General features: G+C 59.6%; 187 protein-coding genes, 2 pseudogenes and 2 riboswitches (2 of these 191 only partly in view). Of the genes and pseudogenes, 154 read left to right on the top strand and 35 right to left on the bottom strand.

The features are described from left to right. On the top strand, nucleotides 1-350 hold the 3' portion of the coding sequence (locus GXP70_RS29075; protein WP_162360159.1) for a metallophosphoesterase family protein. Its footprint begins 163 nt before the window's first position; 350 of the gene's 513 nt are visible here — the last part of the coding sequence; the start codon falls outside the window, past its left edge; it ends in the stop codon at nucleotides 348-350. Continuing rightward, nucleotides 334-2355, top strand: a complete 2022-nt coding sequence (locus GXP70_RS29070; RefSeq protein ID WP_162360158.1) for a GTP-binding protein — start codon at nucleotides 334-336, stop codon at nucleotides 2353-2355. The genes GXP70_RS29075 and GXP70_RS29070 overlap by 17 nt, the downstream gene beginning before the upstream one ends. A 779-nt stretch (nucleotides 2356-3134) precedes the next feature. On the opposite strand, the gene GXP70_RS29065 is transcribed toward GXP70_RS29070, so the two are convergent. Continuing rightward, on the bottom strand, nucleotides 3135-4757 hold the full coding sequence (locus tag GXP70_RS29065; protein WP_162360157.1) for an arylsulfatase: 1623 nt from the start codon (nucleotides 4755-4757) through the stop codon (nucleotides 3135-3137). Between the two features lie 391 nt (nucleotides 4758-5148). Here GXP70_RS29065 and GXP70_RS29060 point away from each other — a divergent pair, with 391 nt between their 5' ends. Next, on the top strand, nucleotides 5149-6051 hold the full coding sequence (locus tag GXP70_RS29060; RefSeq protein WP_162360156.1) for a TauD/TfdA dioxygenase family protein: 903 nt from the start codon (nucleotides 5149-5151) through the stop codon (nucleotides 6049-6051). A 112-nt stretch (nucleotides 6052-6163) separates the two neighbouring features. Here GXP70_RS29060 and GXP70_RS29055 read toward each other — a convergent pair whose 3' ends face one another. Together GXP70_RS29055 and GXP70_RS29050 are read right to left on the bottom strand one after the other, a co-directional pair. Further along, nucleotides 6164-7009 (bottom strand): hypothetical protein, encoded by an 846-nt coding sequence (locus GXP70_RS29055; RefSeq protein ID WP_162360155.1) that lies wholly within the window; start codon nucleotides 7007-7009, stop codon nucleotides 6164-6166. Nucleotides 7010-7287: 278 nt separating this feature from the next. After that, a complete protein-coding gene (locus tag GXP70_RS29050) occupies nucleotides 7288-8163 on the bottom strand; it encodes an SDR family oxidoreductase (RefSeq protein ID WP_162360154.1) in 876 nt (291 codons plus the stop codon). 152 nt (nucleotides 8164-8315) lie between these two features. Between GXP70_RS29050 and GXP70_RS29045 the strand changes: the two genes are divergently transcribed. Further along, entirely contained in the window at nucleotides 8316-9287 is a 972-nt protein-coding gene (locus tag GXP70_RS29045; protein ID WP_162360153.1) for a helix-turn-helix transcriptional regulator, read from the top strand. 270 nt (nucleotides 9288-9557) lie between these two features. Here the strand turns inward: GXP70_RS29045 and GXP70_RS29040 are convergent, their stop codons facing one another. Further along, nucleotides 9558-10526, bottom strand: coding sequence for an NADH:flavin oxidoreductase/NADH oxidase (locus GXP70_RS29040; protein WP_162360740.1), 969 nt, complete (start codon nucleotides 10524-10526; stop codon nucleotides 9558-9560). A gap of 232 nt (nucleotides 10527-10758) precedes the next feature. Here GXP70_RS29040 and GXP70_RS29035 point away from each other — a divergent pair, with 232 nt between their 5' ends. The 3 genes from GXP70_RS29035 to GXP70_RS29025 all read left to right on the top strand — a co-directional run bounded on the left by GXP70_RS29035 (nucleotide 10759) and on the right by GXP70_RS29025 (nucleotide 14377). Further along, nucleotides 10759-11889: a nitric oxide synthase oxygenase gene (locus tag GXP70_RS29035; protein WP_162360152.1), complete on the top strand. Its 1131-nt coding sequence runs from the start codon at nucleotides 10759-10761 to the stop codon at nucleotides 11887-11889. Nucleotides 11890-11970: 81 nt separating this feature from the next. Beyond that, complete coding sequence (locus GXP70_RS29030) at nucleotides 11971-12225, top strand: hypothetical protein (RefSeq protein WP_162360151.1); 255 nt, start codon at nucleotides 11971-11973, stop codon at nucleotides 12223-12225. A 406-nt stretch (nucleotides 12226-12631) separates the two neighbouring features. Beyond that, entirely contained in the window at nucleotides 12632-14377 is a 1746-nt protein-coding gene (locus tag GXP70_RS29025) for a DEAD/DEAH box helicase (RefSeq protein ID WP_225442599.1), read from the top strand. A gap of 52 nt (nucleotides 14378-14429) precedes the next feature. Here GXP70_RS29025 and GXP70_RS29020 read toward each other — a convergent pair whose 3' ends face one another. Further along, nucleotides 14430-15263 carry a metallophosphoesterase gene (locus tag GXP70_RS29020; protein WP_162360150.1) on the bottom strand — a complete coding sequence of 278 codons (834 nt, stop codon included), beginning with the start codon at nucleotides 15261-15263 and terminating at the stop codon, nucleotides 14430-14432. A 140-nt stretch (nucleotides 15264-15403) separates the two neighbouring features. Between GXP70_RS29020 and GXP70_RS29015 the strand changes: the two genes are divergently transcribed. Beyond that, nucleotides 15404-15952: a GNAT family N-acetyltransferase gene (locus GXP70_RS29015; RefSeq protein WP_162360149.1), complete on the top strand. Its 549-nt coding sequence runs from the start codon at nucleotides 15404-15406 to the stop codon at nucleotides 15950-15952. Between the two features lie 89 nt (nucleotides 15953-16041). After that, nucleotides 16042-16440 carry a VOC family protein gene (locus GXP70_RS29010; RefSeq protein ID WP_162360148.1) on the top strand — a complete coding sequence of 133 codons (399 nt, stop codon included), beginning with the start codon at nucleotides 16042-16044 and terminating at the stop codon, nucleotides 16438-16440. 116 nt (nucleotides 16441-16556) lie between these two features. Here GXP70_RS29010 and GXP70_RS29005 read toward each other — a convergent pair whose 3' ends face one another. Continuing rightward, nucleotides 16557-18095: a copper amine oxidase N-terminal domain-containing protein gene (locus GXP70_RS29005; RefSeq protein ID WP_162360147.1), complete on the bottom strand. Its 1539-nt coding sequence runs from the start codon at nucleotides 18093-18095 to the stop codon at nucleotides 16557-16559. A 215-nt stretch (nucleotides 18096-18310) separates the two neighbouring features. Between GXP70_RS29005 and GXP70_RS29000 the strand changes: the two genes are divergently transcribed. The 4 genes from GXP70_RS29000 to GXP70_RS28985 all read left to right on the top strand — a co-directional run bounded on the left by GXP70_RS29000 (nucleotide 18311) and on the right by GXP70_RS28985 (nucleotide 21978). Continuing rightward, nucleotides 18311-18643 carry a PadR family transcriptional regulator gene (locus GXP70_RS29000; protein ID WP_162360146.1) on the top strand — a complete coding sequence of 111 codons (333 nt, stop codon included), beginning with the start codon at nucleotides 18311-18313 and terminating at the stop codon, nucleotides 18641-18643. Continuing rightward, nucleotides 18589-20010, top strand: coding sequence for an FtsW/RodA/SpoVE family cell cycle protein (locus tag GXP70_RS28995; protein WP_162360145.1), 1422 nt, complete (start codon nucleotides 18589-18591; stop codon nucleotides 20008-20010). Before GXP70_RS29000 ends, GXP70_RS28995 begins: the two co-directional genes overlap by 55 nt. A gap of 163 nt (nucleotides 20011-20173) precedes the next feature. Then, complete coding sequence (locus GXP70_RS28990; protein WP_162360144.1) at nucleotides 20174-21208, top strand: Gfo/Idh/MocA family protein; 1035 nt, start codon at nucleotides 20174-20176, stop codon at nucleotides 21206-21208. Nucleotides 21209-21213: 5 nt separating this feature from the next. Further along, nucleotides 21214-21978, top strand: coding sequence for a sugar phosphate isomerase/epimerase family protein (locus tag GXP70_RS28985; RefSeq protein ID WP_162360143.1), 765 nt, complete (start codon nucleotides 21214-21216; stop codon nucleotides 21976-21978). A gap of 758 nt (nucleotides 21979-22736) precedes the next feature. Here the strand turns inward: GXP70_RS28985 and GXP70_RS28980 are convergent. From GXP70_RS28980 to GXP70_RS28970, 3 genes are all read right to left on the bottom strand, one after another. Next, complete coding sequence (locus tag GXP70_RS28980; protein ID WP_162360142.1) at nucleotides 22737-24581, bottom strand: glycoside hydrolase family protein; 1845 nt, start codon at nucleotides 24579-24581, stop codon at nucleotides 22737-22739. Beyond that, on the bottom strand, nucleotides 24578-26101 hold the full coding sequence (gene xylB / locus GXP70_RS28975; protein ID WP_162360141.1) for a xylulokinase: 1524 nt from the start codon (nucleotides 26099-26101) through the stop codon (nucleotides 24578-24580). Before xylB ends, GXP70_RS28980 begins: the two co-directional genes overlap by 4 nt. 128 nt (nucleotides 26102-26229) lie before the next feature. Beyond that, the gene (locus GXP70_RS28970; protein WP_225442598.1) at nucleotides 26230-27414 is read right to left on the bottom strand and encodes an ROK family protein; all 1185 of its coding nucleotides are present in this window, start codon (nucleotides 27412-27414) and stop codon (nucleotides 26230-26232) included. A 222-nt stretch (nucleotides 27415-27636) separates the two neighbouring features. Here GXP70_RS28970 and GXP70_RS28965 point away from each other — a divergent pair, with 222 nt between their 5' ends. Beyond that, nucleotides 27637-28461 carry an aldo/keto reductase gene (locus GXP70_RS28965; protein WP_162360140.1) on the top strand — a complete coding sequence of 275 codons (825 nt, stop codon included), beginning with the start codon at nucleotides 27637-27639 and terminating at the stop codon, nucleotides 28459-28461. 36 nt (nucleotides 28462-28497) lie between these two features. After that, a complete protein-coding gene (locus GXP70_RS28960; protein WP_162360139.1) occupies nucleotides 28498-28866 on the top strand; it encodes a DUF4180 domain-containing protein in 369 nt (122 codons plus the stop codon). Between the two features lie 624 nt (nucleotides 28867-29490). Here GXP70_RS28960 and GXP70_RS28955 read toward each other — a convergent pair. Then, nucleotides 29491-30147, bottom strand: coding sequence for a Gmad2 immunoglobulin-like domain-containing protein (locus GXP70_RS28955; RefSeq protein ID WP_162360138.1), 657 nt, complete (start codon nucleotides 30145-30147; stop codon nucleotides 29491-29493). A 178-nt stretch (nucleotides 30148-30325) separates the two neighbouring features. On the opposite strand from GXP70_RS28955, the gene GXP70_RS28950 reads away from it, so the two are divergent. Beyond that, nucleotides 30326-30829 carry a hypothetical protein gene (locus GXP70_RS28950; RefSeq protein ID WP_162360137.1) on the top strand — a complete coding sequence of 168 codons (504 nt, stop codon included), beginning with the start codon at nucleotides 30326-30328 and terminating at the stop codon, nucleotides 30827-30829. A gap of 224 nt (nucleotides 30830-31053) precedes the next feature. Continuing rightward, a complete protein-coding gene (locus tag GXP70_RS28945; protein WP_162360136.1) occupies nucleotides 31054-31791 on the top strand; it encodes a WecB/TagA/CpsF family glycosyltransferase in 738 nt (245 codons plus the stop codon). 324 nt (nucleotides 31792-32115) lie between these two features. Here GXP70_RS28945 and GXP70_RS28940 read toward each other — a convergent pair whose 3' ends face one another. Together GXP70_RS28940 and GXP70_RS28935 are read right to left on the bottom strand one after the other, a co-directional pair. Continuing rightward, a complete protein-coding gene (locus GXP70_RS28940; protein ID WP_162360737.1) occupies nucleotides 32116-32622 on the bottom strand; it encodes a ferritin in 507 nt (168 codons plus the stop codon). 118 nt (nucleotides 32623-32740) lie between these two features. Next, entirely contained in the window at nucleotides 32741-32965 is a 225-nt protein-coding gene (locus GXP70_RS28935) for a DUF1450 domain-containing protein (RefSeq protein ID WP_162360135.1), read from the bottom strand. Between the two features lie 189 nt (nucleotides 32966-33154). Between GXP70_RS28935 and GXP70_RS28930 the strand changes: the two genes are divergently transcribed. The 9 genes from GXP70_RS28930 to GXP70_RS28885 all read left to right on the top strand — a co-directional run bounded on the left by GXP70_RS28930 (nucleotide 33155) and on the right by GXP70_RS28885 (nucleotide 43523). Continuing rightward, nucleotides 33155-33358, top strand: coding sequence for a YwbE family protein (locus GXP70_RS28930; RefSeq protein ID WP_162360134.1), 204 nt, complete (start codon nucleotides 33155-33157; stop codon nucleotides 33356-33358). Nucleotides 33359-33400: 42 nt separating this feature from the next. Next, on the top strand, nucleotides 33401-33874 hold the full coding sequence (locus tag GXP70_RS28925; RefSeq protein WP_162360133.1) for a NanQ anomerase/TabA/YiaL family protein: 474 nt from the start codon (nucleotides 33401-33403) through the stop codon (nucleotides 33872-33874). Between the two features lie 120 nt (nucleotides 33875-33994). Then, the gene (locus GXP70_RS28920; protein ID WP_162360132.1) at nucleotides 33995-34498 is read left to right on the top strand and encodes a CcdC family protein; all 504 of its coding nucleotides are present in this window, start codon (nucleotides 33995-33997) and stop codon (nucleotides 34496-34498) included. A gap of 98 nt (nucleotides 34499-34596) precedes the next feature. Beyond that, nucleotides 34597-35055: a MarR family winged helix-turn-helix transcriptional regulator gene (locus GXP70_RS28915; protein WP_162360131.1), complete on the top strand. Its 459-nt coding sequence runs from the start codon at nucleotides 34597-34599 to the stop codon at nucleotides 35053-35055. 478 nt (nucleotides 35056-35533) lie between these two features. Beyond that, nucleotides 35534-35821 carry a DUF6385 domain-containing protein gene (locus tag GXP70_RS28910; RefSeq protein ID WP_225442917.1) on the top strand — a complete coding sequence of 96 codons (288 nt, stop codon included), beginning with the start codon at nucleotides 35534-35536 and terminating at the stop codon, nucleotides 35819-35821. Nucleotides 35822-35883: 62 nt separating this feature from the next. Then, a complete protein-coding gene (locus GXP70_RS30005) occupies nucleotides 35884-37314 on the top strand; it encodes a DUF6385 domain-containing protein (RefSeq protein ID WP_225442597.1) in 1431 nt (476 codons plus the stop codon). A 17-nt stretch (nucleotides 37315-37331) separates the two neighbouring features. Continuing rightward, nucleotides 37332-39704 (top strand): glycosyltransferase family 2 protein, encoded by a 2373-nt coding sequence (locus tag GXP70_RS28895; RefSeq protein ID WP_162360129.1) that lies wholly within the window; start codon nucleotides 37332-37334, stop codon nucleotides 39702-39704. Further along, nucleotides 39655-41676, top strand: a complete 2022-nt coding sequence (locus GXP70_RS28890) for a glycosyltransferase family 2 protein (RefSeq protein WP_162360128.1) — start codon at nucleotides 39655-39657, stop codon at nucleotides 41674-41676. Before GXP70_RS28895 ends, GXP70_RS28890 begins: the two co-directional genes overlap by 50 nt. A 38-nt stretch (nucleotides 41677-41714) precedes the next feature. Beyond that, nucleotides 41715-43523 (top strand): glycosyltransferase, encoded by a 1809-nt coding sequence (locus GXP70_RS28885; protein WP_162360127.1) that lies wholly within the window; start codon nucleotides 41715-41717, stop codon nucleotides 43521-43523. A gap of 237 nt (nucleotides 43524-43760) precedes the next feature. Here the strand turns inward: GXP70_RS28885 and GXP70_RS28880 are convergent, their stop codons facing one another. The 4 genes from GXP70_RS28880 to GXP70_RS28865 form a co-directional block, all read right to left on the bottom strand. Next, complete coding sequence (locus GXP70_RS28880; protein ID WP_162360126.1) at nucleotides 43761-45029, bottom strand: glycosyltransferase family 4 protein; 1269 nt, start codon at nucleotides 45027-45029, stop codon at nucleotides 43761-43763. Continuing rightward, on the bottom strand, nucleotides 45026-45775 hold the full coding sequence (locus GXP70_RS28875; RefSeq protein WP_225442596.1) for a glycosyltransferase: 750 nt from the start codon (nucleotides 45773-45775) through the stop codon (nucleotides 45026-45028). Before GXP70_RS28875 ends, GXP70_RS28880 begins: the two co-directional genes overlap by 4 nt. After that, the gene (locus tag GXP70_RS28870; RefSeq protein WP_162360125.1) at nucleotides 45772-47106 is read right to left on the bottom strand and encodes a hypothetical protein; all 1335 of its coding nucleotides are present in this window, start codon (nucleotides 47104-47106) and stop codon (nucleotides 45772-45774) included. The genes GXP70_RS28875 and GXP70_RS28870 overlap by 4 nt, the downstream gene beginning before the upstream one ends. A 293-nt stretch (nucleotides 47107-47399) precedes the next feature. Next, on the bottom strand, nucleotides 47400-47933 hold the full coding sequence (locus tag GXP70_RS28865; RefSeq protein ID WP_162360124.1) for a YceI family protein: 534 nt from the start codon (nucleotides 47931-47933) through the stop codon (nucleotides 47400-47402). 168 nt (nucleotides 47934-48101) lie between these two features. Then, nucleotides 48102-48206: riboswitch (TPP riboswitch) on the top strand. Nucleotides 48207-48774: 568 nt separating this feature from the next. On the opposite strand from GXP70_RS28865, the gene thiC reads away from it, so the two are divergent. Genes thiC through thiO form a run of 4 tightly spaced genes read left to right on the top strand, consistent with a single transcriptional unit; the run spans nucleotide 48775 to nucleotide 53723 of the window. After that, the gene (gene thiC / locus GXP70_RS28860; RefSeq protein WP_162360123.1) at nucleotides 48775-50535 is read left to right on the top strand and encodes a phosphomethylpyrimidine synthase ThiC; all 1761 of its coding nucleotides are present in this window, start codon (nucleotides 48775-48777) and stop codon (nucleotides 50533-50535) included. A 59-nt stretch (nucleotides 50536-50594) separates the two neighbouring features. Further along, entirely contained in the window at nucleotides 50595-51617 is a 1023-nt protein-coding gene (gene thiE, locus GXP70_RS30205) for a thiamine phosphate synthase (RefSeq protein ID WP_162360122.1), read from the top strand. A 4-nt stretch (nucleotides 51618-51621) separates the two neighbouring features. Beyond that, complete coding sequence (locus GXP70_RS28850) at nucleotides 51622-52515, top strand: thiazole synthase (protein WP_318652397.1); 894 nt, start codon at nucleotides 51622-51624, stop codon at nucleotides 52513-52515. Then, nucleotides 52512-53723, top strand: coding sequence for a glycine oxidase ThiO (thiO, locus tag GXP70_RS28845; protein WP_162360121.1), 1212 nt, complete (start codon nucleotides 52512-52514; stop codon nucleotides 53721-53723). The genes GXP70_RS28850 and thiO overlap by 4 nt, the downstream gene beginning before the upstream one ends. A 1568-nt stretch (nucleotides 53724-55291) precedes the next feature. On the opposite strand, the gene GXP70_RS28840 is transcribed toward thiO, so the two are convergent. From GXP70_RS28840 to GXP70_RS28830, 3 genes are read right to left on the bottom strand one after another with little or no spacing between them, the layout of a single operon-like run. Continuing rightward, nucleotides 55292-57229 (bottom strand): ABC transporter ATP-binding protein, encoded by a 1938-nt coding sequence (locus tag GXP70_RS28840; RefSeq protein WP_162360120.1) that lies wholly within the window; start codon nucleotides 57227-57229, stop codon nucleotides 55292-55294. After that, nucleotides 57226-58956: an ABC transporter ATP-binding protein gene (locus GXP70_RS28835; protein WP_162360119.1), complete on the bottom strand. Its 1731-nt coding sequence runs from the start codon at nucleotides 58954-58956 to the stop codon at nucleotides 57226-57228. The genes GXP70_RS28840 and GXP70_RS28835 overlap by 4 nt, the downstream gene beginning before the upstream one ends. 6 nt (nucleotides 58957-58962) lie before the next feature. After that, nucleotides 58963-59520: a MarR family winged helix-turn-helix transcriptional regulator gene (locus GXP70_RS28830; RefSeq protein WP_162360118.1), complete on the bottom strand. Its 558-nt coding sequence runs from the start codon at nucleotides 59518-59520 to the stop codon at nucleotides 58963-58965. A 172-nt stretch (nucleotides 59521-59692) separates the two neighbouring features. On the opposite strand from GXP70_RS28830, the gene GXP70_RS28825 reads away from it, so the two are divergent. Further along, nucleotides 59693-61351, top strand: coding sequence for a glutamine--tRNA ligase/YqeY domain fusion protein (locus GXP70_RS28825; protein WP_162360117.1), 1659 nt, complete (start codon nucleotides 59693-59695; stop codon nucleotides 61349-61351). A gap of 166 nt (nucleotides 61352-61517) precedes the next feature. Here GXP70_RS28825 and GXP70_RS28820 read toward each other — a convergent pair whose 3' ends face one another. Further along, entirely contained in the window at nucleotides 61518-62666 is a 1149-nt protein-coding gene (locus GXP70_RS28820) for a TolB-like translocation protein (RefSeq protein ID WP_162360116.1), read from the bottom strand. Nucleotides 62667-62840: 174 nt separating this feature from the next. Continuing rightward, nucleotides 62841-63431: a nitroreductase family protein gene (locus GXP70_RS28815; RefSeq protein ID WP_404822296.1), complete on the bottom strand. Its 591-nt coding sequence runs from the start codon at nucleotides 63429-63431 to the stop codon at nucleotides 62841-62843. Between the two features lie 300 nt (nucleotides 63432-63731). Between GXP70_RS28815 and mobA the strand changes: the two genes are divergently transcribed. From mobA to nagZ, 12 genes are all read left to right on the top strand, one after another. Then, nucleotides 63732-64475, top strand: coding sequence for a molybdenum cofactor guanylyltransferase (gene mobA / locus GXP70_RS28810; protein WP_162360114.1), 744 nt, complete (start codon nucleotides 63732-63734; stop codon nucleotides 64473-64475). Nucleotides 64476-65060: 585 nt separating this feature from the next. Next, nucleotides 65061-66191, top strand: a complete 1131-nt coding sequence (locus GXP70_RS28805) for an ROK family protein (protein WP_162360113.1) — start codon at nucleotides 65061-65063, stop codon at nucleotides 66189-66191. 53 nt (nucleotides 66192-66244) lie between these two features. Then, entirely contained in the window at nucleotides 66245-66970 is a 726-nt protein-coding gene (locus tag GXP70_RS28800) for a 6-phosphogluconolactonase (RefSeq protein WP_162360112.1), read from the top strand. 12 nt (nucleotides 66971-66982) lie between these two features. Further along, nucleotides 66983-67912 (top strand): ROK family protein, encoded by a 930-nt coding sequence (locus GXP70_RS28795; RefSeq protein ID WP_162360111.1) that lies wholly within the window; start codon nucleotides 66983-66985, stop codon nucleotides 67910-67912. Between the two features lie 15 nt (nucleotides 67913-67927). Continuing rightward, the gene (locus tag GXP70_RS28790) at nucleotides 67928-69313 is read left to right on the top strand and encodes a family 4 glycosyl hydrolase (protein ID WP_162360110.1); all 1386 of its coding nucleotides are present in this window, start codon (nucleotides 67928-67930) and stop codon (nucleotides 69311-69313) included. A 4-nt stretch (nucleotides 69314-69317) separates the two neighbouring features. Then, nucleotides 69318-71441 (top strand): glycoside hydrolase family 3 N-terminal domain-containing protein, encoded by a 2124-nt coding sequence (locus tag GXP70_RS28785; RefSeq protein WP_162360109.1) that lies wholly within the window; start codon nucleotides 69318-69320, stop codon nucleotides 71439-71441. Nucleotides 71442-71467: 26 nt separating this feature from the next. Continuing rightward, nucleotides 71468-72379, top strand: a complete 912-nt coding sequence (locus GXP70_RS28780) for an ABC transporter permease (RefSeq protein WP_162360108.1) — start codon at nucleotides 71468-71470, stop codon at nucleotides 72377-72379. Between the two features lie 14 nt (nucleotides 72380-72393). Then, a complete protein-coding gene (locus tag GXP70_RS28775; RefSeq protein ID WP_162360107.1) occupies nucleotides 72394-73266 on the top strand; it encodes a carbohydrate ABC transporter permease in 873 nt (290 codons plus the stop codon). A gap of 31 nt (nucleotides 73267-73297) precedes the next feature. Further along, nucleotides 73298-74917 (top strand): type 2 periplasmic-binding domain-containing protein, encoded by a 1620-nt coding sequence (locus GXP70_RS28770; protein ID WP_162360106.1) that lies wholly within the window; start codon nucleotides 73298-73300, stop codon nucleotides 74915-74917. A gap of 172 nt (nucleotides 74918-75089) precedes the next feature. Beyond that, entirely contained in the window at nucleotides 75090-75791 is a 702-nt protein-coding gene (locus GXP70_RS28765; protein ID WP_162360105.1) for a DNA alkylation repair protein, read from the top strand. Nucleotides 75792-76522: 731 nt separating this feature from the next. Beyond that, on the top strand, nucleotides 76523-77347 hold the full coding sequence (locus tag GXP70_RS28760; RefSeq protein ID WP_162360104.1) for an alpha/beta hydrolase family protein: 825 nt from the start codon (nucleotides 76523-76525) through the stop codon (nucleotides 77345-77347). 141 nt (nucleotides 77348-77488) lie between these two features. Beyond that, entirely contained in the window at nucleotides 77489-78988 is a 1500-nt protein-coding gene (gene nagZ, locus GXP70_RS28755; protein ID WP_162360103.1) for a beta-N-acetylhexosaminidase, read from the top strand. 193 nt (nucleotides 78989-79181) lie between these two features. Here the strand turns inward: nagZ and GXP70_RS28750 are convergent, their stop codons facing one another. After that, nucleotides 79182-80213, bottom strand: coding sequence for a LacI family DNA-binding transcriptional regulator (locus GXP70_RS28750; protein ID WP_162360102.1), 1032 nt, complete (start codon nucleotides 80211-80213; stop codon nucleotides 79182-79184). A 547-nt stretch (nucleotides 80214-80760) separates the two neighbouring features. Here GXP70_RS28750 and GXP70_RS28745 point away from each other — a divergent pair. From GXP70_RS28745 to GXP70_RS28725, 5 genes are all read left to right on the top strand, one after another. Beyond that, a complete protein-coding gene (locus tag GXP70_RS28745; RefSeq protein ID WP_162360101.1) occupies nucleotides 80761-82071 on the top strand; it encodes a sugar ABC transporter substrate-binding protein in 1311 nt (436 codons plus the stop codon). A 171-nt stretch (nucleotides 82072-82242) separates the two neighbouring features. After that, nucleotides 82243-83556, top strand: coding sequence for a carbohydrate ABC transporter permease (locus tag GXP70_RS28740; RefSeq protein ID WP_162360100.1), 1314 nt, complete (start codon nucleotides 82243-82245; stop codon nucleotides 83554-83556). After that, nucleotides 83553-84392, top strand: coding sequence for a sugar ABC transporter permease (locus GXP70_RS28735; RefSeq protein WP_162360099.1), 840 nt, complete (start codon nucleotides 83553-83555; stop codon nucleotides 84390-84392). The genes GXP70_RS28740 and GXP70_RS28735 overlap by 4 nt, the downstream gene beginning before the upstream one ends. Then, on the top strand, nucleotides 84389-86038 hold the full coding sequence (locus tag GXP70_RS28730) for an alpha-amylase family glycosyl hydrolase (RefSeq protein ID WP_225442595.1): 1650 nt from the start codon (nucleotides 84389-84391) through the stop codon (nucleotides 86036-86038). The genes GXP70_RS28735 and GXP70_RS28730 overlap by 4 nt, the downstream gene beginning before the upstream one ends. 143 nt (nucleotides 86039-86181) lie before the next feature. Then, on the top strand, nucleotides 86182-86934 hold the full coding sequence (locus GXP70_RS28725) for a GTP cyclohydrolase II (RefSeq protein ID WP_162360098.1): 753 nt from the start codon (nucleotides 86182-86184) through the stop codon (nucleotides 86932-86934). A gap of 75 nt (nucleotides 86935-87009) precedes the next feature. On the opposite strand, the gene GXP70_RS28720 is transcribed toward GXP70_RS28725, so the two are convergent. The 3 genes from GXP70_RS28720 to GXP70_RS28710 all read right to left on the bottom strand — a co-directional run bounded on the left by GXP70_RS28720 (nucleotide 87010) and on the right by GXP70_RS28710 (nucleotide 90538). Continuing rightward, nucleotides 87010-88755, bottom strand: coding sequence for a glycoside hydrolase family 13 protein (locus GXP70_RS28720; protein WP_162360097.1), 1746 nt, complete (start codon nucleotides 88753-88755; stop codon nucleotides 87010-87012). A 175-nt stretch (nucleotides 88756-88930) separates the two neighbouring features. After that, nucleotides 88931-89263, bottom strand: a complete 333-nt coding sequence (locus tag GXP70_RS28715) for a YnfA family protein (RefSeq protein ID WP_192043404.1) — start codon at nucleotides 89261-89263, stop codon at nucleotides 88931-88933. A 21-nt stretch (nucleotides 89264-89284) separates the two neighbouring features. Next, nucleotides 89285-90538, bottom strand: a complete 1254-nt coding sequence (locus GXP70_RS28710; RefSeq protein WP_225442594.1) for an ATP-binding protein — start codon at nucleotides 90536-90538, stop codon at nucleotides 89285-89287. Between the two features lie 935 nt (nucleotides 90539-91473). On the opposite strand from GXP70_RS28710, the pseudogene GXP70_RS30425 reads away from it, so the two are divergent. The 4 genes and pseudogenes from GXP70_RS30425 to GXP70_RS28690 form a co-directional block, all read left to right on the top strand. Beyond that, nucleotides 91474-91633, top strand: a pseudogene (locus tag GXP70_RS30425) (TetR/AcrR family transcriptional regulator); the annotation flags it as partial. 444 nt (nucleotides 91634-92077) lie between these two features. Continuing rightward, a complete protein-coding gene (locus GXP70_RS28700; protein ID WP_162360095.1) occupies nucleotides 92078-92449 on the top strand; it encodes a DMT family transporter in 372 nt (123 codons plus the stop codon). A 30-nt stretch (nucleotides 92450-92479) separates the two neighbouring features. Further along, entirely contained in the window at nucleotides 92480-92803 is a 324-nt protein-coding gene (locus GXP70_RS28695) for a DMT family transporter (RefSeq protein ID WP_162360094.1), read from the top strand. A 181-nt stretch (nucleotides 92804-92984) separates the two neighbouring features. Then, nucleotides 92985-93617: a DUF4309 domain-containing protein gene (locus GXP70_RS28690; RefSeq protein ID WP_162360093.1), complete on the top strand. Its 633-nt coding sequence runs from the start codon at nucleotides 92985-92987 to the stop codon at nucleotides 93615-93617. 289 nt (nucleotides 93618-93906) lie between these two features. Here the strand turns inward: GXP70_RS28690 and GXP70_RS28685 are convergent, their stop codons facing one another. The 5 genes from GXP70_RS28685 to GXP70_RS28665 form a co-directional block, all read right to left on the bottom strand. Then, on the bottom strand, nucleotides 93907-94536 hold the full coding sequence (locus GXP70_RS28685; protein ID WP_162360092.1) for a DsbA family oxidoreductase: 630 nt from the start codon (nucleotides 94534-94536) through the stop codon (nucleotides 93907-93909). A 265-nt stretch (nucleotides 94537-94801) separates the two neighbouring features. After that, a complete protein-coding gene (locus tag GXP70_RS28680; RefSeq protein WP_162360091.1) occupies nucleotides 94802-95458 on the bottom strand; it encodes a metallophosphoesterase in 657 nt (218 codons plus the stop codon). A 58-nt stretch (nucleotides 95459-95516) separates the two neighbouring features. Further along, nucleotides 95517-96713, bottom strand: coding sequence for an ABC transporter ATP-binding protein (locus GXP70_RS28675; protein WP_162360090.1), 1197 nt, complete (start codon nucleotides 96711-96713; stop codon nucleotides 95517-95519). After that, nucleotides 96710-98353, bottom strand: coding sequence for an ABC transporter permease (locus tag GXP70_RS28670; RefSeq protein WP_225442593.1), 1644 nt, complete (start codon nucleotides 98351-98353; stop codon nucleotides 96710-96712). The genes GXP70_RS28675 and GXP70_RS28670 overlap by 4 nt, the downstream gene beginning before the upstream one ends. 41 nt (nucleotides 98354-98394) lie before the next feature. Beyond that, nucleotides 98395-99588 (bottom strand): ABC transporter substrate-binding protein, encoded by a 1194-nt coding sequence (locus GXP70_RS28665; protein WP_162360088.1) that lies wholly within the window; start codon nucleotides 99586-99588, stop codon nucleotides 98395-98397. 161 nt (nucleotides 99589-99749) lie between these two features. Between GXP70_RS28665 and GXP70_RS28660 the strand changes: the two genes are divergently transcribed. The 5 genes from GXP70_RS28660 (at nucleotide 99750) to trxA (ending at nucleotide 103239) form a co-directional block, all read left to right on the top strand. Then, nucleotides 99750-100652, top strand: coding sequence for a LysR family transcriptional regulator (locus GXP70_RS28660; protein ID WP_162360087.1), 903 nt, complete (start codon nucleotides 99750-99752; stop codon nucleotides 100650-100652). A gap of 163 nt (nucleotides 100653-100815) precedes the next feature. Continuing rightward, entirely contained in the window at nucleotides 100816-101715 is a 900-nt protein-coding gene (locus GXP70_RS28655) for a DUF72 domain-containing protein (protein ID WP_162360086.1), read from the top strand. 263 nt (nucleotides 101716-101978) lie between these two features. Then, a complete protein-coding gene (locus tag GXP70_RS28650; RefSeq protein ID WP_162360085.1) occupies nucleotides 101979-102338 on the top strand; it encodes a hypothetical protein in 360 nt (119 codons plus the stop codon). Between the two features lie 94 nt (nucleotides 102339-102432). Beyond that, entirely contained in the window at nucleotides 102433-102858 is a 426-nt protein-coding gene (locus GXP70_RS28645) for an RrF2 family transcriptional regulator (RefSeq protein ID WP_162360084.1), read from the top strand. 69 nt (nucleotides 102859-102927) lie between these two features. Further along, entirely contained in the window at nucleotides 102928-103239 is a 312-nt protein-coding gene (gene trxA / locus GXP70_RS28640; protein WP_162360083.1) for a thioredoxin, read from the top strand. Nucleotides 103240-103323: 84 nt separating this feature from the next. Here trxA and GXP70_RS28635 read toward each other — a convergent pair whose 3' ends face one another. Beyond that, nucleotides 103324-104199, bottom strand: coding sequence for a GNAT family N-acetyltransferase (locus tag GXP70_RS28635; protein WP_162360082.1), 876 nt, complete (start codon nucleotides 104197-104199; stop codon nucleotides 103324-103326). Between the two features lie 349 nt (nucleotides 104200-104548). On the opposite strand from GXP70_RS28635, the gene GXP70_RS28630 reads away from it, so the two are divergent. Continuing rightward, nucleotides 104549-105826, top strand: a complete 1278-nt coding sequence (locus GXP70_RS28630; RefSeq protein ID WP_162360081.1) for a molybdopterin-dependent oxidoreductase — start codon at nucleotides 104549-104551, stop codon at nucleotides 105824-105826. A gap of 101 nt (nucleotides 105827-105927) precedes the next feature. Further along, the gene (locus GXP70_RS28625; protein ID WP_162360080.1) at nucleotides 105928-106698 is read left to right on the top strand and encodes a MerR family transcriptional regulator; all 771 of its coding nucleotides are present in this window, start codon (nucleotides 105928-105930) and stop codon (nucleotides 106696-106698) included. 224 nt (nucleotides 106699-106922) lie between these two features. Here the strand turns inward: GXP70_RS28625 and GXP70_RS29655 are convergent, their stop codons facing one another. Further along, nucleotides 106923-107069, bottom strand: coding sequence for a hypothetical protein (locus tag GXP70_RS29655; RefSeq protein WP_192043403.1), 147 nt, complete (start codon nucleotides 107067-107069; stop codon nucleotides 106923-106925). Nucleotides 107070-107267: 198 nt separating this feature from the next. Between GXP70_RS29655 and ychF the strand changes: the two genes are divergently transcribed. The 5 genes from ychF to spoIIR all read left to right on the top strand — a co-directional run bounded on the left by ychF (nucleotide 107268) and on the right by spoIIR (nucleotide 119094). Beyond that, the gene (gene ychF, locus GXP70_RS28620; RefSeq protein ID WP_162360079.1) at nucleotides 107268-108368 is read left to right on the top strand and encodes a redox-regulated ATPase YchF; all 1101 of its coding nucleotides are present in this window, start codon (nucleotides 107268-107270) and stop codon (nucleotides 108366-108368) included. A gap of 188 nt (nucleotides 108369-108556) precedes the next feature. Next, nucleotides 108557-109630 (top strand): peptide chain release factor 1, encoded by a 1074-nt coding sequence (gene prfA, locus GXP70_RS28615; protein ID WP_162360078.1) that lies wholly within the window; start codon nucleotides 108557-108559, stop codon nucleotides 109628-109630. A 528-nt stretch (nucleotides 109631-110158) separates the two neighbouring features. Continuing rightward, a complete protein-coding gene (locus GXP70_RS28610) occupies nucleotides 110159-111250 on the top strand; it encodes a N5-glutamine methyltransferase family protein (RefSeq protein WP_162360730.1) in 1092 nt (363 codons plus the stop codon). Nucleotides 111251-112176: 926 nt separating this feature from the next. Next, nucleotides 112177-117501 (top strand): S-layer homology domain-containing protein, encoded by a 5325-nt coding sequence (locus tag GXP70_RS28605; protein ID WP_162360077.1) that lies wholly within the window; start codon nucleotides 112177-112179, stop codon nucleotides 117499-117501. Between the two features lie 807 nt (nucleotides 117502-118308). Then, nucleotides 118309-119094, top strand: coding sequence for a stage II sporulation protein R (gene spoIIR, locus GXP70_RS28600; RefSeq protein WP_162360076.1), 786 nt, complete (start codon nucleotides 118309-118311; stop codon nucleotides 119092-119094). Between the two features lie 66 nt (nucleotides 119095-119160). Here spoIIR and GXP70_RS28595 read toward each other — a convergent pair whose 3' ends face one another. Further along, nucleotides 119161-120627 carry an MDR family MFS transporter gene (locus GXP70_RS28595; RefSeq protein ID WP_162360075.1) on the bottom strand — a complete coding sequence of 489 codons (1467 nt, stop codon included), beginning with the start codon at nucleotides 120625-120627 and terminating at the stop codon, nucleotides 119161-119163. Nucleotides 120628-120906: 279 nt separating this feature from the next. On the opposite strand from GXP70_RS28595, the gene GXP70_RS28590 reads away from it, so the two are divergent. From GXP70_RS28590 to GXP70_RS28500, 20 genes are all read left to right on the top strand, one after another. After that, the gene (locus GXP70_RS28590) at nucleotides 120907-122007 is read left to right on the top strand and encodes an L-threonylcarbamoyladenylate synthase (protein WP_162360074.1); all 1101 of its coding nucleotides are present in this window, start codon (nucleotides 120907-120909) and stop codon (nucleotides 122005-122007) included. Nucleotides 122008-122118: 111 nt separating this feature from the next. After that, a complete protein-coding gene (locus GXP70_RS28585; protein WP_162360073.1) occupies nucleotides 122119-122679 on the top strand; it encodes a manganese efflux pump MntP in 561 nt (186 codons plus the stop codon). A gap of 30 nt (nucleotides 122680-122709) precedes the next feature. Beyond that, nucleotides 122710-123291, top strand: a complete 582-nt coding sequence (locus tag GXP70_RS28580) for an arsenate reductase/protein-tyrosine-phosphatase family protein (protein ID WP_162360072.1) — start codon at nucleotides 122710-122712, stop codon at nucleotides 123289-123291. Between the two features lie 71 nt (nucleotides 123292-123362). Next, nucleotides 123363-123446: riboswitch (ZMP/ZTP riboswitch) on the top strand. A 119-nt stretch (nucleotides 123447-123565) separates the two neighbouring features. Then, nucleotides 123566-124033, top strand: coding sequence for a ribose 5-phosphate isomerase B (rpiB, locus tag GXP70_RS28575; protein WP_162360071.1), 468 nt, complete (start codon nucleotides 123566-123568; stop codon nucleotides 124031-124033). 12 nt (nucleotides 124034-124045) lie between these two features. Then, nucleotides 124046-124648 (top strand): TIGR01440 family protein, encoded by a 603-nt coding sequence (locus GXP70_RS28570; RefSeq protein WP_192043402.1) that lies wholly within the window; start codon nucleotides 124046-124048, stop codon nucleotides 124646-124648. A gap of 178 nt (nucleotides 124649-124826) precedes the next feature. Continuing rightward, entirely contained in the window at nucleotides 124827-126074 is a 1248-nt protein-coding gene (locus GXP70_RS28565; RefSeq protein ID WP_162360069.1) for a serine hydroxymethyltransferase, read from the top strand. 203 nt (nucleotides 126075-126277) lie between these two features. Next, nucleotides 126278-127069 carry a sugar phosphate isomerase/epimerase family protein gene (locus GXP70_RS28560; RefSeq protein WP_162360068.1) on the top strand — a complete coding sequence of 264 codons (792 nt, stop codon included), beginning with the start codon at nucleotides 126278-126280 and terminating at the stop codon, nucleotides 127067-127069. 169 nt (nucleotides 127070-127238) lie between these two features. Further along, nucleotides 127239-128297, top strand: coding sequence for a glycine-rich domain-containing protein (locus GXP70_RS28555; RefSeq protein ID WP_162360067.1), 1059 nt, complete (start codon nucleotides 127239-127241; stop codon nucleotides 128295-128297). Nucleotides 128298-128478: 181 nt separating this feature from the next. Beyond that, entirely contained in the window at nucleotides 128479-129108 is a 630-nt protein-coding gene (gene upp / locus GXP70_RS28550) for a uracil phosphoribosyltransferase (RefSeq protein WP_162360066.1), read from the top strand. Nucleotides 129109-129126: 18 nt separating this feature from the next. Continuing rightward, nucleotides 129127-130275: a non-hydrolyzing UDP-N-acetylglucosamine 2-epimerase gene (wecB, locus tag GXP70_RS28545; protein ID WP_162360065.1), complete on the top strand. Its 1149-nt coding sequence runs from the start codon at nucleotides 129127-129129 to the stop codon at nucleotides 130273-130275. A gap of 189 nt (nucleotides 130276-130464) precedes the next feature. Continuing rightward, nucleotides 130465-130716: a hypothetical protein gene (locus GXP70_RS28540; protein ID WP_162360064.1), complete on the top strand. Its 252-nt coding sequence runs from the start codon at nucleotides 130465-130467 to the stop codon at nucleotides 130714-130716. Further along, complete coding sequence (locus tag GXP70_RS29650; RefSeq protein ID WP_192043401.1) at nucleotides 130716-131126, top strand: ATP synthase subunit I; 411 nt, start codon at nucleotides 130716-130718, stop codon at nucleotides 131124-131126. Before GXP70_RS28540 ends, GXP70_RS29650 begins: the two co-directional genes overlap by 1 nt. After that, nucleotides 131126-131899: a F0F1 ATP synthase subunit A gene (gene atpB / locus GXP70_RS28535; protein ID WP_192043400.1), complete on the top strand. Its 774-nt coding sequence runs from the start codon at nucleotides 131126-131128 to the stop codon at nucleotides 131897-131899. The genes GXP70_RS29650 and atpB overlap by 1 nt, the downstream gene beginning before the upstream one ends. A gap of 73 nt (nucleotides 131900-131972) precedes the next feature. After that, entirely contained in the window at nucleotides 131973-132197 is a 225-nt protein-coding gene (atpE, locus tag GXP70_RS28530; RefSeq protein WP_162360063.1) for a F0F1 ATP synthase subunit C, read from the top strand. Between the two features lie 103 nt (nucleotides 132198-132300). Further along, a complete protein-coding gene (atpF, locus tag GXP70_RS28525) occupies nucleotides 132301-132783 on the top strand; it encodes a F0F1 ATP synthase subunit B (protein WP_162360062.1) in 483 nt (160 codons plus the stop codon). Beyond that, nucleotides 132780-133328 (top strand): F0F1 ATP synthase subunit delta, encoded by a 549-nt coding sequence (locus GXP70_RS28520; RefSeq protein WP_162360061.1) that lies wholly within the window; start codon nucleotides 132780-132782, stop codon nucleotides 133326-133328. Before atpF ends, GXP70_RS28520 begins: the two co-directional genes overlap by 4 nt. 16 nt (nucleotides 133329-133344) lie before the next feature. Beyond that, complete coding sequence (gene atpA / locus GXP70_RS28515; RefSeq protein ID WP_162360060.1) at nucleotides 133345-134859, top strand: F0F1 ATP synthase subunit alpha; 1515 nt, start codon at nucleotides 133345-133347, stop codon at nucleotides 134857-134859. 227 nt (nucleotides 134860-135086) lie between these two features. Then, nucleotides 135087-135947 (top strand): ATP synthase F1 subunit gamma, encoded by an 861-nt coding sequence (atpG, locus tag GXP70_RS28510; protein WP_162360059.1) that lies wholly within the window; start codon nucleotides 135087-135089, stop codon nucleotides 135945-135947. A 101-nt stretch (nucleotides 135948-136048) separates the two neighbouring features. Continuing rightward, the gene (atpD, locus tag GXP70_RS28505) at nucleotides 136049-137467 is read left to right on the top strand and encodes a F0F1 ATP synthase subunit beta (protein WP_162360058.1); all 1419 of its coding nucleotides are present in this window, start codon (nucleotides 136049-136051) and stop codon (nucleotides 137465-137467) included. A 61-nt stretch (nucleotides 137468-137528) separates the two neighbouring features. After that, the gene (locus tag GXP70_RS28500) at nucleotides 137529-137930 is read left to right on the top strand and encodes a F0F1 ATP synthase subunit epsilon (protein ID WP_162360057.1); all 402 of its coding nucleotides are present in this window, start codon (nucleotides 137529-137531) and stop codon (nucleotides 137928-137930) included. Between the two features lie 100 nt (nucleotides 137931-138030). Here the strand turns inward: GXP70_RS28500 and GXP70_RS28495 are convergent, their stop codons facing one another. Continuing rightward, a complete protein-coding gene (locus tag GXP70_RS28495; RefSeq protein ID WP_162360056.1) occupies nucleotides 138031-139578 on the bottom strand; it encodes a glycoside hydrolase 5 family protein in 1548 nt (515 codons plus the stop codon). Nucleotides 139579-139918: 340 nt separating this feature from the next. Here GXP70_RS28495 and GXP70_RS28490 point away from each other — a divergent pair, with 340 nt between their 5' ends. The 26 genes from GXP70_RS28490 to GXP70_RS28365 all read left to right on the top strand — a co-directional run bounded on the left by GXP70_RS28490 (nucleotide 139919) and on the right by GXP70_RS28365 (nucleotide 168456). Then, nucleotides 139919-141379 carry an alkaline phosphatase family protein gene (locus tag GXP70_RS28490; protein WP_162360055.1) on the top strand — a complete coding sequence of 487 codons (1461 nt, stop codon included), beginning with the start codon at nucleotides 139919-139921 and terminating at the stop codon, nucleotides 141377-141379. Nucleotides 141380-141421: 42 nt separating this feature from the next. Then, on the top strand, nucleotides 141422-142219 hold the full coding sequence (locus GXP70_RS28485) for a glycosyltransferase family 2 protein (RefSeq protein ID WP_162360054.1): 798 nt from the start codon (nucleotides 141422-141424) through the stop codon (nucleotides 142217-142219). 15 nt (nucleotides 142220-142234) lie between these two features. Continuing rightward, on the top strand, nucleotides 142235-143971 hold the full coding sequence (locus GXP70_RS28480) for a glycosyltransferase family 39 protein (protein WP_162360053.1): 1737 nt from the start codon (nucleotides 142235-142237) through the stop codon (nucleotides 143969-143971). Between the two features lie 188 nt (nucleotides 143972-144159). Then, entirely contained in the window at nucleotides 144160-144954 is a 795-nt protein-coding gene (locus GXP70_RS28475) for a hypothetical protein (RefSeq protein WP_162360052.1), read from the top strand. 63 nt (nucleotides 144955-145017) lie between these two features. After that, nucleotides 145018-146037 (top strand): FTR1 family iron permease, encoded by a 1020-nt coding sequence (locus GXP70_RS28470; protein ID WP_162360051.1) that lies wholly within the window; start codon nucleotides 145018-145020, stop codon nucleotides 146035-146037. Nucleotides 146038-146330: 293 nt separating this feature from the next. Further along, entirely contained in the window at nucleotides 146331-146717 is a 387-nt protein-coding gene (locus tag GXP70_RS28465; protein WP_162360050.1) for an NADH-quinone oxidoreductase subunit A, read from the top strand. Beyond that, the gene (locus GXP70_RS28460; protein ID WP_162360049.1) at nucleotides 146702-147220 is read left to right on the top strand and encodes a NuoB/complex I 20 kDa subunit family protein; all 519 of its coding nucleotides are present in this window, start codon (nucleotides 146702-146704) and stop codon (nucleotides 147218-147220) included. Before GXP70_RS28465 ends, GXP70_RS28460 begins: the two co-directional genes overlap by 16 nt. Further along, nucleotides 147217-148260, top strand: a complete 1044-nt coding sequence (locus tag GXP70_RS28455) for an NADH-quinone oxidoreductase subunit C (protein ID WP_162360048.1) — start codon at nucleotides 147217-147219, stop codon at nucleotides 148258-148260. The genes GXP70_RS28460 and GXP70_RS28455 overlap by 4 nt, the downstream gene beginning before the upstream one ends. A 3-nt stretch (nucleotides 148261-148263) precedes the next feature. Then, nucleotides 148264-149364, top strand: coding sequence for an NADH-quinone oxidoreductase subunit D (locus GXP70_RS28450; protein WP_162360047.1), 1101 nt, complete (start codon nucleotides 148264-148266; stop codon nucleotides 149362-149364). Further along, nucleotides 149364-150374, top strand: coding sequence for an NADH-quinone oxidoreductase subunit NuoH (nuoH, locus tag GXP70_RS28445; RefSeq protein ID WP_162360046.1), 1011 nt, complete (start codon nucleotides 149364-149366; stop codon nucleotides 150372-150374). The genes GXP70_RS28450 and nuoH overlap by 1 nt, the downstream gene beginning before the upstream one ends. Nucleotides 150375-150477: 103 nt before the next feature. After that, on the top strand, nucleotides 150478-150933 hold the full coding sequence (gene nuoI, locus GXP70_RS28440) for an NADH-quinone oxidoreductase subunit NuoI (protein WP_162360045.1): 456 nt from the start codon (nucleotides 150478-150480) through the stop codon (nucleotides 150931-150933). A gap of 3 nt (nucleotides 150934-150936) precedes the next feature. Then, a complete protein-coding gene (locus tag GXP70_RS28435) occupies nucleotides 150937-151452 on the top strand; it encodes an NADH-quinone oxidoreductase subunit J (protein ID WP_162360044.1) in 516 nt (171 codons plus the stop codon). Continuing rightward, entirely contained in the window at nucleotides 151453-151755 is a 303-nt protein-coding gene (gene nuoK, locus GXP70_RS28430; RefSeq protein ID WP_162360043.1) for an NADH-quinone oxidoreductase subunit NuoK, read from the top strand. A 6-nt stretch (nucleotides 151756-151761) separates the two neighbouring features. Then, nucleotides 151762-153639, top strand: coding sequence for an NADH-quinone oxidoreductase subunit L (gene nuoL / locus GXP70_RS28425; RefSeq protein WP_162360042.1), 1878 nt, complete (start codon nucleotides 151762-151764; stop codon nucleotides 153637-153639). Beyond that, nucleotides 153639-155267, top strand: a complete 1629-nt coding sequence (locus tag GXP70_RS28420; RefSeq protein WP_162360041.1) for a complex I subunit 4 family protein — start codon at nucleotides 153639-153641, stop codon at nucleotides 155265-155267. The genes nuoL and GXP70_RS28420 overlap by 1 nt, the downstream gene beginning before the upstream one ends. A 5-nt stretch (nucleotides 155268-155272) precedes the next feature. Continuing rightward, complete coding sequence (locus tag GXP70_RS28415) at nucleotides 155273-156829, top strand: NADH-quinone oxidoreductase subunit N (RefSeq protein ID WP_162360040.1); 1557 nt, start codon at nucleotides 155273-155275, stop codon at nucleotides 156827-156829. Nucleotides 156830-157170: 341 nt separating this feature from the next. Then, nucleotides 157171-160302, top strand: coding sequence for a S8 family serine peptidase (locus tag GXP70_RS28410; RefSeq protein WP_225442592.1), 3132 nt, complete (start codon nucleotides 157171-157173; stop codon nucleotides 160300-160302). Between the two features lie 18 nt (nucleotides 160303-160320). Next, nucleotides 160321-160569, top strand: a complete 249-nt coding sequence (locus tag GXP70_RS28405) for a DUF1146 domain-containing protein (RefSeq protein ID WP_162360039.1) — start codon at nucleotides 160321-160323, stop codon at nucleotides 160567-160569. Nucleotides 160570-160786: 217 nt separating this feature from the next. Beyond that, complete coding sequence (gene murA, locus GXP70_RS28400; RefSeq protein WP_162360038.1) at nucleotides 160787-162199, top strand: UDP-N-acetylglucosamine 1-carboxyvinyltransferase; 1413 nt, start codon at nucleotides 160787-160789, stop codon at nucleotides 162197-162199. A gap of 266 nt (nucleotides 162200-162465) precedes the next feature. After that, a complete protein-coding gene (gene spoIID, locus GXP70_RS28395; RefSeq protein ID WP_162360037.1) occupies nucleotides 162466-163677 on the top strand; it encodes a stage II sporulation protein D in 1212 nt (403 codons plus the stop codon). A gap of 179 nt (nucleotides 163678-163856) precedes the next feature. Then, on the top strand, nucleotides 163857-164522 hold the full coding sequence (locus GXP70_RS28390; RefSeq protein ID WP_225442591.1) for a M23 family metallopeptidase: 666 nt from the start codon (nucleotides 163857-163859) through the stop codon (nucleotides 164520-164522). A 187-nt stretch (nucleotides 164523-164709) separates the two neighbouring features. Then, a complete protein-coding gene (gene spoIIID / locus GXP70_RS28385; protein ID WP_090575384.1) occupies nucleotides 164710-164997 on the top strand; it encodes a sporulation transcriptional regulator SpoIIID in 288 nt (95 codons plus the stop codon). Nucleotides 164998-165101: 104 nt separating this feature from the next. Then, the gene (gene mreB, locus GXP70_RS28380; RefSeq protein ID WP_162360033.1) at nucleotides 165102-166109 is read left to right on the top strand and encodes a rod shape-determining protein MreB; all 1008 of its coding nucleotides are present in this window, start codon (nucleotides 165102-165104) and stop codon (nucleotides 166107-166109) included. A 192-nt stretch (nucleotides 166110-166301) separates the two neighbouring features. After that, on the top strand, nucleotides 166302-167168 hold the full coding sequence (locus tag GXP70_RS28375) for a flagellar hook-basal body protein (protein WP_162360031.1): 867 nt from the start codon (nucleotides 166302-166304) through the stop codon (nucleotides 167166-167168). A 101-nt stretch (nucleotides 167169-167269) separates the two neighbouring features. After that, nucleotides 167270-168091 (top strand): flagellar hook-basal body protein, encoded by an 822-nt coding sequence (locus GXP70_RS28370; protein ID WP_162360025.1) that lies wholly within the window; start codon nucleotides 167270-167272, stop codon nucleotides 168089-168091. A 17-nt stretch (nucleotides 168092-168108) separates the two neighbouring features. Next, nucleotides 168109-168456: a DNA-directed RNA polymerase subunit beta gene (locus GXP70_RS28365; protein ID WP_225442590.1), complete on the top strand. Its 348-nt coding sequence runs from the start codon at nucleotides 168109-168111 to the stop codon at nucleotides 168454-168456. Between the two features lie 180 nt (nucleotides 168457-168636). Here GXP70_RS28365 and GXP70_RS28360 read toward each other — a convergent pair whose 3' ends face one another. After that, nucleotides 168637-170826 carry an Ig-like domain-containing protein gene (locus tag GXP70_RS28360; RefSeq protein WP_162360024.1) on the bottom strand — a complete coding sequence of 730 codons (2190 nt, stop codon included), beginning with the start codon at nucleotides 170824-170826 and terminating at the stop codon, nucleotides 168637-168639. Between the two features lie 427 nt (nucleotides 170827-171253). Here GXP70_RS28360 and GXP70_RS28355 point away from each other — a divergent pair, with 427 nt between their 5' ends. From GXP70_RS28355 to neuC, 44 genes and pseudogenes are all read left to right on the top strand, one after another. Next, nucleotides 171254-171835, top strand: coding sequence for a CDP-alcohol phosphatidyltransferase family protein (locus GXP70_RS28355; protein WP_162360023.1), 582 nt, complete (start codon nucleotides 171254-171256; stop codon nucleotides 171833-171835). Nucleotides 171836-171991: 156 nt separating this feature from the next. Further along, nucleotides 171992-172423: a 3-hydroxyacyl-ACP dehydratase FabZ gene (gene fabZ, locus GXP70_RS28350; RefSeq protein ID WP_162360022.1), complete on the top strand. Its 432-nt coding sequence runs from the start codon at nucleotides 171992-171994 to the stop codon at nucleotides 172421-172423. Nucleotides 172424-172599: 176 nt separating this feature from the next. Further along, entirely contained in the window at nucleotides 172600-174306 is a 1707-nt protein-coding gene (locus GXP70_RS28345) for a phospho-sugar mutase (protein ID WP_162360727.1), read from the top strand. A gap of 63 nt (nucleotides 174307-174369) precedes the next feature. After that, nucleotides 174370-176481: a DUF5693 family protein gene (locus tag GXP70_RS28340; RefSeq protein ID WP_162360021.1), complete on the top strand. Its 2112-nt coding sequence runs from the start codon at nucleotides 174370-174372 to the stop codon at nucleotides 176479-176481. After that, a complete protein-coding gene (gene csaB, locus GXP70_RS28335) occupies nucleotides 176430-177596 on the top strand; it encodes a polysaccharide pyruvyl transferase CsaB (RefSeq protein ID WP_162360020.1) in 1167 nt (388 codons plus the stop codon). Before GXP70_RS28340 ends, csaB begins: the two co-directional genes overlap by 52 nt. Nucleotides 177597-177902: 306 nt before the next feature. Further along, on the top strand, nucleotides 177903-179036 hold the full coding sequence (locus tag GXP70_RS28330; RefSeq protein ID WP_162360019.1) for a glycosyltransferase family 4 protein: 1134 nt from the start codon (nucleotides 177903-177905) through the stop codon (nucleotides 179034-179036). 181 nt (nucleotides 179037-179217) lie between these two features. Further along, nucleotides 179218-183423 (top strand): S-layer homology domain-containing protein, encoded by a 4206-nt coding sequence (locus GXP70_RS28325; protein WP_162360018.1) that lies wholly within the window; start codon nucleotides 179218-179220, stop codon nucleotides 183421-183423. Between the two features lie 508 nt (nucleotides 183424-183931). Next, complete coding sequence (locus GXP70_RS28320; RefSeq protein ID WP_162360017.1) at nucleotides 183932-186844, top strand: S-layer homology domain-containing protein; 2913 nt, start codon at nucleotides 183932-183934, stop codon at nucleotides 186842-186844. Nucleotides 186845-187024: 180 nt separating this feature from the next. Beyond that, nucleotides 187025-189961: a hypothetical protein gene (locus tag GXP70_RS28315; RefSeq protein WP_162360016.1), complete on the top strand. Its 2937-nt coding sequence runs from the start codon at nucleotides 187025-187027 to the stop codon at nucleotides 189959-189961. A gap of 136 nt (nucleotides 189962-190097) precedes the next feature. After that, on the top strand, nucleotides 190098-190595 hold the full coding sequence (locus GXP70_RS28310; protein WP_162360726.1) for a hypothetical protein: 498 nt from the start codon (nucleotides 190098-190100) through the stop codon (nucleotides 190593-190595). A gap of 91 nt (nucleotides 190596-190686) precedes the next feature. Continuing rightward, nucleotides 190687-190956 (top strand): alpha/beta-type small acid-soluble spore protein, encoded by a 270-nt coding sequence (locus GXP70_RS28305; RefSeq protein WP_162360015.1) that lies wholly within the window; start codon nucleotides 190687-190689, stop codon nucleotides 190954-190956. A 255-nt stretch (nucleotides 190957-191211) separates the two neighbouring features. Beyond that, nucleotides 191212-192414 (top strand): methionine adenosyltransferase, encoded by a 1203-nt coding sequence (gene metK, locus GXP70_RS28300; protein ID WP_162360014.1) that lies wholly within the window; start codon nucleotides 191212-191214, stop codon nucleotides 192412-192414. A gap of 182 nt (nucleotides 192415-192596) precedes the next feature. Further along, nucleotides 192597-197012 carry an Ig-like domain-containing protein gene (locus GXP70_RS28295; protein ID WP_162360013.1) on the top strand — a complete coding sequence of 1472 codons (4416 nt, stop codon included), beginning with the start codon at nucleotides 192597-192599 and terminating at the stop codon, nucleotides 197010-197012. A 168-nt stretch (nucleotides 197013-197180) separates the two neighbouring features. Then, entirely contained in the window at nucleotides 197181-199889 is a 2709-nt protein-coding gene (locus GXP70_RS28290; protein ID WP_162360012.1) for a stalk domain-containing protein, read from the top strand. Nucleotides 199890-199961: 72 nt separating this feature from the next. Then, a complete protein-coding gene (locus GXP70_RS28285; protein WP_162360010.1) occupies nucleotides 199962-201122 on the top strand; it encodes a sensor histidine kinase in 1161 nt (386 codons plus the stop codon). Between the two features lie 6 nt (nucleotides 201123-201128). Beyond that, complete coding sequence (locus GXP70_RS28280; protein WP_162360009.1) at nucleotides 201129-201857, top strand: response regulator; 729 nt, start codon at nucleotides 201129-201131, stop codon at nucleotides 201855-201857. 145 nt (nucleotides 201858-202002) lie between these two features. Beyond that, nucleotides 202003-202800 carry a glycosyltransferase family A protein gene (locus GXP70_RS28275; RefSeq protein ID WP_162360007.1) on the top strand — a complete coding sequence of 266 codons (798 nt, stop codon included), beginning with the start codon at nucleotides 202003-202005 and terminating at the stop codon, nucleotides 202798-202800. 433 nt (nucleotides 202801-203233) lie between these two features. Continuing rightward, nucleotides 203234-205654 (top strand): helicase-related protein, encoded by a 2421-nt coding sequence (locus GXP70_RS28270; RefSeq protein ID WP_225442589.1) that lies wholly within the window; start codon nucleotides 203234-203236, stop codon nucleotides 205652-205654. A 553-nt stretch (nucleotides 205655-206207) separates the two neighbouring features. Beyond that, nucleotides 206208-206495, top strand: coding sequence for a ComF family protein (locus tag GXP70_RS29990; RefSeq protein ID WP_225442588.1), 288 nt, complete (start codon nucleotides 206208-206210; stop codon nucleotides 206493-206495). A gap of 213 nt (nucleotides 206496-206708) precedes the next feature. After that, nucleotides 206709-207125 (top strand): TIGR03826 family flagellar region protein, encoded by a 417-nt coding sequence (locus GXP70_RS28260; RefSeq protein ID WP_162360004.1) that lies wholly within the window; start codon nucleotides 206709-206711, stop codon nucleotides 207123-207125. Nucleotides 207126-207288: 163 nt separating this feature from the next. Further along, the gene (gene flgM, locus GXP70_RS28255; RefSeq protein WP_162360002.1) at nucleotides 207289-207567 is read left to right on the top strand and encodes a flagellar biosynthesis anti-sigma factor FlgM; all 279 of its coding nucleotides are present in this window, start codon (nucleotides 207289-207291) and stop codon (nucleotides 207565-207567) included. Between the two features lie 10 nt (nucleotides 207568-207577). Continuing rightward, nucleotides 207578-208078, top strand: coding sequence for a flagellar protein FlgN (locus GXP70_RS28250; protein WP_162360000.1), 501 nt, complete (start codon nucleotides 207578-207580; stop codon nucleotides 208076-208078). A 15-nt stretch (nucleotides 208079-208093) separates the two neighbouring features. After that, nucleotides 208094-209626 carry a flagellar hook-associated protein FlgK gene (gene flgK / locus GXP70_RS28245; protein ID WP_162359999.1) on the top strand — a complete coding sequence of 511 codons (1533 nt, stop codon included), beginning with the start codon at nucleotides 208094-208096 and terminating at the stop codon, nucleotides 209624-209626. Between the two features lie 18 nt (nucleotides 209627-209644). After that, a complete protein-coding gene (flgL, locus tag GXP70_RS28240) occupies nucleotides 209645-210559 on the top strand; it encodes a flagellar hook-associated protein FlgL (protein WP_162359997.1) in 915 nt (304 codons plus the stop codon). A 14-nt stretch (nucleotides 210560-210573) separates the two neighbouring features. Next, on the top strand, nucleotides 210574-211143 hold the full coding sequence (locus GXP70_RS28235; RefSeq protein ID WP_162359995.1) for a DUF6470 family protein: 570 nt from the start codon (nucleotides 210574-210576) through the stop codon (nucleotides 211141-211143). A gap of 79 nt (nucleotides 211144-211222) precedes the next feature. Next, on the top strand, nucleotides 211223-211660 hold the full coding sequence (fliW, locus tag GXP70_RS28230) for a flagellar assembly protein FliW (protein WP_162359993.1): 438 nt from the start codon (nucleotides 211223-211225) through the stop codon (nucleotides 211658-211660). Between the two features lie 15 nt (nucleotides 211661-211675). Further along, entirely contained in the window at nucleotides 211676-211918 is a 243-nt protein-coding gene (csrA, locus tag GXP70_RS28225; RefSeq protein WP_162359992.1) for a carbon storage regulator CsrA, read from the top strand. A gap of 120 nt (nucleotides 211919-212038) precedes the next feature. After that, complete coding sequence (locus tag GXP70_RS28220; protein WP_162359990.1) at nucleotides 212039-212806, top strand: flagellin N-terminal helical domain-containing protein; 768 nt, start codon at nucleotides 212039-212041, stop codon at nucleotides 212804-212806. A 260-nt stretch (nucleotides 212807-213066) separates the two neighbouring features. Next, the gene (locus tag GXP70_RS28215) at nucleotides 213067-213834 is read left to right on the top strand and encodes a flagellin N-terminal helical domain-containing protein (protein ID WP_162359988.1); all 768 of its coding nucleotides are present in this window, start codon (nucleotides 213067-213069) and stop codon (nucleotides 213832-213834) included. A 132-nt stretch (nucleotides 213835-213966) separates the two neighbouring features. Further along, nucleotides 213967-214362, top strand: coding sequence for a flagellar protein FlaG (locus GXP70_RS28210; protein ID WP_225442587.1), 396 nt, complete (start codon nucleotides 213967-213969; stop codon nucleotides 214360-214362). A gap of 14 nt (nucleotides 214363-214376) precedes the next feature. Further along, a pseudogene (locus GXP70_RS30400) lies at nucleotides 214377-214631 on the top strand (flagellar cap protein FliD N-terminal domain-containing protein); the annotation flags it as partial. A gap of 27 nt (nucleotides 214632-214658) precedes the next feature. Next, on the top strand, nucleotides 214659-215927 hold the full coding sequence (gene fliD / locus GXP70_RS28205; protein WP_263864065.1) for a flagellar filament capping protein FliD: 1269 nt from the start codon (nucleotides 214659-214661) through the stop codon (nucleotides 215925-215927). A gap of 12 nt (nucleotides 215928-215939) precedes the next feature. Next, entirely contained in the window at nucleotides 215940-216332 is a 393-nt protein-coding gene (fliS, locus tag GXP70_RS28200) for a flagellar export chaperone FliS (protein WP_162360723.1), read from the top strand. Continuing rightward, a complete protein-coding gene (locus GXP70_RS28195) occupies nucleotides 216325-216651 on the top strand; it encodes a flagellar protein FliT (RefSeq protein WP_162359985.1) in 327 nt (108 codons plus the stop codon). Before fliS ends, GXP70_RS28195 begins: the two co-directional genes overlap by 8 nt. A 201-nt stretch (nucleotides 216652-216852) precedes the next feature. Further along, the gene (locus GXP70_RS28190) at nucleotides 216853-219009 is read left to right on the top strand and encodes a motility associated factor glycosyltransferase family protein (RefSeq protein ID WP_162359984.1); all 2157 of its coding nucleotides are present in this window, start codon (nucleotides 216853-216855) and stop codon (nucleotides 219007-219009) included. A gap of 86 nt (nucleotides 219010-219095) precedes the next feature. Further along, a complete protein-coding gene (locus GXP70_RS28185) occupies nucleotides 219096-221369 on the top strand; it encodes a motility associated factor glycosyltransferase family protein (RefSeq protein ID WP_162359982.1) in 2274 nt (757 codons plus the stop codon). 28 nt (nucleotides 221370-221397) lie between these two features. Then, complete coding sequence (locus GXP70_RS28180; RefSeq protein WP_162359980.1) at nucleotides 221398-223653, top strand: motility associated factor glycosyltransferase family protein; 2256 nt, start codon at nucleotides 221398-221400, stop codon at nucleotides 223651-223653. Between the two features lie 20 nt (nucleotides 223654-223673). Next, the gene (locus GXP70_RS28175; protein WP_162359978.1) at nucleotides 223674-224678 is read left to right on the top strand and encodes an NAD-dependent 4,6-dehydratase LegB; all 1005 of its coding nucleotides are present in this window, start codon (nucleotides 223674-223676) and stop codon (nucleotides 224676-224678) included. Nucleotides 224679-224710: 32 nt separating this feature from the next. Next, nucleotides 224711-225895: a LegC family aminotransferase gene (locus GXP70_RS28170; protein WP_162359976.1), complete on the top strand. Its 1185-nt coding sequence runs from the start codon at nucleotides 224711-224713 to the stop codon at nucleotides 225893-225895. Between the two features lie 2 nt (nucleotides 225896-225897). Then, complete coding sequence (locus GXP70_RS28165; protein ID WP_162359975.1) at nucleotides 225898-226974, top strand: DegT/DnrJ/EryC1/StrS family aminotransferase; 1077 nt, start codon at nucleotides 225898-225900, stop codon at nucleotides 226972-226974. A gap of 5 nt (nucleotides 226975-226979) precedes the next feature. Then, a complete protein-coding gene (locus tag GXP70_RS28160) occupies nucleotides 226980-227654 on the top strand; it encodes a class I SAM-dependent methyltransferase (RefSeq protein WP_225442913.1) in 675 nt (224 codons plus the stop codon). Between the two features lie 18 nt (nucleotides 227655-227672). Then, nucleotides 227673-228734 carry a lipid II:glycine glycyltransferase FemX gene (locus tag GXP70_RS28155; RefSeq protein WP_162359971.1) on the top strand — a complete coding sequence of 354 codons (1062 nt, stop codon included), beginning with the start codon at nucleotides 227673-227675 and terminating at the stop codon, nucleotides 228732-228734. A gap of 20 nt (nucleotides 228735-228754) precedes the next feature. Continuing rightward, the gene (neuB, locus tag GXP70_RS28150) at nucleotides 228755-229753 is read left to right on the top strand and encodes an N-acetylneuraminate synthase (RefSeq protein ID WP_162359970.1); all 999 of its coding nucleotides are present in this window, start codon (nucleotides 228755-228757) and stop codon (nucleotides 229751-229753) included. Then, nucleotides 229750-230686 carry the 5' portion of a UDP-N-acetylglucosamine 2-epimerase gene (gene neuC, locus GXP70_RS28145; RefSeq protein ID WP_162359968.1) on the top strand. Its footprint extends 242 nt past the window's final position, so only the first 937 of its 1179 coding nucleotides appear in the window; the start codon lies at nucleotides 229750-229752; the stop codon falls past the right edge of the window. Before neuB ends, neuC begins: the two co-directional genes overlap by 4 nt.

Below are 230686 nucleotides of genomic sequence, written 5' to 3'. Positions count from 1 at the left end.
GCGTGGCGGGCAATAACGACGGTTCGGACATCGCGTCGAAATTCGGGCACCGCAAAATCGTAACGTTCGGCGGCGTGCGCATCGGCATCGTGCACGGCCATACCGGGATGGGCAAACGCGCGGACACGGAGACGAACGCGTTCAAGTCGTTCTCCGCCGGCAGCGTCGACGTCATCGTCTTCGGTCATTCCCATGTGCCCGTGAAGCGAGAGCGGGACGGGGTGCTGATGTTCAATCCGGGGTCGGCGGCGGACAAACGCCGGCAGCCGAAGTATTCCTTCGGCATATTCACGATAACGGGAGGCCGGCTGGTTCAGGCGGAACATATCTACTATGACGACAAAAGCTGAAGATACGATTAAAGCCGGAACAACGATCAAGCTGCGCAACGTCGGGATTTTCGCCCACGTCGACGCAGGCAAGACGACGACGACCGAGCAGATGCTCTACCAGAGCGGGCATATCCGCGCGCTTGGCAGCGTGGATGCAGGTACGGCGCAGACCGATTGGATGGACGTGGAGCGGGAGCGGGGCATCTCGGTGCGCGCGGCGGTAACGCGATTCGCGTGGCAGGACACGCCGATCAACCTGGTGGACACGCCGGGGCATGTCGATTTTCTGTCCGAGGTGGAGCGCTCGCTGCGCGTCATGGACGGGGCGGTGCTGATCGTCTCGGCGGTGGAAGGCGTGCAGGCGCAGACGGAAATTATTTGGCAGGCGCTGCGGGAGCTGGGCATTCCGACGATCATCTACGTGAATAAAATGGACCGGATCGGCGCGGACGCGAAGCGGGTGCTCGCGGAACTGCATCGGCTCTTGTCGCCCGGCGCGGTGCCGATTGCCGCGCCGATCGGCGCGGAGGCGGATTTCGCCGGATCGGTTAATCTGCTGGACGCGTCGGAGATGGCGGGCCATCCGTGGGCGGAGCCGGAACGGCAGCGGCTGCTGGAAGCGGCGGCGGAGCAGGACGAGGCGCTGCTTGAAGCGTATCTGGACGGCCAGCCGCTGGACGAGCGGGCCGCGGCAGCCGCGCTCGTGGCCGGCGCGCACCGCGGGGCGCTGTTCCCGGTGCTGTTCGGCTCATCGAACCGCGGCATCGGCGTGAAAGAGCTGATGAACGCGATACTCGCGTATTTGCCGGCTCCGTCCGGATCGGAGGAGGCGCCGGCGGCAGGCGTCGTGTTCAAGATGGAACGCGACCCCGTCATGGGCAAAATCGCGTACGTCCGTCTCTACCAAGGCCGGATTCGCAACCGCGATACGGTGCATAACCACACGCGGGACACGCAGGACAAAGTAACGCAGATCCGCCGGGTGCACGGACAGAAATCGGAGGACATCGGCGTGCTTGCGGCAGGCGACATCGCCGCCGTGTACGGCCTCAGCCGCGCGCGCATCGGCGACGTGCTCGGCTCGCCGGAGGGCGTGCCGGGCGAGAAGCGGCTGGCGGTGCCGCTGCTGACCGTGCAGGTGCAGTGGGGCAGCGAGGCGGACTATCCCGCGGTCGTCGCGGCGTTCCAGGAGCTGGCGGACGAGGATCCGCAGCTTGATTTGCAATGGCTGCAGGACGAGCGCGAGCTGCATTTGAAGGTGATGGGGCCGATCCAGATGGAGGTGCTGACGTCCATCCTGCTGACCCGGTTCAAGCTGGCGGTCAGCTTCGGCGCGCCGTCGGTCATCTACAAGGAGACGCCGGCCGCGGCGGGCGAAGGGTTCGTGGCGTATCTGGCGCCGAAACCGTGCTGGGCGATCCTGCGGTTCGTCATCGAGCCGGGCGAGCGGGGCAGCGGCCTCGTCTACAAGTCGAACGTGCGGAACGAGCGGCTGTTGGACAGCTATCAGAACGAGGTCGCGCGGCGCGTGCCGGAAGCGCTGCAGCAAGGGCTGCGGAACTGGGAGGTCACGGACCTGTCCGTGACGCTCGTCGAAGGCGAGCACCATGTCTGGCATACCCATCCGCTCGACTTCGTCATCGCGACGCCGATGGGCATCATGAACGGGCTGGCGAACGTCGGCACGAAGCTGCTGGAGCCCATGCTGCGTTTCCGGCTGTCGGTGCCGGAGGAATACGGCGGCAAGCTCATGAACGAGCTGGTCGTCATGCGCGGGGAGTTCGAAGCGCCGGTGCTGCGCCAGGAGCGGATGGAGATCGAAGGGCTGCTGCCCGTCGCGACGACGCTGGACTTCCCGGCGCGGCTCGGCGCCATGACGAAAGGGCGCGGCGCGCTCACGACGTTCTTCGCCGGCTACCGCGAATGCCCGCCGAACGTCGACGTTTCGCGAGTGCGGCGGGGCGTCAATCCGCTGGACGAGGCGAAGTATATCCTGGCCATGCGGAATGCGCTGAGCGGATAGGGCGAACCGGGGCGGAGCGCGCGTGATAGGCATACGCGCCGGGCAGGCAGTCTGGCATGCCCGCCGGGGCTGGGCGGCCTGGGATCCGCGCCGGAGCCGTGCAGCCGGCATGCCCGCCGGAGCCGTGCGGCCAGTCATACGCGCCGGAGCCGTGCGGCCGGACATGCCCGCCGGAGCCGTGCGGCCTGGGATGCCCGCCGGAGCCGTGCGGCCTGGGATGCCCGCCGGAGCTGGGCGGCCTGGGATGCCCGTCGGAGCCGTGTGGCCTGGGATGCCCGCCGGGGCTGCAAGGGATTCGGACAGAGGATCCGTTATTGACTCGAAATCGGGGCATATTGGGGGAGAGACGGACAGAGGATCCGTTATTGCCGTCGGACAGAGCCGAAAACCCGCCTCGCGGGCAAAATAGCGGAACGACGGTCCGCGAGCTAGTCCAAAATCAATAGTAATCGGTCTATAGCGGATCTCCTGTCCATGGGCTTGTTTTCGACGTTCGCGCCGGGCGCATAGCCGCAACATGGTCGCTCATTCCGTGGCGGGTCGTGCCTGTGCGGGCGTCGCTTCCTGCCCGGATCGGCGGCTGAACATACGAAGGGCGCGGCGGGAATATCCGCCGCGCCCTTAGCCTGCGTGATGATCATCACCAGGCAGAGCCATCGACGCTTGGTCGATGGCCTGTTGCATATAGCCCTGCAAAGCTCGGCGCCCCTAGCGGCACGCACAACATCCCGTCTACCCCTTCACGCCGCTGCTCACCGCCGCTCATGCGGTTCGCTCCTTTATTTTCGAATGAAATGCGTCGCGCCCGAGGCCTCTTCGCCGCGCGCCTTGGCGTACAGGTCCAGAATCTTCTCGCGCGGAATGACGCCGGCTCTCGCTGCCCATTGCTCGTATAGCTCGCGGAGCTCCTTCGCCTTCTCCGGGAGGGCGGCCGCCAGATCGCGCTGTTCCGTACGGTCCGCTTCGATATCGTACAGCTCCCACGCATCCGGATAATTCCGCACCAGCTTCCATCTGCCGACCCGGACGGCGCCGTTGCCCTCGTGTTCCCAGAACAGCGGACGGCGATCGCGGTCATCCGATGCGAAGAGCGGGACAAGGCTCTCGCCTTCCAGCGGCAGAATGTCGCGTCCGCGATACGTTTGCGGGTAAGGGGCGCCGGTTGCTTCGAGCACCGTCGCCATGATGTCCGTCAGCTGCCCCGGGGAATGGCGGATGCCGCCTTGCTCATGAATGCCCGCCGGCCAGTGCGCGATGAGCGGCGTCGAAATGCCGCCTTCGTGCACCCAGTGCTTATACAGCCGAAACGGCGCATTCGATAAATTCGCCCAGGCGACGCCGTAGCTTTGATAGGTGCGCTGCGAACCCGGCAGCACGCCCGGGCCGTTGCCGTACGCGATCGGGCTTCCGTCCTTCGCCTTCTCCAGCAGGCTTCTGCGCTTCTTCAGGAACGCGGTGAACGGCTCGTCGAGCTCTTCCGCGCAGCCGCCGTTGTCCGCAAGGAACAGAATCAGCGTATTGTCCAATTGACCCGTCTCCTCGAGCGCCCGCACGATGCGCCCGATGCCCTGATCCATCCGGTCGATCTGCGCCGCGTAGACCTCCATCCGGCGCAGCCGCCATTCCTTATCTTCCGCGTTCTCCCAGGCCGGCTGGGAAGGATCGCGTTCGGACAGCGCCCAGGAGGCGTCCACGAGTCCGAGCTCGACCAAGCGCTGCAATCGTTGCTCGCGGAGAACGTCCCAGCCTTCGTCGAAGCGGCCTTTGTATTTCGCGATATCTTCTTCAGGCGCGTGCAGCGGCCAATGCGGCGCGGTGTACGCGACATACTGGAAGAACGGCCGATCCGGCCCGGCGGCCGCGTGCTCGCGGATATTGCGCGCCGCATCGTCGCTGATCGCGTCCGTCAGATAGAAGTCCTCGGCCAGCGCTTCGTGCTCCGCGTTATCGTTGTCCCGGGTCAGCGTGACCGGCTGGAAGTAATCCGCCGCTCCCGTGATGATGCCGTAATAGCGGTCGAATCCGCGCTGCCTGGGCCACGTATCGTTCGGGTTGAAAATATCGGTCGCGACATGCCACTTGCCGCTCATGTATGTACGGTAGCCGTGGTCCTTCAGCGCTTCGGCGATCGTCACGCAGCGCTCGTTCAGGTTGCCGGCGTACCCTTCGGGGCCGTCGTCGTCCACGAGAATGCCGACGCCCGTCTGATGCGGATGCAGGCCGGTCAAGAGCGAGGCGCGCGTGGGGCTGCAGCGGGCCGTATTGTAGAACTGCGAGAACCGCAAGCCGTGCGCGGCCAGGCGGTTCAGATTGGGCGTATCGACTTCGCCGCCGTAGCAGCCGATGTCCGAGTACCCCATGTCGTCGTTCAAAATCAATAGCACGTTCGGTTGTGAACTCATTTCGTTTCCTCCTTGTTTCATGCATAGAAAAAAAGAGGCTCCCGGCGCATGGCGTCTGCCATGCGAGGGAACCTCCAGTTGTCCGGACGGTCGTAATATGCGGTTATCGTGAAGCGCGTTATTCGCATGGAGATATAATACCGAGTAATTCAGTGCGAAATATTGCGTTTACTATATCCCTAGCGATGCCGCTTCGTCAACCGTTCCTGCAATAAAATTACAAAAAATTATAGTATTGACAGAAGCGGAAGCCATCCGCTATCTTATTATTAATCCGATTGGAGTTATCGGAATTATACGAACAAGCCAACGCTGACCAGACCGCTGGAAGCCAGGGAACCCTTTCCCTGGCCTTTTTTTGCCTTATACCAGAATAACGGAGGGATGTAACATGGCAGTGACGGTAACGGGAACAAAGGAATGGAAGGTCGAACGGATCGCGGGACGCCTCGGCGCCCAGGTGTCGGGGGCCCGCCTCTCAGGGGAGTTGGACGACGCTTCGTTCGAAGCGATTTACGAGCTGCTGCTCGCGCATAAGGTGCTTTTCTTCCGCGGCCAGCAGCATTTGACCAACGAGGAGCAGGAGCAGTTCGCGAAGCGATTCGGCAATCCCGTCGCGCATCCGACAGTACCGGCCATCGCAGGCACGGACTATACGCTGGAGCTCGACTCCGACAAGGGCGACCGCGCGAACTCGTGGCATACGGACGTCACGTTCCAGGCTGCCTATCCCAAGATCTCGATCCTGCGCGGCGTCTCCATCCCCGAGTCGGGCGGAGACACCGTATGGGCCGATACGCATGCCGCCTACCATACGCTGCCGGTCGAATTGAAGCAATTCGCCGAGCGGCTGTGGGCCATCCACTCCAACGACTACGATTACGTGAACCAGCGGTACGTATGGAGCGAGAACGGCAGGAAGCATTTCGAAGAGGTGTTCACGTCCAAGGTGTACGAGACCGAGCATCCGCTCGTGCACGTGCATCCGGAGACGGGGGAGAAGCACCTGCTCCTGGGCCATTTCTTCAAGCGCTTCATCGGCTACAACACTGCGGATTCCGAAGATCTGTACCGTCTGTTCCAGCGGCATATTACGCAATTGGAAAACACGGTTCGCTGGAGATGGCAGGCAGGCGACGTCGTCATCTGGGACAATCGCGCCACGCAGCATTACGCGGTGAACGATTACGGAAGCGCCAAGCGCGTCGTGCGCCGCGTGACGATCGACGGGGAAATTCCGGTCAGTTTGAGCGAACGCCGAAGCGTGACGCGCGAGGTCGGGAAGAAGAAATAAACGAACGGCGGGCCGAAACAGGGGATGCTTCCCCGAATTCGGCCCGCCGTTCGTTTATCGCTGCTCTCATGAATGGCTGCAAACGCGGGAATCGCGCATGCAGCGACGATGGTTATACTTTCGCAAGCTTGCTCGGATTGTTGATTTTGTACGGAACGGGATGCTTCGTCAGCTTCTTGGCGACGACCTTCGCTTCGAACGTGATCGTATCGCCGACCTCCAGCTCGAGCTTCTTAAGCGTGTTGCTGTGGCTGGACCATGCGTCGCCGAGCTCGAGCTCCGGCTCCGTGATCGCGACGTTCCCGTAAATAACGACCTCGTCGTCCTCCTCGGCGAAATGGTTCGGCACCGTGGCGAACTCCTTGACCGTCGCGGTCATCTTCACCTTCTCCTCCGGGAGCTGCGGCTTGGCCGATTTCTTCTTGGCCGGCTTCTCCTTGGCGGCTTCGGGCGGCGCTTTCTCCGCGGAAGGCTCGTCCGCCGTCGCCGCTTGCGCGCGGTCCGGGGCTTCCTCCTGGTGGCCGACGGCGGCGGCGGCTGGCGCGCTGTCCTTCGCAGCCGGAGCTTTCGCCTGAACGTCCGCTTCGGTACCGGAGCCCCCGGCACCCGCTGCCGCCGAAGCCGGCTCATCCTGCTGCGCGTCCGCCTCCGCCTCCGCCGTCTCCGGCGCATCGGCCGGGCGCTGCCGCTGGCCGTAGTTGGACGCCTGCATTTCCTTGAGGAGCGCCGGATGAATCAGGTGGCGCTGCTTGTTCCCGAACTCGATGACGGCCGTCATGAAATCGACGAAGCCGACGATGGCGCAGGGCATGGCGCTGCCGCCGCGTTTGTAGACGAACGCCTTGGACTTGACCGCCTTGTCGGACAGCAGGCCCCACTGCTTGCATTGCTCGATCAACGCGTCTTCGTCCGCGAAAGCGCTGAATGCGCCCGGCTCGATCGTAAATGTATGCTCCATCCGTTTGCCCTGCCTTTCCAATGCCATAGTTAGCTTCAGTGTATCATGTTTCGTCCCGAATGCGAATGTCGGATGCGGAACGGGATACGGCCGAGCGGAGGGGAAAGGAGGCGGCTCAGGCGGTGTCCGCGGCGCGTCCGGCGGCTCGCTCGCCGAGCCGAGAAGAACGGTCCCGGAGGCCTTCTTGAAGGCTCCCGGGCCGCGGCATGCAAAGACGACGCCGGCGGGGTCATGCGCTGCGCCGCTTGCCGGCCGCGCTCGCCGCCGACCCGATTCCGTCACTTATAGAAGCCCTGCTCTTCCGCGTAGCGTCCCCAGTGCGGCCGCCGCCCGTCGACGTCCTCGATGCCGTAGTCGTCGGACAAGCCCCACGAAGAGAAGATGCGGCCCGATTTGCTCATCAGATCGGGGTCCGCCGCCAGCGCCGCGATGCCGCGACCGACGAAGAACGGCGTCTCCGACTGGAGAAAATGCGGATCCTGCGCCCCCGCGTCCCGCCAATTCGCTTCGGTTACGCCGAAATGGGCCAGCATTTCCTCCGAACGGAGAAAGCCCGGCGTTACCGCGACGGCGGCGACGCCGTGCGGCCGCAGCTCCGCCGCCTGCGATTCGGCCAGATGGATAACGGACGTCTTCGCCAGGCTGTAAGGCAGGTTGCCGCGATACTTGTAATCGATGCCGTCCGTAATTTCCACGATCAGCCCCGAGCCGCGGCGGATCATGAGCGGAGCGCCGTAATAGCTCGTAATCATATGCGAGTGCACGGCCCGTCGCTGCATGAGCAGCGCCTTGTCCAGCGAGCCTTCCCAGAACGGCTTGCCCCATTCCGTCAGCGATTCGCCGCCCCAGACGTCGTTGACCAGGATGTCGAGCCGTCCGTCCTGCTCCTCCGCTACGCGCGCGAACAATGCCTGCACCTCCTCGGGCACGGTATGGTCGACGCGGACCGCGATGCCGCGGCCGCCCGACTCCGTCACGAGCTCCGCCGTCTCCTCGATCGTCTCCGGGCGGCCGATATCCGACGGGTTGCCGCGCACGCTGCGGCCCGTCGCGTAGACGGTTGCGCCCGCGGCGCCCAGCATGGCGGCAATCGCGCGCCCGGCTCCTCTCGTTGCTCCCGCCACAACGGCGATTTGTCCTGTCAATGGTTTCATTAGTCATCCTCCTTTTGGAATAAGGCCGGCATAAGTCTGCATGGCGCGCTCGGCAGCCATAAATCCACGAACGCTATCAGTATAGCCTGCAAACATGACAGCTATTGTCTTATTCAAATGCTACAATCGAAGATAGAAGGAGGCGGAGAACGATGCGCGCGGATCGGTTGATGGCGGTGCTGGCCCTGCTGCAGGCGCACGGCAAATTATCGGCGAAGGAAATGGCGGAGAAGCTGGAGGTGTCCGAGCGGACCGTTCATCGGGACACGCAGGCGCTGAGCGTCGCGGGCATTCCCGTGTACGCGGACCGGGGCAGCGGAGGCGGCTGGTCGCTGCCCGAAGGTTACCGCAGCCGGCTGACGGGTCTGACGACGGCGGAAATTTCGTCGCTGCTCTTCCCGCGGGACGTCGTCCGGGACCTCGGGCTGGAGGGCGGCGCGCGAACGGCGGCAAGCAAGCTGCTCGCGTCGCTGCCGCCTAGGACCCGCCGCGACGCGGAGCTCGTCCGCGAACGGCTGCATATCGACGGCGCGGGCTGGCGCGATGCGGGACCGCGCGATGCCGGCGCCTCGCTGGCCGTCGTGCAGGAGGCGGTATGGGCGGCTCGGAAGCTGCGCATGACTTACCGCCCGCCCGGAGGCGAGGAAGCCAAGGACAAGCTCATCCGGCCGCTCGGGCTCGTCTTCAAGACGGGCACTTGGTACGTCATGGCGCTCGCCGATACGGAAGACGAGCTGCGTACGTACCGGATTTCGCGAATGGAGGAGGCGCGGCTGACGGCCGAATCGTTCGAGCGTCCGGCGGCGTTCGACCTCGCTTCCGCCTGGGAGCAGTCGCTTGCCTCGTTTCGCGACCGGCTGCCCCGATACGAGGCGAAGGTGCTCGTAGCCGCGGACGTGTGGAGCCGCTTCGTCCGCGAGCGGTTCGTGACGGTCGGCGGGCATGCCGACGGCGGCGAGGGCTGGATCGAGGCCGAAGCGGAATTTCATACGCCCGATGCGGCTTGCGGCGTTATCCTTGCGTACGGGAGGCATGTCAAGGCGCTCGCGCCGCAGGAGCTGCGCGAGCGGATCGCCGGGGAGGCCCGGGCTATGTCCGCCATGTATGCGGGGGACGAGGAATGACCGAGGCGCGCGGCCGGCAAGGCTTAAGCCGGCGAAGGAACGGCAGCCGCATGCGCGAACGGGCGAAAGCGGATGGACGCGGAACGGCCCGAAGAGACCCGCGGTATTCGCCGCGTTTCGCTTCGGGCCGTTCTGATGCCGCGCAATGGAGAGCCGCGGCGGTGCAGCGCAAATGTCGCGCATTGCCGCGTAAATGCCGAGCAGTGGAGCGCCGAGCCGGGCAATGCCGCGCGATGCAGAGCAAATGCAGCGCAGTGCCGGGGCGATGGATTAATAGGCGCGTTCGTACTGCCGCGGAATCAATTCGCCGGCCGTCTTGCCGCCGACGGCCTGAATCGCATGCAGCGCCCAATAGGGATCGCGCAGCATACCGCGGGCGACGGCGACCATGTCCGCGTCGCCGTGAGCGATCGTGGCGTCGGCGAGCTTGGCATCGTCGAGCATGCCGACGGCGATGACCGGCACGCCGAGCGCCTGCTTCAGCTCGCGCGCAAGCGGAACCTGGTAGCCGGGATAGAAATCCGGCTTCCGGCTGCCGATCGGCGCTTCGCCGCCGCTCGAGACGTGGAACAGATCGACGCCGGCATCCCGGTAGCGCCGGAAAATATCGATGCCATAGGCGAGGTCGTACCCGCCGTCGGCGTATTCCGCCGCGGATACGCGGATAATGAGCGGCATATCGGCGGGCATGACGCTCTTGACCGCCTGGATGACCTGCGCGCCGAACAGCGCGCGATCCTGCCCGTACTCGTCCGTGCGGTTGTTGATGATCGGCGAGTGGAACTGGTGGATCAGGTAGCCGTGCGCGCCGTGGAGCTCGATCGTGTCGACGCCGGCTTCGACCGCGCGGCGGGCGGCTTCCCGATACTTGACGACCATGCCGCGGACTTCCTCCGTGCTCAGCGCGCGCGGCTTGCGGTAGGCGTCGCTGAACGCGATATCGGACGGTCCGACCGGCTCGGCGGCATGCTCGGCCTTGCGTCCGGCATGGGCGATCTGAATGCCGATCTTCGCGCCGTGCTTGCGCACCTCCGAGATGATCCGGCGATAGGCCGGGATATGGTCGTCGGACCACAGGCCGAGGCAGTAATCGGTAATGCGGCCGTTCGGCTCGACGTCCGTCATTTCCATAATAATCAGGCCCGCGCCGCCGATGGCGCGGGTGACGTAGTGGACATAATGCCATTCGTTCGGGATTCCGTCTTTCGCTTCGACGGCATATTGGCACATCGGAGCCATGACGATCCGATTGCGCAGCGACAAGCTTTTGAGCGCATAGGGGGTATCCAGGTGATTACGGGTCAAATTTCTCCACTCCTTCGAGGTAAGGTTGACAGCCTTCCGTACGATTATAAGCTTTTCACTTACTTAATGAAAGTAAATTTCGTTTGAAAATCGGCGGAACGGGCAATCGGCCGCGGAATCCGGTATAATAGAATCATCTTACGAATGAGCGGCAGGGATCAATAGGATGCAAAATCAATCGACGGCCATCGGCCGGCCAGCGCTGCTGGAAGAGGCCGGGACATTCATCGAACAATTCGGCAGCGAGCTCGGCGTTCCGCGCGAGGAGACGGACGCGAGGCTGAAGCGGATCGCGGACGAGCTGGAGGCGACCGGTACCTATACGCATACGGACGCGGAGCTGGCGTACGGCGCCAAGCTGGCGTGGCGCAACAGCAACCGCTGCGTCGGACGGCTGTTCTGGGAGTCGCTGACCGTTCAGGACGCGCGGGCGGCACGGACGGAAGAAGAGATTGCGGACGCGATCTTTCGCCATATCGAATATGCCACGAACGGGGGCAAACTATTACCCGCGATTACGATTTTTGCACCGTCGGCGGATGCGGAACGGCCGCGGGTCCGGATCTGGAACGAGCAGCTGATCCGGTACGCGGGCTATCGGCAGGCGGACGGCTCGATCGTCGGCGACCCGGTGTCGGAGGAGCTGACGCGGATGTGCGAAGCGCTGGGCTGGCGCGGGGAGGGCACGGCCTTCGACGTGCTGCCGATCGTCGTGCAGATCGGCGGCCGCGAGCCGCGCTGGTTCGACGTGCCGCGGGGCCTCGTGCTGGAGGTGCCGCTCGCGCATCCGGATTTGCCCGCGTTCGCGCGGCTGGGGCTGAAATGGTACGCCGTGCCGTTCGTCTCCGGCATGCGGCTGGAGATCGGCGGCCTGCATTACACGGCGGCGCCGTTCAACGGGTGGTATATGGGAACGGAGATCGGGGCGCGCAATTTGGCGGATGCTTCGCGCTATGACATGCTGCCGAAGCTGGCGGCGCTGATGGGGCTGGACACGGCGAGGGAATCGACGCTATGGCGCGACAGGGCGCTCGTGGAGCTGAACGTGGCGGTGCTGCATTCGTTCAAGACGCAGGGCGTCACGATCGTCGACCATCACACCGCGACCAGGCAATTCGCCCTGTTCGCGGAGAAGGAGCGGCAGAACGGCCGGACGCCGACGGGACGCTGGTCCTGGCTCATTCCGCCGTTGTCGCCGGCGACGACGGGCGTCTTCCATACGCGCTATGACGATACGGAGAAGAAACCGAATTATTTCTACCAGCAGACGCCGTGGGGCGACAATAGCAGACAATAACGGAACATCTCACGCTCCAGCGGCCGTAGTCCCGAACGGATGGACGGCACGCGGCAAGGACGTAGAAGGGCAGGCACCGCTATGAAATCGGATTTGAATCGTTACGTATTGGACGATACCGACCGGAAGGATAACAAGACCGCGTCGCTGCTGGTCGCCGTCTCCTGGATCATCGCCATCGGCGGGATTTTACGCGCCCTGTATATGCTCAGCAGCGCGGATAGCCGGGGGTTCTGGATGACGCTGTTCGTATCGCTTGCGGCAGGCGCCTTCATCCGAGGCATGGCGGAAATCATCCGCCTGCTGCAAGCGCTCGTTCAGAAACCGGCCGGCTGAACGAGATTGACCCCCGGGGACTAGTCGGACCCCGGATGAGCCGAGCGCAAAGGCGCCTCCATCGATAGCCGATCGCTATCCGTGAAGGCGCCTTTCGCATTCGGGCCCGGAGCCTGTCGGGTGCTGCTCCTTAGCCGAACGGCGGCCTGGCGGGGGCAGGATCATGACCTGCGGCTTTCAATCTTGGCAAGCCTCCTTATACGAAGCCTATTCTGGGTAAAATAGAATATAGCGGAGCTGCATGAAGCCCGTTTGCAGCGGCGGGGGGCGGATGAATTGGCAATCGATGGCGCATTTTGGGAACATTCGGTACATGCGGAGCCCCCATCTGTGGTACGATAGGGAATGCCGGTTGTGGAGACGGAATCGTTTATACAGGGTGCATAGACAAAATGAGGTGGACATATTGGCAGGTTTCGAACAATTAGGAATTGCGAAGGAAAGGGCGCTGTCGCTGCGGAACGAGGGCATTACGGAAGCGACGCCGATTCAGGAGAGCGCGATTCCGGTCATTATGCAAGGCAGCGACGTGATTTGCCAGGCGCAGACGGGAACGGGGAAGACGCTGGCGTTCCTGCTGCCGATGCTGGAGAAGACGCGGGCGGACCGCGAGGACGTGCAGGGGCTGATTCTGACGCCGACGCGGGAGCTCGCGCTGCAGATCACGACGGAGCTGAAGAAGCGGCTGGAGGGCAAGGAAGAATTCAGCGTGCTCGCGGTGTACGGCGGACAGGACGTGGAGTCGCAGCTGCGCAAGCTGAAGCGCGGCGTACAGCTCGTCGTGGCGACGCCGGGAAGGCTGCTGGACCATATCCGCAGAGGGGCGATCAAGCTCGGCGCGGTCAAAATGCTCGTCCTCGACGAAGCGGATCAAATGCTGCATATGGGCTTCCTGACCGAGGTCGAGGAAATTCTGACCCAGATGCCTTACCGCAAGCAGACGATGCTGTTCTCGGCGACGATGCCGGCAGGCGTCCGCTCGCTCGCGCAGCGGTTCATGATCGAACCGAAGGACATTACGGTGCGCGCGCCGCAGGTGACGGTCAAGGCGATCCGCCAGCTGACCGTCGAGGTGGGCGCGCAGAACAAGCAGGAGCAGATGAAGCGGCTGCTGGAGGAGCACAACCCGTATTTGGGCGTGATCTTCTGCCGGACGAAGAAGCGCGCGAGCGCGCTGAACGATTATTTGCAGGAGAACGGATTCAACAGCGCCGAGCTGCACGGCGACTTGTCGCAGGCGAAGCGGGAGCAGGTCATGAAGCGGTTCCGCGATGCGAAGCTGCATCTGCTCGTCGCGACGGACGTGGCGGCGCGCGGGCTTGATGTCGAAGGCGTCACGCATGTGTTCAATTACGACATTCCCGAGAACGCGGAAGGCTACATCCACCGCATCGGCCGGACGGGCCGCGCGGGCGAAGCGGGGCTGGCGATAACGCTCGTCTCGCCGCATGACCGTCTGGAGCTGGCTGCCATCGAGAAAGGCATCCAGATGTCCATTCCGCGCGAGGGCCGGGCCGGCGCAGCGCCTGCGCGCGAACCGCGCGAGCGCGGCGGCGATAAGCGCGAACGCGGCGAGAAGCCGACGGGCGGCCGCTCGGGCGGCGAGCGCAGAGGCGCCGGCCGGCACGGTGCCGGCGCAGGGCGCGGCGCGCAAGGCGGCCGCGGCGGGCGTTCCGCCGCGGGCGGCGGCAAGGCGGCCGGCGGCGGGGCATACGCGGCCGCGGCCAAACGCGGCTCCGGCACGGATGAGCCGCCGCAATGGGGCGCCGCTGCGCGGCGCGCGGAAGCGCCTGCTCGCGGGCGCTCGCGCTACAGCTCGCCGGCGGGCGAAGCGGCCGGCGAACGCGGCACCGCCGCACGCGGCCGCGGCGCGGGCGCATCGCGCGGCGAAGCGGGAGCGCGCGGCGGAGCAGGCCGCGCCGGCGCGCCGCAGTTCCCGGGCAGCGGCTCGGGCCGCGGCGGAGCCGGCCGCGAAGCCGAGTACGGCTCGCGCGGCGGCGGCGAATCCCGCGGCCGCGGCCCGTCTTCTCCGCGCGGCGGAGCGGGCCGCGCTGCCGGAGGCCGCAGCGCTTCCGGCGGCGGCGCCAAAGGCGGCCGCCCAGGCGGCAAGCAAGGCCCGGGCGGCAGACCGCAGCGGACTAGGTCGCGCTAATCAGGTTTAAGAAGGCAAGGCAGCAGAAGAACGACGTGCTGCCTTGCCTTTTTTATTTGCGTATGGCGCCCGTTTCAGCCGGCTGCCCGAAGCAGCCGCCGAGGGAGAAGACGGCGATCTCGGGGGAACAGCCGATCCGAAGCGGGATTTTCACGGTTCCTAGTCCGCGGTGAATGAAGAAGCGTTCGCTTCCGTTCATGATTTTCAGCCCCGTGTGGAAATGCCGATAGGCCCCGATCGTCCGGTTCATCACCCGGATCTGTCCGCCGTGGGTATGGCCGGTCAGCAGCAAGTCGAACGGAATCCGATGGCGGCTTATGTAGTGGATGATACTTGGCGAATGCGCCAGCAGGATGACCGCGTCGTGGCGCTGAACGTCTTCGGCGCTCCGCGTCATCCGTTCATTGCCGTAAACGGAGTTGTCGAATCCGTACACCAGCACCCGTTTACCGGCGTGTTCGACGGTTACTCCGCGGTTGTCGAGGACGGCGACATGCCGATGCCGGAGCTGCGAGAGGATCGAATCGTATTCCGCCTGGGCGTACGATTTCTTCCGGAATCCGTCCATTCCTTCGCGTTCGTAGTTGCCCGGCACGAAGAAAATACGCGGGCATTGGATCTTCTGAATTTCCTTCATTATTTTCGGCAGCTGCCCCTTCCTGGAAGCAAGGTCCCCGGTAATCATCACGAGGTCGGGGTTTAACCGGTTGACCTTCCTGACCAGCGAACCGTTGATGAACCGGATTCGCCCGTGAAGGTCGGATAACTGAACGACGGTCAAGCCGCCGGCGTTCTTGCTCCCGATGCGGTAATAAGAGTATCGCACCCATAAGGTATGCAAGGCTCCTAGGGAGGCGAGACCAGCAAGCGCTGCGATTATGATCATTCCGGCGATCCTTTCTCCCGGCAAGCCGCTGACAGTCGGCATTCAGAGGGCGGCTTGCTTTTGTGCTATACTGCTCATTAACGAATGCGAAGATTGTTCGCTTTCAGGTGTAACACGGCTGATGAGGGAGTGCAACGACTATGGAGAACCGTCAAGGGAATTCGCCGCAGGCCGGCGTCGAATTGGTCAAGCCGTCCGAGGCGCATGAAGCGGCCTACAAAGCGTTCTACAACGAATGGATCGCCAGCGGCGAAAATATCGTGCCGTGGGTGGTCGGCATCGATCCGACCGATTTCCCCGCGTATGTACGGTTTCTGCGGGAAGCCGAGACAACGGCGCCGAAGGGCGCCGTGACCCATTCGACGTACTGGCTCATGGACACGTCCGGCGCGATCGTCGGCGCCGCGAACATCCGGCACCGGCTGAACCGGAAGCTGGAGGAGGGCGGCGGGCATATCGGCTACGGCGTCATCCCTTCGCAGCGGCGGAAGGGCTATGCGAAGGCGATTCTCGCCCGGGCGCTGGAGGTGACGGATCGTCTCGGCATCCGCGACGTGCTTGTCATCTGCGACCGCGGCAACATTGGCTCGGAGCGGACGATTCGGGGCGGCGGGGGGCAATTCCATTCCGAGGTCGCCGAGGAGAACGGCAATATCGTCAGACGGTTCTGGATTCATCGCGAGCCGTAGCACCGACACGCCGAAAGAGCGGCAGGTAAGAGCGTATCGGCATCTTTCCGCGCGGAAGCCCATCATTCCACTAAGGAGCGATCCATGACATGGCGAAACTGACCCCATACATTTACAGCGACAATGCCCGCGAGCAGGCGGCTTTCTATGCGAAAGCGCTTGGCGGGGAAATCGTGAGCGTTCAGACGTTCGGCGACATGCCGGGCGGCGGCGCGGAGGAGCGCGACCGCGTTATGCATTTGATTTTGCAGGCGGCAGGCCTGACATTCTATATGGCCGACGCCGGTCCGGTACAGCGCGGGGGCGGACTCGACCTGACTTTGGAATACGAGCGCATCGAGGATGCCGAACGGGCCTTCAACGGCCTTGCCGCCGGAGGCGAGGTGCTCATGCCGTTCGCCCGCATGTTCTGGGGCAGCATGTTCGGCCGGCTCGTCGATCCGTACGGCGTTCGCTGGCAGGTATCGACGATGCAGCCGACGCAGTAATTCATAGAGCGGGAGCCCCGGGGCATGTATGGCCCGGGGCTCCCGCTTTCTTGTTTCATTGGCACGGCGTTTCCGTGCGGCGTTGTTACACCGGGCTATTGCCCCGCAAATGCCACTCAATCAACGTCCGCGATCTTCCAGACGCCGTCTTCCTGCGCGAATGTAATGCCGGGCGTGCCCGTCTTGCTGCCGTTCGGGTCGAACAGATAGTTGACATTGACGTAGGCCAGCAGCGCGCCGCCGGGGCGGTCCTCGAAGGTCACGGAGCGGATGCCCGTAATCAGCCGCTGGCCGATGGCCGCGAAGGACGGCGCGGGCGTGCCGTTCTTCGCGAACATCCCGCCGAGCGCCTTGGCGTCGCGGCCGTTCAGCGCGTTGACATAGCCGTTCAACAGCTTCACGGCGGCCAGCTTCTTCACATCGCCCGCGTACGGCCGCTCATCCAACAGCTGCGGCTTGAAGACGAGCAGCGCGCCGCGCACGCTCTGCGTCCACGTCACCTGGAAGCCGAAGGCCTCTCCCGTTGCGCGCAGCGGCAGGTAGGTATGGCCGTTCGCGATCACCGGCTTGGCGTTTGCTCCGGTCAGCTGCTTGCCGTTCACCCACAGCGACGGCGCGGCGCCGCTCGCCGAGCCGACTGAGAGCTTCTCGGGCAGCGTGGAGACGATGGCGGCTTTATGCGCGGCGTCCCATCTCACATTCCAGCCGAACGCTTCCGCCAGCGCGCGCATCGGCAGCAGCATGGCGCCGTTCGAGACGATCGGCGCGAGCGCCGGATCGCTCACGGTCACGCCGTTGATCGACAGCTGGGCGGCGGCCGGCGGAGCGATCGTCACGCTGCGCATGGTCGTGCTCCCGCCGGTACTGACGTCGAACTCATAGGCGCCGGGCGTTATCGGTTTGAAGGTGCCGTCGATCGCTTCGCCGTAGGCCGGCATCGTGAATTGAAAATCGTACCGCGCTTCCGAGTACGGCGCGGCATAGACGAGCAGCGCTCTTTTGGACGGATAATCCACGCCCTTCGTCGTCCTATAGCCGCCGGACGAGCCGGGGGTCTCGACGAAGACCCGAATCATGCCTTGCTGCGATGACGCATCGCTGCCCGTAATGCGGATCGTCTGACCGATGGCCGGCTTGCGCGTGCTGATGTCCGACTGCGGGGACATCGCGAGCAAGGCGCCGAGCTCGCTGATGGCCGTGGCGTCCTGAGCGATGTACCCGTCTCCGCCGACAGAAATGAGGGCGTGTTGACCGTCCTTGAACTGCAGCAATACCGTCGAGCCGTCGGATAGCAAGACATCGAAACTGGTCGCGAAGAACGAATCTTCGCCGATCAATTGTTCCGTAGACGGCTTCGCTTTCCCGAGCAGCCGGTTCACGATCGCCGCCGCCTTCGCGATGTCGGCCTTATCCGCTTCTCGCGAGCCGAACAGCGGCACGTATGCCATGTCGGCCTGCTGCATCTGAACCCGCTGAACCGCCGCCGCCTGAATGGCTGCCGGCTGAGCTGAGGCTGTCGTCGCGGCGGCTGTATCGCTCCCGGCCCCCGGTGCACTCGCTGCCGCTGCCGCGCGTTGGACCCCGGCAACCCCGGCGGGAACTCCGGCAGCGAGCAGCGCCGCCAAACCGAGCATGTAGAAACGTTTTATTTTCATCGATCGTCGCCTCCGTTTCACGTTCGCTTGCGTTACTTTGCAACCTACTAGACTGTCTGCGGCGCCAAAAGGTTACAGCCGCGGGGAGAAAATGATGCCGGACGAATAATATAGCTGCCCGATCCGGTTTCGTATTGAAATAAATGGCAGCATGCTTTATATTAATACCTAGATATACGATACATAGATATTCGATGTATGGATTGGAGGGCGTTATGAAAATCAACAAAGAGTTGTTGAAAGGCAGTACGGTCATCCTGATCATGAAGCTGCTGGAGAACAAGGATATGTACGGCTACGAGATGGCGAAGCGGATCGAGCTTCAGTCCGACGGGCTGTTCACCTTCAAGGAAGGGACGCTGTATCCGATTCTGCACACGCTGGAGGTCGAGCGGCTAGTGGAGGCGTATTGGGGCGAGGAAGGCGGACGGAAACGCAAATACTACCGGCTGACCCAGGACGGCCAGAAGGCGCTCATCGAGAAGGAGCGGGAATGGACCTTGTTCAGCTCGGCCGTCAACCGGATTATCGGGGAGGGACGGGCGTGATGAAGGACATCGGACGGCATGCGGACGTTCGCCGTTACCTGGACAGGCTGTGCGCGCAGATCAAGTCCACATCCGTGCACGAAGAGATTCGCATGGAAATGCAGAGCCATTTGGAGGAATTGATCGCCGAGCAAATCGAACGCGGAAAGCCCGAGGACGAAGCCGTGCAAGAGGCGATTCTGCACATGGGCGATCCCGATGAGGTCGGCAGACAGCTCCACCAGGCGCATAAGCCGCGGACGGAGTGGGGCGTAATCGCACTGGCGCTGTGCATGGTTCTGCTGGGGCTGGTGACGTCGCTCTCGGTGAAAGCCGCGCTGGACTGGCAGCTTGCGATCGGTCGCAAGCTGGTTTTCGTCGCAATGGGCGCTGCCGTCATGGGCGGCTTGTACTTCGTCGATTACCGCAAACTGCTGCGTTTATCGGGCTTTCTGTACGCCGGCACGCTGCTGCTGATGGCGGCCGCCCAGTGGCGCGGCGGCTTCGGCTTTGGCCTGGAGATCAACGGCGTCAGGCAGTATCTGACGATCGGAACGTTCGCGTTCAATATATGCGCGGCCGCTCCGTACTTGCTGATCGCCGCCGTTGCCGGCATGCTGCATAACGAGCGGACGCGCCCGGCGTCAGGCCGGAAGGAAGCCGCCGTGAGGCTTCTCCGAGGCGGGGCGCTCTACGCTGCGCTGCCGGTTTATTTATTCGCCTCGGCGCCGGCGCTAGGCTATTTGATCACCTACCTGCTGGGACTTACGGTGCTGCTGCTGCTGCATGGCCGGTGGAGGCTGCTGTTGACCGGGCTCGGGTTCATTGCGCTGGCTGCGCTCTATGCGCGGCAAAGCTTCAATTCGGATTTATTCGCGATGGCATGGCAGCGCCATATCGCTTTCCTTCATCGGGACGCGGATACCGCGTATCATACGGTGCAGTCGCTGAAAGCCATTCACGCCGGCGGCATGTGGGGTCATGGCTTCGGGGCGTCCTTGAAGACGCTGCCGTATATATCGGGCGAGATGGCGTTCTCCTATCTCGTCTACAGCCTCGGCTGGGTGTTCGGCGCGGCCGTCTGCGCCCTGGTGCTGCTGTTCGTGAGCAGCATGATCCGCATGGGCATGAAGCTGCCTGACGGATATGGCCGGAGTCTGATCATCGGCCTGTCGCTCGTGTTCGGCATTCAATACGCGTGGAACGTGCTCATGTGCTTCGGCATGTTTCCGATACTCGGGGGTATGCAGATGCCGATTCTGAATTGGAGCGCGAACGTCGTCGTGGAGCTCGGCTCGCTCGGATTGATGCTGGGCGCTTACCGGCGCAAGGACATGCTGGGCGGGGCTCATTCATCGGCCTTGGCGGAACCCGGCGTGCGCTTATGACGTAGACGGAACGTCATGCCAAACGACAATTTTCCTAGGTGTATCGTACAACTCTCTATCCCGGACGTTCCTGAATTGTGATACGCTTACATTTAGGTTAATCTAGGCTGGACGTTCCGCTGACGCGGAACTGCTCGCCTATGCGTACAAGGAGGCGAAGGAATTGTCGAAGTATCGCGTTGCATTCATCGGCTGCGGCAACCGGGCCAAGCCCCATGCCGCGGCCGTGCAAACGGACAGCCGCTGCGAGGTGGTCGCGCTGTCCGATCTTAATCTGGAGGCGGCCCAGGCTTTTAACGACCACTACGGCTTTCAGGCGGAGGTTTATGCGGATTATGCCGCCATGCTGGCGGACGTCAAGCCGGATATCGTCATCTCCTGCCTGTGGACCCCGCTGCATTTGCAAATGTTCCAAGCCTGCGCGGCGGCCGGCGTCAAAGCCGTTCATTCCGAGAAACCGATGGCGCCGACCTGGGGCGACTGCCTGGAGATGGCCCGGATTGCCGGCGAGACGGGCTGCCAGCTGACATTCTGCCACCAGCGCCGTTTCGCGGAGGGCAATCGGCTCATCCGGCAGTGGCTGAAGGAAGGGCGGATCGGCAAGCTGCTCCGCATGGATCTCTATTCGCCGCCGAACCTGCTGGATTGCGGCACGCATACGTTCGACCAGGCGCTCAGCTTCAACGAGGAAATCGGTGTCAAATGGGTGCTCGGCGCCGTCGACGGCACGAATCATCTGAACTGGTTCAACGTCCCTGCGGAGAGCATGGCCGTCGGCACGCTCGTCTTCGAGAACGGCGTCCGCGCCAACATTCAGACCGGCGGCCCGGATCAGGATATGCATACCGGCATTCGTCTGACCGGCACCGGCGGCTTTATCGAAGTGAACTGGGACGGCGGGATCGGCGAGGTCAGATCGTATGACGACCCGTCATGGAAACCGGTCGTGGCCGACAGTCCCGAAAGCATCCAAATGACCGGCGTTATCGAGGATATCGTCGGCAGCCTTGCCGCAGGGCGGGAGCCGGAGCTGTCGTACCGCCGAGCGCTCCGCGCCAGCGAGATCATATACGCATTCTACGAATCGGTCCGCCGCCATGCGCGCATCGAGCTGCCGCTTGCCGGGCTGACCGACAATCCATTCATTCAATTATTGGAAGCAGGCCATTTTGCGCCCGCGGCCGGACAGGGAGCGTGATCGGCATGTCGAATCCGAAGCTGGGCTTGATCGGCATCATCGGCGAAGAGATGAAGGCGGATTTCTGGGGAGCGGCTGCCAAGGCGGCGGCGATCGGCTATCAAGGCATCGAAGGCGTGGAGCATTATCTGCTGCAGGGCGACGTGCAAAGCAATCTGAAGCGGTACCGCGAGCTGGGCATGGAGACGATCACGCTGAGCGCGAGCCGCGAATCGCTGCAGGAAGGGCTGGATAAGCTGGTCGCCAATGCCGTAACGCTGGGGGCTCCGCATGTGACGGTGTGGTGGGATCCCTGCGACAGCAAGGAGGATCTGCTGCGCGGCATCGAGGCGTACAATCGGGCCGGCACGAGACTGGCGGCGGAAGGCGTCAAGCTGTGCTACCACAACCACGCGCATGAATTCAAGACGGCGTGGAACGGCGTATGCGCGATGGATATTCTGGCCGAGTATACGGATCCGCAAGCGGTCTTCTTCGAAATGGACATCGCCTGGATTACGATGGGCGGGGTCGATCCCGTAACCATCTTGAACAAAATGGCCGGGCGCGTGCCCGCGATCCACGTGAAGGACGTGACGACGGCCGACGAGCCGGACCAATGGACCGCCGTCGGCACCGGCATCGTCCGCATCGCGCCTTCGATCCTGAAGGCCCGCGAGATCGGCGTGGAGTGGATGGTCGTGGAGCAGGACCGTCTGCGCAACCTGACGCCGTTCGAGACGATCACGGCCAGCTATTTGAACTTGAAAGAAGCGGGGCTGCTCGGCTAACCGCGGCAGCAAGCGAGGAGGTTCTGCCAGGGTCTGCCCGGGGGCAGGCCCTTCTTTTGTTAAGGGATCGATGGGGACCTCACCTAATGGCTCGGTCAGGTTGAGCCGCAATTCTCGGGCGGTTCCGACGGTGCTTCCCGCGGCGCCGCGCCGGCTGCCGTCAGGCGGCGGTTCGTTCGGCATGTTTGCCGAAGCCGGTTTGATCCATCGGCTTTTTGGCCGGCGAGGCAGCGGCGCGATCGTCGAAAGCGATGAAGCGGCATGAAGCGATTATGAAGCGATATGACGCGGACAGGAGATGCGTTATTGACCGGTTTTCATCGTTTTTTCGTGAGCTCGCGGACAGGAAAGACGTTATTTGGCCCGAAATGCATACATTCGATGCTTCCCGGAGGCAATAACGGATCCTGTGTCCGACCGCCGGTCCAAAACGCCGATTTCAATCCAAATAACGGATCCTGCGTCCGGCTGCTTGCGGAGGTTGTTTGGTTCGGGCTTTGCGATTTGAAGATTCGACTATTTGCTCGACACCCAGAGGGGTTGCCCAAGGGCAGACCGTCCGGCTGCCGAGGATCCTGCGAAATCCTGCCCGAGGGCAGGATTTCGCAGCTCCGCGCCGAGGAACCCGAATATACTGAAACCCGCGCGTTTCATAGGAAACGTGCGGGTTTCTTTTTAGCGCAGGCTTCCCAAGGCCCTGTCGCGACCGCCAGCAGGTGCCGGGTGGCCGGGTGGTGGCCAAGAGGCCAGACTCCGCCTTAATTGGCAGCGCCTGCAATCTGGCGGATCGTGATCCGTTCGAAGGCAGCCGAGCCGAATTGGGCGAACAAGCGCAGATGCCCGCCGGCTCCGTCGATCCGGGAGACAAGCGTCCGGCTGCCGTTAATGCACAGGTCGATCCAGCCCTGCTTCACGACCGCCTCGACGGAGAACGTTTCCGTGAGCCCAGCCACCTGATAGATGGAAGACGATTCGTCCTCCTGCAGCGAGCGCGCGTGGATGCGGTGGATGCCGGCTTTGCGCGCCGACGGTTCGAATCGGACGTCGTAGCCGTCGACGAATTCGTCCGAGCCCGATACGGAGAAGCCGACATACATGCTCGGATAGCGCGGGGTGACGTCGAAGGACAGCACGTAATCCGTTCCCGGTTCGCCGAGGCATTGCGCGGCGAAGCCGTTGAAGTCGTCCAGCTCGCATGTGCCGAGATCCCGTACCGCTGCGGCGGCTTCTCTCAGCTCGGGCACGAATGCCAGCCCCAGCGTTCCGTCCGCATGCTGTACCAGCTCGCGGAAAACCAATTCACCGGCGTATGCCGTCGGCGACGTCAGGAAGCCTGCGGCGATGCGCCGTCCTTCCGGGAACGGCGCCGTCTTGGGTACATGCCACTGCACGCAGTCGAGCGCGTCCGATTCCGGCCGCAGCCACGGTCCTTCCAGCGTGCTCGCGTACCGGTAGCGGGCTAATCCGTCGTTGCTGAAGATCAGATAGTACCAGCCGTTCCACTCGAAGCAATCCGAGCACTCCGGCTCGCCGTTGTAGCCGGGTACGATGAACGGCCCGGCTTCCCGCCAATCGGTCACATTGTCCGAGACGAGATGGACGAGGCAGCCCCGCGGCCTGACGTTGTCCGCCAGACTGGTCGTCACGAGCATATGATACAGCCCTTGCCCGTCCTGGAACACATGCGGATCGCGAACGGAAGAGAGCGTGTACCGTTCGGGCAGCCGGATGTCGGCGTCGGTCTTCGTGAAGCGGATGCCGTCGTCGCTCACCGCGTACGTCAGACGAGCGGGGGAGCCGTCGACCGCGCGGACGGCATAGAAGCCGTAGTAGACGCCGTCCTTCAGGAAGACGGAGCCGGTGCAAATCGAACCTTCGCCTTCGTCCGTGATGCCGATCGCGATGGGATGATGCTCCCAGGCGCGCAAATCCTTCGTCGCGATCTGCGCCCATTGATGGGCGCCCAAGCCCCACTTGCTGGCATGCCCGCGCCGGTCGTAGAGATAGTAGAGCCGGAACGTCGTCCCGTCGAAGAACGGCATGCAGTCGCCGACGCCCGTATTGAAGCCGCGCGGCCGCCAATATTGAACGGTTGCCGGTTCCTCGCCCAAGTAGCGGTCCATCAGCTCCGGACGGAGCGGCTCCGGCTCGATGGCTTCCGGCCAGAAGGCGACGTTCCCGGCGGTGAGCCCACCCTGAACGGTGGCTCCCTCGAACGCGACCGCGCCCATCGGCCAGTCCTCGTCGACCAGGATGCCGTCCACGTACAACCGGACGGCATGCCCTGCATAGCACAGCACGACGTCGTGATTCGCATGGCCGATGCGCGCCCAAGGAATGCCGAGCGCAAGCGGCTTGTCTCTGGCGTCCGTATGCACTTCGGCGATCAGCGCCGGCGCTTCCATTCCGGCCAGCGAGCCCGTGTAGATGCGCACGCCGGTGCCGCCGGCTGCTTCAACGACGACTAAATTCTCCTCCGCCTCCGCCGCGGCGGAAGTCTCGAGCCCGATCGAGAATTGCCGCATGCGTCCCCAATTCAAGTCCTGCGGCGAATCGCTCCGTCCATCAATAACTACGGACGGCGGTAGTGATGCTCTGTTCATGGCTGCTGCACTCCGTTCTTCTTGGTATGGTCGTCAAGCAGCGGGAATAGCTCCCGATTCCGCTCATATAACTGCTTATAGAGCTCGTACAGTGACGCGTACTTCCCGCGGTTGCCCGCGTTCGGGCGGATCGGCGTTTCACCGATGCGCACCGCATGCTTGCACGCTTCCTCCACGCCTGGATAAAGCCCGGCGCCGACTCCCGCCATGATTGCCGCTCCGACGCAGGCCTGCTCCTTCATCGTGCTCGTATAGACGTCGGTATCGAGCATGTCGGCGATGATCTGCTTCCACAGCCCGCTCTTGGCGCCGCCGCCGGACAGAATCAGTCTATCCGTCTGCACCCCCAGCGATCGGAAAATCTCCAGGCTGTCGCGCATGGAGAAGCCGACGCCCTCCAGGACGGCGCGCACGAGATGGCCGGTTCCGTGACGGAGCGTGAGGCCGGCGAACATTCCTTTGGCATGCGGGTCCATATGCGGCGTGCGGTCCCCGGCCAGGTAGGGGAGGAAGAGCAGGTTCTCGCTTCCGGCCGGAACGGAGGCGGCCAATTCGTCGAGCGGCCCGTAATCGGCGCGGCCGAGCACTTGGCCGGCCAGCCACTTCAGCGACAGGCCCGCGCTCATCGAAGCGCCGAGCAAGTACCACATGCCGGGGACGGCGTGAACGTAGGTATGCGTGCGCAGCAAGCCGTCGTAGACGGGCCGGTTCACCGGCGTGAAGAGCTGGCCGCCGGTGCCGATCGTGCAGGAGACGGTGCCCTCGGCGACGATCCCGTTCCCGACGGCCTGCATCGCCTGATCCGCGCCGCCGAAGACGACGGTCGTTCCCGCTTTCAGTCCGGTCTCCGCGGCCGCAGCCGTCGTGACGGCGCCGCAAGCCTCCCACGGCTCGCCGGTTTCCGGGAACAGCCCCGGGTCGATGCCGACCTTCGCCAGCAGCGCCGCCGACCAGGCCTTATCCGCCACGCAGTAGGCCGATGTGCTTGACGCGTCGGTCGTGTCCGCGCCGACGTGCCCCGTCAGCCGGTAGCGTACGTAATCCTTGGGCAGCATCACCTTGCGGATTCGGCGGAACGTATCCGGCTCATGCTCGCGCAGCCACATCAGCGAGAGCAGCTGGAAGCCGGTCGCGGCCGGGTTCTGAATCAGCTCTCCCAGCTCTTCCGGCGCGAACAGCCTCTCCAGCTCCAGCTTCTGCGCAATGGAGCGCTGGTCGCACCAAATAATCGCAGGCCTGACCGGTCGATTGTCCGCACCCAGCGCGACGAGACCGTGCATTTGGCCCGAGAACCCGACACCGGCGACTTCTCCCGGATCGACGCCCGATTCGCCGATCGCGGCGGCTGACGTCCGGCCGGCCAGCGCCCACCAGACGTCGGGGTCCTGTTCCGCGAAGCCGGGGGAAGGGATGCTCATGTCGTAATCCAACTGCGAGAAGCCGAGCATACGGCCCGCCTCGTCCATCAGCAAGCTCTTGATGCTGGAGGTTCCGATATCGATACCCATGAATGCCGCCATCCGGCCAGCTCCTCTCGCAATTCCAGTAAGCGTTTACTTTATGCATCATTACTATAAATCCATTAATTGATTTAATCAAGTAATAACTTGCGAAACCGCACCGGCCGGGACAAAAAAAACCGCTCTGCTTAGCAAAGCAGAACGGAAGGTCTTGCAAGCAAATGGTCGATGGCAGTCGTCGCGGCTCCGATCAGCATATCGTCTGACGCCAGCGATGCGAGCTCGATTGTCAGCCGGCTGGATACGTCCGGCAGCGCCTGCTCGCGGATGACGGCCTTGACCGTCTCGAGCAGCAGCACCCCGGCGGACGACAGCTCGTCGCCGAGAATGATCCGGTCCGGGTCGAAGGCGTTCACGATACTGACGAGGCCGAAGCCCAGGAACCACGCGGCTCTGCGCACGGCTTCCTCCGTGACGGGCTCGCGCCGGCGCAGCTCCTGCCATACCGTCCCTAGCGCGGACGGCTCCTTGCCCAGCTTCTTCAGCAGCGCAGTCGTCGAGCAGTACAGCTCCAGGCATCCCCGATGGCCGCATTCGCACAGCGGCCCGTTATAGTCGATGCTCATATGGCCGATTTCGCCCGCCATGCCGAGCGCGCCGCGGAATAGCTTGCCGTCGGCGACGATGCCCGCGCCGACCCCTTGTCCGGCGGCCACGTATACCATGACGCCGCGGTCCCGTTGGGGCTCGGCGAACCACCAATGGGCGAGCGCGCCGGCTTTCGCGTCATGCTCGATGCAGACCGGGAGTTGGAATTGCTGCGCCAGCTCCTCCTGCAGATTGATTTTCTCCCAGCCCGGGAACGCCGTCATTAAGGCGATCCGTCCCTCGCCGCGGAAGAGCGGCCCCGGCGTCGCGATGCCGATCGCCTTCACGGTGTCTTCGTGGGACCGGATCGTTTCCGCGATCAGCGCCTTCATTTTGGCGAATGCGGCTTCCGGCCCTTCGCTGTTGCGGATCGGAATTTGCTTGTTCGCATATTCTTGGCCGCCTAGATCATAGAGCGCCACCGAAATAAACGTACGCGCCAGACGGATGCCTACGACCTTATACGGCTCGCAGTTCAGCTTGATGCCGATGGAGCGACGGCCCTTCTTCCCTTCGATGACGCCGGTCTCGACGACGAGCCCCCACTGAATCAGTTCCCCTACGATATTCGTAATCGTCGACTGGTTCAGCCCGGAATCCTGCGTCAATTCGGCTCTGGAGCAGACGCCCCGCTTGCGCATGAGACGAATGAGGAGCGAACGGTTCATCTCCAGCACGTCCTCCAGATTTTTTCCTTTCTTGGCGTTGGCGGGTGTCGGTTTCACGATAAAATCCTTCTCTCATTCATGCATGATCGAATCAAGTCATAGCTACATGCATCATACGTGATAATCCGGGGGGAAGCAAGATTGGCAGCAGCTGCCGGGCTGCATGGATCGGCTGCCGCGGCGCGGCAATCGCCGGGAAAAACAGCTATCTTTTGGCGCACGGCAACTCTATGATAGGAGTAGACATGCAGTCCAATTAAGCGAGAGAGGACGGATGATATGCAGCAGCTTGATCAACAGGTCGTTCTGCGCAACGGCGTGCCGATGCCATCGCTCGGTTTCGGGGTATGGCAGCTTCAGGACGGCCGCGAGGTTAGCGAAGCCGTTCGGACGGCGCTCGAGGTCGGGTACCGCTCCTTCGACACTGCGTCCTTCTACGGTAACGAGACCGGCGTCGGAAAGGCCATTAAGGAGAGCGGCATTGCGCGGGAGGATATTTTCGTCACGACGAAAGTATGGAATCAGGATCACGGCTACGAGCAGACGCTCCGGGCATTCGAAGCGAGCCGCAGGAAGCTGGGCTTGGACGTCATCGACCTGTATTTGGTCCATTGGCCGGTTAAAGGGAAGTACGCGGAAACGTGGCGGGCGCTGGAGCACTTGTACCGGGAAGGCTATGCAAGGGCGATCGGCGTGAGCAACTTCCAGACGTATCATCTGGATCATCTGCTGGAGACGTGCAGCATCGTGCCGATGGTGAATCAGGTGGAATTCCACCCGCTGCTGGCGCAAAAGGAACTGCGCGCCTACTGCGCGGAGCATGGCATACAGCCGGAGGCATGGGGGCCGCTCATGTCGGGTCGACTCGGCCGGGCGCAAGTAGCGGAGATGGCGGCGAAATACGGGAAGACGCCGGCGCAAATCGTGCTGCGTTGGGATATTCAGCACGGCGTGGTTACCATTCCGAAGAGCGCGAACCGGAGCCGCATGATCGAGAACGCGGGCATCTTCGATTTCGCGCTGTCGGACGAGGATATGGCAGCGCTCGACGCGATGAACCGGAACCGTCGGTTCGGGGCGGATCCGGACAATTTTAATTTCTAGCCGGCATAGCGCATATGCAAGGAAGGAGAATGAAAGATGAACATGACAATTGACCGGAGGGGAGCATCCAAAGTCGCCGTTATCGACGGCGAAGGGATCGTGATTGCCGACGTGCAGGACGCACTGGATCTGATGGCTTCCGCGAGATATAACGGCGATGCCCATAAGCTGCTGATTCGTAAAGCGAATATAACGGAGGATTTCTTCGAGCTGCGGACGAAACTGGCCGGGGACATTCTGCAGAAGTTTACCAACTACGAGGTCAAGCTCGCCGTCGTTGGCGATTTCAGCGGTTACGACAGCAAGAGCCTGCGGGATTTCATCTATGAGTGCAACCAAGGCAGCCGCTTCTTCTTCCTCTCCGATGAGACGGAAGCGCTGGACGCGCTGCACGCTGCGGATTAACGAGGTTGGGCGGCAGCGCGCCAACGGCCGCTTGACGCGGCCGTTGGCAAGTTGCGGAGTACGGATGGTCGTCCGTTGCCGGCTTGGCAGTATGGACAGGTGACCTGTCCGGCATTATTTTGTGCCGCTTTGAACAAGCCGCCGTGTTGCCGGCCGGGCGGCCGGTATGTCCGTACGAGGAAACGGACAGGAGATTCGCTATTGGCCGGCTTTTGGCGATTTTCGCTGGGCTTCCGGACAGACGATCCGTTATTTGGTGCCGGATGCGGGTTTTCGGTACAGGATGAGGTCGATAGCGGATCCTCTGTCCGAGCGCTCATCCAAACCTGTGATTCGGGTGAATAGCTACGGATCCTCTGTCCGTCCTTTGTCCTTATTCGCGCCCTCGGCTAGCACAGGCGGCCCCGAGGACCGCAGCCGTCGAGGCCCCGGTATCCGGCGTCGGTTCGCGGCAATGGGCGTGCGCGTACAAGCTGACGCAGCATAGTAATAGTTACTTGGTCTTGTCAAGGCTCGCTCCACACGTTTGAAGACCGCCGATTGCCGGCATCTTGCCCGTTGCGGTACAGTCTCGGCAGCGTCTCCGCGCCCGGGATCGGCGGCAGCGCCTCGCGCCGGCGCCGCCTATTGCTCCTCCAGCTTCAGCAGACTCTTCTCGAACGTATAGGCAATATGCAGCTCATGCACCGGCGAGCCGTCCTTCGCGCTCGATTCGTAAATCGTGAGCACGCCCGTCGGGCTGGTCGGCATTTCGGTCAGCGTCACGGTAAATGCGAACGCTCCCCACTCCGGGGCCCCCTTGCCGGCCGTGACATGGCCTTCCGCCAGCACGTTATGTCCGTCTTCCAGCGAGTAGCTGAACGCCGCTTCGAAGACGCGCGCGTCGCCTTTCACCGTGAAACTTTTGCCGACGACCGCGTCCGGCGCCGGTTCATATACCCGGAAAGCCTCGTTGGAGGAGACGATTTTCGGCTGCCCGCCTTCGGCAGCCGAGCCCGCGGCCGCACCTGAATTTGTACCTGCGCCCGTGTTTGAATTCGAACCCGTATTGGTTTGCGTATTCGTATCCGCGTTTGTTCCCGTATCGCCATTCGGCGTATCGGCGGAATCCTTCACTGTCCCGTCATTCCCCGCATGCGTTCCGCTGCCGCCTTGATTCCCGGACGGTGCCGTGCCGGGGGCATTGGCGACGTTGCCGCTATTCCCCGAACATCCCGCGAGTACGGCGGCAGCCAGCACGAGCATGACGGCGACAACCATGAGCGAGCGAATTGTTTTCATCCTGTTTCGACCTGCCTTTCATTTCGTCGGATCGTGCTTCTTGGCGCGCGTCGAAGCGATTAAGAACGCTCGAGCGCGCTGCAGGCGAGCTTGCCTGCGCGCTTGTAATTAGTATACGCTGGAAATAAAGCTATGAAACACCAATGGTGCCATGGAGAGTGATAGCCAGCATGTTTGAGTGGAAACTTTCAATCGCTATATCGGCAACAACGAACGGGGCGAAATCGACTATCAGTGGCCGGCCGCCAAGTTCCCCGTGATCAGCATCCGCACGAGCGCGGGCAGAGGCAAACCGAAGATCGCCTTCGGCCTCATCGCGCTGGGCGATATCGCCGTTGGCCTGGTGGCCGGCGGCGCGGTAGCGGTCGGCATCCTGTCGTTCGGCGCGGTTGCTCTCGGCGGCATGCTCGCCCTGGGCGCCGTCGCGCTCTCGAGCGGGCTGTCCGCAGGCGCCGTCGCCATTGGCGACCTCGCCCTAGGCGCGGTAGCGATCGGCGAATCCGCGCTCGGCGCCGTCGCGATCGGCGAGAACGCCCTGGGCGCCGTGGCGATCGGCGAGCATGTGCTCGGCGCGGTAGCGATCGGCGAACGCGTCTACGGCCTCGTCGCGATCGGCGAACACGGCTTCGGGCTCGTGCCGATCGTCGGCGATTTCATCCGCTGGATCGCGAACCGGTTCTAGCGGCGAGCGGGCGGACGGGAGCGAGGAGGCCGGCGGAGCCCATTTCGCCTGCCTGCTCTCGCCTGCCCCGAAGTCCCCGCCCTAGGATACGCGGCCGCAGCGCCCGCCGGATGCTCGCCCGCGACGAGCGAAAGCGGGGTCGCTGCGCTTGCGCGGCTTCTTTCGCCCGGATAGCGCCTATGCTACAATAAGGGACAGCATATGTGTACAGAGGAAGGTGTAGTATGGATTCCGTCAAGATATTGGGCGTCCCGTTCTCGACCATGACGCTTCCGGATACAGTGAAACTGATTCAGGACAAACTCGCAGTCGAGCGTTCATCGTCCCGGCCATTCCACCTGATTACGGCCAATCCCGAGATTGTGATGGCGGCCATGCAGCAGCCCGAGCTGCGGCAGATCGTCGAGGCGGCCGACCTCATCACGCCGGACGGCATCGGCGTCGTGCTGGCGGCGAAGTGGCAGGGCGCTCATATTCCCGAGCGCGTGACCGGGTACGATATGCTGATCCGCCTGCTGGAGGGCGCGTCGTCGCGCGGCTTCTCGCTGTACGTCGTCGGCGCCGACGAGGAGACGAACGCGAAGGCGGCAGCCATTATCAAGGACAAGTACCCCGGCGTGGACATCGTCGGGCGGCATAACGGCTACTTCAAGGGCGAGCAGGAAGCGGCCCTCGTCGCCGACATCGAACGGAAGCAGCCCGATCTGCTCATCGTGGCGCTCGGCGCGCCGAATGCCGAGAAATGGATCTACAAGCATAAGAGCCGCTTGAAGGCGAAGGTCGCCTTCGGCGTCGGCGGCAGCCTCGATGTCATCGCGGGCAAGGTGAAGCGCGCGCCCGTCATCTGGCAGAAGCTGAACGTCGAGTGGCTGTACCGGCTTCTGAAGCAGCCTTCGCGCTGGCGCCGTCAGCTGGTGCTTCCGAAGTTCGCGCTTACCGTTCTGACGACGAAGCGCCGCTGAACGTTGCAGGACGGGAGCGGAATTTGAAGGCTCGACGAAGCAGCCCGATACCGGGAGGAGCTTCGGATTGACCATCGCAGAAAGGACATTCCGCCATTGCCGGAATGTCCTTTCTGCGTAGTAAGCGGCAGCCCGGCCGTCTCGTCAATCATACGGCCGCCGGAGCAGCTTTCCGTACCGTACTCGGCCGTTACGCCGTAAACGCGCTAAGGCGGCATTACGCGCATCAGCCGGCCGTTACGCCGACGAACATAACAAAGTCCGCCGGCGCATAACCGGCGGACTTTACTTTTATTTGCTTTCATAACCACGGGGCGAGAAACGCTACGCGGTCGTCGGCGGAACGAATGTCCGCGCCGCGAATTCGGTATCGAGCATGAAGAACGCATTGCTGTCCGTATCGATCCGCTTCAATTTGTTGATGATGCTGTCGAACATCGCTTCTTCCTCGACCTGCTCGTCGATGAACCATTTCAGAAACTGGATCGTCGCATGCTCGCGGTCGTTCATGGCCAGGTCGGACAGGTGGTAAATGCGCTTGGTGACCTCTTGCTCGTGATGATAGGCTTGCTCGAACGCATCAAGAACGGAGCTATAGTCATTGTTCGGTGTGCCCATGCCGGCAAGCGTGACGCGCTTCCCGCGGTCGTTGAGATACTTGTACATTTTCATGGCGTGGAAACGTTCTTCTTCGGCTTGTACGATGAAGAAGTTAGCAAAGCCGTCCAGGCTCTCCCCCGAACAATAAGCGGCAATCGCCAAGTAAACGTGCGCGGAATAAAACTCGAAATTCATCTGCTCGATCAAAGCCTCGCTGAGCGTATCGTTCATCATCGGCCGCACCTCCCTTTTCCTTCATTAGTGAGCTGGTAAACGTAAAGAGAAGAAGTCTGCCCTACCCGGTCGGATAACGGCGGCTTCTTCTCCTATCGTACCATACTATTCCTTATTAGCCTATCCGATGCTTCAGCTTCGCATACAGCACTTCCGCGGTCGGAGCGACGACGATTTCTGTTTTGCCGATCAATACCATGCACTGCTTGGAGCAGAGCTTGCAATTGCCGAGGCAGTCCTTCTTCTTCTGCTTCAAATCGGGAAACTCCTGCTTTAACGACTTGAACACGGATTTGGAGCCATGCTTGAAGTTGCGGCAGCAGTATTTGATTTTCTTCATGCGTCCGGAACCTACCTCTCGTAGACAAGATGCGATGCTTGAATTTCACCCAGCTATAATGATAGTGATTCTCATTATCGGTGTCAACGGGTAATCGGCCGAATGCCCAAATCTTTACTTCGCCCGTTCGCTGGCTTATGATGTGAACAGCAGAAAGCTAACATCATGAAAAGGAGGCTGCGGCACGACATGAGCACAAGCGGACAACAGCGTTCCAACATCAGACCGGGCCTTACGGTCGACATCGTGTTGAAGAAGGATCAGCCGACAGGGCGGCTTACCCGCGGCGTCGTGAAGGATATTCTGACCAATTCCCCGAATCATCCCCACGGCATCAAGGTTCGCCTGCAGAGCGGCGACGTGGGCAGGGTCAAGGCCGTCATAACCGAATAACGGTTGGCGCAATCATGGAGATAACCGAAGGGAGCAAGCACGATGATCTTCAGCGATTTGAACAATTGGGAGAAAGAAAAGCATACGTTCCCGGCAGGCGTCCGCCGGGCGATCGAGCGGCTGCAAAGCATGGAGCTGGACGCGCTTCCGGCCGGGCGGCACGAGATGGACGAAGCGGGCATGTTCCTGTTGATCAATGAGCCGGAGACGCGGCCTTGGCAGGAGGTGCGGCCGGAGACGCATCTCGCGCACACGGATGTTCAGCTCTTGCTGAGCGGCCGCGAACAGATGCGCGTCGCCAAGCTGTCCGAGGACCAGCTTATCGTGGACAATCGCTACGATGCGCAGGATATCGCGTTCTACGGCGAAGTCTATAACGAGAACATCGTCAATCTGGTGCCCGGCGACTTCGTCGTGCTGTTCCCGACGGACATCCACCGGCCGAACTGCTCCGTGGAAGAAGACTTGCCGATCCGCAAGGCGGTCGTGAAGATTCACCGCGACGCGCTTGTCTGAAGCTTCGGCAGGGAAGAAGGGATGACGACGTTTGCAACGGCGGCGCAAAATAGGTAGGATAAGAGAGAAAATGTCGAAAATAGAACGTCCATAGCTGCCGTTCAAAAGGAGTGCGTCAGGATGAGCTTTCTTCCGCAATCATTCTCGCTCGGGCATGTGGCGTCGATTGCCGTCACGCTGCTCTCCGGCGTTGCGGTGATGTTTCTGCGGCTTCGCGCCAGCAATCGTCCGACGACGATGCGCAAAATCATCATTCCGCCGCTGGGGATGTCCACCGGTTTTCTTATGTTCGTCGTGCCCGAAACGCATGTGCCGCTGACGTGGGCGCTCGTCGCGTTTGCCGCCGGCGCTACCGTATTCGCTTATCCGCTCATCCGCACCTCCAAGCTGGAGCGGGTCGGCGAGGAGATCGTGCTGAAACGGTCCAAGATGTTCATCTTCATCCTGCTCGGCCTGCTCATCATACGTCTGCTCGTGCACGACGCGGTAGAGAGCAAGGTGTCGATTCCGCAGACGGGAGCGCTGTTCTTCGTGCTGGCGTTCGGCATGATCGTTGTGTGGCGCATCGCGATGCTGCGTGAATTCATCGGCTTGAAGCGCGTAAAGCAAGAGGAATACGGTTGACAGCCTGAATGTCAGCTGTTATTCTAACCACATAAATTGTATGCAATTAAATTGTGTGGGAAGATGACTGGAAAGCAACGAGAAAGAGGGGACATGACATGGAGAAGAACGTGCAGCTGGAGCTCGATAATCAGCTTTGTTTCGCCCTCTATGCCTGCGCCCGCGAGGTAACGAAGCTGTATCGCCCGTTCCTGGACGAGCTCGGCATTACGTATACGCAGTACGTCACGCTGCTCGCCCTGTGGGAGAAGGACGAAGTGTCCGTGAAGGAGCTTGGCCGCCGGCTGTATCTGGATTCCGGCACGCTGACGCCTCTGCTTAAGAAGCTGGAAGGGATGAAGCTGCTGCGCCGGGAACGCGATCCGCAGGACGAACGGAGCGTCGTCGTCCGGCTGACGGACGAAGGGCGGGCGCTGAAGGAACGCGCGGCCGCCATACCGGAGCGCGTGTTCTGCCAGACGAGCTTGTCCCCCGCGGATATAACCGCCTTGCGGGAACAGCTGCGGCGGCTGACGGCCGAGGTGCATGCCGGTTCCTGCGAACCGACGGATCGTTGACGAATTGCACGATAATCATCCAATCGAACGAACAGCGGTTGTTCCGTCTCTGACGGGGCAGCCGCTTTTTGCGTGTTCATTGATTCGTAGGATTGCGGCGGTGTCTCAGCCCTACTGCCAGCGTGCTGCCCGATGCGATCGTTAGCCCGGCCGCGGCTGCGGCGGCCGGGCAGCCGGCGAAGCGGAACGAAGACGGCCCGCCCAATCTAGGGGAATGTGATAGGGGATATGGAATATGGGAGAAAGGGTCTATGAAACTACGGACATATGCCGTTTCCGGATATTGGATGCGGACATAAAGTAAAGGAGCGTTGACCAAGGGGAAGATGACATGGGCAAATTGACAAGCCGACATTCGCGCAAGGGAAGGAGCTGCCTTCCCCGGCGTTGTAAACGAAACGGCGATTCAAAGCAGTGCAAGAAAAAGCGGAAAACGACAACAACCCCTTTATTTTCGGAGCAGGTGTTTCTTGATGTGATGACAACGGACGATTTTGTCGCGCTGCCGGCGCAGGATACGGCCAATAAGAGCGTCTATTCGTATTCGGTCGTCAACAAAGGAAGCGAGCCCGTCGTCGCGCAAGTCGAGATAGGGCCGAATGGCGAGGATTATTTGGTCGACGTCGAAGAAATCGTTCCGGACGGAGGCATGGCCGTCGTCGTGCCGGTCAAGTTTCAACGCTATACCCGGCTGCTGGTGAAGTCGTTGATCGAAGGCAGGCCGACAGAAGTGAAGGTGTATTTTCAATCGCAGCGGGTCACATGAAGTTTGGGGGCGAGCTTGCGGCGTAACGAACGATATGAAAACTGAAAGGAGAGTGATGAACGATGCCGAACTTCGCGGCTTTTAACCCGAACCCGGACAAATTGCGCACCCTCATATTCGGTCAGGATGCGACGCTGACGCCGCAGCCGGTAGCAACGGATACGGACGGTCATATACTGAATATTATTATGGACGGTACGCTCAGCAATGTCTCGATTTCGGGCGGAACAGTGTCGGTTGGCACAATCGACAACCTGCTGAACGGCACGATCACGAGCGTGATGGGAGCGACGATCACGGCGGGCACGTTGACGAACCTGCTGAACGGTACGATTACGAGCGTGCTTGGCGCGACGATTACGGCAGGAACGCTGACGAACCTGCTGGACGGAACGTTGACGAGCGTGCTTGGCGCGACGATCACGGCAGGAACATTGACGAACCTGCTGGATGGTACGATCACGAGCGTGATGGGGGCGACGATCACGGCCGGTACGGTGGCTATCTCCGGCGGTACGGTAACGGTAGGAACGATCGATAACCTGCTCAACGGCACAATCACGAGCGTGCTTGGGGCGACGATCACGGCAGGAACGCTGACGAACTTGCTGGACGGAACGTTGACGAGCGTGCTCGGAGCGACGATTACGGCAGGAACGCTGACGAACCTGCTGGACGGAACATTGACTAGCGTGCTCGGGGCGACGATCACGGCAGGAACATTGACGAACTTGCTGGACGGAACGTTGACGAGCGTGCTTGGGGCGACGATCACGGCAGGAACGCTGACGAACCTGCTGGACGGTACGATCACGAGCGTGATGGGGGCGACGATCACGGCCGGTACGGTGGCCATCTCCGGCGGCACGGTAACGGTAGGAACGATCGATAACCTGCTCAACGGCACAATCACGAGCGTGCTCGGCGCGACGATCACGGCAGGAACGCTGACGAACCTGCTGGACGGAACGTTGACTAGCGTGCTTGGCGCGACAATCACGGCGGGCACATTGACGAACTTGCTGGACGGAACGTTGACGAGCGTGCTTGGCGCGACGATCACGGCAGGAACGCTGACGAACCTGCTGGACGGAACGATCACGAGCGTGCTCGGAGCGACGATCACGGCCGGTACGTTAAGCAGCGTCACCTCGATTTCGCAAAAGAGCTTCGTCGAACAAGCGAACACTTCGCTCGTGACGACCGATGCGTTCACCTCGCTTAATCCGGTGACGACGAGCGTGCTCGGCGCCTATTCCTTCTTCGTCTATAATCGCGGCCCGGGCACGAACAGCGCCGACGCCAGCGTGGAGATCAGCGCCGACGGCACGAACTGGTACACCGATGTCGACACGTCGACGGGCATTGCTTCCGGCAGCGTCGATGTGCTTGTGCCGCAGCGGTTCCTGAAGTACACAAGGCTGTCCTACCGGTCTTCGGCCGCGGGCAGCCCGACGACGATCGATGTTTATTTTAACGGGCAAGGCACTTAAATTAGGAGCGTGATTCCATGCTGCTCGGCATTCATATTCTGGCTTGCAACGAAGAGGACGTCCTGGGCCGCTGTCTCGGAAGCGTGCAGGGCCTTGCCGACGAGATCGTCGTCATCGACACGGGGTCCGCCGACGGCACGATCGGCATTGCGCAAGCTTTCGGGGCCAGAGTCGTGCGAGCGGCATGGGTAGACGATTTCGCGGCGGCGCGCAATGCGGGGCTGGATGCGGCGCGAACGATCTGGGTGCTCGTGCTGGACGCAGATGAATGGCTGGATGCCGGGGAGAGTCGCTCCGGCCTTCGCCGTCTCTTGCGCGAAGCGGAGGAGGACGGCTTGTCGGTCGTGATTGAGAACCGCTATGGCCGTCAAGAACACGAGGCGCTGTCGCATGAGGCGCTGCGGCTGTTCCGGGCGGATTGCGGCTTGCGCTATACCGGCGTCATTCATGAGCAGCTTGTCCGTCCCGGCGCTCGGCCCGGCTCGGTCGAGGGGCCGCCGAGCGGACTTCGCTTCCGGCATGACGGCTATTTGCCGGAAACGATGGCACGCAAAGCGAAGGCCGTCCGCAATCTGCGCCTGATCGGCAAAGCGCTGGGCCAGGAGCCGGACAATCCGTTCCAGCTCTACAATAAGGGCGTTGCGCTCTGCCAATTGAACAAGCCAAAGGATGCCGAAGCGGCATTTGCTTTGGCTTGTTTGTTTGCGCCCGCGGACGCGCCGTACCGGGCGTCGCTCGTTCGCGACCGGGCCAAAGCGCTGCTGGCGCTGGGCGAAGCCGACGGAGCGGCGGCGCTGCTGCACCGCGAAGCCGACCGTTACGCCGATTATCCGGACGTACAGCTGGCGTACGGCGACAGCCTGATGGCGCAGCGGCGCGCGCTTGATGCGCGCGCCGCCTACGAGGCGGCGCTGCGCGCCGGCGCTGCTCCGCGCGGCGCCGTAAGGGAGGCGGGCGCGGGATCGTTCCGCGCCCGCTGCGGGCTCGCGGCCGCGGAAGCCGCGCTTGGCCGCGGCGAGCAGGCGCTGCGCTTGTACGCGGCGGCGGCCGCGGAAGCGCCGCGTTACGGGCCTGCCTTGGCCGGCTGGGCAGAGCAGCTGCAGGCCGCGGGCATGGGCGATGAAGCCATTCGCGACGCGCTGGCTTCGGCCCTGGGCTTCGCTGCGCCGGGCGATGCGGTTTCCGCGAAGGCGGGCCTAGCAGCGCCGGCGGATGCGGCGCTGCTGGCCCGGGTGCTCGGCGGCATCGGCGCGCATGCCGCCGCGCTGGGGTTATGGCGCGAAGCCGGGCCCCTCGCGCCGGACGATGCGCGCGCCTGCGCGGCAAGCCTTGCCGCCGCGCAGGGAGCGGACGCCGCCCGGGCGCTGCTGCTGGAGGCGCTCGGGCGAGGCGGGGCAGCCGGGGCGGGCGCGATAGAGGGTGCGGCGTCGGACAGAGCGTACGTTGCGGGCACCGCAGAGGGGCCGTCCTCGGGCGCTGCGCCTGAGGGGAGCGCGATAGAGAACGCGTCGCCGTGCAGAGCGTACGGCGCGGGCACCGCAGAGGGACCGGACTCGGGCGCTGCGCCTGAGAACATCGTGCCGGCTTCCGCAGCTCCGAGCGCTTCGCCTGTCAATTCCGCCGCCATCCAAGTGCCGGCGCTGGATCCCGCCCACGCCGCCCGGCTTGGCCTGGACGCCGCGCTGTACGGCTGGGAAGCGGGCTTGCCGCCGGGCGGGGAGCTGCTCGAGGCGCTGTCCGGCGCATCCGGGGAGCTGGCGGAGCTGCTGGCTGCCGTCGAGCGTTGTGCCGCACCTTCCCTGCCGGCTCGTTCTCCTCGCGTGGCGGGCGTGGACGCAGCGCTTCCGGGCTGGACGTCGTTCGTCGGGCTGCTGCTGGCGCGGGCGCTGGAGCTGGGATTGTTGTCGCTGGCCCGCCGGTTGAGCCAGGCGGCTCCGCCGTTTGAAGCGGCGTACGCGATGGAGCTCTACCGCCACGGCTATGCCCAGGCGGCGGCCGGCCGGCTGCTGCAGGCGATGGAAGAACGGCCGCTGCTGGCGGAGGAGAATTTTGCTTTCGGCGAGCTGCTGCTGCTCAAGGGTTTGTACAGCGAGGCGCTGGCGATGTTCGAAGCGGCGATCGGTGACGAGGCGCTGCAGGAGCGCGCCCGGCTAGGCGCCGCCTTCTGCGCGCTTGCGCTTGCCAAGGAGGCGCTGCAGCCATGGGTGGAGCATGCATCTGCCGCGTACAGCGGCGGCTGGCCGCTCGCGGACGTCGAGCAGCTGCAGCTGGCGATGCAGCAGCTGGAAGCGATGGGCTGGCGGACGTCTTGGACCGCCGCGCAAAGGAGGCGCATGAACATTGGCGAAACGGCCGATTTGGATTACGCTCTGCATGATCGTCAAGAATGAGGCGGCCGATCTGCCGCGCTGTCTCCGCAGCGTGCAGGGCATCGCCGACCAAATCGTCGTCGTCGACACCGGCTCCACGGACGGCACGGTAGAGATTGCCCGGAAATTCGGCGCGTCGGTCGTGCGCAGCGAGTGGACGGGGGATTTTGCCGGGGCGCGGAATGCAGGGCTGCTGCACGCGGAGGGCGAGTGGATTCTCTTCCTCGACGCCGACGAGGAGCTGGATGCCGGGACGCGGGGGCAGCTGCGGGAATTGGCGCTTCACAGCGAGATCACGGGCTATTTTCTGAACGTGTGGAACTATTCCGGCGACGGCGGCGACGGGGCGACGATCAATCCCGTGCTGCGCATGTTCCGCAACGACCGGCGTTACCGGTTCGAGGGGAGAATCCACGAGCAGATCGCGGCGCCGATTATGCGGCATACGCCGGAGGCGCGGTTCCATCTCAGCGACGTGATCATCCATCACTACGGCTACCGGCGCGAAGTCGTAGCGGCCAAAGACAAAGTGCGCCGCAACCGCACGCTGCTGGAGCAGGCGATCCGGGAAGAGCCGGAGAATCGGTTTCATTGGTATAACCTGGGGGTGGAATATTTTCGGGCGGGCGAGGTGGAGTCGGCGTTGAGGGCGTTCCGGCAGGCGCGGGAGGGCATCGATTATGCGTCGGTCAGCTACGCGCATCTCATTGTGAAGCATGAAACGAGCTGCCTCCAGGTGCTCCGCAGATGGGAGGAAGCGCTGCATACCGCCGTTGAAGGGCTGAGGTGGTACGGGGATTATCCGGACCTGTGGCATGCCAAGGGCGTAAGCCTCGCCGCGCTGGGGGCCAGACGGCAAGCCGCGGAAGCGTTCGCCGCCGCGCTTGCAATCGGCAAGGCGCCCGCGCTCTACCATACGGAAGACGGCATGGGAACGTACCAGTCCGCTTATTGGCTCGGCCTGATGCACGAGGCGGAGCTGGATTTCGAGACGGCCGCTCATTGGTACGCCGAAGCCGTGCGGTATAAAGGCAGCCTGCTCGCGCCGCTCGTCCGGCTGTGCCGCATGATGAAGGTCGCCGCGCCGCCCGGGCGGCTGGCGGAGTTCGCGTCGGCGCGTTTCACGTTCGAGTCGCCGCAGGCGGCAGGCAAACTCGCAGCCATTATGCTGGACTGCGGCTGTTACGAGGCGTTGGCGTCATGGGTGGGAGAATGGCTGGTTCGAGCAGGGGACGAAGAGCGTGCAATGCTGCAGCTTTGGTCGGACCTGGCGCGTGCAGGGGCGCGCTTGGCCGCCGGAGCGTTGAATGACCGGGAAGACGGCGGCGATGCGGCTTTGGGTGAAGAGGGGCAGCAGGACGGAGCGGCCAATGTCGCGGATTTGAGTGAAGCGATGCGGCAGAGCGGTGCGGTCAACGTCGCGGCTTTGGATGAAGCGGGGCAGCAAGGCGGTACAGCCAACGGTGCGGCCTTGAGTGAGGAGGGGCAGCAGGACGGCGCGGTCAATGCCACTGCTTTGGATGAAGCGTCGCGGCTGGAGCGCGCGGCCAACGGTTCAGCCCCGGATGGAGAGACACAAACGGCTGGCGCGGGCAGCGCTCCGGTCAACGCCGGCAAAGCCGCAGGCGCGCAGCTGCCCGCTTCGTCCGCAGCGGAATCCCGCATGAGCGCGCTCCTTCAAGCGGAGCGCTGGTTGGCCGCCGGGGACGAAGACGCTTATCCGCCTGCGGCATGGGAATGGCTGCCGCTGCTGCTTGCGGGGAGCTCGGATCGCGCAGAACAGCGGGTGCGGGGCGCCATCGGCGCGCTGCTGGATGGACGTCCTGCTGCGGACGCGGCCGATACAGCGTCGGCGCGTGAAGGCGTGCGGACAGGCGCGAAGGCGCTGATCGCGCTGGCCGACAGGCATTTGGCCGTCGTGCAGCAGGCGGCCGGCCGTGCGCCGGGCGTGCAAAGCTTGCGGCTTGCGCTGCCGGGCTTCGGCAAGGGGTGAGCGAGGCGATGGAGGGCGAGCGTGATCGAATGGCCGGAATGGATGATAGGAATAGTGCCGGCGCAGGCAGCTGCAGCGCTGGCCATGGCGGCGGGGATCGTAGCTGCGGCGGAAGCGGAGGCAGCGGAAGCGACAGCGGAGACAGCCTTGACGCTGCCACTGTCGGCCGCTTCAACGGAGAACGCAGCAGCGGAGGCAGCCCTAGCATTGGCGGCAATAGCTCCGACGACGGCGGCGGTTACGACGGTTATAACGGCACAAGGCTTCCGGTGTCGCTGTGCATGATCGTGCGGAACGAAAGCCGTTTTCTGGCGGAATGCCTGCGCTCGGCGGCGCCTTTTGTCGCGGAGATGATCGTCGTCGATACGGGCTCGACCGACGATACGGCTGCGATTGCGTCGGCATGGGGAGCGGCGGTCATTCACGCGGCATGGGAGGACGACTTCGCGGGTGCGCGAAATCTCTCGCTCGCGGCGGCGGCGCAGCCGTGGATTCTCGTGCTGGACGCGGACGAACGGCTGGTTGTCGGCGATGCGGCCGCCTGGCAGGCCTCGCTGGACGAAGCCTCCAAATGGGGCTACTTCGTCAAGGTGAACAGCTATGTCGGGAACGGCGCAAGCGAAGAGGCGGTTACGGACGCGGTGTGCCGCCTGTTTCGCAGGGACGGGCGGATCCGTTTCCGCGGCCTTGTGCATGAGGAAACGGCGACCACCATCGGCGAGGCGTTCGGCGGCGAGGCCATCGGCTATGCGAAAGGCGTGGAAATTTGGCATGAGGGCTATCGCGACGAGGTTATTGCGGAGCGGGACAAGTTCGCGCGCAACAGGCGGCTGCTGGATCGGGCGCTCGCCGCCGCTCCGGACGATCCGTCGCTGCGGTACGCGGCAGGGGCGGAGCTGTTCGCATCCGGCGAATACGGCGCTGCGCTCGCATGGCTCGAGCCGCTGGCGCGGATGGAGCAAGACCCCGGCTACGGATCCGACGTTGCGCTGAAGGTCATCCATGCCTGTCGCGCAGTAGGGCGATTGCGGGATGCGGAACAGTATGCGTCGATGGCCGCGCGCCGGTATGCGGATTTCGCCGATGCGCATGAAGCGCGGGGTGAGGTGCTGCTCGCGCTTGACGAGCCGCTGCTTGCGCTGCGGAGCGCGGAAGCGGCTTTGGCGGCCGGCCCGGCCCCGGCATGCTATTCCACGGCCGCTGGTGCAGGGACGTATCGGGCGCACGTCCTGGCGGGGGCCGCGCTGGAGCGGTTGTACCGGTTTCGCGAAGCGGCGGAAGCATACCGCGCGGCCATGGCGCAGCGGTCCGATTATGCGCCGGCATGGCAGCGGCTGCTCCTATTGGGGAAGCTTGACGAGTCGCTGCGGCCCCTGTGGCCGAAGCCAGCGGCTGTCGGTCCGTTCGGAGGCGATGCGGTAGAAGCGGGCAGGACATCCACGCTCCGGGATGCGGGGGCCGGCGCCGTTACGGGGGCCGAGGGCTGCCCGTGCGCATGCGCTAGCGGCATGGCAAGTGCCGGCGAGAGAACAGGCGCAAGATTGCAAGCGGCGCTGCAAGCCGCGCTTGCGGCCGGCGGAGCAGGCCAGTCCCCGCCTGCGGCAGGGCAGCACCGCCTGACGGCCGGCTGGGCGGCGGCCGCCCGCGGCGAATGGCTTGCGGCGGCGGCCGGTTTCGCCGCCGCGCAGACGGCGGGCGCGCGCCCCTGGCAATGTCGTGCCGCCGCCGCCGGACTTGCCGCGGCCGGAGCGGCGTTGGCGCGTGCCGCGGGCGCGGATCTGCCCGCGCTGTACAGCGAAACAGCCCTGCCGCTCATTCTCGGCACGGCTGTTAATCCGCCTGCATAGGCAGCGCGAAGGGCGCATCTGTCAACCCGTTCCTGCCGCTCATCGTCGGCAGCGGGGGCCTCGCCCATCTCCGGCCCTATGCGCCGCGAGCGACAGGGATGCCGGACAAGGCCAAGCTTTATTTCCCGCCCAACGCCGCCCAGGCCCATGCTCACCCGGCGCTCAAAGCCCGTTCCATGCAGGCTGCTCTCCCAGCAATTTTAACCGCTGTCTTGTCCAACGCCGCCTGCCCGGATCTCAAAGCCCGTTCCTTGCAAACTGCTCCTCCAACAATGCCGCCCAGCGTCTTTTCCAACGTTGAAGGTCAAACGCCGCCGCCGTGCTGCAAGCATTATCGCCATAACGCTTTCGCAGATCCGCATCCTCGAGAAGCTCCCTTACGGCGGCATGGAGCGCATCCGCCGTCGGCGCGACGAGCCTGCCGTTGAACCCGTCCGTAATGAGATCGTTCAAGCCGCCGACGTTCGAGGCGACGATCGCTTTGCCGCAGCTCATCGCTTCCAGGCAGGAGAGGGAGGTACCCTCCGAATAGACCGTCGGAATGACGACGACATCGGCGGCCCGGTACGCCTCCCGTATCGTCCGGAACGAATACGTATGGTGCAGAATCCGCTTGCGGATGGGCTCCGCAAGGGTATCGCGCCACAGGCGAAAAGCGACCGCGACCGGCGTCTGCTCAACGAGCTCGCCCGCGAATTCCACCGTCAGCTCGGGAAACTCGGCCAGCAGCGGGTCCGTCAGGAGCATCATCGGCACAATGCCGCGTTCGAAGCTAATCCGTCTCGGGAAGAGCACCCGCAGAGCGCTCCGTTCCGTGTCCGCGGCCAACGGTTCGGCAATCGGCTCTGGCGTTGTCACCGCATCCGACGTTCCTGCGCCTTCCGCAACCGGCTCATTCGCGTCATGCCTCGGCGTCTGTGCCGTATCCATTCCGGCATTCGCCTCCGGCTCCTCCGGGAGCCCCGCGACAAACCATGCCGTATCCACCGCGTTCGGCAGCAGCACGAGCTTCTCCGGGTCGTCAAACGTGCACACCGAGCGGCAGTACGTCTGAAAATGCGAGTCCACCGTAACGATCCGGTCAAGCCCGTCGACGGCGAGTTGAATCATGTAGGCGACGCCGCTTTTGACCTTGTCGCCGAAATCCGGCCAATCCCAGTTGATGCCATGGCAAATGCCGATGCTGCCGGGCTTGTAGGCGATAGGATGCCAGATGCAGCTGGCATAGACGATCAAGCCCTCGGCATCCGCCGCCATGCGCTCGAAAGCGCCCGCGATGTCGCTCAGCTCGTACGGATAGCCCCGAACGCGGGTGCCTTCGTATACGGTGTCGAAGCTGTGGTAGAAGGAGAGCTGATGGACCACGGGCTGCCAGCCCTTCTCGTGAATAAGCGCGCACAAATCGTGCATATAGCGCTCCAGTCCGCCGCCGAACGGCCGGGAGAAGCCCGCTTGCTCCGAGTAGCCGTTCAAGTAGCTGTGCGTGAGTATCGTCACCGTTCTCATGACTCGCCCGCCTCCTCGTCCTCCTGCCAGCGAACGAGCGCGGGGTTCGGGTCCAGAATCGACGCATAGTGGGCGAGACTGCCCCATTTGCCGTCCGGGTCGATCGCCAGATAGCGGTCGTGCTTGATCCGCCGCTCGGCCTCGTCGCCGGCCCAGCCATAGTGCTTCACCCGCAGCCCGGACTGAAAGCCCGGCAGAGCCGTGCAGGTGAGCGGCAGCCGCGGCACGTGATGGTTCCAGTCCGGATAGACGTACGAGTAGAGGGGCAAATAGCGGACAAGCATCATCGTATGGCGCTTATGCAGCTGCCATAATTCGTCCTCCCGGTAGTACGCGAGCGAGCCCCAGAAATCGAACATGCGAAAAGCGACCCAGTCGTAGCGGTCCTGGTCGATCAGCGCGCGGATATGCGACTTCGCCTTCCGTTCGAAAAACTCGTCCGCATCGATCGACAGCAGCCAGTCGGGCTGCGTTTGGACGGCCGTCTGCCAGAGCAGCTGCCGCAGCCGTCCTTCCTGGCCGAACAGCGGCTGCCGCAGCTGCACGAGCCGGATGACCTTCGGGAACGAGCGGCAGATGTCCGGCGTCGCGTCTTCGCTGGCATCGTCCACGATGACGATTTCATCCACGAAGCCGGACAAGTCGGCCAGCGCGGCCTCGAGGTAGCGGCCGGCTTCATTGCGTACCTGCATCATGGCCGTCAGCTTGTTGCCGGCGGATTTGCGCAGCGGCGACAGTGCGCTCACGTGAATTCCCCCTCTGCCAGTCTCTTCGCTTTCGCGCGCATGGAAGCAAGCTCGGCAATCGCCGTCAACGGCTCCGTGCCCGTCATGGCTGCTTGAAGCAGCGCGCGCACGGCATCATGCAGGCGGCCTTCGAGCGCAAGAGCGCGCCCCTCCAGCAAATGCCGCCGCAGCCGTTCCTTCACCGTGAGCGGCGGAGGCAGGAGGGCAAGCGCGGCTCCCGGACGGGCGCTTCGCTCATAGGCCTCCAGCAGAAGCGCGCGGGCGCGTTCATGAACGGCGCTGACGGAGGCGCCGGAGCGCGCGTTCATCGCCGGGGCGGCGAGGCGGCTTCCCGCCAACGGGCTTGGGCTTCCAACCGTTTCGCTGCCGGATGCAGGAGCAGCATCGGCACCGGCCGGAGCGCGCGGCGCATCGTCCGCTTCGCTCGCCGATGCATGCTTCTGCAGCACGCGCTCCAGCAGCCTTGCCGCCTGCCGCCAATCGTCGTTCGCCCGATACAGCAGCGACGCGGCCATATCCGTTTCGCCTTCGGTCCACCGATCGCGCATTTCCGTATAGGCCGCGCGTTCTTCCTCGGTCGCCGCGCTGATGCCGTAGGTGGCAATCGCATCCTCCGCTCTCCCTTGCAGCAGCCGGATGACGGAGAGGAAGCGGTAATAAGTTGCCACGGGCCCTTCCTCGCCGTTCAGAACGGCAAGGTGGAACGCGTCCAGTGTCCACCGTTCGGCTTGCTCGCCTTCTCCCAGCAGGTAATGGTAGACGGCCTGGAAGAAGAATTGCATCGCCGAAGGGCGCAGCGCCTGCAGCTGCTCCGCCCGGAAATCCGTCCTCCGCCGCAGCTGCAGTTTGGCCAGCGCTTCAATGGGTTTCCCGGCGACGGCATCGCTGGCCGCCGCGTCGGCGAGCAGATCGGAGGCCGTGTCCAGACCGTCCTGGAGAAAGACGTTTCCACGCCGGAACCATTGCTCGAAATAGAATGTTTCGGAAGCCGTCGCGACCATCGTCGCCATTGCGCACAGCGCGTCGCGGCAGCTCGTATAGCCCGGCCCGCCGTTCTCGTGCTCGGCCGGCAGGAGCGCGATCAGCGCAGCCGGGCCGCGGCCGGCGATTTCGTACAACCAGCAAGGATGCGTGACGATGACCGCCGTTCGTTCCCAAGGCCATTCGTCCAGCGCGTCCAACGCGATCGCGCCGTAGTGCTGCGGCGCGCCGGCCAGGGCGCCGGCGTTCGCGACGAACCGGACGGAGCGGCCCCGTCCGATCCGTTCGATCAAGCTTCCGTAAGGAAACGCCTCCCACGCGCAGTGGGGAAATATAACGACCGTGTCCATCTGTTCCGCCTCACTCCCGCCGTCCGGCGCAGGCCGCTCGGTTCAGCCGGCGCAGGCCGATATCTTCACCATTGTATGGGCGGGCGCAGGGTAACATTCCTCGAGGCGGCGAAGGGGATGCGGTCTTGCGCCGATGATGAGCAGGAGCTATGGATCGAAGCATACGCCGAAAACGGTTTTATCGACTATGGGCATGAACTGGGCGAGCCGGACGGATGGCAAAGCAAACGGCCTTGAGGGTGGCTGTACCCGCAAGGCCGTTTCGTATGTCGCGGTGAATCCCGCATGTATGATTAGTTTGCTTTGCCCGCTTCGATCTCGATCGTGAATTTCACTTCGTCGCCGATCAGGACGCCGCCCGTTTCGAGAACGGCATTGTACGTCAGCCCGAATTCGCTGCGTTTGATGGCGCCTTTGCCGCTGAAGCCGACTTTCTCGTTGCCCCATGGGTCTTTGCCGCTGCCCTCGTACGTAACCTGGAACGTCTCCGTGCGCGTCAGGCCGTGAAGCGTCAGGTCGCCGGTAACGTCGTATTCGCCGTCGCCCGTTTTGACGATGGACTTCGATTGGAACGTCAGCGCCGGATACTTCTCGATATCGAAGAAATCGCCCGTGCGGAGGTGGTTGTCGCGGTCCGCATTGCGCGTATCGATGCTGGCAAGCGCTACGTTGAACTGAATGCTGGCCGTCGTCAGATCGTTCGGATCCGCTTCGATTTCCGCGCTGAACTCGTGGAACGAGCCTTTCACTTTCGCGATCATCATGTGTTTAATCGTGAAATCTACGCTGCTGTGCGTTGCATCGACGAGCCATTTGGACTTGGACATGTGAAAACCTCCGTTTATTTAGTTACATTAAGTAATAAACTTTACTATATAAAGTGAGTATACATGGGGATATTTACCTTTGTCAATGTCCCATTTGTTAGGATTTCGTTAGCATCGTTCGCCGAATCCGTTGACAGGGATTGCCTTCAAGGGGTATAGTCGTACCAGGAAATCCACTAGGGGCGCCCATACGGGCTGAGATAAGGCGAATGCCTTGGTCCCTTCGAACCTGATCTGGGTCATGCCAGCGTAGGAAAGTGGGAATGTACGTGCGACTTGAGCTTTGGGGCATCGAAGGGCGGCGGTTACTCTGCCCGATCGATATGCGCAAGCTCCGCCCGCCGCCGGAGGATCCGTAAGGTTCCTTGCAGCGGCGGGCAGCCGACCGAGACATTTTGCCGCTCCTTCGCCGGAGCGGTTTTTTTGTTTTGCGGCGCTTGTCGCCGCGGGGCAGCAGGAACGCGCTTCGGCTGGATGCGGTAAGAATCGCGCTCGTTGCCGGCGGATGCATGATGCACGGCGGTTGTATGCTTGCACGCCGCCGCGAGTGTCCGCATGCGGCTATGCCGCACTGCCGGAGCCGCAGAGTCGTCTTGTCGGCGGTCATGTGCCGCCGCACTGCCAATTGGCCGTGCCGCCGGATGCTGCCGTGCAGTTCGAACGACTGCATCGCGCTGCCGCGGTCATGCCGGACTCTTCGCGCATTCCGTTCCTGCTCTCCTCGTCGGGCGCCTCCTAGTGGTTATTTTCGGCTTGTGCCGCGCAGCTTCCGGGCAGCCGTTGAACCGGCCTGCGCGAAGCGCGAGGCGCAACGCCCATAACTCTGAGGAGGTTTTGCGAAATGGCGATTATGACGACCCCGCTGCCGGGGAGCCGCAAAGTGTATGTGGAGGGCGGCCGCAGCGATATCCGCGTGCCGATGAGAGAGATCGGGCTTTCGCCGACGACGGGCAGGAACGGAGCGGAGGCCAACGCGCCGCTGCGCGTGTACGATGCAAGCGGCCCTTATACGGACCCGGCCTGTCGGACGGACGTGACGCAAGGGCTTCCCGCTCTGCGGGCGGCGTGGATCGCGGAGCGCGGCGACGTCGAAGCCTACGAAGGACGGACGATCGTGGCGCTGGATAACGGCTACCACAGCGAGGAGACGGCGGCGAAGAAGGGCGCGGCGCTCTTCCCCGGCTTGAAGCGTCAGCCGCTGCGGGCGCGGGTAGGCCGCAACGTGACGCAGCTGCACTACGCAAGGCAGGGCATCGTGACGCCGGAGATGGCGTTCATCGCGATCCGCGAAGGGATGGATCCCGAGTTCGTCCGCCGCGAGGTGGCCGAGGGACGGGCGATCATTCCCGCGAACATCAACCATCCGGAGAGCGAGCCGATGATTATCGGGCGGCATTTTCACGTTAAAATCAACGCCAATATCGGCAATTCCGCCGTCGCCTCCTCCATTGAGGAAGAGGTCGAGAAGATGACGTGGGCGACCCGCTGGGGCGCGGACACGATCATGGACCTGTCCACCGGCAAAAACATTCACACGACCCGCGAATGGATCATCCGCAACTCTCCCGTTCCCGTCGGCACGGTGCCGATCTATCAGGCGCTCGAGAAGGTGGACGGCAAGGCGGAAGATCTGACATGGGAAGTGTACCGCGACACGCTGATCGAGCAGGCGGAGCAGGGCGTGGATTATTTTACGATCCATGCGGGCGTGCTGCTGCGCTACATTCCGCTGACGGCCAAGCGCGTGACGGGCATCGTCTCCAGGGGCGGTTCGATCATGGCGGCGTGGTGTCTGGCGCATCACAAGGAGAACTTCCTGTATACGCATTTCGATGAAATCTGCGAAATCATGAAGAAGTACGACGTGGCGTTCTCGCTCGGCGACGGTCTGCGCCCGGGCTCCATCGCCGACGCCAACGACGAGGCGCAGTTCGGGGAGCTGGAGACGCTCGGCGAGCTGACGCATATCGCTTGGAAGCACGACGTGCAGGTGATGATCGAAGGTCCGGGCCATGTGCCGATGCATCTCATCAAGGAAAACATGGACCGGCAGCTCGAGGTGTGCAAAGAGGCGCCGTTCTACACGCTGGGGCCGCTGACGACGGACATCGCGCCGGGCTACGACCACATCACGTCGGCGATCGGGGCCGCGATGATCGGCTGGTTCGGTACGGCGATGCTGTGCTACGTGACGCCGAAGGAGCATCTGGGCTTGCCGAACAAGGAGGATGTGAAGGAAGGCGTCATTACGTACAAAATCGCCGCCCACGCCGCCGACCTGGCCAAAGGGCATCCGCGGGCGAAGCTGCGGGACGACGCGCTGTCGAAAGCGCGGTTCGAGTTCCGCTGGCAGGATCAGTTCCATCTGTCGCTCGACCCCGAGCGGGCGATGGCGTATCACGACGAGACGTTGCCGGCGGAAGCGGCGAAATCGGCGCATTTCTGCTCGATGTGCGGCCCGAAATTTTGCAGCATGCGCATTACACAGGATATCCGCGACTACGCGGCGGCGAACGGGCTGGAGACGCAGGAAGCGATCGAGGCGGGGATGAAAGAGCAGGCGAACGCTTTTCGGGTCGGCGGGGGTTCGATTTATTCGTAAATAGCCGGATGCCCGGGCGTTAGCCGGTCAAATTGAACGGAGCGAGGGAGAGGGGAAGCATGGAGAGGAAGAACTGGCGCGACTTCAAGCTGTACGCGATCACGGCGGCGAATTATCACCCCGGGCGCAGCATGCTGGATGTCATGGAGCAGGCGATTCTCGGCGGGGCCGACATCGTCCAGCTGCGGAGCAAGGACGCTTCGAAAGAAGAGATTCTGGAGGACGCCCGGGCGCTGCGCGAATTAACGAATCAATACGGCGTGCCGCTCATTATTAACGATCATATCGACATCGCAATCGCGGTAGGGGCGGACGGGGCGCATTTCGGCCAGGACGATCTGCCGCTTGCCGAAGCAAGGCGGATGCTCGGGCCGGATGCGATCATCGGCATCTCGACGCACAGCCTGGAGCAGGCGCTCGCGGCCGAGCGGGGCGGCGCGGACTATATCGGCGTCGGTCCGGTCTACCCGACGGGCACGAAGCCGGGCAGAACGGCGGTGACGACCGCCTACGTCCGCGAGGCGGCGGAACATGTGCGCATTCCGTGGGTCGCCATCGGCGGCATCGCGCTTGGCAACGTGGACGAAGTGCTCGCGGCGGGGGCGACGCGGATTTGCGCGGTGTCCGCCATCGTGGGCAGCGCGAGCCCTGCGGATACATGCCGCTCGTTCCGGGCGCGGATCGATGCGGCTGCGGCTGCGGGAGCGCCTCGGGATGACGGCCGGCTGTATCAGGCGGCTGCCGTTGAAGAAGCGGCGGAAACGCAGGGCGGCATTGGCGGCGAAGCCGCAGCGGGCGAGCTCGGCAGCGCCGCAAGCGCGGGGGGCCGGGGGGCGGCTGGCGACGAAGCGGCAGCAATCGATCAGGCCGGCGAGCCCGGGCCGTTCGAGCTGACCTTGAACGGACGCCGCGAGCTGACGACCGCGCAGTCCGTGGAAGAATTGGTCGCTTCGCTCGGCTTGGAGGGCCGGAGCATGGTCGTCGAATTGAATGGCGAGATCATCGCCCGCGAGTCGTGGGCGGCGGCCCGGCTTGCGGACGGCGCCGTGGTGGAGCTGGTTCATTTTGTCGGGGGAGGCTAAGGGGATGACGGGAATTGAAAATATGGCATTTAACGGCGGTGACGAGCTGGTCATCGGCGGGAGGAAGCTGCGCTCCCGATTCTTTCTCGGCACGGGCCGTTTTCCGAGTCCGTTCGTGTTCCGGCAGGCGCTGACGGCGTCTGATGCGGAGGTGGTGACGTTCGCGGTGCGGCGCGTTAACCTGGACTATACCGAGGACGATGCGATCCTGCAGCATTTGGACGGAGGCAGCTATCAGTTCCTGCCGAACACCTCCGGCGCGAGCAATGCCGACGAGGCGGTGCGGATCGCGAGGCTCGCCAAGGCGGCGGGACTGAGCGACTGGATCAAGGTCGAAATCAGCGCCAATCCGCGGACGCTCCTGCCTGACCCGATCGAGACGCTGCGGGCGACCGAGCGGCTCGTGAAAGAAGGATTCGTCGTATTGCCGTACACGTCGGACGATCCGATTCTGTGCAAAAGGCTGGAGGAAGCCGGCGCGGCCGCCGTCATGCCCGGCGGCGCGCCGATCGGCACGGGGCTGGGCCTGCTGAACCCGTATAACCTCGGGCTGATCGTCGAAGAGGCGGGCGTGCCGATCATCGTGGATGCGGGTATCGGCTCCGCCGCCGACATCGTCCAGGCGATGGAGCTGGGCGCTTCCGGCATTCTGGCGAATACGCCGGTGGCGAAGGCGCAGGACCCTGTAGGCATGGCCTATGCGATGCGGCTTGCCGTCGAGTCCGGGCGGCTGTCATACCTGTCCGGCCGGATCGCGATGCGCCGCTATGCGTCGGCGAGCAGCGCGGAAGAAGGCGTCTCGGCGCCGTTCGGCGCCGCCGAGCCTGCGCGTGCCGGCTTGACCGGAAGCAGGGGGGCCGGTGCCGTCGCGCCGCGGGCGGAGAGCGAAACGCCATGAGCCGGCATATCGTTATCCTGGGCGGTGGCATCATCGGCCTGTCCTGCGCGTTCGAGGCCGCGCTCGCCGGAGACGCAGTGACCGTCGTCGAGCCGGGGCGCGTCGGCGGGCAGGCGTCCGGCGCCGCGGCCGGCATGCTTGCGCCTTTCACGGAGAACGCCGAACAGCCGGACGCGTTCTTCCGGCTGTGCCTGGACAGCCTGCACCGCTATCCCGAATGGGTGCGCGCGGTGGAAGAGGTGTCCGGCCTATCGGCGGAGCTCGTCGCCAGCGGCTGCTTGACGGTGGCGCTGCACGAGGCGGATTTGCAGCCGCTGCAGGCACGGCTTGCGTGGCAGCAGCGGTTCGGGGCGTCCTCGGAGCTGGTCGGCCCTGAGCGGCTGCGCACGCTGGAACCGCGGCTGCATCCGGGCATCGCCGGGGCGCTCTATTGCCCCGTGGAGTCGCATGTGCACGCGCCGAAGCTGGTCGCCGCGCTGGAAGCGGCGTGCCGCAGGCTCGGCGTGCGGCTGCTTGAGCACGCGGGCGAGATTACGCCGCTGCGCGGCTCGGGCGGCTCGGGCGGCTTGGACGGCGATGGCGCGGTCGCGGCCGCCGTGGAGACGGGCGCGCATGGCCGCATCAGCGGCGACGCGCTCGTCGTCTGCGCCGGCGCGTGGGCGAACGCGTACGCGGAGCTGTGCGGGTTCCCGATCCCGGTTCACCCGATCCGGGGGCAGATTTGCGCCTTTGATTTGGCAGGCTCCGCGGCGGGCGGCGCTGCGGGAGCGGGAGAGCCCGAGCGCGTGCGGCACATGGTGTTCTCCAGCCAGGCCTACTGGGTGCAAAAGCAGGACGGCCGCCTTATTTGCGGCGCCTCCGAGGATGCGGCCGGCTATGACACGTCCGTTACGGAACGCGGCATCGCCCGGCTGACCCGCTGGACGCCGCGGGTGTTTCCGTTTCTGGACGGGCGTAACCCCGTCATGAAGTGGGCCGGCCTCCGTCCGGCGACGCGCGACGGCTGGCCGCTCATCGGCGCGGTGCCCGGCAGCCCGAACGTGCTGATCGCCGCCGGCCACTACCGCAACGGCATCCTGCTCAGCCCGGCGACCGCTGCCATGGCCGTCCGCCTGCTTAGCGGCGAGGAACCGCCCGTGGCGGGGGCGGCGGCAAGCTTCGCGCCGGACCGCTTCGCGGGAAGGCCGGGCGTGCCCGCGTTTCATTAAGCATCGCGTGAAACGTTCCGCGGGCTGCCGCGATCGTGCGTGGGCCGTGAGACGTTTGGGCGGGCTGCCGGAATCGTGCGAGGGCCGTAAGATGTTTGGGCGGGCTGCCGCGGTCGTGCGAGTCCCCGTGAGGCGTTCGAGCGGGCTGCCGCGATCGTGCGAGTCCCCGTGAAGCGTTTGGGGCGGGCTGCCGCGATCGTGCGAGTCCCCGCGAAGCGTTCGGGCGGGCTGCCGCGATCGTGCGAGTCCCCCGAAGCGTTTGGGCGGGCTGCCGCGGTCGTACGAAGCCCCGCGAAGCGTCTGAGCGGGCTGCCGCGATCGTGCGAGTCCCCCGAAGCGTTTGGGCGGGCTGCCGCGATCGTGCGAGTCCCCGCGAAGCGTTTGGGCGGGCTGCCGCGGTCGTGCGAGTCCCCGCGAAGCGTTTGGGGCGGGCTGCCGCGATCGTGCGAGTCCCCGCGAAGCGTTTGGGGCGGGCTGCCGCGATCGTGCGAAGCCCCGCGAAGCGTCTGGGCGGGCTGCCGCGATCGTGCGAGTCCCCGCGAGGCGTCTGAGCGGGCTGCCGCGATCGTGCGAGTCCCCGCGAGGCGTTTGGGCGGCAGACAGGCTGACGGCGCGGATTTTACGGGTAGCCCAAAGCGGATAATGAGCGCCCTGGCCCGGGAACTGCACCCGGCGCGGGAATCGGCGAGAAACGCCGAAAGAGTCGTATCCGGTGCAGCACAAGGTCTGGCAATCGGCAAAAAAACGGCCCTCTCCCGATCAAGCGCGGCTTGATCGAAGAGGGCCGTTTTTGGTAGGCTGCACCTGACATCTGCCGCCTGTCAGCATACGCTAAAAGTTACGTTATTGCGCAGCTGGCTTGCTGCTAGCGAATCGTATACACCTTAATCGGGCAAACGAAAGGTTTGAACAACTCTAACGAATCCAGCGTGCTTTATCGAGGTGAAATCCACCTGCCAGCGGGCTCAATAGGCCGAATAGCGATACTGGGGTTCGTTACAGTGCGGCAAGCAGCTTACAGCGGCGAATAGCGTGTATTGAGTTCGCTAGCGTCGTTCATGACTTTGTTCAAAAGGCGTTTGTCCGGAGCTCGCTGGTTTGTTCCTCTAGTATACTTTCAGGAGCGCTCTACCAAGTCGCCGCGTCCGCAGCACAGCGCCTCGCAAGCAGCCGAGCAGGCAGTTGCCAGCAGCAGCGCGGCCCAGCGCCAGCGAACAGGCGTCGCGCCTGCAGCACAAGCAGCAAGCGCCGTCGCCTAAGCCCGGCCGCTGTGCAGCCGCTGTGCAGCCGCTGTGCGGCCCAGCGGCTATCCATCTCGCCGCACAGGCGTCGCCCGCCGCACAGGCAGCAAGCGCGGTCGCCTAAGTCCGGCCGCTGTGCCGCCGCAACCCGGCCTAGCGGCTATCCGCAGCGCGGCCCAGCGCCAGCGCACAGGCGTCGCGCCTGCAGCACAGGCAGCAAGCGCCGCCGCCCCGCCCGGCCGCTATCCTCCTCGCCGCCTCGGCGCAGACCCAGCGCCCCAGCGCCTCATGGACCTCGCCGCCAAGGCGCCTCACGCTCAAAACATCCTAGCTCACGTCCTGCGTCCGCTTCTGGCTGAACTGGCTCTCGTACAGGTCGGCGTAGAAGCCGCCCGCGGCGAGCAGTTCTTCATGCGAGCCTTGCTCGATGACCGTGCCGTGGTTCATGACGAGGATCAGGTCCGCGTCGCGAATCGTCGACAAGCGGTGCGCGATGACGAAGCTCGTGCGGCCTTCCATCAGCTCGCTCATGGCGCGCTGGATATGGATCTCGGTCCGCGTATCGACGCTGCTCGTCGCTTCGTCGAGAATGAGGATCGCCGGGTCCGCCAGGATGGCGCGGGCGATCGTCAGCAATTGCTTCTGCCCTTGCGAGATGTTCGATGCCTCTTCGTTCAGCACCGTATCGTAGCCCTCGGGCAGCGTCCGGATGAAATGGTCCGCGTATGCCGCGCGGGCTGCCGCGACCACGTCCTCTTCCGTCGCGCCTTCGCGGCCGTACGCGATGTTGTCGCGGATCGTCCCGTTGAACAGCCACGTATCCTGCAGCACCATGCCGAACAGGCTGCGCAGGTCGCCGCGCTTGAGCTCCGTGATCGGCGTGCCGTCGATCGTGATGCTGCCGCCGTTCAGCTCGTAGAAGCGCATGAGCAGATTGATCAGCGTCGTTTTGCCGGCGCCGGTCGGTCCGACGATGGCGATCATCTGGCCGGAATGCACATGAATGTCCATATCCTCGATCAGCGGCGTATCGTCCTTATAGCGGAACTGCACATGGTTGAAGCTGACGTCGCCGCGCACCTTCATGCCGTCGTCGCTGGCCGCGAGCGCGACCGGTCTCGCCGCTTCCGGTACTTCCTCTTCCTCGTCCAGCAATTCGAAAATCCGTTCGGCCGACGCGATCGTCGACTGAATGATATTGGCGATTTGCGCCGTCTGGGTGATCGGCATCGCGAACTGGCGCGAGTAGGAGATGAACGCCTGCACGTCGCCGATCGTGATGCGGCTGTGCAGGACGAGAATGCCGCCCGCCACGCTGACAAGCACGTAGCCGATGTTGCCGATGAAGCCCATGATCGGCATGATCATGCCGGAGACGAACTGCGCGCGCCAGCCGGATTCGTACAGCTGCTCGTTCACGTCGTTGAATTTGCCGATCGATTTCTTCTCGTGGCCGAACGCCTTCACGATGTTGTGGCCGGTGTACATCTCTTCGACATGGCCGTTGAGCTCGCCGAGCGCCTTCTGCTGGCCTTTAAAATACAGCTGCGACCGCTTCGCGATCATCTTGATCGCGATGACGCTGAGCGGCAGCGTCACGATCGTGATCAGCGTCATGATCCAGCTGATCGTCAGCATCATGACGATAACGCCGATGAGCGTGACGAACGCGGTAATGAACTGCGTCAAGCTCTGCTGCAGCGTGCCGCTGATGTTGTCCACGTCGTTGACGGCGCGGCTCAGAATTTCCCCGTGCGTACGGGAATCGAAGAACTTGAGCGGCAGCTTCTCGAGCTTGTCGTTCACGTCCTTGCGCAGGCCGTAAACGGTTTTCTGCGCCACGCTCGCCATGACGTACTGCTGAATGAAGCTGAACAGGGCGCTGATCATATAGAGCACGCCCAGCACGGCGAGAATTTCCCAAATGTAATGAAAATCGATCTTCGCGTCCGCCTGCCCATTGAAGCGGGCCATGATGCCTTCGAACAGCTTCGTCGTCGCTTTGCCCATGATTTTGGGGCCGACGATGGAGAATAGCGTGCTGAGCACGGCCGTCAGCAGGACGATGAGCAGCGCGAAACGATGCGGACGCAGGTAGCCGATCAAGCGGCGAAGCGTGCCCTTGAAATCCTTCGCTTTCTGCACGGGCATGCCCATGCCGCCCGGACCGCCGCGGCCCGGTCCGAAGCCGAAGCCGCCCGGCGGAGGTCCTCCCGGACGCTGGCCGCCTGGGCCGCCTGCGGGACGTTGCTGTTGGTCACTCATGCGATCTCCTCCTCTGACAGCTGTGACGTCACGATTTCGCGGTAAACGGTCGACGATTGCAGCAGCTCGCGGTGCGTGCCGATCGCGGACACTTGGCCGTCGTCGAGCACGATGATCCGGTCGGCGTCCATGACGGTGCTGACCCGCTGCGCCACGATCAATACGGTGGCGTCGGTCGTCTCGCTGCGCAGCGCCGCGCGGAGCTTCGCGTCGGTCTTGAAGTCGAGCGCCGAGAAGCTGTCGTCGAACAGGTAGATCGACGGTTTGCGGACGAGCGCGCGGGCGATGGACAAGCGCTGCTTCTGTCCGCCGGAGACGTTCGTGCCGCCCTGCGCGATCGGCGATTCGAAGCCGTCCTTCATCTCGGAGACGAAATCGTACGCCTGCGCCACGACGGCGGCATGGCGGATATCCTCGTCCGAGGCGTCATCCTTGCCGAAACGGATGTTCTCCGCGATCGTGCCCGTGAAGAGCACGGCCTTCTGCGGCACGAGGCCGATGCCCGCGCGCAGCTCTTCCTGCGTCATCTCGCGGATATCCACGCCGCCCACGGTGATGCTGCCGTCCGTGACGTCGTAGAAGCGCGGAATCAGGTTGATCAGCGTCGATTTGCCGGAGCCGGTACCGCCGATGATCGCCGTTACTTCCCCGCGGCCCGCGGTGAAGGAAATGTTCGACAGCGCCGGCATTTCGGCGCCCGGGTAGTGGAAGGAGACATTATTGAACGCGAGCTCTCCGCGCGCGTCCGCACGCTGCGCCGCCCGGCCGGCCGGATCGTTAATATCCGGCACCATGTTCAGCACCTCGTTGATCCGCGAAGCGGAAGCCGATGCCCGCGGAATCATGACGAACATCATGGAGGCGAAGATCAGCGCGAACATGATCTGCCACGCGTATTGGATGAAGGCCATCAAATCGCCGACGGCCATGTGGCCGTGATCGATGCGCAGCCCGCCGAACCAGACGATGAACAAGCTGGCGAAGTTCAGGACGAGCATCATGATCGGCATCAAGGATGCCATGATGCGGTTGACCTTGATGGCCGTGTTCGTCAAATCCAGGTTGGCGTCGTTGAAGCGGGCTTGCTCATGCTTCGTCCGGTTGAAGGAACGGATGACGCGGATGCCGGTCAGGTTCTCGCGCAGGACGAGGTTCAGCTTGTCGATCTTGACCTGCATCACCTTGAACAGCGGCACGCCGCGGCTGACGACGGTCAGGATGACGAGCGCGAGAATCGGCACGATGACGATAATGATGAGCGAGAGATGGGCGTCCTTGTAGAGCGCCATAATAATCCCGCCGAAGCACATCATCGGCGCCGCGACCATGACGCGCATCATCATCATGAGCACCTGCTGTACTTGCGTGATGTCGTTGGTCGTCCGCGTAATGAGCGAGGCGGTGCCGATTTTATCGAATTCGTGCAAGGAATACTTCTCGACGTGCGCGAAGACGCGGCTGCGCAGGTCGCGGCCGAAGCCGCCGGACGACTTGGCGGACAGGTAGCTCGCTCCGATGGAGCAGAGGCCGCCGGCGAGCGCGATGAACAGCATGAAGCCGCCGATTTTCCAAATATACGGATTGTCGCCCTTGACGACGCCGTTGTCGACGATGTCGGACAGCAGCGTCGGCAGGTACAGATCCGACAACGACTGGAGAAATACGAACAACAGGACGAAAAAAACGATCAAGCGGTACGGTCTCAGCATGCGAAGCAGTTTCAGCATAAAATCTCATTCACCTTCTTCGGGAGTAGTGGGGGGATTCCAGCCGGGCCTGCACCAAGGGCCGCCCCTGGATTCCGTGTCGTCGTCCGCGCCGCGGAAGAACGCGCCGACTTCGTTCAGCAATTCGATCAGCAGATGCGCCCGGTCGGAGCCGAGATGCGCGACGAGCGCTTTCATGCGCTCCTGCATGGCCTCCTGCGCCTGCCCGGTGAGCCGGTCGCCTTCCTCCGTCAGCGTGATGCGGACGGCCCGGCGGTCGCTCGGATCGGCGTTGCGCTGCAGCAGCCCTTTGGCCACAAGCAGATTGACGCTCTGCGTAATCGTCGGGGAGGCGACGTTCAGCATGCTGCTGAGCTCGGAAGCCTTGACCCCGGCAGGATTGCCTTCGGTCGCCCGGCGGATGCAGAACAGCGTCATCGTTTCGCCCGGCGTGCAGTTCTCGATCGGGCTGCGGCTGTTCCACGGCAGCTGGCGGAGCCGGCGCAGCGCGCGTACGAGCTCGAGCGCGGCCGGAGGGGGATGCTCGCGTTCATCGGCGCGAGCAGGATCATGGTCGTCTTGCATGAGTGCGATGCTCCTTTTTTAATTTCATTAGCTAACCTAAGTATATAATCGCCGGACGGAAAGTCAAGATCCTTCTTAGGATGGCACGGGAAGAAGTTTGCTATTTATATATAAGGCGAAAATTGTGTATGATAGTAGGATAAGAAATTCCTGTTGGGAAAGGTTGGTCGTTATGGAGAATAAGGCATCATCCTCTAACTTTATCAAAAACATCGTGAGCGACGACCTGCAGTCCGGCAAGGTCAGCGAGGTCGTTACGCGGTTTCCGCCGGAGCCGAACGGATACCTGCATATCGGCCATGCCAAGTCGATCTGCCTCAACTTCGAGCTGGCCGACGAGTTCAACGGCAAAACCAATTTGCGCTTCGACGATACGAACCCGGCGAAAGAAGATACGGAGTATGTCGAATCGATTCAGGAGGACGTCCGCTGGCTCGGCTTCGAGTGGGACGACCTGCGCTTCGCCTCCGATTATTTCGAAGAGCTGTACGACCGCGCCGTGCTGCTGATCAAGAAAGGCAAAGCGTTCGTCTGCGACCTGTCCGCCGAGCAAATGCGCGAGATGCGCGGAACGCTGACGCAGCCCGGGCAGAACAGTCCGTACCGCGACCGCGGCGTCGAAGAGAACCTCGACTTGTTCGCGCGCATGCGGGCCGGCGAGTTCAAGGACGGCGAACGCATCCTGCGCGCCAAAATCGACATGGCTTCGCCGAACATTAACCTGCGCGACCCTGCGCTGTACCGCATCGCGCACGCCCATCATCACCGGACCGGCGACGCGTGGCGCATCTACCCGATGTACGACTACGCGCATCCGATCAGCGATGCCATCGAAGGCGTGACGCATTCCGTCTGCACGCTGGAATTCGAGGCTCACCGTCCGCTGTACGATTGGGTCATCGAAGAATGCGAGATGGAAGCGAAGCCGCGCCAATACGAATTCGCGCGTCTGAACGTGACGAACACGATCATGAGCAAGCGCTACCTGAAAATGCTCGTCGACCAAGGCGTCGTCGAGAGCTGGGACGATCCGCGCATGCCGACGATCAGCGGCCTGCGCCGCAAAGGCTACACGCCGGAAGCGCTCCGCGCGTTCTGCCGCGAGATCGGCGTTGCCCGCGCATACAGCGTCGTCGACGAACGGATGCTGGAGTTCTTCATCCGCGAAGACCTGAAGCTGAAGGCGCCGCGCACGATGGCCGTCCTGCAGCCGCTCAAGGTCGTCATCACCAACTACCCGGAAGGGCAAGTGGAGCTGCTGGAGGCCGAGAACAATGCGGAGAACGAAGCGATGGGCACGCGTCAAATCCCGTTCTCGCGCGAAATCTACATCGAGCAGGACGACTTCATGGAGAATCCGCCGAACAAATATTTCCGCCTCTTCCCGGGCAATGAAGTGCGTCTGAAGAACGCGTATTTCATCAAGTGCGAAGAAGCGATCAAGGACGCGGACGGCAATGTCGTCGAACTGCGCTGCACGTACGACCCCGAGACGAAGAGCGGCACCGGCTTCACCGGCCGCAAAGTCAAAGGCACGATTCACTGGGTCGAGGCGACGCGGGCGGTTCCGGCCGAATTCCGCCTGTTCGAGCCGCTGCTCCTCGACGAGGAGGAGGGCGCGGACAAGGAGTTCCTGGAACGCATTAACCCGAATTCGCTGACGACGCTGCAAGGCTTCGTCGAGCCGAACATGAAGGAAGCGCAAGGACAGGACAAGTTCCAGTTCTTCCGCCACGGCTACTTCAATGTCGATCCGAAGCATACGAGCGCGGGGCGCGTCGTATTCAACCGGATCGTGTCGCTGAAGAGCTCGTTCGATCCGAAGGCTTGACCGTCGTCAGCCCTCTTCTCCAAGAGGGCGCTATGCAAGGTGACTTAATCGTGATGCAATGCACGACGCAATAATGTAGAAGAAGTCTCCAAGACTGCGGCAAGCGCGGTTGCGGAGGCTTCTTCGCGTTTGGTTCTCATTCCTCGCGCCGGATCTTGCCCGCGGTTCATAGCACGGGCTTGTCCAGCAGCGGCTCCAGCCGCACGAGGGTACCGGCGCGGCCGGAAGCCCGGCCGGCTTTCTCCGACTCCGAATACAGTACGAAAGCGTCGTCGGCCGTCCAGCTCACATAGGCGGGCGGCTCCGCGTCCTTGAAGACGCGGCGGACCTCGCCCGTGCACAGATTGATCAGATCGATGGCGCTTCCCGCCTCGTCCCTGCGGGTCTGGTTGACGAGCACGGCCCACGAGCCGTAAGGGGAAGGGGAGATTTGCCGGACCGCGTTCAACCCCGGATAGCCGTAGGAAGCGGTTTCGCCCGTAACCAAGTATGTGACGCTCAGTTTGCCAGGCTCGGCCTGGTTGATCAAGTACGGATACGAGACGGCGGCGATCTGAGAGAAGGGAGCGATCTCCGTCTCCGTGCCGCGGGAGACGTCCACTTCCATAATGCGGTCGGCGCGGCGGATGAACAGCTCCTTGCTCAGTCCCCAGCCGATGACGGAATAGCCGCCGGCCAGGATGGGCCGCTCCTCGCCCGTATCGAGGTTTTTGCGCCACATGAAGCCGTTATAGCCGCGGTCGTACGCCGCATTGCGATTGGAGAAGAAGATCAGCGTACGGCCGTCCGGACTGATGGCCGGGTTCGCGCCCCAGACGGGCGAAGCGGAGTCCTCCAGGATGTCGCCCTCTACGTCCTGAAGCTTGTATATGCCGCTTTCATCCTCCAGCAGCTTCTCGATCCGCGCCGACGCGACGTCGACCGCATACAGATTGCTGTCGATTTCCGCGACGAATTCCTTGTCGTGACCGGGCCAGGGCTGAATCGCCGCGCCGTTGCCGACGCTGCCGAGAAGCATCGTTCCGCGGCCGGTTTCCATGGCGTCTATCGTAAGCTCCAGCGGCTTCCCGTTCAACGAGAGGGCGAGCCTTCTATGCGTAACCGGCGGAGCATGGCCATAGACGTTCGTATCTATCGACCCGTCCGAAGAAGAATTCGCGGTTTGCGAGCCGGCACGCTGTTCCGCCGGGTCTTGCGCCGCTGCGCCCGCAGAAGCAGGGGAGGCTTGCATGTTCCGCCGCTCGCCCGGCAGCACGGCTATCAGCGCCGACGCGATGATGATGCAGGCAGCGGCGAATTGCCAGGTTCGGTTCATAATGATCCTCCTCGATTACGGCTCGTCCACAAGCATAGCATGGCGAATGCACGCAAGCTGTCGAGGCTTGTCTTCTTCGGAAATTTTACTGTTTTGCGCCAGGGAAGCCGGCCCGTACTTGCCAAAAAGCCGGACGATGCCCGTCCGGCTTCAAGGAGTTGCAGTCGTTAACCGTTAATGCCACTTCACGACGTCTTCGTAAGGGAGGAAGGAGCGTTCTCCCGGCGTCTCCGCCGCCCGGCCGTAAGGCATTTGGGCGACGAGCGACCAGTTGTCCGGGATCTCCCACTCGCGCCTCACTTGGTCATCGATGATCGGATTATAGTGCTGCAGCGAAGCGGCGAGGCCTTGGTCGGTCAAGCCGAGCCAGACGGCATACTGCAGAATGGCCGATCCTTGCTGCGACCAATGGTGAAAATGCATCTGGTACGACGGCGGCGATTTCTCCTGCGTCGTCCTGACCGCGGCCTCGTCCTCGAAGAACAGCACCGTGCCGGCGCCGGCGCGGAACCCGTTCATGCGCTCCTGCGTCGGGCCGAATTTCTCGGCCGGCACATGGGCCCGAAGCGTCTCCGTCACGATGTCCCACAGCCGTTCATGCTGCCCGCCGGTCAACACGACGAGCCGGCCGCTCTGCATATTGAAGGCCGACGGCGCGTGCAGCGCAAGCCGGACGACGTTCTCGATCTGCGAACGCGGTACCTCCGGCGTATTGGTCAATTTGCGAATGGATCGGCGTCCTTTAACGATATCTTCCCATGTCATGCGCATCGTCCTCTCTTGTTGGTTCGGTTCATGTAAGGGCTGCTGCTTCCCGCGAAGCCGCCAATCGTTCCCTGCCGCGAAAGCGATGCTGCGCCGCTGCATGATCGCATGTTGCCTTGGCAAGCGGCTAATCGGTTGGCGATGGCCGGCTATGTGTATCCTTCCCTATTTGGCCCGATTTTTCCTGTTCGCGGCTGGATGTTTGCAGGCGCGCTCTTTCCCAATGCAATCCGCTCGTCTTATACTGGGAGAAAAGGCAGCTTCGACAGGATGAAACGATGGATGAACAGGAGGATGAACATGCGGGCAGAAGAGGTGACCGGCGTCGTTCTGGCCGGCGGACAGAGCACGCGCATGGGAAGGGACAAGGCGCTGCTGCCGATCGCGGGCAAGCCGCTGGTGCGGCATTTGGCGGAACGGATGGCGGCGCTGGGCATTCGGCGCCTGATCGTCGCCTGCGGCACGGAAGCGCGGGGCCGGGAGTACGGAGCGCTGCTGCAAGGGCTTGCGGGCGCGGACGAGATCGTGACCGCGGCAGACGCGTACCCGGGAAGCGGACCGCTCGCCGGTCTTCACGCGGCGCTCGGCGCCGTGCCGGAGCGCGGCTATGCCTTCGTCATGGCATGCGACATGCCGACGGTATCGGTTGGGCTGTTCGCGCGGCTGCTGCAGGCGGCCGAGGGCGGCGGAGCGCAGTCCGGGGCCGAAGCCGAAGGTTTCGGACTGGCGGATGCAAGCCTGCGGCCGTCCATCGGCGCCGGCGGGCCAATGGACGGCGAAGCGGCAGGACAAGCTGCAAGCGCAGCGGAGCAAGGCGCCATCCCGCAAGTCGTGCTAACGCCGGGTCAACCGTTCCATGCGCTCTATCATGCAAGCGCGGTTCATGTGCTGGCGCGGCGGCTGGAACAAGGCGATCTGCGGCTCATGTCGCTCCTGGGCGAGCTGCGAACGACGGTAATCGCCTTGAGCGAAGCGGAGGAAGCGGCTTTCGTCAATTTGAATACGCCCGAGCTGTACGAACGGTTCGAGCGGCGCGGCGAATAGGAACGCCGGTTCATGTACAGGGGGGCCGGCCGAGGCTCCGGCTGGCGGATTGCCGATAACGTACATCCAATAGCGAGCATCGGGTGCTTCGCCGATCCGCCGAGGACCGAGGCTCCCATCGCGCGTGGTGCGACGTTAAATGCTGCAAGCCGGTCAAGACCAGTGCGGCGGCGAGGGATTGGTTTTCTTCGCGGCCGCCTCCGTTCGAAACCCGCTCATAACGACGAAGGTCGGCCGGTCTGGCAACCGGACGAACAGGGACTTGGCCGCGAAGTATGCACGGACGCCAAAGCCGCGCTGCGCCTGTATGCGGCGGGGCCGCGAGCCCGGGAAGCGCCTAAGCCCGAACCCGTAAGCGGGAGGGAGGTTGCCGCGCTTCTTTCGCGCTTCTTTCGTATTTTGTCGAATGTTGCCATTGACACTGCGATCGATCGCATTATAATAAGGGGTAATTAACGAGTCGGATTTCTTCCTGCGTCCAATTATTAAATAAAATTAAATAATTGAATTAAGAAATGAGATTAAGAAACAATATTAAGTAATTCCTGAGCAAGTCATTCGTGCGACATCGAAAGGGGCGAGCGCGTGAAGTCATTTCTGCCAAACGACATAAAAGACGAGAACCGCAAAATCATCTTCGATATCCTGCTGCAGCATCCCGAGCTGGCCAAGGTGGAAATTACGGAGAAGACGGCCATGAGCTTCGTGACCGTGAGCAAGATCGTCAATTACTTCGAGCAGATCGGCCTGCTGACGGCGACGGGCGAGAGCCGCGAGGGCGCCGGCGGGCTCGGGCGGAAGCGGACGGTATACCGCTTCAACGGGAACAGCTACGTGACGATCGGCATTCAGACGATCGGCAAGCGAATGAAAGCGCTGCTCGTCAACCTGTACGGCAGGATCGTCGATTCCTATGCGATCGACACGCCGATCGCGTTCCACGGCGAGCAATTCGCGGCGGTCTTCGACGAAATCGTGGAACGGATGCGGAAGAAGGCCGAGGAGATCGGCGGCACCATCGTAGGCATCGGCATCGGGGTGGACGGCGCGATCAACCGCCGCAAGAAGACGATCCGCATGCATACCGCCGATCGCAGGGAGGAAGATTATCCCTACGAACCGATCATCGATAATCTTACGCAGCGCGCACGGCTGCCCGTATTGATCGAGAACGACGTGAACGCCTCGATCCTGGCGGAATTCCGCAACCTGGAGAACGCCGAGGAGCCCGTCAACGATCTCATTCATATCTCGGTCGGCGACGGCGTCGGCGCGGGCATCATTCTGAACAAAGAGCTGCACCGGGGCTTCAACGCGAGCGCGGGCGAGCTGGAATACATGTGCTTCGATCCGGACTACCGGAAGACGCCGTCCTCCGTCGGCTGGCTCGAAAGCAAGCTCGGCATCGAGACGCTACACGGCAGCTACGATCTGGCTTCGGCAGAAGGACGCGACGCTTGCGCGGAATACGTGGCCCGTCATCTCGCGCTCGTCATTACGAATATGATCAGCATTCTCGATATCAACCGCGTCGTGATCAGCGGCAAGACCGTGGCGCTGTTCCCGGATCGCCTATTGACGCGAACCGCCGAATACGTAACGCAGTACACCGATTGGGATCCGAAGATTTCGGTGAGCGATTCGTCGGACTCGGCGGCGATCGGCGCGGCGATTCTGATCCTGCAGCAGGAAATGATTCATGTCCTCGCGGACTAACGCATGCCGAGCGAATACCGGCCTCATACGAATTTGAAGGGAAGTGACCATCCGTGATACGCATATTCGAAACCGAAGCGGAGCTGGCCCGTGCGATTGCAGACGAAATGCTTCGCAACCTGACGCATGAAGCGGACCCGGTCTTCTGTCTCGCTTCCGGCAGCACGCCGCAGAAGAGCTACCGCGAATTCGCGGACGCCGTCGACCCGGCGGGCCCGATCAAGTCGCTTCGCATCGTCAGCCTGGACGAATGGGTCGGCATCGGCCGCGGCTCCGAGGGAAGCTGCTTTCAAATGATGAACGCGGACCTGTTCTCGCTCTTGCCGCTCGACGAGTCCCGTATCGTATTCTACGACGGGACGAAAGCGGATCTGAAGGCGGAATGCGAGCGAATCGACCGCTTCATCGAACGGCATCCCATCACGTTCAGTTTGATGGGCGTGGGCATGAACGGCCACATCGGCCTGAACGAGCCGGGCTGCCCGGTGTTGAACAACAGCAGCGTCGTGGAGCTGGCGGAAACGACCCGCGTCGTCGGCCAGAAATATTTCAAGGCGGGCGCGAAGCTGGAGCAGGGCATTACGCTCGGCCTCGGCCAAATCTCGGCAAGCAAGCGGGTCGTCGTCGCGATTACGGGCGAACACAAGGCCGCGATCGTCCGCGAAATCTTCGGCAATCCGCAGGCGAAGCTGCCGGCGCAGGAGCTGCTCGGCTTCGAGCATATCGATTTCTTCCTCGACGGGGCGGCGGCGAAATATTTGGACGGCAATAAGAATTAAGGAGCAGCAAGCATGAATGAATCTGTGATCGGCGTGGATATTGGAGGTACGAACGTCAGAGTCGGGCTCGTGAACGACAAGCTGGAGCTCGTTCGCAAGGCAACGGCGCTCACGGACAGCTTCGGCAGCGCCGACGAGCTGTTCGCGGGAATTCGCGACATGATCGGTACCGTCGATCCCGGGCATGCGGCAAGCAAGATCGGCATCGCGATGCCCGTGCCTTGGAAACGCGGCACGACGCATATCGTGGACGCCGTCAACATCCCCTATTTGGAAAACGTGCCCGTTGCGGCGATCGCATCGCAGTTTCCGGGCTGCGGCGTTTATTTCGAGAACGACGTGAACGTGATCGCTGCTCTGGAAGCGGAGCAAGGCGCTTCGAGGGACAGCGACCATTCGATTTATATTACCGTAAGCACCGGAATTGGAAGCGGCATCATCCTTCATCGCGAGGTGCTTCACGGCGCGCACGGCTATGCCGGCGAGATCGGCAGTATGATTATTTCCGACAAAGACAACAATCATGCTTCCTTGTACTGCGGCACGCTGGAATCGCTTTGCAGCGGCAAGGCGCTGGAAGAAGAGAGCAAGCGGCTGTTCGGCGAAGACGCGACGACGATGACGCTGTTCGAGCGCTATCATCGGCAGGACGAGCGGGCGGTCGCGGTAATCGGGCTGTGGGTCGAGTATTTCTCGCGGGCGATCGCCTCGCTGATGCAGACGCTCGACCCTGACGTATTCGTCCTGGGCGGCTCCGTGATCGACAACAACCTATGGCTGATCGACAACGTGCTGGAGAATACCAGGAGCAAGGTAATGGATCATCTCAAAGCGGGCATCCGCATCGTCAGTCCCGCGTTCGGCGGCGACGCCGGCGTTATCGGAGCCGGGTATTCGGCCTGGAAGCAAGCCAATCAAATCGCAAGGCGACAAACCGTTTAAAGGAGACAACCACCCATGAAAAAAATGAAAATCGCGCTTATCGGCGCAGGCAGCGTATCGTTCGCCCTTGGCGCATTGCAGGATATCGTGCTTTCCCCGCGTTTGAAATCCCAGGCGGAGCTTGAGATCGCGCTGATGGATATCGATGCCGACAACGTTGGCCGCACGTACCGTTATGCGAAGGAAATGTTCGATTCCTTCTCCCATCCGGCGGCGATCTGGCAAACGACGGATCTCGAGCAAGCGCTCACGGGAGCGGACTTCGCCATCGTCGCGATCGAAGTGAACCGCTACTTCTACTGGTCGCAGGATTTCCACGTGCCGCGCCTGTACGGCAGCAAGCAAATCTACGGCGAGAACGGCGGCCCGGGCTCGATGTTTCACACGCTTCGCAACCTCGGCCCGATGCTGGAAATCGCCCGCATGATGGAGAAGGTATGCCCGGACGCCTGGTTCATCAACTACACGAACCCGGAAGCGAAGCTCGTGGAAGCGATCTCCAAGCTGACGTCGATTCGGATCGTCGGCCTGTGCCACGGTCTCGACATGGGCGTGCACCAGCTGTGCGACTTCCTGGAGATGAAGGAAGAGGAGATCGGCTTCGAAGGCGGCGGCTTGAACCACTTCGGCTTCTTCACGAAGATCTGGGACAAGAAAAACGGCGAGGACCTGTATCCGCGCTTCCGCGAGCAGGAGAAGAAGGCGAACCGTCTGGCGCAGTTCGACCATATCGCCCTGTCCAGAGCGATGTTCCAAATTTATGGCTATTATCCGTATCCGGGAACGAATCACTGCGGAGAATATGTATCGTACGCGGCTGATTTCTACGCCGGCCTATCGCTGCAATACCGCTACGATCCGATGCGCGAGCAGCTGTGGCAGGAAGGCTCGAGAACGCCGGATTTCGTCTACGCCGCGAACGGCGGAAGCTTGGATAAAGGGCTGTTCGAGAACGTCCAAACGCAAGATTCGTGGGTAGAGCAAGCGTATACCTTCAATAAAGACAAGGTATGCCCGAGCATGGAGTACGCGATTCCGATCATCGAAGCGGTTTTCTTCGACGACGAGATCCACATCAACGCCGTGAATCTGCCGAATAACGGCGCCATCAAAGGGCTGCCGGACGACATGGTCGTCGAGACGCAAGCGGTCGCGAACGGACAAGGCGTCTTCCTGAAGCCGATGACCGTGGAGCTGCCGACGGCCGTGATCGGAACGATCCACGTTCAAGGCATGATCCACCGCCTGCTGCTGGAAGCGTTCCAGGAGAACTCGAAAAACAAATTGCTGCAGGCGATTCTGCTCGATCCGCAAGCGCCGACGTATTATCAGGCCTGCAAGATGATCGACGAGATGTGCGAGCTGCAGAAGGATATTCTGCCTGCGCTGGAATGGAAATAATCCGATGAACGACAATCAATTGCAGCAGCTGCTTCAAGCGATGACGCTGGAGGAGAAGATCGGCCAGCTGACGCAAATCACAGGCGAGCTGTACGTCGGGAAAGTCGATGCGGAGATGGTCGAGACCGGGCCGGAATACGCCAGCCATGTGCTTGGCGACGGCACGCTCTATACGATCGGCAGCGTTATCGGCGCCTCCAGCGCCAAGTTTACGAATCTCATTCAATCCGAATATTTGAAGCAATCCCGGCTGAAGATTCCGCTCTTGTTCATGCACGACGCGATTCACGGCTACAAGACGATTTTCCCGATTCCGCTCGGGCTGTCCTGCAGCTGGGACGAGAACGTGCTGGAGACGGCCGCTGCCGTGACCGCATCGGAGCTCCGGGCATCCGGCATACACGTCAACTTCTCGCCGATGGTCGATCTCGTGCGCGACGCGAGATGGGGCCGGGTGATGGAATCGTTCGGCGAGGATCATCTCTTGTCCGGCAATCTCGGACGGGCGATGATCAAGGGCTATCAGAAGATTCAGGAGGGACGCATCTCGGCGGCCGGCGTCGCGGCGTGCTTGAAGCACTTCGCGGCGTACGGCGCCGGCATCGGCGGCAAGGACTACTACGCCGTCGACATGTCGCTCCGCGAATTCTTCGATTATTACGGCAAGCCTTACGAGATTGCGCTGCAAGAGCAGCCGAAATTCGTCATGAGCTCGTTCAATTCGTTCAACGGCACGCCGGTGACCGCAAGCAAGCGCATGATGAAGGACGTGCTCCGCGACCGGTACGGGTTCGACGAGCTGGTCATCTCGGACTGGGGCGCGGTGGCGGAGTTGCAGAAGCACCGCGTGGCGCACGACGGCAGGGAAGCGGCGGAGCTCGCGATGAACGCGGGCATCGACATCGAGATGGTGTCGACGCTGTATCTGGAGCATTTCGAGACGGTTCTCGCGCAGCATCCTGCGCTGCTGGCCGACATCGACGCGGCCGTTATGAAGGTGCTGCGGCTGAAGAACGAGCTCGGCCTGTTCGAGAATCCGTACGCGAGCGAGGAAGAGGAGCCATCCGTCATCCTGAACGCGGATTTCCTCGCGGCTGCCGAGGACGCGGCGCGCAAGAGCTGCGTGCTGCTCAAGAACGACGGCGATGCGCTGCCGCTGCGCGCGGCGCATAAGCGCATCCTGCTCGTCGGACCGTTCGCCGGCACGAAGGAGCTGCTCGGCAATTGGGCGTGCAAAGGCAGCTTCGACGACGTCGTCTCGCTGGCGGACGGCTTGAAGCAAGCCGACCCGTCGCTGACGGTCGACGTGTGCGAGACGCTGGCGGATTGCCCCGCGGATGTGCTTGAGCGCAGCGATTATATCATCGCTTCGATCGGCGAGTCGTGGACGCTCAGCGGCGAAGGCCACAGCAGCGTCGACATCGGACTGGAAGCCAGCCAGCAGGCGCTGGTGCGGGCCGTGAAAGCGACCGGCAAGCCATACGCCTGCGTCTGCTTCGCCGGTCGTCCGCTGGCGCTGCAGGACATTGCGGACGACATGCCGGCACTGCTCTGGTGCTGGTATCCGGGCACGCGGGCGGGCGCGGCGATCGCGTCGCTGCTGACCGGCCAAGCGACGCCTTCGGGCAAGCTGACGATGTCGTTCCCGCGGCATTCGGCGCAGAACCCGATCCATTACAACGAGTACAGCTCGGGCCGGCCCGCCAACGCGTCGAGCTACAGCAGCCGATATCAGGACTGCGAGCTCGGCCCGCTGTTCCCGTTCGGGCACGGACTGACGTATGCCGGCGCGACATATGCGGACTTCGACATATCGAGCGACGTCATTACGGCCGACAAGCCGGTCAGCGTGTCCTTCACGATTCACAATCCAAGCGGTTACGCCTATCCGGAAATCGCGATTCTCTATATCGAAGACGTCGTCTCCCGGTCGGTTCGCCCGGTCCGCGAGATGAAAGCTTATCAAGTTATTTCCGTACCCGCTCACGGCTCCGTCCGCGCGACGCTGACCGTGACGCTGGAAGACCTGCACTACCTCGATGCCGAGCTGCGGCGGACGATCGAGCCCGGCGCTTTCCGGCTCTATATTAACGATCCGCGGCAGCCGGTATTCACCATCACGCACTAGCGCATCGCCCGAAAGGAGGAAAACGCATGCACCTCAAGTTCATCGACCGGCTCAAAGCGCAGTGGCAGCTGCAGGCCATGGTCTGGCCCGGGATTCTGCTGATGATCGTCTTCTCGTTCATTCCGATGTTCGGTCTGATCATCGCTTTCCAGGATTACTCGCCGCTGGACGGCTTCATGAACTCGGAATTCGTCGGACTCGACAACTTCAAAGCCTTCCTTGGCGACAGCGACTTCTATAACGTGCTCACCAATACGCTCGGCATCAGCGTGCTGAAGCTGCTCATCGGTTTTCCGCTGGAAATCGTACTGGCGATCATGATCAACGAGCTGCGGACGGGCCTGTTCAAGAAATTCACGCAAACCGTCTCGTACTTGCCGCACTTCCTGTCGTGGGTCATCCTGGGCGGCATGTTCATCACGTGGCTGAGCTCGGCGGGATTGGTCAACAGCCTGCTGATGGCGCTTCATCTGACGGACAGCCCGATCCCGTTCCTGACGAACGCGAACGGCTACTGGTGGGTGGCGACGCTCTCCGACATCTGGAAAGAAGTCGGCTGGGGCACGATTCTGTACTTGGCCGCGATGGCGGGCATCGACCCTTCGCTGTATGAAGCGGCGCGCGTCGACGGCGCCAAGAAGCTGAAGCAGATCCGCTACATTACGCTGCCGGGCATCAGTCATATCATCGTGCTGATGTTCGTCCTTCGCGTCGGCTCGGTACTGGGCTCGAACCTGGAGCAGGCATTGGTGCTGCAGAACGGTTCCAACATTCACCGCAGCGAAGTCATCGACCTGTACGTGTATCATCTGGGCTTGACCCAAGGAGACTTCTCGTTCGCGACCGCGGTCGGCATCTTCTCGTCGGTGGTGTCGGTCATCCTGCTGCTCGGGGCCAACTTCCTGACGAAGCGTGTGAACGACAGTTCAATCTTCTAGAAAGGAGCTAGACTATGCCTTTAGCACGGGGAGAAAGATGGTTCCATATTTTCAACGTGATCTTCATGTGCGTCTTCATCGCGGTGATCGTCTTCCCGTTGATCAACGTCGTCGCGCTGTCGCTCAATGACGGCTACGACGCGATGAAGGGCGGCATTTACCTCTACCCGAGGAAATTCACGCTCGTCAACTACGAGACGATCCTGAAGGATACCACGATCTACCGGGCGCTCGGCGTTACGGTCATGAAGACGCTGATCGGCGTCGCCGGCCACTTGATCATTACGGGCATGGCGGCTTACGCGATGAGCAAGTCGAACCTGATCGGCCGCAAGCTGTTCATTCGGCTCGGCATCATCTCGATGTTCTTCTACGGCGGCTTGATTCCGACCTTCCTGGTCATCAAATCGCTCGGCATGGCGAACAATTTCCTGGTGTACATCATTCCGGTGCTGTACAGCTTCTACGATATGATCATCCTGATGAACTTCTTCCGGGGTTTGCCGGAGTCCATCGAGGAATCGGCGAAAATCGACGGCGCGAGCGTGTTCCAGATTTTCTTCAAAATCGTCATGCCCCTGTCGCTCCCGGTATTCGCGACGATCGCGCTGTTCCACGGCGTGTACCAATGGAATGATTTCTTCGTGGCCAAGCTGTATGTCACGGACAAGTCGCTCTACCCGATTCAGTATTACTTGTACCAGCTGCTGACCAGCACGGGAGCCGCCAACGCTTCCAAGGCCGGTGTCTATATTTCTAAAGCGTTCACGACGCAGTCGCTTCAGCAGGCAACGATGATCATCACGACGCTGCCGATCATGGTCGTATACCCGTTCCTTCAGAAATATTTCATCAGCGGCATGCTGGTCGGCGGGGTCAAAGAGTAATGCATCCAGGCATCACGAAAGGGGAAGCAACATGAAAAAGACAGCAACCGTAGCAACGCTCATCGTCAGCGCCCTCGTATTCACCGCTTGCGGCAGCAAGGGCGGCGGAGGCAATCTGGCCGATGCAAGCTTCAAGGTCGACGAGGCGACGCCAAGCTGGAAGACCGACAAATCGACGGCGAATCTCGACTGGTACATCAACTTCGACTGGTTCGCGCAGACATGGGGCAGCGATACGGCGACCAAGTTCATCACGGAGGATACGGGCGTCAACGTCACGTACCAGAACGGCACGGACGACAAGCTCAATACGATGATGGCTTCCGGCGATCTGCCGGACATCATCACGATCGACGGCACGAGCCCGCTGATCAAGGACGCAAGCAAATTCGCGATTCCGCTGGACGAGCTGGCGAAGAAGTACGATCCGTATTTCCTCTCTTCGGCGGCCAAGCCGGAGACGCTGAAGTTCTTCACGCAGGAAGACGGCCATATCTACGGCTACCCGAACTTCTCCAATACGACATCGGACTATGAGAAGGGCGGCATCTACGGCAACCAGGCGTTCATGGTGCGCAAAGACATCTACGAGCAGATCGGAAGCCCGGACATGACGACGCCGGAAGGCTTCACGGCCGCTTTGCAAGCGGTTCAAAAGCTGAATCTGAAGGACGAGCTGGGCAAGCCGGTCGTGCCGTTCGGCACGGAGAACTTCGGCGAAGGCTCGGAGAAGAACGGCGTGTTCGACCGTACGCTCCAGGATTTCCTCGGCGTGCCGATGCTGACCGAAGACGGCAAGTACTACGATCGTCTGACGGACCCGGATTTCCAGAAGTGGCTGAAGGTCATCGTGCAGGCCCGCCAAGCCGGCTTGACGGACAAAGACATGGTCACCATGACGAAGGATGACAAGGATGCGCATTTGACGAACGGCAGCTACTTCGTGTTCTTCGCCAACGACATTATCGGCGAGACGGACCCGATGACGCTGTGGGACAGCGAGCATCCGGATAAGGCATACATCGCCATCGACGGGCCGAAATCGACGATGGGCCGCAAGACGGCGCTGCCTGGCACGTCGATCGAAGGCTGGACGCAGACGTTCATCTCGAAGAGCGCCAAGAACCCGCAGAAGGCGATGGAGCTCGTCACGTACCTCGTCAGCGAATACGGCGACACGGTCATGAACTTCGGCCGCGAAGGCGAGACGTATACGATGAAGGACGGCAAGCCGGTGCTGAACCCGGATCTGCTGCAGCTGAAGCAGACCGACCCGGCGGGCTTCGAGAAGAAAGTCGGCTTGACGACGCATCTGTGGCTGCAGGACAGCGCGCTGCTGTCGCGTCAAATGGGCATCGACCAATTCCCGAAATATTTGCAGCAGGCGAAGCAGTGGACGGTGCCGTATACGGTGCCGCAGTTCGAACTGGCGAGCCTCGACGTCTACCTGTCGCGCGAATCCGCGCGCAACGTGGAGAAGATCAACCAGGAGTGGGCGCAGACGATCGCGAAGATTCTGAACGCCAAGTCCGACGCGGACGTGGATCAAGCGATGGCCGCGTTCGTCAAGTACCGTCAGGACAACGGGTACGACAAGCTGGTTGAAGAACGCAACAAGCAGATCGAATCGAACCAGAAGAAGCTCGACTAGCAGCGGATAGACGCGAAGCGCGGATCGCAGCGTGATGGCGCGGCACGCTTTCGCGGCACTGAACAGCCTTATGCCGGCATATTTTGCCGGCATAAGGCTGTTTGTTCGTGGATGAGCCGGGCGGCTGGCGAGGCTTTTCTGTTATAATTCGTTCCAAAAGGAGGCGCGTGGCATGAAGGAAACGGAAACGGCGGTTGACGCGGCGGCGTACGCGGACAAGCTGGAGGCGCTGCTTCGCAGGCATGCGAATGCCGGGCAGGCGGCCGCGATGAAGGCGTACATGCGGGATCAGTTTGAATTTCTGGGCATTCGCACCCCTGAGCGCAATGCGCTGATGCGGGCATTCATGAAGGAGCATGGCGTACCGTCCGGGGCGGAGCTGGAGGCGACGGTCCGGCGGCTGTGGGCGCTGCCCGAGCGGGAGTTCCCGTACGCGGCGATGACGCTGTTGGAGAAGCGGAAGAAGGAGCTCGGCCCGGCGCAGATCGAGCTGCTGGAATTTCTGGTCACGACCCAGGCCTGGTGGGATACGGTCGACTTGTTGGCGAGCCACCTGGCGGGCGCGTTGTTCAGCAAGCATCCCGAGCTCGTGCCGGCGTATACGGAGAAATGGATCGCCGCGGACAGCCTGTGGCTGCGCCGCAGCGCGCTGTTGTTTCAGCTCGGCTACAAGGGGCGCACCGATGCGGAGCTGCTGTTCGCGCTCATTCGGCGCACGGCGCACGAGAGCGACTTCTTCATGCGCAAGGCGATCGGCTGGGCGCTCCGGGAATACGGCAAAACCGACCCGGCGGCGGTGCGCGCCTTCGTCCGCGACACGGAGCTGTCGCCGCTCAGCGTGCGCGAGGCATTGAAGCATATCGGTGCGGAGTAGGGAGCGCGTGGGGCACGGTTGAGCGGGCTGGGGGAACTGGAGGAGTTGGGCGAGTGGGGATGGGATGTTCGCCGGAAAAGCTGCATGGCGGCAGGAATTGGGCGTGCGATGGGGGCATGTGGCCCGGAAAGTTGCCATGGCGGCAGGAATTGGGCGTGTGATGGGGGCATGTGGCCCGGAAAGTTGCCATGGCAGCAGGAATTGGGCGTGCAGTGGGGGCATGTGGCCCGGAAAGCTGCTATGGCAGCAGGAATTGGGCGTGCGATAGGGGCATGTGGCCCGGAAAGCTGCCATGGCAGCAGGAATTGGGCGTGTGATAGGGGCGTGAGGCCCGGAAAGCTGCCATGGTGGCAAGAATTGGGCGTGTGATGGGGGCGTGACGCCCGGAAAGTTGCCATGGCAGCAGGAATTGGGGCGTGCGATAGGGGCGTGAGGCCCGGAAAGCTGCCATGGTGGCAGAATTATCGCTAAATTTGTGTGCGCACGCTGGAAAAAGCTGCCCAAAGGCAGGAACTCGGCGCTCAACTGTCCTCGACCGCCTAAAAAGCTGCCCAAAGGCAGAAATCCGGCGCCAGAGTGCCAAAGCGTTTTGAGCTCATGCAGACACCCTGGAGCAGCCCGCCCATACGCGCTGCGACTTCGCAGAATGGGCATTGACGGCGGCCGCGTTCCATGCTATTCTTAATTCCAATAAAATAGGTAGGAATTATAGGAATAAGGTGGTGCCGATGATGAATCATCCTATAACGATCAAGAGCGGCGGGCTCGAGTTGGCAGGCGTGCTGCAATATCCCGCCTTGGAAGCCGGAGAGAAGCGCGCGGCGAAATATCCGCTCGTCATCATTTGCCATGGTTTTATCGGCAATCGGATGGGGACGGACCGGCTGTTCGTGGAGGCGGCCGAGCGCTTGACCCAAAGCGGGTATCTGGTGCTGCGTTTCGACCATGGCGGCTGCGGCGAAAGCTCCGGCGACTACGGAAGCGGCGGTCTGGATGAGCTGATCGCCCAGACCCGAACGGTCATCGACTATGCGTCGAGCCTGGACTTGGTGGACTCGGAGCGGCTGATTCTCCTGGGCCACAGCCTCGGCGGCGCGGTCGCGGTGCTTACGGCGGCGCGGGATTCGCGCGTGAAGTCGCTCGTCCTGTGGGCGCCCGTCGCGCATCCGTACATGGATATTCGCAATATCATCGGCACTAAGGCGATCGAGGAAATTGATACCGTCGGCAGAACCGATCATAAGCATTACCAGTTCACGAAGCGGTTCACCGACTCCCTTGCGCAATACCAGCCGTTAACGGAGACGCGCGGGTACGGCGGCGACGTGCTGATCGTGCACGGCACGGCCGACACGGTCATCCCGGTAGACTACTGCTTCCTGTATCAGAAAATGTTCTGGCTCCGCAAAGAGGGCAACTGCGACAAGGAAATCATTCTGCAAGGCGACCATACCTTCTCCAGCAAAGAATCGCGCGACGCGCTGCTCGATATCTCGCTCCGCTGGATCGATGCCATCGGCAAGCGCCGCAACGATTGGAGTCTCTGGACCATATAGCGTGATGGGGCTTCGCGGCCGTTTATACCCATAATGGGTATAGGCGGCCTTTTGTCATGCCGCTGCAACATTTTCGGTAACTTTTTTCGTCTTGTAGGGTAAGACTAATAAGTGACATTATCGAAATGAGTGGTGGCATAGATGCGAAAAATATTGTTGGCTCTGCTGATGCTGTCGGTCGGCTTGGCGGGTGGCTGCGGATCGGCGGGCGACCGGGAAGGGACGAATGCCGGCAATTCATCGGCGCAGCCGCCCGGGCAATCGGGCAACGCCGGCAATACGCCGGCCGTGCAGCCGGGCAACGCCGGCAACGCGCCGACGGAGCCGCCCGGGCAATCGGGCAACGCCGGCAATCCGCCGGCCGAGCAGCCGGGCAACGCCGGCAACGCGCCGACGGAACAACCCGGGCAGCCGGGCAATGCCGGCAACGCGCCGACGGAACAACCCGGGCAGCCGGGCAATGCCGGCAACGCGCCGACGGAGCCGCCCGCGCAACCGGGCAATGCCGGCAATACGCCCGCAACTCCGCCGGCAACGCCGACAACGGCAGAGCTCGTCGCGCAGAAGCTGAGCAAGATGACGCTGGACGAGAAGCTTGGCGAGATGATCATCGCCGGGCTGGACGGCACTTCGGCCAGCGCGCAGACGAAGGCGATGATTCAGGAGCAGCACATCGGCGGTTTTATTTTCTATAAGAACAACATAACGACGCCCGCAAGCGTCGCCGCTTACGTCAATCAGCTCAAAGCGTGGAACAAGGCAAACTCTTCGCCGCTGCTCATCACGGTCGACCAGGAGGGCGGGCGCGTTAGCCGGCTGCCGGGGCTGCTGAAGATTCCTGCGGCGAGGGTCATCGGCGACACCGGGGATACGAAGTACGCGGCCGCCATCGACGGCGCCATGGGCCAAGCGAGCAAGCTGATGGGTTTCAACGTGGATTTTGCCCCGGTACTCGACATTAACAGCAATCCGAAGAACCCGGTCATCGGCGACCGGTCTTACGGTACGACCGCGAAGAAAGTGACGTCTATGGGGCTGGCCGCAATGGAAGCGATCCGGAAGCAAGGGGTGATTCCGGTCGTGAAGCATTTTCCGGGCCATGGAGATACGGCGGTAGACTCTCATCTGGAGCTGCCGGTCGTGAACAAGACGCTGGCCCAGCTGAAGGCTTTCGAGTGGCTGCCGTTTCAGGCGGCAATCAAGGACGGCGTCGACATGGTGATGGTCGCGCATATTTTGTTCCCGAAGATCGATGAGAATGTCCCGGCCTCGTTGTCGAAGACAATCATTACGGATGAGCTGCGCGGCGAACTGGGCTACCGGGGGGTCGTCATTTCGGACGATATGACGATGGGCGCGATCGCCAACCATTTCGGGCTGGCGGAGGCTGCGGTCACGTCGGTCAAGGCCGGAAGCGACATCATCTTGCTTGCGCACGGCTACGAGGATGCGACGACGGTGCTTAACGCCTTGAAGCAAAGCGTGCAGAAAGGTCAGCTGACGGAGAAACGCATCGACGAGAGCGTCACTCGCATTCTGACGCTCAAGCTTCATTACAAGCTGAGCGATGCTGCCGTCTCCGCGCATCCCGACGTCAGCGGCGTGAACGCGGCCATCAAGAAGGCGATCGCCGCTCACTGACGCGAACGCGCCCGCCGTTGCGGAGGAATAAATAACGCCAACCAGCGCCGCGTGGCCGGGACTCTGCAGCGTCCGCAGCGTGCTGATCGGCGGCCGCAAGCCGCCGCAATCGCAAAAAACCGCGCCGCCTCCGGAATCTTTCCGGCAAGGCGGCGCGGTTTTTTGTCATGCGGCGCGCGGGATAGGTTCGCGATTACCCTCGATTGACGCTCGGCGAAATCGACGATTCCCGAACGATCAGACGATGAGGGATGATGATCTGCTTCTGGCTCAGCGGCTCGTCCTGAACGACGCGCAGCAGCGACTGCGATGCGGTGTAGCCGAGCTGATACGTGCCGATGTCGATGGAACTGATCGGCGTCGACGCGAGCTCGCTGAGCGGAATGTTGTTGAAGCTGACGAGGCAGATGTCGCCGGGCACGCTGTAGCCGAGCTCGGTCAAGCCGCGCAGCACGCCGAAGGCGAGCAGGTCGTCGAACACGACGAGCGCGGTCGGCCGCTCCGGCAGGCTCATGAAGAACGACATGGCCCGGAAGCCGCTTTCCTGCAGCAAATCCCCCTCGATCACCCATTCCTGGCGGAATTCCAGCCGATGGTCCCGCAGCGCTTTGCGGTAGCCGGTCAGCCGGTCCTGGGAGACGACGAGATTCGGCGGACCGCTGATGAATCCGATCCGGGTATGGCCCTGCGCAATGAAATGGTTCGTCGCGTCGGCGGCGGCCTGAATATTGTTGTTGTCGATGGAGAGCACGTTCGGATACTCGTCGCTGCGTCCGATCAGGACGAACGGGAATTGATGCTCTTGGAGAAAGCCGATGATCGGATCCGACGTCCGCGAGGACAGCAGCAGGATGCCGTCGATGCGGTGGCCGAGCACGAGGCGGGATATCGTCTCGAGCTCGGTCGATTCCGACGTCACCGTCGTCAGCAGCATATCGTACCCGGCGCGGGCCGCCTGCGTGACGATCCCCCGAATCAATTCCCCGAAGAAGAAGTTCGCGAACAGCTCCTCGGCGGGCCGAGGCAGCAGAATGCCGAGCGTCTTCGTCGTCTTGGAGACAAGGCTCTTCGCCATAATATTCGGATGGTAGTCCAGCTCCGCCATGATGGCCTTCACCCGCCGCGACGTCTCCTGGCTGATGCGCGGATGATTGGACACGACGCGCGAGACCGTCGATGGCGAAACGCCGGCAATCCGCGCGACATCTTTAATCGTAACCGACATAAGGAAATTCCCCCGATGCAGTGCGGAAACGAGAAATACGCGGATGCGCAAACGTGTGCACTGCACTTGTTTATTTAGTAATCCATATCAGGTAACCATGTAATCGTCTAATTCTATTAGAGTATAGCATTGAAAAGATTTTCATGCACATTTTTAATTTATTGCGCATTCGGGCGTAAAACAGTGGATTTTAAAGCATGACGATCATTTATCGGCGTTAATGAGCTGCGCAAACGTTTTCCCATTCGAATTCGCTTGTTGTATGATGAAACCGTTGAAAAAACGCTTTCTTCTCCTTGGAATACCGCTGGAATGTGGTTGAAGTGCCTCTTCATGCCCGTTTGTTCAAACGTTTGCGCAAGCTTTAAAAGGTACAATGCATCGCGTTTGCAAGCTTTTCTAAAGGCGTGCCGAGCTGGCATTCGAGCCTTTTCATAGGATTCCGAGTATTGGATACCCTAGGCGTAGCCGGTTACAAGACGGGACAGAGGCGTTGTCGCATTGCCTGGCACTTAACTTGATCTACATGAGAGGGGTTCTTGTACAGATGAAAAAAACCGTATCCTTGCTGATGGTATTGACGCTTGCCGCTACGATGACCGCTTGCGGGGCGAAAGAGAACAACGCCGGCAACGCCAATAATGCGGGCACGACCAATAACGGCGCAGCGAACAACGGCACGAACGCCGGAGGCGAAGAGGCCGAACTGACGCCTGAACCGGGCGCTACTTTGCTCGTATGGGAAGCGAAGGAAGAACGCCCGTTCGTTGAGAAAATGATGAAGGAATTCACGGAGAAATACGGCGTGAATGTCAAAATGGAAGAAATCGGCGCCGGCGACCAGGTCGCGAAGCTGACGACGGACGGTCCTGCGGGCATCGCTGCGGACGTCGTGCTGTTCCCGCACGATAACCTGGGCAAGGCGGTTTCCGCCGGTCTCGTGCTGCCGAACGACGAGTTCGAAGACGAAGCGAAAGCGGAGAACAGCGAAATCGCGGTCAACGCGGTAACGTACGACGGCATTCTCTACGGCTATCCGCGCGCGGTCGAGACGTATGCGATGTTCTATAACAAGGACCTTATCGCGAACCCGCCGGCAACGTTCGACGAAGTGAAGGCGTTCGCCAAAACGTTCAACGACAAGAAGAACAACAAGTACGCGTTCATGTGGGATATCGGCAACTTCTACTTCAGCTATCCGTTCCTTGCAACGACGGGCGGTTATGTATACGGCAACAACGGCCAGGACAAGAACGACATCGGCCTGAACAATGATGGGGCCGTTCAGGGCGCAACGTACTTCGCATCGCTCAAGAAGGACGTGCTTCCGCTGAAGTCCGGCGACGTGACGTACGACATCAAGAAGGGCCTGTTCACGGGCGGCACGCTCGCGATGAATATCGACGGCCCGTGGGCGATCGGCGACATCAAGAAGTCCGGCATCAATTTCGGCGTCGCTCCGATTCCGAGCATCGACGGCAAACCGTCCGTTTCATTCTCCGGCGTGAAAGCGTGGTACGTCAACTCGTTCACGAAGTACCCGAATGCGGCGAAGCTGTTCGCGCGATTCGCTTCGACCAAGGAAGCGCAGCTTGACGATTTCGCGCTGACAGGCGCGATTCCGGCGAACAAAGAAGCGACGGAGGATCCGAAGATCCAAAACGACCCAACGGTCAAAGCGTTCGTCGAGCAGTTCAAGAACTCGCAGTACATGCCGTCGATTCCCGAAATGGCCAACGTATGGACGCCGATCGGCGCTGCGCTGTCCGACATCTGGAACACCGGCAAGGATCCGAAGGCGACGCTCGATAACGCGGTTAAGCAAATCCAGGACGCGAACGCGGCGGCTTCCAAATAAGGAGACCGGCAAGCGAACCGTCCGCCGTAAGCGATCGACACGATCAATAAGCGTTCAATAAGCGAAAACAAGCCATAAATAAGCGATCCATAAGCCGTCACCCGCCTCCGATTCGCAGGGGCGGGTGACGCAACGTTAATCTCGAAAACCGGAAGGGAGTTGGGGGTGGGGATGCGGAGCCATCAAAGAACTGCATCGATTTTATCCGTTATCATCATGGGCCTGGGGCAGTTGTACAACCGCCAATTCGTGAAGGGCATTCTGCTGCTTTGCGTGGAAATCATGGGCGGCTACTATTTCGTCATGCGCCTGCCGCATGCCGTCTGGGGATTGGTTACGCTCGGCGAAGTGCCGACGCATCTCGTGAAGATCGGCAAGCGCTACAAGAACGTCGTCGGCGACCATTCGGTCAATTTGCTGATCGGCGGCCTTGTCATTTTGATTTTGTTCGCCTTGTTCGTCATCGTCTATGTCATGAACGTCAGGGATGCGTACCGAACCGGCAAGCAGCGGGACGAAGGCATCGCGCCGTCATCGTTCAGAGCGTCCATGAGCTACGTGGCGGACAGACGGTTCCCGCAGCTGCTGCTGACGCTGCCGGCGATCTCCGTCTTGTTCCTTACGATTATGCCGATTCTGATGGCGGTTCTGCTCGCCTTCACGAACTATTCCGCGCCGGAGCATATTCCGCCGGCCAAGCTTGTCGATTGGGTCGGGTTCCAGACCTTCATCGATTTGCTCTCGCTTAAGACGTGGAGCCACACGTTCTACGGCGTCTTCGTCTGGACGGTCATTTGGGCGGTTATCGCCACGGTCACCACGTACTTCGGCGGCCTGCTCGTCGCGCTGCTGATCGACCAGAAGGGCATTCGCTTCAAAGGGCTGTGGCGCTCGCTCTTCATTATTCCGTACGCCATTCCGCAGCTGATCTCGCTGCTCGTCATGCGCAACCTGTTCAACGGCCAATTCGGGCCGATCAACCAATACCTCAGCTATTTCGGCCTTGGCAAGGTGCCTTGGCTGACGGATCCGACCTGGGCGAAGGTCACGGTTATTCTCGTCAACATGTGGGTCGGGATTCCGGTGTCCATGGTGCTCATTCTCGGGGTGCTGACCGCCATTCCGAAAGACATGTACGAAGCCGCCGAAGTGGACGGCGCAACGGCGTTCCAGAAGCTGCGCGTCATTACGCTGCCGTTCGTGTTCTTCGCGACGACGCCGATTCTCATTACGCAGTTCGCCGGCAACATCAACAATTTCAACGTCATCTTCCTCCTGACCAACGGCGATCCGGTCAACGGGGACTATCAATACGCGGGCAGCACGGACCTGCTCGTCACCTGGCTGTACAAGCTGACGTTGAATAACAACAAATATAATTTCGCATCGGCGATCGGCATTATCATCTTCGTCATCGTGGCTTCGCTCTCGATCTGGAGCTACCGCCGTTCGCGTTCGTTCAAAGAGGAGGATATGATCCAATGAGCATGAAGTCGAGGAAAGCGCTCCGGCTCGCCGTGTCGTATGTCATCCTGGTCATCCTTGCCGTCGCGGCGGTCTATCCGGCGGTGTGGGTGCTGTTCTCGGCCCTTCGTCCGGGCAGCTCGCTATTCAGCAAATCGTTCTTTCCGTCGCATCCGACGTTCACGCACTTCAAGGAGCTGTTCACGTCGCCGAGCTTCCAGTTCGGACGGTGGTACTGGAATACGCTGAAGATCGCGACGATGTCGATGATCCTGTCGACGCTGCTGACGACGCTCAGCATGTACGCCTTGTCGCGTTTCCGCTTCAAGGGCCGCAAGACGATACTGACGACGATGCTCGTGCTCGGCATGTTCCCGGGCTTCATGAGCATGGTGGCCATCTATATCCTGCTGCTGCAGCTCGACCTCTTGGACACGCATACGGCGCTTGTGCTCGTCTATTCATCAGGCTCGGTGCTGGGCGGCTTCATCGTCAAAGGCTTCTACGATACGATCCCGCGGAGTCTTGACGAGGCGGCGCGCATCGACGGCGCGAGCCACCTGACGATCTTCTGGCGCATCATGCTGCCGTTGTCCCGTCCGATGCTGACTTACATCGGCCTGACCACGTTCACGGCGGCCTGGGTCGATTTCATTTTCGCGCGGCTCGTGCTGCGCTCGAAGGAGAAATGGACGCTCGCCGTCGGCATGTGGGACATGGTCGCGAACTTCCAGAACAGCAACTTCACGCTGTTCGCAGCCGGCGCCGTGCTGATTGCGATTCCGATCATGATCCTGTTCGCCTTCCTGCAGAAGTTCCTGGTTCAAGGCTTGACGGCGGGGGCTTCCAAAGGATGACCAAGCCGGCGCTGGGCAAACGCTTGATTATGCGCGGTGCCGGTTGGGCGGCTGCGGCCGCGCTTCTCCTCGGCACGATGGGCTGCTTCAGCGCGGGCCGGCATGTCGAAGAGCAGATCGCGGCGGGCAGCACCGGCAAGAAAACCGCGTCCGCGGTTCAGGTCGACGAGCAGCCGGGCACCGTGTATTACGAGATATTCGTACGCTCCTTCTACGACTCGAACGGCGACGGCATCGGCGACTTGAACGGCGTGACGGCCAAGCTGGATTACTTGAAGGAGCTCGGCGTCGGCGGCATCTGGCTGATGCCGATCAATCCGTCTCCGAGCTACCACGGTTATGACGTTACCGATTATTACGGCGTCAACAAAGATTACGGCACGCTGGGCGACATGCAGAAGCTGCTCGGCGAGGCGCATAAGCGCGGTATCAAGGTCATCATGGACCTCGTGCTGAACCATACGAGCAGCGAGCATCCGTGGTTCAAGGCGGCGCTTACCGATCCGAACAGCAAGTACCGCAGCTGGTATCATATTGAGCAGAAGGACGCGCAGGTTCCGTCCGACGGCGCCGTCGGCGGAGACCCGTGGCACCCGCATGGCAGCGAGAAATATTTGGGCGTCTTCTGGGAGGGCATGCCGGACCTGAATCTGGACGAGCCGGCGGTGCGCGGCGAGCTGATCCGGATCGGCAGCTTCTGGCTGGAGCAGGGCGTCGACGGATTCCGGATGGACGCGGCCAAGCATATCTACGGGGATTTCGCTTCGACGATCGACACCGACGCGGTGAAGGCGAGGAATCTGAAGTGGTGGCAGGATTTCCGCGCCGGAATCTCCGGCACGAAGAAGAACGCCTACATCATCGGCGAGGTGTGGGATTCCCCGGCCGTCATCGCCCCGTATCTGGACAAGGCGTTCGATTCCGCCTTCAACTTCGATGCGGCGAAGAAGCTGCTTGCCGGCGCCGCTCAGGAGCAGAACCCGGACATTGCCTTCACGCTGCAGCGGATCTATGACATGTACGACAAATCGTCGGGCGGCGCGTTCCTCGATGCGCCGTTCCTCAGCAATCACGACCAGAACCGGACGATGAGCGAGCTGGATGGCAGCGTCGATCATGCCAAGATGGCGGCCGCGCTGCTCCTGACCTTGCCCGGCAATCCGTTTATCTACTACGGCGAAGAGCTCGGCATGAAGGGGATGAAGCCGGACGAGTCGATCCGCGCGCCGTTCCCCTGGTACAGGACGGCGGGGGGCGGCGAAGGCCAGACCTCCTGGGAAACCGACCTGTACAATCCGACGCCGGATAAGGTGTCGGCGGAAGCGGAAGAGGCCGATCCGAATTCACTGCTCGCCCGCTACAAGCAGCTGCTTGCCTGGCGCAGCCAGCTGCCCGTTCTGCGGGACGGAACGATCGCCGATTTCGAACAGGGCAATCCGGCGGTCGCGGCGTATTACCGCGTCACGAAAGCCGAACGGATGCTGGTCGTGCACAACCTGTCCGGCCAGAAGCAGACGGTCGATTTGACCCAAGCCTTCGAAGCCGGGCGCGGAGCGGCGGCGATCGTCCGCGCAACCGACGACGGGGCCTCGCTGAAGTCGGGCAGCTTGAAGCTGCCGCCTTACGGCACCGCGCTCGTGCAATAAATATGTGACCGGGAAAGCCGAATAGGCCGTTCCCGCCGGACGCAGTGCGCGTTTGGCGGGGACGGCTTTATTTTTTGCAAACGGAGGGAATCCTACCGTATACGGACCTGAGCGAAAGCTAACGCAAGTCAAGGAGGACGTCCATGCCTGTCATCGATGAGAATATCGTCTCCATGCTGGATCGGAATATCGAGACGATCAAGGGGAAGAACGGCACGATTATTGTGGTGGGTCCTATCCGGCTTCCGGTCAATCTGGACGGGGAGACGGTGCAGTTTCAGTGGTATTGCTGGCTTCCCTGCAGAGATCTCGTCCATAAGGAAGGCGGCTGCAAGGAGAAGGAACGGACCGAGTTTCTGATCGAGCAGCTGTCGGCTTCGAATTTGGCGGAGAAGCAGCAGTCGAGCGTGCTCGTGTACGGCGATTTCGCGAACGCCGACGATGCGCTGATTCGGATGCACAGCATCTGCCATACCGGCGATATTTTCGGCAGCAAACGCTGCGATTGCGGCTATCAGCTGCATCAATCGATGCAAATGATCGTCAAGCACGGAACGGGGGCGCTCTTCTACCTGGCCAATCACGAGGGGCGCGGAATCGGGCTGTTCAGCAAGGCGATGGCTTACCTGCTGCAGGAGAAGGGCTACGATACGGTGGAAGCGAACTTGGAGCTCGGCTTCAAAGACGATGCGCGGAGCTACGACGACACGTTGGTCGTGTTGAAGCATTTGCGAAGCAAGCCGGTCACGCTGATCACGAACAATCCGCGGAAGCTGGAGGCGCTCAAGGCGTCCGGCATGAACGTCGGCGGCCGCGTGCCGCTGTGGGGCGATATTTCGGAATTTAACCGCAAATATTTGCAGACGAAAGTAAACCGGTCGGGGCATTTGCGATAACAACGCACAAGAGCGAGAAGGGGCGGGGATGCCCGCCCCTTCTCGCTCTTGTTGTTTTATTCCCATCACAGCGTTCTATTTCAATTGCTTGTACACCGCGAAGCCGCCGGCTTCCAGCTCGATCGCCAGCGAATTCTTGTGTGCGGCCGCCCTGTGTCCCGTGAAGGCGTCCTGCCAATCGCCGCCCGCGCCGTGAATGTTCAGCTCGCGGCTCGCGGTACCGGCGTTCATGGCGATGATGAATCGCTCGCCGCCGCCGCGTCGCTCATATGCGATGGCGGCATCGTCCGCTTCCGCGTGCAGGAACGCAAAGTCCATGCCGCGCAGCGCGGCATGCTCCTTGCGCAGCGCGATGAGCGCGCGGTAGAAGCGCAGCAGGCCGCCGTTCTGCTGCCGCTCGTCCCACACCATGCACTGCCTGCAATCCGGGTCGCCCTTACCGGACATGCCGACTTCGTCCCCGTAATAGATGCACGGCGTGCCGGGATACGTGAACTGGAACAGCGCGGCCAGCTTCATGCGGCGCTCGTCGCCGCCGGCCAGCGTCAGCAGGCGCGGCGTGTCGTGGCTGTCCAGCAGGTTGAAGGCCGCCTCCGACACCTGCTGCGGATAATTAGCCAGCTGGGTGCCGATGGCGTTCGCGAAGCTGCGGCCGTCCAGCTTGCCGTAAGCGGCGTAGTCCAGGACGGCGTTCGTGAACGGGTAATTCATGACGGCGTCGAACTGGTCGCCCTGCAGCCACATCATGGAATCATGCCAAATCTCGCCCAGGATGTACGCGTCGGGATTGACCTTCTTGACCGTGTCGCGGAATTCCCGCCAGAACGCATGATCCACCTCGTTGGCGACGTCCAGCCGCCAGCCGTCGATGCCGATTTCCTCGACCCAGTAGCGGGCCACGTTCAGCAGGTATTTCTTGACGTCGGGATGCTCGGTGTTCAGCTTCGGCATGATCGGCTCGAACGCGAACGTGTCGTAGGTCGGGATGCCGTCCTCGACGCGCAGCGGCCAATCGCGGACGTGGAACCAGCCGGCGTATTCGGAATCCGCGCCTTTCTCCTTCGCGTCCAGGAAGGGGGCGAAGGTCGCGCCCGCGTGATTGAACACGGCGTCGAGCAGCACCTTGATGCCCCGCTCATGGCAGCGTTCGATGAGGCTTCGCAGCAGCTCGTTGGAACCGAAATGCGGATCGACCTTCATATAATCGCGCGTGTCGTATTTGTGATTCGTCGTCGCTTCGAACACGGGGGTGAAATAGATCGCCGTAATGCCGAGCGTCTGCAAATAATCCAGATGGTCGATGACGCCCTGCAGATCGCCGCCGAAGAAATTGCCCGGCGTCGGCTTCGCGCCCCACGGCTCGATGTGTTCCGGGTTCAAATCGGGATCGCCGTTCGCGAACCGTTCCGGGAAGATCTGATAGAACACCGCGTCCTTGACCCATGCCGGCGGCTCGAAAACATCCGCCGGGTTAATGAACGGGAAGTCGAAGAACGTCAAGCAATCGTCCGGCAGCCGGTCGGCGAAGCCGCTCTCCGTCATATACAGCTCGGTCTTGTCTTGCTTGAAACCGAAGGCGTAGCGCAGCCGTCTGAACGGCGGCTCCGCCTCGGTCTCCCAATAGTCGAACAGCGCGTCCGAGGCGAAGATGCGCATGTCGAGCGTTTGTTTCGTTTTGTCCCAGGCATACTTATCTCCGGCGATCGCCTGCACGGCGTCCATGTCGCCGCGTTTGGTGCGGACCCGCAGATGGAGCGTGGAGCGGTCGTAGGCGTAAGCCCAGTTTTGTTTCGGGCGATGGTAGATGGCTTCGAGCAGCATGGATGATTCACTCTCCTGATCGTGATGTCTTGCTGTCTTGCTGAGCATGAAGCTTGCGCCCGTTATGCAAAAAAGGTACATCCTCATCATGATCGACGAGGATGTACCTTCCGGTAGCAGGGCCTTTGTATTGCCTCTAGTATACCACGAACCAGGCCGGTTATGCATGCCGGATTTAGGCGGCGCCCCGGGGAGCCCAGAGCATGATGGCGACGCCGGCGATGCACACGGCGGCGCCGACCCAGTCGTAGACGTCCGGCGCCTTGCGGTCGACGAGCCAGCCCCAGAGCACGGCGAGCACGATAAACACGCCGCCGTAGGCGGCATAGACGCGCCCGAACGAGGGGAAACTCTGGAACGTCGGAATGACGCCGTACGCGACCAGCACGAGGCTGCCGACGAGTCCGAACCAGAGCGGGCGGGCTTCCTTGAGCCACAGCCAGACGAGGTAGCCTCCGCCGATTTCGGCGAGGCCGGCAATCAGGAAGAGCAGTATGGCGATGATCACGGACGGTGCTCCTTTCGGCGGCTAGGCATGGACATGGATGTTCAATGCAGGGTAAGTCGCACGGATCGCTTCGGCTCGCGCCTCGATTAACGCCAGGTCGAAGCGTCCGCTGAACAGCTCCGGATCGGGCTCGAACGTCACGCTCGTTCCGGTCTCGTTCGTCGTTCCGATCGTGAGCAGCGGATGCTGCGGAATGCCGTGCTTGTAGCTTTGGCGCGAAATTCGGCCTTCCCGCCGGATTTCCACTTGCAGCTGCGCGGCCATGGCGTTGACGACGGGCATGGTGATGCCTTTGGCGCCGCCGGAAACCGTGACTTCCGCGCTCCGGACGGCCAGCTGCCGCAGGTCCGTCATCACGCTGTGAAGCCAAGTGCGGTCCAAGCCGTCGAGCAGCGAGGCCGGGATGCCGCGGCCATTGTCCGCGATCGTGACGGACGCTCCGTGCAGGAACAGATGAACATCGCTGCAGTGGCCTGCTTCATGCTCCATCAGGGCGTTCTCCAACACCGCCCACAGCAGGGCGTGCGGGTCGTATCCGGCGCTGTCAGCCGCTCCGAGATAGTCGCCGGCGCGTTCGCGAGCCGTCGTCATCTCGATATAATCGCTCGTGTCGCTGAGTTCATCCGCCGCCGCCAGCAGCAGCAGGAGCGGAAGCATGCGCTGCGGCTGCACGGCGTATGTGCCGCCCCGCTCTCCCTGCCGCAGCAGATCGGCGCCGGCCATCGCCTTGACATGGTGATACAGCTGGCCGGTCGTGCCCATCTGCAGCTGTTCGACAAGGGCGCTGCCGGTCTGCGGCCTTAGGAGCAGCGAGCGCAGAATGTCCAGCCGCTGCTTATGTCCGAGCGCCGCCAAAATCTTGGCCGCCCGTTCGCTGTCGAACCGCAGCAGCTGTTCCGCGGTCCGCTCTTGCGGCTCCCACTTCAGCAGCGCATGCGCATGCTCGAAGGTGCCGGCGAAGTGAAGCGACCCGCGAGGAGCTTCCGGCCCGCTGTCGCGGGAGGGGGCGGCTGCGGTGGCGGCTGAGTCGCCGGCGCCGGTAGGGCCTTGGCCGCCAGGCAGGCTGGCAGGGCCGGGAAGGATTGTGGCGCCGGACGTTCCGGCCGCGCCAGAGAAGCTTGCCGCGCCGGATGGGCTCGGCGCGGCGGCATGCGGGTTGGCGGCGCTGCTGCTCCGCGCGTCGAGCGCCTGCTTGAGCTTCTCTTGAAGCTGCGCGAACTGCGTTTTCAATTCATCCAGCTCGGCTCCGAAATTACGCTGCTCGTTCATGTTCATCCATCGATCACCTCGATAAAGTGTTTTGAACAAAATTATCTAATTACGTAATTACATAATAACATAATAAGGAATGCATTACCAGCGTTTGGCGGGCGGCAGTGAGGGAATTTTATGTGTGGCAGCAAATCTGGGCAGGAGCCGCCTGCCCGAATTGGCAGGGCTTGCGGAGGGCGCGCGCTGGTCAATGCGGATGTCACCAAGATGTTCGAAGGGGAAGCGGGCTGTCGGATTAGCCAAAGATGGTGTCTTAGGGAGGCAGCTTCATTCGACGTCGAGCCGGGCAACTGCACGGTTCATTCGTTTGGTGGCGATGCATGAACGATCCTTATCGACCGGTAAACCCAATCGTTGCAGCTTGTTAGACTTAGTTGAAGTCGGAGGAATGTAGTGCGCTCGTACAAAACTGAGCAGTGACGAAGCGGAGCATATAGTGTGTCCAGTGCACCGCATAGACGGAACCTCAACAGAGTTAGTTGAGTAAAGAGGTACACACAGAACACTATACTGGCGAAAAACCGGTGCATTCGAGCAAAGAGGTGCACCCAGTACACTACATTGGCGGAAACCAGTGGATCCGAGCAAAGAGGTGCACCCAGTACACTACATTGGTGAAAAACAGGCGGATGTCGAGCGAAGAGTTGCACCCCGTGCACTGCATTCCGCCACCAAGCTAAGCATGGCGCAGAAGAGTCCGGTCGGCAGGCACAGCACGCGCAGCTCATGCGCGGACATGACCGTTCCGGAGCTGCTCCGCACCGTGATCGCTCCTATTCGAAAAGCTAGGCGGCAGCACGCTACAGGCATCCCTCTCTTGTTCCAGCCATAACCATTGACATCTGCCGCCCCCGCGGGTTACTATACGAGATATTGGCTAACTAACATTCGTTAGGCGAATCAATACTGCTCTTCTTTATCCCATAGGAGTGAATCATATGACCGCAATCCGATTAAAACAAGCCGCCCTGACGCTGTTCGCGGAGTCGGGCTACGACGGCGTCTCCTTGTCGGAGATCGCCAAATCCGTCGGCATCAAGACGCCGTCGATCTATGCGCATTTCGAGTCCAAAGAACAGCTGTTCCTCGAGCTGGTGGCAGACGCGGTACAAGAAGAACACGAGAAGTTCATGCTGCTGTTCAAGCAGATGGCGGATCGGCCGCCGATCGAGCGGTATTACGCGATCTTCCGCTTCTACACCGATCTCGACGAGCTGTCGAAGGGACAATCGTTCCTCAGGCGAACGATGCTCATGCCGCCCCGGAACGTGGAGGAACGGCTGCGGAGGACGTTCGCCGTCTACGAGGATGGCGTTACCGCCCCCATGACCGGGCTGCTGCGCGAATGCGCCGGCCCGGGAGCCTTCGACGACGCGCAGGTCGAACGGCTGCTGGCGCTGTTCTATGCCGCGATCGACGGGCTGCTTGTGGAACATAAGCTGTACGATACGGAGCATTATCGCCGCCGGCAGGCGCTAATATGGGAATGGCTGCAGGATTCGCTGCGGCTGGAGCGAGCGAGATAAGGAGGTTGAACGCGACATGGCATGGCTATATTTGCTGATCGCCGGCTTTCTCGAAGTTGCGTGGGCATACGGTCTGCAGGAATCGGAAGGATTCTCAAAGCTGCTGCCGAGCGTGATTACCGTTGCGCTGCTGGCGGCCAGCTTCGTGTGCTTCGCCAAAGCGATGAAGCAGATCGAGATCGGGTCGGCGTACGCGGTGTTCACGGGGATCGGAACGGTAGGCACGGTCATCGTCGGCATCATCGTACTGGATGAGCCGGTCAACGTGCTCAAGCTGCTGTTTATTGCGCTGCTCGTAGGCGGCATCGTCGGGCTGAAGGTTATCTCGGGCCGATTGGAAGCGGAAGCGAAACCGAAGGAGACGGTCTCGTCGGCGGGAGCCGAATAGATCGAAACGGCATGAAAGGGGGAATCGGCCATGGCATGGATTTTTTTGCTGATTTCCGGATTGGGAGAGGTCGGCGGCGTGACGGGCATGAAGCTGTCCAATGGATTCAAGAACTGGCGGGGCACGCTGCTCGCCCTGGCTTCCGGGTTCGTCAGCTTCTATTGTTTGTCCCGGTCGCTGCAGGATATTCCCATCAGCACGGCATACGCCATCTGGACGGGAATCGGTTCCGTCGGCAGCGTCATTCTGGGGATGCTGGCGTTCGGCGAAGCCAGGGATAAACGCAAAATGGTCTTTATCGCGATGATCATCATCGGCGCGGGCGGACTCAAAATCGTAGGCGGCACGCATTAGGCGGGCCGTCTTTTTCGTTACGGCGGCCGCCGGAAGCGATATGCGCACAGCTTTACAATCGTTACGATGTTGTTACTTTCCCGTAACTCTTTTGTAACGGACTTGGCCCGCGGCCTGTGTAAGATGAGGTTGTAAACAGCGACGTCCCTTGTCCCGACTATTACGAAGAGGTGAATACAGCATGAACGCAATAACGATGAACCCGGTTTGGAAATCTTGGGGGAAACTCGCCCTGGTCGCAGTCATTACGGCAGGCTCCGTGGCGTTCGCCGCAGGTCCCCGGGCAAACGCGGCAAGCACGGCACAGACAGTGAGCGCATCCGTTCCGGCGAGCTTGAGCGCGCAGACCGGCAGCACATATATCAATACGATCTACAGCTTGGCGAAGAAAGGCCAGATTCCGGGCTTGCAGGCCATCGCCGGCAAAACGCCGATTTCCGCGGTCCATTACAAATGGGGCGAGCCGGATACGGGCGGCGATGCGAAGGGCAACCATTACGAGTCGTACAACTTCGGCATGGGCCAAGGCGCGTTCGCATTCGGCGTGAACAAAGCGGGCGTTATCTACGACCTGCGCAACTTCGGCGAATCGGTCGACCAGTCCGTCGGCATCAAATCGCTGACGTTCGCAGCCGTCATCAAGACGCTCGGCATGCCGAAGGAAGTCCGTTTCAGCGGCACCGATAAAATCTATGTCTACCATCCGGCAGCGGCGTACGAGCTGAAGTTCGTCGGTCCGAGCAAGGTCGCCAAAGGCAAAATCGCGCACATCGACCATATCAACGTCTATTCGGCCAAAGCGGCGGCGCAATAACGCGCTCCGTTAACCCGAAAAAAAGCGCAAAACACCGTCCGCGTCCGGCAATCGCCGGCAGGACGGTGTTTTTGCATGTCAACGTATCCATGGCCCGCCTCGCGCAGCAGGAGCGCCATGGACATTGCGTGTCGGAGCGTATCCCATGGCCCGCCTCGCGCAGCAGGAGCGCCATGGACATTGCGTGTCGGAGCGTATCCCATGGCCCGCTTCACGCAGCAGGAACGCCATGGACAATGCGTGTCGGGAGCGTATCCATGGCCCGCCTCGCGCAGCATGAAACCCTGCGTTACGCCTTCACGCCGCCCATTAAGCCGAGCAGCTCCTCTGGCGGATAGGCGCCGGACAGCGCGTAGCGGTTGTTGAATACGAAGAACGGCACGCCGGTGACGCCGACTTGACGCGCCCGCTTCAGGTCGGCGTCGACCGCGTCGCCGCCTTCGCCGCGTGCAAGGCGCGCCCCGATGACGGCCGCGTCCAGGCTCAATCGTTCCGCGATGGCGAGGAGTTCGTCGAGCTGGGTTACGTCGGCGCCGTCTTCGAAATACGCCTTGAACAGCGCATCGACCGCGGCTTCCTTATGCTCATCGGGCAGCAGCGCGACGAACCGGTGCGCAAGCCGCGTGTTCGGCATCTTGCTGACGCGCTCGAATCGGAACGTCAGCCCCACGTCGGCGCCGGCTTTCGTCACATGGTCCACGACCCGCTTCAGGGAATCCGGTCCGCCCATTTTGCGCTCCATGGCTTCATCGAAGGCGCGGCCTTCCTCCGGGAGCTCGGGATCCAGCTGGAAAGCGCGATAGGTAACGGTCACAGGCTCGTCGTTCTGTTCCGCCCAGAGCTGCAGCGCGCGGGCGAGATTTTGTTTGCCGATCCGGCACCAGGGACAAGCGACATCGGAGTAAAGATCAATATGCATCTGATCGCGTCAACCTTTCGTTCTATAATGTGGCCTTCCCGGACAGGGACGGCCGAATGGCACAGCCAATGGCCGCAGGCGGCGGCCTACATCCATGCTAATGCAGATTCGGCCATCAAGCAAGGGCGAGGCGCAGGTTCGCGCATGAAAAACACCTCCCGGCCTGGCCGCAAGCCCCCGAGGGCTGCCGGCCAAGCCGGGAGGTGCATGGAATCGGGCGGCGACGCGGCTTCGTACCGTCTTCGTGTCGTCCGCAGGCTTCGCTTCAATAATAAGTCGTGTTCACGTCCGCCGTGTTGGCTTCCGGGCCGGTCGCGCACCAGTAGCCGATACGCGGATGCACGTCGAACAGCGTCAGCCGCTGTCCGTGCTTCGCGCCGGTATCGATGCCGATCTTGCCCTCGCCGAACCACAGATTCCCCGGCTGAGCCCCCAGCCTGGAGGTCGGCGTATGGCCGAAGACGACCGTTAAGCCGTCTTCGGCAGGGCGGTCCAGGAAACCTTCGCGAATCTCGGTCAGATCCGTCAACGACTGGCGGTCCAGCCCGACGCCCTGCCGAATGCCGGCGTGAACGAACAAGTATCCGTCCTCCAGCAGGTAGCGGGGAAGGCCGGAGATCCAGCTCCGCCAAGTCTTTGCCTCCGCATCGGATGAAGGCGCATCCTCCAGCCGGCGCAACAGCTTCAGTTCATGGTTGCCCGGCAGGACGCACGCGCCTTGCTGCGCGAGCGCCCGGATATAGCGCAGCGTGCCGTACGTGCCCGGATTGCCGGCATCGATGTAATCGCCGAGCAGGACGAGCCGATCGCGCGAGGGAGAATAGCCGGCGGAGGCGAGGAGCTTCTTCAAGCCGGTTTCGCAGCCGTGGATGTCGGAGATGGCGAGCAGTCGCGAGCGCAAGTTCAATTGGGAGTTCACCACCGTGTTTCTTCCTTTCGTAGGCTTCCTTTCGTATGCTTTCCTTCGTAGGCTTTCATCCTTATTCGGTCTCGGCGTACATGAACGAGGAGGCTTCGGGGACGGCGAGCCAGCGCCGGCTGCCCGGCTCGACCGGTCCGTCATGCAGGAGGTACAGGGCCTGCCCGCAATCCGACTCGATTTTGCACCGCCAATGCTTGCCTTCGAAAATACTGTTCCGAACGGTGACGGGCAGCCCGTTCAGGCGCTCATTCGTTGCCGGCGCATCGGCGTCCAGCAGCGACGCGTCCTCCGGGCGGAACATCAGCTCGGCCTGCTCGGTTCCCGACGAGCCGACGCCGCCCGGGAAACTGCCGCGGATCGGTCGCGCGCCGTTCGGCAGCAAGAGCCCGGTTCCGCCGTCCGGCAGCACGGCCGCCTTCCCTTTCAGGCTGTTGATGCCGCCGAGCAGCAAGCAGACCCAGCGGCTGGCCGGCCGGCCGTAGCATTCTTCCGGCGTGCCCATCTGGTCGATCTGGCCCGCGCGCATGATGAGCAGCCGGTCCGCCATCGCGAACGCTTCCTCCGGGTCGTGCGTCACATGGAAGACGCTCGTGCCGAGCTTGCGGAACAGCTCGGCCATCTCCGTGCGCATCTCGACGCGCAGCCGCATGTCGAGATTGGACAGCGGCTCGTCGAGCAAGAGCAGCTGCGGGCGCGTGGCGAGCGCGCGGGCGATGGCGACGCGCTGCTGCTGCCCGCCGGAGAGCTCCGGCGGCAGCCGCTTCTCAAGGCCGCCGAGCCGCAGCAAGGCCAGCAGCTCGGAGACCGTCCGGTCGATATCGGACCGGGACATTCGCTGCCTGCGCAAGCCGTAAGCGATATTCTCGAATACGGATAGATGCGGCCATAAGGCGTAATCCTGGAATACCATGTTGACGCCCCGCTTCTCCGGGGCGAGCATCGTGCGGGAAGAGGCGATCAGCTTGCCGTTCAGCAACAGTTCGCCGCCGTCCGGCTGGAGCAGCCCGGCGACGAGCTGCAGCAGCGTCGATTTGCCGCAGCCCGACGGGCCGAGCACGCTGATGATTTCGCCGGGGCGCATATCGAACGAGATGCTCCGGAGCGCTTGGTAATCGCCGTAGCTGCGGCAGAGGAAGCGGGCGGACAGGAGCGGCTTCGCCGCTGCGGACGGTTCCTCTGACGCGGGCTTCGGCGCGTCATGCGCCTTCGGCGCGGCGATCTTGACAGCTTCGGCTGCCACGGTGGACGGGCTCATGCCTTAACCTCCTTGCGTCGGAGCAGCAGCTCCGCGACGAGAATAATGAGAATGACGATCGCCGACCCGAAGACGGTCGCGGCCGAGGCGTAGCCGAACTTCAAATCCTCGAACGCCTTGTTGATCGAGACCGGGAGCGTCAGGAAATTCGGCGGGAACAGAATCGAATTGACCGCCAGGTCGAAGACGCCGGAGCCGAACGCGGCCAGCGCCGCCGACAGCAGCGCGCCGCGAATGAGCGGCACGAGAATGGCGCGGATGCGGCCGAAGAACGAGCCGCCGTATAGCTGCGCGGCGGTCAGCAGCTGCTCGGGCACCTTCGCCATCGCGCCGACCAGCAGCCGCGTAATGACGGGAATGGCTCCGGCGACGGAAGCCAGCACGAGAATCCATGGCGTGCCGTACAGCAGCAGCCCGACATGCTCCAGCCAAGGCTGGTTCCAGACGAAAATATACCCGATGCCGAGCACGACCCCCGGCACCGCAAGCGTCAGGATGGAGATCGTTTCGATCAGCCGCTTGTAGCGGAAGGCGGAATACGTAAGCACGTAAGCGACGCCGAGGCCGATCAGCAGCGCGGCCGCGGCAGCGGCGGCCGCGATGAGCAGGGAATGGCCCAGCCCCCGCAGCAGCTGCGAGCCGTCGCGGAACAAGGACGCGTAATTCTGCAGCGTCCAATTGGCCGCCTTCACGCCGCCGGAGGCGGTTTTGACGAAGGACATCCAGATATTCGTGCCGATCGGAATGCCGAAGACGAGCGCCAGGAAGAGCGCGTTGCCCGCCGTCAGCGGCAGCGAGAGCTTGCCGGCCGGCTGCGGCACGAGCCGTTCGGCGCGGCCGTTCAGGAAGTCGTACCGCGAGCGGCGCATCGCATAGAATTGCAGCACCATGGCGGCTCCGATCAGCAGCACGAGGTAGAACGACAGCACGCCGGCCATATCGAACCGGATCGGCGACGTGTAGATGGCCGAATAAATCGAATAAGGCAGCGTCGGGAACCGGTAGACGGCCGAGATCGAAGCCGGCAAGCCGAAGTCCCCGATCGTATCCATGAAGACAAGCGCCGCTCCCGCCAGCACGGCCGGCAGCAGGAGCGGGGCTTGAATCGTCCGCCACGCGGTGAACGGCGAGGCGCCGTTCAGCCGGGCGGCTTGCGAGAGCGAATCGACCTTCCATTCCATGGCGGAATAGACGCTGAGGTAGGCAAGCGGGAACTTGCTGAGCGTCATGACCGCGATCAGGCCCGCGGGACTGAAGATGAAGGCGCTGACCCCGTGCGAGCCGAACAACGAGAACGCAAGCCCCTTCGGCGCGGCGAACATGACCCAGCCCTGCGACAGAATGAACGAGGGCGTGATGAGCAGCACCCAGACCGCGGCGTCCAGCAGCCTTGCGGTCGGGAACGCCTTGGTGGCGCGAACGATGGCAAGCAGGCCGCCGAGCGCTGTCGCCAGCAGCGTCGTGCCGGACGCCAGCAGGATCGAGTTCTCGAGCGATTTCTGCCAGAGCGGCCGTTCCGTGATTTCCAGCAAAATATGCCAGTCGCCGAATTTCAGGCTGCCGAAAAAGATGCCCGGAAGCAGCACCTGAATGATGACTGCCCCGAGCGGACCCAGCACGAGAATGAACAACAGCAGCATTACCGGCCATCCGAGACGGCCGTCGGTCGTGCGGCTTGTCATTACTTCACCGACTGGTCGGAGAACCACTGCTTGATTTCGGCTTCATGATCGGCTGCCCAATCCGCCTTGGCAACGACCAGCTTCGCATTCGCTTCGCGGTCGGCCTTCGCCGTCGCGCCGGTTACGGACGGCTCGAAATAGCTCTCGTCGCCTTTGTCGATCAGCGCCTGCTGCGTCTTCGGATCGAGCAGGAATTCGACGAACGCTTTGGCCGCGTCAGCATGCTTGGTGTCCTTCTGGATAGCGGCTACGCGGACGGAAGCGGGAGCGCCGTCTTGCGGCCAGATGATTTCGATCGGCTCTCCGCCGTTCTTCATCACGTAAGCGTTGCTCTCTTGCAGCGCGGCGACTTTGATTTCGCCGCCGGACAACGCCGACACGACGTTCGGGTTCTTCGGATACACGTGCAGGCCGTTCTTGAGCAGCGAGCTGAAGTACGATTTGCCGGCGTCCATGCCTTGATCCTGGAAGAACCAGGAGACGAACGGATAGGCAGGCGCCGCGACAGCCGGGTCGGCCATGCCGATTTGTCCTTTGTACTTCGCGTCGGTGAAGTCCTTCCACGTTTTCGGAGCATCCTCCGCTTTGATCTCGTTCTTGTTGTATACGATGACGCCCGCCGCATGCGCCCCTGTCGGAAAGTACGAGTTATCCGACGGCACGAACGATTTGGCGAAATCCGTCAAGCCGGAAGCGGCAGCCGGGGTCCAGCCGGTCAACAGCTCGCCCTGCTTGTCCAGTCCTTGAATCGAAGGCATGGCGTCCATCCATACGACGTCCCAGTGCGGATTGCCTTTCTCCGCTTCGATCCGGGACATGATCTCGGCGCCGTTGCCGCTGACGATGTTGAGCTTGTAGCCGGTTTGCGCCTCGAACATCGGTTTCACGATATCGTCGAAGTCGTTCAAATACACCGTGAGCGTTCCCTTGTCAGCCGTCGTTGCATCGGCCGAAGCATTCGCCGCCGCATTTGTCGCCGTATTCGCATCTGCTGCCGCGTTGCTCGCCGCTGCCGTATCGTTCGCCGCCGCGCCATTCGTTGCCGCCGTGTTCGCTGCATTCGTGCTTGCCGCGTTGCCGCCGTTCGCCGCGCCGTTGTTCGCATCGTTGCTGGAGCCGCACGCCGTCGATACGATCGTCAGCAGCAGCAGCGTGCCCGCGATACCCATTTTGCCATTCATCCTGCTTTTCATTGATTTCTCTCCTCCGTCAGTTGGTCTATGTCCAATTTAGGGCAGAAGTATCAGACGAACGTTAACGACACGTCTAGTTTTTGTTAAGTATCATCTATGCATATTGATAAATAGATCGATGTCATCTATATTCGTGGAAAAAGCAGTGGAGGGCATGCGGCATGAACGTACAGCAATTGCGCGTATTCGTTGAGGTTTGCGGGAGCGAGACGCTGCAGGACGCGGCGGAGAAGCTCGGACTGAAGCAGCCGACGGTCAGCTTCCATCTTCGCAGGCTGGAAGAGGAGCTTGGCGTCAAGCTGTTCCACAAGCCGGCGCGCAGCTTGTTCCCGACGGAGAACGCGGCGGATCTTCTTCCGTACGCCAGGCGGATCGTCGCGCTCATGGAAGAGGTGGAATCGATGATGGAGGAGCGGAGGGACCAGGGGGAAGGCAAGCTGAAGCTGGGCGCCAGCTACACGCCGGCTACGTATTTCCTGCCGCCGCACATGGCCGCGTTCGGCAGTCTCCATCCGCGCGTGCGCATCCAGCTGAGCGTGAAGAAGGCGGACGGCCTGCTGGAGATGCTGCGCAAATACGAGATCGACGCGGCAGTCGTGTCGCTGCCTGCCGATCGTCTCGAAGGGCTGGTCATGGAGAAGCTGATGGAGGACGAGCTGAAGCTGCTGCTCTCGCCGGCCCATCCGCTTGCGCGGCGCGAGACATTGACGGCGGCCGACCTGCAGCCTCAGACGTTCCTGATCCATGAAGCCGGCTCCACCTCGCGCAAGCTGACGGACGAATGGGCGGCCGACATCGGGCTGCAGTGGAGCTCCTTCATGGAGCTGGGCGCGATCGAGACGATCAAGGAAGCGGTCAAATGCAACATCGGCGTCGGCGTGCTGCCCAAACGGAGCGTGCTGCGCGAAGCCGCGTCCGGCGAGCTGGTCATGCGGGACCTGCCGGACTATGTCAACCGCCGCCATATTTGTCTCGTCTATCGACGCGAAGAGCAAATCTCCCGGCAGGTGCGCGCGTTCATCGCGTTTTTGCTGCATGCGTGCGGCAGGGAACCGGTCGCCTAGCGTTACGCTGCGTTTCAGAAGAACGGCCGTAGGCGTAAATAACGTTACATGCACTCGTCAGCATCGCTGTATGGCGGCCGCCTCCTCCAGGTTGATTTTGAAAAACAAAGCACGGTAAACTGGGGTCGACAAGAGACGGATAAGTATAGGAGGGCGGACGAGCATGATTGAGATCGGGCTATGCGGCTGGGGCGACCATTCCGAGCTGTACCGGGAAGCGAGCGCATCGCGCGGCAAGCTGCCGATATACGCGAAGTGGTTCCGGGTCGTGGAAGTCGACAGCACGTTCTATGCGATTCAAGCGCCGCGCATCATGGAGAAGTGGGCCGGCGAAACGCCGGACGGCTTCCGGTTCGTCATCAAGGCGTACCAGGGGATGACGGGCCATGCCCGCGGGAACGGCCGCAAATACCATCCGTACGACAGCGAAACGGCGATGTTCGGGGCGTTCCTGGAAGCGATCGCGCCGATCCGGGCGGCGGGCAAACTGCTGGCCGTCTTGTTCCAGTACCCGCCCTGGTTCAGCTGCACCCGGCAGAACGTCGCCGTGCTGCGCGCCGCGAAAGCCTACATGGGCGATGTCCCGTGCGCCCTGGAGTTCCGCCACCGGAGCTGGTTCGCGGAGGACATGCGGGAGAAGACGCTCGCCTTCGCGCGGCGGGAAGGCTGGATGCATACCGTCTGCGACGAGCCGCAGGCGGGGGACGGCTCGATTCCGATCGTCGAGGCCGCGACGCACGACGCGATGACGATCGTGCGCCTGCATGGCCGCAACGCGGAGGGCTGGGTATCCGCGGGCCAGCCGAACTGGCGGGACGTGCGCTACCTGTACCGCTACAACGAGACGGAGCTGGCCGACTGGGCGGAGCGGCTGCGGCGGCTCGAGCGCTTGTCGGACGAGGTCTGCGTCCTGTTCAACAACAATTCCGGCGGCGATGCCGCGGACAACGCGCTGCAGCTGATGGCGATGCTCGGCCAGCTGCCCCCGCGCGGTTCCTTCGAGCTGCCGCCGCCGCCCGAAGAGCCGGAGCAGCTCGATCTGTTCGAACTCAAGGACGAGTAAGCTAGTGCGCCCGAAATCCTTCCCGAGAGCAGTAATTCCAGCGGAAATGCAGTAGACTTGCAAAGAACCTCACACACCTGCTGCAGAATAGTAAAAAAGTCGAGGCTAAATTGGCAAAGCTGCCATTCGGACAACTTTATCCGCTGCAGATCGACAAAAGCGTCGATAAAGTTGTCATTCGGACAGCTTTATCCACCGCAGACCGGCAGAAGTGTCAATAAAGTTGTCATTCGGGCAACTTTGTCCGCCGCGGACCGGCAAAAATGCAGGCAAAGTTGTCATTCGGACAGCTTTATCCGCTGCAGACCAGCGGAAGTGTCAATAAAGTTGTCATTCGGGCAACTTTGTCCGCCGCGGACCGGCAAAAATGCAGGCAAAGTTGTCATTCGGACAACTTTGTCCGCCGCGGACCGGCAAAAATGCAGGTAAAGCTGCCATTCGGACAGCTTTATCCGCTGCAGACCAGCGGAAATGCCCGTTTTGCGGGCGAAATCCTGCCATTCGGCAGCTTCTGGGCAGGCTGGGCTCAAGCTACTGGGCTGGGCTCCGCTTGTGCGCCGAATTCCTGCCTTGCGGCAAGCTTCGTCCGCCCGCGGCGCGGTATCTTCCTGGCACTCGAATAAAGCGCGCCGAATGGATGCAAAATAAAAAGGTAACCGCCGTTGACAGCATCAACTGTAACTGATATGATTACAGTACAAAGCGGGGTGCCTTACCATGAACAGCGAATTTACGATTGCCGTCCACAGTTTAGTTTACTTGGCTTATTTGCCGGAGCGCATGGCCCCGAGCGAAGCAATCGCCGAGAACGTCTCGACGAATCCGGCCCGCATTCGCAAAGTCATGAGCTGCCTGAAACGCGGCGGCTACGTCGACACGCGGGAGGGCGCTGGCGGCGGATACCGGTTGACGCTGGACCCGGCGGTCGTCAATTTAGCCGACATCTACCGGCTCATGGCGCAGGGCTCCGTTATTCCGAGCTGGTGCTCGGGCAATCCGGATATGGATTGCGTCGTCGGCTCCAATATGCGGGAAGTGATGAATGGCATTTTCTGCAAGGCGGAGAAGCAGTTGGAGGCGTATTTCGGCGGGATCACCATTTCCGACGTTCTGGGCCAGATCAAGGAATGCGACAACTGCTAGTCCCTAATCGGTGAGACGGGTAACACCCTTCCCATAGCTTCGAACTTATTTGTAGAGAGGATGATTTACATGGCACAAGTATTGACGAAAGACAACTTTAACCAAAGCATCGAGAGCGGCGTAACGCTCGTGGACTTCTGGGCGCCTTGGTGCGGACCTTGCAAAATGCAGCTTCCGATCGTCGAGGAGCTGTCCACCGAGCTTGCGGGCTCGGCGACGATCGGCAAAATCAACGTCGACGAAGAGCCTGAACTGGCTTCCCAATTCGGCGTTATGTCCATCCCTACGCTGATCCTGTTCAAAGACGGACAGCCTGTCGACAAAATGGTCGGCCTGCAGTCCAAGGACGCGCTCAAAAACAAAATCCAAGGCCAAATCTAAGGCCTAGCCTTTCGCAAGCCCCCGACCGATCCTTGGTGCGGGGGCTTGTTCGTTCTCCCTCTCAAGTCTAGCGAACCTGACGGCTTACTCGGCCTCCCAGAACACGCAGCCCGAATGCCCCGTCACGCTCATCCCTTCCCGCAGGTAGAAGCGCAAGGCATCCTCGTTGCGGTCGATGCAGTACAGATAAGGCTCCTTATGGCGGACCGCGAAGATATGGCGGATCGCGTGATGCAGCAGCCGCTTGCCGAGACCTCGCCCTTGAAGCTCGGGGGCGATCGCCATGAGATCGATTTCGGCGTTCTTCAACAGGCAGGCGCCCGCAAGGGATCCATGGTAGAACAGGAGGCAGCAATCCCCTTCGGCGGTTTTCGCCGTCCATTCCGCCTGGAGCCTGTCGCGCTGACCGGCGAACGGCCGGGCCGCAGGGTCATCGAACGTATGGGCCATGGCGCGATCCAACAGCGCGCACAATTCGTCCGTATGCCGGCTTTCGAACGGCCGGATTTGGATGCCGTCGAAAGCGGCATCGGCGGCAGTGGCAGCGGAGTAATTCTCGCGGCGCATCGTGAATTCATGGGTCTTGTGCCCTCTCGATGCCCACGGAAGGCCATGGAACAGCCACTCTTCGAGCTTTACGTTATGCGGCGCGTACCAGACGCTTGTGAAGGTGTTCGCTTGGCGTCTTGCGCGCGTGACAAGCGCCTGCAATTCGGTGCGGATCTCATCCGGCATGTCCTTGCGGAAGGCGACCTGAATGCGGAGGCGGCCGCTGAACAGGCAAGCGTAGAACGTGCCGAAGTTGTCGCCGCCGGCATAGTAGAGCCGGCTGATGACGCCTCCGAATTCGCCTGCTCCGTCCGCGCCTTCGAAAATCCATTTCTCGCCCTGATCGATGGAAGCGATCAGGCCGGCAGCTTGTTTCTTCTCCAAGTCCGATTGGAACGCTCTGAATTGCATAGCCGTACGCCTGCCTTCGATTGTAGTATCGTTCATGTTGTTGGAGCTTGCCTGCTGAGCCTGAATCGTCGTTCATAGCCAGGCGCTTCAGGAATGAGATGATGGGCGCGAACGACAAGCTGCGCAGCTCCCCATTCGACAATAAATCTGTATATTTTTGTCAATATTCGACACGAAGAACATAAACCCTGCTTGCCGAATGATAATATCGTCCCGGCTGCCGGCGGTCGGTCGCTACAGCCAATCGCTGCGCGAATCGAACCGTTTGCAGGTCCCGCTGCGTTATAATAAGTAAGAGAATGGTACATTCCGCGGCTTGTCATAATGGATAGCAAAGGAGGCTTGTCCGGTGCGTGAATGGCTGGCTCGTGTACGCAAAGGCTATGGCAGGAAGCTTGCGTCGCTCCATATGTGGAACGGCTGGATCGTCGTGGTGCTCGCTTTTACGGGGCTGATCTTGTTTCAAGGGACGTGGCGCGGGATTCTCGGCGAAGGACGCGTCGTTATCCGGTACGCCCATATCGTCGTCGGGATCGCGTCGCTCATCCCGGTCGTCTATTACTTGCTGCTGGCCGGCAAGCATTGGAAGCAGCTGAGAGGCAAGACGGCGCAGAAGGCCAATGTCGTCATCGTCCTTGCGCTGTTGTCCGGATGGCTGCTGTCCGGGCTGCTGCTCTGGCAGTTCAGGGCCGCGGGCCCGCGCTTGTCCGGCTTCGCGCTGCAGGCGCATGATCTGCTCACCTGGGTCGGGCTGCCGTACATCGTCTACCACTCGATCACGCGGCTCAAGTGGCTGAAGGAGCCGCACCGCCGCACCGTGAAGACCGGCCGCGCCGGCGAAGGCGTGAAGGCAGGCTCGGCAGCGGCCGCGAACGCGGGTACGGGCGGCGGCATTCACCCCGCTGCGCGGCCGGAAGCGCTCATGACGCGCAGCGCGTTCATCAAGACCGCGATCGGCGCCGGGATCGCGATCGCGGTCGGGCCGTCCTTCCTGCGCTGGCTCGGCAACCAGATGAGCGCCGGCACGAGCTACGAGGATGCGGTCGCTTCGGACGCCAACAGGCTCGTTCCGCCGCCGACGCCCTTGTCCGCTTCCAGTCCGCCGATCGGCGGCGGGAGCAGAGGCGAGTTCCGCGTCTACACGGTCACGCCGATCCCCAGCTTCGATAACGCGTCGTTCTCGTTCACGATCGACGGCCTTGTCGAGAAGAAGCTGCAGTGGGACTGGGAGCAGTTCGTGGCGCTCAAGCGCCAGGTGCAGGTCAGCGATTTTCACTGCGTTACGGGCTGGTCGGTGTACAACAATACATGGGAAGGCATCAAGCTGAGGGACTTCCTGAACATGGCCGGCGTGAAGCCGGGCGCGAAGACGGTCAAATTCTATTCGGGCGACGGCGTGTACACGGATGCGCTGACGCTGGAGCAGGCGAACATGGACGACGTCATCGTCGCCGTCATGCACGACGGGAAGCCGATTCCAAGCGATCTCGGCGGCCCGGTGCGGCTGGTCGTGCCGAAGATGTACGCCTACAAGTCCGTGAAATGGCTGAACCGGATCGAGCTGATCGACGGCGAGCACACCGGGTATTGGGAGCAGCGCGGCTACTCGAACGACGCATGGGTCTAGTGCGTTTTGGCGGGCGTAGCAGGCCGGATTTTTCCTTCGAAACGGGGTTTGACATTCACGCGGCGTAAAGGTGTAGAGTGGGGTTGTCGGGAGGTGAGCGCATGGAATATACGGTGCTAAAGCTGGGCAGGCTTGCGGGCGTCAGCACGCGGACGCTGCGGTTCTACGACGAGGTCGGCCTGCTCAAGCCGGCGCGGACGAATTCGTCCGGCTACCGGATCTACGGTCAGGCGGAGGTCGACAAGCTGCAGCAGATTTTGTTCTACCGGGAGCTTGGCGTGCAGCTGGAACAGATCAAGGCGATCGTGAACGACCCGTCCTTCGACGGCGCCGCGGCCTTGCGGCAGCACCGCGACCGGCTTCTCGATAAACGCAAACAGCTCGATGCGCTGATCGGCAACGTGGAGAAGACGATCGCATCGGCCGAAGGGAGAACGGACATGAGCGACCAAGAGAAATTCGAAGGCTTCAAGGAGCGGATGATCGACGAGAACGAGCGGAGACACGGCAAGGAAGCGCGGGAGAAATACGGCGACGAGGCCGTCGACAGGTCGAACGCCAAGCTGAAGGGAATGACGCAGGAGCAGCATGAGCGGTTGAACCGCTTGACGCAGGAAGTGAAGGACGCGCTTGCGGAAGCGTTCGAAACCGGCGATCCGGCGGGGGAGCTAGCCCAGAGGGCGGCGGACCTGCACCGGCAGTGGCTGACGTTCCATTGGGACCGCTACAGCAAGGAAGCGCATGCCAATATCGCGCAGATGTACGTGGACGACGAACGGTTCAAAGCCTATTACGACGAGAAGCAGCCGGGAACGGCGGAATTTCTGCGGGATGCGGTGCATATTTATACCGGCGCCGCAGACGGCGAATAGGAAGCGGAAGCCGCTGCAAGCAGCAAGCAGCAAGAACCAAGCAGCAAGAACCAAGCAGCAGAAGAAAGAACCAAGAAGCAAAAAGCAAGCAGCAAGCAGCAAGAAGCAAGAAGCAAGAAGCAAGAAGGGGCATCTGCGCACGGTTCTCATGACCGTCGCGGATGCCCCTTTCGCTGAATCGGGAGCGCGTTTCATGCGCGCTGCGCACAGTTCCTGCGGTCGCGCTACTTGTCCGTCTTCTTCTTCACGCTGCCGTAGTTAGTGACGGACTTGGCATCCTCCAGCGTATCGTTGACGAAGGCCATATCCTGATTCTTGGCGGCCATATGGGTCGTGCCCTTATAGTTGCCCTTATGCGTCTGGTTCTCCATGCGCGATCACCTCCAACCGATATTATGCGCCCGCGGGCGACGCGGCATGCGGGAGGATCGGTGCCGATGACGGACGCGCCCCGGCGGGATCCGGCGGTTCCATATCATAAACACCATATCATGAACGGGCTTTTATTGTTCCAAGGCTTCGGGTATAATGGCCTGAGATTGTTTAATACGGAACAGGGGTGTCTTGCAATGGCTTTGAAGGCTGGGATCGTCGGCCTGCCGAACGTGGGCAAATCGACGTTGTTTAACGCAATTACGCAAGCGGGCGCGGAGTCCGCGAACTATCCGTTCTGCACCATCGACCCGAACGTCGGCGTCGTGGAAGTGCCGGATGAGCGTTTGGATAAATTGACGGAGCTGGTCGTGCCGAACCGTACCGTGCCGACCGCGTTCGAATTCATCGATATCGCGGGCATCGTGAAAGGCGCAAGCAAGGGCGAAGGCCTCGGCAACAAATTCCTCGCCCACATCCGCGAGGTAGACGCGATCGTGCACGTCGTGCGCTGCTTCCAGGACGACAACATTACGCATGTCTCCGGCAAAGTGGATCCGATCGGCGACATCAACACGATCAACCTGGAGCTGATTCTCGCGGACATCGACTCCGTGGATCGCAAGATCGAGCGTTCCCGCAAGAACCTCAAGGGCGGCGACAAGAAAGTGGCCCAAGAAGTCGAAGCGCTGGAGAAGATCAAGGAAGCGCTGTACAACGACCAGCCGGCGCGCAGCATCGACCTCTCCGAGGAGGAGAAAGCGATCGTGCGCGACCTGCATCTGCTGACGATGAAGCCGGTGCTGTACGCGGCGAACGTCAGCGAAGGCGAGGCGGCCAATTCGGACGGCAACAGCTACGTCGAGCTGGTGCGCGAATTCGCGAAGGCCGAAGGCGCGGAAGTGGTGCCGATCAGCGCGAAGGTGGAATCCGAGATCGCGGAGCTCGAGGGCGAAGACAAGGACATGTTCCTCGCCGAGCTCGGCTTGACGGAGTCCGGTCTGAACCGGCTGATCCGCGCGGCCTACAAGCTGCTCGGCCTCTACACGTACTTCACGGCCGGCGTGCAGGAAGTGCGCGCGTGGACGATCCGCAAAGGGATGAAGGCGCCGCAGGCGGCGGGCGTCATCCATACGGACTTCGAGCGCGGGTTCATCCGGGCCGAAGTCGTCTCGTATAACGATCTCGTCGCGGCGGGCTCCATGAACGCGGCCAAAGAGCGCGGCCAGCTTCGCCTGGAGGGCAAAGAATACGTGGTGCAGGACGGCGACGTCATGCACTTCCGTTTCAACGTATAGCTTGTCAAGGATGAAGGACTCGGGCAGCCGGGTCCTTTTCGCCGTGAAGGAACGGGCGCTGCCGCAGTCTTCCATTTCTCCAAAATTGTCACGTTTATGGTTTGCGGCGCGTTATGCTATACTGAGAAGACCAAGTGAAACGGCCGTTGCCGGGAATCATGCGAAAACTATTATAGAGGTGAATGACAGTGTTGGACCGTTTACAGGCACTCGCCGACCGGTATGAGAAGCTGAGCGAGCTGTTGTGCGATCCGGATGTGGCCGGCGATCCGAAGAAACTTCGCGACTACTCCAAGGAGCAGTCCGATTTGCAGCCCGTTTATGCGGCTTATACGGAATACAAGCAGGTCGTCGAGCAGCTCGACGACGCGAAAGCGATGCAGAACGAGAAGCTGGACGAAGACATGCGCGAAATGGTCAAGATGGAGATCGATGAGCTGGATTCGCGCAAGACGGAGCTGGAGGCCGAAATTCAAGTCTTGCTGCTCCCGAAAGACCCGAACGACGACAAGAACGTCATTGTCGAGATCCGCGGCGCGGCCGGCGGCGACGAAGCGGCCTTGTTCGCATCGGATCTGTACCGCATGTACATGAAATTCGCGGACACGCAAGGCTGGCGCGTAGAGCTGATGGAAGCGAACGAGAGCGATCTCGGCGGCTTCAAGGAGGTCATCTTCATGGTGACGGGCAAAGGCGCGTACAGCAAGCTGAAATACGAGAGCGGCGCGCATCGCGTGCAGCGCATCCCGGTTACGGAGTCGGGCGGCCGGATTCATACGTCGACGTCGACGGTAGCCGTCATGCCGGAAGTCGAAGAGGTCGAGGTCGAAATTCTGGATAAAGACATTCGCGTCGACACGTATTGCTCCAGCGGCGCGGGCGGCCAGTCCGTCAACACGACGAAATCCGCCGTGCGCGTGCTTCACGTGCCGACGGGCATCATGGCGCAGTGTCAGGACGGCAAGTCCCAGAACGAGAACAAGGCGAAGGCTCTTCAAGTGCTTCGCGCGCGGATTTCGGATATGAAACGCCAAGAGGAAGAGGCCAAATACGCCGGCGAGCGCAAAAGCAAGGTCGGCACGGGCGACCGAAGCGAACGGATCCGCACGTACAACTATCCGCAAAGCCGGGTAACGGATCACCGCATCGGCTTGACGCTGCATAAGCTCGATTCCGTGCTGAACGGCGACATGGAAGAGATCATCAACGCGCTGACGCTGACGGCGCAGACGGAATTGATGGAACGCGAGAACTTGGCGTAATATCGCTGCTAAACGATTGAGATCAACGGGAGCTGCCTTGGGAGCGGACGCCGGCATGGCGTTCGGCGATTCCCTTGGCACGCTCCCGTTTTTGGCGCATTCCGGCTGCGCGATCGATGCAGCGCGGCCCGGGAAGAGCGAATGGAAGGGGCGGGAAGGATGGCGGAGCAGAAGGATCGGGCCGCGGATATGGCCGGGCGGCCTGCGGGCGGAACGGGCGGCGGCGAAGGCGTGCGTCAGGAGGAACAAGACGGGCTCGCGGAGCGTGCGGGCGGCGGCGGTGTGAACAACGCCGAAGCGGCGGAAGCGAAAGCGGAGCGCCTGGATGGCGGCGTGAACGGCGCTGAAGAGCCGGAAGTGCCGGCGGATCACGCAAGCGATGCAAGCGGCGATAGAGCGGGCCTGCAAGCGGAGCTTGCGGACAGCGCGGGAGAAGGAATGCGGGCGGTGTCCGAAGCCGACGCGATCGGCGGGGAATTGGCCGCGCTGCTGAACGAGGAGGGGACAGGCGTGTCGCTGCTCGTTCCGATGACGATCGCGGACGTATGCCTGAAGGCGACTGCGATGCTGCGCGAGCGCGGCATCGCGGAGCCGCGCAGCAATGCGGAGCTGCTGCTCCTGCACGTGCTGGAGCTGGAGCGCGCGGAGCTGCTGCGCGATTGGCGGGAACCGTTCCCGCCGCAGCGATATCGGCGGTGGCGGGAGCTGTTGGCGCGCAAGGCGGCCGGCGAGCCCGTGCAGTATTTGATCGGCGAGCAGTGGTTCTACGGCATGCCGTTCGCGGTGACGCCGGCGGTGCTTATCCCGCGGCCGGAGACGGAGCTGCTCGTGGAGGCCGTGCTGGAAGCGGCCGACCGGCTGTGGCCGGAAGCCGCGGGGGCTGCGGATGCTGTGCCGGCCGCCCGGCTGGGCGGCAAGCTCGCGGATGCCGGGCCTGGCGGAGCGGGCGGGGAAGCCCGGAACGGCGGCCTGGATGCCGCGGCCGAAGACGGCGGAGCGCCTGGCGGCTACGGTTCGGGCGTTGCCGGGCCGCAGCTTGACGCGGCCGCCAAGGGCGGTGCTGCCGTGCCGACGGTCGTCGATGTCGGCACGGGCAGCGGGGCCATCGGCGTGACGCTGGCGGCGCTGCGTCCGCGATGGCGGGTGTGCGCGTCCGACCTGTCGCCGGACGCGCTGGCGGTCGCCCGCGCGAACGCGGCGCGCCATGGGGCGGCGGCGCGCATGACGTTCGTGCAGGGCGACCTGCTCGGGCCGTTCGCGCAGCCGCGGCCCGGCATCGGCGTCGACGCGGCCGGGGGCGTAGCCGGCCTGCGCATCGACGTGCTCGTCTCGAACCCGCCGTACATACCGGCGGGCGACATTGCCGGCCTGCAGCCGGAGGTGCGCGACCACGAGCCGCGTCTGGCGCTCGACGGCGGCGACGACGGCTTGACGCCATACCGGCGCATGGCCGAGCAGCTCATGCAGCTGTCCGCGCTGCCGCGCATCGTCGGCTTCGAGCTCGGCATCGGCCAGGCGGAAGCCGTCGCGGACCTGCTCCGCGGCATCGGCGCGTGGCGCGAAATTCGCATCATTCCCGATTACGCGGGTATCGACCGCCACGTCTTGGCAATCGAATAACGGCATCGAGCCGTAGGGCCGGGCCTGCATATGCCGGCTTTGCAGCTTGACGGCAGGACAAGGAGCGTTCCGAGCGGAACGCTCCTTCAGCAAGTAGAGAAACCCATGGATGATGACACGGAATGGCTCGAAAAACTAGAACGGCAGTCCTCGGGCTTCTGGCGACCGCCTTCCCATTCCCCAGCTTAGACAGCTGCAGCCGTTTGGATCACATCGCTTCAGGAGAGATTGGCGGCAGCACTGTCTTCGAAAGCATTGCATCCGGACCGGAGATCCGCTATCGGCTCCTTTTCATGGCTTTTTTGTATGCTCGTGGACATACGATCCTTTATTTCGCCAAAAAAGCAGAATTGCGATGCGCTCTGGAGACAATAACGAATCCGGTGTCCGTTCGCCAGCCCCAATATGCCGATTTCAACCCAATAACGGATTCTGTGTCCGTTGCCCATGAAGACGATCTAGTCGGCATGGCAACGCCGAAGAATCGAGTACTTTCTCCACAGCCTGAAGGAGCGTTCCGAGCGGAACGCTCCTTGTTCAGTTTGCGGAGCGCCTGGCATCCTGTTCTACATTCGACATGCCAGTCATGGCGACCGGCATCGCCGAAACAGTGGCGTTCCGGTCATTTCGTCCTATTTCGTCCTATTGCGACACTGCCAGCCACGCTTCGCGGCGTCCTCTCCTAGTGCTCCGTTCCGCTCCGTTAGTTCCTCCGGCCGATACTTGATTCGGGCTATGCTCCCATTCCATCCGAAATATGGGTGAATTGTAACGATCGTGTAACGCAAGGGGTAGTACCATGGCAGGGTATGCGTGGTAATTAAACGATTATTTGCAAGACCGACGTTCCAGGACGGAAAGCGGGATACGGTCCGCTCCAGGGACGCCGTCCTTGCAAATGATACTAAGGAGAGGTCAAGAACCAGATGAAGACGATTCGATTCAGGCACAGCGTACTGCTGCTGCTCGCGTTGCTGCTGACGCTCGGCAATGCGTTTACCGCAGCGGCGGCAAGCTCCTACACCGTCAGCTCGTCGGCGACGATGCCCGACGGCAGCAAGACGATTAATCTGAACACGGTTACCGAGGTGGATCAGAACGATTATGCCTCCATGCTCGGGAGCGGAATTACATTCACGCTCGAAACTGCCGATCACCAGCAAGTTGGCGCGCCGATTAAGCGGGCTATCGGCGACAGCTATTCGCCGAACGGCACCGTATATGAAATTCCGGCGGATGCCCTGACGTTCGCGGGCTTGCAGCCAGGAACGGCCTATACGCTCAAAGCAGCCTATGACGGCGCCGACGGCGTCCGCACGCAGGAGCAGACGGTGAGCACGCCGGCTGCCGGCTACGGCTTCATGGTCGAGCACACGCCTCATGGCGGAGCGGGCGCTGCGCCGGCTGCCGACAATACCGTTCGCTCGGACGATGATCTCGTCACGGTCACGGTCCTCGACGGTTCCGGCAGCCCGATCGCCAATAAAGCGGTCGGCGTGCAAGTCGAACGATACGGCGGCTTTATTCCGGCGACAACCGATGCGAACGGCAAAATCGTGCTCGTCGGACCGAATGGCGTCGCGCCGGCGGTTTCCGAGCCGGTGATTATGATCGCGGTCGATCCGAATACGCCGTCTTATGCGGTGGGCACCGTATACTTTCAGGATCGTCTCGACGAACGTTTCCCGAACGGGCAAGTCATCGAGATGCGTTACCTGGATAAGAACAGCCATCTGATCACGAATTCCTCCAGCCGCCAATCGTACGACGGCTATGGCTACACGGACCGGTACTTCACTCAGGGCGTAGACGTGCTTATTTCGACGAACGTCATGCTGTCTTTCCAGAACATCGTGAAGCCGGAAGACGGCAATGAAGCGTACGTCTTCAACGCCGGCGCCGAAGAATTGGCGCCGACGGCCGGCTATCAGCGCAAAACGATCGTCATGGACGGCGGCGCTTACAGCCGCGTGAAGCTCGATTACAGCTGGGAAGGCCAGCCTGTTGCGGCGAAGAACGTGAACTTCGTCGGGCTGAACGGATCGCTGAAAACGAGCCGCGAGGATGCGTACGGCAATGCGTTCCTATCCGACATCGAATCGATCTACGTGCCGAAAGGCAAGGCATACGGTTATTTGACCGTGCTGAACCTCCCGTCCAGCGATCAAGTCGCGGTGAATCGTGAATTGACCGCAACCGGATCCGAGCATTCGCTGGGCGGCGCGCTGAGCGCGGCAGATTTCGCCGCGGTGAAATTCACGACCGCGTACAAAACGGTCAGCGGGCAGTCGGCCATCCGGCTCGCCTATATGAACGGGCATATGAATTACGTGGACGTGAGCACGGCGCTGAACGCAGGCTCGAAATTGTACATCGCGAAGAATCAGCAAGTATACAAGCTGAACGCCGCGCTGAACGAGAACGGCGACGACGCGATCGTCGAATCCTTCTTTACGCCGACGGCCGACAGCTATGCATACGCGTCGGGCGCGTCGCTGCAATCGACGGTGAAAGCCTACGCGCTGCCAAGCAATGACGGCCAGAAGGAAGAGCGCAGCCGGCTCGTTCTGGGCGAATCCGTGCAATTCGTGCTGGATACGCTGGACAATCTGGGCGAGCTGGCCGACGTGAACGGTTCCGTCACGGCCGACATTTCCAAAGACGGCGTTCCGATCCTGAAGGATCAAAATATGTACTGGAGCTTGCCGGAAGATAAATCGAAGGTGCATCGCATTTACGGTCTGGATTATCAGCCTGCCGAGTCCGGCTCCTACGGCGTGACGTTCAAGCTGACCAGAGGCGAGAACATAGTCGAGCTCGGAAGCGCCGCGTTCAACGTAAGCGCGAAGCATGAGCTGGATGTTGAAGTCCGCGATCAATCCGGCACCTTGCTTGATTTGGTCAACAAGCCGTACCTGACGCAGGAGCAGGCGCAGAAATTGACGTTCACGGTGCGCGAGCATGTGACGGGCAAGACGGGGGCGCCGGTGGAAGGCGTATCGGTCAGCCAGTACGGCAACGCGCTTCCGGGCAAAACCAACGCGGCGGGAACGCTGACGATCGAGAATCAGGTCTATGGAACGCTGACCTTCAGCGCTCCGGGCTATCTGAGCAAGACCGTCCAGCTGCTCGTCATCGATCCCGAGCACCAAGCGGTCGTTCGCGTATCGGGACTGGATAAGGCTGAAGCCGATGCGGGACTGCAGACGCCGGGCGGCGTTCCGATGCAGAATGCCTACGTGTACGCGACCGTCAAGGACGGCGCCGGCAACGTAAGCAGACAGCAATATTACTTGAACGGGGATCAAACGGTGAGTTACATGGCCGTGCCTTCGCCGTCCGTCGTATCGGTGGACTATATCCGCCGCACGCAGGTGCATGATGGCGCGGCAGGTTCTCCGTTCGGTTACTATATGGTCGGTTCTTTGCATACGGAGCCGGGCAAAGACTACCGTCTCGCGCTTGACGCCAGACAGCCGCTGCAGCAAATCTCGACGGTGCAGCTGGCGGAGCAGATGGACGAAGTGTCTATCGCCCGTACCGGCTTGGCCGGCCAGCAATATTTGCCGTATCTGATCGATGATAACAACGCGGATCAGAATCGTTTCTACGCGAACAAAGGAACGTATGATATCGTGGCCAAGCGTCCGGGCGGCGGCGTGATCTACCTGCAAGGCGTGAAGATCGATTCCGATACCTTCGCCTTGAACGTGCCGAACGATCCGGGCTCGCTCGCGCAGATCAAGGTGTCGGGTACGAGCGGCATTACGCGAATCGATTACGTGAACGAGCAGAACACCTCCCTGGGCGTGAATACGGGGTACGGGTATAACGGCAGCAACAGCCTGGTTTACGTAACGCCGGGGAATATGGTCGTGAAGGTGAGCAGCCTGATCGACAATAGCGATATGGAAATTTCCTACGGCGTCTATATTCCGAAGACCGAATTGGCGGCGGGAGCCCGCAAGGATATCGCGGTCGCGACCGTTGCGGGTCTGGGCGTTTTCGGACTGGGCAAGGACGGGAAAGTGACGGTCACGGAGTCGCAGCCATTCGTGAAGCTGGGCATGGTTACGGGCGAAGGCGACCCGATCGATTACCTGAGCCAGCACCGCTTCTATGTGTTTAACAACGGCTCGATGGATTACGGCGATAGCGTGCGCGTAACCGCCTCGAATATCGCGGTGAAGAACGGCCAGGGCGAAGAGGTTGCCGATCTGAGCGATCTTACCGGGCTGCCGCAATGGATCTATGTCGGCGAGAACGGCGATTACACGATCGAGGGAAGCGTGACGGTCGGCGGCAAGACTTACGCGATCAACCAAACGGTCTCGGTCAATATCGTGGCGGATGCCGCGAATTCGGGAACGGACGAGCCGGGCACGGATATTCCGGGTACGGACATCGGCGGCGGTACCGGCAGCAATGGTAACAACAACGGCAATAACAGTGGCAATACAGGCAACACAGGCAATACAGGCAACACAGGCAATACAGGCAATACAGGCAATACAGGCAACACAGGCAATACAGGCAATACAGGCAATACAGGCAATACAGGCAATACAGGTACCGGCTCCACCGGCATTTCCGCCGGCGACGCGAATCAAGGCATCCAGGATCTGATTCGCGTCGCTGCGGATTCCGGCAAAGCTTCCAAAGCCGCGGAATTAATCGCGAATACGCTGCCGGCTATCAAAGCGGTTCAAGACAGCAAGGCGGCGGAGAAGTCGCTTCAGGACATTTCCACTACGCTGGCTTCGACAGCCGAGCTGCTGGGCTCCATGACGAGCGAGCAGGATAAAGGGAAAGTCGCCGCAGCCATCAGCCGGATGGTAAGCGATACGCAGTACGCGTTCGAGCAAGTTGCGGATGGTCCGAAAGCGCTCGAGCTGGCGAAATCCTTGATCAAGGATACGGGCGCCGTGCTTGAGCAGCTGAAGAACGCCGATCCGGCGCTTGTCGGCGCGCTGCAGGATTCGCTTGTCGAGCTGGGCAAGAAGGCGCTCCAGAAGGCGTCGACGGTCACGTTGGACAATAGCAGCGTCAAAGTCGACAACAACACGCTGGTTGCGGCTCTGGACGCCAAGTCGGTAACCGAGCAGCTGGAGACGGCGAAGAAAGCGCTGGAAGACACGATGAAAGACATGGCTCAAGTCGTCGGCGCCGACAAGGCAGCCAAGCTGAATACCGTTATCACGATCAACATTCCGAAGACAGGCGACGACGTTACCAAACTGTCTGCCGATCTGCCGTCCGAAATCGTGAAGGCCGTGCAGGACAGCGGCCTGTCCGGGCTGAAACTGACGATGAACAACGTCGGCTTCACGATCGAGCCGGATACGTTCGGAACGGTAGCGAACGGTCAAACGATCAATCTCGCGGCTGAGGTCGTCGAGAACCTGACGGTAACCGCGCCATCATCCGCCGAACAGCTGGCGAAGATTCCGGTCATGGAATTCAAAGCTTCGATCGACGGTCAGAAGGTTGAATCGTTCCACAAACCGATTCCGGTCAGCTTCGATGTGTCGGCGATCGATACGTCCAAGTATACGCCGGCCGATCTGGCAAACCTGAGCGTGTACCTGCTGAACGAACATACGCTTTCGTGGGAACCGGTCGGCGGCGTATATGATCCGATCACGAGAACGGTACAAGTGAACCGCGGTCATTTCAGTACGTACACGGTCATGAAATCCAATCTCAAATTCAAGGACGTGCCGGCAAGCTATTGGGCTGCCGAGGCGATCAACGGCTTGCTCGGCAAAGGCATTCTCGATGCAACGGCGAGCTTCGACCCGAGCGCCAAAGTAACCCGCGAACAATTTACGGCCTGGATCTCCCGGGCATACGGCTTGGACGGCACGGGGCTGAAACTGAGCTTCGCCGACGTCGCCGCGGACAATCCGTACTACGCCGAGATTGCCGCCGCGTACAAGCAAGGGCTGATTCAAGGCCGGACGGCTGCGAAGTTCGATCCGAAGGCCGAAATCTCCCGTCAGGAAATCGCCGTGCTGCTGTCCAGAGCGCTGACGGCGTACAATGGCAAGCAACTGGCCGGCGATAGCAAGCAGCTGCTGGGCAGCTTCAAGGATAACGCGGCGATCGCCGCCTGGGCGAAGGACAGCGTCGCGTTGTTGAAAGAACTGAAGCTGGCCGAAGGCTATGAGGACAACTCGTACCAGCCGCGCCGGCAGACGACGAAAGCGGAAGCGGCCGCGCTCGTCTACCGCATTTATACGATGAAGTAGAATAGGCAAGCGGTCGGACAGATCGGCCCAATAATAGGGAGACTCCTTGCGAGTCTTCCTCAGATTGTAGAGAAACCCGCGTTTTTTTAAAACGTTGGGTTTCTTTTTCGTATTCGATGCGGGCCAGGGGCTTCTGAGGGACGGTTACTGCGGCATCCGCGAAGCTTCGCTCTCTGGTCTCTTTTCGTCTGCGGTACAATCGCATGCCGGATTTGCTGAGCCGTTTTTTACGCAACAATCCGAGGAGAAACGTATTAGCTGCTTCGAGCAGACTCGTGACAACCCGCGCTCTGGAACACGAACAGCTCCTGTTGCCGTTTCGCCGGCGCGGCATGGATGGCCGTAACCGTTTGGAACGGCTTCATGACGGTGGGTTCACGGTATGTCCCTCGAAGCAAGGAAGTGGACAGGAGATCTGTTATTTGCTTCATAATCGCGTTTTTTCGTATGCTGGCGGACAGGAGATCCGCTATATCGGCTGATTAACCTGTTTTCGATGTCATTCGGGGACATTAACGAATCCTGTGTCCGTTCACTACCCGAATAGCCCGATTTCCCCAAAATAGCGGAACCTCTGTCCGCCGGTCTTGGAGAGAGGGACCTTTCCTTTCAATCCATGCGGCATATGCGGCGTCTAACTTTCTCGACAGCCTGGGGGGACTCCTTGAGAGTCTCCCTATTTTGCATAGACGGCGTTTTGCGAGAATCATAGGTTTAGAGAGGCGTATCGCCGGACATAATGGGAATATTATCGTTCCGGAACGCAAGCGGCCGCACCGACGGGTGCCACAAAGGAGCTTGTGTCAAATGATCCGCACTTATTCCCGTTTTCCTTATCGTCCGGTGTATGGCTACGTGCTGCTGATCGCGGCAATTCTTCTGATGAGCTGGGAGAACCAGCGCGCCGACGCGGCAATCGCCGGCGGCAGCATTCCGGCGGAGTCGATCCGTCTGCGCATTCTCGCCAATTCCGACAGCGCGCTCGACCAGCTGGTGAAACGCCAGGTGCGCGACGCGATCGTCGATGAAATGAATACATGGGTGGCCGGTCCGCAAACGATCGAGGAAGCCCGGAGCACGATCGTCGCGCATATGGGCGATATCGATGCGATAATCGCCGCCAAGCTGAGCGAACGCAGCTTCACGTATGGCTATAAGGCGGAACTGGGCAGTGTCCCGTTCCCCACCAAAATATACGGTACGGAAGTGTATCCCGCAGGCAACTACGAAGCGCTCCGCGTCACGCTCGGCGCCGGAGCCGGACAAAACTGGTGGTGCGTGCTGTTCCCGCCGCTCTGCTTCGTGGACGCGGTAAGCGGCGAAGCTTCGACGCCGGCGACGGCGGCAGTCACGACCGCGGCGGCCAAAGCGGACGACGCGCAGAAGGACGGCGCAAACGATAGCGTCAAGCAAGATGCCGGCGCGAAGACAGGCAGCGCTAAGGCAGACGCGGTGCAAGCGAAGGCGGACAACAACGGCCAAGCGCAGCAAGCCGACGCCGGCTCCAACGACGGAACGAAGCAGCCGGAAGTGAAGTTCTTCCTGTGGGAGCTGCTCAAATCGATTTTCAGCTTCTTCAAGCATCTGTTCTAAAACAAAAAGCTCAAGCGCCTCGGAAGCGCTTGAGCTTTTGTCTGTTATTCTAGCTGCGGGCATGCCTTATGCCGCCGCTTTCTCCCCTTCGGGCCGCTTGCTTGGCTGCGGCTTCAGCTTCGGCAGGAACAGGGCAACCGGAAGCGCGGCGATCGCGATGATCGAAGCGATCAGGTAGACGTCGTCGACGCTCATCGTGAAGGACATGAACGTAATATGCGTTTTGTCCGTCGCGCCGGCTTTGGCGAAATCCGCCGCGTGATGGGCAGCCCGCGAGGACAGCAAGGACGTGAACACCGCGATCGCGAACGAGCCGAGCACGTTGCGAACCCAGTTGTTCAGCGACGAAGCATGGCCGCTGAACTGCTTCGGCACGGCTTCCATGCCCGCGTTGCTCGCAGGCATCATCGCGAACGAAATGCCGACGTTCCGGATGATCATGCAGAAGATGATGTACCGGTGCGAGATGTCGATGCTGAGCCAGCTGAGCGGCAGCGTGCCGAGCGACATGAGGACGATGCCGATGCAGAGCAGGGCGCGCGGGCCGATTTTGGTATACAGTTTGCCGACGACCGGCATCATGAACGCCATCGCCAGCGAGGCGGGCAGCAGAATCAAGCCGGTGTCGAGCGGCGTGACGGACTGGATGTTCTGCAGGAACACCGGCGTCAGGAAGGTGCCGGAATACAGGCTGATCGTAATAATGCTCGAGATGAGCAGCGCGATGCTGTAGCGGCTGATCTTCAGGACGCGCAGGTTGAGCAGCGGCGTGTCCGTCGTCAGCTCGCGCCAGATGAACAGCCCCAGGAACACGATGCCTGAGATGAACAAGGCGAGCGTCTGCCACGACTGCCAGCCCCATTCGTTTCCGTGGGACAAGGCGACGAGCAGGGTCGAGCTGCTGACGATGACCGTCAGGAAGCCGATCAGGTCGAATTTCTTCGGAACGTTCAACCGGTAGTAAGGAATGTACACGCTGATCAAAATGATACCGACGATCGTAATCGGCACGTTCAGCCAGAACAGCCAGTGCCACGAGACGTTGTCGAGCAGCCAGCCGCTGTACGTCGGGCCGATAGCCGGCGCGAGCATGGCCGAGGCCGCCCACAGCGAGATGGCGATGGCGATTTTCTCGCGAGGGATGACTTGGTAGACGATCGCCATCGTGATCGGCGAGATCATGCCGGTGAACGCGCCCTGCAGGATGCGGAACGCGATGAGCGACTCCACGTTCCAGGCGAGCGCGCAGCAAATGCTGGCGACCGTAAAGCCGGCCATGGCGAACAGGAAGAGCCGTTTATAGCTGAACCGTTCACCGAAATAGCCCGTTATCGGAGCGAACGTGCCCATGGCGAGCATGAAGCCCGTCAACGTCCACTGCGTCGTGCTCAGCTCCGTGTGAAAGCGTTCCGTCAGTACCGGAATCGCGATATTGATCGTGCTGACGTTGAGCGCCGATACGAAACTGCCGAAGAAGATGGCAATCATGATCGGCAAGATGCGGACTTGCCGGGGTGAAGCGGAATCTTGCATGAATGAATGCCTCCTTGTTTCCATATATGTCTCTAATGACATATATAATAGCTTTAGAAGCATAACGCGGCCGATTTCCGAAGTCAAAGCGGCGAGAGGGCTGTTGAAACGCATACATTGGGGCGGGAGCCCGGTTTTCTCCCTCATGCTGACGAAGAGAGGGCAGAAACCTAATCGGGCGCTGCGGGCGTATTCAGGGGCGCATTGGTTTCGCGAGGGGGCTCGTATGGTATAATAGGAATATATATCAGCGATCTTGCAGAAGCCGGAGAAGAGAAATTGAACTTACCAGTACGAAATACAAGCTTGTGGCGCGTGGACGGTCATGCGCCGGATGTCGAGGAATTGACCGCTGCGGCGGAGCTGCTGCGGGCGGGGGGCACCGTCGCCTTCCCGACGGAAACCGTGTACGGGCTGGGAGCCGACGCGCGCCGCACGGAGGCGGTGGAGCGAATTTTCGAGGCCAAGGGCAGGCCTTCGGACAATCCGCTCATCGTGCATATCGCGGAGCGGGGGCAGCTCGAGGCGCTGACGCTTCCGCTTGCGGCGGAGGGCGCCGGGACGCTTGCCGGGCGGCTGATGGACCGGTTCTGGCCGGGGCCGCTCACGATCGTGCTGCCGGTCAGGCCCGGCGCGGTATCGCCGCGCGTGACGGCCGGCCTCGACACGGTCGCGGTGCGGATGCCCGCGCACCCGGTCGCGCTCGCGCTCATCGCCGCGTCGGGCTGCCCGCTCGCCGCGCCGAGCGCGAACCGGTCGGGCCGCCCGAGCCCGACGCTGGCCGTCCATGTGGAGGGCGACCTCAGCGGACGCATCGACGGCATCGTCGACGGCGGCGCCGCGGGCGTCGGCCTGGAATCGACCGTCGTCGAGGTCGTCGACGGCGGCACGGTGCGGATCCTGCGCCCGGGCGGGGTCACCGCCGAGGCGCTGCAGGGCGCGGGCGCAGCGGTCCTCTATGACGCCGTCGCCGCGCCGGAAGCCGCGTCCGACGCGGCGGCCGGGCAGACGCCGCGCTCGCCCGGCATGAAGTACGCGCATTATGCGCCGCAGGGGCAGATGCAGCTGGTCAAGGGCGAGCCCGAAGCGGTCGCCGCCTGGATCGGGGCGGCCGTCCGCGCGGCGCGCGATAACGGCGAGCGGACGGGCGTGCTCGCCTTCGCCGAGCATGCCGCCCGGTACGACGCCGACTGCGTGCTCGTCGTCGGCAGCCTGGCGCGGCTCGACACCGCCGCGCACGGCTTGTATGCCTCGCTGCGCGAGTTCGATGCGCAGGGGGTGCAGCGCATCTGGGCCGAGACGTGCCCCGAGCAGGGCATCGGGCACGCGCTCATGAACCGCCTGGCCAAAGCCGCCGGCCACGCGGTCGTCCGCGTCTAACGCACGCGGGCGGCGAAATCCTGCCGGCATCCCGCCAGCGCCATCACCCGGTCATTTTCCCCGTCTTGTCCGCATATGCTTGGATGAGATGATGGACAGGGAGTGGATCGGATGGTGGAAGCGGGCATGCATGCCGGACAGCTGCTCACGCTGATTATTATTGCGCTGGCGCTCGGGATGGACGCTTTTTCGCTCGGCGTGGGCATCGGGCTCAAGGGCATTCGGCTGTTGGATATTCTCAAGCTGAGCGCATTGATCGCGCTTTTTCATATCCTCATGCCGCTGATGGGGATTTTCACGGGCAAATACGTCGGGGAGCTGCTCGGCAGCGTCGCCGCTTCGGCCGCGGGCGGTCTGCTGCTGCTGCTCGGCGGCCATATGATTTACAGCTCGCTTCGCGGCGACGCCGTCTCGTCCATCAACCACCGCAGCGCATGGGGCATGCTGATATTCGCGTTAAGCGTGAGCATCGATTCGTTCTCGGTGGGGCTGTCGCTCGGCATGTTCGCCGTGGATATGCTGCTAGCGGTGCTCCTGTTCGGGCTGGCCGGGGGTGGCATGTCCATCGCCGGGCTGCTGATCGGCCGCAAGGCCAGATCCAGCTTCGGCGAATACGGGGAAGCGATCGGCGGCGTCATTTTGTTCACTTTCGGGCTGTTGATCATTTTCTGATCTTGACCATCAACGTAGGGGGTTTTTCGCATGAAACGGATCTTGTTCGTATGCACCGGCAATACCTGCCGCTCGCCGATGGCGGAAGCGCTGCTCCGGGCGATGGCGCAGGAGCGGGGGATGTCGCTGGAGGTTCGCTCCGCGGGCGTGTCCACCGTCGACGGCCTGCCGGTCTCGGAGAACGCGCAGTCCGTGCTTCGCCGCCGGAACATCGAGCATAACAACGGCTCCGCGGCGCTGGACAGCGGCGCGATCACATGGGCCGATCTCATTCTGACGATGACCGCCGGCCATAAAAGCCATCTGCTGCAGCGTTTTCCGAGCGCCGTGGACAAGACGCACACGCTGCTGGAGTTCGCGAACCGCGACGAAGAGGCGCTGCGCCGCATAGCCGAGCTGGAGAGCCTCTACACGGAATTCCAGATGAAGCAGGCGCTCGGCGAACAGCTGACGGCCGAGGAGCGCGGCAGGCTGCTCGAGCTGGAGGCGGCCATTCCGAGCTTCGATATCGCCGATCCGTTCGGCGGCTCGCTGCGGATCTACGAGGAGAGCGCGGCCGAGATCGAAGCGGCGCTCCGCAACCTGCTCGACCGGCTGCAGCACCGCAAATAACGGGCGCATGGATTTGCGGCTTTGGATTGATTTTGCCGGCCTGATCCGGTATGATAAAAGCAATTAAAGACGGTTTCCGATGTAACTGGCGACGAAAGTGGGTACAAACCACGGTGGAGCATCGGATCATACGGCCGGTCGCCTGGGCAAAGAGCAGCGTGCGTAAGCATGCTTGCTCTTTTTTCGTCTTTTCCGGCGAAATCAGGTATACTATGACCATTGGAATTCGACATTTTCCGTCATTGCGCGGATACATTGGGAGGTATATGCAAGCATGAAAATCGCCATCGGAGCAGACCATGGGGGCTACAGCCTGAAAGAGGTCGTCGTCCCCTTCATCCAATCGCTCGGCCATGAGGTCGAGGATGTCGGCTGCGATTGCTCGCAGTCGGTAGACTACCCGGATTACGCCCTTCCGGTATGCGAGCTTGTCGCGGCGGGGAAAGCCGACCGCGGCATTCTCATTTGCGGCACGGGCATCGGCATGTCGATCGCGGCGAACAAGGTGACCGGCATTCGCTGCGCGCTCGTGCACGATATGTTCTCGGCGCAAGCGACGCGCGATCACAACGACACGAACGTGCTGGCGATGGGCGAGCGCGTGATCGGGCCCGGCATCGCGCAGGAAATCATCCGCATCTGGCTGGAAACGCCGTTTTCGAACGGGGAGCGTCACGTCGGCCGCTTGGACAAGGTGAAGCGGATCGAAGCGAAGTACGCCCAGCCGGTTCATGCGGAATAAGGAGTGGCTGCCGTGAGCGATAAGGAAACGGCCTGGCGTTCGGAACAGTTGACCAAGGACGTCGAGACGGTAGTCCGCGAGCTGGCGCAAGCCGCTGGCCTGCGCCAAGGACAATTGCTCGTCGTCGGCGTATCCACGAGCGAGGTGCTGGGCGAGCGGATCGGCACGTCCGGCACGCCGGAGACGGCGGAAGCGATTTATGCCGGGATTGAAGCGGTCCGGCGCGACATTGGGTTCCATCCCGTGTTCCAATGCTGCGAGCATTTGAACCGGGCGCTTGTAATCGAGCGCGAGGCGGCGGAGCGGTACGGCCTGGAGCTTGTGTCGGCCGTGCCGGTGCGCAAGGCGGGCGGCTCGATGGCGGCGCACGCCTACCGCGCGCTGCCGGATGCCTGCCTCGTCGAAACGGTGCAGGCGCATGCCGGCATCGATATCGGCGACACGTTCATCGGGATGCATCTGAAGCGTGTCGCCGTGCCGGTGCGGCCGTCCATCCGGTCCATCGGCTCGGCCCATCTGACGATGGCGTTCACCCGCCCGAAGCTGATCGGCGGCGAGCGGGCGGTGTACGGGCTGGAGACGCAGGCGGACGCGGCAAGCGGCAATTGCGATTAAGCTTGGCCACAAAATCAAAGCGTATGCTTCCGAAGCGATTTTGTTCTCCTCTCGGATTGCATATCCTCGAAGCTTCGCTTTCAAACAAAATCTTAGCGTATGCTTCCGAAGCGATTTTGTTCTCTTTCCCCCATCGCTCGGTCAAAGCTGCGCCACAAAATCTTAGGAGGCTGCAACAATGGAAAACCTACGCAAACAAGATCCCGAAATCCTGAAGGCCATGGGCCTGGAGCTTCAGCGCCAGCGCGACAATATCGAGCTGATCGCATCGGAGAACATCGTCTCCGAAGCGGTTCTGGAAGCCATGGGCTCCGTGCTGACGAACAAGTACGCGGAAGGCTACCCGGGCAAGCGCTACTACGGCGGCTGCGAGCACGTCGACATCGCGGAAGATATCGCGCGCAACCGCGCAAAGGAGCTGTTCGGCGCGGAGCACGCGAACGTGCAGCCGCATTCCGGCGCGCAGGCGAACATGGCCGTATACCTGGCCGCATTGAACCCTGGCGACACGGTGCTCGGCATGAACCTGGCGCATGGCGGCCACTTGACGCACGGCAGCCCGGTTAACGCTTCCGGCCTGCTGTATAACTTCGTGCCTTACGGCGTAAGCGAAGATACGTTCACGATCGACTACGCGGAAGTGCGCAAGCTGGCGTTCAAGCACCGCCCACGCATGATCGTTGCCGGCGCTTCGGCATACCCGCGCATCATCGATTTCGAAGAGCTCGGCCGGATCGCGAACGACGTAGGCGCGCTGCTCTTCGTCGACATGGCGCATATCGCCGGTTTGGTCGCCGCGGGCCTCCACCCGAGCCCGGTGCCGCATGCGCACTTCGTTACGACGACGACGCACAAAACGCTCCGCGGTCCGCGCGGCGGCATGATCCTGTGCCGCAAAGCATGGGCGCAGGCAATCGACAAAGCGGTGTTCCCGGGCTCCCAAGGCGGTCCGCTGATGCACATCATCGCGGCCAAAGCGGTTGCGTTCGGCGAAGCGTTGCAGCCTTCGTTCAAGGAATACGGCAAGAACGTCGTTGCCAACGCGCAAGCGCTGGCTGAAGCGCTGATCGCGCAAGGTATCAACATCGTATCCGGCGGCACGGACAACCACCTCATGCTGATCGATCTGCGCAACCTGAACATCACGGGGAAAGACGCGGAGCATGTGCTGGATTCCGTCCAAATCACGGTCAACAAGAACGCGATTCCGTTCGATCCGACCAGCCCGTTCGTCACGAGCGGCATCCGCATCGGCACGCCGGCGGCAACCTCGCGCGGCATGGACGTCGAAGCGATGAAGACGATCGCGGAAGTGATCGCGATGACGCTGAAGAACCCGAAAGACGAGGCCGTGCTGGCCAAAGCGCGCGGCATGGTCAGCGACCTCGTGTCGCAATACCCGCTCTACCCGGGCATCGCGTACTAATCGCAAGCTGAATTATACGCCGACGGTCAAGCCTGTTGGCCGCATTGCGCTCCTTCCGGATGCGCGGTGCGGCACAGCAGGCTTTTTTAAATGCCGGGCAGGCATAAAGCGCTTGCTGTCGAATTGGTAGTGAGGGCCGTCCGCATACGCGCGCTCGGCCGCCGGCTTCATGCGATACGACTGAATTGGAGGAGAACACAACGATGAAATTGGGAATTATCGCCGAACCGAAAGCGGAAAGCTTCGACTACGCCGCCGGCCTCGGCTTGGAGTTTCTGGAGTTCTGCATTAACGTAGGGGTACCGGCAGGGGACTTCGCGGCCGTTGTTCCCGAGCTTAAAGCGGCAAGCGCCCGCACCGGCGTCGCCGTAGGATCCATCGGCCGCTGGGGGCCGGACCGGATCGCGAAGGACGGAAGCATCATCGAAGAGGAGCTGCAAGCGTCGTACACGCTGATCGACGCCTGCCAGGAGCTGGGCTGCCCCGTATTCGTCTGCGGCGCCAACTATATCGAGGAGCGTTCGTATTTCGAGAACGTCCAGTCCGCGATCGCCTACTTCGAGAAGCTGCTTGCCTATGGCCAGGAACGCGGCGTCCGCATCGCGACCTACAACTGCCACTGGAACAGCTTTATCGTCGACGGCTCGGCATGGAAGCTGATTCACGGCCACCTGCCGGAGCTCGGCATCAAGTTCGATCCGTCCCATGCCCGCTATAACGGCCAGAATTATTTGAAGGAGATGACGGACTGGGGCCATCGCTTCCTTCACGTGCATATCAAAGGCTCGGTTATCGTGGACGGCAAACGGTTCGACGATCCGCCGGCAGGTCTCGATCAAACGGACTGGGGCACGTTCATGTCCATCCTGTACGGCGTCGGCTACGCCGGCGGCTTGAGCATCGAGCCGCACTCCAATGTATGGACGGGCGAGCTGGGCGACAAGGGCGTCCGCTTCACGGTCGACTACATGAACCGCCTGATGCTTCGCGGCTGATCGCCATTCAACAAGAAACCCCTTTAAGGCGGCTGCGGCTCTCCTTAAAGGGGTTTTGTTTATGGGGAAGAAGATTGTCCGCACGCGGATCATTTTTCCTCGAAATGACCTGTCTACGGCGAGAGGCATGGTATGATGGAGGCAATTGATTCGAAAGGGTGTGCGGTCCGTGCTGCTGGCCATTATCATTGTCATCGTCTCCATCGTCGTCGTGCTGAACCTTGCGTCCAAGCAAGGGCAGGGCGTGCGCGGCGGCCGCTCCGGGATAAGCCGTCCGTCGGCGCCGCTGCGGACGCCTCCGGCATGCCTCGGCGTGCCGGAGGGCCATCCGGCGCGACCTGCCGCGGAACGTCTCGAAGCCGCTCTGACGCCGGATTTCGAGGCCCGCGTCAAGGATCGGGTGCTGCGCCATGCACCGAGCATGCGGGAGGGCGAATGGCAGTGGCGCTGGTTCGAGCTGAAGCGGTATTTTCTTATGTGCGGCGTGCTTCGCGGCGTGCCGATGTACAGCTCGCAGGTCGACGATGTCTGGCACGAAATGCTGATGTTCACGCGGGAATACGAGCAGTTCTGCAAGCAATTCTGCGGCCAGCTCATCCATCATGCGCCGCATGAGGCGGGCGCCAAGCCGGACCGCGGCGAACGGGCGTGGTTCGATTGGATCTACGGCGAGCTCTTCCTGCCCGCGTCCGGAAGCGCGCGGCTGTGGGGAGCGTTCTACCGGACGCCGATGCCGCGCGAGCGAATGCGCGAGCTGGAGACGCGCGGCGCGGATGAGCTTCGCGCCGAACGGTTCAACGCGGGCGCGGCGGCGAAATTTCCGGACTTGGCGGCGACGATCGATTACTTGATCGGCCGCGGACGGAAACTGGCGGCCGTGCGGGATACGCGATCCGCGGACGGCGATTCCGATTGGACCTCGACCGCCATGATGACGGGCATGCTGTCGACGGTATTCTTCGCCTCCTCCTGGGGGCCGGAAGAGAGCTTCCGGTCGGAGATGGAACAGCATCAATCCGAGGAAGAGCTGCGCCAGGGCAGCGGCGGCGGATGCGGAAGTTCCTTCGCCTGCGGGGGCGGCGCCGGGGCTGATAATAACGGGTCCGACAATAACGGGGGAGACAGCGGTTCCTGCGGCGGCGACGGGTCATCCGGCGGCGGCAGCTGTTCGGGCGGCAGCGACGGCGGGTCGTCCTGCGGCTCCTCGTGCGGCGGAGGCGGCGATTAGCGCCCGCGATGCATGCCTTCTCCCCGATCAAGCGCGGCTGGCAGCGCCCTCTTCAATTGCAAGAAATCGGCGCGTTCGGGCATACTTTGCAGTAGCGATTTCACCCCATTGCGCGAAAGTGCATTATATCGCGCCGGATGCTATAATAATCAGTTGAAGAAGATCACCGGGAGGAAGAACGATGGGCACTCTTACAATTTGCGACCATCCGCTTATCCAGCATAAGCTGACGTTTATTCGCGATAAAGAAACGAAAACGAAAGACTTCCGCGAGCTCGTGGATGAAATCGCCACCATGATGGCTTACGAGATTACAAGGGATTTGCCGCTGGAGACGATCAATATCACGACGCCGGTCGTCGAAACGCCGAGCAAGGTCGTCTCCGGGCGCATGCTGGGCGTGATCCCGATTTTGCGCGCGGGCCTCGGCATGGTCGAAGGCATGCTGAAATTGATTCCGGCGGCGAAAGTGGGCCATATCGGCCTGTTCCGCAACCCTGAAACGCTGCAGCCCGTCGAATACTATGTGAACCTGCCTGCGGACGCCACGGAGCGGCTGCTCATCGTCGTCGATCCGATGCTGGCGACCGGCGGCTCGGCCAATGCGGCGATCGCTTCGCTGAAATCGCGCGGCTGCACGCAGATCAAGCTGATGTGCCTCATTGCCGCGCCGGAAGGCGTGAAGGCCGTACAGGAAGCGCATCCCGACGTCGACATCTACCTGGCCTCGCTCGACAGCCATCTGAACGATCACGGTTATATCGTGCCTGGACTTGGCGATGCCGGCGACCGCATGTTCGGAACAAAATAATGCTAGGAGTGACTCTCATTGGCGAAGTTGAAAGTAATGACCGTCTTCGGCACGCGGCCGGAAGCGGTAAAGATGGCTCCCCTCGTGCTGGAACTGCAGAAGCATCCTGAAGAAGTCGAATCGATCGTATGCGTAACGGCGCAGCATCGCCAAATGCTCGACCAAGTGCTCGAGTTTTTCAAGATCGCGCCGGACTACGATCTCAACGTCATGAAGGACCGGCAGACGCTGACCGAAACGACGGTGCGCGTGCTGGAGGGACTGGAGCCCGTGCTTCGCGAATCGAAGCCGGACATCGTGCTCGTCCATGGCGACACGCTGACCTGCTTCCTGGCCAGCTATGCGGCGTTCCTGCAGCAAATTCCCGTCGGCCACGTGGAAGCGGGTCTGCGGACGTGGAACAAGCTGTCGCCGTATCCGGAGGAGATGAACCGGCAGCTGGTCGGCGTTCTGGCGGACGTTCACTTCGCGCCGACCGATTGGTCCGCGAACAATCTTCGCAAGGAGAACAAGCCGGAGGCGGCCATTTACGTGACGGGCAACACGGCGACCGACGTGTTCCAATACACGGTGGACAAGTCCTTCACCCATCCGGTGCTCGAATGGGCGGCCGGCAAACGATTGATCTTTATGACGGCGCATCGGCGGGAGTCGCTCGGCGAGCCGCACCGCAATATTTTCCGCGCGGTCAAACGGATTGCCGACGAATTCGAGGACGTCGCGTTCGTCTACGCCGTGCATATGAATCCGGCCGTGCGTGAGCCGGCGAACGAAATTCTCGGCGGCCACCCGCGCATCAAGCTGATCGAGCCGCTTGACGTATTCGAGACGCATAATTTCTTTCCGCATGCCTATATGATCATGACCGATTCCGGCGGTATCCAAGAAGAGGCGCCTTCTTTTGGCGTGCCTACGCTCGTGCTGCGCGACACGACGGAGCGCCCGGAAGGCATCGAGGCGGGAACGCTCGAGCTGGTCGGCACCGACGAGGACGTCGTTTACGACCGCGCGAGAGCGCTGCTGACGGACGAACGGCTGTACGCCAGAATGAGCAACGCGGCCAATCCTTACGGCGACGGACAAGTCTCCATTCGGATTGTAGAGGCAATTTTGCATCATTTTGGCAGGCGCGGCGAACGGCCTGAGCCGTTCACACAACGTTCATAGGATTCGCTAATAGGCGCGCATGCTTGAGAACGCTACAGCATACAGTGCTACTGTACGGTTTGAAAGTCCGAAAACCCTAGGTAAATCAAGGGTTTTCGGCTTACCGTTCACTAAATGTTTGAATTTATATCAATTGACAAACCGGAACCCGCTTGGCTAAAATAAATAAGAGTTTTGGAGTGATTCGTGATGAATCGATCCGATAACGACAAGAATCGCAGCACAGAAAACGGCAATTTCGGCGATAATCCGTGGCGGGCCATGGGTCTGATCGGATCTGTCGGCGGTACCATCGGTGCCTGTCTCGGTCTGGGGTACTGGATCGGAGCGAAATTCGACACCGGGTACGGCGGGATCGTCGGTATGGCCGCGGGCTTCGTAGCGGCCGTCATCATGACGGTATTTCTGATTCGAACGTTTACAGGGGGCAATGCGCGATAATGGATGAGTTGTCCAGCCACCTACGAACGGTAACTCGTATTACGTTCTTATTTTTGTCTCTCTGTTTCGTAGGATGGGCCCTGTTTCCGGCAGCCAAACCGCATTTCGGCGGTTTGATTCTCGGCACCGCGGCAAGTCTTGCAAACGCCTTCCATCTTTCATGGAAAGTACAACGAGCGGGTTCATACGCTGCGGCTCAGGTCAAGCGGCGCGTGAATCTCGGCTTTTTAACGCGCGCGTGCATTGCGCTGCTCGCGTACGTCGTCGCGACGAAGTACTTTTCATTCAGCCTCTATGGGACAGTAGCCGGATTATTTACAGCTCAATTGGCAACACTTTTATTGGGATTTAAAGCCAAGAGCAAACCGGCGGCACGGCATTCTACCGATGAAAGGGGTGAAAACAACTAATGGATCATATTTTCCCTGAAGTGGAATTGGGCGGCATCAGCTTCGACCTGGCTGCCATTTTCATGATCATTCTCTCCAGTATCATCGTATTCGTGCTCGCCAGACTTGCAGTTCGGGGGGCGTCGGTAACGAATCCGACGAAGATGCAAAACTTTCTGGAGTGGGTTATTGAATTCGTTACCAACATCATCGGTACGTCGATGGACGTCAAGAAGGGCCGTCCTTACTTAACGCTCGGCATCGCGCTGATCATGTACTTGTTCGTAGCCAACTTGCTGGGTCTGCCTTTCGGGGTCATTACGAAAGTCGTGGACGTACATCAAGGCGCGCAGTTCCTGGGCATGGATTTGGTTATGCCGTCGGACCTCGCCGCTGACGAAGAAGTTCACATTGCTTGGTGGAAATCGCCGACGGCGGATGTTGCCGTTGCAGGCGCGCTAATGGCGATCGTCATCGTATTGACGCACGTCGAGGGCTTGCGCCGTAACCGCAAACATTACCTCAAGCACTATTTTGAGCCTTACATTGCCTTCTTCCCGCTGAACGTTATCAAGGAGGTTGCGAAGCCTTTGTCGCTGTCGCTTCGTCTATACGGTAACATCTTCGCGGGCGAGGTCATGATCTCCGTCATCATGGGCATGGGCTGGGTAGGTATACCCGCTCTGATCGTGTGGCAAGGGTTTAGTATTTTCGTAGGCGCGATCCAATCCTTCGTCTTCGTCATGCTGACGATGGTGTACATGTCGCAGGCCATTGTGCATGAAGAGCATTAACGCAGCAACAAGCCCGCTTAAACACGGGACAACATAAACAACTATTTCCAAACATTCGAGGAGGATTTTATCAATGGGAGCAACAGCTTTAATTGCAGCAGCAATTGTATTTGGTCTTGGAGCACTGGGTGCAGGTATCGGTAACGGTTTGATCGTAGGTCGTACGGTTGAGGGTATCTCCCGTCAGCCGGAACTTCGCGGTACGCTTCAAACGACAATGTTCATCGGGGTTGCGCTCGTAGAAGCATTGCCGATCATCTCTCTCGTACTCGCGTTCATTTTCTTCGCAAAAGCTTAAGACAATCATCGCAATCCGGCGGGGAGTGCCATTGCCTCCGCGCCTTCCTTTTGTCAGCTTTCCGCGGAAAGCCGACTAATTTCCGGAAAGGAGTGACCTGCGCGTGCATATCGAATGGTCCAATTTTTTCATTCAACTGATTGCCTTCGGCATCCTTTACTGGCTGCTTAGCCGTTATGCTTTCGGTCCGCTCTTCTCCATCATGGAACAGCGCAAGCAGTTCGTGAAAGAGCAGCTCGATAATGCGGAGAACAGCCGCAAGCAAGCGGAACAACAGTTCGAAGAGCAGAAGCAAACGCTGCAACAAGCTCGCAAAGACGCTTACGACATCCTCGAGCAAGCGAAACAAACGAGCTCGAAGCAAGCCGACGAAATCGTACAAACCGCTAAATCCGAGGCGTCCCGCCTGAAGGATGAAGCCGTTAAAGATATCGAGAGCGAGAAGAACAAAGCGATCGCGGCCCTGCGCGGCCAAGTCAGCGGCATGTCCGTCATGATCGCATCCAAAATCATCGAGAAGCAAATCGATGACAAGTCCCAAGAGCAGCTCGTTAACCAATACTTGAACGAGGTTGGAAGCAAATGAGCCGCGAGAGCGTCGTAGCTAAACGCTACGCTAAAGCACTGTTCGAGCTGGCGCAAAGCAATAACGCCGTTGCGGATGTCGAGAAACAGCTGAAAATCGTCGTCGATGCCTTGTCCGGGGATGCGCAAATCCGCAAATTCCTGGCGCTGCCGAACGTCGAGGTCAGCAAGAAAATCGATATCATCAAAGGCGCTTTGTCCGACAAAGTATCGGTTATGGTCCTGAATACGGTAGAGCTTCTGATCGTTCGCGGCCGCCAAGGCGAGATCGGCTCCGTGTATGAAGCCTATACGAAAGTAGCGGGCGATGCGCTCGGTCAGGCACACGCTACCATATATACGGCGAAATCGCTCACTGCCGAGGAAATGTCCAAAGTAGCGGCGCAGTTCGGCGAAATGATCGGCAAACGCATTATCGCGAAACAAATCGTTGAACCTGCCTTGCTCGGCGGCGTACAAGTGCGCATCGGCGACCGTCTGTACGACGGCAGCCTCTCCGGCAAGCTGGCTCGACTTGAACAAGCGTTGAAAACTCAAGCATTGTAGATAGGGGTGAACGGAATTGAGTATCAGACCTGATGAAATCAGCACGCTGATTAAACAACAGATCGAACAATTTAAATCCGAAATTCAAGTCGTTGACGTCGGTACGGTCATCCAAGTCGGTGACGGTATCGCTCGCGTGCACGGCCTTGAGAACGCGATGGCCGGCGAGCTGCTCGAATTCTCGAACGGCGTTATGGGCATGGCCCTTAACCTTGAAGAAAGCAACGTCGGTGTCGTTATCATGGGACCGTACAAGAGCATCCGCGAAGGCGACCAAGTGAAAAGAACCGGCCGTATCATGGAAGTTCCGGTAGGCGAAGCGCTGCTTGGCCGCGTCGTGAACGCACTGGGTCAGCCGGTCGACGGCAACGGACCGGTTGCGACGACGGCTACTCGTCCGATCGAATCTCCGGCACCGGGCGTCATGGCCCGTAAATCCGTATTCGAGCCGATGCAAACCGGTATCAAAGCGATCGACGCGATGATTCCGATCGGCCGCGGTCAGCGCGAGCTCATCATCGGCGACCGTCAAACGGGTAAAACGCAAATCGCGATCGACACGATCGTCAACCAAAAAGGCAACGGCGTTATCTGTATCTACGTTGCTATCGGCCAAAAGCAATCCACGGTTCGTACGGTTGTCGAATCCCTTCGCCAGCAAGGCGCGTTGGATTACACGATCGTCGTAACGGCGAGCGCTTCCGAGCCGTCCCCATTGTTGTACATCGCGCCATACACGGGCTGCTCGATGGGCGAGTACTTCATGTACAACGGCAAACACGTCCTTGTTATCTATGATGACCTTTCCAAACAAGCGGCAGCATACCGCGAGCTTTCCTTGCTGCTCCGCCGTCCTCCGGGCCGGGAAGCTTATCCGGGCGACGTATTCTACCTGCATTCCCGTTTGCTGGAGCGCGCGGCGAAGCTGAACGACGAGCTCGGCGGCGGTTCCCTGACGGCGCTGCCGTTCATCGAAACGCAAGCCGGCGATATCTCGGCTTACATCCCGACGAACGTCATCTCCATTACGGACGGTCAAATCTTCCTTGAGTCCGACCTGTTCTACTCCGGTCAGCGTCCAGCGGTTAACGTTGGTAACTCTGTATCCCGCGTAGGCTCCTCGGCGCAAATCAAGGCGATGAAGAAGGTTGCGGGCACGCTCAAGACCGACCTTGCCCAATACCGCGAATTGGCTGCCTTCGCAGCATTCGGTTCCGACCTTGACAAAGTAACGCAATCCCGTCTGAACCGCGGCGAGCGTACGCTTGAAATCCTGAAGCAAGGCGTTAACCAGCCGCTGGCCGTAGAGCGTCAAGTCGTATCCCTGTACACCGTTACCCGCGGTCATACGGACGATATTCCGGTGCAAGACGTACGTCGTTTCGAGCAAGGCCTCCTGGCTTACGTGGACGCGAACAAGCCGGAAATCTTCGCTTCGATCCGCGATACGAAAGACCTTACATCCGACAACGAAAAAGTGCTGGTCGAAGCGATCAAATCGTTCAAAAACAGCTTCTCCGTGTCGGTATAACCATAACTCTCACCTTCGAACCGCATGCTGGATGCGTGCGGTTCGAAGCAAAATTATAAGAATTTATAAGTTTCGACTTATAAACGAGCTTATAATTCTCCGGAATGAAACGCGCCTCGCCGCCATAAGGAGGCGATAGCCGTTTCATCTTGTAGCACGTAATAACCCCGGCCGAAGTGTGAAGCGGAGCTTCGTCAGGTAGGCCGGTAATAAGGTGGTGACAACGAATGGCTAAAGGTATGCGCGAAATCAAACGCTCGATCAAGAGCACGCAGAACACGAAGCAGATTACGAAGGCGATGGAGATGGTCGCTTCCGCGAAGCTGCGGAGAGCACAAGAGGCTGCCGTAGCATCACGTCCATACACCGACAAAATCCGCGAAGTGGTTGCGAGCATTGCATCGGGCGGAGGCGCGATCAAGCATCCGATGCTGCAATCCCGCGAAATCAAGCGTACGGCTTATCTGGTCGTGACGTCTGACCGCGGTTTGGCGGGCGGTTACAATGCGAACGTGCTTCGTAAAGTATGGGTAACGATTCAGGAGAAGCATAAGTCTCCTGCCGAATACGACGTGTTCGTCATCGGACGCAAAGGCCGCGACTACTTCAAACGCCGGAACATCAATCTGGCCGAGGAAGTGACGGGTCTGTCCGATTCGCCGAAGTTTTCGGATATCAAATCGTTGGCGAACGCAGCCGTTAAAGGGTTCGAGAGCGGGAAGTACGACGAATTGAACCTGGTCTACAACCAATTCCATAATGCAATGACCCAAGTGCCTGTCATCAAGCAGCTGCTCCCGCTCGATCAGTCGGAATTCTCCGGCGCGAAGGCGAGCTACGAGTATGAGCCGTCTCCCGAGAAGGTGCTCGACGTGCTTTTGCCGAAATATGCGGAAACGGTCATTTACAGCGCGGTATTGGAAGGCAAAGCGAGCGAGTTCGGCGCGCGTATGACGGCAATGGGCAACGCGACGAAGAATGCGACGAAGATGATCGGCGCGCTGACGCTCACGTACAACCGCGCTCGTCAAGCGGCGATTACGCAAGAAATCGCGGAAATCGTCGGCGGCGCGAACGCGCAGGCATAATTACACGATCGTTCCGGAGGCTTCTCCGGAACACACCATAGCGCTTAAAGTTTACGCTTCCGGGAAGGTTTCTTGCCGGAAAGCATACAGGAGGTACCAGAATGAGCAAGGGGCATGTAGTCCAGGTTACAGGTCCGGTTGTCGACATCGCGTTCGAGAACGGACATTTGCCTGAGATTCTGAATGCGATCAAAATCGAGCGTAAAGCTCAAAACCCGGGCGAAGTCGACATCAACCTGACGGTTGAAGTCGCGACTCACCTCGGCGACAACCTGGTTCGTTGCGTTGCCATGTCTTCCACGGATGGCCTTGTAAGAGGCACCGATGCCGTTGATACGGGCAACCCGATCACGGTTCCTGTAGGTCCGGCTACGCTTGGCCGCGTATTCAACGTACTCGGCGATCCGATCGACAACAACGGCGACGTTGACCGTTCGATCGCGAACCCGATCCACCGTCAAGCACCGGAATTCGAAGACCTGTCCACGCAGCAAGAGATCCTGGAAACAGGCATCAAAGTCATCGACTTGATGGCTCCTTACGCGAAGGGCGGTAAAATCGGTCTCTTCGGCGGCGCGGGCGTAGGTAAAACCGTAACGATGCAAGAGCTCATCCACAACATCGCTCAAGAGCACGGCGGTATTTCGGTATTCGCCGGCGTAGGCGAGCGTACTCGTGAAGGTAACGACCTGTACCACGAGATGAGCGATTCCGGCGTTATCGCGAAGACGGCGATGGTATTCGGTCAAATGAACGAGCCGCCGGGCGCGCGTCTTCGCGTTGCTCTGACGGGTCTGACAATGGCTGAATATTTCCGTGACGTGGAAGGCAGAGACGTTCTGCTGTTCGTCGACAACATCTTCCGTTTCACGCAAGCAGGTTCCGAAGTATCCGCATTGCTCGGCCGTATGCCTTCCGCGGTAGGTTACCAGCCAACGCTGGCAACCGAAATGGGTCAATTGCAAGAGCGGATCACGTCGACGAAGAAAGGTTCCGTTACATCCATTCAAGCGATCTACGTTCCTGCCGATGACTACACCGACCCGGCTCCTGCAACGGCGTTCGCTCACTTGGACGCAACGACGAACCTTGAGCGTAACATCGCGGCAATGGGTATCTTCCCGGCCGTTGACCCGCTCGCATCGTCTTCCCGTATCCTGACGCCGGAAATCCTTGGCGAAGAGCACTACCAAGTCGCTCAAACCGTTAAGAAAATCCTGCAGCGCTACAAAGAGCTTCTGGATATCATCGCGATCCTCGGTATGGACGAGTTGTCCGAAGAAGACAAACTCATCGTTCTGCGTGCGCGCCGTATCCAATTGTTCCTGTCGCAGCCGCTTCACGTTGCCGAAGCGTTCAACGGTATTCCGGGTATCTACGTGCCGGTTAAAGAGACGGTACGCAGCTTCAAAGAAATTCTCGAAGGCAAGCACGATAACCTTCCAGAGCCGGCATTCCATAACGTCGGAACGATCGAAGATGCAGTTGCGAAGGCGCAAAAACTCGCGCAAGAGGTTTAATTCGCGCCTTAAGCTTACGAAGTTGCGTCTTACCTCGTAGGGCGCATGGGAGGGTAAGGTCATGAGCTCCTTTTTACTGGAAATTGTAACGCCTGAGCGTAAGGTTTATGCTGAGGATGTAAATATGGTCATTGTCAAAGGCTCCGAGGGCGAGATGGGCATTCTGCCCAATCACATCCCGATGGTGACACCGTTGAGAATTGCGCCCGTTACGGTCAAGAAGAAGAACGTCGAAGAGAAAATCGCCGTCGGCGGCGGTTTTATCGAAATCCGCAAGGATAAGGTCGTTATTCTGGCCGAAAGCGCGGAGCTGCCGGGCGATATCGACCTCGCCCGCGCGGAATCGGCGAAACAGCGCGCGGAACAGCGTCTGGGCGGCAAGAACGATGGGTACGATCATCTTCGCGCCGAGCTTGCGCTGCAGCGCGCGCTGAACCGGATCGCGGTTAAATCGAACGGTTAAGCAACTATAAAGGCTGGTTCCCCATGGATCTCATCTGTGGGGAACCAGCCTTTTTTTTGGCGTTGAACGTCCGAGCAAGTGCGATGAAGCGACAGCGAGGCTAGTTGATGCTGTCGACGTATATGCTGCCGATCCACGTTCCGCTCGTCTTCAGCTCGATGCCGATGCGCTGCATGGGCGCTGGCGCGTTCGAAGGGATGGTCACGGTGATCGTATTCCAGGCATTCTTCGTCAGGCCGGAGTAGACCTGGTAGGTGCCATGCCAGGCCCAGGCATTGCTCTGGACGAACGGCTGAACCGACGCAATGGCCGCGCCGCTCGGCACCCAGACATGGAATGTTACGGTGGCCCCGGGGCTAAGGCCAGCCGGCGTATCAAGCTGTGCGTAATACGTCGCGGCGGACGTCGAGCTGACGGTCATCTTCAAGGAATGCGTACCGGCGAAGGCGCGATCCGCGCTCGAGGCTGCCGTCAGGCCGTTCGTGCCATAGAAGCTCTGCACGGAGCTCTCGAAATTGAACTTGGCCGTATCGCTGCCGGTGCTCGTGCCAGGGAAGACGACCGAGTTATGCGCGCTCTGGAAGGCCGTCGTGGCAGGGGCCAGGTTGCTCATGTTGCCGTTGCTGTCAACGCCGTTCGACGTCCAAGGCATGACGCCGGCATAGCCGTTCGTGAACGCATTGGAGAAGTCGCTTGTCAGCGTATGGCCCGTCGATCCGAGCGCCGGGCATTCGCCGACAACGACCGGGCGATCCCAGACTAGGTACCAGCTCGTAGGCGAAACATAGAACGGAATGCCCCAATACGGGTCATTCCACGGATAGTAATGCGGCGAGTAGAAGTCGATCTTGGCGAGCGGGCTGTTCACTTTCGCTTGCAGCGCGGAGTCGCTGACTTTGTTGCCGCTGGAGCCGCCTGCCGTCGCGCTGTTGTACTTCACCATGCCCATGCCGACCGTCGTCAGAATGCTGCTGTTCTGATGGATGGCGACGGCTGCCTTGGCGAAGTACGTCTGCAGACGATCCCAGGAGAGCTGTCCGGCATTGGCGTTCTCGTACACCCAGTCCGGCTCGTTCATCAAGTCGATGGACCAGAGCCAAGGGTTGTTCTTGTAGCGGTTGACGAAAGGAATGAGGTAGTTGTTGACGTAGGAGTCGATATTGGAGTCGCTGAGCAGCATGTTGCGCCAGCTTTGATAGTTTGCGTGGCTGTCCGTGAAGTGGTCGAACGACATTAGCGTTGCCATAATGTACACGCCGTGGTTTTGCGCGATCTGGAACAGGCTGTCGAGGTTGTTCCAATGCGCCGTCGTTGCGCCGGTCACTTGGCCGCTGCTGTTGATGTTGATGCCGACTTCGCCGTTGCATGTAATCCACACCCGCGTGGCATTAACGCCGTTGGCGTGCAGCGTCGCGAAATGATTGTCCCACCAAGCGTAGTCGAAGGAGCCGCCGAAGTCGTTCCAGCTGTTCCACGGCGTATTGGCGCCGTTCATGAAAATTTGCTGACCGCCGGCATAGAAGTTCGTTCCGCTGATGGTGATACGGTCTCCGTAAGCCGCATGCACGGAAGATGGAATGGCTAACGAGCCAAACAGAAGCGCAAGAGACAGGCATAGACATAACAGGCCGCTGCGTGCTTTCTTCATGATTCATCAATCTCTCCTCTCGTTAATGGGAACAAGCAAGCTTCTTCGAACCCAATCGTACGCGAGCCTCAGCCTCCTTCGGGGTGCAGCGAATATGTCAATCAATTACAATTCCATTGTTGATGAGCAGGGCTTGATTGTAAATAGAAGATTGTAATGAGTTTCAGCCGCCTGAACGGGCCACGTCCATGCGGCAGCGGGCGAAGGAAAGCGTTTGACGCCTATGGGGTCTGGCACTATACTGAACGATAATGCTTCTCATTGAAAGCAAGAAATCGATGCAGGAGGGCCCGGCACGGCCGCTTGTCCGCGGGCTGAGGAAGAGAGAGGGGCAATAGAAATGAAGAAAGCGTCGGGTTTCGAAATCATAGCGGCGCGCTGCTGGAATTTGCTGAATGAAGGGAAGCCGTTCACGCCGATTTTCACGATCGGGGTCTACGCGCTCTACCATATGAACGCATGGGGGGACGGGAGCTTCTGGGAACGGTTCGGGCTGGGGCTGCTCGCCGCGCTTCCGTTATTCGCGCTGTATTTCTATTATGATTTTCCGTTGTTCCTGCGCAATTATTTGTGGTTCCCGGTCGTTGCCGCGCTCCTGCTCTGGCGCGATACGGCGCTCGATCCGGGGCTGTATGCGCTCGGCATTGGCCTGTTCCTGTTTTTCACGATTTATTTCTGGGGAACATTCTACTACCATCTTCGGATCGGCACGTCGTGGTGGAACTTCAAGCGGTTCTGGAAGCTGGTGCTGAAGAACAGCGATTCCACGAGCGGCAATGCCCAGGAGCAGCTGCCGAAGTTTCTGCTGCTGCTCTTCGCGGTCGACACGGCGGGCGCGAAATGGGCGGGGACGCCCGGGCAGCCGGGCGATTTCGGCTGGGGGACGTACATTTGGTTCGTGCTTGGGACGGCGGTATACGCTTGGGTGCTGCACCGCTATCTTTTCGACTGGAAGCCGAAAGAGATTCCGGGGTATACGGAGCCGGTCGCCCGGCCGTCGGATGCGCCGGGCGGCAAAGTATTCGTGCTGGTCATCGACGGCATGCGGAAGGACCGGTTCGAGGAAGCGAACGCGCCGTTCCTGAAGCGATGGCGGGCGGAAGGCACGGAATATACGCAGATGGAGACCGTGTACCCTGCGCGTACGGTCGTCTGTTTCTCGTCGATGTTCACGGGCACGTACCCGCGCGAGCACGGCATAACGTCCAACATGGTGTGGAAGCTCGGCATCAAGGTGGAATCGATCTTCGACAGCCTGCGGAAAGTCGGCAAGCGCGGCCGCCTGCTCGGCATCGCCCACCTGATCGACTCCATGGGCGGCGATGTGGAGAGCGTGACGGCGGTCATGCACAACGATAAAGCGGACCGCAACATCATGGAGCGCGCGAAGCTGATCGTGGAGGAACAGCATCCGGAGCTGCTGGTCGTGCAGTTCATCGCGACCGATCAGACGGGGCACAGCATGGGGGCGCTGTACGAGGAGTACCGGCAGAAAATCGAAGAGGCGGACGTGCTGATCGCGGAATTCGCCGGCTGGCTGGCGCAGCGGGGAGACGCGGAGAACGCTACGTTCATCGTCTGCGCGGATCATGGACAGGCCGACGGTATCGGCGGACACGGGCATTTGGACGAAGGCGAGCGCTACGTGCCGTTCTTCCTGTACGGTCCGGGCGTGCGCCAGGGCGTGAAGATCGATGCGAAGCATTCGCTCGTGTCGGTCGCGCCGACGCTCAGCTATTTGCTTGGCGCGCCGCTGCCGAGCCACAGCCGCGGACCGGTGCTGACGGATGCTTTTCAATAGAGGTTGCGGGATATGAGCCGCGGAAGAAGTGGAGACATCGAGATGAAGAGGAAATTGGTTGTATTCTTGCCGGCCCATAACGAAGAACGCAGTATCGGAACCGTGATCGCCCGTATTCCCCGGGAAATCGGCGCGGGCTGGCAGGTCGAGGTGCTGGTCGTGGACGACGGCTCCGCGGACGGAACGGTGCGAGAAGCGCGGCTGGCGGGCGCCGACCATATCGTGTCGTTCGCGCGCAACCGCGGGCTCGGCGCCGCCGTGCGCGAGGGACTTGCCGGCTGCGTGCGGCTGGGCGCCGACATCGGGCTGATGATCGATGCGGACAATGAATACCCGGCCGAGGAGATTCCCGAGGTGATCGCGCCGATCCGCGCGGGCCGCGCGGACTATACGATGGGCTCGCGCTTCAAGGGGACGATCCGGGGGATGAGGCTGCACCGTCGCATCGGCAATGTTTGCTTCACCGCGCTGCAAGCGATACTGCTGCGGCGGATGATATGGGACGGGCAGTCGGGCATGCGCGGCTTCTCGCGGGAAGCGATGGAGCGCGCGGAGATTATCCACGATTATAATTACGCGCAGGTGCTGACGCTCAATCTGGTGCGCCAGGGCTTCGTGATGGAAGAAGTGCCGATCACGTACCGCGTGCGGGTGTACGGGCAGTCGTTCATCAAATTCCGGAAGTATCTCGGCCATGTGCTGCCGGCCATATGGAGAGAAATGCGGCGTCCGGCCGGACGTCGAGGCAGCGTTCGCGAAGGGAAACGCCCGGCGGCCGTTCAATTGGCGGCGGATGGGGCGTTGGCGCGGGCGTCCAAGCGGGAGACAGGATACGAGTAGAGGGAGGCGGCGTCGTTGGAAGGACGAGAGACGGAGCGTGGGCGGCGTCCGGACGGCGACGGGGACGCTGCGGCGCCGGGCCTCGCATGGCTGGCGCCGCTCGCGGCAGCCGTTCTTGTGCTGCTGTGGGCGGTCTATAGCTGGCTTCACCGCAGTCCGTATGCGGCGAGCTGGGACGAGATCGATTTCGTGCTGGCGCTGGACCGGTTCGATTTGCTGGCGATGCAGCCGCATTTCCCGGGCTATCCGTATTTTGTCCTGGGCGCGATGGCGCTTCGCCGGTTGGCGGGCGATCCCGTCCAAGCATATGAGCTGTTGAATATCGCGTTGACGGCCTCGTCGGCGGTGCCGGTCTGGCTGGTCGCGCGGCGTCGCCTGACGGGACCTTGGCCGCTGCTGGCCGCGCTGCTCGTGCTGACGGCGCCCTATTGCTGGCTGCAAGCGGTACGGCCCATGTCGGAAGCGGCCGGCAACGCCGTGCTCTGGTGGTTCCTGTGGAGCTGGGCGCGGGCGATGGAACGCCGGACCTGGAGCCGTCTGGCGCTTGCGCTGTTCCTGTTCGGCGTGCTGATGGGCGTGCGCCTCTCGTTCGTTCCGTTCGGCCTCGGGCTAGTCTGGCTGCTCGGGCTGGCGATCGCGGACTGGCGGCAGGCGGGAAAGCGCATCTGGCCGCGCCTTGCGTGCTTCGCCGCGCTGGCCTGCGGCTTCCAGCTGCTCTGGCTGGCTGGGCTTGCGCTCAGCGAAGGCGGGGCGCGCGGGTTCGTCAAGCTGGCCCTGACCTTCACGGAGGGCCACTTCAGCGAGTGGGGCGGCGGCGTCGCTTCCGCCGCCGAGCGGATGTCCTTCGCGACGCGGGCGCTGCGCTTCGCGGGCGACAATGTGCTCTGGACCGGGATGTTCGCCCGGTCCATGGCACTGTTCGCGGCGGCGTCGGGGCTGCTGCTCGCCGCCGTGCTCTCCGCGGGGGCGAGGCCGCGCCCGCCCCGCGGCAGCGCGAGCGCCGGCGCGCGCCTCGCGCCCCGGGCGGCGGCATGGCTCCGCCGCCCGGGGCTGCCGGGGGCGCTCGCCGCGCTCGCCGGCGCCTACGGCGCCTGGGCGCTGCTGGCGCAGAACATCGACAAGCCGCGCCACATCACGCCCCTCATCGGCGTGATGTGGCTGCTGCTTGCGCTGCTCTGCGCGGCAGCGCCGCCAGCGCGGCCCGCCGCGCCCCCTTCGCCGGCGGCGCCCGGCGAAGACGCTGCCGCGCAGCGGCGGCTGCCCGCGCCGGCGGAACCCGGCGCAGGCGCGAACCCGCGCGGCGAGCGCATCCGCCGCGCGCTGCGGGCGGCCGGCGCGGGCCTGGCCGCCGGCGTGATCGCGCTCCAGGCCGCGCGGGGCGGCGGGCTGGTCGCGCGGCAGGCGAGCGAGCCGCCGGCCGTCTACCAGCTCGCCGACGGCCTGCGGGAGCTGGCGGCGGCGCATCCGCATAACCGCTTCGTCGTCTACACCTGGGAAGAGACGCGCGTGCTCGATTACGTGCGCGTGCCGGTGACGAGCCGGCGGATCGAAACGTACAGCTATTTCATCGCGGACGTGCGGGCGGATCCGGGCGCGACGGTGCTGCTGACCGACCATGTGCTGAAGGGCTTCGAGGCGCAGGCCGGATCGCTGGCGGATCGCGTGAAGCCGATTGCCGCGTACAGCGGCGATCCGCTGTTCGAGCCGGTGTATCACGACATCGCGTTATATGAATGGATCGGCGGCCCCTGAGCCGCCGCCCGTCTGCCGGCGGATGGAATCGTGACACGGGATGCGCGCGGCTTTATGCCGCCCGATCGCATATCATTAGCCTATTGACACGCTAATTGAAAATGATTATCGTTGTTAGCGTGTATGTAATAGTTGAACGGTGCATGCCGATACGAAGCAAGATGACCAGGAAAAGGTGAACTGCAATCATGCGTACGATATTGAAGGGCGCCCTGCTGCTCGTTGCGATTTTCCTCGCGTTGACGCCCGCGAGCGCGAGCGCGTACTCCTATGGCGATGCCAACACGGAGGACGTGGCCGAGACGTTCAAGCTGGTCGTATCCGCGCTCGGCAAATCGCCGGCGGATTGGAAAGCCGCGGAAGCGGCACAAAAGGAAATGCGGGACGTATTCGTGTCCCACTTCGGCGAAGGCGTCGCCGCGACCTTGGACGCGAATATGCAAGCGCGCGATGCGGACGCCGTGATCGCCAATTATAAAGCGATGCTCGTCATGAACCTCAACCGCCGTTTCAGCAATGCGATTCAGAGCGTCCATGATTATACGCAGGCGAAGCTGCTGCTGGCCAAAGCGCGCGCAACGTACGAAACGCTTGCTCCCTATGCGGAATCGAAGCTGTCCAAGGCGGACCTGGACGGCTTGTCCGCCGATTTCGACGCCGCGCTGACGGCGATCGGCAATCCCGGCTTGTTCGGCGTGGGCAAGAAGGAGCCCGACGAGAAAGCGCTCCAGGATGCCGTGAACCAGGTGTACGGCGCCATGAAGCCGCTCTTTCCGTTTACCGCCGATCCGGCGGCCGCGGGCAAGGCGGGAGGCGCGGACGTTCAAACCGCCGAGCCCGACACCATCGACGGCACGGAGAAGCATGCGGCGATGGCCCGCGAGACGAAAACGAATCCCGCGATCACGGTGGGCGTCATTGCCGGCATCGTCGTCATCGGGGGCGGAGCCGTCTTCTGGGCGCGGCGCAAAGGCTGGTTTTAAGTTTTATTCGCCCCGTCCGCGGCGGCCGGCGAACAAGGTTAAGGTAAGGAGTGAGCATTCACCATGAACGTGCAGGCCTTTCTCATTATGTTTCGCGAGGCGTTCGAAGCGATTCTGATCGTCGGCATCATCATTACGTATTTGAACCGGATCGGTCAGTCCAAGTGGAACAAATTCGTCTGGCTCGGCGTTGCGCTCGCGATGGCCGCGAGTCTTGGCGTCGCCATGCTGTTCCAGAACGTGCTGGACGGGTACGCGACGATGGGCAGCAAGGATTACTTGCGGATCGGCATTCTGATCGTCTCGGCCGGCCTGCTGACGCATATGATCCTGTTCATGAGCAAGCAGAACCGCGAAATGCGAAGCAAGCTGCAGAGCAAGGTGGCGCTCATTCTTACGGCCGGGGGCGCGCTCAACATGATCGTGCACTCCTTCCTCGTTACGCTGCGCGAAGGCGTGGAAACCGTCTTCTTCTTCGCGGCGATCAGCTCCGGCGACATCTCCAAATCGCTGCAAAGCTGGGGCGCCCTTGCGGGACTGGCCGCGGCCGCGCTGCTCGGTCTCGTCGTCTTCAAGGGAAGCAAGCGGATCCAGCTCGGGACGTTCTTCAAAGTGACGAGCGTCTTCCTGATCATGATCGCGGCGGGCTTGCTCGTGCAGGCGGTCGGCGTGATGCAGGACTTGAACGTGATCGGCAGCGTCTACAAAACGCCGGGCGGCCAGGTGGCGGCGATGTACGATTTGACGTGGCTCATGCCGGAGCATCCGATCGACGAGGCGAATTATATCCGCGATACCGGGCATCATCCGGTGTTCCACGGCCAGGTCGGCGTCTTCTTCAAAGCCTTCCTCGGCTACTCGGAGGACCCGTCGCTCGAGGAATTCGTCTGCTATTGGTTGTACTATGCGTTCGTCTTCGTGCTCATTGCGAGGCAGAAGAAGGTGGCTTCGCTAGCTGCCGCGCAGGCGAAGGAGGGCGAGACGGACGCTCCTTCGCTTCCCGGCGATCCCGGCGCGCAGCCGCCGGAGCAGGCGGGCGAACAGGACGATACGGTCCGCGCCGATAATTCGACGGCCGTGTAGCGCAACGTTACGCGTCCGTATCGCATTCATTCGAGGCTCCCCTTCATGGCGAAGGGGAGCCTCTTGCGTCGTGCGCGCGTCACAAAATCGCCGCAACTTTTCGGGACGCATCCCGCATATACTTATCAGGCGGCGGCCGTTCCGATGCGGAAGGCGCCGGGCATAACCGGTTCGAAACGGCCCGGAAAGCGCTTTCCAACTCGGTCATAGACGCAAGTGGCAGCATTTGTTATAATTGTGAGGGAATTTTGTCCAAAGTTCACCGCAAGTATGGCGCCCTGTAGATCCTAACCATGGAGGCGAAAGTTGTGGAGAGGTACATCAACAATTATGTGATTGTGACGATCTTCATTCTACTCGGGATTTTGCTTCCTGTGGTCGCGCTGGCCGTTGGACGGCTGCTTCGGCCGTACAAGCCGAATGATGAGAAGAAAACGACTTACGAGAGCGGAAACGAACCCGTGGGCGAGGGACAGGTCCGTTTCAACGTGCGCTACTATCTGTTTGCGCTCATGTTTGTCGTCTTCGATGTCGAAACCGTTTTCCTATATCCGTGGGCCGTTGCGTACAAGAAGCTCGGCCTTTTTGTGCTGGTTGAAATGGCGATCTTTACGGGACTGTTATTGATCGGACTACTCTACGCCTGGAAGAAGAAGGTGCTGAAATGGAATTCAATCTAGAGTCGATTACCCCCGAAGAGAGACAAGAACTGGAACGCAACGTGTTCATGGGCACGCTGGAGCAGCTCAAGGCATGGGCGCGGAGCAACTCCTTGTGGCCGCTGACGTTCGGACTGGCCTGCTGCGCCATCGAGATGATGGGCACGGGCGCCTCGCACTACGACCTGGACCGCTTCGGCGTCATGTTCCGCACGTCGCCGCGGCAATCCGACGTCATGATCGTCGCGGGCACCGTCACGAAGAAGATGGGGCCGCTGCTTCGCCGTCTGTACGACCAGATGCCCGAGCCCAAATGGGTCATTGCGATGGGCTCCTGCGCCACCGCGGGCGGTCCGTATGTCAGATCGTACGCCGTCATGAAGGGCGTCGACCAGATCGTCCCCGTCGACGTGTACATACCGGGCTGTCCGCCTAACCCGGCGGCGCTCATCTACGGCATCAATAAGCTTCAGGAGAAAATCCGCTACGAGGCGAAAACCGGGAAGCGGGTGACGGGCCGATGAGCGACGAGAAAGAACAGAAACCGGGGTTGCCGGCCGATCCGGCGGCATCCGGGGATAACCCCGCCAGCGGCGATGCGGAGGCAAAGCCGGCAGACGGAGCCGCCGGTGCATCCGCCGTGCGGGAAGGCGGATCGGCAGCGGAAGGCAGCGCCCCCGCGCCTGCGGCGGACGGGGCCGCGCCGAGCGCCGGGGAAGCGCCCGCGGTCGATCCGGAGCGCGAAGCGAAGCTGAAGGCGGCGGCGGAAGCGCGCGCGGCCCGCGCGGCAGCCAAGGCGGCCGCCGAAGGCGGAGCGCCCGCGGCGGACGGAGCCGCAGCCGGCGCGGTCGACCCCGAGAAGGAAGCGAAGCTGAAGGCGGCGGCGGAAGCGCGCGCGGCCCGCGCGGCGGCCAAGGCGGCCGCCGAAGGCGGAGCGCCCGCGGCGGATGGAGCCGCAGCCGGCGCGGTCGACCCCGAGAAGGAAGCGAAGCTGAAGGCGGCGGCGGAAGCGCGCGCGGCCCGCGCGGCGGCCAAGGCGGCTGCCGAAGGCGAAGCGGCGGCTCCGGCCGAACCGAAGCCGCCGTCGCCGATGCAGCCGCAGCTCGATCTCGCGGTTGAGCTGATCCGCACGCTGGCGGCGGAGGATGCCGTCGTCGAAGCCTACGTCAACGAACTGGACGGCCACCGGCCGACCTTGATCATACGCGGCGATCGCCTGCTTGCGGCAGCCAAGCTGCTGAAGTCGCATGCGGCGCTGCAAATGGACTACTTGCGCAATCTGTCCGGCGTCGATTACGAGACGCATCTGGAGACGGTCTACCACCTGGTGTCCCTGCAATCCGGCCAGGAGATCGCCGTCAAAGTGAAGACGGATCGCGAGGCGCCTTCGGTGCCGTCCGTCGTTCCGGTATGGGCGACGGCCAATTGGAACGAGCGCGAGATTTACGATTTGCTCGGCGTCGATTTTCCCGGCCATCCCGATCTGCGGCGCATTATGATGCCGGACAACTGGGTCGGCTATCCGCTGCGCAAAGACTACGAACCGCTGGACCCGGAGGTGTGAGCCGTGATTCGAACCGAAGAACTGCTGCTTAACGTCGGCCCGCAGCATCCGAGCACGCACGGCGTTTTCCGCATCATCGTCAAGCTGGACGGCGAAGTGATTACGGAAGCGACGCCGGTCATGGGCTACCTGCACCGCGGCACGGAGAAGCTGGCCGAGGAATTGAACTATACGCAGATCATTCCGTACACCGACAGGATGGACTATGTATCCGCGATGACGACCAACTACGTGCTCTGCCACGCCGTCGAGAAAATGATGGGCCTCGAGGTACCGGAGAGGGCGGAATTTATGCGCCTGATCGTCATGGAGCTGCAGCGCGTCGCGAGCCATCTCGTCTGGTGGGGCACGTATTTGCTCGACATCGGGGCGATGAGCCCGTTCTTGTTCGCCTTCCGCGACCGCGAAATTATCATTAATCTGTTCAACGAGCTGTGCGGCGCGCGGTTGACCTACAATTATATGCGCGTCGGCGGCGTGAAGTGGGACGCTCCCCCCGGCTGGATCGAGCAGGTGCGCGATTTCATCCCGTACATGGAAGGCAAGCTGGACGAGTACGACAGGCTCGTCAGCGGCAACGAAATTTTCCTTGCCCGGATCAAGGGCATCGGCCGTTATGACGCCGAGACGGCGATCAACTTCGGCCTGTCGGGGGCGAACCTGCGCTCCACAGGCGTGCAATGGGATCTGCGCCGGAGCAAGCCGTACAGCCTGTACGAGCGTTTCGAATTCGACGTGCCCGTCGGACGGAACGGCGACTGCTTCGACCGGTATAACATCCGGCTGGAGGAAATCCGCCAATCGCTTCGCATCTTGAAACAGGCGGTCGAGCAATTCCCGGCTTCCGGCGACGTCATGGGCAAGGTGCCCCGCGTCATCCGGCCGCCGGCCGGCGAACTGTACGTCGGCATCGAGTCGCCGCGCGGCGAGATCGGCTGCCATATCGTCTCCAAAGGCAAGGCGGAGCCGTACCGCCTGAAATTCCGCCGTCCGTCGTTCGTCAATTTGCAAATTCTGCCGAAGCTGCTCGTCGGCGAAACGATGACGAACCTCATTACGATTCTGGGCGGCATCGATATTGTCGTCGGGGAGGTCGACTGCTGATGGGAGCTTGGCTGGACGAAACGCTGACCTGGGGCCATGCGCTCCTGTTCTTCCTGTGGGGCGTCATTCTGCTTATGGTCGTCCTCGGTTTCGTGACGTATGCCATTTTCTTCGAACGGAAAGTCATCGGCTGGATGCAGTACCGGATCGGCCCGAACCGGGTCGGCCCGTGGGGGCTGCTGCAGTCGGTGGCCGATATTTTCAAGCTGCTGATCAAGGAGGACACCATCCCCCGCAAAGCCGACCGGACGCTGTTCATCCTGGCTCCGGCGCTGGCTTACGTGCCGGCGTTCGCGGTATTGGCGGTCATCCCGTATACGCAGAAGCTCTATTTTGCCGACATCAACGTGGGATTGCTCTACTATGTGGCGTTGTCGGGCATCTCGACGATCGCGATCATCCTGGGCGGCTGGTCGTCCAACAACAAGTACGCGCTTCTCGGCGGCATGCGGTCCGCCGCGCAGATGATCAGCTACGAGGTGCCGCTCGTCATCTCGGTCGTCGGCGTCGTCATGCTGTCGGGCTCGCTGAACCTGCGCACCATCGCGGACCAGCAGGGCAGCTGGTTCTGGGAGTGGAACTTCCTCCCGCAGATCATCGGCTTCGCCGTCTTCATCATCGCGGCGGTGTCGGAGCTGAACCGGACGCCGTTCGACTTGCCCGAGGCGGAGTCCGAGCTCGTCGCCGGCTATCATGTCGAATACAGCGGCTTCCGCTTCGCGTTCTTCATGCTGACGGAGTACGTGTACGTCTACGCGATCGCCGCGCTGACGACGGTGCTCTTCCTCGGCGCCTGGCATGCGCCGTTCCCGTTCCTCGACTGGGTGCCGGGCATTATCTGGTTTCTGCTGAAGTTCTCGTCGATCGTCTTCTTCCTGTTCTGGATCAGGGCTACCCTGCCGCGGATTCGCATCGACCAGCTCATGGGGCTCGGTTGGAAGGTACTGCTGCCGGTGGCGATCCTGAACGTGTTTCTGACCGCGGTTTACATGGAGCTGTTCGTCAAGTAAGCCTGCGGCTCCCATTATATTGTCGTAAGCTTTCGAAGTGGTTTTGTTAGCTTGCCGGTTTCCCGGCAAGGGCTTCGCACAAAACTTGGAGGAGGGAGAAGGAATGAAAGGTCTCTTGAAAGGGCTTGGCGTGACGCTGCAATCCATGACCAAGAAGAAGGTAACGACCTCCTATCCCGACGTGCCCATCGTCATGCCTGACCGGTTCCGCGGCATTCAGCATTTCGAGCCGGACAAATGCATCGTGTGCAACCAGTGCGCGCGCATCTGCCCGACGGAATGCATCACGCTTACCGGCAAGGCGAATCCGGATCCCGAGAAGAAAGGGAAGGTCATCGATACGTACGACATCAATTTCGAGATTTGCATCCTTTGCGACCTCTGCACGGAGGTGTGCCCGACGGAAGCGATCGTGATGACGGGCAATTTCGAATTGGCCGCCTACAGCCGGGACGATCTGTTCAAGGACATGAAGTGGCTGGACGAGAACAACGAGCACGTCCGCCTGGACAACAACAATATCGGCGCTCCTGCTGCAGCCAAGGGAGGAGCGAAGTAACGCATGTTCAATTTCGATTTCAGCGGTGAATTCGTCGCGTTTTTCGTTTTCGCCGTCATGATTATTAGCGGCGCGGTACTGATGGTCAGCTTTACGAAAGTCGTGCATATGGTCGTTTCGCTGGCCGCGGTGTTCATCGGCGTGGCAGGGATGTTCATTTTGCTGAACGCCGAGTTTCTGGCCTTCGTGCAGGTGCTTATCTATGCCGGAGCCGTCTCGATCCTGATGATCTTCGGCATCATGATGACGAAGCACCGGGATACGGAGGCGGAGCGCCCGCGGACGCTGCAGGAGACATTGACGGCGATCGGCGCGCTGGCGCTGTTCGGCATTCTGTTCTACGCCATCCGGCAATCGGATTTTCCGGAGCCTCCGCCGGCGGACGGATCGGTCGACAATACGCTGGCCATCGGCCAGCAGCTCTTCTCCAGCTACGTCGTGCCGTTCGAACTCGTATCCGTGCTGCTTACCGTTGCGTTCATCGGCGCGATCGTGCTCGCGAAGAAGGAGGCGGACTAGATGTTATCATCCTATTTAACGATGGCGGCGATTCTCTTCTGCGTCGGTCTGTACGGGGCGCTGACCAAACGAAACGCCGTCATCGTCCTCTTGTCGATCGAGCTGATGCTGAACGCCGTCAACCTGAACCTGGTCGCATTCTCCAAATACGGCGTCGTGCCGTCGCTGACGGGCCAAATGTTCACGCTCTTCAGCATCGCGGTCGCGGCGGCCGAAGCGGCCGTCGGCATCGCCGTACTGATCGCGCTGTACCGGGCGCGCGGAACCGTCAACGTGGACGACTACGACGAGATGAGGAGGTAAGCGCGCATGGATACGACTTTTTCGCAGGCCGCCTGGCTCATTCCGCTCTTCCCGCTCGCGGCGTTCCTGCTGCTGCTGGCGTTCGGCCGTTCTTCCCGCTTGATCGGCGTCACGCTCGGCTCGGTCAGCTCGTTCGCTGGCCTCGTGCTGGCGGTGCTTGTCTTGATCGAACATATGTCGGACGGAACGAAGTATTATCAATACGCCTTTAAGTGGATCGATACGGGCAGCGTCGTGTTCAAAGCCGGTTTCGAGGTCACGAATTTGACGGCGCTCATGCTCGTCGTCGTGACCGCGGTCAGCTTCCTGGTCAACGTCTATTCGGCAGGGTACATGAAGAACGATGAACGGATTTCCGTCTTCTACGGCTACGTCGCGCTCTTCACCTTCTCCATGCTGGGGCTGGTGCTCGCGGACAACATGCTGACGCTGTATATCTTCTGGGAATTGGTCGGCGTATGCTCGTTCCTGCTCGTCGGCTTCTGGTTCAGCAAGCCGGAGGCGAAGGCCGCGGCCAAGAAGGCGTTCATCGTGACACGCATCGGGGACGCAGGCTTGCTGCTCGGCATCTTGCTGCTCTACTGGTACATGCCGGATCACGCGCTTGACTTCGTGCGGATCGGCAATGCCTTCGATGGGGGCAGCGGCGTCATCGCGGCAAGCGTAACGACGTGGATCGCCGTGCTGATCTTCGTCGGCGCGGTCGGCAAATCCGGTCAATTCCCGCTGCATGTATGGCTCCCGGACGCGATGGAAGGCCCGACGCCGATCAGCGCGCTCATCCATGCCGCGACGATGGTCGCCGCGGGCGTATACCTGGTCGCGCGGACGTTCGATATTTTCCAAGCCTCGCAGACCGCGATGGACATCGTCGCTTACATCGGCGGTTTCACCGCGATCTTCGCGGCGACCATCGGGGTGGCGCAGAACGACATCAAGCGCATTCTCGCCTATTCGACGGTCAGCCAGTTGGGCTACATGATGATGGGATTGGGATTGAACTCGATGACGGGCGGGATTTTCCACCTGTTCACGCATGCATTCTTCAAAGCGCTGCTCTTCCTTGGGGCGGGCAGCGTCATTCACGCGGTACATACCCAGAACATTCAAGAGATGGGCGGCTTGGGCTCCCGGATGAAGATCACCGCCTGGACGTTCGGCATCGGCACGCTGGCCTTGTCCGGCATTCCGCCGTTCTCGGGCTTCTGGTCGAAGGATATGATTCTGAACATCGCCTATCACGAGAAGCCGGTCTTGTTCGTCGTCGGCATCGTAGCCGCATTCTTCACGGCGTTCTACATGGCGCGGCTGTTCTTCCTCGTCTTTACCGGCAAGCCCCGGGGCCATGGGCATGTTCATGCGCATGAATCGCCGCCGTCCATGACGATTCCGCTGATCGTGCTTGCGGTACTGGCGATCGCGGCCGGCTTCGTGCAGACGCCATGGAACGATACGCTCGGCATATGGCTGACGGACGGCGCGGAGCGGGAGAACGGCGGGGGCGGCCTCGTGATGGTCATCTCCGCGGCGGTCGGACTGCTCGGCCTGTATCTGGGCTGGCTCGTCTTCGTGAAAGGCGTCATCGCGCGCGACTTCGTCTCATCGCGGGCCGCTTGGCTCGTGAAGCTGCTGGAACGAAAATATTATATCGACGAGCTGTATGAAGCGGCGCTCGTTCGTCCGCTCCGCGCGGTCGGCGGGCTGCTGAACATCATCGACGATTACATCGTGGACGGCCTGGTGCGCGCGACCGGCGGGGCGGCGGTTCTGCTCGGCAGAGGCGGCACGCGGATGCAGAACGGTCAGGTGCAAACGTACGGCCTGATTACCGTGCTCGGGCTCGTCATCCTAATCGCGGCCGTCGCCTTAAGGAGGTTCTGGTAATGCTCGCGGATCTTCCGATACTATCGCTCATTACGTTCTCGCCGCTGCTCGGTCTGCTCGTGGTGCTGTTTCTCCCGAAGCATCGCAGCCGCTGGATCAAAGTGACCGCCATTACGGCGACGCTGCTGCCGCTCTTGCTCTCGCTCTGGCTGTACGCGGACTACGACAGCGTCAAAGGCGGCAAGGCCTACGAGGAAACGGCGACCTGGATCTCGACATCGCTCGATAAAACAGCCGTCGGCGAAGTCGGTTCGTACACGCTGCAATTCCAGTACCATATGGGCGTGGACGGGTTGTCCATGCCGCTGCTGCTGCTGACGACCATCGTCGGCACGATGGCCGCGCTGGCCTCCGTGCATATCAAGAAGCGGTGGAAATCGTTCTACATCTGGTTCCTGCTGCTGGAGGTCGGCATGATCGGCGTCTTCCTGGCACGGGACGTCTTCCTGTTCTTCGTCTTCTTCGAAATGACGCTCATTCCGATGTTCTTCCTGATCGGCATCTGGGGCTATATGAACCGGGAGCAGGCGGCGAACAAGTTTCTGCTCTATAACGGCATCGGGTCCGCCATCATGCTGCTGGCGTTCGTCCTGCTCGTGGCGACGGCCGGCTTCCGCGCCGATCTGCAGCCGAACGAGCAGCAGACGCATTTGACCTTTAGCGGCAGCTATGAGGTGATCAGCTCGAACCTTGCGGACAAGGACGCTTACGTCAACATGCCGCAATTGTCGCAAGGGTCGGATAATCCGCTCTATATGTCCGACCGGATGCACTGGGTCATCTTCCTGCTGCTGCTGATCGCGTTCGGCATCAAGCTGCCGGTCTTCCCGTTCCATACGTGGATGCTGAAGGTACATGCGGAGGCGCCGCCGTCCGTGGTCATGATTCACTCCGGGGTGCTGCTAAAGATGGGGGCGTACGGCTTGCTGCGGTTCGGCGTCTTCATGTTCCCGGACGTGACGAAGGATTGGGCGACGGCGCTCGCGATATTAGGCGTCGTCAACATCCTGTACGGCGCGGTGCTCGCGCTCGTGCAGGAAGAGTTCAAGCTGGTGCTGGCCTATTCGTCCATCAGCCATATGGGTATCGTGCTGCTCGGCATCGCCTCGCTGAACGAGGTGGGACTGCACGGCGCGATCATTCAGCTCGTCTCGCACGGATTCATCTCCGCGCTGCTCTTCTTGATCGTCGGCAGCATCTACGAGCGAACGGGCTCGACGGAGCTGCGGCATCTGGGCGGGCTTGCGAGAAGCATGCCGTTCCTGAGCGGCGTGCTGCTGGCTGCCGGGATGGCGTCGCTGGGGCTGCCGGGCTTGTCCGGCTTCGTCGGCGAGTTTCTCTCGCTGCTCGGCTTGTTCGACTCCATGCGGGCGATTACGGCGATTGCCGTCGTCGGCGTCATCTTGACCGCGATCTACGTGCTCCGCAGCGTGCTCGGCATTACGTTCGGCGCGATACCGGAGCGGTTCGCGGCCGTGCGGGACGTACGGCTCGTGGAGGCGGTGCCGATGATCGCGCTGCTGGCCTTCATCGTGCTGATCGGGATTTATCCGGCCGTATTGACGGATCCGATGCGCCACGGCTTCGACGCGCTGCTGCACCAGTTATCCGATAAGGCAGGGGGGTAGGGAATATGGACGCAGCACAACAATTGCAGTCTCTCTCGTGGAGCGACGCGGCCTATCTCGCCCCGGAATGGATCTTGATCGCATTCATGATCGGGCTCGCGGTGCTGGACCTGTTCCTGCCGCGCCGCGCGATAACGGGCTGGCTGACGCTCGCCGGCCTGCTGACGTCGCTCGGATTCGTCATATGGCGATTGGCCGAGCTTGCGAACGCGGCGCCGAAGATGGATGCGAACGGACAGCTGGTCAGCGGCGTGATCCGCATTATGGGCGACAGCTACCGCATCGATTATTTCTCCAGTCTGCTCAAGATCGTGTTTCTCGCCGCGACGGCGCTCATCGTGCTGATGAGCCTCGGCTCCGTGAAACGATCCGACATTCCGGACCGGGGAGAATTCTATTACTTGCTGCTGCCGGCCGTGTGCGGCGCGATGATCATGGCTTCCTCCGGGGACATGATTACGCTGTATATCGGGCTTGAACTGCTTAGCATCACGACGTACGTGCTCGTCGGCATCCGCAAGCACGCCGTGCAGTCGACGGAGGCGGCGTTCAAATACGTCGTCACGGGCGGCATCTCTTCCGCGCTGCTGCTGTTCGGCATGTCGTATCTGTACGGCATCACCGGAGCAACGAACCTCGGCGCGATCGCCGATGGCCTCAGGGCGCATGCCATCGACTATCCGGCTATTCTGTACGTGGCCTTCTTCTTCATCATCGCAGGGCTCGGCATCAAAATCGCTGCCGCTCCGTTCCACTATTGGGCGGCGGACGTGTACCAGGGAGCGCCGACGCCGGTTACCGCGTTTCTGGCGGTTGTCTCGAAAGGCGCGGCATTCGCCGTGATTGTCCGCATCGTGTACAACTTGGCGTTCTATGCCTCTTCGCCGGGCAAACCGGTCACGAACGACGTCTTCCTCGTGCTGCTTATCGTGGCGGCCGCCGCGATGCTGGTCGGCTCGACCATGGCGCTGCGGCAGTTCAACGTCAAACGGCTGTTCGCCTTGTCGGGGGTAGCCAACGCGGGGTATATGCTCGTTCCGATCGGCCTGTCCATCAAAGGCATGCATGCCTCGGGCGTCGGCGAATTCATCTTCTATCTCGCGGTTTACTTGCTGATGACCATCGGCGCGCTCACTATTGTGGCCGTTATCGTCAAGTCGTCGGGGCAAGAGGAAATCGGCGGCTTCGCCGGGCTGTATTACAGGGCGCCCTGGACGGCGGCGGCGATGATCGTCTTCGTCCTGTCCTTGGCCGGGCTGCCGGTAACGGGCGGCTTCTTCGGGAAGCTGTTCATTCTGCTTGGCGCGGCGCAGTCCAAAGACTATTGGATCGCGGCCATCATGGTCGTGAGCAGCGTGATCTCGTACTACTTCTACTTCGGACTGGTTCGTCAAATGTTCATGCGCTCGACCAGCGACGCCATCGTGCGGGTGCCGGTCGCCAGCGGCATCGTCATCTGGCTCTGCGCGGCCGCGACGGTTGCGCTCGGCATCGTGCCGGGGCCGGTATTCGACTGGATCAACAGCCATTTATCGCTGGTGAACGATCTGATGATTCAATAGCGGCCAACCGTTCATGGTCGACCGCCGTCATGCATGAAGCCAACTTGGTGCTTGAAGCTGCCCGCGGCGGTTTCAGCGCTCGGAGCCTCCCGCCTCCCGCCTCGATCCTCATCGAGGCGGGAGGCTTTTTTGCGCTGCGCATCGGTATTGCACCGCTCGCCGGGCGTTCATACAATCTTCAAGCGTAAGAACGCGAACGCAGGCATAATAATCGGTGTGCGGGATGTTTAACCGGGACGTTTGGCCTGATTCGCAGGAATTCAAACATTTGTCAAAAGGAGTTCGGGGGGCGGGGGGCGAAAAGTTTCAGATACCAAATTGCAGGTTAAAGGCAGACTATGATGAACAACCACTATTGGAACATCATTTCCAACTTCATATTCTCCAGGCCGGACGCCGCGCGGCGCAAGGGTTGTTTCGCCATGCCCGCTGGCGGCGGGCGCGGCAGGCGGCAAGCAAGCCCGGGCAGCGCCGCAGCGGCGAAGAGAGGCGCCGGAACGGCAGATACGCCGCCGTCATCGGCGCACGGCCGCAAGCGCGCGGCTGCGACAGCGGCTGCGCCGCGCCCGGGTTGGCGCCTGCGCCGCTGGCGCCGCGCGCTGAGCGCCGGGCTCGCGGCGCTGCTGCTCGCGGGCGCCCCTGCGGAGGCGGCTTCGCTCGCCGCAGAGGCCGCTCCCGCTGCCCCGCCGCCGGCGGCGGCCCAGGGCAAGGCGGCGGACCGCGAGGCATCGCCGACGCCAGCCGCCAGCGCTGCCGCCGGCGGCAGCGATGAGCCGCAGACCTGGCTCATCAAGTGGCGCGACCCCGCGCAGGCGAAGCCCTTGCGCGGCACGCGCGTGCTCCGCCGCCTGTCGCTTCCGGCGGCGGCGGTGGACGTCGTCCGCCCGGCAGACCCCGGGGCGGACACGGCCGAGTGGCTGCTCCGGCTGCAGAACACGCCGGAGCTCGCCTACGTGGAGCCGGTCGACCGCGTGCGGATGCTGGCGGCCGAACCGGCGAGCAACGACCCGGAACTGCCGCGGCAGCCGTTCCTGGACCAGATCGGCGCGAAGGAGGCGTGGTCGAAGGTTCGCGATCAGACGGACTTGACGATCGCGCTCATCGATACCGGCGTCGATCTGGATCACCCGGACCTCAAGAACAATCTCGTGCCGGGCGTCAATCTGGTTACGCCGGGCAAGCCGCCGGAGGACGATAACGGACACGGAACCGAGGTGGCGGGCGTCATCGCGGCCGAAGGCAACAACAAGCTGGGCATCGCAGGCATTCTCTGGCATGCGCGGATCATGCCCGTCAAGGCGCTGGACGCCGACGGCTACGGGGACGAAGAACGGCTGGGCGAAGCGATTACATACGCCGTCGACCATGGCGCGCGGATTCTGGTGCTCTCCGTCGGCCTGTACCGGTATTCGCCGTATTTGAAGGACATCGCCGCTTACGCGGAATCCAAAGGCGCGCTGCTCGTGGCGGCCAGCGGCAACGACGGCGAGCTGCTCGGGAGCAAGGCGAAGGTCAAGTACCCCGCCGCGTACCCGACAGTGATGGCGGTGGCGGGCGCGACGGCGGCCGGCAAGCCGGAGCCGCGGTCCAATACCGGGCCGGAAATCGACCTCGCCGCGCCTTGGAGCGTATATACGACCGCGCTTGGCGGAGGCTATAAACAAGAGCAGGGCACGTCGATGGCGGCGCCGCAAGTCGCGGCGGCGGCCGCGCTCGTCTGGGCCGTGCATCCCGGCTACAAGCCGTATCAGATCCGGAGCCTGCTTCGCCAGTCGGCGCAGGATATCGGCAATCCGGGCTTCGATAATGCCAGCGGGTACGGACTGCTGCGAGTCGACAATGCCGTCCGCGCTACGCTGGCGGCCGACAGCTTCGAGCCGAATAACAGCCGGCAGTCGGCGAAGCTTTTTCCGCTCGATACGAAGATTGCGGCAGAGCTTGACGGGAGCGCGGACAGCGACTGGTACCGCTTCGAAGCCCCGTACGACGGGACCGTCGCCATTCAAGTGCAGAGCATTCTGGCTGCCGGGGAGACCGTTCCAACGCTGGTGCTGACGCATAGCGGGGACACGTCGGCCCAAGGCAAGCAGCAGACGAAGCTCAGCAACCAAACCGTAAGCTGGCACGTCAAGAAAGGAAGAAACGATTTCGAGGTGCGCTTCTTTAACGGCAACGTCAAGCAGAAGCTGGCGTACATGCTGACCTCCTCGTTCCAGATCGCGCCGGATGCGTACGAAATGAACGACAAGCAGTACGAGGCGTTTACGCTGCAGCCGAAGTCGCAGCAGATTACCGGCAGCTTCCATCAGACCGGCGACCAGGATTGGTATGCGGTTCACTTCGATACCGGCGGCACGCTGAAGCTGTCCGTGACGACGGATTCCGCCCGCATCGATCCGGCGCTCGCGTATCAGCGGCAGGAGCAGGGGCTGCAGGAGCTGGACGAGAACGGCGAAGGCGGAGGCGAGGCTTCGCCGCCGATCGAGGTGACGCCGGGCACGTATTACATTCGCGTGCGCAATGCGATGGCGGCGCAGGCGAGTCCCACGGCGGGGCAGTATAAGCTGACGCTGCAGTTCATTACGCGGTACGAGGATCCGAACGAGCCCAATGACAAGGCGTACGAGGCGACCGGCGTATCGCTCGGCTCCACGTACTCCGGCGTCATCGGGACGGCAGGGGACGCCGACTGGTATCAGATCCGGCTGACGTCGGCCAGCGTAGCGACGGTGCAGGTCAACGACATTCCCGCCGGCATCGCGATGAAGGCGGAATTGTTCGATAAGCGGCAGAACCCGGTAGCGTCGTTCAAGTCGTCGCCGGGCGCCGCGGAGATCGTCAAGGAACAGAAGCTGGATGCCGGGCTTTATTACATCAAGATCACGGCGAGCGCCCCCTTCGACAAGCAATATTACGAACTGCTGGTGAAGGCGGATGCGCTGGTAGCCGGATTCCGCGATATCGACGGCCATTGGGCGGAGTCGTCCATCGCGGCATTGAATAAGCAAGGCATCGTCGGCGGCAGCGGCGGTTACCGGTTCAACCCGGATGCTTCGATAACGCGCGCGGAGGCGGTCGCCATGCTCGTCAGGGCCTTTAAGCCCGCCGGAGGCGGGACTTCCGGCCGCTTCGACGACGTGCCGGCCGACAATTGGGCGTACGCGCCAATCATGAGCGCGGCAGGGGCCGGATGGATCGGCGGGTATCCCGGAGGCGGGTTCGGCCCGGCACGTCCCGTAACGCGGGAAGAGATGGCCGTCATTCTGCTGCGCGCGCTGCGCGTGCAGAGCGTGCGTCCCGCGTCCGCGGCGTTCGGCGACGTGCCGGCCGGACGTTGGTCCGCGCCCGCCGTATGGACCGCCGCGAATAAAGGCCTAATGACAGGGTATCCCGGAAACCGGTTCGAGCCGGAGCGTCCGGCCACGAGGGCCGAGTTCTCCGCCGTGCTGCTGCGGGCGCTGAACGACAAATAGAGACAGGGAGTCAATCGAATGATGGAACAAGTCGCCGAAGCCGCGGGCATGCATGCGCTAATGTCGATCGTGATCGAATTGTTTAGCATCGCGCTGGCCTGGATTGCGCTTCAAGAACTGAAATGGGACGCGATCGTGAAGCGTCCGCGCGGAACGCAGGCCCGTTTGCTGCAAATCATGCTGGCGATCGTGGCGGGTCATGGATTCGCTTCGTTCGTGCTTTCTTACTGGAACTGGTCGAGTCTGCTCAAAGGCATTGTCGAATAACAACCCGGAAACATGTTAACAATGGGTAATAGATGACGGTACGAAACGAAAAACGGCTTGCGAATGGTATGAAATGCCGCTTTTTGGCAGGTAGAAAATAACGCTTGTCGATTCTTGTAAGCTGGTGGTAAGATGTAGTTTGGGTACAAACCAGGGTACCATATATTGCCTGGATTAGAGGTTAAAGAATCTACTGCACGCGGAGGGAAACCTTAAGATGAGCAAAATAATCGTCCGCGGCGGCAAGCGACTATCCGGAACGGTCCGCGTAAGCGGTGCAAAGAACGCCGTACTGCCGATTCTCGCTGCCACGTTACTCGCAAAGGATGGCGAAAGCGTCATTCACGACGTACCTTATCTGGATGATGTCATGACAATTCAACATGTGCTTTCCGCCCTGGGCGGAAAGCTGACATATGATAACGGAACGATGCGTATTTCCGCTGCGCAACTCGCGTCGTTCGAAGCCCCGTACGAATGGGTGCGCAAAATGCGCGCTTCCTTCCTCGTCATGGGTCCTCTGCTTGCCCGGCTCGGCCGCGCCAGAATTTCCCTTCCGGGCGGCTGCGCCATCGGAACGCGTCCGATCGATCAGCACTTGAAGGGCTTTGAAGCGATGGGCGCGGAGATCGCGCTCGGCCAAGGCTTCATCGAGGCAAGAACGGATGGCAAGCTGAGAGGCGCCAAGATCTATCTCGATTTCGCCAGCGTCGGCGCGACGGAGAACATCATGATGGCCGCCGTGCTCGCAGAAGGAACGACAACGATCGAGAATGCGGCGAAAGAACCGGAAATCGTGGATTTGGCCAACTACCTGAACGCCATGGGCGCAATCGTTCGCGGCGCGGGCACGGGCATTATCCGCATTGAAGGCGTGGATTCGCTGAGCGGCGTTGCACATACCGTTATCCCTGACCGCGTAGAAGCGGGTACTTATATGATCGCTGCGGCGATGACCGGCGGAGACGTGCATATCGAAGGCGCGATCGGCGACCATCTGGCTCCCGTTATTTCGAAGCTGCAAGAGATGGGCGTCGCGATCGCCGAGACGGACACCGGCATTCGCGTCACGGCGGCGAAGAAGCTGAAATCCGTCGACGTCAAGACGCTCCCTTATCCGGGCTTCCCGACCGATATGCAGTCGCAAATGATGGCGCTGCTGATGATTTCCGAGGGCACGAGCATCGTAACGGAGACGGTATTCGAGAATCGGTTCATGCACGTCGAGGAATTTCACAAAATGAACGCCCACATTAAAGTAGACGGACGCACTGCAATCGTTTCCGGCAGCGCCAAGCTGACGGGCGCCAAAGTGACGGCGACCGATTTGCGCGCCGGCGCGGCGCTGGTGTGCGCGGCCCTGTGCGCGGACGGCGAAAGCGAAATCACCGGCATTCACCACGTGGACCGCGGTTATGTCGATATTACGGGCAAGCTGGCAGCGCTTGGCGCCGATATTCTCCGCGAGGACGATGCGGAAGCCGTTCAACCGCTGTACGTGAAGGTGCTGGAAGGCGTCGCCGCGGCGCTTGAAGAAGCGGAGCCGGCCATTGTCGCCGTACGGCCGCAGGAACCGGTCAAGCGGGAGAAGGAACTGCCCCGGATCAAAGCTCAGCCGACTTGGGCTTAATCGTTCGCAAGCACTCGCTGGCTAATGACAAAAAACCCTATTTTCGCTCCTCTTTCCGGAGAAGCGAAAATAGGGTTTTTTGCTGTGCCGCCAGAAGGCGGGCGCATTCGCTTGGCCTCGGAATATATGGTTATGCGTTTAGAGTTTGATAACCTGAGCCTGATTCCCGGTACTATCCTATCTTTTCGATTCATAGACTGTCATAGGGTCAAGTCCGAAACAGAGAATCGAAGATCCGAATACCACGGCAGTGAAAGGAGTCGCGCATGAAGCGAGCGAGATGGAAGGTAGGACGTTCGTATCGCCGCCGGTTATGGTCAAGGGGCTGGTGGCTCGGGTTTGTGTGGGGACTGCTGCTCGTGCTTCTTGTGAAGGGAGCCGTGTATATGATGAAGCCGGAGAGGCCGGAGGCGAAGGGACCGGCCGCGAACGGGGCCGTCATGCAATCGGAATCGGCTCCTGCCGAGGCGGATAATATGGAATTGCCCCGAAAGGCCGTTAACGGCGCGGATGCCGCAGAGACGGGAGAAGCGGCAGGGAAAGACGCGGCGAACGACGGCGTGCAGGCCGCCTCGGGCTCCGCGGCGGACAAGCGGGAGCAGGCAGTCAGCGCGTATGACCGCCTGCGGGTGTCCGTCTATTTGACGGAGAAGAAGCGCATCGAGAAGCTGCCGATCGAGCTGTACGTGCGCGGCGTGCTGGCCGGGGAAATGCCGGTCGATTTCGAGCCGGAGGCGCTGAAGGCGCAAGCGATCGCGGCGAGAACGTTCATTTACCGGCGGCTGCTGACGGGCGATCAGACCGGCCTGACGGAGAGCGAGAAGGCGAAGGGCGCCGACGTGGACGATACGGTCATGACGCAGGCATACGTGCCGCTTGGCGAGCTTCTCGACCGCTGGAGCGGCGCGGAGAAGGAAGTGAAGCTGCAGAAGCTGAACGAGGCGGTCGAAGCGACCAAAGGGCTGATCGTCACGTATGAGGGCGAGCCGATTCAGGCTTCCTTCTTCTCGACGAGCAACGGCTACACGGAGAACGCCTCCGACTATTGGAACGTCGACCTGCCTTATCTGCGCAGCGTGGCGAGTCCGTGGGACAAGACGCTCTCGCCGAGGTACGAAGAGCAGGTCACGCTGAAGCTGAAGGATGTCGGAAAGAAGCTTGGCGTGAAGACGGCCGAGGTCCGCGGCATGCGCGTGCTCGATACGACGGCGGGCGACCGGGTGAAGGCGGTTCGGGTCGGCGGCGAAACTTTCACCGGCAGGGAGATTCGCGAGAGGCTGTCTCTCGCATCCTCCGATTTCACGTGGTCGATCGACGGGAACGAGGTGACGTTCGCGACGAAAGGCTACGGGCACGGCGTCGGCATGAGCCAGTGGGGCGCGGACGGCATGGCCGAGAACGGCGCAACGGCGCGGGAAATCCTGGCGCATTACTATACCGGCACGAAGCTCGAGACGGCCTCCGGCATACTAGACTAGCTTCCAAGACTTGAAATCTCAAAAAATGTAAATCCCTCACGTATAAACTGCTAGGTTTCGGCAACAATGGCTAGTGAGGTGATCGAACAATGAGTGATAACAAATCAAAGTTCAATGAAGAGTCTCCTAAAAATGTAGTAGGAGGCAAAGCCGTCAAACCGTCTGCGTGGAGAAAACTGATGGCAAAGAAATGGGCAGCACCATCAGCATTTTTGGCCGCGGCAGCAATCATCGTAACCTTAATGTGGCTCTATGGGGGAGCTGGGGAAACATCGGACAAACCGGCCAGCACAACCGTAGACGCTACGCAAGGGGTAACGGATGAGCAGACGCAAGACGAAGTAACGCCGTCGGATAATGACAAAATGATCGCCAAATCGGAAGGCGAGCTTATGCAATGGCCTGCCGACAAGAGCCAGCTGGATGTCGTGGCGCCATACTACGACGTGCAGTCCAGCAGCGAGACCCGCGCAGCGGCGCTGATTCAAACGTACGACAACAAGTTCATCCCGAACATGGGGATCGACCTTGGCAAGAACGACGTGGCGTTCGACGTGAAAGCGGCGCTGAGCGGCGTGGTCACGGTAGCCGAGAAAAATCCGATCAACGGCAACGTGGTTCAAATCAAGCATGCCAACGGGCTTGTAACGGTGTACAACAGCTTGAGCAACGTTCAGGTTAAAGTCGGTCAAGACGTGAAGCAAGGCGACGTCATCGCGAAAGCGGGACGGGACGAGCTGGAGAAGGATCTCGGCGTCCACCTGCACTTCGAAGTGCGCAAGGACGGCAAGCCGATGAATCCGCAGGCGCTGATCGAAGCGGCCGCGAGCACGGAAGCACAATAATACCGGCAAGGCGGCATAGGCCGCGAAACCTTACGAAGGCAGGGATCTCCTGCCTTCTTTTTTTGCGTTTGGAGGGCCCGTTTGAAAATATTTGCAGTTCTTGGGCTTGTCACGCTTGGACACAAAGAATATCTACCCAGACCCCTCATATACTGTACCAAACTATCTCGAGTAGGGAGGCGGGAGCGTGCACGATTACATCAAAGAACGGACCATAAAAATCGGCCGTTGCATCGTCGAGACGAAGCACACGGTGCGGACGATCGCTAAAGAATTTGGCGTCTCCAAAAGCACGGTGCACAAGGATTTGACCGAGCGATTGCCGGAGATAAATCCTGATTTGGCGGACCAGGTGAAGCATATTCTGGAATACCACAAATCGATCCGGCACCTGAGGGGAGGAGAAGCGACCAAAATCAAGTATAAAAAGAGCTCCGGACGCAAGCGCGAAGTGCTTGCGGCGGCAAAATCGTAAGCGATTTTTTCTACAAAAATAGAGGATTTTCGTTGATTTCAGCGAATACTATACTAGATGAGGATTGCACTCGACTATTATTCGCGCTGGAGGACTTAAGACGTATGCTTAGCAAGGACATTGGAATTGATTTGGGAACCGCGAACGTGTCCATTCACGTAAGAGGGAAGGGCGTCGTCTTGGATGAGCCTTCGGTCGTCGCGATCGAAAGCGAAACGAAACGCGTGCTTGCCGTCGGTGAAGAAGCGCATCGGATGGTAGGACGGACCCCTGGAAACATTATTGCCATCCGACCGCTTCGGGACGGCGTCATCGCCGATTTCGAGATAACGGAAATTATGTTGAAAGCCTTCATTGATCGCGTCGGCGGCCGTTCATGGTACAGCCGCCCGCGCATTCTTATTTGCGCGCCGACGAACATCACGTCGGTCGAGCAGAAGGCGATTCGCGAAGCCGCGGAGCGCAGCGGGGCGAAGGACGTTTTCCTGGAGGAGGAACCGAAAGCGGCCGCGATCGGCGCAGGCATGGACATTTATCAGCCTAGCGGGAACATGGTCGTCGATATCGGCGGCGGCACGACGGACGTTGCCGTGCTGTCGATGGGCGACGTCGTGACGGCCTCTTCGATTAAAGTCGCGGGGGACAAGTTCGACGAGGCAATCATGAAGTATATCAAGAGCAAGTACAAGCTCTTGATCGGGGAACGGACGAGCGAAGATATCAAGATCAAGATCGGCACCGTGTACGACAACGGGTTCCGCGACGAGATCGACATCCGCGGACGCGATATGGTGACGGGCTTGCCGCTTACGGTGACGATCTATTCGGACGAGGTGCGCGAAGCGCTCTGGGAGCCGGTATCGTCGATCGTATCGGCGGCCAAGTCCGTGCTGGAGCGGACGCCGCCGGAGTTGTCGGCGGACATCATCGACCGCGGCGTCATCCTGACGGGCGGCGGCGCGCTGCTGGGCGGTTTGGACGCGCTGTTGGCCGAAGAACTGAAGGTGCCGGTGCTGATTGCCGAAGATCCGATGCACTGCGTCGTGAAAGGGACAGGCCTCCTGCTGGATCACCTGGACCGCACGCCTCGCAGGGCGGATGCGAAGCGCTAGGCTCGATCGTGAGGAATAGACGGCAACCGATGTCCGTGTAGGACGCCATAGGGGGGCGTGCCGAGGGGCATTGGCTTTGCAGAATAGGTCTTAAGACATAGCAGCTGCCTATTCACCACTGAGCCGCGTTATCCGATATATACGATAGGTTTGTAAAGTTCGGATAATCGATACGCGCCGGGAGGATGCTCCATGTTAAGAGGTTTATACACCGCTGCGTCGGGAATGATTTCGCAGCAGAACAGACATGATACCATCACGAATAATATCGCCAATATTAATACGCCGGGCTATAAGCAGAAGTACGCGGTTACCCATTCCTTCCCGGATATGCTGCTTCACTTGACGGGCTCGCAGGATATCGATAACGGCAAGTCGGTCGGAAAGCTGAACACGGGCGTATTCGCCGAGGAGAGCCTGCAGATCAACCTGCAGGGCGACCTGATGCAGACGAACCAGTTCAGCGACTTTGCCATCGTGTCGGATATCGGCGTGCCGGGCGTGAATTTCGATTCTTCCGGCAAAGCGCTGACGGCGGACGGAGAGCTGATTTTCCAGCCGCAGGCGTTCTTTACGGTGCAGAACGGCGACGGCGAAACGCGGTATACGCGAGACGGCCAGTTCAAGCTGGACGAGCAGGGCTTCCTGACGCTGCCTGACGGCTCCCGCGTGCTCGGCACGAACGGCCAGCCGTTCCGGCTTCCGGCAGGCATGACCTTCAACGAGCTGACGCTCACGGGCGACAACCGCCTTGTGAATCCGGCAACCGGCCAAAGCGCGGGGCAGCTGCTCATAACGCGAGTGGACAATCCGAACAAGCTGGTGCGCGAGGGCGACGGCAAGTTCAAGCTCGCGGAGGGCGAGACGACAGCCCGTCCGATCACCGCGGACGATGGCGTCGAGGTGCGCCAAGGCTTCGTGGAACGTTCCAACGTAGACGCGTCGCAAGCGATGGTCGACCTGATGGCGGCGTCGAGAGCGTATGAAGCGAATCAGAAAGTCATTCAATTTTACGATAAAAGCATGGATAAAGCGGTTAACGAGATCGGACGCATTTAATTTCGCGTATAGGAACGCAGGGCAGGGGCCGGTCGTACTGATGCGCATCCTTAATGCGCATCCTAGTACTGCTCGCCTATGCAGCCAAGGAGGCTAACGGAATGAACGGCTCAATGATTAGCGCAATGGCGTCCATGAACGGACTGCAGCAGAAGCTGGATATGCTGGCCGACAATATTGCGAACGTGAATACGGTCGGCTACAAGCGGAAGGTCGGTACGTTCGAAGACCTGCTGACGACGCTGAAGCAGCAGCCCGAGGCGTTCAACCAGCCCGGACGGCTGACGCCGATGGGATTCAATCAAGGCTGGGGATCGCGGCTCACCATGGTGCAGCCCGATCTCTCGCAGGGACCGTTGCAGCAGACAGACCAGCCGTTCGACGTCGCCATCGAAGGCAATGCCCTGTTCCAGGTTCAAGTCGACAACGACGGACATCTCGGCTACACGCGCGGCGGTTCGTTCCAGACGAGCTTTACCAGCAACGGCATCAACATCCTGACGACGAAAGAAGGCTATCCGGTATCGGGCATTAACGAGAAACCGATTGAAATCCCGGCCGAAATGCAAGCCGTCAGCATCGACAGCGCCGGCAATGTCATCGGTACGCTGCCGACAGGCGGCCTCATGACGCTAGGACAGCTCAAGCTTGTGCAGGTGGATAAGCCGGCGCTGCTCAATCAAGTCTCGGACAATCTATTCGCCATTGCCGACGGCATTCAGCCGAATGACGTGCTGCATGACGTAACGGCCAGTCCGGAATCGAAAATCGCCATTAAACAAGGATATTTGGAGCAATCCAACGTCGTCTTGGCCGACGAGATGACGGATTTGATCAGCGTGCAGCGGGCCTATCAGCTTAGCGCCAGAGCGTTGACGTCGAGCGATACGATGATGGGGCTCGCGAACAATTTGCGCGCATAGGAAATGAGTGAACGCTTATGGATTCAAAGAAAGAAACGGCTGCCGGCATGGAGAGCGTGACGTCCGCGGAACGCAGCCCTCTGCTCGGCGCTTCGGTTGCCGGCGATCCCGCGCGGAGAAAGGCTCAACAAGCCGAGCGGCCAGCGGCCGGAAAACAATCGAAGGCTGCCGCCCGCAAGAAGCGCCATCCCGCCGTGCGCGTCATTCGCTGGCTGCTGCTGAAGAGCATCGTGCCGATTCTATGCGTGCTCGCCGTCATTGGCGGCATGTACATCGGTTATGCGGTGCTTGGCAAACAGCCCGGGGATGAGATCTTCCAGGCAGAGACATGGAAGCATGTGTACGACCTCGTATTCGCCGATTGAGTGAGATCGGCTTGACGGCCTGCCCGGCTTGCGCCGGGCAGGTTTTTGTATTCTCTTGCCTGCCTGCGCGCGTCAGGTCGGACGCGCTCGCCTCGCCGGGACCGGGACCTGCGCCAAGAGAAAAGCCTGCGTTGCCGCCTTATGGGGCGGTTACGCAGGCTTTTTGTGCGGTGCCAACGGTTATTTGACGGATATGCGGATGGTCGCGGTCTTGCCGTTCACGGTAGCCCGGATGTTCGTCGAGCCTTTCGCGACGGCCGTGATCACGCCGTCCGCGACGGTGGCTACCCGGTTGTTGCCGGTCGTCCAGACGGCTGCCTTCGTCAGGTCTTCCGTACGTCCGCCTTCATAGGAGCCGGTCACTTTCACGGATTGCGCGTTCCCCGGCGCGAGCGCGAACGACTTGCTCGATGGGGTGACGGTTTTCAGCTTGCCGATGACGTCGATCGTAACGGAAACGGATTTGCCTTGATATTCCCCGGTCAGCTTGCCTGTGCCTTCTTTCAGCGTCTTCAAGGTGCCGTTCTTGATCGTGGCCAGCGTCTCCGGATCGATGGTCCAATTCATCTTGGAAGCCAGGGAGATGGTTTTGCCGCTCTTGTACACGCCTGTCGCCTTGAGCGTGGTGGAGCGTTCCGGACTGAAGACAAGCGATGTGTTGTCGATCGTGATCTTCGTAATTTCTTCTTCGATCGTGACGCGGATCGTCACGGATTTGCCAAGATACGTTGCCGTGAGGTTAGCGCTCGAAGCTTGAATGCCTTTCACGTTCGGCGCCTTCACGAGCAGGTTGGCCGATGAGCTCTTCCAGGTTACAAGCGAAGTGACGTCTTCTTCGTCGCCGGTGTCGTACGTCATCGTAATTGTCGGCAGCTTCGTGTCTTTGCCGATAATAACGGACAGATTGGCTTGGTCGGAAGTGAGCAGCAGCGGATGTTCATGGACATTCACGGCGAAGGAGATCGACTTGCCTTGAACGGTTGCGCTCAGCACCGCCGTTCCGGCCTTCTTCGCCGTCCATTTGTCGTCCACTTTATCGAAGACCGTCACGTTGCTGCTTGTCCAGCTCGTCAGGCTCGAGATATCCACCGAATCTCCGGCGAGCGTCGTTGCCGTTACCTTCGGAAGCGATACGTTGGCGTCGTCGACGAAGGCGTCGATGCTGTCCTTCGCGACGGACAAGGCGCTGATGGTTGGATACACCGTCACGTTGACCTGTTGGGAAACGCCCTTGTAGGTCGCCTTGATCACCGTGCTGCCTACGCCCTTCGGCGTCACGATGCCGTTGCCGTCCACTGTCGCCGCGAATACGTTGCTGGAGTTCCAAGCTGCCAAGGACGTTACGTTAACGGGATCGGCATCGGCATCCAGCACTTCGACCGTGAAGGCGATCGGCGCGGTTTTCAGCGTGATGTGCTGGTCGGCCTTCGGCGTGATGCGGAGCGCTTCGAATGCCGGCCGGACGACCACTGTCGCGCTGCTGCTTACGCCGAGGTAAGAGGCGGTAATCGTCGCGATGCCAACGCCGACAGGCGTTACGGCGCCGTCTTCGACGGTCGCGACCGCCGCGCTGCTCGTGGACCAGTTGATATCGCTCAGCACGCTGCTTGCGCCGCTGGACGTTACCGCGGTCGCCGTGAGCTGCTGGACAGGGCTGTCGAAGACGAACTCCAGCAGATCCGCGGTTGTTCCGTCCGCGCGGGTCAGCTTCAGCGACTTGTACGGCGAGGCTACGGTCAGCTTCACGGTGTCCGTTCTGCCTTTGTGCTTGGCGGTAATGGTCGTTTCCCCGGCTGCCGCCAGCGTCACTTTGCCGTCTTCGACGGTCGCGACATTCGCGTTGGAGCTGGACCAGGCCGCGTCCTCGGTAACGTCCTGATCGTCCGTGCCGCTTTTGGCCGCGATCAGGGTATAGTTCAATTTGTCGCCCAGCTGCACGTTAATCGCGGAATCGACGGCAGTGCCGGCACTCATGATCGTCACGCTGTCATATACATAATCAACGGTGACAGGCAGGGAAACTTTATAGCCTTGATAGGTCGCGCTGACCGTTGCGGTGCCTTTGGCCACCGCGGTCAGGAGACCGCTGGTTACTTTGACGACGGACGAGTTGGATGTCGTCCATGAGGCGTTCAACGTCACGTTCTTCTGGGACGTTGAACCGGAAATGGAGGCTACGACGTCGACCTGAAGCGCATCGTCCTCAATGTAAATGCGGGCCGTCGACGGGGCGTTGTCGAAGGAAATGCCTGTGACGACATCTTCCGCGTACGCAAAGCCGGCGAAAGACGAGAGCATGAAGACGATGGCCAGTAGAGCGGTAAGCCAAGGCCGGAATTTGACGGGAGCGGCGGATTTGTTCATGCGCATGCTGTTTCAATACCTCCAAAGACGTGAATTTTCTTCTTACTATGGAAGGAAACCGTTGTCGGACGTTTTCTTCCGCAGCGAGGGACGAACGCGGCATGCCGCCCGAGAAGCGGCTTCCTATTCATCTTGTCTTTATATTTAACGGTTCCGGCAGGCATAAATTGAAGGCATTGCGGGCAAACTGGCAAATTTAGTTAGGGTAAATCGGGTGGGGAGCGGCGGTTATCGCGGGTTTGACGCGGGTCGGCGAGGTTTTATTTTTTCCAGCGTAGCGTTATAATGGTTGAGAATGTCTGCAATCGAACGCCCCGGGAGATGAAGCTTCAGAGGCTTGACGCGCGCGCAACCAATCATCCGGAGACATTAGCTGTCAACCCGCCGTTCGTCGGCGGGGAACGACCCAATCCGGCAAGGAGGCGTAAGCGCAATGAATGTGCCCAATTTGCTCACTATGCTTCGGTTTGCGTTCATTCCCGTGTATGTGGCCATATTCGCTTCGGATTCCTCGAACCATATGATGTGGGCGTTCCTGATCATCGTTCTCGCGGGCGCGACGGATATCTTGGACGGATATTTGGCACGCAAGTACGGGCAGGTTACCCTGGTCGGCTCGATGCTGGATCCGCTTGCGGACAAGACGATGATGATCACCGTGATTATATCCCTGCTCGTGACGGGACATATTCCGTGGAGCGCGGGCGCGGCGATATTCATTCGGGATGCGGGCATGATCGTCGGTTCGGCGTACTTTCATTTTCGGGGCAAACGGACGGTCCCGGCCAATTGGATGGGCAAACTGACGACGATGCTGTACTATTTGGCACTCTGCTTTATCTTCTTCGAGGCTTCGTGGGCGCGTACTTATTTGTGGGGCGTCATCGTCTTCTCGTTCGTTACCTCTTTCATTTATATCGGGCTGTTCATGGCGCTGAACCGGGAAGGCAGGAAGGCGAAGCAGGACGTGCCGGCGGATGCGAACCGCGACGAGAATCCTGCGCGGCAGGCATAGCGTAAAAAGGAGATTGGCATGGGGCGCTTCTGCAAGCGGCCGCACGCACAACCTCCCTTATCTTAACCCACACGACTGCAGTTTCGTGTAGGATGGCATTATTGTGGCACAATAATAAGCAATTTATAACATGTATGACGAAAGGGAGTACGCAACATGCTCGATATTCGGCAAATCCAGGAAATCATTCCTCATCGGCCGCCGTTTCTGCTGGTCGACCGGATCCTTGAAGTAGAGGAGGGCAAGCGCGCGGTAGGGCTGAAGAACGTGACGATGAACGAACCATTCTTTACCGGTCATTTCCCGGCGTATCCGGTCATGCCGGGCGTGCTGATCGTGGAAGCGCTGGCGCAGGTCGGCACCGTGGCGATTCTGATGGTGGAAGCGAACCGCGGGAAGATCGGGTTCTTCGCCGGCATCGACAACTTCCGGTTCCGCGGGCAAGTGACGCCGGGCGACACGTTGATTCTCGAAGTCGAGATCACGCGTCTGAAAGGGCCGATCGGCAAGGGACAAGCTACCGCGAAGGTCGGCGAAAAAGTGGTGGCCGAAGGAGAGATTATGTTCGCGCTGAAGGATCCGGAATAAGCGGAGCTGAAAAGGCATTCGCCCTGCGGGAGGTTGAATTTCATCTACAAAGGCGACCACTTCGTTGTTCCGGCTCCGCACCTCCCTCCGGGCTCACTTTCAACCAAAACATATTCCGAAACCCTTGCTGCGCTTTACATAGTAGAGAAACAAAAAGAAACAAAACCATGGAGAGGATGCTGGAGATGAATCAATTGGCTGTTGAACGGTATGAGGCTTGGCTTGCCGATCCTTCTATCGACGCTGCGACGCGCGAAGAACTGGCTGCTCTTCGGGGGAACGAGAAGGAGATCGAGGATCGCTTCTATCGCGAGCTCGAATTCGGTACCGGCGGTCTTCGCGGCGTGATGGGAGCCGGAACGAACCGGTTGAACGTGTACACGGTCGGGAAAGCGACGCAAGGTCTGGCCAATTGGACGCTGGGCAAGTCGTCGCAGCCGTCCGTCGTCATCGCTCACGATTCGCGCAATAATTCGCCGGAGTTCGCTTTGGACGCCGCGCTCGTGCTGGCGGCTAACGGCGTGAAGGCTTATCTGTTCAAGTCGCTCCGTCCTACGCCGCAGTTGTCCTTCGCCGTGCGCGCGCTCGGCGCCGCGAGCGGCATCGTCATTACGGCCAGCCATAACCCGCCTGAATATAACGGTTACAAAGCCTACGGTTCCGACGGCTGCCAGCTCGTGCCGGCGGATGCGGAAGAAGTCATCGGCGCGATTCAAGCGGTGACTTCCTTCGATCAGGTGAAGCGCATCAGCCGCGAGGAAGCGGAAGCGCAAGGGCTGCTGCATTGGCTCGGCGACGAGGAAGACCGCGACTATATCCGTACGGTCGCCGCGCAAAGCTTGAACAGCGGCCTGCTCAAGGGCGGGCTCGGCAAAGACCTGACGGTCGTGTATACGCCTCTACATGGTTCGGGCAATATGCCCGTGCGCGAAGCGCTTGCCGAAGCGGGTTTATCGAATGTATATATCGTTCCGGAGCAGGAGCAGCCCGACGGTTATTTCAGCACCGTGAAATCGCCGAATCCGGAAGAGCGGGACGCTTTCGCGCTCGCGATCAAGCTGGGCCAAGAAGTGGGCGCGGACATCATCGTCGGCACCGATCCCGACTGCGACCGGATGGGCGCGGTCGTGCGCAATAACGATGGCGAATACGTCGTGCTGACGGGCAACCAGTCCGGTGCCATCATGGTCAACTATTTGCTCGGCACGCTGAAGGAACGCGGACAGCTGCCCGCGAACGGCGTCCTGGTCAAAACGATCGTGACGAGCGAAATGGGCGCCGACATCGCGGCTTCGTACGGGGTCAAGGTCGTCAATACGCTGACCGGCTTCAAGTACATCGGGGAGAAAATGACCCAGTACGAACGAAACGGCGAGCAGACCTTCCTCTTCGGCTACGAGGAAAGCTACGGCTATCTGGCCGGCACGTATGCGCGCGATAAAGACGCGGTCGTCGCGTCGCTGCTGATTTGCGAAGCGGCCGCTTACTATAAGTCGCAAGGCAAGACGTTGTACGACGTGCTGCTGGAGCTGTACGCGCAGTATGGCTTCTACTTGGAGCATCTGGAGTCCCGTACGCTGAAGGGCGTGGACGGGGTTCAGCAAATCGCGGGCATAATGCAGGATTGGCGCGCCAACCCGCCGGTCGAGGTAGCTGGCACGCGCGTAGCGCGGGTGCTTGATTATTTACCGGGCTTGGACGGCCTTCCGTCCGAGAACGTGCTGAAATATTTGCTGGAGGACGGCTCCTGGTTCTGCCTGCGTCCTTCGGGTACGGAACCCAAGATCAAAGTGTATTTCGCCGTGCGCGGCCAATCCTTGAGCAAGGCGAAGGATGCCATCGGCCTGCTGGCGAAGTCCGTTATGGAGCGCGTGGACAGCTAGGCATAAGCAGAAGCTTCCGGGCGGGGTCCGTCCCCGCCGGAAATACGTTAAGGAGTGGAAGTCGTGCGTCAGAACTGGCAGCATTGGAATCGCAGGGGCGTTGCGGTATTGTTCATCTTGGTCATTATCGGCATTATCGCGGCTCTGCCTGTAAGCGCGACGCGCTGGAAAATCGAGCGTTCGTCCAAGCAGGTCGACATTATTTTAGACTATCGCGATTTGATTCAGGTCGCGGCCTACAAGTCCCATCCGCAGCAATTCATCCAAGAGGAATTGGGCAAAATGAAAGCGGCCGGCATCGGCTCCATGGCCGTCTTCGAAATGACGCTGCAGGAGCTGAAATGGGGGGGACGCATCTCCCTGTACAGCTCGAACACGCTGAGCGATCTGCAAAGCACGCCGAACGACAAGGACGAGAACTACACGTACGTGCTGTTCAATTCCAAATCGGACGAGGACGCGCTGCGCCCTGTTATGGAAGAAACGTTTCAGCGTTGGGGCATCGCCGTATCCCCGTGGAGCTTCAAAGACAGCAACGGATTGAAGCTGGAGACGCCGCTCGAAGACGCGATGCTGAAATTGATGCCGCCTGACCCGGCCGCGATCCAAATGCTTCACGATGCCGGATTCGGCATTATCCCCCGCTTGTCGGACCGGATTCCGTATGACGCGGCCGAAGTGGACAAGATGCTGGAGATGTACCAGGCGATGGGCGTCAAGCGCATCTTGTTCGACGGCAGCTCGGTCAAGGGCTACGCGGACAATGCCGAGAAGAAGAGCCTTGCGGCGTTCGCCGACTCGCTGAACAGGCATGGAATCGGAATTACGACGATTGAGAACTCTAAGCCTCAGAACGGGCTGAGCACGCTTGCGTATCTGACCCATTATAATGTAGCTCGACTGTACTCGCTTCCGGCCAAGAGCGCGGCCGCGATGAAGCCGATCGATATCGCGGACCGGTTCCAGCTGGCGACGAAGGACCGGAGCATTCGCATGTTCTATATCCATGTCGCCGCTTCAAGCAGCTCGGTCAAGTCCATGATCACGGATCCGATGGAGAATATCTACAACTCGCTCCAAGGCCCGGACGGATTCCTGGCCAAGATGGACAAGCTTGGATTCAAGCCCGGCCCGGCCGAGCCGTTCGACTATACTTCGCCTTCATGGCAGAAGCCGCTTAAAGCGCTTGTTGCGCTTGGCGCTGTTGCTTTCATCGCGCTGCTGGTGCAAATGTTCCTGCCGGGCGTTGCGATCCCGGTGTTCCTCATCGGCCTGATCGGAAGCGCGGGACTGTACGTGCTGTCCAAATCGGTATTCGAGCAGGGGCTTGCGCTCGGAGCGGCCGTCAGCGCGCCGACATTGGCCGTCATCTGGGCGATTCGCCGCGTGCGTGCCCATACGGTCGGCAACCGCAGACCTGTCGGCGGCGCAAGCGATGCTGCCGCGGGACGCGCGTTCGGCGGTATCCGCTGGATCTTTCCGGGCATCAGCGCGGGACGCCGCTTCTTGATGGCGATCGCGATTTTCGCGACGGCTTCGCTCATTTCCTTGTGCGGCATTCCGTTCGTCGTCGGCCTGCTGAACAATATTACGTACAAGCTCGTGCTTGAACAATTCCGCGGCGTCGGCCTGCTGCACATGGCTCCGATCGCGCTGACCGCGCTGTATCTGCTGCTGTACACCGGCGATTCGGTCATCGGCAACATCAAGCGTTTCCTGAACATGCAGATCACGGTGCTGTGGGTCGCCGTTGCGGGGGTGCTTGGCGTCTTGGCCATGTATTACCTGTCCCGGACAGGCAATGAAGGCTCCGCTTCGTCGCTCGAGCTGACGTTCCGCAATTTCCTGGAGAACACGTTCGGCGTGCGGCCCCGCACGAAGGAATTCCTGCTGTCGCATCCGCTGTTCTTCGCCGGCCTGTTCGTGGCGCTTCGTTATCGCGCGGCGTGGGTATTCTTCATTGTAGGTTCGATCGGGCAGCTGTCCATGGTGGACACGTTCGCTCACATTCATACGCCGCTTCAAATTTCCTTGATCCGCGATCTGCTCGGCCTTGCGCTCGGCGCGTTGATCGGACTTGTGCTGATGGGCGTCTGGCAGGTGGTGGAAGGAGCTTGGATACGATGGGCACCGCAGTTCAAGAAGGCCAAAACCAATTTCAAATCCGGCGCGTAGTCCTATCCGGTTATTACGGCTTCCGCAACAGCGGCGACGAAGCGGTGTTGAAATCGATTCTGTTCGCGCTGGCGGAAGAAGGCAAGCGGCAAGGCGTCACGATCGTGCCGGTCGTGCTTTCGGGCGATCCGTCCTGGACGACGGAGATGTACGGCGTGGAGGCCGTGCACCGGATGAAGCTCGGCGAGGTCGTTCGCGCGCTTCGGGGCAGCCACGGCTTGATCAGCGGCGGCGGCAGCCTGCTGCAGGATGCGACGGGCGCCGCGACGATCCCGTATTATACGGGCGTCATTAAGCTGGCGCAGCTGCTCCGCAAGCCGACGTTCATCTACGCGCAGGGCATCGGCCCCGTCAATCGGCGGTGGATGGACCCGCTGATTCGCGGCGTCATGCGGCGCAGCGCGTACTTGTCCGTGCGCGACGCGGAATCCGCCGAGCTGCTCGGGCGGATGGGCGTTCCGCGCGACCGGATCGAGGTTGTGCCCGATCCGGTCATGGCGCTGCCGCTGCCGGCAGCGCAGCCGCTTGCCGGCGGCGCAGCCGCGCCGGCGGCAGCGGGGGGGGCTGTGCCGCCGCTGCCGCCGGTGGTCGGCGTGTCCTTGCGGCATTGGCGCAAGGACGGGGCCGACCTGGCGCGCGCCGCCGCCGCGCTTGGCGCGCTGGCCCGCAGCCGGGCGGTGCGGCTGCGGTTCCTCCCGTTCCACACCCCCTCGGACGCGGAAGCGTCCCGGCGGGTGATGGAACAATTGGGCGATCTCGGCGAGAGCACCGCCGAGATCGCGTCGCCGGGCGACGACCCGCAGGCGATGCTGCTGGAAGTCAGCCGGTGCGATGCGCTGTTCGGCATGCGCCTGCACGCGCTCATCTATGCGGCGAACCTGTCCGTGCCGTTGGTAGGGCTATCGTACGACCCCAAGATCGATCAGTTCTTGAACCGGCTCGGATTGAAGCCGGTCGGAACGACGGAGACGCTCGACCCGTCATCGTTTACGGCCGCGATGGGGCGGCTGCTGGACGACCCGGCCGGCTGGCGCGCGGAACATGGCGCAGCCATTGAGCGGCTGAAACGCGAAGCGCGCAACCCCGCGAAACAAATCGTTGCGAAATTGCGTTAATCTAGGTATAGAAGCTGCCGTGCAGCCGCTCCAAGGTGTTCTCGGGAACAAGGACGTATTCGTTTCGCCTCATGCACGGGCGGCACGCCGCCAGAGTAACGGCAACAGCCGTTTCACCTCGGACATGTAGTTATGCGGCCGAAAAATGAAGCGAAAGCGCTGTGAGCGAAAGAAATGACGCAAAACCATGCCCAAGCACTCGAAATAACCGTATATTTCGTGAAAATTGCTTGAAAATGAGAGTGGAGATTCTTTTTCAAACAGCGTATAATTCTATCCGGCGATAGCTATGAAAGGGAGATGGAAATGAGTCACGTCGTTCTCTATACAGCCGCATTTATAATTTCATTATGCCTTGCATTGGCGCTCACCCCGTTTGTGATCAAGCTTGCTTACAAGATCGGGGCGATCGATAAACCGAATCATCGAAAAGTTCATACGAGAATCATGCCGCGCCTTGGCGGCTTGGGAATATACGCCGCATTCATCGGCGCCTACTTCGTCATTCAACCGTTTATTCCGGAAGGGCTCTTCCGCAGCTACGATAAGAATCTCATTAACGCCATGATCGCCGGCGGCTCCATTATCGTCGTGATCGGCGTGCTGGACGACCGTTTCGAATTGTCGGCGAAAGTGAAGCTGCTCGGGCAGATCCTCGCCGCGTGCGTCGTCGTCTTCGGCTTCGGCGTCAAGATCGACTTGCTGAACATTCCGTTCGGCGAAGCGATGCAGCCCGTTGCGTCCTGGATCAGCATTCCGCTCACGATCATTTGGATCGTCGGCGTAACCAATGCCATCAACCTGATCGACGGCTTGGACGGCCTGGCGGCAGGCGTATCGGGGATTGCCATTGCCACGATTCTGATTATGGCGGCGGTTATGGGTTTCGCGCCGGTTATCTTGCTGAGCGCGCTGCTTCTTGGCGGCGTTATCGGTTTCCTGGTGTTCAACTTCCACCCGGCCAAGATTTTCATGGGCGATACCGGATCGCTCTTCCTGGGCTTCGGCCTTGCGACGCTGTCCATGCTCGGCTTCAAACAGGTGACAATGGTCTCGTTCGTGACGCCGCTGCTTATTATCGGCGTGCCGCTGTCGGATACGTTCTTCGCGATCGTGCGCCGCTGGATCAACAAGAAACCGATCTTCGCGCCGGACAAAGGCCATCTGCATCACTGCCTTCGCGAACTCGGCTTCAGTCACCGCAAGACGGTATTGATCATCTACGCGATTGCGGCGTTCTTCGGACTATGCGCGGTGCTGCAATCGACCATCGTACAGTCGGACGCGGCCAACTGGATCACGTTCGGCGTCATTCTGGTGCTGGTGTTCTTCCTCCAGATCGGCGCGGAGCTGATCGGCATCGTCGACAAGTCCCGTCGCCCGCTCATCAGCTTCCTGCAGCGTTTGCTGGTGCGGACCGAGCAATCACGCTCGAAATAATATCTTATGAGCAGTCGTTTTTGAAGCTTCGCCTCCCGTTATGGAGGCGAAGCTTTTTTAATTTCCGCCGCCATATGCACCCAGTTTTTTCATGGTTTGACTAAACTTTTGCCGGCGCATCGCCGATAACAAAGATACATCAAACTATGACATGGATTGGACTGAGTGGAGGAGGCTTATTGTGATTAAGAAATTAGGCACCTTGTTTATTTTGCTTGCTTTAGTGATTCAATTGGTACCCGCAGGCAAGGCTGAAATCGTTCGCGCCGCGTCCGGGACGACGGGGAATTTCACGTTCCCTAATGAGTATGACACAAGTGACAAGGCCCGTGTTACGACGGATGAGAAAGTAACGTTGAAAGGCACCATCAGTAATGTGGATCCCAAGTCGATTTCGTACAGCGTGTATCAGATTGTCGATCCTGCCAACGAGAACAATGTTGCCAATAAACGCGAGAACCTCACCAGCAATATTTCGGTGAGCGGGTTTAGTTTGCAAGTGTTCAATATTCAACTGTTCCCGGGCTTGAACAAAATCACGTTCAAAGGCACGATGGGCGGAGGAGAAGTAACGAATTCGATCTACATTGATTATCATAACGGCCCGATGCTGTATAATTTGACAGCTAGCCTGGACGGTAACAACTTCCCGATCGTGGAGGGCGATACAACCGTTGTTCAGTCCCAGACATCACGCGGTCGGACCAAGGCGGACATCAGTATTACAGGTAACGCGCCGAATGCGCAGCAAGTCTCGATTATCGTGAACGGAGCGAGCAAAACCTATGCGGTCAACAGCACCAATGACAATTCCTTTGCCGCAGCGCCGATTACGTTGCAACAGGGGAAGAACTTGGTGACAATTCGCATTAAGAACGGCACGCAAACGATCGAAACAACGCGCAATATCGCCTTCTATAATGGCAATGTTACGTTCTACGATGTGAATATCAATGAAGTCGATACCAACGATAATATATTGCAATCGGCTGCTCTAGAATACAGTCCAAGCTTCTCGTACGATACTGCCGCTAATAAATTGCTCATCACAGGTAGCGTTATCGTTCCGAATAGCCAATACGCAGATGTTGCGAACGGTCCGCTGAAGCCTCACCCTGATCCGCTTGATCCTTTGTCGGATATCCATTTGGCTGCATGGGTAAAAGAAGCTAGCTCCGCGTCGTATCCTGCGAACGGGCTGCTAACGCCGACGAATATTTCGATCGTTGGAAATCCGACGGTAAAGGATAGCTTTTTCATCTATTCCTTTGAGATTGATCCTACTGCTGGAGGTTCTTTTCATCTTGATCCGGAAAAGCTGTACAATTTTAAACTGCAAGCGCGTAACGAAGAGAATAAGCGTCTAAACCTCCTGACAGAGGTTGATCAATATACGGAAGGCTTGTATTTGACTCTGCATGATACGACGCAGCCTTTCGTCAGCCAGATCAATTATTTGCAAGGTTTCCAGCCGAATAATTATGCAAACCTTGAAGGGAAACCGTTAGATGGCTTGAGTATCTATGGTCTCCCGGTTGGCATTGAGCTGTTAATCGGAAATCCTTATAATGGGGCTACAGCATCCATTGGCGTTGAAATTAACACTAAACCTCTCAACGAAGGTACAGATTACGTAATTGCCGGCGATGATCCGAACTATTCTAAAAATATAAATGGAATACTTACGCCTTTCAGGCGAGTAGTGCTGCAATTCGATAGATTACCATTTGAGGGCACCCAGACAATTAAGGTAACCGTGGGATCCAACACCGGGTCCGCCAAGTTTACGATGATCTACGGACCCTACGTCAATTATAGGACAATCACGGACGGCATGACGGTGTACGATGACTCCACTTCTTCAACGAATGCCGGGGATATTGTTACTACGAAGCTGGGCAATTTCGAAGGCGAACTGCAAAATATCAATAACACGGCTGATATTTTGTATGATTCGGGAACAGCTGCGAGAACCGTTTACTTCTATGTAAATAACGTGCCGTTTCCACTGACGGAATACGGCGATGGAAATAAGGCTCATTTTATTCTGGATACTACAGTCCCTTCTACAAGTCCTGTTGTAGGTCGGACTATCATCGACGACATCTACGATGCAATGTTTAACGGCGAGAACATCATTCGCTTCGTGTTCCAGAGCGCCAACAATTCATATGAGAAAATAGTTAAAATTAATAAAGTGCCGACGAATCTACCGGTCATTCCGGCCCCGGATTTTGTAACGGAAGGGGTCTATCCGTTTACGTTCGATGCAATGGTTACCTCCCCGAAACCGATTTTGAACGATCCGAATTTTACGAAGAACGGCGGATTATATACTACGAAGGAACCGTTCATGAATGTGTACGGAACGTTCGACTTCATTGACTTAGGTACTGTACCGTCGAATATCGATCTGAGTTCGACGGACCCGAGTACTGCCGCGGCAGTCGCTGCAGCAAGAAATCAGGTCATAGCGACGATCGAAAGTAAATTGACGACGCTTGGAACGCATGCTTCAGATTACATGTTAGTAATAACAGGCGCATCGCTTGCAGAGCCAATCACTTGGGATCTTTCTCAGCCATTCCAGCTAGTGCAAGGGGATAAGGTGGTTGGTGCTTACAATCCGGATAATGTTAGCATTAGCGGCAATCTGGATGTTCGTTACGATCTTAATACGCAATCGTTCCAATTCCTGCTGAAGAATCAAGAATTGAACGCAGACGGAAGTTCCAGCGTATACTTGTTTAATGTGTACAACAGCGGCGCGACCGGCCCTAAGGCGACCTATCGCCTGGAAGTCGATCCGACAGTACTGCCATACAAAGTACTTCGTCCGTATTTGCCGGCCGAGGGTATTGTGAACAAGAACTTTATCGATGTCATCATCGATGCCAAAGGCGCGGACAAAGTGACGATTAACAAGCAAGCGGCAGAGAGGTTCAAGTATGACGCCGATAACAATCCCGATAATGGAGTCGAGTATCCGAATGCGTTTAAAGCGACCCTTTCGGGGCTAAAACCAGGCGTCAACAAAATCAGCTTTACGATTGAGAATGCATCGGACAAGGTAAGCGATTCCTTCGAGATAAAGTATGCGCCGACCAATATTCCAGGCGAACAATACTTGGACGTTATGAAGAACTCCAATAAAGTGTTTGAAGGGGCATTAACGCTGAGCTTCCCGAAGGGGACGACTCTGGTTCGCCGCGACTTCAATGATCCGAATAACTTGAAGGGGCAGGTGTTTACCGGTAACAAGCTGCTCTTCGCGATTGCCAATCCTGAGGACGGTGTTGTAGACCGTCGTGAATACGACAGCCCGCCGAAGAACTTCGACTTGATCATGCAGAACTTCGGCACGCGATTTAAAGTGTCGTTCCCGACACGGTTTTCGAAGTCCAGCCCAGTGTATTGGATCGATGGCGGTCTGGCTGACGATCTTAGTACGCCTAACTACGACCCGGTCACAATGGGTGTGGATCCATACCAATATCCGGGGAATGACTTTGGTCCGGGCGCGTCGGAAATTCCGACCTACGATCAACGTCCGCCCGAGCGTGAGCTTGTTGTATCCAAACGCGGCACGCTGACGCTGTCGTTCGATCCGAGCATCCGTAACGCGACAGGCACGATTGTGACGGTATTTCGTTACGATGTAGACAATAAGTTCTGGGTTAACATGGGCGGCGTCGTCGATACGAAGAAAAACACGATTACCGTTCCGTTTGACCAATTCGGTTATTATGTTGTCGGGAAGATGACATACTCGTTCTCCGATGTAACGGGACACCCATATGCGCGTAATTATATGGAAGCAGCATATTCCAAGGGACTTATGAATGCAGCTAACTTTGACGACTTCGGTGGAGACATGTACACGTCGCGCGGCGAATTCACGAGAATGATCGTTAAAGCGCTGGATATTCCGCTTAACTATGAACTAAGTAAGCCGCACTTCGATGATGTGCCGGCGATCGTCAATCCGGACGCGCTGTGGGATTATAGCTACATCGAGACGGCTGCAAGAGAAGGTATCATCAGAGGCACGCAGCCGCGTACATTCGAGCCGACGAAAGATCTCTCGCGTGGAGATGCAGCCGTATTCATTGCCCGCGCGCTCAACTTGAAGCTCGAGACGGATCCGGATAAGATTAATGCTCAGCTGCAGAAGACATTCAAAGATTATGCGGATATTGACTACTACGCCAGAGCCTCTGTACTCGCGATTGCCAAGAAAGGGTATATTCAAGGCTCGCCTGTAGACGCGAAGGATCCGAAGAAAGGCTACACGTACGAACCGAATTCCCGTTTGCTGCGTTCCGATGCGGCAATCATTATCGGCAAGATGCTGGCCGATCTGAAACGCCTGCCTAAACTGAACTAATTTGGATGACACAGGACTGCCTGGGAGAACCCCGGGCAGTTTTCTTTTTCCTGCATCGATTTCTAACGAATGCTAGAGTTCTCTTTACATGGGAAATGTTATCTATCGACGAAAATAGGACATACGTCATATAATAAGAACCGTGGAAGAGAAGTCGTCCTAGTACATAAGACTCATCGACAATTTCGTGGAAAACGTGTCGAGATACGCTTTAAAAAGTTTTTTAATCGACACCGCAACTTTTTCGAAACCGATGCGTTTAATTACATGAAGGTAACGACGAGAAAGCTTAACTAGCCTGTAATAGAGCATGGTATGATTTATCAAATTGCTCTTTACGCTGGTAGGTGCCCATTGTATAATGTTATAGTGGCGTTCGGACTCTACCATTTTTTTCTTGTCTACAATTGTTTACAAGATTCTGCGACAAGTTCCTACAAGGAGCCACTTCTTGCAGACATTATTTATACGAATCATGCTCAACTCGTGAAAGGGGGTGAATCGGCCAATGAGAAATACGAGCAAACCATATTCTAAACAAAACTCTCAAGAACCGAAGCAATTTAGAGGAGGAGAAAAAAAGGTTATGAAAAAAAGTTTATCCCTCGTAGTAGCAGCAGCAATGACGCTGACTACAGCGTCCGTAGCATTTGCTGACACAGCTGCACCTACTGCAACTGACCTTACATCGCAACAAAAGTTTGACGCTCTGAAAGCGCTTGGTATCTTCAGCGGCTACCCAGACGGTACTGCTGGCCTTGACAAAGAAATGACTCGCGCAGAGTTCGCGAAAGTACTTACGAAGCTCTCCCAATTGGAAGAGAACGCAGCTGCAGCATCCGTTTACAAAGACGTTCCTGCTACTCACTGGGCAGTAGGTTTCGTTGGCGCTGTAACTGAAGCTCAACTCATGAACGGTCTTGGCGCCAACAAATTCGGCCCATCCGGTCAAGTAACAATCGAGCAAATCGCAAAAGTAGCTGACCTGGTTGCAGGCGTTGAGCCAGTTGCAGACGGCGAAGTTTCCGGCGCGGTTTCCGGTTGGGCAAAAGGCTACGTTGCAGCAGCAATCAAAGCCGGCCTTCTTCCTGAGCTTCCTTCCTACCAAACAAACGCAACTCGCGATTTGCTGGTAAGCGTTACTTACGATCTGGCTGCCAATGAATTGGTATCCGTAGCTTCCACTAAAGTGGTTGACGCTACGCACATCGAAGTAACATTCTCCGACGGCGGCGTTGTTAAGAAAGAACTGACAACTGCACTGGTTGCTAACACAGCTACGAAAGTAACTGTTGAGTACAACGGCAAATCGTACGAAGTATCGGTTACGCTGACTGCTGTTCAAGCTACTAGCGCAGCGCAATCTGGCGCTAAAAAAATCACAGTTAAGTTCAACCAAGCAGTATCCGCTGCTGACCAAGCGGCTCTGACTTATGAACTTAAATCCGGTCTTACTACATTCCCTGTAACGGCAACGTTCGCAGCTGACGGTCAATCCGCAGATCTGGCGGCAGCTTATCTGCCAGCTGGCGACTTCACTTTGACGGTTAAAGGCAGCGATGCTATCAGCCTGAAGGTTGAAGCTGAAGCGGCTAAGAAGCTTGACATCACGGCTACTGCGGTACAACCAGCAGCAGGTCAAGATCTTGGTGTTAAAGTTTACAATCAATTCGGCGAAGAAATGACTGCATCCGCACAAGTTACTTCGTATAACATTACTAAAGGCAAGGCGCTTAAAGATGGCGGCACACTTGATCTTTCCAACGCAGCTGATGCGGCTGTTAATGACAGCATCATCGTAACAGCGATCTATCCAGCTGCTGGTCTTTCCGCGAACAAAACGCTGAAAGTAACTAACGGCAGCTCGGCAACTTCGATCAAGTTGGATCAAGTTCAACCACTGACAGGCGATGCACGCGTATCCGTTGGTAAAACAGGATATGTACTTCCTTTGACAATGGTTGATGGTGAAGGCCATGCTGTGAAACTCCCTGCAACAACTGCAGTGTTTGAAGCTGGAAACACTGGCAACAGCCAAAGCTATGGCGGCCTGGTGTTCTACATTAGCGATCGTAACATCATCAGCAACCTGAAAGTCGATTCCAACGGCGTTGTAACATTCGATACAAACGCAGTAGGTCAAAAAGCAGGTACTGCTTATGTTACTGTAACTAACGGCGCTACAGCTGCAAGTGCATCCACTAGCGTTGTAGTTAACGATAATGCGAAAGTTAAAACTTTCCAACTGGGCAACTCCGGCTCGCTGATCGTTAAAGGTGAGAAAGTCGTTCTTCCTTTCACGGCTGTCGATTCGTATGGCGCTGCTATCGCTGCTAAAGACGTTAGCCTGAGCAATGTTACTTTCAACGCATTCGGCAAAGAGTACAGCGTTGCTAAAGGCAACCTGAACTTGAATGCTAAAGGCGAACTGGAATTCACGTTCGGCGATACTGGCACGACAACTGTCTATGTTTACGTTGACGGTGTACTGCAAGCTAGCAGCCCTAGCATCGACGTTAAAGACGTTGCATACTTCACGGCTGTAAATGGCATCAAAGACGTTGCGACGACATACGAAGTTAACGCTTCGAACGAGTTCGACCAAGACAACATCCTTTTGGTTGATAACTATGGCCGCGTTAAAAACGTAGATAAGGGCGAGTTCAAAGTCGTAAGCGACAATAAATCCGTTGTCGATTATGTCGACATCGACGGTAAAGGTACTATGGGCCTTAAAGCAGGCACGACTACCGGTTCCGCAAAAATCACGATTACTTCGACAGGCAACGCAGACAATACTGTAGTAGACAACCGTTCGAAAGCAATTACTGAATATTCCTTTACGGTGAACGTCGTTGCTTCGAGCGATATCAAATCGTATGCAATCGACTCGATTGGTACGGTCTACGGTGAAGCGAAGCAAGCCGATGCCTCTGTTCATGCACAAGCAGTATCGCTTCTTGGTAAAACTTCGAGCGGTGCATCCGTTGCTCTGGTTTCTTCCAAACCAGACTTCGTAACGAGCTCCGACGAAGCAATCCTGAAAGTAAGCGCTGCTGACTCGGTTAACGTTGTTGGTCAAAAAGCTGGTAAAGCAACTGTAGCGGCTTACCTCAACGGTAGCAAAGTAGCTGAACAAGAAGTTACGGTTTCCGAAGATGCACCGGTTGTTAAATCGGTTGAGTTCGGTGCTGATGAGTACACTGTTGATGCTGGTAAAACAGTAACTGTTACAGTAACTGTTAAAGACCAATATGGCAAAGTAATCGCAGCTCCATTCCAAATCTTGTCCGACGATACTGCAGTTGCAAAAGCACCTGCTAACAGCCTTGTGGTTTCTGGTCTGAAACACGGCAGCGCTACGCTGACGTACACTGCTTCCAACGGAACGCAAGACACTGCTATTATCTCGGTTAACTAATCTCACACCAAAAAGCAGGCGAGGGTAAACCTCGCCTGCTTTTTATTTTACATATCATTTTAAATTCATATGCACTTCATGGGCAGTATTTATACTTATATTGTATTAAAGCCATACTTATGCGAAACTTAATCTATGGATCATTCGTCTAATAGAGTATAGATTTCAGGAGGGATGAACGTGGCACACAAGTGGGCTAAGATCGGTGTAGTGGCATTGGCAAGCTCGGCGCTGTTGTTTCAGAATGTCGATCTGTCAATTCCATCTGCTGCGGCAGCGGCAAGCACGACAACGAACTCGATTTCCAGCAAGATTGTCAAATTGAATGCATCCGCTTATTTGAGTATTAGAGATGCTCATTTGACGATGCAGAGTCAAGGGAAGGTACTCGTCTATACCGTAGACATTACGAATAACGGGAACTCTTCGCTTGATTTAATCGATTACTGGCTTCGCGTGAAGACGAAGTCGGGCAAGTCCTTCAAGACGACGGCTATTGATGCCGATAAGGACAAGAAGGATGTTCCGGCGAAATCAACGCAAACGCTGACGTACTACACCGTAGTGGATAATCAAACGAAATTGACCGATCTTACCTTCCAGGTGGTAAAGTGGGATTTCTCGACGGCCAATTATGAACGCGTACTTGGCAACGTCCAATATCCGGCCAACGGTACGGATAAGGTCGCCGCTTACCAAGCTTCGGTTATGCGTTACGCCAACAATAAGATCCGCAGCGCGGTTAAACAGTCTTACATAACAACGGATGCAACGAATGCGTACTTGGTCGTTAACTTCCTCGTGGAGAATGTCGGCTTCCAGGCGAGCGATTTGTCCAAATTGAATTTCCTCGTGCAAACGGATAGTTACTCGCAGTACAACGTTACCGTATCGGGCCTGGATCAAAACACGATTCAGCCGAATGAACGTAAAATCGTCACCTTGCGAGCCACGATTCCGCTGAGTGTTGCCGGAAAACCGCTTTCGCTCTTGGTTGCCCAGAACGACGAGGGAAGCAAGATTCAACTGCCGGTTGGCTTGTTCTCGATGCCGACCATGAAGCCGTTGGCAGCAACGGCCGCTGGCAAGTCGCAAATGGTCTACATGAACGGTTCGCCCGTTACTACGATGGCCGGGAATGTATTCGTATCTATGGGTGCGAGCAGTAAAGACGTTTCCGTCCAATTTAAGCTGACGAATACGGGAACGGCGGCCGTCGCCGATCCAAATCTGGAATATTACATCCTGACCGCATCGGGAACCAGCTATCCGATGTCCTACACGCAAGATCAGAACGCCAAGCTTCTGCCGGACATCGAGAAGAACGTGACGTTGACCGGGCAAATTCCGAAGACCGTCAATTTATCGAATGCTACGCTTGTCGCGAAATCGCAAGCGACAGAAAAGGAAAGCGCGTACATCGTAGGGAAATATGTACTGCAGAATGCGTCGGATGCTGCGGCGGTAGGCAAGCCTCAGAAGGTCTACGTGTCGGGTACGCCGGTTAATACGGTAGCGGGCAAAGTGTTCATTTCTCAGGGAACGAGCAGTAAAAACGTCTCGATGGACTTTAGGCTGACGAATATCGACAAGACCTCGATCGCCTACCCGGCGCTGGACTACTTTATCGTAACGGCTTCTGGCACCAGCTATCCGATGTCTTATGAGAAACAAGATAATGCGATGCTGGTTCCTAATATTGAGACAACCGTTGCACTTAACGGTGAAGTCCCTACGAATGTGAATTTAACGAATGCGCAGCTCGTCGTGAAATCGCATGCAACGGACAAGGAGCAGGCAAGCATTATCGGAACGTATGCGCTGCAATCCACGACCCAACAGGGCTCGCTTGGCGGTGCCTTCATCTATAATGACTTCACCGTCAAACTGAACACCGTTCAACGCGCGCCTTCAAGCGATAACGACGTACTTGTCGCTACGTTCTCGGTAACGAACAGAAGCACGGCAACCGAACAAATTCCGACACTCGGGGGATATTTCATGGTGGACGGGGTGAAGATCGGCACGGAGCAGACAGCGGCGGCAATGGATGATTCGGTCACGCTCGCGCCTGGCGCATCTGCGGATTTTGTCGTATATTCGGAAATTCCGTATACCACGGCTATCGATAAGATTACCTTCGTAAGCACTGAACCGGTTCAAGGTAAAGCGGGTAAGCAACTCTATCAATTCAGTGCCCAACAATTAAGCGATATCCCGACGCAGAAGCTGGAGAACCCGTATTCGGTCAAGAGCATCGGCAAGCGCTCGACGGTTAACGTACTCCGCACGGCAGTCTTCAACGGAACGACGAAAAATAACTTCTATGCGGAATTCGAAGCGGTGAATAATGAAATGCGTTCGGCTTCGATAGCCGCACTGGGCGGTTATATCGTCGACAAGAAAGGCATCGTTGTTCCGGTTCAATTTGCAACGGCCAAAGACAAGCTATCGCCAAGCGGAAAGGCGCTGTTAAGTGCATTCGCCTCGATTCCGAAGAGCTTCGACGTGTCGTCGTATAAGCTGATTTTGGGACAATCGATCGCGACTAGCACTAACGGCGGAACTGGAACAACAGGTACAAATGGAAACGGATCCGGCACAGACGGAAATGACACGCCGGCAACCGGTAACCCGGTACTCGTTAATATGGTATCTTATCCGCTGAGCGACTTTACGCCAGTGACAAGCTCCGATCTCGGAAACATCCAATTTGCCGGGTATACGCTGGGTCTGCACTACATTAATGCGTTCCTGAACGTTGCCGGCCAGTTCGATGTCAACGGTTTGAAAATGACGTTGGATTACAATCTCGCTAAAAATAACGACTATGAGGTTATCACCGGCGACCATAAACTATTAATCGAGTTCGTGAACCAAGATAACAATCATGTGACGTATTCCAAGCAATTCTCGCTTCTGTCAGGCGCAGCGAATGATCAAGTGCTTACGGAAACCAAAGACAGCCCGCTCACGATCGTGTTCGACAACGATTCGGAAATTCAATCCAAAATTTTGCACTACGACACCTATAAAGTCAATGTGTACGATGTGTTCCAAGATAGCAAGCTCCTGCTGGCAAGCAAAGAAATGAACTGGTTTACGACAACTCCTTAGCATCTACACGCAACGAACCTGGAAGAGCCGGCTAGCATACAGCCGGCTTTTTTCATGAAATGAGAGACGCCTGCCGATATAAGTTTAGTATGGTGCATGCAGGATGAACAAAGGCAAGGAGGATTAACCCGTGAAGATGAATGGATTTAAATTGACCCTCTCCGTCGTTGTCGTTGGCGTCGCGCTTTGGGTCGGACTGAAGCTGCCCACGATGGCGGAAGGAGACAATCCTTCCGTTACGCCAGGCTCCATTAACGATCCGGTCGTGACGAAAAGCTACATTGACCAGCAGGTGGCCGGCTTAGTGAAAGCCGAAATCGCCAAGCAAGCCGGCGGGCAATCGGATCAAGGAGGCCAAAAAGTCGAAGTGGTCACGGTGCCGGTGGGGAAGTTTCTGATCGCGGCGGATGGAGCGGAATTCATCGTTCGCGCCGGCAAAGCCGTTGTCTATAGCGCGGACAGCAACGGGATATCCGATTTAACGGACGGGGTGGATATTACGAACGGCAAACCGGTTCCGAGCAATCACCTCATCTTATTCCCGCGCGGCGGCCGGGGCGTCACGCCTGCCCCGGGTCAAACAACGGGATTGACCGTAATGGTGCGGGGCAAGTACGAGCTGCTCGTCAAGTAGCTATTTTTACCCGCATTGACAACAACTTATCCGCTTTGAACGCCGGCTATCCGCGCACAATACAAGCATCCCATTAGGAGGTGCTTACGCAATGTCGAGAAGCAATCGTAAAGTCGTTCCTGAATGCGCCCAAGCGCTGAATCAAATGAAGTATGAACTCGCGGCTGAGCTTGGCCTGATGACCGGCGGTTCCGCGGGCGGAGCCGATACGGAATTCGCATCGGAGCTTGGCGGTACCGCAAGCGCGGGCGGCGCGCACGTGAACTGGTCGCAGATCGCGACAAGGGATGCCGGCTATATCGGCGGCAACATTACTAGACGACTTGTCCAGCAAGCCGAGCAAATCTTGAAAGGTTTGTAAAGTCAAGCCCGAATTGGCCGTCATCCATTGACATCAAGCGACATATTCGGTATCATACTGTCCTAGAGAGTTCTTAATGAGACCTTTTCCTCCTTGGAAAAGGTTCATTTTTTGAAATCCGAGCTTTTCACTTGGTATCGAAACGTTCAGCGTTAGATCCCGTATGGGACGACGATTTTTCTTATAGAGTCCCAGCAAGATGAGCATGTTATGCATCATACTTAGAAATTATAAGTTGCAGGAGGTTGAGGTTTCATGTCGCTTAAAGGACGTCATTTGTTCACGTCTGAATCCGTAACGGAAGGCCATCCCGACAAGATCTGCGATCAGATCTCTGACGCGGTTTTGGATGCATTCCTGGAAGTGGACCCTTATGCGCGCGTCGCGTGCGAAGTATCCGTCGCGACGGGCTTGGTGCTCGTGATCGGCGAAATCAGCAGCCGCGCCGATTATGTCGATATACCGGCAATCGTTCGCCGCACGATCAAAGAAATCGGCTATACGCGTGCTAAATTCGGTTTCGATTCCAGCACTTGCGCAGTGCTGACATCGCTTAACGAACAATCCGCCGACATCGCGCAAGGCGTTAACGCAGCGCTTGAATCGCGCGACGGCGTAGACATTCGCCAAGAGAACGAAGACATCGGCGCTGGCGATCAAGGCTTGATGTTCGGTTTCGCATCGAACGAGACGCCTGAATTGATGCCGCTGCCGATCGCGTTGGCACACCGGATTTCCCGCCAACTATCTGAAGTGCGCAAGAACGGCACGCTGGATTACCTGCGTCCGGACGGCAAAACGCAAGTCACGATCGAATACGTCGACGGCAAACCGACGCGCGTCGATGCCATCGTCGTATCCACGCAGCATGCCGAAGAAGTGACGCTGGAGCAAATCCAGTCCGATATCCGCAAGCATGTTATCGCGCCGGTCGTTCCATCGGAATGGCTGGATGACGAAACGAAATATTTCATTAACCCGACAGGCCGCTTCGTCATCGGCGGTCCTCAGGGCGACGCCGGTCTGACAGGCCGTAAGATCATCGTCGATACGTATGGCGGCTACGCTCGTCACGGCGGCGGCGCTTTCTCCGGCAAGGATCCGACTAAAGTCGACCGTTCCGCAGCTTATGCGGCACGTTATGTGGCGAAGAACATCGTAGCCGCAGGCCTTGCGGATAAATGCGAAATTCAATTGGCTTACGCAATCGGCGTAGCGAACCCGGTTTCCATTAACGTGGATACGTACGGCACGGGCAAAGTGGACGAAGAAATGCTTGTCGAAGTCATCAAGAACAACTTCGACTTGCGTCCTGCGGGCATCATCAAGATGCTTGACCTTCGCCGTCCGATCTATGGCAAAACGGCTGCTTATGGTCACTTCGGCCGTACGGACATCGACGTTCCATGGGAACGCGTAGACAAGGCAGATAAGTTGAAATCCGACGCGCTTCGTTAATCGACAACGTGCATCGTGAAAGCCGCTCCTCTATTGGGGCGGCTTTTTTTATTGCCATGCATGTCATGCGGCAAGCCAAGAGGGCTCGAAAAGCCGGTCATTTTTAAGAGAATGTCTTCATTTCCGGCGGCTTCCAGCCGAAAAATAAGATACGAGTGTCTTTAATTAGGGAGTGGGTAATTGTGGTCCGAAATCGCAAATGGTCATCATTTATTATTGCAGCAATCGTGCTTCTTCAATTCGTTGTTGGCGGATTGGCGGTCGAACCGATGCGGGTGAAGGCGGACGCAGCCGGACCGGTCTTGACAAGCAAATCCCCTTCGGCGAGCGCGACGAACGTGAGGCCCGATACGAGCCTCTTGCTTACCTTCGATCAGAACGTGAAGAAGGGGACCGGCGGCGCGACGATCCAGATTCGCAAGCAAATCTCGAACGAGCTTGTCGAATCCTTCGATACGGCAAATAGCGGCAGAGTCGCGATCGGGACGGGCTCGAACCGCAATGTGGTGACGATTACGCCAACGAGCAGTTTTGCCCTGAATACGAGCTACTATGTAACGATCGACCCTGGCGCTTTCGTAAGCGAGAGCGATAACAGCGTATTCACCGGGTTGACGAGCGCGCTGGATTGGAGCTTCACGACGATCGCGTCCGTGGATACGACGAATCCGGTATTGGATACGAATACGCCGCTCCAACCGGCGAATAATGCTACGGTGGGCATAAGCACGGGACTAAAGATGAAGTTCAACAAGCCGGTCTTCGCGGCAAGCGGAACGATCACGGTAACGAATACGAATCCGAGGCAGTCCTGGGATTCGCAAGCGATTAACGTGAATTCGACGAATGTCAGCGGCAGTTCGACGTCAACGATTACGATCGTGCTGCCGAATTCGCTGCAAGGCAGCTCGGAATATACCGTTAGCATTCCGAATGGCGCGTTTAAAGACGCGGCTGGCAATCCTTTCATGAATGCGCCGGCATGGACGTTTAAGACTTCCGCGCCGCCGCTCGGGAGCCCGACGCTGTCGCCGCAGGACGATGCGTACGGAGTCAGCGTCTCAACGCCGCTCGTATTAAGCTTTCCAGTCAAAGTGGCGAAGAATTCAGGGTATATCTGGATCAACAAAATTGCCGACAATACAAGCGTGCAGCAGATTAACGTCGCGAGCAGCAGCGTCGTCCTTGCCAATAACGCCATAGGCGGTACGGACGTGACGATTACGCCAAGCACGTTGGATCCGAATACGGGGTTCTATGTGCTGATCGACGCGAACGCCTTCAAAGGCGCGACGGATGCGAGCCTGCTCTACCAAGGCATTTCCGACGCGCGGTATTGGAGCTTCAGCACCAATCCCGGCAACGATCAGACGCCGCCAACGCTGGTGGCGGACCAACGTAAGCCGCTCGCGACGCAGGCGACGCTGACGCCGGAATTGGAGCTGAATTTCTCGGAGCCCGTCTATCCTGGAACAGGGAATATCACGATTCGTTCCTATCCATCCGGTTCCGTCTTCGCAGCCATTCCCGTCACATCCACCAGCGTGACTGGAGGGGGAACGACCAAGATCAAGGTAGGGAACGTGAATAAAACGTACACCAACAATACGACGTACTATGTCGAGATTGGCGGACAGGCGTTCTCCGACGCAAGCGGGAATTATTATGCCGGGATCACCGGCGACAGCGGATGGCGGTTCACGGTAACCTCCGATACGGACAAGCCGACGCTCGTGCTGCAGCTGCCGGCGAATGGCGCGACGAACGTTCCTCTGCAGGGCGCCAAGCTGGAGGCGACGTTCAGCGAGCCGATTATGCTCGGTACCAATACGTCCGCGATCAAACTGAAACGAATCTCCGGCAGCACGGCCAGCATTGCGACGACGTTCGCGATAGATCCGACCAACAACCGCAAGCTGCTGATTACCGTGAACGGGACATTGACGGCGAGCACCGATTATTATGTCGAAATGGGAGCGGGCGTCGTAACCGATCTCGCGGGGAATGCGTTTGACGGCATTCTCAATCAATACCAGTGGACCTTCCGCACATCCAGCACGACGTCCGGCCCGCCGAAGGTTTCGAAGGCCGAACTCGTGGGCACGAACAAAATCAGAATGACGTTCAACGAGAACCTGAACGAGAACGTAACGCCGCTGCCGGCCAACTTCTACGTGACGGTAAACGGCGCTATGCGGGTTGTGAGCGCCGTTGCGGTGAGCGGACAATACGTCACGCTGACGCTTCAAAGCGATGTCGCTGCCGGACAGACGGTGAAAGTCTCTTATTCGGCCGGCACGGCGCCGATCCAAGACCTCTCCGGGATCGAAGCCGCCAACTTCTCGAACTTGAACGTGACGAACGTTGCGGATACGACGGCACCGTACCAAGTAAGCGGGTCGATCAACGGCAATACGGTCATCCTTACGTTCAGCGAAGAGCTGGCCTCGATCAGCACGTATGCGTATTCCCAGTTTTCGTTGAACATTAACGGTTCTTATTCGTCCGTTACAAGCATTTCGGGATCGGGCAACCTTGTCGTGCTGACCTATGGCGGGCAGGCGGCGACGATCGGCCAAACCGTGTCGGTTTCCTATTACAGCTCGTCCTCGTACGCGCTTAAGGATCTGGCGGGCAATGCGCTGGCTTCGTTCAGCGGGTTCTATATTCAGAACGGTTATGACGCGAAGGCGCCTGCGCTGCAATCGGCTACGGCATCGGGGGCGCAGATTACGCTCGGTTACGATGAGGCGCTGAATCCGTCGCTTATTCCGCCGAGAACGGCCTATGCCCTGAGCGTGAACGGCAAAAGCCGTTCCGTGTCGGGCGTAAGCGTAGGCGGAGCACAGGTGGTGCTGACGGTCTCCCCGGCGATCGCCGTCGGAGATTCCGTGCTGCTTTCTTACACCGTAGGATCGCCTGCCCTGTCGGATTTGGGCGGCAATGCCGCGCTTGCGTTCAACGGTACGGCTGTCAACACCGGCACCGGCGGCTCGTCGGCGCTGGCCCTGAACGGCATTATCGCGAAGGGCGCCAATGTGACGCTCAGCTTCTCGGCGGAGCTGAACACCGGCTATGTGCCGACAATCTCGCAGTTTGCGGTGAAAGTGAACAATGTATCGCGTCCAATATTGAACACGGCGATCAGCGGTTCGGCGGTCGTGCTGACGCTGGCCACGGCAATCAACATCGGCGATACCGTCAAAGTCAGCTACACCAACTCGGGTTACGGACCAAGATCGACAACGGGCGCAGTACCGGCGTCGTTTACGGATACGGCGGCAGCCAACCAGACGACTTGGTCGGATGGCGTGAACAGCGAGTACGAGGCGGCGGCCGGCGGCGGCCTGTCCATCAAGATTTCGGAGGCCGCGACGACGTCCGCCGTATCGCCGGCCGGCATTTCGGCCAAGCAATATGCCTTGACCTCGGAGAAAGTGACGAATGCCTATAACGCGATACGTTCGGTTAGCGGCACGGCTCCGCGTCTCGTCCTGACGATACCGGACACGGAGAATGCGGCGATCGCCGCGTTCCCGCTCGGCGCGCTGGAGGATGCAAAGAAGCTTATGTCCAATGCTTCCATCGTGGTGGCTTATAAGGCGATCACGTACGAGATCCCGCTCAGCGCGCTCAATTTCACGCAGCTGGCGCAAATGATGAATGCGGGCAGCGCGGTCGGTCAGCTGGTGATTTCCATCGATACGAATGCGAGCTCGCTGGCGTCGTCGCTGAATACGCAGCTGAGCGCCGCGAAGGCGCAGACGCTCGTCAGCCCGGTCAGCTTCCAAGTCTCCGTGACGAATAACGGTCTGACGAAGCCGGTGGAAACGTTGAACGGCTACGTGACGCGGACGATTACGACGTCCGCCAACCTGGATGGCAGGCAGGTTGCGGTCGTCTGGCTGGATCCGCAGTCGGGCAAGCTGTCGTACGTGCCGACGACCGTGCAGCAGGTCAACAATCAGTCGGTCGTGACGTTCAAGCGCAAAGGCAATAGCGTGTATGCCGTCGTGAAAGGCGCGACGAGCTTTACCGACTTGAACAACCATTGGGCGCGCAACGATATTCTATTGCTGGCCAATAAGTACATCGTGGAAGGCAGTACGCTGACGACGTTCGCGCCGAAGAAGGCGATCACGCGCGGCGAGTTCGCGATGTTTATCGCGAAAGGGCTCGGTCTGACCGGCGACCGCGCGGCAGCGGCGAAGTTCAAGGACGTGAACACGTCCACCAGCCTGGCAGCCTACATCGGCGCCGCGGCGACGGCAGGCATCGTCCAGGGGATGACGGACGGCTCCTTCAAGCCGAACAATCCGGTCACAAGGGAAGAGATGGCGACGATGATGGTTCGCGCGATCGGCGTTGCAGGCATTCAAGTGACGCTGCAAGGCTCGGCTGCCGATACGTTGAAGAAATTCAGCGACCGGGGCAAGGTTGGCACTTGGGCGCAGACGGACGTGGCCAAAGCCGTTCAAGCGGGCATCATCAATGGCCAGACGACGTCGACGTTCGGCGGCAAGAACAATGCGACGCGGGCGGAAGCGGCCGTGATGGTGAAGCGGCTGCTTGACTACGTGGGCTTCCTGGACAGCTAGCACCGATATCGAATAATAGCGCAACCAGAGCTATCCGGTCGAACAGACTCGGATAGCTTTTTTATATCAGTCGAATGATGGTGATAGGACTCTTCTATCGTCCGTAACTTTTCCAACAGTTTCATAGTCTAACTCACTAGACTTTGAGATGGGAGAGTTGCTAGAGACATGCATAACGATAACGGACAGAAGATGAATCGGGTGCCGGGAAGAAGCGGCAGACGATTGCTTATATGGACGCTGGGAGCTTCGCTGCTCGTACAGCCGATTCTAGTTGCGGTGCCTGCCTTTTCGACGGTGACGGAGGCTGCATCTGCCGATACCGTCGCTGCGGCAGCGGTGAAGCAGCTGGTCACTATGAACCAGGAGATGATCACGTCGGGCGCGAAACGCGTCGACTACAGCTGGACGAGCAAAGCCGGGGCGACGCCGTCGGCCGTGCACGTCATCGAAGTGGACTTGACGAATCCGTACGTGAAGCTTGATGTGATGAACGGCAAAGAAGGCTCGGTCTCGGGCGTCGGCTCGGTCGGGAACATGGTGAGCAAGTCCGGTGCCGTGGCGGGCGTGAACGGGGATTACTTCAATACGGCAAGCGGCAAAGGCGCGCCGATCGGCGCCGAGGTTACGGGCGGCCAGCTGGTGGCGAGCCCGTCTCAATTGACGGGCATGTACGCATTCGCGTTGACGGCCGATCGCAAACCGACGATCGATACGTACGGCTTCGAAGGGACGGTAACGGCGGCGGACGGTTCGACCTTCCCGTTGTCCGGCATCAACAAGGCCGCCTATAAGACGGAGCCGAACGACGGCTTCAGCCATGCCAATGCCATGCACATTTATACAAGCGCTTGGACCCAGACGCGGCCGGACATCACCGACAGCTCTACGACGCCGACGGAGGTGCTCGTGCAGAACGGCATCGTTACCCAATTCGCCGACAATACGATGATTGCCGGCCCCGTGCCGGCAGGCGCCTATATTTTGCGGACGCACGGCAAGGCGGCCGAATTCGCGCGCGCGCATTTGCAGGTCGGAACGAAGGTGACGGCCGCATACAATCTGATCGCGCAGTCCACCGGGCAGGCAATCGCGCCGGATGCGCTGCAGATGCTGATCGGCGGCCATACCATTCTGGTCGAGGGCGGCGCGGCGGCGAAATTCTCCCGCAATACGAGCAGCATCAGCCCGAACTCGGACCGCGCGCGCACGGCGCTGGGGTATACGAAGGACGGCACGAAGGCGCTGATCATTACCGTTGAAGACAGCGACAACAGCCAAGGCGCGACGCTTGCGGAACTGCAGCAGATCATGGTGCAGCTCGGCGTGTGGAAAGGCATGAACCTCGATGGCGGCGGCTCCACGACGATGATCTCGCGTCCGCTCGGGGAGACGGCAACGCAGCTGGCCTTCCCGACGGAATACGGCACGACGCAGCGCCAGGTCGCGAACGGCCTTGGCGTCTTCTCGGTCGCGCCCGCAGGCTCGCTGAGAGGCATTAAAGCGAGCGGCAGCAGCGTTCTGTTCATCGGCCAGCAGGCTTCGTATTCGCTCAAGGCATACGATACGTATTACAATCCGATCGATCCCGGCCAATTGCAGCCGGTATGGTCGGCCGGCACGGCGCTCGGCAGCTTCGCGGGCAGCAATTTCACGGCAACGAAAGCCGGCACGACGACGATCGCCGTCAAATCCGGTACGGTCAGCGACAAGCTCCAGGTCGAAGTGATCGGCGGCAATGCGATCGCCTCCATGTCGGTGGACGCCAGCTCGCTCGTGCTCGAGCCGGGCAAGACGATGGCGCTCCCCGTGCGCGTCACGCTGAAGGACGGCCGCAAGATGACGCTGCCGGCTTCCGCGGTGAAATGGGAATTCCGCGGGTTCACGGGCACGGTGAAGGACGGCAGTCTGACCATCGGCTCCGTAAGCTCTTCCGCGCAAGCCGGATACGCCATCGCGCGCTATGACGGTTTCTCTACGATGGCGGTGCTGACCGCAGGCGCCGATAAAAAATTCGACGATTTCGAAAGGCAGACCTATCCAATTTCGTTCCAAGGTACGAATGGTGTAGGTGGAACGGCTTCCTTCGTATCGGGACTGCCGGGCGCGAATAGTTCCGGCGTCGTACAGCTCCAGTATGATTTTACGAACGGAAGCGGAACGAAGGCCGCCTATGCCGTATTGAACGGAACGGGACGCAAAGTGGACGGAAACCCGTCCGGGATGACGATCGACGTCATGGGCGACAAGAGCCTGAACTGGATTCGCGCGGAGTTCATCGACGGCAAAGGGGCCGCGCACTTGATCACGCTTGCCAAGCAAGCGGACTGGAGCGGCTGGAAGACGCTGAAAGTCAATTTGGCCGCGGAGGGCATGACGGCGCCCGTTACGCTGAAGCGTCTCTACGTCGCCTCGCTGGAGGACGGCCAGGACGAGCGCGCGCTGACGGGCACGCTGGCGTTCGACAATATCGCGTTCCAATACCCGGCGGTTGTACCGGAGCCTGCCCGGACGCGAATCGATCTGAAGCTCGGTTCCAAGAGCGCCGTTGTCGGCGGCAAGCCGTATACGCTGGACGTGGCGCCGCTGCTGCTGGACGGGACGACCTATCTCCCGCTGCGCTTCGTGACCGAGGCCATGGGCGCGCAGATCGATTGGAATGCCGCGCTCAAGCGCGTGTCCGTGCTTCGCGGCGCACAGCTGATGGAAATGACGCTCGGAAGCAAGGACTTCGTGCTTACCGGGGTGCGCAAACAGTCCGACGTGGCGCCGATTACGCGCAGCGGACGAACGCTCGTTCCGATTCGCCTCGTGTCCGAGCAATTAGGCCTAACCGTCAATTGGGACGGCAAGCTGGGCACGATTACCGTCGAATGATATGGATGCCCGCGACTGATTATGTGATATGATAGTTTTAGTAGAACATGCAGAAAGTGGGCAAAGACAAGCATGGAATATCGCGTAGACGATATCGATCGAGTCATCAAGAATGCGGTCTCCGTCATGGAGGATAGCAAATACCAGATTTTCGAGATTTGCGAATCCGCGCGTAAGGAAATGTTTTCGCTTGGCCAAGAATTGAACCAAGTACTGGCCGAAGCCGGGGAGATCATCGATAAGGTCGACCGGCTCGAGCTGGACTACCGGAGGGCGAGAATCCGGCTGACTGAAGTCAGCCGGGACTTCGTCCGATATAAAGAAGAAGACATCAAGGCCGCTTACGAGAAGGCGACGCAGCTTCAATTGGACCTCATGATGTACCGAGAGAAGGAGACGTATCTCAAGGCGCGCCGCGACGAGCTGCAGAAGCGCGTTCGCAATGTCGAGAAGTCGATCGAGCGTGCGGAATCGATCGCTTCCAAAATCAATGTCGTGCTGGAATATTTGTCGGGGGATTTGAACCAGGTGACGCGCATTCTCGAGTCCGCCAAGAACCGGCAGCAGATCGGGCTGAAAATCATTTTGGCCCAGGAAGAGGAGCGGAAGCGGATCGCGCGGGAAATTCACGACGGTCCGGCCCAATCGCTCGCCAATATAGTGCTTAGGACGGAAATTGCGGAACGGATGCTGATGAAGCAGGAATTTCAAATTGTGCAGGACGAATTAATAGACTTGAAGAGTCAGGTGCGTTCAGGCATTGAGGAAATTCGCAAAATCATATTCAATCTTCGTCCGATGGCATTGGATGATCTGGGCCTGGTGCCGACCCTTCGCAAATATATCCAGGATTATGAAGAAAAAAGCCGAATCCGCACGAAATTCGATACGATCGGCAAAGAAATCCGGCTGCCCTCGGCCATGGAAGCCGCGATTTACCGGATGGTACAGGAAGCGTTCGGCAATGCGTTCAAACATGCGAATCCGACTTATGTCGCGCTTGAAATGACCTATCAGGTGCAAATGGTGAAAATTGTCGTGAAAGACAATGGTGCCGGGTTCCATACGAATCAATTGGAGTCCAAGGTCAAGAACAGCAATCATTTCGGATTAATCGGCATGCGGGAGCGGGCTGAACTGCTTGAAGGGAGGATGGAGATCGAATCCGCTATCAATGAAGGAACCAAGATCACGATTCATATCCCCATCAACGCGGACACTAGAAAGGAGTAATTGACGATGGAAATCAAAGCTTCTGGCGGCAAACGCAAAATCAAAGTATTGATTGCTGACGATCATCAGCTATTCCGCGAAGGGCTTAAGCGGATTCTCAATATGGAAGACGATTTGGAAGTCATCGGCGAATGCAACGACGGCATTCAAGTGCTGGAATTCTGCAATCAGAACAAGCCGGAAGTCGTGCTGATGGACATTAACATGCCGATCGAGAACGGCGTGGTGGCCACGGAACGGCTGCGCGATATTTTTCCGGAAGTGAAGGTTATCATTCTATCGATCCACGATGACGAGAGCTACGTGTTCGAGACGCTTCGCAAGGGCGCGAGCGGCTATCTCCTGAAGGACATGGAAGCGGAGGCGTTGGCCAACGCGATTCGTTCCGTCGTGAACGGCTATGCGTACATTCACCCCAAAGTAACGGGCAAGCTGATCAACCAGCTTCGCCGCATGACGTACCTCGACGAGATCGGCGCAACGTCCGGAGCGGCGGCGGCGCGCGAAACCGGCGTCAAGTTCATTCCGAGCGAAGACAATCCCCTGACGCGTCGCGAAGCCGAAGTGCTTCGCCTGATGGCGGAGGGCAAGAGCAACAAGATGATCGGCGAGTTCCTGTTCATCAGCGAGAAGACGGTCAAGAACCACGTCAGCAGCATTCTGCAAAAGATGGAAGTCGACGACCGCACGCAAGCCGTCATCCATTCCATCAAGTTCGGCTGGGTAACGCTCTAAGCAATCACATACATAATGGCACCAGAAGGGCTTCCGCATTGCTGCGGGGGCCCTTGTTCATTGCGGCAGGAGCGGGGAACGGGAGAGAGACGTAACCACTGGGCGCCGGTCGGCATATGCTGTTCACAAAAGGAGGTGGCTGCCTTTGATCGCGGCATTATTGTGGATCGTCGGATGTTACGTCTTGGCCGCCGCCGTCATCTACGCATTATCGGCCATTCGACGCCGGCAGTCGCGCAGCGTGAAGCATTACGTGCTGATCGCGGGCAATGAAGGCCAGCGGATGGAATGGTACATGCGCTCGCTGCGCCGGTTCTCGCATTTGACGGGCACGGACGTGAAAGTGACGGTAGTGGACAACGGCTCCGAGGACGATACGCTGGACATTGCGAGGGTTTTCGCCAAACGCGGGATGGATGTGCACGTGCATGCGGGCGGCAATAGCGGGGAAAACGGCCGTGTAAGCGCGCAGGTCCAAGGGCATGAGAATGAGCAGAATCGGGGCCAAGGTGAAGGGCTGGGTCAGGGCCAGGGCTCGAGGCAAGGGGAAGGACATGGACAGGGCTTGGGTCAAGGACCGGATCAAGGACAGGGCCAAGAACAAGAACAAGGTTATGGACAGGGCTCGAGGCAAGGACAAGAACGGGGTCAAAGGCAGGACCAGGACTCGAGGCAAGATCAAGGTCAGGACCGGGAACAAGGGCAGCTCAGGCTCGAGGCGGGGCGCTCCTTGAAATGGAAACGGTTATGCGCGATCTGGCAATGGCGGATTGGCGATCAGGACGGGATCGGCGGGAATGCGCAGACGTACAAGCGCAGCACGCCGGTGGAGCCGACGCATTTGCTCTGGATGCTGCAGGCCGAAGGCGTGGTATCCGCGAAGGAGCATGCCGTGCTCGTCGACTTGCGCAATCCGGATGATCTGTCGAAGCTGCCGTTCTAGGGAAGATCAAGTGAAGTGAAGTGCGGGAAGAAAGAATCGCGGCAGGGAAGAGCGTGTTCGGGCAGGGCTCGCGGATACGCAAGCGTTAATGCGTTGGATGAGATAGTCCTGTTGCGGAAGCGAAGAACGGCCTTGTGAATCGCTGAATGGAAGAGTGTGTTCGGGCAGGACCGGTGGATACGAGAGCGTTCATGCGCTGGATGATATAATTCTGCCGTTGAAACGAAGAAACCTTGTGAATCGTGGCGGTTTCTTGCCGTCCGCGCTAACCGCTGCGGAGGCGGGATTGCCTGCGGAGAAGGGGACGATGTATAATCGAAGCATACGCAAGCATAAACGAGTGAAGCACACCCGTAGCACTGCCGAAGGCAGCGAGGGGTGTGCTTTTTTGCGTTCGGCGGATATTCGGATCGGGAAGAATGGAGGGAGAAGAATGAACGTAACGGTTTATGCCGTTCGTACGCGCGAGTGTTCTTGGGCGGGCTGGTCGATTGCGCCGGAGATTGATTATGCCTATTGGCAGAGTCGGCGTTTCCGGGAGGAAGCGGGTCGGGCAGTTGAGGAGGCATGTGGAGAAATCGCCCAAGGCGGCGGGCGATGGCTGAGCGAGGTACAGAGCAAGGAACAGGGCGAGGAAGAGAGCAAGGAGCAGAGAAAGGAACAGCGCAAGGAAAAGAGCGAGAAGCAGAGCAATGAACAGTGCAAGGAACAGAGTGAGGAGCAGGGCAAGGAACAGAGCGAAGGCAGGGAGGTTGAGCAGATCGTCGCGTGGTCGGCGCCGCTTCCGCTCGGACATGCCGTACAGGCGGCGGAGCGCTGGCCGGGCGGAGCCATGTCCGCGAAGCGGATGGAACAAACGTTGTCGCGCTTGATCGGCGACGTTTGGGCGGTCGACGCCCGCCTGGGGCTGCCGGTTCCGCGGCAGCCTGGCGCACATGCGCAGCATGTGCCTCGCGGGGCCGAGCTTGGCGATGGCCCCGCACGGGCATTGGCGGCGCGCGCTGGCCGCGCCGCCGCGCTGCTGCAGGGACGAGCGCTGCACGGCAGCGAAGCGCTCGCCCTGCTCGAGGCCGCGGGCGCGGCCGGGCCGGCCGGCGCCGCGCCGGATTGGAGCGCGTGGGCTCCCGCGCTCCAGCTGGCCGCGCTGCTCGGCCGGCTGCGCCTTGGCGGCGCGGTCGCCCCGCAGCCGCAGCCTCGGCTGCTGCGGTGGCGGGCCGCGCTTGGCGCGAGGCCGCGCCCGCGGCTCCGCTGCCAGCGCTGCGGCAGCGGCACGGCGCGCATGCGCCGGACGCCATGCGCCGCGTGCGGCCGCGCATGCGCGTATTGCGAGGCGTGCCTGACCATGGGCCGCAGCAGGGAGTGCGGCCTGCTCATTCTCGGCACGCCCGCGCCCGCGGCAAGCGCCCGCGCCGCGCATACGCCGGCGAGTCCCGTGCCCGCGGCAAGCGCCCGCGCAGCGCATACGCCGGCGAGTCCCGTGCCCGCGGCAAGCGCCCGCGCAGCGCATACGCCGGCGAGTCCCGCGCCCGCGGCAAGCGCCCGCGCAGCGCATACGCCGGCGAGTCCCGCGCCCGCGGCAAGCGCCCGCGCAGCGCATACGCCGGCGAGTCCCGCGCCCGCGGCAAGCGCCCGCGCAGCGCATACGTCGGCGCTGCCCGCTCCTGCGGCAAGCGCCCGCGCAGCGCATACGCCGGCGCTGCCCGCTCTCGCGGCAAGCGCTCGCGCCGCCCGAGCGGCCAACGCTCCAGCCCCCGCAGACCTAACCAGCTGGAGCCTCAGCCCTGCCCAGACTGCGGCTGCCGAAGCGGCGCTGTCCTACATCGGCGCCTCCGAAGGCTGCAAGCCGGCGCGCCGCAGGTTTTTGCTCTGGGCGGTCACTGGCGCCGGCAAGACCGAAATGATTTTTCCGCTCATCGATGCATGCCTGGCGCGCGGAGGCCGGGCGCTCATCGCCACGCCGAGGCGGGATGTCGTGTTGGAGCTGGATCCCCGCATCCGCAAAGCGTTTCCGGACGCAAGCGTCGTCACGCTGTACGGCGGCAGCGAGCAGCGATGGGAGCAGGGCGCGATTACCCTCGCCACGACGCACCAGCTCTTTCGCTTCCGCGAAGGATTCGACCTCGTCATCGTGGACGAGATCGATGCGTTTCCCTATCATGGCGATCCGATGCTGCATTTTGCCGCGGAGCATGCGCGCACGCCAAGCGGCATGCAGGTTCTCTTGTCCGCCACCCCGCCGGCTGCGCTAAGGCGTGCCGCCGCGCTCGGCCGCCTTGCCCATGTGCGGGTACCGGTTCGCTTTCATCGGCATCCGCTGCCCGTCCCGGTTATGCTTCGCATTCCGACCGTACGGAAGCTGCTGGTCCAGCGGAACTTGCCACATCGCCTTATCCTGGCTCTTCGCCGATCCATCGCTCGCGGAGCGCAACTGTTCGTGTTCGTCCAGCAGATCCGGGATGTCGAGCCGCTTGCCGCTATGCTCAGAGCGGCTTTCCCGTCGATTACGATTGGCGGCACTTCGTCTCAGGATCCCGACCGGGCGAATAAGGTGCTTCAATTTCGAGCGCGCGATTTACGTTTGTTGGTCACGACGACTATTCTCGAACGCGGCGTTACCGTGCCGAAGAGCGACGTATTCATTCTGGACGCGGACGGCAAGCTGTTCGACGATGCATCGCTCATCCAAATGGCTGGCAGGGCAGGCAGGTCCAAGGATGATCCTGCCGGTAAAGTCTACTTTTGCGGTTCGACACGAACGCGCGCCCAACAGTCCGCAGTCGCCCAAATTCGCGGCATGAATCGGATCGCCAGACGTAAAGGCTACCTGCTCGAGAAGAGAAAGGCCGGTGAGTGAAGCGATGGTCACAGATGTCATCCTGCGAACGCTTCGGCGCATGCTTCCCTCTATAACGGCGCTGCTTGCAAAGCATACAGGCGACTGCATTATTTGCGGAAACCGACGCGGTTCCAAGCAACCCGGGCAGTTCAGTGCCTTATGCAGCCCTTGTTATCGCGCAATTCCGTGGATTTCCCGCGTTTATTGCCAGGTATGCGGGCGCCCTGAGCATTGTCCGGATTGTATTCGCCGCCAGCGTTCGGGCTTCGTGATCAACCGTTCGGCCGTACGCTATGACGCTACGATCCGGGAATGGCTGGCACTTTACAAATATCGCGGAAATGAAGCGCTCGAGCCATTGCTTGGCGCCATCTTGCACATTGCGTACCGAGGGCTTCGAGCCCAATTAACACGGAACGGACCCGGAGCCGCCTCGCTGCGCTTCGATGCAATGGTTCCCGTTCCCGTCAGCGAACTCCGGCTCCTTGAACGCGGCTTTAATCAGGCGGAACGGTTAGCCGCCCATCTAGCCGCCGCCGAAAATCTCCCGCTCTGGGATGTTCTGCGGCGAGTGCGGCATTCCGGCAAGCAAAGCAACAAGACGCGGGGCGCCAGAATGCGGGATACGCGGCATCTGTTCGCCGCCGACGTTTCCTTCATGACGTCCCGGCTGCAGCAACTGCGGGAACGAGGGTCGGCCGCGGCCGACCCTGCCGGCTGCCGGCTGCTGCTCATAGACGATATCTACACGACCGGAAGCACAGCCAACGCTTGCGCAGAGGCGTTGTTGATCGCCATGAAGAAAGCGGCGCCCGCCATGACCGTCGAAATCTACTGCCTAACGGTGGCTCGTTCGTGACGAGTTCGTTCCATTTTCCGCTTGCGTTTCGACGCGTATCTTGCATGCACCGTCCTTCATGTCCGATATGTAACGTTGGACATATAACTACGATTCAGACTGTTCTATTTAACCGGATATTTAGTTGGAACCGTGTAAAAAAAGGATGTATTTTATCAAGCAATGAGTTAATATGGAGTCACATACGGCCACCTGGAAGGGAGCTCATGAACAATGGATCTTGATAACTGTCCGCGTTGCGGAAAACTATTCGCGAAGAACTTCCGGGATGTTTGTCCGGCATGCATCAAAGCGATCGATCAAGAGTATACGCTTTGTTCGGATTATCTTCGCAAGAATAAAGGCGCAACAATAACGGATTTGGCAGATGCCACGGACGTCAGCATCAAGCAGATTACGAAATTTATCAAAGAAGGCCGGATTTCATTAATCGGTGCGCCAAACTTGATGTACCCTTGCGAAATGTGCGGCAACTTGATTCGCGAGCATAACAAATGCGAAAGCTGCAGGGCGAAGCTGCTTCAAGAAGTGGATAAAGTTAGACCGAACCCGCCGGTAAAGGAAACGAAAGAAACGACGAAAGCGCCTGCGTCCGCCGCTTCGGTATACCGTATCATGGACCGGAGTTAGCGCATATGCATCCTAAATAAGCAGCCTGAAGAAGCGAATTCTTGCGATACCGCTTCCTCGGGCTTTTTTAATTGACAGCTATTGACTATAAACAATAAGTTCAAACTGCCGATAATAGTTGTATCAGCGAATCGGTTTTTTTGAATTGTTTGGAGGGGTTAACGTGAAAATCAATCAATCACAGCGAATCGGTGCCGTGAATCCGTATCAGAAACAGAATGATCCACAGACCGAAGGCTTAAGCCGAAAACGGAAAAAGGATGAGGTTCAAATCTCCGCCGAAGCGCAAGAAATGCTTTCAACCAGCCGCGCTAACGATCCGGAACGGACCAAGCGTATCGATGAGCTCAAAGATTCCGTTAGATCGGGAACCTATCATGTGGAATCGGGCAAGATCGCGGAGAAGCTGCTGCCCTATCTAAAAAAAAATAATCAAGAATAGGTGAGTTTTCGTGGATGTCGAATCGATTATCGCAACGCTGGAGCAGCAAGCGGATGTCTATGAACAATTGCTTGCCCTGGCCAAAGAGAAAACCCCTTATCTCGTTCGTAATCAAGTCGACGCGTTGAACGAGGTCATCCAGAAGGAACGGAAGCTTCTGAAGACGGCGGAGGAGCTGGAGCAGCAGCGCATGCGCTTGTCCGGTCAATATTTCACCAGTCTCGGCATCCTGCGGTACAAGGGAGGCAAGATCAGCGAGATGATTCGGACCGTAACGTCGCCGCAAGATAAGAAGCGGCTGACAGAGCTTCATGCCTCCCTGAGCATCTCTTTGGATCAATTGCAGAAGGTCAATCAGTTGAATCAGCAGCTTGTTGAGCAGTCACTCAAATTCATTAATTATTCCGTCGATCTTCTGGTTGAGGATCCGAACGGCGATATGACCTATCAGCATCCCCTTAGCCCTGGCTATGGCAATGCTCGAACCGGGTTATTTACTACCAGAGGATAGGGGAGACATTCCGCGATGACATCTACCTTTCATTCGCTAGAAACGGCCAAACGCAGCTTGTTCGCACAGCAGACGACAATCAATACGATCGGCCACAATATCGCCAATGCGAATACGGAAGGCTACTCGCGTCAACGCGTGACGCTGACGACGAGCCGCCCGATGGAAGCTTTCGGCATGAACCGTTCGGTAGCGGCCGGCCAATTGGGTACCGGCGTTGAAGCAACGGCGATTACGCGCGTGCGCACCGCGTTCCTTGACGATCAGTATCGCAATCAGAACAAGTTCGTAGGCAGCTGGTCCGTTCAGGCGGATACGCTTAGCAAGCTGGAGGCTATCGTGAACGAGCCTTCCGACTCGGGCATTCGTTCGGTCATGGACAAATTCTATCAGGCTTGGTCCGATCTCAGCAAAGATCCCGAGAACGTGACCGGACGCAAAATCGTCCGCGAAACGGCGCTCGCGCTTACCGATGCTTTCAATCAGACGAGCAAGCAGCTGCAAGATCTGAGCGCCGATTTGACGAGCAGCATCGACGTTAAAGCGACCGAAGTGAATTCGTACCTCGATACGATTGCGTCCTTGAATACCGAAATCCGCCGGATCGAATCGCTTGGCGACGACGCTAACGATTTGCAGGATCAGCGCGACTTGCTCGTCGACAAGCTCTCCCAGATCGTGAACGTACAAGTGACCAAGACGCCCGACGGCTATACGGTTGCGATGGGCGATACGAATTTGGTGAACGGCGGCACGGCGACGCCAGTGACAAGCGCGACGCTGGAAGCGGCTTACCAGCGGGGTCAATTGAATAGCGGCGAAGTGTACGGCATGTTCGTATCGCGCGATGTGTACGTGGCCGATTACCAGAAGCAGCTAGACACCTTGGCGAACACGCTGGCGAACGGCGATATTGAAGTCACTATACCGGCCGGCTCCGTGCTGCCGGGGACGACGACGCCGCTCGCGACCGCGACGACGATGACGGTGAAAGGGATCAACGGATTGCACAAGCTCGGTTACACAATGGATGATCCGGCGACTGCGGCGACCGACTTCTTCACCTTCGACTCAAGCGCATCGGGCATAACGGCGGCCAGCATTCGGCTGAATCCCGTTATCGCTGGCGATACGAATAAAATCGCCACTTCGATGCGAACGATTAACGCTGCAGGCACGGATACCGTCGTCAAAGGCAATAATTCGCTGGCGCTGCTCATGTCCGAGCTCGGCGAAGTGAAGTTCAAATTCGACCAATCCGCTACCGGCAACGGAATTTCGGAAGCGACGATCAATAACTTCTACAGCTCGATGGTGGGGGCGCTGGGCGTTCAATCCCAGGAGGCGCAGCGGCAGTATGCGAACTCGGCCGCACAGCTGGACCAGGTGGAGAGCACACGGCAATCCGTCAGCGGCGTTTCGCTCGATGAGGAAATGTCGGATCTAGTTAAATTCCAGCATGCCTACAGCGCTGCTGCCCGTTTCATGACGACCTTCGACCAGATGCTTGAGAAACTGATAAACGGTACCGGCGTAGTCGGACGTTAGAATAGGAGCTGAGTCATAATGGCCTTACGTGTTACACCCGGCATGATGCACCTGCAGCTTTCGCGCAACCTGAACCGCAACCTGATGCAAATGAGCAGTTTGCAGGAGCAGATGGCGACCGGCCGAAAAATCAACAAGGCGTCCGACGACCCGGTAGGCATTACGTATGCCCTTCGTTACCGTGCCGAATTGTCCTCTAACAGCCAGTATCAGGAGAACGCGGATTCCGCGCATTCGTGGCTGGATTTCAACGATACGGTGTTGGGCCAAGCCGGTGACGTCATGCAGCGGATTAAGGAACTGACCGTTAATGGCTCGAACGGCACGAACCCGCAAACCGCGCTTGATGCGATCAATAACGAGCTGACGCAGCTGAAGAGCCAGCTGCTTGATATCGCCAACAGCAAGTTGAATGGCAAATATATTTTTAGCGGCCAGACGTTCGATAAGATGCCTTACAACGAGAACGACCCGAATTTTGATGCGAAGAAAGTCGTGACTGACACAGGCGACATCTCTTATGCTGTAGGAGTAGGCGTCGTGCTGCCGGTCAACTTGAGCGGGAACGAAGTTTTCGGCGGCGGCGATCCCGTAGAAGCTGATAACGTGTTTGCCGTTATCGATAACATTATCAGCAAGTTTACCCTCGGCGATCAGGCCGGAGCGGCGGCAGAGCTTACCCATGTCGACAGCAGGCTGAACAAAATATTGAATGCCCGCTCGGAAGTAGGCGCCAAGGTTAATCGCGTGGAGCTGATGCAGAACCGGCTGGACGATTTGGAAATCAACTTGACGGATATGCAGTCCAAGACAGAGGATGCAGACTACGACAAGCTGCTGATCGATGCTAAGATCAACGAAAATATTTATCAGGCCTCGTTGTCCGTAGGGGCTAAAGTCATTACGCCTACGCTTGTCGACTTTCTCCGTTAAGAGGTGAACCGCCCATGAAGCTGCCGATTATTAAGGCGGAATCGCAGAGAGGCCTTATTGGAATCGAATCACAGCGCGGTCAATTTCATATTCATTCTGAGCGGGCCGATTTGCAAATCGAAACGACGCCGACGCGAATAAGCGCGCCAACGCCGGTGCCGGAGCTGAATATAAATCAAGATCGGATGTGGGCGGCCTTTAACGGCGGGAAGCCGGTTGAATTCATGAAGCGGATCTACTCCCAGATGCCGGGGATTGCGCTGCAAGGTATCGCGCATATTGTAGAGAAAGGGAATCGGATGGGCGATCTGCGCATCAAAGAGAACCCGATACCCGATCTCGCATTTGAAGAATTGTCCGCCAAGCTGCCGCAGATCGAAGTGTTCGGTCCGGCATCCTACGATAACGTGGATATTGAATTCACGATTCCGAAGCCCGATACGCAGATCGATGTAGGGAGGGTCGATATTCAGGTGCAGACCCATAAGCCCGACATTCAATACGAACGGGGCAATGTCCGGATCTACATGCAGCAGTATCCGAAGGTGACATTTACGCCTCCGAGCATCGACATCGTCACATAAATCCATCAAACGCAGCTATAGGCGAAATCAAGCGCACTATAGCTTTTTTACATATTTCGTATCAAACGGAGGAAAAAGGATGAGACTGGAAACATCGCGGTTTGGCGAGATTGATTTGGACGAGGATCGAATTTATCATTTTGAGCATGGCATTCCGGGATTCGAGCCATTCAAACGGTTTATGCTCATTGAAGTGGCAGAACATGCGCCGTTTGCCTATCTGCAGTCACTGGATGACGGCAAGCTGGCCTTTATCGTTACGAATCCGTTTGAGTTTGTCGGCAACTACGAATTTGATTTGCCTGAGTCCGTAACGAATGAGCTGCAGCTTGCATCCGAGGAAGAAGTCGATGTCCGCGTTATCGTTTCCATTCATGGAGAGCTGGAGCAAGCGACAGCCAACTTGATTGCGCCGATCGTCCTGAACGCGAAGAAGCGGCTTGGGAAGCAGATCATACTTACTGCGGCGCCGTATACAACCAGACACCGGCTGTTCGTGCCGGCGGACGCGGAATAGAGAGGGGCGGAAATCGTGTTAGTTCTATCTCGTAAAAAAGGGCAATCGGTGGTGCTGGACGAGCAGATCGAGATCACGATCCTCGAAATTGACGGGGAGACGATCAAGCTGGGCATAACGGCCCCCCAGAACGTTCAAATCGTCCGCAAAGAGCTGCTAACGTCCGTGAAAGAATCGAATAAGGAAGCGGCGGAAGTAACGGAAGATCTTCACGGCATGATGGCCAAGCTGAAAAAAATAAAAAAGACTTCCCAATAGCTATAAAACTTCGGGACTATTCGCCGATAAATTAAGTAGTGCAGAGTCCGGACGGCCGAACGGAGCCTGCGAAGTCCACAAGGATGTGGCATATAACCCATTTCAAGGAGGAAATTCAACATGATTATCAATCACAACCTTCCAGCGGTCAACACGCACCGCAACATGACGCTGAACAGCGCCGCAGCTAGCAAGAACATGGAAAAGCTGTCTTCCGGTCTTCGCATCAACCGTGCAGCCGACGACGCAGCCGGTCTGGCAGTGTCCGAGAAAATGCGCGGACAAATCCGTGGTCTGGAGCAAGCGCAACGCAACGTACAAGACGGTATCTCGTACGTACAAACGGCTGAGGGCGCGATGAACGAAGTAAGCGCAATGCTCACTCGTATGAAAGAGCTGAACGTTCAGAAGTTGAACGGCACGTACTCCACAGATGACAAGTCGAACATTAACCTTGAGTTGAACGAGCTCGGCAGCCAAATCGACGCGATCTTCACCAATACGAAATTCAACGGCATCAGCATCACGACTGGCGCAACGATTCAAGCTGACGATGCTTCGGCTACGATCTCGATCGCGGGCATCACGACTACTGGTATTACTGGTCTGTCCAGTGGCACGTCATTGACAAACATCGAGTCTGCAATCACGGCAACTTCGACGCAACGCGCAACGCTTGGTGCGAAGCAAAACCGTCTGGAGTACACATCCAACAACCTGGGTACGACAGTCGAGAACTTGACTGCATCCGAATCCCGCATCCGCGATACGGATATGGCGAAGGAAATGGTCAACCTTACGAAGAACAACATCTTGCTGCAAGCTTCGCAAGCTATGCTCGCGCAGGCGAACTCCGCACCGCAAGGCGTTCTCTCGCTGCTCCGTTAATTGTTGTAACGATCAAGGCAGAGGTCTTAGTATATCTAAGATCTCTGCCTTTTTGTTTATAACGGGACTCGGTCAGTAGTACCAGAATGACGCGTCTAACGATATTCTTCATGATTAGAACATATAAAACTTTCCAGCAGCTATAAAACTTCGGGACTATTCGCCGATAAATTAAGTAGCGCAGGGTCCGGACGGCCGAACGGAGCCTGCGAAGTCCACAAGGATGTGGCATATAACCCATTTCAAGGAGGAAATTCAACATGATTATCAATCACAACCTTCCAGCGGTCAACACGCACCGCAACATGACGCTGAACAGCGCTGCAGCTAGCAAGAACATGGAAAAGCTATCTTCCGGTCTTCGCATCAACCGTGCAGCCGACGACGCAGCCGGTCTGGCAGTGTCCGAGAAAATGCGCGGACAAATCCGTGGTCTGGAGCAAGCGCAACGCAACGTACAAGACGGTATCTCGTACGTACAAACGGCTGAGGGCGCGATGAACGAAGTAAGCGCAATGCTCACTCGTATGAAAGAGCTGAACGTTCAGAAGTTGAACGGCACGTACTCCACAGATGACAAGTCGAACATTAACCTTGAGTTGAACGAGCTCGGCAGCCAAATCGACGCGATCTTCACCAATACGAAATTCAACGGCATCAGCATCACGACTGGAGCAACGATTCAAGCTGACGATGCTTCGGCTACGATCTCGATCGCGGGTATCGTTACGACAAGTATCACTGGTCTGAGCAGCGCTACTTCGTTGACAAACATCGAAGCTGCAATCACGGCAACTTCGACGCAGCGCGCAACGCTTGGTGCGAAGCAGAACCGTCTGGAGTACACGTCCAACAACCTGGGTACGACAGTCGAGAACTTGACTGCATCCGAGTCACGCATCCGCGATACGGATATGGCGAAGGAAATGGTCAACCTTACGAAGAACAACATCTTGCTGCAAGCTTCGCAAGCCATGCTCGCGCAAGCGAACTCCGCACCGCAAGGCGTTCTCTCGCTGCTCCGCTAATTATTGTAAGCGCCCAGGCAGAGATCTTAGCTTATCTAAGGTCTCTGCTTTTTTTTATTCATAAACTCTAAAAACCGTTTGACAATTCGACGATATATATAGTAGCAAATGCTGAAGATCGGAGTTGAGACGATGAGCATATCGGTTAATGGGAATTTAGGGGTGTCACGGGTGCAGATGCCGTCGGCAAGTCAAGGAGACGCGCAGACGGATAACAAGTCCGACCGCGAGACGGCCGTTAAACAAATCCAAACCGGCAAAGAGCTAAGAACGGCAGAGAGAGAAGGCTTGAAAATGTCAATCGGAGAAGCACAGCTCATTAAAGCGATTGACAGAGCCATTAAAGCCCTGGAAGGGCCGTCGACACGATGCGAAATGAAAATGCATGAGGCGACGAAAACCATCACCATTAAAGTGTTCAATCAGGATACAGGGGAGCTTATTCGTGAAATCCCGCCTGAGAAAACGTTGGATCTGGTTGCCAAAATGATGGAGTTCGCCGGCATTCTGATTGACGAGAGAGTATAAGGGAGGCAACAAGAATGAGGATTTCAGGCTTCGCTTCAGGTCTGGACATCGATTCGATTGTCAAACAATTGATGACCGCAAAAAAAGCGCCGCTTAATAAGCTGAATCAACAGAAGCAAACGCTGGAATGGCAGCGCGAGCAATATCGGGATATTACTTCGAAGCTAGTCGATTTCCGTAACAACAAATTGTTCAATTACGGCTTGCAAAGCGGTATAGCGGCGAAGCAAGTCAATGTTTCGGGCAATACGGCAGCCGTTAGCGCAAAAGCGAATTCAGGCGCGGTCGCAGGCACGATGTCCATTGAAGTAACGAGTCTTGCAACAGCTTCCCGATTGACAAGTACGGCCGATATCGCTACGGGGTTGGATGGTATAAAGGCTGTCGACATGAGCGAATCTCTAAGCAGTCTTAAGACGGGAGGAGAGCTCAGCTACACGGCAACAGCCGGGACGGTATCCTTCAAAATTAAAAACGGCAGCAACCCGGAAGCTACGATTACGGTGAATGAATCTGCTTCCTTATCGGATGTCGTCGCTGCGATCAACGGCAGCTCGGCGAATGTAAATGCGTTTATCGATAGCGCGACAGGCCGAATGGCGATAACATCGAAATCGACCGGCGCCGGGGATATTGCATTAACGGACACATCGGGTTTTCTTGCGAATTTTAGCCTTCCGTCATCTACAGATGCGACTACCAGAGGGAAAGACGCCGTTCTTAAGATCAATGGCATTTCAACGACGCGCAGCAGCAATGTATTTTCGGAGAACGGCGTTGAGATTACGCTTAATGCCCCAACGTTAGGAAATCCTACTTCGTTGAGCGTCGTGACGAATACGGACCAGGTCGTCGATACCATTAAATCGTTCCTTAAAGATTATAACGATGTCCTTGGCACAGTAACGAGCAAATTAAACGAAGAACGCAATTATAAATATGACCCTCTAACTTCCGACGAGCGGGAAGCGATGGATGACGATCAAATTAAACTGTGGGAGGACAAAGCGAAGAGCGGTCTCCTTCGCAATGATTCCACGCTCACGAAGCTGATGGGCGACCTGCGCCTTTCGTCCATTACGGATATTACGGTTGGCGGCCAGAAGATGGTACTGGGCGATCTCGGCATCGATTCGGGGGCGTGGGAGAACCGCGGCCAGCTTGTCATCAAAGACGAAGCCAAGCTGAGAGCGGCGATTGAAGCCGATCCGGATAAAGTGGTCAAGTTCTTTACGCAGCAAACGACATCGACGGACCCGCAAGTGAAGACATCGGCCTCCAATCCGGACAACGGCCTGTTCAACCGGTTATCGAACGTTGTCATGTCTGCGCTTGATGAATTATCGACCAGGATCGGTACATCGAAAGTCAGCTCCGACGCCAACAGCTCGTTCCTGGTCGACAGCGGATTCGGCGATCAATTGCGGATGCTGGATACGAGAATCAACGATGAGAACGATCGGTTGAACCGTTTGGAGACAAGCTACTACCAGCAGTTCACGGCAATGGAGACCGCCATGAATCGTTACCAATCTCAGGCCAGCAGTCTATTCGGAGGTTCATAAGGAGTGAACGGTATGGTATCCAACCCCTATCAGAAGTATCAGCAGCTTTCCGTCCAGACAGCATCGCCCGCACAGCTTCTTCTGATGCTATATGACGGGGCGATTCGGTTTGTGAAGCAGGGCGTGGACGCGATCGAGCAAGGCCATGTCGAGAAAGCCAACATCAGCCTGATCAAGGCTCAAAACATCGTTCATGAGCTGATGGCGGCGCTGGACTTTCAATATTCAATCTCGAACGACTTGGTGAAAGTTTACGAATATATGCTGCACCAGCTTATTCAAGCAAACGTAAAAAAAGATACGGCGCCCGCGCTGGAGGTATTATCCTTCTTAGTCGATTTAAAAGATTCCTGGATGCAGGCATCCAAGCCAGCGTCGGCAGCCAAGGAAGCGATTCATGGATAATTTATTACAGCAGGTGTTGTCGGAAACGGAATTTCTAAGCAACAACGGACAAACGGAGCATTACGAGAGGTTCGAGGCGCTTGTCGAGCTGCGGCAATCGTTGGTCGACCGGATTGCGGCGGAAGGGCCTCTATCGGCCGGCCAAAAGATGCTCGTTCAGGCAATCATGGGGCATGATCATGCGATTATGGCGCACATGGACAGATTGAAGAACGAGGCCGCGGAAGGATTAATACGGCTACAAGGCTATCAGAGACAGCGGAACGGGTACAGCCAGCCGGCGTATTATGACGGATTCATGTTTGACAAAAGGAACTGATTGAGGCGCGACGGCCCCTAACAAGGGGTGCAGGTCGCGCCGACTTTATTTTATTAGGAAGCCTGGTGAATAAGAATGCCTAGCGGCGATGCGGCGATCGACTCTCTGCTTGACGATATAATTGCCTTCTTGCCTCGCGTACTGCAGGCGTGCAGCTCCGTTTCGGACTATTTTTATGCCTCTGTTCAAGATGAGGCCTGGATGCAATTCAAAGAGCTGCTTCAAGGGTTGAACGACTTATATACCGCGGCTAATTCACTCGGCCGACAGCTTGCCGATCGCCCGGAAGATACGCTCTTGCATAAGGCGATTACGAATTTCGCCGAACGGCTTTCACTGAGCTTTACTGAATTGAACCGGCTGATGGATGAAGAAGACTATGTCCAGGCCGCGGATTGGATGAAATACGAGCTTGCGGAGCTCATCTATTCGCTTGCCATTAAGCTCGGCGGCGAGAGCGATTTGGTGGAGCGGCGATTTCAAGCCAACCTTACTTATCTCGAGCGGCGCTTTCCCCATGTGTATGAAAGGCTCCAATCCTTACAGCCTGATCGCGCTCAATATCAGCTTACTTACGCCAGCAATGCGTCTCCGAATCTCTATCTGCGCAGAAGCGACGGTACTATGATGTACTTATATAGCAATTATGAACCGGAGCACGAAGCGCGTAGATGGGTTGAGTCGATGAAGGATACGTTCGCGGGTAAGACCAACGCCATCGTCTATGGATTCGGATTCGGATACCACGTGCTTCAATTGGCGCGTAAATTTCCCAAACTTAAATTGACCATTTACGAACCGGACGAGCAGGTTCTTCTCGCCGCTATGCAAGCTGTCGATTTGGAGCCGCTATTTCAGGAACTGCATGTAGAATTGTTGGTCGTAAACTGGGACAAAGCAAACCGGCATAAATTATTTATGTACATCGCTAAGTATTTAAAAGGCGAAACCGCGCTTGCCGCCCTTCCCGCTTACGATAAAGCGGATCCGCAGCGCAAGCGGGCATTCTTCAAAGACGCGGTGACGGCGATTCAGCATCTGGAAATGTCGGAGAGGTCGTCCGCGTATTACGGCATTCAATTGTTTCAGAATCGGCTTTACAATTTGTCCTATCTGCTGCAAACTCCCTCCATTCAGGGCTTGCGGGACAAAATGAAGGGGCATACAGCCGTCATTGTCGGATCAGGCCCATCCCTTGAGAAGGATATCGGGCACTTGCGCCAGATCAGAAACCACGCATGCATCATTGCTGCGGGCACGGCTGCCCAAGCCTTGCTGCATGCCGGCATAACCCCGCATCTAGTCGTATCCGTCGATTATGGGGAGTCCAACGGTGTAGCTTTTCAACATCTCGATTTGGATCATGTCCCGTTCCTATACGCGCCACAGCTCAAGTACACGATCATGGACGGCAAGCATAAGCCGGTCTTTTTCCTGATGGAGAACGATCATACCAGCAAATATATCCTTGGTATAGAGGAAGACGATACGCTGATCGCTTCTTCGACGCCGACCGTAACCGGCCCGGCCATACAAGCGGCGATCTATATGGGGTTCGAGCAAATTGTGTTCACGGGCCAAGACATGTCCTTTCCCGGCGATCGGGTATACGCCGCAGGGGTCATGCATGAGACCGATGAAGTGAGCAAGATGAAGATTTCCTCCTCGGAGCTTGCGGTTGAAAATGTGCAAGGCGGGATGAATCGTACGAGCCCGCTCATGCAAGTGACGCGCGGGGAGATAGAGAAGCTATTGGGGGAGTACCCGAATATCCGTTTCGTGAATGCTTCGCGGCTCGGAGCGAAAATCGAGCATACAACGTATCGTCCGCTGGAAGCTGTGCTTCAGCAGTTAAAGGAAGTTCGAATTCCCTCCGATCCGCTGTGTGAGATCATGGAAGCCTGTCTTCAGCCGTTCGATGAGGATCGGAAGTCCGCCATCCTTGGTCGATTGTTGGATTTTCCGCGTCAAATCGGGTTTATCGAGGCGACGCTAATACGGATTAAGCAGCAGTTGGATAGTCTGCAAGAATTGAGCGGTACCGATCCTCACGAATGTCATCACGCAATGGTAGATATTGAGGAGATGTGGGGCGAAGTCGTTCACAATCCATTGTTCGATAACGCTATCACGCATGTCATCACCCATGATGTACGTATATTCGAGCGGGACTTGCCCGAGCTGGTTGCGGAGAAAAACGTAATTCGGAAGGCCGATATGTTCTGTCAGACGGTAGGGGCGCTTGCAGATGCGACACTGGACTGTTTGCCGCGCGTATCGGCTATCGTCAATGAGGCCATCCGTAGAGTTAGCGAGGCGGAAGGAATAAGAGCCGCCATCGCTTCAGAAAACCGTTGAAGAATTCGTTAATAGCGTTAATAATAGGAAGCAGCCAGTCTCGTTCGCCTAAACGACGACGTACTTATAATAAGGAAGCTTGGTGGATGAATATGCGCAGCGTTCATGCGGAAATAGAACCTCTACTTGATGAAATCATCGCTTTTTTGCCCCGCGTGCTGGAGGCGTGCAATTCGATTTCGGAGTATTTTTACGTCCCCGTTCAAGCGGAGGCCTGGACCCGATTCAGTGAATTGCTGCAAGGCTTGAACGATCTCTATATTGCGGCCAACTCGATCGGTCAAGAGCTTGCTGACCGCGAGGAAGATGCGCTGCTGCATAAAGTCATTACGAATTTCGCGGAGCAGCTGGCGCATACGTTTACCGAATTGAATCGGCTCATGGATGAAGAAGAGTTCATTCAGGCAGCCGATTGCATAAAATACGAGCTGGCGGAATTGATTCATGCGCTGGCCATAAAGCTCGGGGAAGACAAGGAGGGCACGGAGCGTAGATTTGCCGCCAACCTCGCGTATCTCGAGCGGCATCATCCTCAAGTGCACCATGTGCTCAAGTCGGCCCGGCCTGATTACACCCGTTATCAGCTTACCTACGCAAGCAATGGCTCGCCGAATTTGTATCTGCGTACGAGCGAAGATAAATGGATGTACTTGTACAGCAACTATGAACCGGAGCATGAAGCGGGAAGATGGCTGGATACGATGGGCGACACGCTTACCGGCAAAACCAATATTGTCGTTTACGGCTTTGGTTTCGGGTATCATTTGCTCCAAATGGCCCGGACGTTTCCGAAGCAGCAGCTGATTATATACGAGCCGGATGAACAAGTGCTGCTTGCTGCGATGCAGGCGATCGAGCTCCAGCCATTACTGGAAGCGTTAAATGTAGAGCTATTCATTGCGGGCTGGGATAAAACGACAAGACATAAAACGTTTTTTCATTTCGTTAAGTACGCGAAGGGCGATACGGCGCTTGTCTCTCTTCCGGCTTATGACCGAGTGGACCCGCAGCGCAAGCAGCAGTTTTTTGAGGACGCGCTAGCGGCTGTGCAGCATTTCGAGATGTCGGCAGTTACGTCGGCTTTTTACGGCATTCAGCTATACCAGAATCGGCTTTATAATTTGTCCTATCTGCTGAACACGCCTTCCATTCGGAACATGAAGGACAGGTTGAAGGGACATACCGCGGTTGTCGTCGGATCAGGCCCTTCCCTGGAGAAGGATATCGAGAACCTCAAGAAGATCAGGGATCACGCGTTTATAATTGCGGCCGGCACAGCCACGCAATCCTTATTGCATTTCGGCATCAAGCCGCATTTGGTCGTATCGCTCGACTTCGGCGAGTCCAATGACACGGCGTTCAAGCATCTGGATTTGGATGACGTGCCTTTCCTATATTCGCCGCAGCTTAAGTACACCATCATGGAAGGCAAAAGAAAGCCGATGCTCCTGATGCTGGAGAACGATTATACGAGCATCCATATGCTTGGCTTGGATAAGGAAGAACCTCTGTTTACTTCCTCCACGCCATCCGTAACGGGGCCGGCTATCGAAGCGGCAATCTATATGGGCTGCGAGCAAATCGTGTTGACAGGACAAGACTTGTCTTACCCTACGGAGAGCGTATACGCCGTGGGGACGATCCATGTGACGGAGGATGAGAGCAAGTCGGCGATTGCTTCCTCGAAGCTGCTGGTCGAGAATGTGCAGGGCGGGATGAATCGCACGAATAATGCCATGCAGGTGACGCTGAACGAAATAGGGAAGCTTCTCGGAAAGTATCCGATGATCAGGTTCATTAACTCCTCGCAGCTGGGGGCCAAAATCGAGAACACCGAGTATCAGCCGCTGGACGAGGTAATGAAGCAGCTGGCGGACGTGCATGTCGCATCCGAATTGCTGGCCGAGGCCATGGCGGCCCACCTTCGTCCTTTCGATGAAGCGCATAAGGCTGCGATTACGAAGCGGTTGCTGGACATGCCCCAGCAAGTCGAAACGATCGAAGCTACGTTGAAGCGAATGAAGCAGAAACTGGGCGGTCTCCAAGCGCTGAGCCGGACGAAACCGGCGAAGTGCCACAAGACGATGGTGGATATCGAAGAGATGTGGGAGACGGTTGTCCATAATAAACTGTTCGAGTATTCCATCGCATTCATTATCACGAACGACATCATCACGTATGAACGCAACCTGTCTGAGCTGGTTGAAGAGAAAAATGTAGTGCGGAAGGCAGACTTGTTCTGCCAAGTGGTAGGCAAGCTGGCAGAGGCGATTTTGGAATGCCTGCCGATGGTCGCAGCAATTGTCAATGAAGCCATTCATAGAGTTGAACGGCAAAGGCAGCCTGTTGCGGCGGAGTAAGCAGGTACGGGAATCAGGAGGTAGGCGTATGGAGCAGCCAATGACGGCCATTAATCCCATTTTGGATGATATAAGAGTGTTTCTACCCCGATTGACCGCTGCATGCGAATCGATGGCGAAGCTGCTGTACCAACAGCTAACGGATCAAACCTGGCAGCAGTTTGGCGACATTGTGGAAGGAATCGACGATCTCTACCGGACGTTGAATGCCATTCAAGCTGACATGGAGCACTCGATCGGCTTCTATGCCCTTAAGGAAGTGCTGGCGAGAACGACGGTGGCACTGAGCGAGCAATTCCAGGCGATGAATCAATGTATGGATAACGAGGACTACGTCGGGGCAAGCGACCGAATGAAGTATGAATTAATCGCGTCAATTGAACAGCTGGCTGCGTATGTAGGAGAACCGACGGCAGTCCTGGAGCATCGTTACGTGAGCAATCTGACCTATTTCAAAGCACATTATCCTCAGCTATACCTGCAATTTAGCGGTCGGCCAAGAGAGGAAGTGCAGTATCAGCTGGGATATGCGAAGAACGGCCAGCCGAATTTATATATCGAGCATGCGTCCGCCTGCCTGTACAGTCAATATGATCCCGCTCACGAAGCCCAGTGCTGGGTAGAATCGCTTGGCGACAGGAGCGGAAGCAAGTCGCATTGCATGGTGTTCGGATTCGGGTTCGGTTATCATGTGCGGGCTTATGCGGATGCGTATCCGGAGCATTGGATGTATATCTACGAGCCGGATGAGCAGGTATTCCAGTCGGCGATGTCGGTAGTGGATTTCCAGTCGGTGCTGGCTAACATGCAGGTTAAGGAGATAAGGGTAGGCGGCTCCAGGTTGGACCGAAGTCAATTATTCCACCGGTATCTCAAGTACTTGAAGGAAGAGCCCGCGACACTCGCTTTGCCGGTCTATAATCGCATCCGCGCAGCGGAGCAAGCCGAGTTTTTCACGGAAATGAAGAACGCCATCAAGAGCTTCGACAGCTTGAATGTCATGTGCGACCGGTACGGCTGGCAGTGGGTCGAGAATGAGCTGTTTAACGTCGTGAAGTGTCTGCATTCCCCTTCGATACATGAGTTGAGCGGCACAATGAAAGAACATATCGCCGTAATAGCAGGGGCGGGTCCTTCCCTTGAAGCCGACATCGAAACATTGAGGAAACTGAAGGAGCATGCGGTTATTTTTGCGGCGGGCTCGACCATTCAGTCGCTGCTGCATTTCGGCGTCCCCCCTCATATGATCGTGGCAATGGACGGTACGGATGACAATTACAATGCATTCAAACATGTGAACACGGCCGATATTCCGTTGTTGTTCAGTCCGATGGTGCATCATCGGATTATGGAGAGCCGCGTCGCCAATATGATCCATGTCTCGTTAAAGAGCGATACGGTCACGTTAAATTTATTGCAGTCGGGAGATGAAGAGCCTGTTTTCGATGCAACGGAATCCGTAACGGGTACGGCGATTCAGGCTGCAATCTATATGGGCTGCCAAGAAATCGTATTTACCGGACAGGATTTCTCCTTCCCCGGAGCAAGCGTCTATGCGCCGGGAGCGAAACACTTCTCGAAGCAGATCCTGGATTCCACCGTTGAACAGGCTGCAATGCGCATTGAGAACGTTCAGGGGGCAATGAATCCGACCAATGACTCGATGATGGCGGTATTGGAAGGCGTTGAACGCATCATTGCCAAATACCCGAATGTGCGGTTTACGAACACATCGCAATGGGGCGCCAAGATTAAGGATACGGTATGGGAGCCGCTCAGCAGTGTACTTGAACGGGTCAGAGGCACGATGCTGGAAGGGAACTCCGTCAGCAATAGAGTGTCTGCCTTGCCGCGGTATGACGAGGGGCGCTCGGCGGAGATCAGCGGTCGTCTGGATCAGCTATACGAGCAGCTGTTGGCGAACGAGCAGAGGCTGAGGAAGCTGGACAAAATATTGGCCGACCTTGCGGCGCTGAGCAGAACGAATCCGAACAAATGCGGCAAGCTGATGATGGATGTGAACCAGGAGTGGCATGCGATCGTTCACAGCCTTCCATTCCAAGCGTTGTATGTGAAGGTATTCCGCAACGAGATTATCCATATGGAACGCGATTTGCCCGATGCGGTGCAGGAGAGCAGCTTAATCAAGAGAGCGGAGCTGACTCGCGATGTTGTTCGCCCGCTGATTCAAACGCTGCTTGCCGGCACGCCGGCGCTTCAGAGAATCATTGAAGAAGCTATTCATAGAGTGAATAAGGAGAAACAGCTGTTTTCGACTACATAAGCATGTGAGCAGGGGGTTCTATGAAACCATTTGGGAAAATACTAGTCACCGGGGCCGACGGGTTCATCGGCTCTCACTTAACGGAAGCGCTCGTTCGCCAAGGCTACGACGTACGCGCGTTTGTCCTGTACAACTCGTTCAACTCCTGGGGCTGGCTGGATGAGGCCCCAGAAGACGTCCGCGGGCATTTCGAAGTATTCGCCGGGGATATTAGAGATCCCTACGGCGTTGCGGCTGCAATGAAAGGCTGCGATGCCGTGCTTCATCTGGCGGCTTTGATCGCGATTCCGTATTCCTATCATTCGCCGGACACGTACATCGACACGAATATGAAAGGAACGCTGAATGTCCTGCAGGCTGCAAGGCAGCTGGAGGTCGGCAAAGTGGTGCATACATCGACGAGCGAGGTGTATGGCACGGCACTGTACGTACCGATAGACGAGAAGCATCCACTGCAAGGCCAGTCCCCGTACTCCGCGTCCAAGATCGGGGCCGATCAATTGGCGCTCTCCTTCTATCGTTCATTCGGGCTGCCGGTCGGGGTCATTCGGCCGTTTAATACCTACGGCCCCCGTCAATCCGCGCGCGCCGTTATTCCGACGATCATTACGCAACTGGCGCAGGGCAACGACTCGATACAATTGGGCGCCGTCCAACCGACAAGGGATTTCAACTACGTCGAGGATACGGTTCGGGGCTTTATCGCCTTTCTGGAGTCGGAACGAAGCATCGGCGAAGAGATCAATATCGGAAGCAACTACGAAATATCGATCGGGGAAACCGCGCATACGATTGCCAGGCTAATGCATTCGAACGCGGCGCTCGATATGGATGCGCAGCGGATTCGTCCGGAGAAGAGCGAAGTGGAACGGCTGTGGGCGGACAACCGGAAAGCGGAAACGCTGATCGGCTGGAAGCCGGACTATGCCGGCAAAGCCGGGCTGGAAGCCGGGCTGCGGAAGACGATCGAATGGTTTACGGAGCCATCGAATATAAAGCGGTACAAAACAGGCTATACCATCTGATTCGGGCAAGCACGGAAGGAGTCGTTCTCATCATGGAAGAAGCTCGCTCATTAGGACAAGCAGTCGTGGACGTCATACGGGAGCTGTCGGGTAATACGGGAGCCGTTCTCCCGCTGCATGAGCCGGAGTTCGCCGGCAACGAATGGCTGTACGTGAAGGAGTGCCTGGATACCGGCTGGGTCTCGTCGGCCGGGCGCTTCGTGGACCGGTTGGAGGGAGAACTCGCATCCTTTACGGGATCCAAGCATGCGGTCGCCGTCGTGAACGGCACCGCCGCGCTCCACATCGCGCTGCTGTTAGCCGGCGTGCAGCCGGACGAGGAGATACTCGTTCCGTCGCTTACCTTCGTGGCGACCGCCAATGCGATCGCACACTGTCATGCAATCCCGCATTTCGTCGAGGTGTCCGCTGCTAATCTGGGACTGGATGCAGCTCGATTGGACGCGTACTTGAGCGAAATCGGCGAGCGCAGAAGCGACGGCGGGACCTATAACCGATTAACGGGCAAGCGGATTCGCGCCGTCGTCCCGATGCATACGTTCGGCCATCCCGTAGAGTTGGATAAACTGGTGGAGGTCGCGGAGCGATTCAATCTCATCATGATCGAGGATGCCGCAGAATCGCTTGGATCGCTGTACAAGGGCACTCCGACGGGGACGATCGGTCAGTTCGGCATCGTCAGCTTCAACGGCAACAAGATCATGACTACAGGCGGCGGCGGCGCGATTCTGACGCAAAATTCAGCACTGGCGGCGAAGGCGAAGCATTTGACGACAACGGCCAAGCTGCCGCATAAGTGGGCCTTCGACCATGATGCCGTCGGATACAATTACCGTATGCCGAACTTGAACGCCGCGCTCGGCTGCGCGCAGCTGGAGCGGGTTCCGGAATTTCTGATCCGGAAGCGTCAGCTGGCGAACAGGTACAGAGACCGCTTCCAGAAGCTGCCGGGTTTGAAATTTCTCGAAGAGCCGGCGTATGCGACCAGCAATTATTGGTTGAACGCGATCATAATCGAGCAGGCCGACGAGGCGGTCAGAGATGAAATACTGCGCTTGACGAACGAAGCGGGCTTCCTGGCAAGACCGGTGTGGACGCCGCTGCACGAGCTCCCGATGTATCGGGATTGCCCGCGCATGTTGCTGCCCGTTACCGAGAAGCTGCATAAGCAGCTTATTAACCTGCCTAGCGGACCTGCCGTCTTGAAAGAGGGATAGCGATGAGAGAGGACAGGTATGAGATCGGCAGCGAGTTTGCGCTGGATGCCGCGCTCCTTGCGCCCCAAGCGGATACGCTCATAGACAGGTTGCAGCCGTACCGCACCGCATTCTATAAGAACGGGAGAAGCGCCATTCGCAGCGTCCTGCGGCAAATCAAGGGCAAGCGGGCGCTGCTCCCGTCATACATATGCCAATCGGTCATCGACGCGTTCGAGCGAGAGAATTATGCGGTCATGTTCTACACCATCCGTACAGACTTCACGATGGACATGGACGAGATAATGCAGCTGCTCTCCGGCGAGGCCGATGTTTTTTTGCTGATGCATTACTATGGGACGCTTCAGAGTACGGATGATCTGCAGCAGCTCCGCGAATTATGCTCGGCAGGTGCCGTAGCCATTGTCGAGGATACCACGCACAGTCTGCTCACGAGCTTGCATACGGTCGGCGATTACTGCGTCGCCAGCTTGCGCAAATGGTTCGCCCTGCCGGACGGCGGAGTCGCGTACAGCTTGGACAACGAGCTCTCTGACGAGCCGGCGGCAGCAGAGCCTTCTTTCGCCAATGCCAGGGCGGCGGGGATGTTTCTGAAGGGACTGTACCTGGACGGCCTGAGCGAGGAGAACGAGCTCTACCGTCAATTGTTCGTCGGCGCCGAACATCGAATCGATCAAGAGCTTGAAGTTGGGGCGATCTCAACGTTCTCCAGGCAGGTACTGGACACGTTTCATGCCGGCAACGCCGCCGGCATACGCAGCGGCAACGCGGCTTATCTGGCGGAGCGCTTGAACAACCGGTTCGTGCGGCCGGCGATCGGCATGTACGGGGAGGGGGAATGCCCGTTCTTCTATCCGCTCTATGTCGTCGATCGGAATGCGTTTCGCGGCTATTTGAACCGCAACCGCATCTATTGTCCGGTGCATTGGCCGATTACGGATCGGCGGCTGCTTGCATGGAGCGCGGTCCGCGAAATTTCGGAGCATGTTATTTCGATTCCTATTGATCAGCGCTACACGCATGCCGATATGAATTATATAGCGAAGATCGTTAATGAATATGAAGAGAGCAGGGAGTGACATTGATGAAGATGAAGGCGTTCGATAATATGTGGGAGCAGATCCATAGCGAGATGGAGTGGGGGAAATATCCGACCGAGGAAGTCGTGCGGTTCGTCGCCCGTAATTTCTATCGCTTGGATCGCCCTTCGGTCAAGCTGCTCGACGCCGGATGCGGTACAGGCGCCGTCACCTGGTACATGGCACGCGAAGGATTTGCCGTCAGCGGCTTCGACGGCTCCCGAATCGCAATCGGCAAAGCGAGCGACAGGCTGGGACATGAAGGGCTTGCTGCCGATTTGCGCGTAGGCGACGCGGCGGATATCCCTTTTCCGAGCGATTATTTTGACGGAGTTGTCGACTCGGCCATGATTTATGCGAATACGACGGATGCGATCCGCGCCATTCTGAAGGAATGCTACCGGGTTCTGAAGCCCGGCGGCAAGCTGTTCTCGACGGGGCTGTTCAAGGTCGGAATGACGGGATACGGTACGGGGGAGAAGCTGGAAGAGCATACCTACAGGGAGATCACGGAAGGTGCGTTGGCACATCGCGGCACCGCGCACTTCTTTGATCGGGTTGAGCTGGTGGAGCTGTGGACGGAAGCGGGATTTAAAGGGCTGAAGATTGATTCGCTTGACCGGTCGGATCGCGGCGGTACGGTGCAGGTCGGCTTTTTCATGGTAGAAAGCGAGAAATAAACGTCAGGGAGACCGATTATGGGGCATCTCGAATGTATTGGCTTTGAAGAGCGAACGAAGTGGAATTGCATCGTGAAATCGTTCGCGGCATACGACACTTACTATCTGAACGAATACGTTTCGGCTTTCCGTCATACGAACGACGGTGAGCCGCTTTTGTTATATTACCAAGGAGACGACATGCGGCTGTGCTACGTCGTGCAGCAGAGCGATATTGCGGATACGGCCGAATTCGACGGTCACGTGCAACGGGGCGAATATTTCGATTGGTCGACGCCGTACGGCTATGGGGGCCCGTTGACGGAGGGGCAGGATCTTCGCGAGGTCGCCGATTTCTTCCGGCAGCTAATCCGTTACTGCCGGGAGCAGCGGGTCGTTTCCCAGTTTATCCGGTTTCACCCGCTGCTGCAAAACCAGTCTTTGTTCGAATCGTATTGCGATTTGCGCAGATTGAAGCACACCGTCGTAATCGATACGTCGGATCGTCAGGTGATTGCTTCAAATTTGGACGCAAAAAACCGAAATATGATAAGAAAGGCAGAAAAGAACGGGATCCAGATCAAGATCGACAACAGCGACGCCGCGAAGGCCGTCTTCGTGGAGCTGTACCGGGGGACTATGGACCGGAATCGGGCATCGGACTACTATTACTTCAATGCAGCGTTCTTCGCGGATACATTCGCGAGTCTGGAAGGGAACTGCTCGCTGTTCAGCGCATGGCTCGGGGATGAGATTGCAAGCTCCGCCATCATCATGCACAGCGCGGATAAAATGCATTATCATCTGTCGGCTTCCCGAAGAGAATATATGCACTTGGCGCCTAACAATCTGCTTCTATATACGGCTGCTTGCTGGGGGGCCGATAACGGCTTTCAAGCGTTTCATCTCGGCGGCGGCGTAGCGGCCGAAGACAGCCTGTTCGCTTTCAAGAGGTCGTTCAATAAGCAGGGCTTGGCCGATTTCTATATCGGGCGAACGATTTTCTGTGAAGACGGCTATTCGAAACTGCTGAACATTCGCGCAGCATCGGATGTCCATTTCAATCCGGCCAACCAACATATGATTCAATATCGAGCTTAATTAAGAGGGGCTGCGACAGCATGAAACAAGTATTGATTATTGCGGAGGCCGGCGTCAATCATAACGGCGACATGGATTTGGCGTATCGGCTGATTGACGTTGCGGCGGAGGCCGGCGCGGATTACGTGAAATTCCAGACGTGGAAGAGCGAGAATGTCATCTCCAAGCACGCGCCTAAGGCCGACTATCAGAAAGAAACGACCGGCGAAGACGAGTCGATGTTGGAAATGGAGAAGAAGCTGGAGTTTCCGTTCGCGAATTTCGTCCTGCTCAAGCGGTATTGCGAGCAGAAGGGCATCGGCTTCATGTCGACGCCGTTCGATATCGAGAGCGCGAAGTTTCTCTACTCCATCGGTGTCGATATGGTCAAAGTCCCGTCCGGCGAAATTACGAATTTGCCGTTCCTGGAAGTCATCGCGGAGCATGCTTGTCCCGTCATTCTCTCGACGGGCATGTGCGAGATGGAAGAAATCGAGGATGCGATTCGCATCTTGGGCAGCAAGGGCAACCGCAATCTGTCGGTACTTCATTGCAACACGCAATACCCGACGCCGATGCAGGATGTGAACCTGCGGGCGATGCGGACGATTCAAGAGCGCTTCGGCGTACAGACCGGCCTCTCCGACCATTCGCTCGGCATCGAGGTGCCGATTGCCGCGGTGGCGATGGGGGCCGAAATCATCGAGAAGCATTTTACGTTAAGCCGGGACATGGAAGGCCCCGACCACAAAGCAAGCCTGGAGCCTGCGGAGCTCTGCAGCATGGTGCAGGCGATCCGGAATATCGAGCTGGCGCTGGGAAGCGATGCCAAGCATGTGACGGCATCGGAGCGAGAGAATATCGCGGTCGCGCGCAAAAGCATCGTGGCGTCGAAGCGTATTTTATACGGCGAACCATTCACGCCCGAAAATATGACGACGAAGCGGCCGGGCACGGGCATTTCTCCGATGAAGTGGTACGAGGTGCTGGGCCGTACGGCGAAGCGGGACTTCGAAGAAGACGAGCTCATTGAACTATGACCAGACGGTATAAGCTATGCGTCATTACGGCTACCAGAGCGGAATACGGACTGCTGAGCTCGGTGATCAAGCAGATTCAGGACGATCCCGAATGCGAACTGCAGCTGATCGCAACCGGGACGCATCTGGAGCCGGAGTTCGGCCTCACCTATAAGGAAATCGAGGACGACGGGGTGCCGATCACTCGTAAGATTCCCATTTATCAAGGCGGCGAGGATGCGCAGGTGCTAACGACGATGGCCGCGGCCAGCTCCGGGATCGGACAAGCGATTGTCGAATTGGCGCCGGATATGGTCGTTCTGCTGGGCGACAGGTACGAGCTGCTGCCCATTGCTGGGGCCTGCGTCGTCCTGAGAATACCGATTGCGCATATCTCCGGGGGCGAAGTTTCCGAAGGGGCGTATGACGAGTACATTCGGCATGCGGTTTCGAAGCTCTCCTATTTGCATTTCACGTCTACCGAAGCCTATCGCGACCGCGTCATTCAGTTGGGAGAATCGCCTCGGCGGGTGTTCAACGTCGGTGACTTGGGCATTGCGAACATTAAACGGCTGAAGCGATGGACGAAAGCACAGCTTGAGCAGGATCTGGGCATCGCGATCGGGGATCGGCTATTGCAGGTGACCTTTCATCCGACGACGCTGGAGAACGATTCGGAGCGGCAGTTCGGCGAGCTGCTTGCAGCGTTGAACGAGCGTCCAGGCTATCAAATCGTGTTTACGCGGCCGAATGCCGATAGCGGCAGTGCGAGCATTAATCGGATGATCGATGCTTTCATCGCCGATAATGCGCACCGCAGCTGCGCTTTTGCCTCCCTCGGCTATGTCCGCTTTCTGAGCCTGGTATCGTACTGCGTCGCGATGGTGGGGAACTCTTCCAGCGGGGTTGTGGAAGTGCCGAGCCTCCAAGTGGGGTCGATCAACATCGGCAACC

It is taken from the genome of Paenibacillus lycopersici (assembly GCF_010119935.1).
GTDB classification, from domain to species: domain Bacteria; phylum Bacillota; class Bacilli; order Paenibacillales; family Paenibacillaceae; genus Paenibacillus_Z; species Paenibacillus_Z lycopersici.
This window is presented reverse-complemented; position numbering and strand designations above follow the sequence as displayed.

Coding starts and splice junctions, on each gene's coding strand:
- GXP70_RS29045 (WP_162360153.1), top strand. CDS start 8,316: ATGCGCGCGGATCGGTTGATGGCGGTGCTGGCCCTGCTGCAGGCGCAC.
- GXP70_RS28850 (WP_318652397.1), top strand. CDS start 51,622: ATGACGGGAATTGAAAATATGGCATTTAACGGCGGTGACGAGCTGGTC.
- GXP70_RS28155 (WP_162359971.1), top strand. CDS start 227,673: ATGGGGCATCTCGAATGTATTGGCTTTGAAGAGCGAACGAAGTGGAAT.
- GXP70_RS28660 (WP_162360087.1), top strand. CDS start 99,750: ATGAACGTACAGCAATTGCGCGTATTCGTTGAGGTTTGCGGGAGCGAG.
- GXP70_RS28540 (WP_162360064.1), top strand. CDS start 130,465: ATGAATCGATCCGATAACGACAAGAATCGCAGCACAGAAAACGGCAAT.
- GXP70_RS28670 (WP_225442593.1), bottom strand. CDS start 98,353: ATGCTGCTGTTGTTCATTCTCGTGCTGGGTCCGCTCGGGGCAGTCATC.
- GXP70_RS28470 (WP_162360051.1), top strand. CDS start 145,018: ATGAACGTGCAGGCCTTTCTCATTATGTTTCGCGAGGCGTTCGAAGCG.
- GXP70_RS28815 (WP_404822296.1), bottom strand. CDS start 63,431: ATGACATGGGAAGATATCGTTAAAGGACGCCGATCCATTCGCAAATTG.
- GXP70_RS28720 (WP_162360097.1), bottom strand. CDS start 88,755: ATGCTGCTCGAAGCCATCTACCATCGCCCGAAACAAAACTGGGCTTAC.
- GXP70_RS28625 (WP_162360080.1), top strand. CDS start 105,928: ATGGAATATACGGTGCTAAAGCTGGGCAGGCTTGCGGGCGTCAGCACG.
- GXP70_RS28290 (WP_162360012.1), top strand. CDS start 197,181: ATGCATAACGATAACGGACAGAAGATGAATCGGGTGCCGGGAAGAAGC.
- GXP70_RS29055 (WP_162360155.1), bottom strand. CDS start 7,009: ATGGAGCATACATTTACGATCGAGCCGGGCGCATTCAGCGCTTTCGCG.
- GXP70_RS28410 (WP_225442592.1), top strand. CDS start 157,171: ATGAACAACCACTATTGGAACATCATTTCCAACTTCATATTCTCCAGG.
- GXP70_RS28260 (WP_162360004.1), top strand. CDS start 206,709: ATGGATCTTGATAACTGTCCGCGTTGCGGAAAACTATTCGCGAAGAAC.
- thiE (WP_162360122.1), top strand. CDS start 50,595: ATGGAGAGGAAGAACTGGCGCGACTTCAAGCTGTACGCGATCACGGCG.
- GXP70_RS28650 (WP_162360085.1), top strand. CDS start 101,979: ATGCAGGCAAAGTTGTCATTCGGACAGCTTTATCCGCTGCAGACCAGC.
- nuoH (WP_162360046.1), top strand. CDS start 149,364: ATGGGAGCTTGGCTGGACGAAACGCTGACCTGGGGCCATGCGCTCCTG.
- GXP70_RS28830 (WP_162360118.1), bottom strand. CDS start 59,520: ATGCAAGACGACCATGATCCTGCTCGCGCCGATGAACGCGAGCATCCC.
- nagZ (WP_162360103.1), top strand. CDS start 77,489: ATGCGAAAAATATTGTTGGCTCTGCTGATGCTGTCGGTCGGCTTGGCG.
- fliD (WP_263864065.1), top strand. CDS start 214,659: ATGTCCATTGAAGTAACGAGTCTTGCAACAGCTTCCCGATTGACAAGT.
- GXP70_RS28770 (WP_162360106.1), top strand. CDS start 73,298: ATGAAAAAGACAGCAACCGTAGCAACGCTCATCGTCAGCGCCCTCGTA.
- nuoK (WP_162360043.1), top strand. CDS start 151,453: ATGTTATCATCCTATTTAACGATGGCGGCGATTCTCTTCTGCGTCGGT.
- GXP70_RS28455 (WP_162360048.1), top strand. CDS start 147,217: ATGAGCGACGAGAAAGAACAGAAACCGGGGTTGCCGGCCGATCCGGCG.
- GXP70_RS28360 (WP_162360024.1), bottom strand. CDS start 170,826: ATGCGCATGAACAAATCCGCCGCTCCCGTCAAATTCCGGCCTTGGCTT.
- GXP70_RS28170 (WP_162359976.1), top strand. CDS start 224,711: ATGGAAGAAGCTCGCTCATTAGGACAAGCAGTCGTGGACGTCATACGG.
- GXP70_RS28665 (WP_162360088.1), bottom strand. CDS start 99,588: ATGAAAAGCAGGATGAATGGCAAAATGGGTATCGCGGGCACGCTGCTG.
- GXP70_RS28465 (WP_162360050.1), top strand. CDS start 146,331: ATGGAGGCGAAAGTTGTGGAGAGGTACATCAACAATTATGTGATTGTG.
- GXP70_RS28520 (WP_162360061.1), top strand. CDS start 132,780: ATGAGCCGCGAGAGCGTCGTAGCTAAACGCTACGCTAAAGCACTGTTC.
- GXP70_RS30005 (WP_225442597.1), top strand. CDS start 35,884: ATGCCGAACTTCGCGGCTTTTAACCCGAACCCGGACAAATTGCGCACC.
- mreB (WP_162360033.1), top strand. CDS start 165,102: ATGCTTAGCAAGGACATTGGAATTGATTTGGGAACCGCGAACGTGTCC.
- GXP70_RS28365 (WP_225442590.1), top strand. CDS start 168,109: ATGGATTCAAAGAAAGAAACGGCTGCCGGCATGGAGAGCGTGACGTCC.
- nuoI (WP_162360045.1), top strand. CDS start 150,478: ATGAAAGGTCTCTTGAAAGGGCTTGGCGTGACGCTGCAATCCATGACC.
- GXP70_RS28675 (WP_162360090.1), bottom strand. CDS start 96,713: ATGAGCCCGTCCACCGTGGCAGCCGAAGCTGTCAAGATCGCCGCGCCG.
- GXP70_RS28940 (WP_162360737.1), bottom strand. CDS start 32,622: ATGAACGATACGCTCAGCGAGGCTTTGATCGAGCAGATGAATTTCGAG.
- GXP70_RS28390 (WP_225442591.1), top strand. CDS start 163,857: ATGGCAAAGAAATGGGCAGCACCATCAGCATTTTTGGCCGCGGCAGCA.
- neuB (WP_162359970.1), top strand. CDS start 228,755: ATGAAACAAGTATTGATTATTGCGGAGGCCGGCGTCAATCATAACGGC.
- GXP70_RS28195 (WP_162359985.1), top strand. CDS start 216,325: ATGGATAATTTATTACAGCAGGTGTTGTCGGAAACGGAATTTCTAAGC.
- GXP70_RS28235 (WP_162359995.1), top strand. CDS start 210,574: ATGAAGCTGCCGATTATTAAGGCGGAATCGCAGAGAGGCCTTATTGGA.
- GXP70_RS28935 (WP_162360135.1), bottom strand. CDS start 32,965: ATGAAGAAAATCAAATACTGCTGCCGCAACTTCAAGCATGGCTCCAAA.
- upp (WP_162360066.1), top strand. CDS start 128,479: ATGGGCACTCTTACAATTTGCGACCATCCGCTTATCCAGCATAAGCTG.
- GXP70_RS28735 (WP_162360099.1), top strand. CDS start 83,553: ATGAGCATGAAGTCGAGGAAAGCGCTCCGGCTCGCCGTGTCGTATGTC.
- GXP70_RS28750 (WP_162360102.1), bottom strand. CDS start 80,213: ATGTCGGTTACGATTAAAGATGTCGCGCGGATTGCCGGCGTTTCGCCA.
- GXP70_RS28730 (WP_225442595.1), top strand. CDS start 84,389: ATGACCAAGCCGGCGCTGGGCAAACGCTTGATTATGCGCGGTGCCGGT.
- mobA (WP_162360114.1), top strand. CDS start 63,732: ATGCGGGCAGAAGAGGTGACCGGCGTCGTTCTGGCCGGCGGACAGAGC.
- GXP70_RS29060 (WP_162360156.1), top strand. CDS start 5,149: ATGGCAGTGACGGTAACGGGAACAAAGGAATGGAAGGTCGAACGGATC.
- GXP70_RS28635 (WP_162360082.1), bottom strand. CDS start 104,199: ATGCAATTCAGAGCGTTCCAATCGGACTTGGAGAAGAAACAAGCTGCC.
- GXP70_RS29650 (WP_192043401.1), top strand. CDS start 130,716: ATGGATGAGTTGTCCAGCCACCTACGAACGGTAACTCGTATTACGTTC.
- GXP70_RS29005 (WP_162360147.1), bottom strand. CDS start 18,095: ATGAAAATAAAACGTTTCTACATGCTCGGTTTGGCGGCGCTGCTCGCT.
- GXP70_RS28175 (WP_162359978.1), top strand. CDS start 223,674: ATGAAACCATTTGGGAAAATACTAGTCACCGGGGCCGACGGGTTCATC.
- GXP70_RS28270 (WP_225442589.1), top strand. CDS start 203,234: ATGAACGTAACGGTTTATGCCGTTCGTACGCGCGAGTGTTCTTGGGCG.
- GXP70_RS28585 (WP_162360073.1), top strand. CDS start 122,119: ATGGTGGAAGCGGGCATGCATGCCGGACAGCTGCTCACGCTGATTATT.
- GXP70_RS29020 (WP_162360150.1), bottom strand. CDS start 15,263: ATGATCATAATCGCAGCGCTTGCTGGTCTCGCCTCCCTAGGAGCCTTG.
- GXP70_RS29050 (WP_162360154.1), bottom strand. CDS start 8,163: ATGAAACCATTGACAGGACAAATCGCCGTTGTGGCGGGAGCAACGAGA.
- thiC (WP_162360123.1), top strand. CDS start 48,775: ATGGCGATTATGACGACCCCGCTGCCGGGGAGCCGCAAAGTGTATGTG.
- GXP70_RS28610 (WP_162360730.1), top strand. CDS start 110,159: ATGACGATCGCGGACGTATGCCTGAAGGCGACTGCGATGCTGCGCGAG.
- spoIID (WP_162360037.1), top strand. CDS start 162,466: ATGAAGCGAGCGAGATGGAAGGTAGGACGTTCGTATCGCCGCCGGTTA.
- atpD (WP_162360058.1), top strand. CDS start 136,049: ATGAGCAAGGGGCATGTAGTCCAGGTTACAGGTCCGGTTGTCGACATC.
- GXP70_RS28180 (WP_162359980.1), top strand. CDS start 221,398: ATGGAGCAGCCAATGACGGCCATTAATCCCATTTTGGATGATATAAGA.
- GXP70_RS28375 (WP_162360031.1), top strand. CDS start 166,302: ATGTTAAGAGGTTTATACACCGCTGCGTCGGGAATGATTTCGCAGCAG.
- GXP70_RS28865 (WP_162360124.1), bottom strand. CDS start 47,933: ATGTCCAAGTCCAAATGGCTCGTCGATGCAACGCACAGCAGCGTAGAT.
- GXP70_RS28565 (WP_162360069.1), top strand. CDS start 124,827: ATGGAAAACCTACGCAAACAAGATCCCGAAATCCTGAAGGCCATGGGC.
- fliW (WP_162359993.1), top strand. CDS start 211,223: ATGAGACTGGAAACATCGCGGTTTGGCGAGATTGATTTGGACGAGGAT.
- fabZ (WP_162360022.1), top strand. CDS start 171,992: ATGCTCGATATTCGGCAAATCCAGGAAATCATTCCTCATCGGCCGCCG.
- GXP70_RS29010 (WP_162360148.1), top strand. CDS start 16,042: ATGGCGAAACTGACCCCATACATTTACAGCGACAATGCCCGCGAGCAG.
- GXP70_RS28930 (WP_162360134.1), top strand. CDS start 33,155: ATGAGCACAAGCGGACAACAGCGTTCCAACATCAGACCGGGCCTTACG.
- xylB (WP_162360141.1), bottom strand. CDS start 26,101: ATGGCGGCATTCATGGGTATCGATATCGGAACCTCCAGCATCAAGAGC.
- rpiB (WP_162360071.1), top strand. CDS start 123,566: ATGAAAATCGCCATCGGAGCAGACCATGGGGGCTACAGCCTGAAAGAG.
- GXP70_RS28500 (WP_162360057.1), top strand. CDS start 137,529: ATGAGCTCCTTTTTACTGGAAATTGTAACGCCTGAGCGTAAGGTTTAT.
- spoIIR (WP_162360076.1), top strand. CDS start 118,309: ATGATCCGCACTTATTCCCGTTTTCCTTATCGTCCGGTGTATGGCTAC.
- GXP70_RS28185 (WP_162359982.1), top strand. CDS start 219,096: ATGAATATGCGCAGCGTTCATGCGGAAATAGAACCTCTACTTGATGAA.
- GXP70_RS28695 (WP_162360094.1), top strand. CDS start 92,480: ATGGCATGGATTTTTTTGCTGATTTCCGGATTGGGAGAGGTCGGCGGC.
- GXP70_RS28320 (WP_162360017.1), top strand. CDS start 183,932: ATGAGAAATACGAGCAAACCATATTCTAAACAAAACTCTCAAGAACCG.
- GXP70_RS28330 (WP_162360019.1), top strand. CDS start 177,903: ATGAGTCACGTCGTTCTCTATACAGCCGCATTTATAATTTCATTATGC.
- GXP70_RS28995 (WP_162360145.1), top strand. CDS start 18,589: ATGGACCTTGTTCAGCTCGGCCGTCAACCGGATTATCGGGGAGGGACG.
- GXP70_RS28655 (WP_162360086.1), top strand. CDS start 100,816: ATGATTGAGATCGGGCTATGCGGCTGGGGCGACCATTCCGAGCTGTAC.
- trxA (WP_162360083.1), top strand. CDS start 102,928: ATGGCACAAGTATTGACGAAAGACAACTTTAACCAAAGCATCGAGAGC.
- GXP70_RS29040 (WP_162360740.1), bottom strand. CDS start 10,526: ATGGCTCCGATGTGCCAATATGCCGTCGAAGCGAAAGACGGAATCCCG.
- GXP70_RS28795 (WP_162360111.1), top strand. CDS start 66,983: ATGAATGAATCTGTGATCGGCGTGGATATTGGAGGTACGAACGTCAGA.
- metK (WP_162360014.1), top strand. CDS start 191,212: ATGTCGCTTAAAGGACGTCATTTGTTCACGTCTGAATCCGTAACGGAA.
- GXP70_RS28415 (WP_162360040.1), top strand. CDS start 155,273: ATGGACGCAGCACAACAATTGCAGTCTCTCTCGTGGAGCGACGCGGCC.
- GXP70_RS28215 (WP_162359988.1), top strand. CDS start 213,067: ATGATTATCAATCACAACCTTCCAGCGGTCAACACGCACCGCAACATG.
- GXP70_RS29070 (WP_162360158.1), top strand. CDS start 334: ATGACGACAAAAGCTGAAGATACGATTAAAGCCGGAACAACGATCAAG.
- GXP70_RS28645 (WP_162360084.1), top strand. CDS start 102,433: ATGAACAGCGAATTTACGATTGCCGTCCACAGTTTAGTTTACTTGGCT.
- GXP70_RS28910 (WP_225442917.1), top strand. CDS start 35,534: ATGACAACGGACGATTTTGTCGCGCTGCCGGCGCAGGATACGGCCAAT.
- GXP70_RS28435 (WP_162360044.1), top strand. CDS start 150,937: ATGTTCAATTTCGATTTCAGCGGTGAATTCGTCGCGTTTTTCGTTTTC.
- thiO (WP_162360121.1), top strand. CDS start 52,512: ATGAGCCGGCATATCGTTATCCTGGGCGGTGGCATCATCGGCCTGTCC.
- GXP70_RS28310 (WP_162360726.1), top strand. CDS start 190,098: ATGAATGGATTTAAATTGACCCTCTCCGTCGTTGTCGTTGGCGTCGCG.
- GXP70_RS28285 (WP_162360010.1), top strand. CDS start 199,962: ATGGAATATCGCGTAGACGATATCGATCGAGTCATCAAGAATGCGGTC.
- GXP70_RS28965 (WP_162360140.1), top strand. CDS start 27,637: ATGCAGCAGCTTGATCAACAGGTCGTTCTGCGCAACGGCGTGCCGATG.
- GXP70_RS28925 (WP_162360133.1), top strand. CDS start 33,401: ATGATCTTCAGCGATTTGAACAATTGGGAGAAAGAAAAGCATACGTTC.
- GXP70_RS28835 (WP_162360119.1), bottom strand. CDS start 58,956: ATGCTGAAACTGCTTCGCATGCTGAGACCGTACCGCTTGATCGTTTTT.
- GXP70_RS28710 (WP_225442594.1), bottom strand. CDS start 90,538: ATGAACATGAACGAGCAGCGTAATTTCGGAGCCGAGCTGGATGAATTG.
- GXP70_RS29035 (WP_162360152.1), top strand. CDS start 10,759: ATGCAAAATCAATCGACGGCCATCGGCCGGCCAGCGCTGCTGGAAGAG.
- GXP70_RS28825 (WP_162360117.1), top strand. CDS start 59,693: ATGGAGAATAAGGCATCATCCTCTAACTTTATCAAAAACATCGTGAGC.
- GXP70_RS28700 (WP_162360095.1), top strand. CDS start 92,078: ATGGCATGGCTATATTTGCTGATCGCCGGCTTTCTCGAAGTTGCGTGG.
- GXP70_RS28960 (WP_162360139.1), top strand. CDS start 28,498: ATGAACATGACAATTGACCGGAGGGGAGCATCCAAAGTCGCCGTTATC.
- nuoL (WP_162360042.1), top strand. CDS start 151,762: ATGGATACGACTTTTTCGCAGGCCGCCTGGCTCATTCCGCTCTTCCCG.
- GXP70_RS28220 (WP_162359990.1), top strand. CDS start 212,039: ATGATTATCAATCACAACCTTCCAGCGGTCAACACGCACCGCAACATG.
- GXP70_RS28895 (WP_162360129.1), top strand. CDS start 37,332: ATGCTGCTCGGCATTCATATTCTGGCTTGCAACGAAGAGGACGTCCTG.
- GXP70_RS28840 (WP_162360120.1), bottom strand. CDS start 57,229: ATGAGTGACCAACAGCAACGTCCCGCAGGCGGCCCAGGCGGCCAGCGT.
- GXP70_RS28985 (WP_162360143.1), top strand. CDS start 21,214: ATGTCGAATCCGAAGCTGGGCTTGATCGGCATCATCGGCGAAGAGATG.
- GXP70_RS29065 (WP_162360157.1), bottom strand. CDS start 4,757: ATGAGTTCACAACCGAACGTGCTATTGATTTTGAACGACGACATGGGG.
- GXP70_RS29015 (WP_162360149.1), top strand. CDS start 15,404: ATGGAGAACCGTCAAGGGAATTCGCCGCAGGCCGGCGTCGAATTGGTC.
- GXP70_RS28790 (WP_162360110.1), top strand. CDS start 67,928: ATGAAAAAAATGAAAATCGCGCTTATCGGCGCAGGCAGCGTATCGTTC.
- GXP70_RS28760 (WP_162360104.1), top strand. CDS start 76,523: ATGAATCATCCTATAACGATCAAGAGCGGCGGGCTCGAGTTGGCAGGC.
- ychF (WP_162360079.1), top strand. CDS start 107,268: ATGGCTTTGAAGGCTGGGATCGTCGGCCTGCCGAACGTGGGCAAATCG.
- atpG (WP_162360059.1), top strand. CDS start 135,087: ATGGCTAAAGGTATGCGCGAAATCAAACGCTCGATCAAGAGCACGCAG.
- GXP70_RS28745 (WP_162360101.1), top strand. CDS start 80,761: ATGAAAAAAACCGTATCCTTGCTGATGGTATTGACGCTTGCCGCTACG.
- atpE (WP_162360063.1), top strand. CDS start 131,973: ATGGGAGCAACAGCTTTAATTGCAGCAGCAATTGTATTTGGTCTTGGA.
- GXP70_RS28775 (WP_162360107.1), top strand. CDS start 72,394: ATGCCTTTAGCACGGGGAGAAAGATGGTTCCATATTTTCAACGTGATC.
- GXP70_RS28160 (WP_225442913.1), top strand. CDS start 226,980: ATGAAGATGAAGGCGTTCGATAATATGTGGGAGCAGATCCATAGCGAG.
- fliS (WP_162360723.1), top strand. CDS start 215,940: ATGGTATCCAACCCCTATCAGAAGTATCAGCAGCTTTCCGTCCAGACA.
- GXP70_RS28475 (WP_162360052.1), top strand. CDS start 144,160: ATGCGTACGATATTGAAGGGCGCCCTGCTGCTCGTTGCGATTTTCCTC.
- GXP70_RS28355 (WP_162360023.1), top strand. CDS start 171,254: ATGAATGTGCCCAATTTGCTCACTATGCTTCGGTTTGCGTTCATTCCC.
- GXP70_RS29030 (WP_162360151.1), top strand. CDS start 11,971: ATGAAATCGGATTTGAATCGTTACGTATTGGACGATACCGACCGGAAG.
- GXP70_RS28820 (WP_162360116.1), bottom strand. CDS start 62,666: ATGAACCGAACCTGGCAATTCGCCGCTGCCTGCATCATCATCGCGTCG.
- GXP70_RS28785 (WP_162360109.1), top strand. CDS start 69,318: ATGAACGACAATCAATTGCAGCAGCTGCTTCAAGCGATGACGCTGGAG.
- GXP70_RS29655 (WP_192043403.1), bottom strand. CDS start 107,069: ATGGAGAACCAGACGCATAAGGGCAACTATAAGGGCACGACCCATATG.
- GXP70_RS28920 (WP_162360132.1), top strand. CDS start 33,995: ATGAGCTTTCTTCCGCAATCATTCTCGCTCGGGCATGTGGCGTCGATT.
- atpB (WP_192043400.1), top strand. CDS start 131,126: ATGGATCATATTTTCCCTGAAGTGGAATTGGGCGGCATCAGCTTCGAC.
- GXP70_RS28980 (WP_162360142.1), bottom strand. CDS start 24,581: ATGAACAGAGCATCACTACCGCCGTCCGTAGTTATTGATGGACGGAGC.
- GXP70_RS28580 (WP_162360072.1), top strand. CDS start 122,710: ATGAAACGGATCTTGTTCGTATGCACCGGCAATACCTGCCGCTCGCCG.
- csaB (WP_162360020.1), top strand. CDS start 176,430: ATGGGCACCGCAGTTCAAGAAGGCCAAAACCAATTTCAAATCCGGCGC.
- GXP70_RS28420 (WP_162360041.1), top strand. CDS start 153,639: ATGCTCGCGGATCTTCCGATACTATCGCTCATTACGTTCTCGCCGCTG.
- GXP70_RS28880 (WP_162360126.1), bottom strand. CDS start 45,029: ATGAGAACGGTGACGATACTCACGCACAGCTACTTGAACGGCTACTCG.
- GXP70_RS28485 (WP_162360054.1), top strand. CDS start 141,422: ATGAAGAGGAAATTGGTTGTATTCTTGCCGGCCCATAACGAAGAACGC.
- GXP70_RS28945 (WP_162360136.1), top strand. CDS start 31,054: ATGGATTCCGTCAAGATATTGGGCGTCCCGTTCTCGACCATGACGCTT.
- GXP70_RS28690 (WP_162360093.1), top strand. CDS start 92,985: ATGAACGCAATAACGATGAACCCGGTTTGGAAATCTTGGGGGAAACTC.
- GXP70_RS28210 (WP_225442587.1), top strand. CDS start 213,967: ATGAGCATATCGGTTAATGGGAATTTAGGGGTGTCACGGGTGCAGATG.
- GXP70_RS28345 (WP_162360727.1), top strand. CDS start 172,600: ATGCTGGAGATGAATCAATTGGCTGTTGAACGGTATGAGGCTTGGCTT.
- GXP70_RS28560 (WP_162360068.1), top strand. CDS start 126,278: ATGAAATTGGGAATTATCGCCGAACCGAAAGCGGAAAGCTTCGACTAC.
- GXP70_RS28460 (WP_162360049.1), top strand. CDS start 146,702: ATGGAATTCAATCTAGAGTCGATTACCCCCGAAGAGAGACAAGAACTG.
- GXP70_RS28870 (WP_162360125.1), bottom strand. CDS start 47,106: ATGGACACGGTCGTTATATTTCCCCACTGCGCGTGGGAGGCGTTTCCT.
- GXP70_RS28495 (WP_162360056.1), bottom strand. CDS start 139,578: ATGAAGAAAGCACGCAGCGGCCTGTTATGTCTATGCCTGTCTCTTGCG.
- GXP70_RS28165 (WP_162359975.1), top strand. CDS start 225,898: ATGAGAGAGGACAGGTATGAGATCGGCAGCGAGTTTGCGCTGGATGCC.
- GXP70_RS28780 (WP_162360108.1), top strand. CDS start 71,468: ATGCACCTCAAGTTCATCGACCGGCTCAAAGCGCAGTGGCAGCTGCAG.
- GXP70_RS28885 (WP_162360127.1), top strand. CDS start 41,715: ATGGATGATAGGAATAGTGCCGGCGCAGGCAGCTGCAGCGCTGGCCAT.
- GXP70_RS28190 (WP_162359984.1), top strand. CDS start 216,853: ATGCAATTCAAAGAGCTGCTTCAAGGGTTGAACGACTTATATACCGCG.
- GXP70_RS28405 (WP_162360039.1), top strand. CDS start 160,321: ATGATGGAACAAGTCGCCGAAGCCGCGGGCATGCATGCGCTAATGTCG.
- GXP70_RS28490 (WP_162360055.1), top strand. CDS start 139,919: ATGAAGAAAGCGTCGGGTTTCGAAATCATAGCGGCGCGCTGCTGGAAT.
- GXP70_RS28305 (WP_162360015.1), top strand. CDS start 190,687: ATGTCGAGAAGCAATCGTAAAGTCGTTCCTGAATGCGCCCAAGCGCTG.
- GXP70_RS28915 (WP_162360131.1), top strand. CDS start 34,597: ATGGAGAAGAACGTGCAGCTGGAGCTCGATAATCAGCTTTGTTTCGCC.
- GXP70_RS28595 (WP_162360075.1), bottom strand. CDS start 120,627: ATGCAAGATTCCGCTTCACCCCGGCAAGTCCGCATCTTGCCGATCATG.
- murA (WP_162360038.1), top strand. CDS start 160,787: ATGAGCAAAATAATCGTCCGCGGCGGCAAGCGACTATCCGGAACGGTC.
- GXP70_RS28955 (WP_162360138.1), bottom strand. CDS start 30,147: ATGAAAACAATTCGCTCGCTCATGGTTGTCGCCGTCATGCTCGTGCTG.
- GXP70_RS29000 (WP_162360146.1), top strand. CDS start 18,311: ATGAAAATCAACAAAGAGTTGTTGAAAGGCAGTACGGTCATCCTGATC.
- flgK (WP_162359999.1), top strand. CDS start 208,094: ATGACATCTACCTTTCATTCGCTAGAAACGGCCAAACGCAGCTTGTTC.
- GXP70_RS28370 (WP_162360025.1), top strand. CDS start 167,270: ATGAACGGCTCAATGATTAGCGCAATGGCGTCCATGAACGGACTGCAG.
- flgL (WP_162359997.1), top strand. CDS start 209,645: ATGGCCTTACGTGTTACACCCGGCATGATGCACCTGCAGCTTTCGCGC.
- GXP70_RS28605 (WP_162360077.1), top strand. CDS start 112,177: ATGAAGACGATTCGATTCAGGCACAGCGTACTGCTGCTGCTCGCGTTG.
- GXP70_RS28685 (WP_162360092.1), bottom strand. CDS start 94,536: ATGCATATTGATCTTTACTCCGATGTCGCTTGTCCCTGGTGCCGGATC.
- GXP70_RS28765 (WP_162360105.1), top strand. CDS start 75,090: ATGAAGGAAACGGAAACGGCGGTTGACGCGGCGGCGTACGCGGACAAG.
- GXP70_RS28725 (WP_162360098.1), top strand. CDS start 86,182: ATGCCTGTCATCGATGAGAATATCGTCTCCATGCTGGATCGGAATATC.
- GXP70_RS28740 (WP_162360100.1), top strand. CDS start 82,243: ATGCGGAGCCATCAAAGAACTGCATCGATTTTATCCGTTATCATCATG.
- GXP70_RS28280 (WP_162360009.1), top strand. CDS start 201,129: ATGGAAATCAAAGCTTCTGGCGGCAAACGCAAAATCAAAGTATTGATT.